Source organism: Agromyces sp. NSFZ (assembly GCF_056156205.1).
The window spans coordinates 560,369-784,743 of the sequence record NZ_CM149585.1; the positions used below are offsets into that span (position 1 = coordinate 560,369).

The window sequence follows — 224,375 nt, forward strand, 5'->3', positions numbered from 1 at the left end:
GGCGTGAAGATCACCGACGAGGGCGACGGCGGCACGAAGATCGCCGAGTTCCTCATCGAGAACCGCCTGGCCTGAGAGGACGATCATGACCGACAACGCAGCAGACTCGATCCTCGTGCTCCTCGAGGTGACGCCGACCGGCGCCCTCGCCAAGAGCGCCGCCGGGCTCCTCGGCGCCGCCTCGCTCATCGGCACGCCCGTGGCGCTCACGGTGACCGGGCCCGGGCAGGCGCAGGCGATCGCCGAGCAGGCCGCCGCCGCCGGCGCCGAGCGGGTGCTCACCGTCGAAACCGACGCCGCGTCGGCGCAGCTCACGGTGCCGCTCGCCGATGCGCTGGCCACGGCCGTCGCTGCGGTGTCGCCCGACGCGGTGCTCATCTCGAACTCGATCGAGGGACGGGATGTCGCGGGCCGGTTCGCGGCGCGCACGGGTGCCGCCCTCGCGGTCGACGCGGTCGGGGTCTCCAGTGACGCGGAAGGCGTCGTCGCCCACCACTCGGTCTACGGCGGCGCGTACAACGTGGACTCGGCGGCGACGTTCGGCACGCTGGTCGTGACCGTGCGCCAGGGTGCCGTCGACGCGCGCGCGGAGGCGCGACCGGTCGTCGTCGAGGCACTCGAGTCGCAGGCGTCGGGCAGGGCGGCCGCATCGATCGACTCGTTCGAGGCGGTCACGGCGACGTCGACGAGGCCCGAGCTGCGCGGTGCGACGAAGGTCGTCTCGGGTGGCCGAGGACTCGGTTCGGCCGAGAACTTCGCGCTCGTCGAGCAGCTCGCCGACACCCTGGGTGCGGCGATCGGCGCCTCGCGTGCCGCGGTCGACGCCGGCTACATCCCGCAGACCCACCAGGTCGGCCAGACCGGTGTGTCGGTCTCGCCGCAGCTGTACGTGGCGCTCGGCATCAGCGGCGCGATCCAGCACAAGGCGGGCATGCAGACGGCGAAGACCATCGTCGCGGTGAACAAGGACCCCGATGCCCCCATCTTCGAGGTCGCCGACTTCGGCGTCGTCGGTGACGTCTTCACGGTCGTGCCGCAGCTGATCAGCGCGCTCGCCGAGCGGAAGCAGTGATCGGTGGCCACCGAGGGGCGGATGCTTCGCAGGGGACTGCCGCGCGAACGCGGGGGTGAGCCGTGGCCGCCAGCCGGCGCGGCGCCGGCCGACGCGACGGCACCGCGGGTCGAGACGACGCCGGTCGCGGCGCAGGTCGAGGCGCCCGTTCCCGTGGTCGAGCCCGAGGTGGCCGCGAGTGCCGTGCCGCAGGCCGCCCCTGCGGCGCCCGTGGCTGCGCGGGTCTCGAGTGGTCGCCGTCTTCGGAGCGGACTGCCCCGCGTTCCGGGCGGGCGTCCGTGGCCGGAGTCCGGTGAGGCGCCGGCCGTCGCGGAGCGTGTGGAAGCTCCGGTCGCTGAGCCTGTCGAAGCGGCCGCGACGGCTCCTGTCGAACCCGCTCCCGTCCCGGCCGCGCCCGGCGGACGCACCCTGCGCCGAGGCCTGCCGCGCGTCGCCGGCGGAGAGCCATGGCCACCGTCCACGGCCGCCGCGCCGCCGGCCCCGGCTCCCGTCGAGCCCGCGGTCGCCGAGGCTCCGGCGCCGTCGGAGCAGCCCGCTGCGGCGGCATCCGTCGCCGAGACGCCCGTCGAGACACCCGCCGAACCGAAGGTTCGCCGTGGCCTTCCGCGACCCGAAGCCCCGGTCGCTGCTCCCATACCCGAGCCCGAGCGCGCGCCCGCGCCGGTCGCTGCTGCGACCCCTGCGCCGACGCCGACCCCCGCGCCCGTAACGAAGCCCGCCGCCGCCCGCCTCGCCCCACCGGCCCCGGCGGCGAGGCCGGCCGCTCCAGCCCCGGCAGCTGCAGCCGCGGCATCCGAGGCCAAGCGGTACGGCCCGCTCACGCTCAGGCAGTGGGTCGGGGCATCCGTCGTCGGAATCCTCGCCATCATCGGCGCGGCCACGATCGTCGTGCAGCTCACGCGCTGGTTCCTCGGCCTGGACGTCATGCAGGACTTCATGGCGACCTACCCCGGCGAGACGCACCTGCCGGAGGGCGCTCCCGTGGGCCTGCCGGCGTGGCTCGGTTGGCAGCACTTCTTCAACGTGTTCCTGATGGTGCTCATCATCCGATCGGGCCTGCAGATCCGTCTCGAACGGCGTCCGGCCGCGTACTGGACGCCGCGCTGGTCGAAGGGCGGCGCCGGCAAGATCAGCCTCAACGCGTGGTTCCACCAGTCGCTCGACATCCTGTGGTTCGTGAACGGCGTCGTGTTCGTGGTGCTGCTGTTCGCCACCGGCCAGTGGATGCGGGTGGTGCCCACGAGCTGGGAGGTCATCCCGAACGCGATCTCGGCGGGCCTGCAGTACCTCTCGCTCGACTGGCCGCTCGAGAACGGGTGGGTGAACTACAACAGCCTGCAGGTGCTCGCGTACTTCGCGACGATCTTCATCGCCGCGCCGCTTGCCGCGATCACCGGCGTGCGGATGTCGGGGCTGTGGCCGAAGAACGCGGCGACGCTCAACCGCATCTATCCGGTCGAGTGGGCGCGCGCCGTGCACTTCCCGGTGATGCTCTACTTCGTGGCGTTCATCGTGGTGCACGTGACCCTCGTGCTCACGACCGGGGCCCTGCGGAACCTCAACCACATCTACACGGCCAGGGACGCGACCGACTGGGTCGGATTCGCGCTCTTCGTCGGCTCGCTCGTGCTGATCGCGGCCGCATGGTTCGCCGCGCGGCCCATGGTGCTCGCGCCGATCGCCGGGCTGTTCGGCAAGGTGGGGCGCTGACGCCGGGAGCGTTGAACCAGGGAGCGTTGAACCAGGGAGCGATTCGTATTCCGTAGGGTGAAAAGCCGCCCCTGGGATTCCTCCTTGGGTCGAGAGTGACCCCAGGAGGTACACGTGATCATCGACGCCCACGCGCACATCATCCCGAAGGACTTTCCGGTCGAGGACGGCTTCCCCCGGATGGAGGCCATCGACCACGACACGGCCCGCACCCTCATGTTCGGCGCCACCAGCTTCCGTGCGAGGGACGTCTGGTTCGTCGTCGAGCGGCGCATCGAGGCCATGGATGCCGCCGGGGTCGACGAGGAGATCGTCTCGCCGATGCCGCCGCTCCTGAACTACGCCGTCGCACCGGTGCTCGGCCTGTCGATCGCCCGATACGTCAACGAGGTCGTCGCCAGGTACGTGCGCGACGGCGGCGGCCGCATCCACGGCCTCGGCATCGTGCCGATGCAGGACCCGGTGCTCGCCACGGCGGAGCTCGGGCACCTGCGCGAGCTCGGCCTGCGCGGCGTGGAGGTGGCGTCGCACGTCAACGGCGTGCCGATCGGCGACGCCCGCTTCACCGAGTTCTTCCAGGAGGTCGACCGCCTCGGCATCTCGGTGTTCATCCACACCATGCCGCGCATGGACGAGGTGGCCCTGCCGCCGTCGCTGCGGGCATCGGTTCCGAGCGCGTGGTGCTCGGCACCGACTTCCCGGCGATGCCGCGCCCCGAGCGGCTGGCCGACACGATCGACGCACTCGGGCTCGCCGAGGAGGACGCCGAGAACATCGCCTCCCGCACTGCGCGCGCCTTCCTGAGCCTCGATTCCGCACCCCTCATTTCCCTATCGTCATAGGTACTCGCTCCCGCACCCAGAGGTATTCGGAAGCGCTGTCATCGACGACAGGAGCTGCAGCATGGCGAACACCCAGTCACGACCGGATGCACCGGCACGCGTTGTCGAGGCATCCGACCCCGACCCGGGCAAGCGCACGGCCGCGGCGCGCGTGCTCTCCCTGCTCGGCGCGTTCTCACGCGGGGGTGACCGCCGACCAGGTGCGCTTCGACGACGCGATCCCGCTCGAGGTCGAGGTGCGCGACGGGGTCGACCGCGGCGAGACCGCGACCGCGCTCGCTGCGGCCGAGGAGTCGGTGCGCCAGCAGCTGCGCGTGCGCGTCGACGTCGAGGCGGTGCCGGTCGGCGTCATCCCGGTGAGCTCGTACAAGAACGCGCTCACCTACGTCGCGGCGGACTGACCCCGAACGACGGATGCCGCGAGCCGAGGTCGTCGGCTCGCGGCATCCGCCCGTCGGGTTCGCGACGGTCAGCCGATGAACTCGGCGAGCTCCGCCTCGAGTGCGGGCTTTCCCCGCGCCCCCGTCATGCGCTTCACGACCTCGCCGCCGCGGAAGACGAAGATGGCGGGGAGCGACGTCACCTGGTACGTCAGGGCCGTCTCCATGTTCTCGTCGACGTTCACCTTCACGACGTCGAGCCGGCCGGGGTGCTCGGCGGCGATCTGGTCGAGGATGGGCGAGAGTGCGCGGCACGGGCCGCACCAGGGCGCCCAGAAGTCGACCATCGTGGGCGTCCCGGCGGCGAGCACCTCGTCGGCGAAGGTCGCATCGGTGACGTCGCGGGCTGTGGACATCGGGGTTCTCCTTCGGGCAGGTGGGGCTAGGACGTTGGCGTCGACCGTCAGGCGTCGACGGTCTCGGCGAGCGGCTGCGTCGCCTGCGCGACGAGCTCCGCGGGCAGCGACGCGAGGTAGTGCTCGGCGTCGAGCGCGGCGACGACCCCCGACCCGGCGGCCGTCGCGGCCTGCTTGTACGTGGGGTCGATGACGTCGCCCGCGGCGAACACGCCGGCGATGGTGGTGCGCGAGGAGCGGCCGTCGACCGCGATGGTGCCCTCGGCTGTGAGCTCGAGCTGGCCGTGCACGAGGTGCGTGCGCGGGTCGGCGCCGATGGCGATGAAGACGCCCGACAGGTCGAGGCTCGACTCGGTGCCGTCGACGGTGTCGACGAGTCCGACGCCGCTCACGAGGTCGCCGCCGAAGATGCGCGCGACCTGCTTGTTCCAGTGGAAGCGGATCTTCGGGTTCGAGCGGGCGCGTTCCTGCATGGCTGCGGATGCGCGCAAGGCGTCCTTGCGGTGGATGACGTGCACCGTGTCGGCGAAGCGCGTGAGGAACGTCGCCTCCTCCATCGCGGAGTCCCCGCCGCCGACCACCGCGACCTGCTTGTCGCGGAAGAACGCGCCGTCGCACGTGGCGCACCAGGAGACGCCGTACCCCGAGAGCCGGGCCTCGTCGTCGAGTCCGAGCATCCGGTAGGCGGAGCCGGTGGCGTAGATCACGCTGAGCGCCTCGTGCACGTCGCCGTTGCCGAGGTGCACGCGCTTCACCGGCCCGTCGAGCTCGAGCCGTACGACATCGTCGTAGACGAGCTCGGCGCCGAAGCGTTCGGCCTGGCGCTGCATGTTCGCCATGAGGTCGGGACCCTGGATGCCGTCGGGGAATCCGGGGAAGTTCTCCACCTCGGTGGTCTTCATGAGCTCGCCGCCGAATTCGACGGAACTCGCGATCACGAGGGGCGCGAGCCGTGCCCTCGCGGCGTAGATCGCCGCCGTGTACCCGGCGGGGCCAGAACCGATGACGATCACGTGTCGCACGGGGATTCCTCTCGTCGTTCACGCCAGGCGACGTTGCGTGCCGGCCACGTCAGTCTCCGACAGGGCGCCCGGACGAGACGAACAATTTTCCGGCAGGTGAAAGCCTCGATGAGACTCGGGAGCACAGGTGCTTGAGTGAACACAGATGTGAAGAGGAGGCCCCCATGGTGGACACGATCGACGGCCGCACGGCCGTGGATGAGGCACTGCAGCAGTTCCGGGACATGCTCGCATCCGACGGCTACCTGCTGAGCTGGTCGGAGGCGGGCGACGAGAAGGTCGTCGTCGAGATCGCGGCCGGCGAGGATGCGTGCGCCGACTGCCTCGTGCCGCTTCCCGTGATGGAGGCGATCATGTCGAAGGCGCTCGAGCCGACGCCGTATACGCTCGACCACGTGATCCTGCCCGAGGGCGAGGGGCACTAGACCAGCGACATCCCGGCCCATGATGACCGTCGTGGGCCGGTCGCCGGCGATGGGGCCGGCGGAACGAGGGGGAATCCGATGGCGGATCCGCACGTCGAGGACGTGGCCGATGAGGAGGCATCCCGGTCGGTCGTGAGCCGTGCGCTCGCGATCATCGGCACCTTCCACGGCGGACGGGAGCGGCAGTCGCTGTCGGACCTCAGCCGCAACTCGGGGGTGCCGATCGCCACCGCCTACCGCATCGTCCACCGCCTCACCGAGTGGGGCGCGCTGGAGCGCGACGAGGCCGGGAAGTACCGGATCGGGCTCCGGCTCTGGGAGGTCGCGTCGCTCGCGCCCCGGTCGATGGGGCTGCAGCGCATCGCGCGTCCGTACATGCAGGACCTCTACGAGACGACGCACTACAACGTGCAACTGGCCGTACGCGAGGGGACCGAGCTCGTCTCGGTCGAGCGCTTCCAGAACCCCGACTACCGGAGGGCGCGACCGCGCGTCGGCGGTCGGTACGCCCTGCACGTCACCGCCATCGGGCTCGTCCTGCTGGCACACGCGCCCGAGGATGTGCGCGAGGAGGTGCTGTCGGCGCCGCTCAAGCGCTACACCCCGCACACCTACGCCGATCCCGACCAGCTGCGTCGCGTGCTCGCCGAGGTTCGCAGCCGCGGGTATGCGATCAGCGACCGGCAGATGGACCTCGACCACGTCGGCGTGGCCGCGCCCGTGTTCGGACCCGACGGCTCGGTGATCGCGGCGCTCTCGTGCGTGCTGCGGCACGACGACGTCGACGAGAAGAACATGGTCCACCTCGTGCGCGTGACCGCGAACGGGATCTCCCGTGCACTGCGCAGGGCCGGCGAGGCCGGGCGCGCGCCGATGTGAGCGGCGGGGCTGGCTACGCGCCGAGGACCCCGCCGCGCAGTACGGGCTGCGGAACCTCGAGGTCGGTTACGTCGCCCCCGAAGGACAGGGCCCCGGCTTCTAAGCCGCCGGCAGTCGCGGCCGGGGAGCCTCACCGCTCCCCGGCCGTTCCATGACGAGGGCCGCGGATGCCGCAGCCAGCAGCGGTTCCGCCTTGAGCAGCGTCTCGTCGAACTCGAGCTCGTCGACCGACGAGGCCGTGATGCCACCGCCCGTGCCGATCGTCGCGACCTCCGGTCGCACGACGAGGCTGCGGATCGTCATCGCGAGGTCGACCCGGCCGTCGGTGCCGAGGTACCCGAACGCGCCCGCGTACGGGCCACGCGGTCCGCGCTCGAGGCGATCGATGATCGTCATCGCGCTGTGCTTCGGGGTGCCGGTCATCGACCCGGCCGGCAGGCACGCCTCGAGCACGTCGACCCACGAGCGACCCTCGGCGATCCGGGCGCTCACCGTGCTGACCAGCTGATGCACGTTCCGGTAGCTCTCGACCCGCAGCAGGCCGTGCACGGCGACCGAGCCGAGCTCGGCCACGCGGCTGAGGTCGTTGCGCATGAGGTCCACGATCATGATGTTCTCGGCCCGCTCCTTCGGGTCGGCGGCGAGCTCGTGCACGAGGGCGACATCCTCGGCGACGGATGTCCCGCGCCGGCGTGTGCCCTTGATCGGCATCGTCTCGATCCGCCCGTCGGGCCGGATGTCGAGGAACTGCTCGGGGGAGGAGCTGAGCAGCGCGAGCTCGCCGAACCGGAGGAAGCCGGCGTGATGGCTGGGGTTCGCCCGTCGCAGCCGCAGGTAGGTGTCGACGGGGTCGAGGCTCGCCTCGATCGTGATCTCGTTGGTGAGGCAGATCTGGAACGCGTCACCGCGGGCGATGGCCTCCGCGCATTCGCGGAGCATCCGCAGGTACTCGTCGCGCGGATGCCGCAGGGTCGCCGGAGCGGTCGCCGGGGTCGGTGCACCCAGCAGCGGCGCCGCCTCGCGCCCGCGCAGCCCCGCGATGGCCGCCGTGACCTCGGCGACCCACCGGTCGGCTGACGGCGAACCCTGGCGCACCCGGAGCCGGATCGTGCGCGCGGCGTGATCGAAGGCGATCACCCGGTCGGCGAACATCAGCGCGAAGTCGGGCAACGGCGAAGCATGGTGCGGCGTGCCCACGAGCGTGGCGCCCAGCTCGTAGCCGAGCCAGCCCACCCAGCCGAGGGCGAGCCCCGAGTGCCCGTCCCGGGGCTGGGCAGCCGGGGCGGCGGCGTCGACACCCGCCGCGGCCGTCGTCTCGCGGAGGAGATCGAACACCGAACCCCGGTGCCGGCGGAGCCGGCCGGACGGCGACGTCAGGCGCACGCCGTGCCCCGGGGCATCCGGCATCGCGATCACCGACGACGGCGAGGGTGCGCCGACGTAGCTCACGCCCGCCGTGGCGCCGAAGCCGCTGTCGAGCCAGAACGCGGTCGGCTCATCGCGGAAGAGCTCGGTGAACACGACTTCGGGGTCGACCCAGCACGGCAGGTCGACGTCGCGAGGTCGCTGGGGGCCGGTCAGCGGATGGTCGAGGGCGATTGGGCCAGGCATTCCAGCCACTCCAGGGTCGCGGCCGTCATCGGGCTGGGCGTTCCGAGCGCCTCCACGTAGTCGCGGGCGTCGCGCATCTCGTGCGCCCGGCGGGCGGCGTGCTGCTTCGTGCCCACGACGAGCCGGTCGACGAGCGCGTGCCCTGACGGGCCGAGCTCGGCCGCGATCTGCGAGCGCATCCACTCCGTCGAACCGGTGCGCTCGGCCGCGGTCAGGCTCTCGAAGGTGAGAGCCGCGAGGCCCTTCATGAAGACGCTGCGCAGGAGCTTGAGCCCGGCGGCGACACCCGCCTCGGCGCCGACGTCCTCGATCGGGACGCGGAACGAGCCGAGCGCATCGGCCAGCCACGCCGCACCGGTGCCGCAGGCGAGCAGGGGCGTGTCGATGCCGGCGCGGGGCACAGGCGCCATGATCGCCACGTCGACGAATCGCAGGGATGCCGCCCGCGCCCGCCCCGCGAGGCGACGCATGAGCTCGGGTGAGGCCGTGTTCAGGTCGGCGAACACGGCGTCTGGGGCCATGGCGGCGTGCGCCTGCTCGGCGACGCTCTCGGCGGCGGATGCCCCGACGAGGCTCAGGATCATTTCGGCGCCGCGCACGGCGGCCTCGAGGCTCGGCGCGATGGAGTCGATCGCCGGCGGCTCGCCACGGGAGGCCGGGTCGAATCCACGGACCCTCGCTCCCCGGCGCTGAAGCCCCTCGGCATACACGCGTCCGGCCTCGCCCAGGCCGAGAACGGCGATCTCCATCGTGACTCCTCCTCGACGAACGTGTACGTTTGATTGTAGACAAAAATGATGGAAATCTACCCCATGTGCTCCGCAGGGTTGCGAAGCATCGACGGGGTCACCCCGGTGGAATCCTCGGAAAGGCGGGACGAACATGACGGATGCCGCAGCTCGCACCACGGCGGAGCCCCGATGACGGCGCAGGTCATCGACGGCAGGGCCGTCGCCGCACGTCTCCGGAAGCGCCTCACCGTCGACATCCGCGCCTTCACGGCATCGTCAGGGAGCGCGCCCGGACTCGCGACCATCCTCGTCGGCGAGGATCCCGCGAGCCAGGTGTACGTCGCCAGCAAGCGCAAGCAAGCGGTCGCCGTCGGGCTCGAGGATCACCACGTGCACCTCGACGAGGGGGCGACGGCGCATGAGATCGCCGCCACGATCACGCGTCTGGCCGACGACCCGAGCGTCTCGGGCATCCTGCTGCAGCTGCCCCTGCCGAAGGGCGTGGACTCGGCTCCGCTCATCGACCTGATCCCCGCCGAGAAGGACGTCGACGGACTCACCACGCTGAGCGCCGGCCTCCTCGCCCGCGGCAAGCCGGGACTCCGCCCGTGCACACCGAGCGGCGTCATCGAACTGCTCGACGCCGCGGGCGTCGAGATCTCCGGCGCGCGGGCCGTCGTCGTCGGCCGGTCGGAACTGGTCGGCGCGCCGCTCGCGCAGCTGCTCACGCAGCGCGACGCCACCGTGACGATCGCGCACTCCCGCACGCGTGATCTCCCGGCCGTCACGCGAACAGCCGACATCCTCGTCGCCGCGGCCGGGCGACCCGGACTCATCACGGCCGAGCACGTGCAGCCGGGTGCCGCCGTCATCGACGTGGGCATCCATCGCACCGACGACGGGCTCCGAGGCGACGTCGACTACGACGAGGTGGCCGAGGTGGCGGGCTGGATCACCCCCGTTCCAGGCGGTGTCGGCCCGATGACGATCGCGATGCTCCTGCGCAACACCCTCCTGGCCGCGCGTCTGCAGCGCGGCGAGGAGATCTGAGTCAGGCAGCGGGCCGGCGGATGAGCTCCGCCGGCCCGCCGCAGTGGCCCGGGACGTACCGGGTCGTCGCGCCGGCGCCCACGGCCGTAGCTCGCGCGGGCGTCGGTGCGGCCTCCGCGTCAGGCTCCCTGGCGCAGGATGTCGAATGCCACGCGGCCGTCCTCCGACACGTGGGCGTCCAACGTCTTGTCGTCGAGGGCGCGTGCTGCCGCCTCGCCGAGGTACACGCGGGCGCCGGCCTGCTCGACCACCGCGTCATGCTCGAGCGGCGTCGGCACGATCGCGACGCCGAACTCGGTGGCTTCGGCGTTCTCGGCGTCGATGCGCAGCCCCGCATCGTGGGTGCCACCGCTGCGGGACACGATGTCCTTCACGACGGTGCTGGCGTTGTCGGTGAGTGTGAGCATGGGCTCCTCCTCTTCGATCACGAAGGGCCTACTCTGCCGATCCGAGCGGCCTCCCGCGACCCCCTTGCGGTCAGCGAGCCGATGACGCACACTGGGCGCCCTCGGATCGCCATGGGCTTCTCCCAGCCGCACGGTCTACCCTGAAGGGTGACTTCCGACGAACTTCCCGTCGAGGCAGCGGCTCCCGAGGAGCCCGCCACGACGTTCTCCGACCTCGGCCTCGAGGGCCCGGTGCTGAAGGCGCTCGACGACGTCGGCTACGAGACCCCCTCCGCGATCCAGGCGGCGACCATCCCCACCCTGCTCCAGGGCCGCGACGTTGTGGGTCTCGCGCAGACCGGCACCGGCAAGACCGCGGCCTTCGCGCTGCCGATCCTGGCGCGCCTCGACGTGTCCCAGAAGACGCCGCAGGCCCTCGTGCTCGCCCCGACCCGTGAGCTCGCACTGCAGGTCTGTGAGGCGTTCGAGCGGTACGCGGCGCATCTGCGGAACGTGCACATCCTGCCCGTCTACGGCGGCCAGGGCTACGGCGTGCAGCTCTCGGCGCTGCGCCGCGGCGTGCACATCGTGGTCGGCACCCCCGGCCGCATCATGGACCACCTCGACAAGGGCACGCTCGACCTGTCGGAGCTCAAGTACCTCGTGCTCGACGAGGCCGACGAGATGCTGAAGATGGGCTTCGCCGAGGACGTCGAGACGATCCTCGCCGACACGCCCGACGACAAGCAGGTCGCGCTGTTCTCCGCGACCATGCCGGCCGCGATCCGCCGGATGTCGCAGCGGTACCTGCATGATCCCGAGGAGATCACGGTCAAGACGAAGACCCAGACCTCGGCGAACATCACCCAGCGCTACCTCGTCGTGTCGTACGCGCAGAAGGTGGACGCCCTCACGCGCATCCTCGAGGTCGAGAACTTCGAGGGCATGATCGTCTTCGTCCGCACGAAGAACGTCACCGAGGAGCTCGCCGAGAAGCTGCGTGCCCGCGGCTACGAGGCCGCGGCCATCAACGGCGACATCGCCCAGGCGCAGCGCGAGCGCACGGTGAACCAGCTGAAGTCGGGCAAGCTCGACATCCTGGTGGCGACGGATGTCGCGGCACGCGGCCTCGACGTCGAGCGCATCAGCCACGTGGTGAACTTCGACATCCCCACCGACAGCGAACCGTACGTGCACCGCATCGGCCGCACCGGGCGGGCCGGCCGCACGGGCGACGCGATCAGCTTCGTCACGCCCCGCGAGCGCGGCCTGCTGGCGCGCATCGAGAAGGCGACGAAGCAGCCGATGACCCAGATGCAGCTGCCGAGCGTCGAGCAGGTCAACGTCACCCGCCTCGCCCGCTTCGACGACCGCATCACCGAGGCACTCGGCCAGACCGATCGCATCGAGGCGTTCCGCGACATCATCGCCCACTACGTGCGGCACCACGACGTGCCCGAGGTGGATGTCGCGGCCGCACTCGCGGTCGTCGCGCAGGGCGAGTCACCCCTGCTGCTGGAGCCCGAGCCCGAGCGTCCGCGACGCGAGCGTGCCGAACGCGACCGCCCCGACCGCGGCGACCGGGGCGACCGGCCCGAGCGACGGGAGCGCGGGGATCGTCCGGAGCGTCGGCACCGGCCGGGCGACATGGCCATGGCGACCTACCGGATCGCAGTGGGCCGACGTCACCGGGTCGAGCCCCGGCAGATCGTCGGCGCGCTGGCGAACGAGGGCGGGCTCAACCGGGAGGACTTCGGGGCCATCCAGATCCGTCCCGAGTTCTCGCTCGTCGAGCTCCCCGCCGACCTGCCGCGCGAGACGCTCGCCCGCCTCGAGGGCACGCGCATCTCGGGCCGGCTCATCGAGCTCCGCCCCGATACGGGCGGACCTCGCCGCCGCACGCGCGACGACGATGGCCCGGTGCGCCGCTCGCGCGACGACGAGCAGCCCTTCCGGAAGCCGCGTCACTCCAAGCGCTGATCCGCCCCAGGGTTCCATTCCCGCACGGCGTGTCCCGCCGGCCGGAAACGTGGCGCGGGAACGGAAACACCTGGCGGGATGTCGGCGAGGCTGCCGCGGCATCCGCTCGCCGCGTTCAGGGGGTGCGGTCCCGTCGGCCGGCTGCCGTCCACGCCGCGCCACGTGAGCGCTGCAGCAGCCAGGTCGCGAGCGCGGCCCCGATCGCCCAGGCGACGAGCACGCCGATCGACGCCCAGGCCACGAACGGCCCGTCTGGTCGCCACGCGTCGAGGAGCCCCGTGCGCAGATGGCTCAGTGGGAAGACGTTGCCGATGGCCCGCATCCACTCGGGTCCGCCGACGAGGAACACGTCGGAGAAGAACGCGATCACGAAGAGGAGCAGCAGCGCGACCGCGCCCGACGCCCGGGCATCGGGAATCGCGGTCGCGAGCAGCACGCCGCAGGCCGCCAGCGCGGCCACCCCGGCCACCACGATGGCCGCACCGAGCGCGATCCCCGCGGCGGTCGTGCGCAACTCGAACGCCATCGTGCCGAGCAGGAGCATCGCGGCCGCGATCAGCCAGCTCACCACGATCGCGGCCACCGCCCGGCCGGCGCCGAGTTCGCCCGTCGACAATGGCGTGCCCCGCCAGCGCTTGAGCACCCCGAACTCCGCCGAGCGAGCCACCCACTCGGCGGTGTTCATGAACGCGACGACGGCCACACCCCACGCGCACATGGCCGCCGCCGTGGACGTCACGATCGGGACCCCGTCGCGCTCGCCGCCGCCCTGGAGTGTCACGAGCAACCACAGGAGGCCGAGCGGAACACCCACGGAGAAGAACAGGTCGCCCGGGCGGCGGAGGGTCGACCGGAGCGCTGCGCCGACTTGGCCGAGTGCCCTGGTGAGCGACGTCGGTTGCCGCGATTCCGGCCGGTCGAGGACGGCGGCAGCCGAGACTCCGGCCGTGGGCGCCGCCTCGGCCACGGGGGTGGCCCTGCCCGCGCCGCCTCGGCCGCGGCGCCGCCCGGCCTTCGGCTCCCACCGGAACGCCACCGCGGCGACCACGGCCCCGGCGACGCCCCACGCGGCGATGAGTCCGAGGTGGCCCAGATTCCACAACGGGAGGTCGTCGAGCGGGTTGAAGAGGTCCTGCAGGGAGACGACGAACGGCTTCATCGGCAGGGCCCACGCGAGGCGCTCCAGCCACTCGGGCAGGTCGCCTCCGATGATGAAGACACCCGAGATGAACGACAGCACCACCACGGCGCCGATCGTGATCGCCTCGGTCGAGCGCGACGAGGGTGCGAGCGACGCCACCGCGATGCCGAGCGCGCTGAACGAGAGCAGCCCGACGAGGATGGTCACGACGAGGGGCGGCACGATCTCGGCGGGCACCGTCACCCCGTAGGCGAGGATCGCGACCGCGAGCACGACCGTCACCGCCGCCGCGGCGAGGAGGGACACCCCGACGACCTGCGCCGCCACGTAGATCCAGCCGGGCAACGGCGTGCCGCGGAGGCGCTTGAGCACGAGCGTCTCGCGATCCAGGGCCACGCCGATCGCGATCGACGGCAGGGTCGCGAAGAGGCAGCCCATCGCGAGCGCGGTCGGCGACGCGAACTGCATGACCCGCAGGTCGGTCGCCGGGTCGATCACCTCGTTGCCGGCGACGATGCCGACGAGGATGAGCCACACGAGCGGCAACCCGAACGTGAACACGAATGCGACGCGCCCCCGCCAGAGCATTCGGAGCACATGGCCGCTGCGCTGCGCGAGCAGGACGAGCCAGCTCCGGCGGCCGGCATCCTCCATGGGTGAAGGCCCGGCGACGGATGCCTCGGGCAGTGCGGTCACGCGGGCACCGCCTCGTCCGTGCCCGCGTGCACCGCGCGTTCGCCGACGAGTTCGAGGTAGGCGTCCTCGAGCGTCGGCCGTCGCACCTCGATGGCGTCGAGCGGCACCCCTCGATCGAGCGACCAACTCGTGATGTCGTGGAGCGTGCGGGTCGCGTCGTCCGTCGTGACGCGCCAGCCGACCCCGTCGCGCTCGACCGCGGCGCCGTCGCCGAGTGCGGTGGCCAGGCCGGCAGGCGCGCGGTCGTCGTCGGGCGCGACCGCCGCGGCATCCGTCGCCTCGGCCGTGCGGAACGCGATCACGGTCGCACGGCCGTGCGCGGCGAGTTCGTCGGGCGCGCCGATCGCGACCAACCTGCCCGCGACCACGACCGCCACGCGATCGGCGAGGTGCTGCGCCTCGTCGAGGTAGTGGGTGGTGAGCAGCACGGTCGTGCCGTTCGCGCGCAGGTCGCGCACGATCGACCAGGCCTGCCGTCGCGCCTCGGGGTCGAATCCGACCGTCGGCTCGTCGAGGAAGAGCACCTCGGGCGCGCCGACGAGCCCGAGGGCGAGGTCGAGCCGGCGCTTCTGGCCCCCCGAGAGCGTGCGCACGCGCGCCGTGCGCTTCGCCGTGAGCCCGACGAGCTCGATCACCGCGTCGGCGTCGAGGCGACGCGGGTACAGGTCGCGGTGCAGGCGCACGAGCTCGACCACCGTGGTGTCCTCGTCGAACCCGGCATCCTGCAGCACGATGCCGATGCGCTCGCGCAGCGCCCGTTCGCGGCGTGCGGGGTCGTGCCCGAGCACGCGCACCTCGCCGGAGTCCGCCGTGCGATGGCCCTCGATGGTCTCGACGACCGTCGTCTTGCCGGCGCCGTTCGGACCGAGCAGCGCGAACACCTCCCCACGCTCGATCTCGAACGACACCCCATCGACCGCCTGCACCTGGCCGTATGCCTTCCGCAACTCGCGCACCTCGATCGGACGCATTCCACCTCCTGAGTCGGTCTCGACGATAGGGGCGGGCGGATGTCGCGTGCTGGGTCGAAGGTCCTCCTCCGGTTCCGGCGAGCGCGTCATCCGGTCGCCATGCGCCACCATCGCGGTTCGCGTCGGCCGATCGGTCTTCCGCCAGACGTCTCGCCCGGATGGAGCCGAGGGGCCACGCCGCATATCCTCGTAGGGTGCCCGCGGCCCCCGAACGGGGTGTGCCGCGCGTTCCGGGAGGGGAGGTGAGCACGATGTCCGACGTGGAAGCGCCCGATCCGGGGCAGCCCGACGAGCCGCCGCGCCGACCCCGAGGCCGGCACGCCGCACCGAAGGCGGCCACGCCCGCCGGCGGATGGCTCGCCCGGATCACCGCTGCCGCCGCGCCCGCCCTCGCGTGGCTCGAACCTCGCGTCAGCGCCGCGGGCGCGTGGCTGCTCGAGCGACGCCTGCATGTCCTCATCGTGGCATCCACGCTCGCGACGGTCGCCATGATCGGCGGCGCCATGGCACTCATCTCGTCGGTGGGCCAGGGCGGCCGCGATGGCGAGGCGGCCGAGATCGGCGACTCGCCGCGGCCGACGTCGACCGACCCGGGCTCGCCGAACTCCTACGCGCCGATCCTGCCGAGTCCCGCCCCCACGAAGACACCCGCGCCCACCGCCACGCCGACGCCGACTCCCGCGCCCGACGGCGGAACGACCGACCCCGGCACGGGCGACCCCGTCGACCCGACCGATCCCGTGGTCGAGCCGCCCGCCGACACGGGGAACGGCCGTCCCGACCCGCCCGGCCACACCAACAAGCCGCCGAAGCCCTGAGCGGCGCGGCGTCAGGCGGACTTCGTCCCCGTCACATGCCGCATTCATTGACCGTTCAGATTCACGTGTTCGGCTAGCGTTACCCCGACGCCCATCGAAGCGCGTCTTCACCGATCGAATGGGACGAAACGTGAACACCCGTACGGCCGAGTACCCGCGGCCGGACCACTTCCTCCTCCACATCAGCGATACGCACCTGCTCGCAGGCGGCGGGCTGCTCTACGATCGCGTCGCGAGCGAGCAGCACCTGCGCACCCTCTTCGACGAGTTCGAGGCATCCGGCGCCCGTCCCGAGGCGATCGTGTTCACGGGCGACCTGGCCGATCGCGGCGAGCCCGACGCCTACGATCGCATCCGCCGAATCGTCGATCCCGTGGCCGCGCGTCTCGGCGCACAGGTGATCTGGGTCATGGGCAACCACGACGACCGCGCCGCGTTCCGCCGCGGTCTCCTCGGCGACCGCATGGGCGGCTACCGGCCCGTCGACCGCGTCGACGACGTCAACGGCCTGCGCGTCATCACGCTCGACTCCACGGTGCCGGGCCACCACCACGGCGAGGTCGCGCCCGCGCAGCTCGACTGGCTCGCCGAGGAGCTCTCGATCCCCGCGCCGCACGGCACGATCCTCGCGATGCACCATCCGCCCGTGCCGAGCGTGCTCGACCTGGCGGTGTCGGTCGAGCTGCGCGACCAGGCCGGACTCGCCGAGGTCGTCGCGGGCAGCGACATCCGCTCGATCATCGCCGGGCACCTGCACTACTCGTCGGCCGCGACGTTCGCGGGCGTGCCGGTGTCGGTGGCGTCGGCGAGCTGCTACACGCAGGACCTGAACGTGCCCGTCGGCGGCACCCGGGGGCGCGACGGCGCGCGGGCGTTCAACCTCGTGCACGTGTACCCCACGACCGTGCTGCACTCGGTCGTGCCGCTCGGCGCCTTCCCGGCGCTCGACTGGATCGACGCCGACGAGAGCGCGCGCCGGCTCGGGGCCTCGGGCATCCGGATCGCGGATGCCACGACGCCGCCCGTGCCGAAGGAGCCGCCGTTCACCATGCCGATCCCGGTGCTCGCCTAGACGACGTCAGGCGGTGGCGGATGCCTCGAGCGGCGCGTCGGCCGCGGCATCCGCCGGCTTCTCCCACGGCGCCGGGATGGGGAAGTAGCGCTCGAGGAAGTCGATCACCGCGGTCGTGCGCTCCTCGACCGAGATCTCGGGGAAGCTGCCGTCGTTGAGGCAGAACATGTCCTGGTCGCGACGCTTGAGGAGGCGCTTCATCGCAGGCAGCGCTCGCCGCAGTGTCGTCTCGACGTACTTCACACGCGCGTCGGTCTGCACGACCGCCCGGCCGGTGATCAGCGCGTAGTAGTGGTAGAGCGAGTTCGTCACCGAGATGTCGGTCGCCGAACGGAACCGGCTGGCCGCGGTGCGCCGGAACTCCTCGGGGAACTCGGCCTCGAGCTCGGCCATGACGCTCGCGCGCAGCGGCGCGGCGCAATGCTCGAGGTGACGCGTGGTGACCTTGCCGAAGCGCTGGCGAAGCAGGGCGCGGTTCACGCGCGCCGCGTTCTCGAAGCCCGAGCGGCCCGGATGCGTCTCGCCGAGCCCGATGCGAGTGGTCGCCTCGACGAACTTCGTGATGCCCCCCGGCGAGAAGAACAACGACGGTCGCACCGGCCGGCCGAAGAACATGTCGTCGTTCGAGTAGAGGAAGTGCTCCGCGAGCCCGGGGATGCGGTGCAGCTGGCTCTCGACCGCGTGCGAGTTGTGCGTCGGCAGCACGGAGGGGTCGGCGAACATCTCCTCGCTGCGCACGAGGGTGACCTTCGGATGCCGCGCGAGCCACGCCGGTGCGGGGGAGTCGGTCGCGATGAAGATACGGCGCACCCACGGCGCGAACAGGTGCACCGATCGGAGCGCGTACTTGAGCTCGTCGATCTGGCGATATCGGGCCTCGGAGTCATCGCCCTCGCCCACGACGTAGCTCTGCATGCGCCTCGCGCGCTCGCGCACGAACTCGTCGCTCGAGCCGTCGACCCAGGAGAAGACCATGTCGATCTCGAAGTCGACGTCGCTCGCGAGCGGCTCGAACATGTGGTCGAGCGTGGGCCAATCACGACCGTGCAGGTGCACCACGTCGTCGACGGCCTCGGAGCGCGGCAGCGTGCGCCGCATGAGGGCGTTCTCGACGGGCGCCTCGATGACGTCGTCGCCGAATCGCCAGAACTCGAGCTGCACCGCGGTCTCGGGGCCGTACCGGAGGCGGCCGATCGGCTCGACCCGCGGGCGGTGCAGGCGCAGCACCGTGGGCTTGCGATGCGCCGAGAGCCGGCCGTCGGCGAGGAGCACGGGGATCGAGCCCGCTCCCCGGTCGGGCGCCACGGGAAGTGCGTAGAACGGCTCGTCGGCGAAGGACGTGGCGAACGCGCGTGCCACGGCCTTGCGGTCGGCGCGGTCGACCGCGACCACCGGTCGATCGTCGTCGCCGCGCACGAGCAGGTAGCCGATAGCGGCATCGTCGAGCGCCCGGCCGATGGCGAGGAGGTCCTCGACCATGGACTCGCGCGGCGTGGTGTGGCCGTTGCGCAGCGCGTACTGGCCCTTGCGCATGACGAGGTCGTCGCGGTCGAACCGCGAGATCGCGGGCGCCGAAGGGACCAGCACGAGCTCGGAGGCGTCCGCGAGCCGCATGGGCGGGGCTTCGGGGCCCTCGCCTCTCGCGAACGCGCTCCCGTCGAGGTCGTGCTGGTCGTGCAGGTCGGCGGTGCGATCGCGTTCGGGACTCGTCACGGAAGGATGGCCTCCAGGGGTCGGGGGATCGCGTCGGATCGACGCGGGGATCAGACGATTCTACGGCGAACGGTTGCCGCGGCCCACGGCTTGACAAGGCTCTGCCGATGACGCCGCGTGACCTCCGGTTGAGTCGTGTGACGGCGGGTGCCGTCGTGTGACGCCCGCTCTCGCGGCATCCGCTCCACCTGCCTAGCGTCGGGGTGGGGAGGCACACGAATGACACGAATCATCATCGGCGCCATGGTCAGGGCGATCGGCGCCTACCCGTCGGGCTGGCGGTATCCGGGCGCGCACCGCGACCCGCGGGGCGATGCGGCCGTGCTGCGCCGCACTGCCGAGGTCGCCGAGGCGGCTCGGCTCGACTACCTCTTCTTCGGGGACTGGCTCGCCACCGGCCACGACCTCGAGTTCCAGGACCCCTACCTGGTCGCACGCGTCGACCCGCTCTCGGCGGTCACCTACCTCGCGGGACTCACCCGGCGCATCGGGCTGATCGCGACCGCGAACACGAGCTACGCCGACCCGTACGCGCTCGCGCGGGCGACGGCGTCGGTCGACCTGCTCTCGGGCGGGCGGGCCGGCCTGAATCTCGTGACGGGCGCAGAGCCCCGTGTCGCCGGCAATCACGGTCGGGACTTCCACGAGACGAGCGAGTCGCGCTACGACCGGGCGGTCGAGTTCGAACACGTGCTGCGCCGCCTCTGGGACTCGTTCGAGGACGAGGCGATCGTGGCGGATGCCGCGGCCGGCGTCTTCCTCGACCCGACGCGTCTGCACCCCACCGACTTCCACGGCGCCCACCTCAGCGTCACCGGCCCGCTCAATGTCGCCCGTCCCGTGCAGGGACACCTCCCGCTCGTGCACGCCGGCAGCTCGCCGCAGTCGAAGCTGTTCGCGGCGCAGTTCGCCGATCTCGCCCTGGTGGCGGTGTCGGGCCTCGACCACGCCGTCGCGATCCGCGAGGAGCTGCGATCGCTCGCGTTCGAGTCGGGTCGCGACGATCGCTCCCTGAAGGTCATCGCGCCCGTGCTGCCGATCGTCGGCGACACCCGTGAGCATGCGCAGTCCATCGCCGACGAGCTGAGCGAACTCGTGCAGATCGCCGAGGACTGGCCCGACGGCCCGCCCGCCGCATTCCCGGCGAACCGCTCGCTGGCACAGCTCTCCGCACTCGTGGGGCTCGACGTGTCGCAGCTCTCGCCCGACCGAGGCGTGACGCCCGCGCTCGTGGAGCGATTCAGCGCCGCGGGGCAGGAGCTCGTCGAGATCGTCGCCGAGCGCACGGGCCGCCTTCCATCGGGCGAGCGACCGCCGACGCTGCGGCATCTCGTCGTCGCGGCATCCGTCACCGCATCGATGGTCGTCGGCTCGGCCGACGAGATCGCGACGGAGTTCGAGGCGTGGGCCGACGCGGGAGCCGTCGACGGATTCAACGTGCTCTCCGCGGTGCAGCCGGCGCAGTTCGAGGCATTCGCGTTCGGCGTCGTGCCGGAGCTGCAGCGTCGCGGAGTCTTCCCCACCGCGTACGACGGGGAGACGCTGCGGGACCACCTCGGACTCGGCCGCCCCGAGAACCTGCACGTGACGGCGGCGCGCTCGCGCGTCGGTTCGTGACCGAATGTGTCGCGGCGTGACCTCGGGCGTCATCCGGCCGTTGAGGGCCGCCCGGCGCGGTCGTAGGTTCGACGCCAGTCGACCGGAGGAGCTGTTGTGATCGCCACGGAGGTACGCACCGCACGCGGGCCGCTCGCGGCACTCGGGCCGCTGGCGACGCTCGGGCCGCTGGCGAGCCTCGCCGACGCCGGGCTCGAGGTGCCCGTGCTCGGCGGAGGCCGCGTGCGGCACGTGAACCTCGACCTCGCGGCGTCGGCGCCGGCGCTCGCCGCGGTCGCCGCGCACGTCGCACGGGTCCTGCCGTACTACGCGAGCGTGCACCGCGGCAGCGGGTACCCGTCGCAGGCGATCACGGCCCTCGTCGAGGACGCTCGGGTCACGGTCGCCCGGCACGTCGGCGCTCGCGACGACGACCTCGTCGTCTTCACCCGCAACACGACCGACGCCCTGAACCTCCTCGCCGCGGCCGTGCCGGGCGACACCGTCGTGCTCGACCTCGAGCATCACGCGAACCTGCTGCCCTGGCGTTCGCGGCGCGTGGTCGTGGCCGAGTGCACCGTCGCGGCCACGCTCGACGCGCTCGACACCGAACTCGCCGCCCGGCCCGCGGCGCTCGTCTCGGTCACGGGCGCCTCGAACGTCACGGGCGAGGTGCTCCCGATCGAGGCGATCGCCGCGCTCGTGCACGCACGCGGGGCGCGCCTGGCGGTGGATGCCGCGCAGTTGCTGCCGCACCGTCGCGTCGACCTCGTGGCATCCGGCGTCGATTACCTCGCGTTCTCGGGACACAAGGCGTACGCGCCCTTCGGTGCGGGCGCGCTCGTCGGCCGGGCCGACTGGCTCGACGCGGCCCCAGCCCACCTCGCCGGCGGGGGAGCGGTCGACGCCGTGCGGCTCGACCACGTCGACTGGAAGCGCGGCGCCGACCGGCACGAGGCCGGCACGCCGAACGTCGTCGGCATCGCGGCGCTCGCCCGGGCGCTCGTCGAGCTCGAGCGACTCGGCGACTCCGCCCGGCACGAGCACGAGCAGGTGCTCACCGCCCGTCTGCACGCCGGCCTCGCGGAGATTCCCGGGCTGCGCGTCATCACGGGCTTCGACGACGCGCACGACCGCCTCGGCATCGCCACGATCGAGCTCGAACGCGGGTCCGAGCCAGAGGTCGGCCACCGGTCGGTCGGGCTCGTCGCGGCGGCGCTCGCGGCCGAGCACGGCATCTCGGTGCGGGCCGGCCGGTTCTGCGCGCATCCGTTCTTCGACCGCGTCGCGCGCCGCGCCAACGGGCTGCGCGCGAGCCTCGGTGCCGGATCCTCGTCGGACGACGTCGACCGCTTCCTCGACGCACTCGCCCGACTCGTCGCCGACGGTCCTGCGCACGCGTACGAACGCACGCCGGCGGGCTGGTGCCCGCGGGTCGACGATCGCCCGCGACTCGTGATCGACTGACGCGCCAGCGTGCGGGGCATCCGGTCCGGTGGATCCGGTCCGGAGCATCCGTCGAACCCCGTTCGCTACCATGGCGGGCATGCGCACGCGGAGGTTCGTCCTGACGGTCACGGGTCTCGCGGCAGCCGCGACCCTGCTCGGCGGATGCGCCGTGAACGAGCAGGGCGATCGCGAGAGCAACCTCTCGGGCGTGCTCGACGGGGCCGGTTCCTCGGCGCAGGGCGCCGCGCAGGACGCCTGGATCGCCGGGTTCCAGCGGGCCAACGCCGGCGTCACCGTGAACTACGACCCCGCCGGCTCGGGAGCAGGCCGCGAGCAGTTCATCGTCGGAGCCGTCGGCTACGCCGGCAGCGACAGCCCGCTCACCGTCGACGAGACCGAGGGACCCCTCGAACGGTGCGCCGACGGGTCGGGCGCGATCAACCTGCCCGTCTACCTCTCGCCCATCGCGCTCGCCTTCAACATCGAGGGCGTCGACCGGCTGCAGCTCGACGCGGCATCCGTCGCCCGCATCTTCACGGGCGAGATCGAGCGATGGAACGATCCCGATCTCGTGCGCCTCAACCCCGACGTGCCGTTGCCCGACGCCCGGATCACGCCCGTGCACCGGTCCGACGACTCGGGCACGACCGAGAACTTCACGGAGTACCTCGCCGAGGCGGCGCCCGAGGCCTGGCCAGACGAACCCGACGACGCGTTCCCCTACGAGGGCGAGGCGGCGCAGGGCAACTCGGGCATCGTGGCGGTCATCCGCGACGGCGTGAACGTCATCGGGTACATCGACGCCTCCCGCGCCGAGGGGCTCGACGTCGCGAGCCTCGTCGTCGGCGGGGAGGCCGTCGCGCCCGATGCCGAGTCGGCCGCCGCCATCGTCGACGTCTCGCCGATGGAGCCCGGCCGGCCGGAGGACGACCTCGTCATCGACCTCGATCGCGCCACGAGCGAGGCCGGCGTGTACCCGCTCGTGCTCGTGAGCTACCTCATCGCCTGCCGCGAGTACCGCGACCCGAACGACGGCGAACTGGTGCGCAGCTACCTCGAGTGGGTCGCGAGCGCCGAGGGGCAGGACGCCGCGGCGGCGGATGCCGGGTCCGCACCGATCTCGCCGGCGCTGCGCGAGCAGGTGCAGGCCTCGGTCGCCGCCATCCGCTGAGCGGTACGCGGGTTCGCGCTCGTGGCTCGCGGCCATTGCCCGCGGCCGCCGGATGCGCCACACTCGGCCCATGGGATCAGCGTTGACCACCATCGGATTGCCCGTCGCCCTCGGCATCATCATGTTCGGCCTGGGCCTCACGCTCACTCCGCGCGACTTCGCGCGAGTGGCGAAGCATCCGAAGGCGGTGATCATCGCCCTCGTCTGCCAGCTCCTGCTGCTGCCGGCGCTGTGCTTCGGCCTCGTGCTGCTCTTCCGGCTGCCGCCGGTGCTCGCCGTCGGCATGCTGCTGCTCGCCGCGTCGCCGGGCGGCACCACGGCCAACCTCTACAGCCACCTGTTCCGCGGTGACGTCGCCCTCAACATCTCGCTCACGGCGATCAACTCCGTGATCGCCGTGTTCACGCTGCCCCTCATCACGAACCTCGCGATCGCGTACTTCCTCCCGGGCGACGACTCGCTCGGCCTGCAGTTCGCGAAGGCGGTCGAGGTGTTCGCGATCGTGCTCGGGCCCGTGCTGCTCGGCATGCTCGTGCGCTGGTGGAAGCCGGGCTTCGCCGACCGCATGGACCGGCCGGTGCGCATCGCCTCGGTCGTGATCCTCGTCGTGGTCATCGCCGGCGCGATCGTGTCGAACCTCGAGCTCCTGCTCGAGAACGCGGGTCGACTCGCGGGCATCACGGTGCTCTTCTGCGTCCTCAGCCTTGCGGTGGGCTACCTCGTGCCGCGTCTCTTCCGGATCGATCGCGCGCAGTCGATCGCGAGCTCGTTCGAGATCGGCATCCACAACGCGACCCTCGCCATCGTGATCGCGCAGACCGTGATCGGCAGCGTCGAGATGAGCCTGCCCGCCGCCGTCTACGGGGTGCTCATGTTCTTCGTGGCGCTGGCGTTCGGGTTCCTCATCCGAGGACGCCGGCCGGCGACCGGGCGCGCCGCAGCTTCGGTCGCGGGAACGGATGCCTCGACCTACGCGTCGGAGGTCCCGTCCGCGACGGCCGCGACGACGACCGATGGCTCGGGGGAGGCGACGCCGACGACACGCTGAGCCGCGGCGACGGGCTCAGCCCGCCGCCGATCGAGGCGGGGAGATGGGAACCGGGCAGGAGGATGCACGAGAACACCGCCGTGACGAGTTGCGGCGGATCGTGTACGGCGCGCCCGGAGATCCGCCGACCGAGCTCGTCGCCGAGCTCGCCGAGCTCGAGGACGAACTCGCCCGGGAGCACCGGTCGGCCGATGAGGGCTCCACGGCGGACGGGAGCGGGCAGGGCTCCGGCGCGGCCGGGATGGGGGAGGCCGGACGGTCCGCCGAGCCAGTGCCTCAAGGCGCGACGGTCGAGCGGCGGCGGCCGTCGCGGAGGCGACGATCGCCGCGCCGCGTGCTCGCGACATCCGCCGCCGTCCTCGCCGCGGTGATCGTCCTGCTCGGCCCGGTGCGAGACGCGCTGTCGCCACCGCAGGGGCTCGAGATCTTCGAACGGGCGCAGACCGAGGAGGAACTGGCGTCCGCCGCCGACGTGGCGACCGAAGCCCGGCTCGACCCGTACACGCCGGAGGCGCTGCGTTCGCTCGGGCGCCTCTTCGGCTACGAGTTCTGGGCGTACCGGGACGACGACCTCGTCTGCATGCTCTCGCAGCGGCCGTACTTCTTCGACTGGCAGCGATCCTGCGCGACGCTCGACGTGTTCCGGGAGTCGGAACTCACGCGGCGCATCGCCGCCGACACCATCCGCGACGGGTCGCGACCCCGTCGATTCCAGCCCGGCGACATCGTGGTGGTCCACTGGGGTCCGGCATCGATCGAGCTGGAGTGGCGATTGGAACCGGCTTCGTAGACTGGGAGGGCACGCACCGGGAGGGGACGGGATGCAGCCACTGGTCGAGAACGAGATCCGCGAGGCGCTCGGCAACGCCAGTGCGGCGGAGCTCGCCCAGCTCTCGCTGCCGCTCGACTTCCTGCTCATCGAGTGGGCGCACCTCGACGCGTTCGCGTGGCGTGATCCCCGCATCGCGGCCCGCGGATACCTCGTGACCGAGCTCGACGGATCACCTGCGGGAGTCGTGCTCAGGGCGGCCGCCTCGAACGGTTCGCACCACCGCGCCGCGATCTGCAACCTCTGCCACACCCAGCAGCCCGCCGATCAGGTCGTGCTCTTCTCGGCCCGCCGTACGGGTGCCGCGGGGGAGCGCGGCGACAGCGTGGGCACGTACATGTGCGCCGATCTCGCCTGTCAGGAGACCGTGCGGCTCGGTCGGCCCGCCGCGCCCTCCGAGGTGCAGCCCGGCGTGCACGAGATCATGCGCATCGAGGGCCTCGCCCGGCGCACGCGGGCGTTCGTCGCCGACGTGCTCGGCTCCGTGTCCGGTCCCTGAGCGTGTCGAAGGGCCGATCGCTCCGGCAGGCTCAGCGAACTCCCGGCGGCGCGCGTCGGCGCGCGTCGAGGCGCGTCAGCGCGCGGCATCCGACGCCAGCGGCTCGAGCGTCGGACGCTTCGCCGTGCGGCCGTCGCCCGAGGATCGTCCGGTGAGCCGTCGCCCGATCCACGGCAGCACGAACTCGCGATAGTACGCGGCGGTGTTCCGGCTGCGCGCCCCGGGCGGCGCGGCCGCGACCTCGGCGACGCCCCACTCCTCGGGCACGGGCACGCCGAGCGCGGTGAGCACGTTGCTCGCGACGCGCGCGTGACCGAGCGAGTTCAGGTGCAGCTTGTCGGGCGACCAGTAGCGGATGTCGCGGAGCCCGCGATCGTTGAAGTTGTCGACGAAGGTGACCCCAGGGAGTTCCCCGAGGTCGACGAGGGCCGCAGTGAGGCGCGCGCCGCGCGCGTCGAAGACCCGTCCGAGGGGCAGGTGATCGGTCGGGTTGGCGCCGCTCAGCATGAGCACGTGGATGCCCTCGTCGCGGATCCGGTGCACGGCCTGGCGGAACCGCCCGGCCACGCGCTCCTCGGGCATGCGCGGACGCAGCATGTCGTTGCCCCCGCCGTTGAAGCTGATCACCTCGGGGCCCAGCGCGATCGCCGCCTCGAGCTGCTCGTCGACGATCGGCCCGAGCTTGCGGCCGCGGATCGCGAGGTTCGCGTACCGCACGGGCTCGTGTGCGGCAGCGGCGAGTCCCAGCGCGACGAAGTCCGCCCAGCCGCGTACGGTGCCGTCGGGGAGCTCGTCGCCGACCCCCTCGGTGAAGCTGTCACCGATCGCCGCGTAGGAGTGGAACATCCCTCAACGGTAGCGCGGTGCTCGCTGAGCCCGGTCGAAGCGAGCGGGCTCACGTGCGCCGTTGGACGACCTCGGGAAGCCTCAGTGCGCCTGGTGCTGGTGCTCGAGCTCGCAGTCGGACCCGGGGTACAGCAGCGTCTCGTGCCCGTCGTCGAAGCGCACGAGGTACGGTGGCGAACCGTCGGGTCCGCGGACCTCGAGGATCTCGCCGTGCCGATCGGTCTGGCCGACCTGCTTGCCATGGATGACGAGGCGTTCGCCGACTGTCGCTTGCATCGTGACCCCCTCCCGATCGTTCCAGCGTACGCCGGGGTCTCCCGAGGGGGAAGGGTCGCGCGTCAGCCCGCCGCCTCCCGCGTCAGGCGACCGCCAGGAGCGCCGCCCACAGGTCGGCGCGCGCGTGGAACCCCGAGAGGTCGCGGCCGAGCAGCCGCTCGGCGAGTGCGACCCGGCTGCGCACCGTGTGCCGGTGCACGCCGAGGGCCTGCGCGGTCGCGTCGAACTGGCCGCCGTGCTCGAGCCACGAGCGCACGGTGTCGACGAGCGACGTGCCGTTCGCCTCGTCGTGGCGGGTGAGCGGCTCGAGGGTCGCGAGCGCGACGGCGCGCGCGTCGGTACGGGCGAGGAAGGCCAGCACGCCCTGGCGGCTGATCTCGTCGAACGCGACCACGCCAGATCCGGTTTCGCGGGCGCGCTCGAGGGCACGGAGCGCCTGCTCGTGGGCGCGGGCGACGCCGTCGGCGGCCACTCCGTCGGAGAGGCCGACCGGCAGCTCGAACTCCGCGGCCAGCTCGGTGGCGAGGGCGGCATCGGCGTCCTCGAGCAGGATCACCACGGTGTCCTCGTCGCGGCCGAAGAAGAGCCGGCCGTCGCGCTCCTCGACGCGCAGCTCGAGCAGCTCGGTGAGGCGGTCGACGTGCGACGCCGGCGCATCCACCACCGCGACCCGCAGGGGCGCCGCCGGAAGTGGCCCCCACATCTCCGCGGCCACGCCCTCGGCGAGCGCGAGGTCGCCCGCCAGGATCGAGCGCAGCAGGCCCGTTCGGAGGTGCCCGCGGGCACGGTCGAGGTTGCGGTTCTGCTCGAGCGCGAGCCCGGCGAGGGCGATCACCGAGGTGACGACCTCACGGCCGGCCTGGTCGAGCTCGGCCGAGTCACCGATGGCGAGCACCCCGCGCAGCGCTCCGCCCGAGCCGAGCGTCTGCAGGGTCATCCGCTGGGGCTGCCCCACCGACTCGCCCGCCATGAGCGTGCGGCTCGCGCGCTGGCCTCGACGGAGCATCGAGCGCGCCTCGCCCACGACCTCGCCGAGCGCCGGCTGCCCCAGACCGCCCTCGGGTGCCTCGCGATCGAGCGAGCCCGCCGCGTCGATGAGACCCACCCAGGCGCCGATGCGATGCGAGAGCTCCCCGAGCGTCGACGAGAGCCCATCGGGCCGCAGGGCCGCGAGCGAGATGGCGCGCTGCGCCGCGAGCGACCACGTGTGCCGGGCGTAGGCGTCCTCGGCGAGGGCATCGGCGACGAGACGCACGACCGCGATGAACGGCACCCGGTACGGGACCTCGAAGAGCGGCAGCCCCTCGCGCGTGCAGGCGTCGACGAGCGCGGCGGGCGTGCCCGCGCGGATCACCTCGGTGCCGAACCCGAGGGCCGCGATACCCGGTCGGCGAAGGCGACCGACGTACGCATCGGCGAAGGCCGGGTCGAGGTCGGCCGCGAACTGCGTGCCGGTCGTGAGCAGCACGTTGCCCGCGTCGAGGAACGGCGTGGGGTCGGCCAGGTCGGAGCTGTGCGCCCACGTCACCGGCGCGGCGAGTGCCTCGGCGGGCAGCGCGTCGGCGGGCGTGAGGAGCGTGAGGGCCAACTCGGGGCGGTCGAGCAGGGTCTGCACGGTGGGCTGCACGGTTCCTCCTTCTGGTCGCCAGGCCTGTCGAAGCGCCGTGGCCCCGTTCCCTTCGACGAGCTCAGGGAACTTGGTGCTTGTACGCAGCGTCCAGTGACCTGCACCTGAGTGTACACAGGGGCGCCGCGTCAACCGTCGCGCCCGACCTAGCATGGGCGGCATCCGTCACCGCCGTCACCATGCATCGGAGCAGCCATGACCCTCGTCGACAGCCCGGCCACCGCCACGGGAGGCCCGACGCTCACCCAGGAGCGCCGTCTCGTCACCGCCATCCCCGGTCCCCGCTCGCAGGAGCTCATGTCGCGCAAGGCCGAGGCCGTCGCGGCCGGCGTCGGCCACACCATCCCGGTCTCGGTCGTCGCCGCGGGCGGCGGCGTCATCGTCGACGCCGATGGCAACTCGATCATCGACCTCGGCTCGGGCATCGCCGTCACGGGCGTCGGCAACGCCAACCCGCGCGTCGTCGAGGCGGTCACGGCTCAGCTGAACGCGTTCACCCACACGTGCTTCACCGTCGCGCCCTACGACTCCTACGTGGCGGTCGCCGAGAAGCTCAACGCGCTCACCCCCGGCGACCACGTGAAGCGATCGGCCCTCTTCAACTCGGGCGCCGAAGCCGTCGAGAACGCCGTCAAGATCGCCCGCAACTTCACGAAGAAGCAGGCCGTCGTCGCGTTCGACCACGCCTACCACGGCCGCACGAACCTCACCATGGGCCTCACCGCGAAGAACATCCCGTACAAGAGCGGCTTCGGGCCGTTCGCGCCCGAGGTGTACCGCGCGCCGCTCTCGTACCCGTTCCGCGACGGCGGGCTCAGCGGTGCGGATGCCGCGGCCCGTGCCATCTCGCAGATCGAGAAGCAGGTCGGCGCCGAGAACCTCGCCGCCGTCATCATCGAGCCCATCCAGGGCGAGGGCGGCTTCATCGTGCCAGCGCAGGGCTTCCTCCCCGCGCTCGTGGAATGGTGCCGCGCCAACGACGTCGTCTTCATCGCCGACGAGGTGCAGACCGGCTTCGGCCGCACCGGCGCCTGGTTCGCGAGCGACCACGAGGGCATCGTGCCCGACCTCGTCGTCACCGCGAAGGGCATCGCCGGCGGCCTGCCGCTGTCAGCCGTCACTGGCCGCGCCGAGATCATGGACTCCGCCATGGCCGGCGGCCTCGGCGGCACCTACGGCGGCAACCCGCTCGCGTGCGCCGCAGCCCTGGCCTCGATCGAGTCGTACGAGGCCGACGGGCTCATCAAGCGCGCGAAGGAGATCGGCGCCGTGCTCCTCGGCCGCCTGAACGCCCTGCGCACGGCCGATGCCCGCATCGGCGACGTGCGCGGCCGCGGCGCGATGGTCGCGATCGAGCTCGTCGACCCCGAGACGGGTGCACCCGACGCGGCCCTCACCTCGAAGGTCGCCGCGCACGCCCACGCGAACGGCGTGCTCGTGCTCACCTGCGGCACGTACGGGAACGTCATCCGGTTCCTGCCGCCGCTCACCATCTCCGACGAGCTGCTCATCGAGGGCCTCGGCGTCGTCGCGGAAGGGCTCCGAGCCGCATGACCGACCTGCTCACGGCGACGACGGCGTCGACCGTGTCGGATACCCCTGCCGCGGCATCCGACGTCCACATCGCCACGCCGCTCACCGACGCCCGCGCCCAGCTCGCCGAGGCGATCTCGCTGCTCGGCTACGGCGACGGCCTGCACCGCATGCTCGCGACGCCGCGTCGCGAGCTCACGGTCGCGGTGCCGCTGCGCATGGACGACGGTTCGCAGCGGCTCTACACGGGGTATCGCGTGCAGCACAACTTCTCACGCGGCCCGGCCAAGGGCGGTCTCCGCTACGCGCCCAACGTCGACCTCGACGAGGTGCGCGCGCTCGCGATGTGGATGACCTGGAAGTGCGCCCTGCTCGACGTGCCGTACGGCGGCGCGAAGGGCGGTATCGCGATCGACCCCCGCGAGCACTCCACGGCCGAGCTCGAGCGCGTGACCCGTCGCTACACGAGCGAGATCCTGCCGATCATCGGCCCGGAGCGCGACATCCCCGCGCCCGACATCGGCACCGACGAGCAGACCATGGCCTGGATGATGGACACCTACTCGGTGAACTCCGGCTACACGGTGCCCGGCATCGTGACGGGCAAGCCCATCTCCCTCGGCGGTTCGCAGGGGCGGGCTTCGGCGACCAGCCGGGGCGTGACGCACATCGCGCTCGCGGCCCTCCGGCATGCGGGGCTCGACCCCGCGCGCTCGACCGCGGCCGTGCAGGGCTTCGGCAAGGTCGGTGCGGATGCCGCGCGGTTCCTCGCCGAGGCGGGCGTGAAGGTCACCGCGGTGAGCGACCAGTACGGCGCCGTGCACCGCGCGGGCGGACTCGACATCGAGGCGCTCGGCGACCACGTGCGTGCGACCGGCTCGGTCACCGGCTTCGGCGGAGGCGAGGCACTCGACGGCGCTGCGCTGCTCACGCAGGACGTCGACCTGCTCGTGCCCGCCGCGGTCGAGGGCGTGCTGCACGACGGCAACGCGGGCGACGTGCTCGCCAAGGTCATCGTGGAGGGCGCCAACGGGCCCACGACACCGGCGGCCGACCGCATCCTCCGCGAGCGCGGCGTGCTCGTCGTGCCCGACATCCTCGCGAACGCGGGCGGCGTCATCGTCTCGTACTTCGAGTGGGTGCAGGCCAACCAGGCGTACTGGTGGCGTGCCGACGAGGTCGAGTCCAGACTGGAAGAGCGGATGCTCAGCGCCTGGCAGCACGTCCTCGGCTACGCCGAGACCCGCGACCTCTCGCTCCGCACCGCCGCAACCGCGCTCGCGGTGGAGCGCGTCGCCGAGGCGCACCGCCTCCGCGGCCTCTACCCCTGAGCGCACACCCGCCGACCACCATCCGACGGCCGACACCCTACGAAACGGAACGCAGCATGACCGACACCCTGCAGGAAACCACCCTCCTCGACCGCGTCGCCGACGGTCTCTTCATCGGCGGCGAGTGGGTCGCCGCCGAGGGCGAGAAGACGTTCGAGGTCCGCGACCCGTCCACCGGCGAGGTGCTGAAGACCATCGCCGACGCGTCGCCCGCCGACGGTATCCGCGCCCTCGACGCGGCCGTCGCCGCCCAGGACGCGTGGGCCGCGACGGCTCCCCGCGAGCGCGGCGAGATCCTCCGCCGCGCGTTCGACACGCTCATCGCGCGCCGCGAGGAGTTCGCCCTCCTCATGACGCTCGAGATGGGCAAGCCGCTCGCCGAGGCGCGCGGCGAGGTCAACTACGGCGCCGAGTTCCTGCGTTGGTTCAGCGAGGAGGCCGTGCGCATCACGGGCCGGTACGGACTGAACCCCGAGGGCACCGGCCGCATCGTCGTCGCCCAGCGGCCGGTGGGCCCGTCGTACTTCATCACGCCGTGGAACTTCCCGCTCGCGATGGCGACGCGCAAGATCGCGCCGGCGCTCGCCGCGGGCTGCACCGTCGTGGTGAAGCCGGCCGCGCTCACACCGCTGACGACGGTCGCGTTCGTGCAGCTGCTCGAAGAGGTCGGATTGCCCAAGGGCGTCGTGAACGTGGTGACCACCACGAGCTCGTCGAAGGTCTCGGGCCCGATCATCGCCGACCCGCGCCTCCGCAAGCTCTCGTTCACCGGGTCGACCGGGGTCGGCCGAAAGCTCATCGAGCAGTCCGCCCAGGGGATCCTGCGCACCTCGATGGAGCTGGGCGGCAACGCCCCGTTCGTCGTGTTCGAGGACGCCGACCTCGACAAGGCGGTCGACGGCGCCATGATCGCGAAGTTCCGCAACATCGGGCAGGCGTGCACGGCCGCGAACCGCTTCATCGTGCACGAGTCGGTGGCCGGCGAGTTCGCGAAGCGCGTCACCGAGCGCGTCTCGGCCATGCGGGTCGGCCGGGGCACCGAGGACGGCGTGTCGATCGGGCCGCTCATCGATGACAACGCGGTCGCGTCGACCGACGAGTTGGTGAAGGACGCCGTGGATAAGGGCGCGAAGGTCCTCGCCGGGGGAGCGCCGATCGACGGCGCGGGCTCGTTCTACGCACCGACCGTGCTGGGCGACGTCGGCAAGGACGCCCGCCTCCTTCGCGAGGAGATCTTCGGGCCGGTGCTCGGCATCACCACCTTCGCCGACGAGGACGAGGCCGTGCGCCTCGCCAACTCGACCGAGTACGGGCTCATCTCCTACGTGTTCACCAAGGACCTCGCGCGCGGCCACCGCATGATCGATCGCCTCGCCACCGGCATGATGGGCCTCAACACGGGCCTCGTCTCGAACGCGGCTGCGCCGTTCGGCGGCGTGAAGCAGTCGGGCATCGGCCGCGAGGGCGGCTTCGAGGGCATCCACGAGTTCCTCGACACGAAGTACACGCTCATCCCGGTGGACTGACCGATGGCGAGCGGATGTCGCAGCCTCGCGCCGCGGCATCCGCTCTCTTCCGCGTGCCCGGAATCTGGGACTCGCGCACCTGAATCGAAGGCAAGGAACATGGAACGCATCGACTGCGACGTCGTCATCGTGGGCGCCGGGGCATCCGGACTCACGGCGGCGAACCGACTCAAGGACGCCGGCCGCACGGTCGTGGTGCTCGAGGCACGCGACCGTGTCGGCGGTCGCCTCTGGACGGACGAGATCGACGGCGCGATGCTCGAGATCGGCGGGCAGTGGGTCTCACCCGACCAGGACGCGCTCATCGAGACGATCGACGAGCTCGGCCTCGAGACCTACCCCCGCTATCGCGAGGGCGTGAACATCTACCTCGGTCCCGACGGCGACCTGAAGCGGTTCGAGGGCGAGATCTTCCCGGTGCCGCCGGCGACCGAACACGAGATCGTCACGCTCATCGAGAAGCTCGACGCCCTCGTCGCCGAGATCGACCCCGACCGCCCGTGGGCGCACCCGCAGGCGAAGGACCTGGACGAGATCTCGTTCGCCCGGTGGCTCGAGACCCAGACCGATGACGAGGAGGCGCGCGAGAACATCGGCATGTTCATCGCCGGGGCCATGCTCACGAAGCCGGCGCACGCGTTCTCGGCGCTGCAGGCGCTGCTCATGGCGGCATCCGCGGGATCGTTCTCGAACCTCGTCGATGCCGACTTCATCCTCGACCGCCGCGTCGTCGGCGGACTCCAGCAGGTGCCGCTGCGCCTCGCCGAGCGCCTCGGCGGTGCCGTGCGACTCGGCCAGGCGGTGCGCACGGTGCGCTGGGCTGCGCCGTCCGACGGGCCGACGGATGCCCCGGGGCGCGGCGTCGTGGCCGTGACCGATCACCTCGAGGTGCACGCGCAGCGGATCATCCTCGCCGTGCCGCCGATCCTCATCAGCCGGATCTCGTACGAGCCGCCGCTGCCACGCCGCCAACAGCAGTTGCACCAGCACCTCTCCATGGGCTTCGTGATCAAGGTGCACGCGGTCTACGAGACGCCGTTCTGGCGTGCTGCCGGCCTCAGCGGCACGGCCTTCAGCCCCTACGAGCTCGTGCACGAGGCGTACGACAACACGAACCACGGCGACCCGCGCGGCACGCTCGTCGCGTTCGTCGCCGACGAAGCCGCTGATGGCGTCTTCCAGCTCACCGCCGAGGAGCGCAAGGCGAAGATCCTCGAATCGCTGTCGCACTACTACGGCGAGGAGGCGCTGCACCCGGTCGTCTACTACGAGAGCGACTGGGGCTCCGAGGAGTGGACGCGCGGCGCCTACGCCGCGAGCTTCGACATGGGCGGGCTCGCCCGCTACGGCGCCGACCTGCGCACGCCCGTCGGACCCATCCACTTCTCGTGCAGCGACATGGCCGGCAAGGGCTACCAGCACGTCGACGGCGCGATCCGCGTGGGCCGCGAGGTCGCCGACGAGGTGCTCGCAGCGCTCGAGGTGCGCGACGCGCACGACTCGAAGGAGGCACTCGCGTGAGCGGCCGGATCGTCGTCGGCTACACGGCCGACGAGAGCGGCGCCGACGCGCTCGCCCTCGGCTCGCGTCTCGCTGCGGCGAGCGAGGCGCTGCTCGACCTCGTCATGGTCCTGCCGAGCGAGGCGCGCAACAGCCTCGTGCCGGCCGACACCGGCTACGAGCGGTTCCTCAAGGAGCAGTCGCGCACGTGGCTGGCCGAGGCATCCGACACCATCGGCGACGACGTCGCCCAGTCGCTGCACGTGCGCTACGCCGAGTCGTTCGCAGAGGGGCTCATCGCCGCGGCGCACGAGTTCGGCGCCTCGCTCATCGTCGTCGGTGCGGCCCGCGGGGGCCTGCTCGGTCGGGCCCGCATCGGCTCGGTCGCGAACGAACTGCTGCATTCGTCGGATGTCCCGGTGGCGCTCGCGCCGTCGGGCTCCCGCGAGGTGCCCGTCTCGCAGGGCGTGACCCGCATCACGGCGGCGATCGGCACGCGTCCGGGCGCCGACGCGCTGCTCGAGGCATCCGTGAGCCTGGCCCGTTCGACAGGGGCGCCGCTCAGGCTCGTATCGCTCGTGCCCATCGACCTGCCCAGCGGCCTCGACGAGGAACTCGCCGAGCTCACGGGGACCGTGCATGCCGACGAGGTGCTGGCGGCGGCGCGCCGGCAGCTGCCCGCCAACGTCGAGGCGACGGCCGTCGCGGCGCCCGGCGCCACCATCGAGGCAGCCGTGCGTGAGCTCGACTGGCACGCTGGCGAACTCGTGCTCGTCGGCTCCAGTCGGCTCGCGGCGCCGCACCACCTGTTCCTCGGCTCGACGGCGGCGAAGATGCTGCGCGAGCTTCCGGTACCCATGATCGTGGTACCGCGCACCACCCACTGAGAGAGACGCAATGACGCACGAACCCCAGACCACGAACCCGCAGACCACAGCCCCGCTGACCGAGGCGACGTCCGCCGTCGACGGCACGACGGCGAGCGACGCGAAGCACGGCCTCTCGAAGAAGGGCCTCTCGGCGGGGTCGGTCGGCCTCATCGGCGCGATCGTCATCGGCATCTCGTGCATCGCCCCCGCGTACACGCTGACCGCCGCGCTCGGCCCGACCGTGTCCGAGGTCGGCGTGCAGGTGCCGGCGATCATCCTGGTCGGATTCATCCCGATGCTGCTCGTGGCGTTCGGCTACCGCGAGCTCAACCGGCGCATGCCGGACTCGGGCACGTCGTTCACGTGGGCGACGCGGGCGTTCGGACCGTGGATCGGTTGGATGGCGGGGTGGGGCCTCGTCGCGGCGACGATCCTCGTGCTCTCGAACCTCGCGGGCATCGCCGTGGACTTCCTGTTCCTGCTCATCTCGCAGATCGTCGGCGACCCGGCGATCGCGGATGTCGCGGCGAACCCGTTCGTGAACGTCGCCGTGTGCCTGCTCTTCATGCTCGGCGCGACGTGGATCTCGTACCGCGACATGCAGACGACGCAGAAACTGCAGTACTGGCTCGTGGGCTTCCAGGTGCTCGTGCTCGTGGTCTTCTCCGTCGCGGCGCTCGTCGAGGTCGCGAACGGCAACGCGTTCGACGCCACCGCGATCGACCTCTCGTGGTTCAACCCGTTCGCCGTCGAGTCGTTCTCGGCGTTCGCCGCGGGCCTGTCGCTGTCGATCTTCATCTTCTGGGGCTGGGACGTCACCCTCACCATGAACGAGGAGACGCGCGGGTCCGAGAAGACGCCCGGCCGCGCCGCGACCGTGACGGTCGTGACGATCGTGGTGCTGTACCTGCTCATCGCGGTCTCGCTCATCGCGTTCGCGGGCGTGAGTGACGGCGAGTTCGGCCTCGGCAACCCCGAGATCCAGGACAACGTGTTCTTCCACCTCGCCGGGCCGGTGCTCGGGCCGCTCGCCGTGCTCGTGTCGCTCGCCGTGCTGACGAGCTCGGCGTCGTCGCTGCAGTCGACGTTCGTGTCGCCGGCGCGCACGCTGCTCGCAATGGGCCACTACGGCGCGCTGCCGCCGAAGTTCGCGACCGTCAGCCCGCGGTTCTTCACGCCCGGGTATGCGACGATCGTGTCGTCGCTCGTGGCTTCCGTCTTCTACGCCGTCATGCGGTTCGTGAGCGAGAACGTGCTGTGGGACACCATCACCGCCCTGGGCATGATGATCTGCTTCTACTACGGCATCACGGCGTTCGCGGCGGTGTGGTTCTTCCGGAAGGTGTGGATGCGCTCGGTGCGCAACTTCTTCTTCACGCTGCTGTTCCCGCTCGTCGGCGGCGTGATCCTCGCGGTGCTGTTCTTCACGACGCTGATCGACAGCATGGACCCCGACTACGGTTCTGGTTCGTCGGTCTTCGGCGTCGGCCTCGTCTTCGTGCTCGGCATGGTGGTGCTGCTCTCGGGCGCCGTCATCATGCTCTGGCAGTGGCGGATGCGTCCGGCGTTCTTCCGCGGGGAACTGCTGTCGCGCGCGACCTCGGAGGACTGAGCGCGACCTGCGCTGCGGTCGCGTCCTCTTCCTCATCGAGGGCACTGTTTCGTCGCGGAATCACGTGCCGGGGTGCCGGAGTGCCGGAGTGTCGGAGTGTCGGGGTGCCGGGGTGCCGGGGTGCCGGGGTGCCGGGGTGTCGGGGTGTCGGGGTGTCGGGGTGTCGGGGTGCCGAGGTGCCGGGGTGCCGGGGTGCCGGGGTGCCGGGGTGCCGGGGTGCCGAGGTGCCGGGGTGCCGAGGTGCCGGAGTGTCGGGGTGCCGGAGTGCCGGAGTGCCGGAGTGCCGGGGTGCCGGAGTGTCGGGGTGCCGGAGTGCCGGAGTGCCGAGGTGCCGAGGTGCCGGAGTGCCGGAGTGCCGAGGTGCCGAGGTGCCGGAGTGCCGGAGTGCCGAGGTGCCGAGGTGCCGGAGTACCGGAGTGCCGGAGTGCCGAGGTGCCGAAGTGCCGGAGTACCGAAGTGGTGCGAACTTCCGAGAGGGAAAGGTTCGTCGACACGTGGCCGCTGGGCCCGACCGACTCCGTGCGGCGAGCAACGCGGCCCAGCTCGACGGCATCGGCGGGCGACCTGCCATCGTCGCAATCCCTTCACCCGCGCCTGCCGCCCGGGTAGCGTGAACCCCGAGCGCCCGACGGCGGGCGCGGGAACGGGGGACCCGCATGGCTGGACTCGATGACCTCAGGTCGCAACTGCCGATCGGCGACATCGCCGCACGACTCGGCGTCGACGAGGCGACCGCGCGCAAGGCGGTCGACGACGCCCTGCCGGCGCTCGTCGCCGGAATGGGCGCCAACGCCACCGACCCGGCGGGAGCGGCCTCGCTCGAGCGGGCCGTCACCCGCCACGATCCCGCCCTCGTCGAGGGTGGCGTGAACCTGGGCGACGTCGACGAAGAGGACGGTCGCAAGATCGTGCGGAACGTGTTCGGCGACAACACCGACCGGGTCGTGTCCGCCCTCGACGACAAGGAGAAGAAGGAGACCGGCGCGGGCGACCTCATCGGCAAGCTCCTGCCGATCCTCGCTCCGATCGTGCTGGCGTACCTCGCCAAGCAGTTCTCGAAGAAGCAGAGCGAGAAGGCCGCCGACGAGAGCGCAGCCGAACGCGAAGAGACGGGATCGGGCAGCGGGGGCATCGGTGACATCCTCGGCGGCCTGCTGGGCGGCGGTTCGGGTTCCGATGGGTCGGGAGGCGGCCTCGGCGGCCTGCTGGGCGGACTCCTCGGCGGCAGCGGCTCCGGCGGCTCCAGCTCCGGCGGCGGGCTCGGCGACATCCTCGGCGGACTCCTCGGCGGCGGCAGGCGCTGACCGGCCGGCCCGAGGAAGGCGCCGCGCCCCCCGCATAGACTGTCGGGGTGCCAGTGAACCCCGAGCTGCAGGGGCGGATCTTCCCGCCGACCGAGCCGTATCTCGTCGGACGCGAGAAGGTGCGCGAGTTCGCCCGCGCCGTCTTCGCGACCAACCCGATCAACCTCGACGTCGACGCTGCGCGCGCGGCCGGGTACGACGACGTCGTGGCGCCGCCGACGTTCGCGGTCGTCGTCCAGGAGCAGACGCTCGCGCAACTCCTCGCCGAGCCCGACTCGGGCATCGACTTCTCACGCGTGGTGCACGGCGACCAGCGCTTCACCTCCACGCGGCCGATCGTCGCGGGCGACCTGCTGACGGCCACGCTCACGGTCTCGAGCGTGAAGACCCTCGGCGGGCACTCGATCGTGACAGCCGAGTCGAACATCGCGGATGCCGCGGGCGAGCACGTCGTCACCGCGATCTCGACGCTCGTGGTGCGAGGGGAGGAGTGATGGCCACGCCCGCTTTCGACAGCCTGACCGTCGGCGACGTCGTCGCCGAGCGTTCGTTCCCGCTCACGCGGGATTCGCTCGTGCGCTATGCCGGGGCGTCCGGCGACTTCAATCCCATCCACTACCGCGACGACATCGCGCAGCAGGTCGGCCTTCCGGGCGTGCTCGCGCACGGCATGCTCACCATGGGCTTCGCCGTGCAGCCCGTCGTCGACTGGGTCGGCGACCCCGGACGCATCCGCGACTACCAGGTGCGCTTCACGCGACCCGTCGTCGTCGATCCCGAGGCCGGTGCGAACGTCGCCGTCGCCGCGAAGGTCGGCCAGCTCGACGCCGAGGCCCGGGTGGCCCGCATCGACCTCACCGTGAAGGTCGGCGACGACACCGTGCTCGGCAAGGCGCAGGTACGCGTCGCACTCGACTGACATGGCCACCGACATCCCGTTCTCCGAGCTCACGACGCTGCAGGTCGGCGGTCCCATCGGCCGGCTCGTGACCGCCACGACCCAGCGCGACCTCGTCGACCTGGTGACCGAGGCGTGGAACGACGGCGAGCCGTGGCTCGTGCTCGGCGGCGGCTCGAACCTGCTGGTCGGCGACGACGGGTTCGACGGCACGGTCATCCGCGTGCTGACGAAGGGCATCGAGGTGCTTCCGCCGCGCGACATCCCACCCAACGCGGTCGACGCCCCCGCTCCCGGCACGACCCGCATCCGCGTGCAGGCCGGCGAGGACTGGGACGCCCTCGTCGCCTGGACCGTCGAGCACGGCTTCGCCGGCATCGAGGCGCTCTCGGGCATCCCGGGCTCGGTGGGCGCCGCGCCCGTGCAGAACATCGGCGCCTACGGGCAGGAGCTCGAGTCCACGCTCGTCGCGGTCGAGTTCCTCGAGGAGGGGGCGGATGTCCCGCGCCGCATGACCGCCGACGAGCTCGAGCTCGGCTACCGCACGTCGGTGCTGAAGCGCGGACTCCGCGGCGTCGTCGTCTCGGTGGAGCTCCAGTTGCACGACACGTCCGCCGAGCGCGCCGTGCTCGGCGAGGCGCTCGGCCAGCCGATCGCCTACGGGCAGCTCGCCGACGCGCTGCACGTGAACCTCGGCGACCGCGTGCCGATCTCGCGCGTGCGGGAGGCCGTGCTCGCACTGCGCTCCTCCAAGGGCATGGTGCTGAACCCGGCCGATCCCGATTCGGTGAGTGCCGGCTCGTTCTTCACGAACCCGATCGTCCCTGAGCGGGTCGCGCGCACCCTGCCGGGCGATGCGCCGCGCTGGTACCTCGAGGAGGACGCCGCCGACGAGATCGTCCCCATCGCGGCGGGCGTGCTCGACGAATCGCCGCTCGACCAGTTCCTCGCCCACCAGGCGTCGCTCGAGGCATCCGGAACCGCGACGGATGCCCCGCCCGCCGAGTCGCTCGTGAAGCTCTCGGCCGCGTGGCTGATCGAGCATAGCGGCATCCGTCGTGGCTTCGCCCTGCCCGGGTCGCGCGCGGCCGTGTCGTCGAAGCACACGCTCGCGCTCACCAACCGGGGCGGCGCGACCGCCGAGGAGGTCGCGCAGCTCGCCCGGTTCGTGCAGAGCCGCGTGCAGGCCGAGTTCGGCATCGCGCTGCACCCCGAGCCGGTGCTCGTCGGCGTGGAGCTGTAGCCTCCGAACCGCGGTGCGCGGTGCGCGGTGCGCCGGCTGCGATGAGGGTGCGGCCACGGTCGGCCGATCTCAGGGCCGCCGCCGGTCAACCCTCCGCCCGCTGAGCGAGCAGCTCGTCGCGCACCTCGCGCCGCAGCACCTTGCCGATGAGCGAGCGCGGCAGCTCGTCGACCTCGACGATGCGCCTCGGCACCTTGTAGGGCGTGAGGCTCTCGCGGCAGAAGTCGCGCAGCGCGACCGCCTCGAAGACGGCGCCCTCGCGCAGCTCGACGGCGGCCGCGACCTCCTCGCCGCCGCCGGCGCGTGGCAGCCCGACGACCGCGGCGCCGCGCACGTCGGGATGCCCGAGCAGCACGTTCTCGACCTCCGAGGGCGACACGTTGAAGCCGCCCGTGATGATGAGCTCCTTCACGCGGTCGACGATCGTCACGAACCCGTCCTCGGAGACGCGCACGATGTCACCGGTCCGGAGCCACCCTCCGGGCAGCAGCGTCTCGGCCGTCTCGGCCGGGCGCCGCCAGTATCCCTCGAACACCTGCGGACCCCGCACGAGGAGCTCGCCCTCCTCGCCGGCCGGGCGGTCGGCGTCGGGGTGCTCGGGATCGACGACCCGGATCTCGGTGCTCGGGAACGGCACGCCCACGGTGCCGGGGCGGCGGGTGGGTCCCATGGGGTTGCCGATGGCGACGGGCGAGGACTCGGTCATCCCGTAGCCCTCGACGAGCAGGCCCCCGGTCACGCTCTCCCAGCGGTCGACCGTCGCGGGCGGGAGCGCCATCGCGCCCGAGATCGCGTACCGGATGCCGCGGAGCGGAGCCGTGCCGCGGCGCTCGGCAGCGCGCGCCAAGGCGTCGTAGATGGGCGGCACGGCCGGCAGGAACGTGGGCGGCGAGTGCTTCGCGGCCTGGAACACGAGGTCGACGTCGAACTTCGGGAACAGCACGAGCCGGGCGCCGATGCTCATCGCGAACGTGAGGCACAGCGTCATGCCGTAGGCGTGGAAGAGCGGCAGCACGGCATAGACGACCTCCTTGCCGTCGCGCAGCCCGGGCACCCACGCGCGACCCTGCGTGGCGTTGGCGACCAGGTTGCGGTGGCTGAGCACGGCGCCCTTCGGCGTGCCGGTGGTGCCGCTCGTGTACTGCAGCAACGCGGTGTCGTCGAGCGACGGACGTGGATGCCGCTTCGAGATCGGGCGCGCATCGACCACCTGCTCCCACTCGAGCACGCCGCGCGAGGTCGGCTTCGTCGTGAGCGCCGCCCGCGAGGCGCGCGCCTTCGGGATCGGCAGGCGCAGCGCCATCCGCTTCACGAACGGCAGCGCGCGGGTCAGGTCGACGGCGATGAGGTGCGCGGGTCGGATGTCGCGGGGGAAATCGGCCACCGTGTCGGCCACGGCATCCCACACGATCGCGACGGTCGCGCCGTGGTCCTCGAACTGGTGTCGCAGCTCGCGTGCCGTGTAGAGCGGGTTGTGCTCGACGACGATGGCGCCGAGCCGGAGCACCGCGTAGAACGCCACGACGTGCTGGGGGCAGTTCGGCAGCACGAGGGCGACCCGGTCGCCCGCGACCACGCCGAGGCGGCGGAGCCCCTCTGCGGCCTTCGCGATCTGCTCGCCGAGCTCGCGGTAGCTCGTCTCGGCGCCGAAGAACTCGAGCGCGGGGCGTCGCGCGAAGCGGGCGACCGCGCCGTCGATGAGGTCGGTGAGCGTGCGCGTCGGCTCCTCGATCTCGTGCGGGACGCCGGTGGCGTAGTGCGTGAGCCATGGTCGCTGCTCGTACGGATTCACTGCTCGCCCCTCCTGGTGTGGACGCCATCGCTCGCCGGCCGGTACACGTCGAGCACCCCACGTGCGATGGTAATCCGGGTGCGGTACCCATGCCCTGGGAACGCCGCCGTCGCGGAGCGCGGTGCGGCGATGGCGACCTCGCCGTCGTGTGCGAATCCCGGCGGTTGCCCTTCCCGCGGTCGCACCACGACGTCGATCGACTCGGTACGGAAACGCTCGATGCGCTGCGGAAGCAGGCGCAGCGAGCGGAGCACCGCACTTGCGCGCGGACCGAACGCGAGCGCCGCCGCCGCGCCACCGCGTGAGGGGCCGGCGTGCAGCAGGCGGAGGTCGAGCACGCCGTCGTCGAGTTGCTGGCGCTGGAGCGGTGCGAGCGTGCCGGGGTCGCCGGCTCCCACCCCCACGACGAGGCTCCACACCTGCGCGCGGCGGCCGTTCACGACGACCGTCACGGGCTGCGACCGTCGCAGCACCCGGGCGGCCGCGACGACGGCGGCCGGCCACTTGCCGAGGCGGCGTTGCAGACGTTCGCGCACGGCGACGAAATCGGGGTAGATGCCCACCGAGGCGGCGTTGAGCACGGTGATCGGCTCCTCATCGCCGAACACCAACTCGGCGACATCCGCTCGCACCCCCTCGCCGCGCTGCAGCGCGGCGACGGCGAGGTCGACGGATGCCGCGCCCGCCGTTCGCGCGAAATGATTGAAGGTGCCGCCGGGCACGACGACCAACGGCAGGCCCGCCGCGATGGCCTCGTGCGCGACCGCGGCCACCGAACCGTCGCCGCCGCACACGCCGAGGACGCGCGGCGGGACCGGGCGGGCCAGCGCCGCCTGCACGGCGGTGCGCGGGCTCTCGTCGTCGTCGAGCACGTGCACCTCGGCGCGCGGCAGACGCTCGGCGATGACGGGAAGCGGGTCCGGGCGGATCACGCTCGTACCCGAGGAGCGATTCACGACGAGGAACACGCCCTCGCCGTCGGGCGACGCCGGCAGCGGCCGGTCGACGCCGGGCGACGTGGGCTGCCGGCGCTGCAACGGCCGCTGCCGGCCGGGCCGGCGCGGCGCGGTGCGGTCGCCGGCCCGCTCGCCGGCACGATGGACGCGCTCCGCATCGCGACCCGGGCGCACCACGAGCGCGCCGAGCCCGGCCGTACTCGCGCCGAGCGCGAGACCTCCCGCGACATCCGACAGCCAGTGGGCCCCCGTGTGCAGTCGCGAGTAGCCGACGCCGAGGGCGAGCGGCGCGAGCGCCGCCCCGATGCGCGGTCGCTCGATCCCGACGCCCGTGGCGAACGCGGCTGCACTCGCCGAGTGGCCCGACGGGAACGACGGGGTGATCGGCGGCTTCGGCAGCCGCCGGCCGATCGGCACGTCGGCGAGGAGCGGCCGGTCGCCGCCGAAGACGCGCTTGGCGATGAGGTTCGTCAGCGCGCTCGCGGCGAGGAGCGACCCGAGCCCGCGGGCGGCGGCACGGCGACGGCCGGTGACGGCGAGCACGCCTCCGAGGGTCCACCAGAGCACGCCGTTGTCGGCGAAGCCCGTGAGCCGCGACCAGAAGGCGTCGACGTGCGGATGCGTGTGGCGGCGGTTCACCGCGCGCGCCGCCGCGGCATCCGTCCGCTGCACCCACGCGGGAAGGATGCGGGTGCGGCGTACGGCGACGCGGAGGTTCCTGAAGGCGGTCACGCGCTCAGGGTATGCCGCGAGCGGTATCTCGTCAGGGGCTTGCGTCCCGCCTTCCCTCGCCCCATGGCAGCGAGTCGTCACCGATGGTTGCCGGCTCAGAGCAGGCCGAGCTCCATCGCGCGGGTGACGGCGCGCGTGCGGTCGCTCACGTCGAGCTTCTCGAAGGCGTGCAGGAGATGCGTCTTCACGGTCGCCTCGCCGATGAAGAGCGTGCGCGCGATCTCGGGGTTGGAGCTCCCGTCGGCGACGAGCCGCAGCACTTCGAGCTCCCGCGGCGACAGCGCGGGGGCCGCGGATGCCGCGGATGCCGCGCCCGACCGCACACGGGACACGAGCTTCGCGGCGATCGACGGCGCGAGCACCGTCTCGCCGGCCACGACCGAGCGCACGCCCTCGAGGATCTCGTCCTGCGGTGCCGCCTTCAGCAGGTAGCCGGATGCCCCGGCCTCGATCGCCCCGAGGATGTGGTCGTCGGTCTCGTACGTCGTGAGGATCAGCACCTTCGTCCGCGGGCTCGCCTCGAGGATGCGCGCGGTGGCGCCCGCGCCGTCGAGCTTCGGCATCCGCAGGTCCATGAGCACGAGGTCGGGCGCGAGTTCGAGCACCCGGCGCACCGCGTCCTCGCCGTCGGCCGCCTCGCCGACCACCTCGATGTCGTCGGCGGTGTCGAGGAGGCTCACGATGCCGCCGCGCACGATGGGGTGGTCGTCGACCACGAGCACGCGGATCATGCGCTCACCTCCCGATCGGGTGCGGGCACGGTGGCCCGGAGCACGCTGCCGCCGCCGTCGCCGGGCTCGAGCGAAAGCCGGCCCCCGACCAGCGCAAGGCGTTCGCGCATGCCGGTCACGCCGAAGCCCGAGCGCTCGCTCGCCCCGTCAGCACCCACGCCCACTCCGTCGTCGGCGACCGTGAGCTCGATCACGTCGTCGTGCGCCGTCACGCGCACGACGGCGGAGGTCGCGTGGGCGTGCTTGCGCACGTTCGCGAGCGCCTCCTGCGCGCAGCGCAGGAGCACGACCTCGAGGTCGCGACCGGGTCGCACGTCGGCGACCTCGGCGGCCACCCGCACCCCGGTCTCGCGCGTGAAGCGCTCGGCGAGGCGGGTGAGCGCGTCGGGGAGGTCGGATTCGACGTGCACGGGCGCATTGGCGGCGACGAGCGCCCGCGCCTCGCCGAGGGCCTCGCGGGCCGTCTGCTCGATGAGGGCGACGGTCTCGGCGGGTGCTGCGCCGCTGCCGGGCGGCGTCAGGCCCGCGGCATCCGTCGTCCGGATCTCGCGTCCCGCGCGCTGGGCGAGCAGCACGAGCCCGGTGAGGCTCTGTGCGAGCGTGTCGTGGATCTCGCGAGCGAGCCGCTCCCGCTCGCTCGTGACGCCCGCGTCGCGATGCATGGCGGCCAGTTCGCCTTGCGCGGCCTCGAGCTCGGCGAGGAGCCGGGCCCGTTCCTCGCCGAGCTCGGCGACGCGCACGAACCACAGGCCGAGCACGAGGCTGAAGATGAACGAGAACGCCGAGACTCCTGCGGCGAGCAGCACGTTGCCGGACGTCGAGACGTAGTAGCCGGCGCCGACGCCCACCGCGATGAGCGCGTTCGAGGCGATCGCCGTGCGGAGCCCCGCGGCGGCCACCCACACCAGCGGGTACGCGAAGGCCTGCAGGAACGACATGAACGGATCGAACGCGACGGCGGTGCCGACGACCGCCGCGAGCAGCGCCGCGTGCACGAGGTCGAGCGGCGTGCGCTGGTGCCGCACGAGACGGCGGCCGAGCAGCGCGTAGAGCAGCAGCATGGCGGCGATCGACGCCCAGGCGCCGACGTCGTCGGGCCCGTACGGCGGATCGAGGGCGAGGATGCCGGCCAGGACCAGGGAGACCCCGGCCGCGGCGGCATCCCACCAGCGCACGTTCTGCATGCGTCTACTCTCGCACCGGCCACGCCTCAGGCGTCGCGGCGGATCCAGCGGAACGTGAGCCGGCTGAGCACGAGCCCGACCACGAGCCAGATGCCGAGCGCGATCGCGATGCCGGGCAGGTTCCACGACTCCTGCTGCTCGAGCACCTCCCAGCCGTCGGGCAGGAACACCGAGCGCATGCCCTGCGCGATCCACTTCAGCGGGAAGAGGCCCGCGACGTCCTGCAGCCAGGCGGGGAGCATGTTCCACTGCAGGTAGACGCCCGACATGAACTGCAGCAGCAGCACGGTCGGGATGACCACCGCGGTCGCGCTTCGGCCGCTGCGCGGCAACGCCGAGAGGGCGATGCCGACGAGGGCGCTCGTCACGAGCCCGAGCACGAAGACCCACGCGAACGTGATCCACTTCTCGGGCTCGGTGGGCAGGTCGATGCCGAGCACGAGCCGACCGGCGGCGAGGAGCAGCGCGGCCTGCAGGGTGCCCGTGACGAACACCTGACCGACCTTGCCGATGAAGTAGCCGAGCGGCGACAGCGGCGTGCTGCCGAGCCGCTTGAGGGTGCCGTTGCTCTTCTCCTGCGCGATGTCGACGGCGAGGTTCTGCACGCCGGTGAGCAGGATGCCGGCGGCGATCATGCCGGGCAGGTAGTAGGCGCCGATCGCGATCTCTGAGCCGGGAGGACCGACCTCGCCCTGCGCGCTGAACGCGGCGGTGAAGATCGCGAGCATCACGAACGGGAAGAAGAACGTGAAGAACAGGGTGTCGGGGGAGCGGAAGTACGTCTTCGTCTCCACCCCGATGCGCGCAGCGCCGATGGCCAGGGCGCTCATGCGGCCACCTCCTCGAGCGACGCGCCGGCGTCGCCGGCCTCGGGTGCGACGTCGCGCACGAGCTGGAGGTACACGTCCTCGAGGCTCGGCCGGATCACCTCCAGGCCCTCGGGCTCGCGGCCGAGTGCGCCGATGAGGGAGGCGACGAGCAGGCCCGGCTCCTCCGTGCGCTGCTCGTGGCTGCCGGTGCCGTCGACCCAGCGCACGAGGGGGACCCGCGCGTCCGCGCCGCCGAGCCCGTCGATGTCGCCGAGGGCGACGAGGCGACCCCCGGCGATCACCCCGGCCCGGTCGGCGAGCTGCGCGGCCTCGTCGAGGTAGTGCGTGGTGAGCAGGATCGTCGTGCCCTCCGACTTCAGGCGGCGGATGAGTCCCCAGAACTGCAGCCGTGCCTCGGGGTCGAATCCCGTGGTGGGCTCGTCGAGGAACAGCAGCTCGGGCCGGCCGATGATGCCGAGCGCGACGTCGACGCGTCGCTGCTGCCCGCCCGAGAGCTTGCAGATGCGCGTCTTCGCCTGGGCCTCGAGTCCGACCGCGGCGATCACCTCCTCGACGTCGCGAGGGTTCGGGTAGAAGCCCGCGAAGTGCCGCAGCTGCTCGGCCACGGTGAGGAGTCCCGTCTCTCCGGTGGACTGCAGCACGATGCCGAGCCGGGCCTTCCAGTCGAGCCCGCCCTTCGCCGGATCGATGCCGAGCACGCGCACGTCGCCGCCGGTGCGGCTGCGGTAGCCCTCGAGGATCTCGATGGTGGTGGACTTGCCGGCCCCGTTCGGGCCGAGCAGGGCGAAGGTCTCGCCGTGCTGGATGTCGAAGGTCACCCCATCGACGGCGGCCCTGCGACCGTAGGTCTTGTGGAGGTCGCGCACCCGCACGGCCGTATCGTTCGTGATCATGCCATCAAGCGTCGCGGAACGCCGCGACCGGCGGCAGCCGTGGACCGGCGGATTTCGCCCTCCACCGATCGGTGGATGCCCCACCTCATCGCTCATCCGGACCTCAGGCCCCAGGGCCAAGCTCCTCGACGCGGCGCCGCAGCGCGCGGCGCTCGGCGTCGGTCGGCGCGAGCTCGACGGCGGCTCGCAGTCGCGTGGTCGCGGCATCCGAGCGCCCGAGCCGGGCGAGCAGTTCGCCCTGCGCGGCCGGCAGCAGGTGGTAGCGATCGAGGGCGCCGGATGCCGCGAGCCGGTCGAGCTCGTCGAGGCCCTCCTGCGCGCGGCCCGCGAACCCGTGCGCGAGCGCGCGATTCAGCGCGACGACGGGTGAGGGATCGAGGCCGGCGAGTTCGTCGTAGAGGGACGCGATGCGCTCGAAGTCCGTGGCATCGGCGGTGGGCGCGCCCGCGTGGCAGGCGGCGATCTCGGCCTGCAGCCGGTAGGAGCCTCGGATGCCGCGGGGCCGGCGCTCGAGGGCACGGAGGATCGCGAGCCCCGACGCGATCTCGGCGGCGTCCCACCGCGAACGGTCCTGCCGGTCGAGGGTCACGAGTTCGCCGTCGCCGTCGACGCGGGCCCGCCGCCGCGAGTCCTGCAGCAGCATGAGCGCGAGCAGGGCGGCCGCCTCCTCCTCGTCGGGCATGAGCCGGACCACGAGGCGGGCGAGTCGGATCGCCTCGTCGGCGAGGGCGCCACGGCGCTCGGCATCGCCGCCGGAGGCGGAGTACCCCGCGTTGAACACGAGGTAGAGCACGGCGAGCACGCCGCCGAGCCGTTCGGGCAGCGCCGAGGCATCCGGAACCCGATACGGGATGCCCGCGTTGCGGATGCGCTGCTTGGCTCGCACGATGCGCTGCGCCATCGTCGCCTCCGGCACGAGGAACGCCCGGGCGATCTCGGCGGTGGTCAGGCCGCCGAGCGTGCGCAGCGTGAGGGCGACGCGCGCCTCGAGCGCCAGGGCCGGGTGGCAGCAGGTGAAGACGAGCCGGAGCCGATCGTCGACACCGTCTCGCGCGGTGTCGCCCCAGTCGGCGGTGGGATCCGCGGCCGCATCCGCGTCGGCGGCGTCGACCGCCGGCAGCGCGACGCCCGCCCGGCGCCCCACGTTCCGGCCGCGCTCGACCTCCTCGGCCGCGGCGGCCTCCTGCACCTTCGCCGCCTCGTTCGCGCGGCGGCGCAGCCGGTCGATGGCGAGGTGCTTCGCCACCGTCGTGAGCCATGCACCGGGGTTGCGCGGCACGCCCTCGGCCGGCCACCGCTCGACCGCACGCGCGAACGCCTCGGCCGCGCATTCCTCGGCGAGCGTCCAGTCGCCGGTCTGCCGGATGAGCGTCGCCACCACCCGCGCCCACTCGTCTCGGTGGGCGCGGGTGATGGCATCGTGGTGCGCGGAGGCGCGGCGGGTCATCCGAGTGCCGCGGTCTCCTCGGCCCGTTCGCGCGCGTGCCGCTCGGCGCCGGGCTCGTGCACGTCCATCGGCCAGGCCGGGCGCAGCTCGATGCGACCGAAGCGCGCCATCGGATGCCGCGACGCGATCTCGATGGCCTCGTCGAGGCTCTCGACCTCGAGGATGTCGTAGCCGGCCATCCACTCCTTCGACTCGGTGAACGGGCCGTCGGTGACGAGCAGTTCGCCGTCGCGCACGCGGACCAGCGTGGCATCCGACGGCGGTCGCAGCCGCTGGCCTCGAATGCGGATGCCGCGAGCCTCGAGGTCGTCGACCCAGTCGCCGACGTTGTCCTCCTCGGGCACGAACGGCTCGGCATCGGGGTCGGTCGCGACGATGAGCAGGTATTCCATGATGGGTTCCTCCCTGGTTGACACGGTATGCACCGACGACGAACGGCGGAAGGCGTTCTCGACAGGAAGGTCCCGGTCGTTGCGGGCCGTCGGTCAGTGCGGCAGCACGAGGGAGACGCCGAGCACCACCATCACCACGGCGATCACGGCGTCGAGTACGCGCCAGGCCCGCGGGCTGCCGAGCACGCCGCCGAGGAGGCGCGCGCCGTACGCGAGACCGAAGAACCACACGATGCTCGCCACGCCGGCGCCGGCGGCGAACGCCCACCGCCCGTCACCGTGCGTGTTCGCGACCGATCCGAGCAGGAACACCGTATCGAGGTAGACGTGCGGGTTGAGCCAGGTGAGCGCGAGGCACGTGAGCACGGCGGCACTGAGGGTGGTGCGCGGGCGTGCGGTGGTCGTGGTGACGGCTGGGGTGGAGGTGCCGGTCTCGAGACGACGTTGCGCGCCTCCTCGACCAGCGGAGAGGGGTTCCGCGTCGGTCACGAGCGCCTCCCCGCTCGGCCTGACGGCCCGACGGGCCGCGAGCACCCCGTAGCCCACGAGGAACGCCGCACCGAGCCAGCGGATGACCTCCACGAGCCAGGGCACCGCCTGCAGCACCGCGCCGATGCCCGAGACGCCGACGACGATGAGCGCGAGGTCGCTCAGTGCGCAGATCGCGGCGACGGCGAAGACGTGCTCGCGCCGGATGCCCTGCCGCAGCACGAAGAGGTTCTGTGCGCCGATGGCGACGATGAGCGACAGGCCGAGTCCGAAGCCGGCGAGGAGGGAGGAGATGGGCACGCTTCGACGGTAGGCGCAGCTGCATCTGCAATCCAGTTCAGGATTCTTCACCGGCTGTAGCATTGCTTCAGATGGAGATCCCGCTCGACCTGGCCCGGACCCTCGCCGTCGTCGTCGACGAGGGCACGTTCGACGCCGCGGCGAAGCGACTGCGCCTCACGCCGTCGGCGGTGTCGCAGCGCGTGAAGGCGCTCGAGCAGCAGCTCGGGCGCGTGCTCGTCGTGCGTTCCAAGCCCGTACGCGCCACGGATGCCGGCGTCGCGGTGGTGCGCCTCGCGCGCCAGCTCGCCCTGCTGGAGCAGGACGCGCTCGCCGGGTTCGGCCTCGACGAGGCATCCGGCCGCCCCGTGTCCATTCCGCTGGCCGTGAACGCCGATTCCCTCGGAACGTGGTTCCTGCCCGCCCTCGCCCGGGTGGCCGACCGGCATGCCGTCGTGTTCGACCTGCATCGCGACGACCAGGACTTCACGGCGGGTCTCCTGGAATCGGGCACGGTCATGGCAGCGGTCACCTCCCAGGCGACGCCGGTGGCCGGATGCCTCGTGCGACCACTCGCGGTCATGCGCTACGAGGCCGTGGCGACGCCCGCATATGTCGCCCGCTGGCTGCCCGATGGGCCGGCCCCCGAGGCGCTCGCCCGCGCTCCTCGCGTGGACTTCGACCGTCGCGACGACCTGCAGGCCGTCTACCTGCGCGGCCTCGGAGTGGAGGTTCCGCAGCCCGTTCGGCACTTCGTGCCGGCCTCGAACGACTTCGCGATCGCGGTGAAGCTCGGCCTCGGGTGGGGGCTGCTGCCGGCATTCCAGTCGGCCGCCGAACTCGCGCGCGGTGAGCTCGTGCGCCTCGGCGGCGCGGCCGTCGACGTTCCGCTGTACTGGCAGCAGTGGAACCTCGGCTCGGCGCTGCTCGACGCGATCGCCGACGAGGTGGCCGTGGAGGCGCGCCGCGAGCTCCGGCTCGTCTAGCGCGTCGTCTGCCCCTGATCAAGCCCCTGCCGCTTCCGGTCTCGGTCGCGTTCAATGAAGGACGGAGCGCGGCAGACCGCCGCCGCTGGAAGGAGTTCGACCATGGGTATCGACGACCGCATTGAGAACCGGGCCGAGGACATGGGCGGCAAGATGAAGGAAGCCGCAGGCAAGGCCACCGATGACGAGCGCCTCGAGGCCGAGGGCAGGCGCGACCAGGCGAAGGCCGACCTGAAGGATGCCGCCGAGGACGTCAAGGACGCCTTCAAGCACTGATCCACTGATGAGGCGAACGCCCGTCGTTCGGGGCCGGGGGGCCCGACGGCGGGCGTTCCCCGTGTCTTGGCGCGGATGCGGCGATCAGGCGTCTTCGATGCGGAAGCCGACCTTGAGCGTCACCTGGTAGTGCGCGACCGCGCCGTCCTCGATCTCTCCGCGGACCGAGACGACCTCGAACCAGTCCATGTGGCGGATGGTCGCCGCCGCACGCGCGATGCCGTTGCTGATCGCGGTGTCGATGCCATCGGGCGACGTGCCGACGATCTCCGTGACCCGATACGTGTGATTGCTCATCGTGCCCTCCTCCGCGCGGGACCCCCTCGTGCGCGCTGATGCCGACGTTACCCCAACCCGGCCACCTTGCGTCGATTTCCGCGGCTCAACCGGCACTGGACTAGTTGTGCAGTAACGCTTAACATGAAGGGGTCACCCGACCGGGAAAGCAAGTCGCGCGATGACGCGCCCCGAGACGCTCGGATGGCGATGTGAATCAAGGAGGATGAACACAGCCATGACAACACCGCAGCCGGGCCAGCCGATTGTGTTCCGCAATGGCATCGTGCTCACGATGGATGATGCGAACACCGTTCTTCGGGACGGCGACGTCCTCGTCGTCGACGGCAGGATCGCCGACGTCGGAGTCGGCCTCGCCGTACCCGACGGCACGTTCGAGATCGACGCGAAGGGCGGCATCGTCCTGCCGGGCTTCGTCGACACCCATCGGCACATGTGGCAGACCGCGATGCGTGCCTACGGTGCCGACTGGACCCTCACCCAGTACTTCGTGTGGTATTACCTGCAGCACGGCATCAAGTTCCGCCCGCAGGACTACGCGGCCGGCAACCTCATCTCGGCGCTCGATGCGATCGAGTCAGGGGTCACCACGACGCTCGACTGGTCGCACGGGCTGAGCTCGATCGAACACGGCGAAGCCGCCTACGACGCGCTCGCGAACTCGCCCGGACGGTATGTCTTCGCCTACGGCAACATCCACCAGTCGCCGTGGGAGTGGACGGCGGACCCGGCCATCCAGTCGCTGCTCACGCGAGCGCGCGACGATTCCCGGTTGTTCGGGGCGCAGATCGCGTTCGACGTCCCGAACCAGGACGAGAACTTCCCCGAGCTCGCCGCGTATCGCGTCGCCGAGGAGCTCGGACTGCGGGTCACGACGCACGCCGGCGTCTGGGGTGCCACGAACGACTGGGGCATCGCGAACGCCTACGACGCCGGCGTCATGAAGGAGGGCTACACGTACGTGCATGCCGCCTCGCTCTCCGACGAGTCGTACCAGAAGATCGCGGCGACCGGCGGCAACGTCTCGCTGGCGACCGAGTCCGAGGACACGTGCGGCCAGGGCTACCCGCCGATCCACAAGCTGCGCCAGTACGGGATCCCGGCGTCGCTGTCGGTCGACACCTCCGTGTGGGTCAGCTCCGACCTGTTCTCCGCGATGCGCGCCACGATCAACGCCGACCGGGCGCTCGAGCACTTCAACGCGCACCGGCTCGAGCCCGCACTGACGATCACGCACGTCACGTTGCGCGCGCAGGAGGTCGTGCGGCTGGCGACACGCGGCGGCGCCGAGGCACTCGGCAAGGGCGACCAGATCGGCACCCTCGAGAAGGGCAAGCTCGCCGACGTGATCCTCGTGAAGAACGACGACTCGCCGACATGGGCACCGCTCATCAACCCGTGGGGCCAGCTCGTCTACCAGGCGCAGCGCGGCGACGTGCACACCGTGCTCGTCGGCGGCGAGGTCGTCAAGCACGAGCACAAGCTCACCGCGGGCGACCTCGAGGGCACCCGGCGCAAGCTCGACGACACGGTCGCGTACCTCGAGCGCGAGGTCGGCGACGATTGGGAGGCCGGCCAGTACCCCGAGATCCCCGAGACCGAGGTGCTGAGCAACCCCTACCAGTACAAGAAGGGCGAAGGCGCGCACGCGCACTGACCGACAGTGCACGACGAAGCCGCCACCGAACCTCGTTTCGGTGGCGGCTTCTCGTGCATCCTCAGGCTGTCGCGGAGGGCACCCCGTCGCGCGCGAGGATGCGCTGGAGCACCGTGTCCAGCTTCGTGGCGGGATCCTCGGCGACGCCTTCGGACCGCCACGCGATGACGCCGTCGGGGCGGACCAGCACGGCGCCCGTCGGCGCGATGCCGTAGGCGGTCTCGAACTCGCCGGCGTCCGCGACGAGGTCGCCATCCGGCGCGACGCGGTAGGCCGTCACATCGTCGCCCGACAGCCGGTTCGCGGCATCCGTCCAGGCCTGCCCGTCGGCACCCGCCAGCAGCGCGAAGCCGTGGCCGAACACGTCGAGCGTCGACACCCGTCGGCCGCCCTGCGAGACCCAGAGGTGCGGCGCACGGGCGCCGAGGTGGCCCCCCGGCTCGCGCGGGTTCTGCGTGACGGGCTTGTCGGAAGACACCGAGTCGACGACGGCACCTGACGCGTAGACCGGACCGAGCTCGATGGCGACGTCGTCGAGCGGCTCCTCGATGTCCTCCTTGCCCAGCGACGGGTCGACGCGCAGCACATAGCGCGAGTACGCCTGCTCCGAGGTCATCTCACCGGCCTGACGTCGCTCGGGCTCGTAGGAGTCGAGCAGGTCCTCGCCGGCCTTGCCGTGCAGCACGGCCGAGATCTTCCAGGCCAGGTTGTGCGCGTCGACGATGCCGGTGTTGCCGCCGAAGCCGCCGGTGGGCGGCATCACGTGCGCGGAGTCTCCGGCGAGGAACACGCGACCGTTCTGGTAGTGCTCGGCCCATCCGGCCGAGGCCGCCCACTTCTGGACGCTCTCGATCGTGATCGGCAGTTCGTCGGATGCGCCGAGCGCGGTGCGCACGTATCGCAGGCACTGCTCGGTGTCGGCGTTCGCGCCGACGTCCTCGATCCTCTCGCCGTTCTCGTCGAGGGCCGAGAACACGACCAGGAAGCCGCCGTCCCGGTTGATCGCATAACGGAAGAAGCCGAGCAGGCCGGGCTGGTTGACGTAGATGACACTGAGATTGCGGTCGCCGATGAGCGCGTCGATGTCGGCCTTGAAGTAGATCGTGATGCAGTTCGCGAAGTCGCCGCGCCCGCGCATCCGGATTCCCAACTGCTCCCGGATGGTGCTGTGCGCGCCGTCGGCCGCGATGAGGTACTGCGAACGGACGAGGGTCTCCTCGCCGGTGTCGCGATGACGGATGACGGAGCGGACTCCCGCGTCGTCCTGCTCGAAGCTGACGAGCTCGGTCGAGAACCGATGCTCGGCGCCGAGCCGCTCGGCCTCGTCGCGGAGGATCGGCTCGAGACCGATCTGCGTGATGAAGAGGCGGGGTTCGGGGCTCAGGTGCTCGACGCCCTCGTTGACGTTCTTCTGGAAGTAGACGAGCTCCTTGCCGCCCAGCGCCTCGACCGCCATGATCGCGCCGTTCTGCACGAACTCCAGCTGCGCGGCATCGCTGACCGCATCGCTCAGCCCGACTTCACGGAAGATCTCGATCGTGCGCTGATGCAGCATCGCGGCCCGGGGATGGATCGCCGTGCCGCGGTGCTTCTCGACGACCAGGCTGTTCACGCCCTGCGCGCCCAACAGGACCGACGTGGTCAGGCCGACCAGACTCCCTCCGGCGATGAGCACCGGGACTTCGATTTCGTTCACCGTACCTCCTTGGACAGTTCCCAGATATCGCAAGCAGAGCTCTCGCCCGGCGACGGCCGCGGCAGGAGTGCGCACAGAACCCAAATGTTCAGTCTGGCTAAATGCTTACGTATGCATGGTCCTCCCAGTCGCACCGCGTGTCAAGGATGACTACACAAATGTCCAACCCGGGGGTGACCGGAGGACGCCGGCGCCCGGGCCGGCGGCGTCGCGTGCTCGTTCAGGCGAACAGGCGCTGGAGGCGCTGGATCCCCTCGAGGAGCGGTGCGTCGCCGAGCGCATAGCTGAAACGGAGGTATCCGCTCGGTCCGAACGCCTCGCCGGGGACGGCCGCGACCTGGGCCTGCTCGAGCATGAGGTCGGCGAGCTCGAGCGAGGTGGCGGGCGTGACGCGGCCCCATTCCCGGCCGAGGAGCCCCGAGACATCCGGGTACACGTAGAACGCGCCCTGCGGCACCGGCACCGTGACGCCGTCGATCTTCGAGAGCTCGTCGACGATGGTATGCCGACGGCGGTCGAACGCGCGGCGCATCTCCTCCACCGCGTCCTGGGGGCCGGTGAGTGCGGCGATGGCGGCGCGCTGCGAGATGTTCGACACGTTCGAGGAGAGGTGCGACTGCAGGTTCGCGGCGCCCGCGATCACGTCGGCAGGTCCGACCATCCAGCCGAGGCGCCATCCCGTCATCGCATACGTCTTCGCGACGCCGTTCACGAGGATCGCCTGGTCGGCGAGCCCCGGCACCGCCTCGACGATCGAGACCGCGCGCGGCGGAACCCCGTCGAGGTCGTCGGCGTAGGTGAGGTTCTGGTAGATCTCGTCGGACACCACCCAGATGCCGTGCTCGAGCGCCCACTCGCCGATCGCGCGCACCTGCTCGGCGGGATAGACGGCACCCGTCGGGTTGGACGGCGAGACGAACAGCAGTACCTTCGTGCGCTCCGTGCGCGCCGCTTCGAGCTGCTCGACCGTGACGAGGTAGCCCTGCTCGGCGCCGGCGAAGACGTCGACCTGCACGCCGCCCGCGAGCTTGATGGCCTCGGGGTAGGTGGTCCAGTACGGGGTAGGCACGAGCACCTCGTCGCCCGGGTCGAGCAGCACCTGGAACGCCTGGTACACGGCCTGCTTGCCGCCGTTGGTCACGACGACCTGGCTCACGCCGACCTCGAGCCCCGAGTCGCGCAGCGTCTTCGCGGCGACCGCCTCGCGCAGTTCGGGGAGGCCGGCCGCGGGCGTGTAGCGGTGGTTCTTCGGGTCGCGCGTGGCCGCGAGCGCCGCCTCGACGATGTACTCGGGCGTGGGGAAGTCGGGCTCCCCGGCGGCGTAGGAGATGACCGGATGCCCCTGTGCCTGGAGGGCCTTGGCCTTCGCATCCACCTTGAGCGTGGCGGACTCGGCGATGGCGGCGATGCGGGCGGAGAGGCGGGCGCGTTCGGTCACGGATCCCAGCCTACGGGGCGCGGTCGCGACACGACAGGCCGCGCGGCACGGCCTGTCGTGTCGTCGAGGATGCCGGTCAGCGAGCCGCCGCGGCCGCCTTGAACTCCCTGCCGTGCACGGTGAGGGCGTAGATCACGAGGACGTCGAGCGTGAGGACGATGATCGACCACCACGGCTGGAGCGGCAGCAGCATCAGCTGGCTGAGGGCGTTGAGGGCCACCAGCACGATGGCGGTGACGCGAGCCCAGGTCGCTCCGGTGAACAGCGCCGCGCCGACGAGGATCAGCAGGACGCCGAAGATGGTGTGCCACCAACCCCAGCCCTGCAGGTCGAACAGGACGAGCTCGCCCTCGGAGGCTACGAAGTACGCACTGCCCGGCTGGAAGACGGCGATGAGGCCGTACGCGATGTCGATGGCGCCGGCGATGATCAGGACGATGCCGGCGAACCAGCCCCACCCGACCCAGCCGGTGACGTGGGTGTCACTCATGTCGAACACTCCTTCACTCCTCGCTGCGCCGACGGCGATCGCGCCGGCGGTGTTGCTGGGCGTCAGGCTAGTGGCGGGCGGCGGGTCGACCGCGGGTCCTTGGTCCCATGCCGGCGGCGGCCGCGTGCGCGGCATCCGCTCGGCTTTACTCCACCCCGGCCGTCGCATACACTTGCTGAGGTTGTTGAAGTCAGCCAAGCTTGTCTGCGCCTATTTTCAGGGCTCATCCTCAGAAGAACGCGGTCGACTTGTGCTGTCCAGACAGCGGTGGAGCATCGCCGGCATGCCGGTGAGCTCCATAGGGCGGTGGCTCAATTGGTAGAGCAGCGGTCTCCAAAACCGCAGGTTGCAGGTTCGAGTCCTGTCCGCCCTGCGAGCCGGCAGTGAATGCCGGCCCACGAAAGGTGTACGAGGTGGCACGGAAGATCATCGACGAACCCAGCGAGGACGTCGTCGCCAATGCGAAGCGCGACCGCGCTGCGAGGCGCAATCCGTTCGCGCGGATCGCGTTGTTCATCCGACAGGTCATCGCCGAACTGAAGAAGGTGGTCACCCCGACCCGCCGCGAGCTGTTGAGCTTCACGGTCGTGGTGCTGGTGTTCGTGATCATCGTGATGGCGATCGTGTGGGGCCTCGACCAGTTGTTCGGCTGGCTCGTGCTGTACGTCTTCGGAACTCCGGGGGTCTGATCGGGCCGTCGGCACCGACACCTGCGCGCCCGCAGGCGCACGGAAGAGAAGGAAACGAGAAGAAGTGTCAAGGACTGAGCGCGACGACGTCGACTGGGCCACGGCTGCCGAGCAGTCGTCGGAGGAAGACGAGGTGCAGGAGGGCTCGACCCTCGAGCACGACGAGGACTCGGTCGAAGCGGCCGAGCACGTGGCCGTGCACGTCGTCGACGATGAGGGCAACGACGTCGACCTCGACGCCGTGCTCGACGCGATGGCGGAGGCATCCGACCCCGAGGCCGACGCCGTGATCGACGACGCCCTCGACATCGACTCGCCCGAGGAGGCCGAGGCGGCGTTCGAGGCCGTGATCGAGGAGGACGCCGAGGTCGTCGACCCGTATGCCGAGTTCCGCAGCGAGCTGCGCTTCCTCCCGGGCAAGTGGTACGTGATCCACTCCTACGCCGGCTTCGAGCGCCGTGTGAAGGCGAACATCGAGCAGCGACGCGAGTCGATGGCGATGGCCGACTACATCTTCCAGGTCGAGGTCCCGATGGAAGACGTCGTCGAGATCAAGAACGGCCAGCGCAAGATGGTGACGCGCGTGCGCATCCCCGGATACGTGCTGGTTCGCATGGAGCTCAACGAGGAGAGCTGGTCGGTCATCCGCCACACTCCCGGTGTCACGGGCTTCGTCGGCAACGCGCACAACCCGACGCCGCTCCGCTTCGAAGAGGCCTTCAACATGCTGAAGCCGCTCGTCGACATCAAGGACGTCGCGCCCGCCAAGGGTGCGAAGGCCGGCGCGGCCACGGGCGCGGCGCGCGCCATCCCCGCCGAGGTCGACTTCGAGATCGGCGAGACCATCACGATCAAGGACGGCTCGTTCGCGGGCCTGCCCGGCACGATCAGCGAGATCAAGCCCGAGAGCGGCAAGCTCACCGTGCTCGTCTCGCTCTTCGAGCGCGAGACGCCGGTCGAGCTCAGCTTCGACCAGGTCACCAAGCTCTAACCTCCACAGCCGACCTGCAGCCGCCCTCCGGTATCATCGGAGGGTTGTGCTGCGCCAGGCACATCGACCACCGCGGCCCGGATCCGCCGGAACTGCGGGAGAGTGCCCCGGCGCTCGGTCCTCCGAATGGGACCGAACGGCGGGCGTTCGAACAGAAAGAGAGAAATCATGGCACCGAAGAAGAAGGTCACTGGTCTGATCAAGCTTCAGATCAAGGCCGGCGCCGCGAACCCGGCCCCGCCCATCGGCCCGGCCCTGGGTCAGCACGGCGTGAACATCATGGAGTTCTGCAAGGCGTACAACGCCGCGACCGAGTCGCAGCGCGGCAACGTCATCCCCGTCGAGATCACCGTCTACGAGGACCGTTCGTTCACGTTCATCCTCAAGACCCCGCCCGCCGCGGAGCTCATCAAGAAGGCTGCCGGCGTCGCCAAGGGCTCGGGCGTTCCGCACACGACCAAGGTGGGCAAGCTCACCCAGGCCCAGGTGCGCGAGATCGCCGAGGCGAAGATGGTCGACCTCAACGCGAACGACGTCGACGCCGCCACGAAGATCATCGCGGGCACCGCCCGCTCGATGGGCATCACGGTCGAATAGCGCCTCCGGTCCCTGAGCTCGTCGAAGGGATCCGTTCGCCTCGACACGCTCGGCGAACGCACCAGAACTCACACTCGTGGCAGCGCCTGCCAGGCGCAGATGACCACACTCTCTCAAGGAGAAGCAACATGGCACAGAAGTCCAAGGCCTACCGGGCCGCGGCCGAGAAGATCGAGGCCGGCAAGTACTACACCCCCCGCGAGGCCGTCGCCCTCGCCAAGGAGACCGGCTCGGCGAAGTTCGACTCCACCGTCGAGGTCGCGCTGAAGCTCGGCGTCGACCCCCGCAAGGCCGACCAGATGGTGCGCGGCACCGTCATCCTCCCGCACGGCACCGGCAAGACGGCGCGCGTCATCGTCTTCGCGACCGGGCCGGCCGCCGAGGCCGCCATCGCCGCGGGCGCCGACGAGGTCGGCGGCGCCGAGCTCATCGAGAAGGTCGCCGGCGGTTACACGTCGTTCGACGCGGCCGTCGCCACGCCCGAGCTCATGGGCCAGGTCGGCCGTCTCGGCAAGGTGCTCGGCCCCCGTGGCCTCATGCCGAACCCGAAGACCGGCACCGTGACCCCGAACCCGGCCAAGGCCGTCGAGGACATCAAGGGCGGCAAGATCGAGTTCCGCGTCGACAAGCACGCCAACGTGCACTTCGTCGTCGGCAAGTCGTCGTTCTCGGCCGAGCAGCTCGAGGAGAACGCCAAGGCCGCCCTCGAAGAGGTCGTTCGTCTCAAGCCGTCGAGCGCCAAGGGCCGCTACATCCAGAAGGGCGCAGTGTCGACCACGTTCGGCCCCGGCATCCCGCTGGACGTCAACGCCATCTAGTCAGCACCGCTGACCGAGGAGCGCGACGCGCGACTCGAGACCGAAGGGTCCGCCGGTTCCGCCGGCGGGCCCTTCGTCGTCGCGGCACCGCGACGGCGTGCCCGCTCAGGGCCCCGACGCCGGTCCGCGGTCGGCCACCGTGCCGTCGCCCGGATCCGCCGGGTCGACGGCCGAGCCCGCGTCGCGATCGAGCTCGACCACCTCGTCCTCGTCGGTGATCGCGCCGGTCTCATCCGAGTCGACCACCCGGTGCCTGGTCCCGAGGGTCGCGGCGAGCTCGCGACCGGCGACGATGGCCTCCTGCTTCGAGCGGAAGCTCCGCGAGCGCTCGGGATCGCCGATCACGCGATTCACCCACTGGCCTCGCTTCGAGACGGTCTCCACATCGCCGTCACTCATCGGTCTCCTCCGTCCCGGTCTCCTCGCTGAGACCCTCGTGCTCGAGCGCGTCCAGGTCGAGCTCCTCGTCGGTGGGCACGTGCTCGCCGGCGACGGCGTCGTTGACCACCCGCTCCCGCCACTGCTCCTCGTCTTCACCGGCCGGGTCGGTGTCCCAGGAATCGCTCATCGCCGCTCCAATCGTGATCGGTCCTGTCGTGGCATCCGTCAGCCCGTGACGCCGAAGCCCTGCTCGCCGGTGGGCTCGAGCTCCGAGACCTCGGTGCGTCGCACGAGCGCGCCCGGCGGGCCCTGCGCCAGCCAGTCGAGCATTCGTCCGACGGATGCCTCGTCGCCCTCGATCTCGGCCTCGACCGTGCCGTCGCGGCGATTGCGCACCCAGCCCGCGACGCCGAGCCGACGGGCTTCGAGCCGTGCCGTGTACCGGAAGCCCACGCCCTGGACCTCGCCGTGCACGATCACCCGTCGCCGGATCATGCCACCAGCGTAGGACGCCCGGCGTACCATGGGGGCGCATGGGGGAGCTGACCGATTACATCGCGGGACTCGACGGCGCGGAGCGGGACCTGATCGAACGCATCCGGGCGCGGGCCGTCTCGCTCGTGCCCGACGCCGTCGAGGGGGTCAGCTACGGCATGCCGGCGTTGCGCTACCGGGAGTCGCCGCTGCTCAGCGTGATGGCGACGAAGGACCACATCGGCCTGTACCCGTTCAGTCCGCCCGTGATCACCGCGCTGGAGTCGGAGCTCGAGGGGTTCTCGCGGTCGAAGGGGACCATCCGGTTCACCCCGGAGCATCCGTTGCCCGACGCGGTCGTCGACCGCATCGTGCTGCTCCGGCGCGACGAGATCGACGCCGCGAAGAAGCGCTGACGCACGGCGAAGGGCGGGCCACCGGATGTCCCGGTCGCCCGCCCCTCGTGCTACGCGCGTCTCAGCGCTTGGTGATCGTCCAGGTGCCGTCGGCCAGCGCCTTGTCGGGGTGCTGGACGTTGAGGAAGAGCGTCTTCGGGTCCTTGCCGAAGTGGATGCCCGAGATCTCAGCGCCGGTGTCCACGAGCGATGCGAACTGCTCGACTTCGTCGGCCGTGCCGTCCTGGTCGGTGTCGAGGCTCGCGACCCACACGTCGGAGAGGAAGTTGTCCTCGACGATCCAGAGGCGGCCGTCGGGGCCCTGAGCGAGGTTGTCGGGGTTGTTGAAGCCCGTCACGCCGGCGCCCGAGTCCTCGACGGGCGCGTTGACGCCCTTCTCGACGAACGAGGTGAGCTCGTGCTTCGCGAGGTCGATCGCGACGACGCGGTCCTCCGACGTGTTGGCGACGTAGAGGACGTCGCCGATGACCTCGACGTCCTCGGGGCGACCGAACTCGGTCGCGGCGACGGCGTTCGCCGCGGCATCCGCGTCGACGACGACCTGGTCCATGTCGAGGGCGACCCACTCGAAGCCGCCGACCTTCTGGTCGTAGGTACCCGAGTTCCAGAGCTGCTCGGCGTCGGAGAGGCCGGTGAGCTTCAGCGCGTAGAGCTGGCCGTCGGAGAGGTCCCCGCGCGCGGCCGGCTCGAACTTGAAGATCGAGCCGCCGTTGAGCTCGTCGATGACGAACGCGGTGCCGTCGGCGAGCGCCTCGATGCCCTCGTGGCGCAGGATGCCGAGCTCCCGGCGCTCCTCGACGTGGGTGACGACCGTCGGGTCCTTCGGGTCGAGGAAGGCCTCGAAGAGGCGGCCGCCGCCGGTCTCCTCGGCGAAGAGCACCGTGCCCCAGGGGGTCCAGCGCAGGCCGTCGAGGCGCCGCCAGCCGGCGTCCTGCGCGATGACCTTCGCCTCACCCGTCCGCAGGTCGACGACCGAGAGGGCGCCGTTGGAGCCCACCTCGTGGGTGCGGTAGAGGTAGCGGCCGGCCTGGGGGCCGGTCTCGTTGACGGTGTTCATGTCGGTGAGGTCGTCGGCGCCCGCGTAGATGTCGAGCACGGTCTCGTCGGCGAGCAGCTGCTGCGTGAAGCCCTCGGGGATCACGAAGGGCTCGGTCCAGTCGGCGGTCGCGGTCGAGTAGGGGGTGCCGTCGATCGGGTCGAAGCCGATCGGGCCGTCGGCGGCCGTGGCGGCACCGGCCGGGATGAGGGCGAAGGCGGTCGCGCAGAGCGCGGCGCCGGCGATGGTACGGATGCGCATGGTCATACGTGCTTCCTGTTCGGTTGGGGGAACACGCCCACGGTAGGGATGCGAGGTGTCGAGTCCGTTCCGACGGGTGAGCGGCGGCCGACGATGCGGTGAACAGCGCATGACGGGCCGACGGCATCAGGAAGCGGACACGGATGCCGCGCCGATTCCCGCACGCGTACCATGACGACCATGGGGGAGGTTCCGGGCGATGCCAGGTACGACACCGACACCGCCCTGCTCGGCCGCCCGGTCGACCAGGCCCTGGCCGACGCCCTCGTCGACGTCGCATCCAGGAACGTGCACGGGACCGTCGCCGACTACATCCCCGAGCTCGCGCGCGCCGACCCCGAGGCGTTCGGCGTGTCCATGGCGAGTGTGCTCGGCCGCGTCTACGGTGCGGGCGACCGCGACGCGCTCTTCACGATCCAGTCGATCTCCAAGCCGTTCGTGTACGCGCTCGCACTCGCCGAGCTCGGTCCAGAGGAGGTCCTGCGGCATGTGGGGGTGGAGCCGAGCGGCGAGCCGTTCAACGCCATCAGCCTCGACGAGGGCGGCAGGCCGGCGAACCCCCTCATCAACGCCGGCGCCATCGTCACCACGTCGCTGATCCCTGCCGACGGAGCCGACACGCGGTTCGCGCGGCTGCGCGACTCGCTCTCCCGGTTCGCCGGCCGCGAGCTCGAACTCGACGAGGCCGTCTACCGCTCGGAGGCGCAGACGGGCCACCGCAACCGTGCCCTCGCGGGACTCACCCTCGCGGCGGGTGTGCTCGGCACCGACGACGTCGACGACGCGACCGACCCGTACTTCCGCCAGTGCGCGCTGCTCGTGAGCACGACCGACCTCGCCCTCATGGGGGCGACGCTGGCGAACGGCGGGGTCCACCCGCTCACGCGCGAGCGGGTCGTCGAGGAGATCGTCGCTCGCGACACCCTCTCGCTCATGGCCACGTGCGGCATGTACGACCGCTCGGGTGCGTGGATCTTCCGCGTGGGCATGCCCGCGAAATCCGGTGTCGGCGGCGGCATCGTCGCCGTGAAGCCCGGCGAGTTCGGGGTCGGGGTGTTCAGCCCGCCGCTGGATCCGGCCGGCAACAGCAGTCGGGGCGTCGCGCTCCTCGAGACGCTCTCGGCGCGGTCGGGCCTGCACATGTTCGACCACACCGCGAAGCCCGCATCGCCCATGGGGGGGATCACCGTCGACCGATCGACCGGCAGCGTGACCATCGCGCTGCGTGGTGAGCTCGACTTCGTGGCGGCCGAACAGGTCGTGCACGACAGCGGCCGACTCCTCGAGCACACCGGTGCTGCGATACTCGCCCTCGACTTCGAGGACGTCACGAGCGTCGCGCCGATCGCCGAGCGGCTGCTCGCGGCGACGGTACGCGAGGCGGATGCCGTGGGCATCTCGGTGCGCGTCCTGCACGCCGAATCGCTCGCGCTCGAACTCGGCGTCGGTTCCTGAGGCGAGCTCGCGCTCGGAACGATGACGCCCTCGGGGCCCGGTCCGGGCCCCGAGGGCGCGACATGCTCGCCTACTGCACGGCGGTGGGCGGCGCGACGCGTTCGCTGCGATGCGCCCGGAGGCGCTCGGCCACCTCGATGGCGTCGCCGGCCGGTGCATCCGACTTGCGGTCGGGCCGCGCGAGCAGCAGGTACGCCAGGCCGGTGGCGAGCACGACGCCGAGGCCGATGAGCACGATCCAGTCGGTGACGGGATCGCCGGACGCGCCTGGGGTCGCGAGCAGGATCATCGCGAAGACGCCGTACGCGAGCGCGACGATGTTGACCGCCAGGCCCCAGCGGCCGAGCGAGAACGCTCCGGCGGGCTTCCAGCCGCGGATCCGCTGCCGCAACGAGGCGAGCACGACCAGCTGGAACGCCACGTAGATGCCGAGCACGGCGAACGCGGTCACCGGATACAGCAGGTCGGCGTTCAGCCAGACCAGCACGGCGATGAGCCCCGGCACGGTGCACGCCACGATGAGGGCGTTCGTCGGGACCTTGCTCTTCTCCGAGACCTTCGACAGCCAGCGGTGACCGGGGAGCATCTCGTCGCGGGCGAACGAGAACAGCAGCCGGCTGGCCGCGGCCTGCAGGCTCAGCACGCACGAGAGGAAGGCGGTGACGGCGACCACGAGGAAGAGCTTCGCGCCCACCGGGCCCAGCGTCGACTCGAGGATCGCGGGGATCGGGTCGGCGTCCTCGCCGGCCACGATCGCGCCGAGGTCGGGCGCCGCCAGGACGTACCCGCCGAACGAGAACAGGGCCGAGACGCCCCCGACGAGGATCGTCATGATCATCGCCTTCGGGATGCGGCGCGCGGGGTTCTCGACCTCCTCGGCGACGTCGCCGCAGGCCTCGAATCCGTAGAACAGGAAGAGCCCTGCCAGGGCGGCGCCGACGAACGCCGTGAGGTAGCTGCCGTCGCCCTCGACGCCCATGGTGTCGAAGAACACGCCGAACTCCTGCTTGCGCTGGAACACCAGGAGGTAGAGGCCGAGGCCGATGACGCCGATGAGCTCGGCGGCGAGGCCGATGCGCGCCACGCGGGCGAGCCATCTCGTGCCCGAGAGGTTGATCGCGAGTGCGATCACGAGCAGCCCCAGCGTGATCCACAGGGTGGTGTCCGCCGTGTGCTCGATGCCGAAGAGGCTCGCGGTGAATCCCGAGCCGTACTCGGCGACGGCCGTGATGGTCACGATCATCGCCCAGATGTAGACCCAGGCCGCCATCCACGCGTAGCGCCGGCCCCAGAGCCGCCGCGCCCAGGGGTAGATGCCCCCGTGGATCGGGTACTGCGAGACGACCTCGCCGAAGACCAGCGAGACGAGCAACTGCCCGGCGCCGACGATGACGATCCACCAGATGGAGGGCGGACCACCCACGGTGAGCGCCAGGGCGAACAGCGAGTACACGCCGACCAGCGGTGAGAGGTAGGTGAACCCGAGGGCGAAATTCGCCCACAGGCTCATGGAGCGGTTGAAGGAGTCCTCGTAGCCGAGGACCTGCAGGTGCTCGCCGTCGCCGAGTTCGGCCGGCTTCGCGGGTTCGGACATCTTCGCCTTTCCGTGATCTTCATCGATCGCGTCCGCCCACCCCGGACGCCGGTGGCGCCAGCATGGCATACCTTCGTCGCCAAAGCTATAGCACCGGATGATTTGTTTTCCGGGACGTCGCGGCCGGCGACCGTTCATCGCCCGGCAACCTCCACGTCGGGACGCGGTCGCCTGTCCCGCCTACCGTGGCGTCGCCCGCCGCACCCCCGATCAACCTGTGGAGTCACGAATGCCATCGACCAGGAATCTGTCCCTCGCTGGAGCCGCCGCCGTCGTGCTGGCCCTCCTCTGCTCGACCGCAGCCCCCGCCCAGGCCGCTTCGCCCCGGCCGGAGGCGCCGCAGGAGGAGTCGTTCGCCTTCGCCGTGACCGGCGACGTCCCCTACGGCTCCGCCCAGTTCGACCGCTTCCCCCGCATGGTCTCGGAACTCAACGACCAGGACGACCTCCGCTTCGTCGCGCACGTCGGCGACATCAAGGCGGGATCCGCCCAGTGCACCGACGAGTACTTCGCCGCGATCAAGGCGCAGTTCGATCGCTTCGAGGCCCCGCTCGTCTACACCCCCGGCGACAACGAGTGGGTGGACTGCCACCGCGCGAACAACGGCTCCTACGATCCGCTGGAGCGCCTCGACGCGCTGCGTTCGGTGTTCTTCGCCGACTCCGGTACGACGCTCGGCGCCAACATGCCGGTCACGGTCCCCGATGCGGCGCTGCCCGAGAACGTCACCTACGGTCTGCAGCGCGTGGCCTTCTCGGTGCTCAACGTGCAGGGATCCAACAACTCCCTGCAGCCGTGGACGGGCCTCGGCCTCACCGAGCCCACGGCCGCCCAGCTGGACGAGGTCGCCGCTCGCACCGCTGCCGACGTGGAGCAGCTCGAGCGCACCTTCGCCGACGCGAGGACGACCAATGCACGTGCCGTCGTCGTCATGATGCAGGCGGACATGTTCGACCCGTTCCTGCTCGGGGCGGGCGTCGCAGCGCACCCCGAGCTGGTGAGCGGCTTCCGCCCGATCGTCGACGCGCTCGCTGCGGGCGCGCGCGCGTTCGGCGGCGAGGTCTACCTCTTCAACGGCGACAGCCACGTCTTCACCGACGACTCGCCCCTGGCGGCGGGCTCACCGTGGCTTGCGGTCTACGGGCAGGGCGAGGTCGACAACCTCCGGCGGGTGACCGTCGAGGGCGCGGCCACGTCGAACGAATGGCTGCGGGTCTCGGTGCGGTCGAACGCCGCCGGCGTCGAGGACGTGCTGAGCTGGGAGCGGGTGCCGTACGCCGCGTCCTGAGCGGATTGTCGGGCCGCCGCGACGAGGCTAGCCTGATGGGTGGACCATGACGGCGCCTCGGCGTCATCCGGGTCGTCGGTCCTTGGAGGCGTCATGAACGCGCCGACCGCCCTCGACCGGGGACGTGCCGCATATCAGGAGCGTCGGTGGACCGAGGCCATCGCCGAGCTCCGCCGAGCCGAGCGCGAGACCACGATCGCGCCCGAGGACCTCGAGCGCCTCGCCACCGCCGCGTTCCTCGTCGGGCGCGCCCAGGACGGCGTCGATGCCCTGACCCGTGCGCATGAGGCGTTCCTCCGCCTCGACGACCTGGCGGGCGCGACACGGTGCGCGGCGTGGCTCGGAATGCAGCTCATGGACCTCGGCGACCGGGCGCGGAGTGCCGGTTGGTTCGCCCGCGCCCAGCGCCTCGTCGAGGCGGATCCCGGAGCGGGCGCGAGCCAGGGGTTCCTCCTGATCCCCGAGGGTCTCGGTGCGTTGTACGCCGGCGACGGAGCGGCAGCGGCTGCGGCGTTCGAGCAGGCAGCGGAGTTCGCACACCGGTTCGGCGACCCCGACCTGATCGCGTTGTCGCACCTCGGGCAGGGTCAGGCGAGGATCATGGTGGGAGACCCCGAGTCGGGGTTGATGCTCCTCGACGAGGTGATGGTCGCGGTCACGGCCGGGGAGATCTCCCCGATCCCGTCGGGCATCGTCTATTGCGCCATGCTCCAGTGCTGCCGACTCGCCTTCGACCTGCGTCGCGCCCACGAATGGACGCGCGCGCTCGACCACTGGTGCGAGGCGCAACCCGACATGGTCGCCTTCAGCGGGCAGTGCCAGGCCCAGCGTGCGGCCCTGTTCATCCTGCACGGGGCGTGGGGAGACGCGCTCGCGGCCGCGGGGTCGGCGCAGGAGCGAGCGGGGCGCGGAGACCGCGACGGCCTGTTCAGCGCCTGGTACCAGGGCGGTGAGGTGCATCGGCTGCGCGGGGAGCTCGAGCTCGCGGAATCGTCGTACGAGCGGGCCGCCCAGACCGGATACGAGCCCCAGCCCGGCCTGGCTCTGCTCCGCCTCGCCCAGGGCCGGACGAAGCTCGCCCAGTCGCTGATCCGCGGTGCCGTGGACCGGGCGGATCCGGCGGAACGGCGCTGGATGCTCGCGGCGGCCGTCGAGATCGAGATCGCCGCAGGCGACGTCCCCGCCGCACGGGCGCTCGTCGAGGAGCTGCGGGCGGTGCAGCAGACGTGTGCGATGCCCATGATCCGGGGCATCGTCGATCAGGCCGACGCGGCGGCCGTCCTGGAGGAGGGTGACGCCGGCGCCGCCCTGCCCATGGCGCGGCGGGCGTGGGCCCGCTGGCGCGAACTCGACGTGCCCTACCAGGCGGCGCAGTGCCGGGTGATCGCCGCGCGGGCCTGCCGCGCATCGGGAGACGACGCGTCGGCGGCCATGGAGCTCGATGCCGCCCTCGCCGCGTTCGCCGAGCTCGATGCCCGGACCGCGCTCGAGGCCACCCGATCCCTGCTGGCCTCCGGCACGCCGGATCGGGTCGGCGGCCTGAGTCCGAGGGAGATCGAGGTGCTGCGGCTCGTGGCGGCGGGCAAGACCAATCGACGCATCGCGCTGGACCTCTACCTCAGCGAGAAGACGGTCGCCCGCCACGTCAGCAACATCTACGCCAAGCTCGGCATCTCGTCGAGGTCGGCGGCGACCGCCTTCGCCTACCAGCACGACCTTGCCGGCTGATCGGCCACTGCACAGAACTCGCCACGCCGCCCCGAGCGAAATGGGTGATTCATCCGAGGCGGCCTCCGTCGCCTGATCCGTAGCCTCGGCACGAGGAACATCGCCGTCGTGGAGGTCGCATCATGCACAACGACATCGAGTACGGATCAGGCCGCGTGCTGGACGCCGTCGTCGTCGGCGGCGGACAGGCCGGCCTCGCGATCGGGTACCACCTGATGAGACAGGGACGTCACTTCGTGATCCTCGACGCCCACGAACGCGTGGGCGACGCGTGGCGTATGCGTTGGGACTCGCTCCGGCTGTTCACGCCGGCCAGGTACGACGGGCTCCCGGGGATGCCGTTCCCCGGTGATCCGCTCCACTTCCCGGCCAAGGACGAACTCGCCGACTACCTCGAGGCGTATGCCGCCCGGTTCGGGTTGCCGGTGCACACCGGTGTGCGCGTGGACGGGCTCCGGCGGGAGGACGACCGCTTCGTGGTCTCCGCGGGCGATCGTCGCTGGACGGCGGCGCGCGTCATCGTCGCGACCGGCGCGTTCGATGAGCCGAAGGTGCCCGACCTCGCACGTGGGCTCGGGGCATCCGTCCTCCAGTTGCACTCGGGCGAGTACCGGAATCCGGGCCAGTTGCAGCCCGGTCCCGTGCTCGTCGTCGGGCTCGGCAACTCGGGCGCCGAGATCGCACTGGAGCTCAGCCGCACGCACCCCACGACCGTCGCGGGAACGCCGGGCGGCGAACTGCCCGTGCGACACGGTCGCGCGGCCGCACGGTTCGTCTTCCCCTTCGTGCGGTTCGCGGGCCTGCACGTGCTCTCACTCGGCTCGCCCATCGGGCGACGCGTGCTGCCGAAGCTCGCGACCCGCGCCGCACCGCTCATCCGGACCCGGCGGAGGGAGCTCGCCGCCGCCGGGGTCGAGTCGGTCGGGCGGGTGACCGGCGTCCGTGGTGGACTCCCGGTCGTCGCCGGTGAACGCGTCCTCGACGTGACGAACGTGATCTGGTGCACGGGATTCCGCAGGGAACTCGGGTGGATCGAGGTGCCCGCCTTCGATGTGGCGGGGCGGCTCCGGCAGTGGCGGGGCGTCGTGGAGTCGGTGCCCGGGCTGTACGTCCTCGGCCAGGACTTCATGTACTCGATCAACTCCGACAGCCTGCCGGGGATGGTCCGTGACGCCGCGTACCTCGCCAGGCACATCGCGGCGCACGGTAGTCCGCAGGTGGCGACGTCCCCGAGGCGAGGGGAACCGGAGCGGGTGAGCGCGTGAACACGAGAACGGGAGCGGGCGAACCGGTCTGGACGCCCGCTCCCGTTCGTGCGATCGTCGTCAGCCGACGCGGATGAGCTTCTTGTTCACGAACTCGTCGGCGCCGAAGCGGCCGAGCTCACGGCCCGAGCCCGAGCGCTTCACGCCGCCGAACGGCAGTTCCGCACCGTCGGCCAGCACGACGTTCACGAAGACCATGCCGGCCTCGATCTCGTTCGCGACGCGGTCGGCCTGCTCCGGGTCGGTCGTGTAGACGTACGAGCCGAGGCCGAACGGGATGTCGTTCGCGATGCGCACGGCGTCGCGCTCGTCGGCAGCGCGGTAGACCTGCGCGACCGGCCCGAAGAACTCCTCCTTCGACGCGGGGTTGTCGCTCGAGACATCCGTCAGCACCGTCGTCTGGAAGAACGCGCCCTCACGAGTACCGCCGTGCACGAGCTTCGCGCCGTGCTCGACCGCGCGCTTCACCTGCTGCTCGAGGCCCTCGGCCGCCTTGAGCGACGAGAGCGGCCCGAGGGCCGAGTCGCTCGAGGTCGGGTCGGTCGCCTCGACCTCGGCGATCTTGGCCGTGAACTTCTCGAGGAACGGCTCGTAGAGCTCGTCGATCACGATGAAGCGCTTGGCCGCGTTGCACGACTGGCCGCTGTTGTCGAGGCGGGCGTCGACGGCGTTCTGCACGGCGGTGTCGAGGTCGTCGGTGGAGAGCAGGATGAACGGGTCGGATCCGCCGAGCTCGAGCACGACCTTCTTGAGGTGACGGCCCGCGACCTCCGCCACCGCGGCGCCCGCGCGCTCCGAGCCGGTGAGCGAGACGCCCTGCACGCGCGGGTCGGCGATGACGGTCTCGATCTGCTGGTGCGTGGCGTAGACGTTGACGTAGGCGCCCTCGGGGAAGCCCGCGTCGGTGAAGATGCGCTGGATCGCCTCCGCCGACTCGGGGCACTGCTCGGCGTGCTTCAGCAGGATCGTGTTGCCGATGATGAGGTTGGGGCCGGCGAAGCGCGCGACCTGGTAGTACGGGAAGTTCCACGGCATGACGCCGAGCAGCACGCCGAGGGCGCTCCGTCGAACCACCGCCGAGCCGTCGCCGGCGAGCAGCTTCACCGGCTCGTCCTTCAGGAACTCCGCGGCGTGGTCGGCGTAGTACGTGTAGATGTCGCCGGCGAAGTCGGCCTCGGCGAGGGCCTGCTCGATGGGCTTGCCCATCTCGCGCACGATGATCTCGGCGAGCTCCTGACGGCGCTCGACGTGCAGTTCGCCGACGCGGCGGATGAGGGCGGCGCGCTCGTCGACGGTCGTCGACTTCGACCAGGTGCGGAAGGCCTCGTCGGCCGCCGCGATGGCCGTCTCGAGCTCCGCATCGGTGATCGTCGGGTAGGTCTTGAGGACCTCGCCGGTCGCGGGATTTGTCACGGCATAGCTCATGGGGTTCTCCTTCTCGGGTGCACGCACGCCAGAGCTCGTCTGCCGCGGTGCATACGCTCGTCCGTCAAAGATATAACAGCAAATGATTCAATACGAGCCGGATGCACCGGGGCCGGCCGTGGGCGCGACGAGCACGCGGAACGGGGTGCCGGGGCAGGCTTCGGCGAGCCGCCACGCAGCCGCGAGCTGCCCGACCTGGAGCGTCGGCTCCGTCGACACCACGACGCGGCCGGCCTCGTTCACGAGGGCGAGCGGTTCCGGCACGTCGAGGAGGGCCGCGAGGAATTCCCGCTCGAGGCCGCGCACCGAGACATCCGCCCCGACGACCCCGACCATGCGGTCGTCGCTCGCGTGCACGGGCATCGTGAGGGTGAGGATGTAGTCGCAGGTGCAGAGGTGGTCGACGTACGGCCCGGTGACGTGCGCGTGCCGCGTGCTCGCGGGGATCGCGTACCACTCGAGTGCGCGGAAGTCGCGGAGATACTCGGTGTAGCCGCGCGTGGTCAGGTCGAGGCGCGTGGGCTCGGTCGTGGACCCGAGCACGGGGTTCGCGTCGAGCGGCCCGAGCCACCACGCGAAGTGCACGTCGCGGCCGCGCACGATCTCGCCGTCGGCGATGAAGCCCGCCCCGACGAGGAGCGGGTCGGGCTCGACGAGGCGGGGGAGCACGAGGTCGGCGACGGCGCCGTCGAGTTCGGCCGGCCGCACCTCGGGAGCGGTCGCGACGAGGTGCTCGATGGGTGCCCGCCACGCCGAGAGCTGGTCGAACACGCCCGCGAACACGGCGCCCACGGCCGCCGCGACGTCACGCGCTGATCGGCTCATCGAGGGCTCCTCCACGTTCGATCCGGGCCTTCGCGGCGAGCAGGTGCTCGGAGAGCACGCGCACTAGCGTGCCCGCGGCCTCGCGCGCCTTCGGCGGTCGGTGCGCGGTGACGGCGCGCGCGATGGCGCGATTCCGTGCCGTCGCCTCGGTGCGCACCGACTCGTCATCGAGGCCGAGCAGCAGGAGCGGACCGAACTCCGCCTGCAGTCGGATCTGCTCGCGCACGATGCGGGCCGACTGGCTGAGCACCGCCACCTCGAGGAAGAACCCGCCCTGGTTGGTGCGAGCGGATGGCGCGGCGCCGAAGTCCGCAGCGGCGAGCCACGCGGTGAGGCGTTCGCCGTCGCCCTCGGCCGCACGCTCTGCGGCCCGTTCGGCCGCGGCCCCGAAGATCGCACCGAAGTAGACCGCCATGTCGCTGAGCTCGACCTGGGCGAGCGCGCGCAACCGGGAGGTGATCAGCGAGCGGTGCTCGGCGTCGCCCTCGACGACGAAGCTGCCGCCATCGCGCCCGCGGCGGGTCTCGACGAGGCCCGCTTCGCGCAGGATCCCGAGACCCTCGCGCACCGTGATGAGCGCCACGCCGAAGCGCCGGGCGAGTTCGGGCTCGCTGGGCAGGCGCTCACCCGCGTGCAGCACCCCGAGCACGATGCCGTCGGTGAGTCGCTGCGCGACCTGCTCGGCGCGCCCGGCGTCGGCGAGCTGGGCGAACACGGCTTCGCGCGCACCCGGCCCCACCCTCGGCTCCATGCGTTCAGGCTACCCCGGCGGATGGGGCGCGAGTGGCGCCGCACGGGAAAATCATTCAGGATAGGAGGAATTGATGGCGACCACGGCGGTCGTCGACCGGCGAAGGCGGACCCCATGCACCAGCGACCTGCACCACCGCTCGCGGGCGTGCGCGTCGCGGACTTCTCGCGCGTGCTCGCCGGCCCCTACGCGACCATGCTGCTCGCCGACTTCGGCGCCGACATCATCAAGATCGAGTCTCCCTCGGGCGACGACACCAGGCACTGGACCCCACCGGTCGATGCGGCGGGGCGCGCCACCTACTTCGGCGCCGTCAACCGCAACAAGCGGTCCGTCGTCCTCGACCTCTCGGATGCCGCCGGGCTCGCCGAGGCACGCCGGCTCGCGACGTCCGCCGACGTCGTGGTGGAGAACTTCCGCCCCGGCGTGATGGCACGGTTCGGGCTCGACCATGAGGCCGTGCGCGCCGCGAACCCCGGAGTCGTGTACTGCTCGATCACGGGGTTCGGCACGGGCGAGGGCGCCGCGCTCGCCGGATACGATCTGCTCGTGCAGGCCGTCGGCGGGCTCATGAGCATCACCGGCGCGCCCGACGGCGAGGCCTCGAAGGCGGGCGTCGCCCTCGTCGACGTGCTCACCGGCCAGAACGCCGTGGCCGGCATCCTGCTCGCGCTGCGCGAGCGGGACCGCACCGGGGTCGGCCAGCTCGTGGAGGTGAACCTCCTGCAGAGCCTGCTGTCGGCACTCACGAATCAGGCCTCCTCGACGCTCGCCACCGGCACTGCGCCTCGACGAATGGGCAACCAGCATCCGAGCATCGCGCCGTACGCGGTGTTCCGCGCCGCCGACCGCGGACTCGTCATCGCGGTCGGCAACGAGAAGCAGTTCCGTGCGCTCACCGAGGTGCTCGGGGTGCCGGGCCTCGCCGGCGACGAGCGCTTCCGCGGCAACACCGCGCGCGTCGCCCATCGCGACGAGCTGCACGACGCGATCGAACAGGCGCTCGCCGGGGCATCCGCGGCCCACTGGGTCGGCGCCCTCACCCGCGTGGGCGTGCCCTCCGGCCTCGTGAACGACGTGGCCGAGGCGATCGCATTCGCCGATGCGCTCGGCCTCGAGCCGGTCGCCCTGGCGCCCGAGTCCCACGGCGCCGGTGGTGCGCATCGCTCGATGGCGAACCCCATCGGGCTCTCCGCCTCGCCGGCCGACTACCGCGCCGCGCCGCCCGCGCTCGGCGAGCACGACGGCGCCGATTGGCTCCCGCCCTCATGAACGAAAGGACCCCCATGACCGATGTCACCGTCACCTCGCCCCGCATCGACGCCGTCTTCGACCTCGACGCCCTGCTCACCGACGAGGAGCGCGAGTGGCAGCAGCGCGCCCGGCGCTTCGCCCAGGAGCGCATCCTGCCGGTGATCGAGGACGACTTCGAGCAGAAGCACTTCCGCCGCGAACTCGTGCGCGAGATCGGCGAGCTCGGGTTCCTCGGCATGCATCTCACGGGCTACGGATGCGCCGGGGCCGGCGCCGTCTCGTACGGGCTCGTGTGCCTCGAGCTCGAGGCCGCGGACAGCGGCTGGCGCACGTTCGTCTCGGTGCAGGGGTCGCTCGCCATGAGTGCGATCCACAAGTACGGCTCCGAGGAGCAGAAGCAGCAGTGGCTCCCCGGCATGGCGAAGGGTGAGCTCATCGGATGCTTCGCGCTCACCGAGCCGCAGGGCGGCAGCGATCCCGCCGCGATGACCACCACCGCACGTCGCGACGGCGACGAGTGGGTGCTCGACGGCGCCAAGCGCTGGATCGGCCTCGCGACCCTCGCCGACGTGGCGGTGGTCTGGGCCAGGGTCGAGGATCCGAGCGGCGCGTTCGGGTCCGGGGCCAAGGCCGTGCGCGGGTTCCTGGTGCCGACCTCGACACCGGGCTTCACGGCGACGGCCATCGACGGCAAGCTCTCGATGCGCGCCTCGGTGCAGTGCGACATCGACCTCGACGGGGTGCGCGTGCCGGCCGGGGCGATGCTGCCTGGGGCATCCGGTCCCTCGGGTCCATTCGGATGCCTCAACGAGGCGCGGTACGGCATCGTGTGGGGCGCCATGGGTGCCGCGCGGTCGTGCCTCGAGTCGGCGCTGGCCCGTTCGACCGAGCGCGAGGTGTTCGGCAGGCCGATCGGCGCGAACCAGCTCATCCAGGCCAAGCTCGCCGACATGTTCGTCGAGGTCGAGAAGGGCATCCTGCTCGCCCTGCACCTCGGCCGGCTGAAGGAGCGCGGCGCGCTCACGCCCGCGCAGGTCTCGGTCGGCAAGCTCAACAGCGTGCGGGAGGCCCTGCAGATCGCCCACGAGGCCCGCGCGATCCTCGCCGGCGACGGCATCACGAACGCCTTCCCGGTGATGCGGCACGCCGCGAACCTCGAGTCGGTGCGCACCTACGAGGGCACCGACGAGATCCACCAGCTCGTGCTCGGCCGGGAGCTCACGGGGCTGAACGCGTTCTGACGTCGCCGTGAATTCCCCGAGGACCGGGCCACCACGGTGCTCCGTGGGAGTACTGTGGCAGCGTTCCAACAGAAGGAGAAGTGATGAAGGCAATGGAGCCTCGTCTCACCCGCGCCGTCGTCGAATGGACCGGATGGGGTTCGACACCCCGCCCGGCGCGCGACGATGCACGCGTCATCGCGCGGTTCGGCCATGAAGCCGGACCCGCACTCGCCAAGGCCGCCCGTCGGCTCGAGGCCGACTTCAGCGCCGGCTCGGCCGAGTTCCGCGCGAAGCACCCCGAGATCGGAGTCGAAGCCGTCGACGCCCTCGCCTGGAGCTCCGCATACGGGCGTTGACCTGACGCGCCGCGCATGACGCGGGCCGGCTGTCCGATCGGACAGCCGGCCCGCGGTCGTTGGTGGATCAGTTGATGCCGGGGATGACCAGCCACCGGTTGACCAGGATGATCCACACGGCCAACACCACGAGGGCGATGATCGTGAGGGTCTTGCCCGTGCGCCCGCCCGCGAACAGGGCGACCGCCAGCACGATGAGCGTCGCGACGCCGAGCACGAGCGAGCCCCACGGGATGCCGGGGAGGAAGAGCGACAGCAGGAACAGGCCGGCGACGACGATCTCGATGATGCCGACGATGGTGGAGCCGCCGCGCGCACGGAGACGCCAGATGCCGTCGACGAGCGCGAGCACTCCGCCGACGAGGGCGATGAGGAGGAGCCAGGACAGCGTGATCATGGTTTTCCTTCGGTCGGGTGTCGGGAGCACCTCGTCGCGGAAGGGGACTCCCGCGACGCCGCCAGACTAGCGCCGCAGCTCCGCCGCAGGCGAGGGGTTGCCTCCCGACTCGTGCAACCGGTATGCCGTCGGTGGAATGCAATGCGGCGTCACGAGGTTTCACTCGACGTCGCCCTCGTGATGGACTCGTCGCGTCCGGGGCGACCGACCGAAGCACCGGCACCCCTGCCAACGTCACGAACGGAGCACCACCCATGTCACGCGCCCGCACCATCCTCGGCCTCGCCGCCGCATCCGCCGCCGTCCTCGCGCTCGCGGCCTGCTCGAGCGGCACCTCCGGCGAGGGCGGTACGGATGCCGCGACCGGGGGTGACGAGTTCGGCCTCGTGAAGGCGGGCACGCTGACGGTCGCGACCGAGGGCACCTACCGCCCGTTCAGCTACCACGAGGACGGCTCCGGCGACCTCGTGGGCTACGACGTCGAGGTGGCCGAGGCGGTCGCCGAGAAGCTCGGCCTCGAGATCGAGTTCCAGGAGACCCAGTGGGACGCGATCTTCGCGGGCCTCGACGCCGGCCGGTTCGACGTCATCGGCAACCAGGTCTCGATCACGCCCGAGCGCGAGGAGCAGTACCTCTTCAGCGAGCCCTACACGGTGTCGCGCGGCGTCATCGTCGTCAATGAGGGCGACTCCTCGATCTCGTCGTTCGACGACCTCGCCGGCAAGACCACCGCGCAGTCGCTCACGAGCAACTGGTACGCGCTGGCCACCGAGTCGGGCGCGAACGTCGAGGCCGTCGAGGGGTGGGCCCAGGCCGTGTCGCTGCTGCAGCAGGGCCGAGTCGACGCGACGATCAACGACCAGCTCACCTTCCTCGACTACGTGAACACGACGCCCGACGCCGCGATCGAGGTCGCCGCCGAGACCGACGACACGTCGCTCAGCGCCTTCGCGTTCACGAAGGACAAGCAGGCGCTCGTCGCCGCGATCGACGAGGCGCTCGCAGAGCTCCGCGACGAGGGCGTCCTCGCCGAGCTGGGCGACAAGTACTTCGGCGCCGACGTCTCGGAGTAGGCTCACGGTCGCCCCGACCAGGGGACATCCGGAAAGGGGCCTCACCGTGACCGACGGCTGGCAGCTGTTCCTCGAGTCGTTCTGGCCGATCGTGTGGGGCGGGGTGAGCGGCACCATTCCGCTCGCCCTCGCCTCGTTCGCGATCGGGCTCGTGCTCGCGCTCGGCGTGGCGCTCGCGCGCCTCTCACGGAACCGCATCGTGTCCTCGGCAGCGCGGTTCTACGTGTCGGTGATCCGCGGCACCCCGCTGCTCGTGCAGCTGTTCGTGATCTTCTACGGACTGCCCGCCGTGGGCGTCGTCATCGACCCCTGGCCGAGCGCCATCGTCGCCTTCTCGCTGAACGTGGGCGGCTACGCGGCCGAGGTGATCCGCGCGGCGATCCTCTCGGTGCCGAAGGGGCAATGGGAGGCGGGCCATGTGATCGGGATGTCGCACGCGACGACGCTCCGGCGCATCATCCTGCCGCAGGCCGCCCGCGTGTCGGTACCACCGCTGTCGAACACGTTCATCTCGCTCGTGAAGGACACGTCGCTCGCCTCGCTCATCCTCGTCACCGAGCTGTTCCGAGTGGCGCAGCAGATCGCCGCGTTCAGCCAGGAGTTCATGCTGCTCTACCTCGAGGCGGCGCTCGTGTACTGGCTGTTCTGCCTGGCGCTGTCGAGCGGGCAGAGCGCCCTCGAGAGGAGGCTCGACCGTTATGTCGCCCACTGATCCGGCCGACCCGCTCGCCCCCGAGACACCGCCCGACGACTCCGTGCTGCTCACGGCACGCGGCATCCGCAAGTCGTTCGGCGACAACGAGGTGCTCAAGGGCTTCGACTTCGAGGTGCGCCGCGGCGAGGTCGTGGTGCTCATCGGCCCGAGCGGGTCGGGCAAGACCACCGTGCTGCGTTCGCTGAACGGACTCGAGACCCCCGACGGCGGCATCCTGTCGTTCGCCGGCGGTCCCGAGCTCGACTTCTCGAAACCCGTCGCGAAGGCCGCGCGATTCGCGATGCGCGATCGGTCGGCGATGGTGTTCCAGCAGCACAACCTGTTCCCGCACATGACGGTCATCGAGAACGTGATCGAGGGGCCCGTGCGCGTGCAGCGCGTGCCGAAGGCGCGGGCGATCGCCGAGGCATCCGCCCTGCTCGACCGGGTCGGGCTCGCCGACAAGCGCGACGCCCACCCGTTCCAGCTGTCGGGCGGGCAGCAGCAGCGCGTCGGCATCGTGCGCGCGCTCGCGCTGAAGCCCGACCTGCTGCTCTTCGACGAGCCGACGAGCGCGCTCGACCCCGAGCTCGTGGGCGAGGTGCTGCGGGTCATCAAGGAGCTGGCCGACGAGGGCTGGACCATGGTCGTCGTCACCCACGAGCTGCAGTTCGCGCGGCAGGCCGCCGACGAGGTGCTCTTCCTCGACGGCGGAGTCGTCGTGGAGCGCGGCGCCCCTGGCGACATCTTCACGAAGCCGACCGAGGAGCGCACCCGCCGCTTCCTCGACCGCATCCTGCGTCCGCTCGACTGAGGCACGAGCGCGCGCGACGCTGGACGCCGGAACCGCCCCCGACGATCATGAGGGCATGACGACGAACATCCTGATCCTCGGTGCGGGGTTCGGCGGGCTCGAGCTCGCCCACGTCCTCTCCGAACAGTTGCCCGGTGCCGTCGAGGTGACGCTCGTCGACCAGAACGACGCGTTCTTCTTCGGCTTCTCGAAGCTCGACGTGCTCACCGGGCGTCGCGCACCCGACGAGATCCGTCTCCCGTACGCGAGCATCTCGAAGCCCGGAGTGGAGTTCCGGCGAGAGCGCGTGCTGGAGATCGACCCCGCCACGCGCCGTGTCGTCACCGACGGCGCGACCTACGATCCCGACCTCCTCGTCGTCGCGCTCGGCGCGGGCTACGACGTCGACGCGACGCCTGGGTTCACCGAGGGCGGCTTCGAGTTCTACACGGTCGAGGGCGCCGCGCGCCTGCGCGACGAGCTCGCGAGCTTCGATGGCGGCCGCGTCATGCTCGCGATCCTCTCGATCCCGTACAAGTGCCCGCCGGCGCCCTACGAGGGTGCGCTGCTGGTGCACGACGAACTCGTCGCCCGGGGCATCCGGGACACCAGTTCGATCCACGTCGTGACACCGCAGCCGGCGCCCATTCCCATCTCGGCGTCGGTGTCGGCCGCCGTCGAGCGAGCACTGGGAGAGCGCGACATCACGCTTACGAAGCAGCACCGCGTGCATGGGATCGACCCCGACGCGCGGGTCGCGCACCTCGCCGACCACGACGAACCGTACGACCTCTTCATCGGCATCCCCGCGCACCGCGTGCCCGACGTGCTCGTGGACTCCGGGCTCACCGAGAACGGGTGGGTCCCCGTCGACCGGGCCACGTTCGAGACGACGTTCCCGGGTGTCTGGGCCATCGGCGACTGCGTCGAGGTCGGGATGCCGAAGGCCGGCTCGTTCTCCGAGAGCGCGGCGCGCGCCGTCGCCTCGCAGATCGTGCGCCGGGTGCGCGGCGAGCGCGAGCTCGTGCGCGGCGGGGCGGGCACCTGCTTCATGGAGTTCGGGGGCGGCGAGGTCGGACGCATCGAGGTCGACTTCGGCGCGCCCGGCGGTCCGAGCGCGCAGCTGGTCGGCCCCTCCGTCGAGTTCGCGGCCGACAAGGCGCAGTTCGGTGCGGTCCGTCGCGCGCGCTGGTTCGGCCCGAGCGGCTGATCCGCTCCGCGGGCGGGCGTGTCCGAGCCGAGAGGATCAGGTCGCCTGCGCGCGTCACCGGCCCGTCCATCCCGTGGACTCGCGAAGGGCAGGGCGTAGCGTTGAGGCATGCCTGCTCGCAGCCCGGGAGACGTGCTCTGGGGCAGGCAGGCCAGACGCGCGCTCGGCGTGTTCCGGCTGGCCATCGCGGCGCTCGAGATCGTCGCGATCATCGGCAACTACCAGTACGTGCTCGGCTTCCGGTCGTTCGCGACCGCGAACTTCTTCAGCTACTTCACCGTGCAGTCGGCGTTCGCGGCCGTCGCGACGCTGCTGATCGCCGGCGCGTTCGCGCTGCTGCGGCCCAGCGACCCCGCATGGCTCGGCATCCTCCGCACCGTCGTGACGGTCTACGTGCTCGTGTCGGGCATCGTGTTCGGGCTCATCGTGGCGCAGGCCTCGACGCGCGACTACCGCGTCGAGGTGCCATGGTCGGACACCCTCCTGCACTTCGTGGTGCCCGGCCTCGCGGTGATCGCGTGGACGACCGACAGCGTGCTCGGGCTGAATCCGCGCGTACCGTGGTCGACCGTCGGCTGGGTCGTCGTCTACCCGTCCGTCTGGCTCGCGTACACCCTCGTGCGCGGCGCCGACGTGGGCTGGTATCCGTACTTCTTCCTCGACGAGGCCCAGGTCGACGGATTCGTCGGCGTCATCCTCTACTGCGCGCTCGTGCTCGCCATCTTCCTCGCACTGACCGCCGCGCTCGTCGCGCTCAACCGGCGGCTGTGGCGAAGGGCGCGAGGCCTGGCAGCACCGCCTTCCGGAAGTCCCCGTCGTTCAGCTGCTCCAGTCGCCGAGCCTGCTCGGCAGCGATGAGCCCGACGAGCACAGGTTCGTCGGTGCCGGACGCGACGCCGACGTCGATCCAGACGGCCACGGCCGGCACCGTGCCGACGGTGCTGAGGAAGACCGGAGGATCGATCGGCTCGTCGCCGGGCCGGGCGGTCGGGAGCGCCGGCTCCCGCCAGAACGCCGCGTCGAAGCGCAGGCGCACGGTATCCACCACACCCATGCCGAGCGTCGCGATCGCGCGCTGATGCATGAGCGGCAGCGCCGGCTCGAAGGCGATGGTGTCGGTCTGCAGCACGCCGAGCGGCACCGTGACGATCACCCGGTCGGTGGAGAGCGACTCGCCCGAGTCGAACCGGATGCCCACCCGCTCGTCGTCGTAGGCGATGCGCACGACGGCGCTCGCGAGCACGACCTCGAGGGGCTCGGCGAGCCCGTCGAGCCAGTCGGCGAGGGGTCCGGTGACGAAGGCTCCGGATGTCTCGACCCGGGCCGCGTCGAAGCGCTGCGCGGAGACACGTGTCGGCGCTGCCCCGGTGGCGGGTTCCACGCCGCTGGCGAGGGCATGGCGGAGCCAGTCCGCCGGCGTGGTGCCATCGCCGGAGGGCTCAGTGGGCAGTGGCAGCACGCCCGACGTGGCGAGCGCGGTCGCGAGCGAGACGTCCTCCGGCCTTCCCTGCGCCCACGCCTGCGCGGCGTCGATCGCCTGCCACCCGACATCCGACGGTTCGACGGCGGTGCCGTCGATCGTGCGAATGAGCGCTGAGCGCGTGACGGGTCGCACCTCGATGTCGGCTGCGGCGAGTTCGAGCTCGAGGCCGGCGTCCTCGCCGACGAACATGGCCCCGAACTCGGCCGTGCCGTCGCCTGCGGGGTCGTCGACGGTGTCGACCCGACCGCCGATGCGCTCCCTGGCCTCGAGCACCACGACCTCGTACCCGGCGTCGTGGAGCTCGCGGGCCGCGGTGAGCCCGGCGACGCCGGCGCCGATGACGGCGACGCGCTCACCGGGACTTCCCGGCCGCATGACGTGGGCGGCGGCGCGCAGGCCCGAATCGCGTGCCCCCTGCAGGGTGCCAGGGGCATCCGTCGAGCAGGCCTCGCCGGCGAACACGAGGCGATCGGTCACGGGCTCGCCGAGCGCCTCGCGGAGGTCGGGGGTGGACCCCACGGCGTCGAAGCTGAACGCCCCGCGCGCGAACGGATCGCCGGCCCACTTCGATCGTCGCATCGCGACGGGCTCGGGCACCCCGGGGATGGGCTTCGGCGTCGACGTGCGGGGCGGGGTCGGCGACGGCGTCGGCTCGGGCGGGAAGCAACTCGACAGGGCGAGGGCGGTCACGCCCGACAGCGATGCGGCGAGGAAGGTTCGCCGGGCCATGCCGCCGGACGCCGCCCGAGAGTCCATGGGACTCAGGCTAGCCGACGGCGTCCTGCGGTACGCGGGGGTCGAGGAGGGTCTCCCCTCGACCCCCGCGGGGTCAGGCGCCGACGTAGCCGTCGGCCACCGTGATCGCCTCGTCGATGATGTCGAGGCCACGCACCAGTTCGTCCTCGGTGATGACGAGCGGCGGTGCGAGGTGCATGCGGTTGAAGTGCGTGAACGGCCAGAGCCCCGCCTGCTTGCAGGCGGCGGCCAGGGCGCTCATGGGCGCGGCATCCGCCCCGCTCGCATTGAACGGCACGAGCGGTTCGCGGGTCTCGGCGTCCTTCACGAACTCGATGGCCCAGAAGAGGCCGAGGCCGCGCACGTCGCCGATCGACGGGTGCCGCTCGGCCATCGAGCGCAGGCGCGGCTCGACGACGCGTGAACCGAGGTCGCGCACGTGCTCGAGGATGCCGTCGCGCTCGAACACCTCGAACGTCGCGACGCCGGCGGCGCAGGCGAGCGGATGTCCCGAGTACGTGAGTCCGCCCGCGAACGCGACCGTGTCGAAGTGCGACGCGATGCGCTGCGAGATCACGACGCCGCCGAGCGGCACGTAGCCCGAGTTCACGCCCTTCGCGAAGGTGATGAGGTCGGGCACGACGCCGAAGTGGTTCACCGCGAACCACTCGCCGACGCGGCCGAAGCCGACCATGACCTCGTCGGCGATGTAGACGATGCCGTACCGGTCGCAGAGCTCGCGCACGCCCTGCAGGTAGCCGGCCGGCGGCACGAGGACGCCGTTGGTGCCGACGACGGTCTCGATGATGATCGCCGCGACGGTGTTCGCGCCCTCGAGCGTGATGAGCTGCTCGAGGTGCGCGAGCGCGCGCCGGGTCTCCTCCGCCTCGTCCGCCGCGTGGAACGACGACCGGTACGGGTACGGCCCGAGGAAGTGCACGACGCTGCCGTCGCTCGGCTCGTTCGCCCAGCGGCGGGGGTCGCCTGTCAGCGAGATCGCGGTCGCGGTGCCGCCGTGGTAGCTCCGGTACATCGAGAGCACCTTGCGCCGGCCGGTGACGGCGCGCGCCATGCGCACGGCGTGCTCGTTGGCGTCCGCGCCACCGTTGGTGAAGAACACCTTGTCGAGGTCGCCTGGCGCGACCTCGGCGATGCGGCGGGCGAGCTCGCCGCGCACGTCGTTCGCCATCGAGGGCTGGATCGTGGCGAGCCGCCCCGCCTGCTGCTGGATCGCGGCGACGAGGTCGGGGTGCTGGTGCCCGAGGTTGAGGTTCACGAGCTGGCTCGAGAAGTCGAGGTACGCGTTGCCCTGGTAGTCCCAGAACGTCGAGCCCTCACCGGCGGCGACGGGCAGCGGGTCGATGAGGGCCTGCGCGCTCCACGAGTGGAACACGTGCCCCCGGTCGTCGGCGCGCACCTGGGCGTCGGCGGCGGGGTCGGGAAGCGGATGGCGCGTGCCGTGCCGGTCGACGTACGTCGCGGTCGCGGTGATCGTGTCGGTCATCTTTGGTCTCCGTCTCAGTGGTCAGAATTCAGGAATGATGGCTCGAACTCGCCGGAACGGCCGATCGGAATTCAGGAAGGCGAGGGCGGGCAGATGCCGCGGGGCGCGCGAAATCGTGCGTGACCCGCGACATCCGCCCACCTGTTCCTGAATTCCGACTGGCCCCGTTCCTGAATTCGGGACCGATGGTCAGTGGTTCGACGGGAAGCCGAGGTTGATCTGCGACTCGGACGCGTTCGGCCAGCGGCTCGTGACGACCTTGGACCGCGTGTAGAAGTGCACCGACTCGGGGCCGTAGATGTGCGAGTCGCCGAACAGCGAGTTCTTCCAGCCGCCGAACGAGTACGCACCGATCGGCACGGGGATCGGCACGTTGACGCCGACCATGCCGACCTCGATGTCGAACTCGAACTGGCGGGCCGTGCCGCCGTCGCGCGTGAAGATCGCGACGCCGTTCGCGAAGCGGTTCGCGTTGATGAGCTCGACCGCCTCGTCGTAGGTCTCGACGCGCACGACCGAGAGCACGGGCCCGAAGATCTCGTCCTCGTACACCTTCATGCCGGGCTTCACGTGGTCGACGAGCGAGACGCCGACGAAGAATCCGTCGCCCTCGAACTGCTGCTGCGTGCCGTCGACCACGACCGTGGCCCCCTCGGCGCCCGCACCGGCGACGTACGAGGCGACCTTGTCGCGGTGCTCACGCGTGATGAGCGGGCCCATCTCGCTGGAGGCATCCGTGCCGTCACCGATCTTCAGCGCGCCCATGCGCGAGCGCACCGCCTCGACGAGCCCGTCGGCGACATCGCCGACCGCGACGAGCACCGACACCGCCATGCAACGCTCACCCGCCGAACCGTAGGCGGCCGAGACGGCGGCGTCGGCCGCGCTCTGGAGGTCGGCGTCGGGCATGACGACCATGTGGTTCTTCGCGCCGCCGAGGGCCTGCACGCGCTTGCCGTTCGCCGAGGCGCGCTCGTAGATCGACTTCGCGATCGGGGTCGAGCCCACGAACGAGATCGCCCGTACGTCGGGGGAGTCGAGGATGGTGTCGACCGCGACCTTGTCGCCGTGCACGACGTTGAGGACGCCGTCGGGCAGGCCCGCCTCCTGGAACAGCTTCGCGAGGAACACCGACGCGCTCGGGTCCTTCTCCGACGGCTTCAGCACCACGGTGTTGCCGCAGGCGATGGCGGATGCCACCATCCAGAGCGGAACCATGACGGGGAAGTTGAACGGGGTGATCGCCCCGACCACGCCGACGGGCTGCTTCACCGAGTGCACGTCGACCCCGCGGGCGACCTGCTCGGAGTGCTCGCCCTTCAGCAGGTGCACGAGACCCGCGGCGAACTCGACGTTCTCGATGCCCCGCGAGATCTCGCCCGCGGCATCCGACAGCACCTTTCCGTGCTCGCTCGTGAGGATCGCGGCGAGCTCGCCCTGGCGCTCGACGAGCAGGTGACGCAACCTGAAGAACACGTCGGCGCGCTTCACGAGGCCGGTCGCGCGCCATCCGGGAAGAGCGGCCTTCGCGGCGGCGATGGCCTGCTCGACCTCGCCGACGGACGCGAACGCGACCTCGTGCTGCTGCACACCGGTGGCGGGGTTGTAGACAGGGCCCGTGCGCTCGGCGTCGGCGACATCCTGACCGGCGATGAAGTGTCGGATGAGACTCATTGGGGGGTTCCTTCCCGGCGCACCGGACAGATTGCCCGGGTGCGTCGTCTAAGCTGGTGCTCCCAGCATTGCAGAGGCAGAGAGGCCCGCCCGATGGCAGACCGTCGCGAAGACGAGGCGATCCGAACAGACCGTATGGCAGGCCGCACCGGGCTCTCCGTGGCCGACGACGGCCTGCCCACCGTGCGCGAGATCCTCACCCTCGACGCGGTCGCGCACGGCGTGCCGGAGGTGCTCTCGGGCGACGAGGCCCTCGAGGCCCGGGTGCGCTGGGTGCACGTCTCCGACAGCGCCGGCGTGGCGCGGCTCCTCAACGGCGGCGAATTGCTGCTCTCGACCGGATCGGGCTGGCCCACCGAGCCTGCGGAGCTCGAGGCCTTCGTCGGCGGGCTCGTGGAAGCGGGCCTGTCGGGTCTCGTGCTGGAGCTCGGCGCGCACTACCGGTACGTGCCCGGCGTGGTCGAGTCCGCGGCACGCGCGCGGGGCCTCGCGCTCATCGCCCTGCATCGCGAGGTGAAGTTCGTCGCGCTCACCGAGGCCGTGCACAGCCGCATCATCTCGGAGCAGACGGCCGCGCTCCGCGCCCGAGACGAGGTGCGCGAGCGCTTCACGGCGCTCAGCCTCCGCGGCTCGCCCGCCGACTTCATCGTGGAGCAGCTCGCCCAGACGCTCGGCGCCGGCGTGGTGCTCGAGAACCTCGCCCACGAGGTCGTCGCCGCGGACGTGCCGCCCGCCGCCGAGGAGGAGCTGTTCGCGAACTGGGAGTCGCGCTCGCGTCGGGCCCACCGGCGCGACGCCGCGCGGCGAGGCGATGCGGATCGCCGCCGTCAGGGGGTCGCGGGCGCGGCCGACGACTGGCTCGTCGTGCCCGTCGAGGCGCGCGGCATCCGTTGGGGGCACCTCATCGCGCTGCCGGGCCCCGTGCATCCCGCCGGCCGCACGGGGGTGCTCGAGCAGGGGGCGATCGCGCTGGCGCTCGGGCGCCTCGCCGACGGCGAGCATGACGAATGGGTGCGCATCGGGCGGCAGCGGCTCGTCGACGGGCTGCTCGAGGGGCGGTTCACCGGCCTGGGCGGGGCGACCGCTCGCCTCGAGGCCGCCGGCCTCCCCGTCGACGGGGCGCGACTGTACGGACTCGTCGCCACGGGCGCGACGATCACGAGCGGGTCGGCGGATGCCGCGGCGCGCGCGCTCGGCGGACGTGCGATCGATGCCGTGGCACCCGACTCCGTCGCGCTGCCCCGCGCGCGCGTCATGCTGCTGTCGCTGCCCGGCGAGCCCGGCGAGCTCGGCGACACGCAGGCGAACGTGCTCGCCTCGGCCCTCGTCGGCGGCGACGCGGCGTCCCGCGATCGGCTCGTCCTCTCGATCGGCACGCCGGCCGAGGGCCTCGACGAGCTGCTCGGGTCGGTGCTCGAGGCGATCGACCTCGCCCGCGGCGCACGGGCGCCGGGTCAGCGGGGCCTCGAGGTGCGCCGGGCGGACGGCCACCCACTCATCCGGCTCGTCGCCTCGCTGCGCGACGATCATCGGCTGCTGCGCCACAGCGAGCGCATGCTCGCACCGCTCATCGAGTACGACCTCGCGCGCGGCGGCGACCTGCTGAACGTGCTCGGCGCCGTGGTCGCGCACCCGGGCAATCGCACGGCCGCGGCCGCCGCGAGCCACCTCTCGCGCTCGGTGTTCTACCAGCGGCTGGCGCTCATCGGCGACCTGCTCGGGGTCGACCTCGACGACGGTGAGGCGCTCACGGGGTTGCACCTGGCGCTGCTGGTGCGGCGGAGCGCACGACGCTGACCGGCCGGCGCGAGTCATCTTTTACTTGCTATTGACAAGTGTACTTGCAAAGAGCAAGCTAACGATCGAACCGAATCCATCCTTTCGAACGGAGCAGTGCACATGTCCACCAACATCTTCGTGAACCTGCCGTCGAGCGACCTCGAGCGGTCCAAGGCCTTCTACACCTCGCTCGGATTCACCATCAACCCGAACTTCACCGACGAGAACGCCGCGTGCGTCGTGCTCAGCGACACCATCTACTTCATGGTGCTGACCCGCGAGTACCTGTCGACGTTCACCGACAAGCAGATCATCGACCCGAAGACCCAGGCGCAGGTGTCGATCGCGCTGACCCGGGACTCCCGCGAAGACGTCGACGACGTGCTCGCGAAGGGGCTCGCGGCCGGCGGCAGCGAGCCGCGCCCGGCGCAGGACTACGGGTTCATGTACTCGCGCGACCTCGACGACCCCGACGGCAACAACCTGTCGTTCCTCTTCATGGAGCCCGCCGCCGCCGAGATGGGGCCTGAGGCGTACATGGCCAGCCAGTCGACCAACGCCTGACGGCAGTCCGCATGGCCACGCGCGCAGCACGCGGCTTCGGGCAGTACAGCGGTACGGCTCGGGCGCTCGAGCGGGTCGGCGAACGATGGGCGCTGCTCATCGTTCGCGACCTGCTCGCCGGCCCCCGCCGCTACAGCGACCTGAAGTCCGGTCTGTCGCGCATACCCACCAACATCCTGAGCGACCGGCTCAAGGAGTTGCAGGAGGCCGGCGTGCTGCGGCGCGTGCCCACCGTGCGCGGCGGATACGAGCTCACCCCCCTCGGCCGCGAGCTCGCTCCCGTGATCGACGCACTCGAGCGTTGGGGCTGGTCGGTGCTCGGCGACGCCGCCGAAGGCGAGCAGGTCACGCACGACGCGATCGCCGCGGCGCTGCGGGCCGCATTCCGGCCGGATGCCGCAGTCGGCATGCCCGCGACCGAGTACGTGCTGCACGTCGCCGGGGTCTCGGTCTCGGCGATCGTCTCCGGGCGAGCGCTCGACATCGCTCCCGTCGGGCCCGGTGCCCTCCCGCAACCTCGCCGCGCCCTCCCCGACGTCGCACGCGAGGCCGTGCTCGAGCTCGCCGTCTCGCCGCCGGGGTTCCGCGACCTCGTCGCGGGCGTACGCGGGGCCGTCTCGGTGAAGGGAGCTCCCGCCGGCGTCGCCATCCTCGACGGGGGCAGCGCGCTGCTGGCACGTTTCCGGCTGACGTTCCGCATCGATCCCATCGACCCGTCCGACGCCCGGACGGCGGGCGGCGCGGCGGATGAGGCATCCGTCGCCTGACGACGTTCAGACCCGTTCGAGCGGTTCGTGCGGCTCGGGCGGCACGGTGACGGTCAGCTCGTCGCCGGGACGCACGCGGCCGTCGCGCACGACGATCGCCATGACGCCGGCGAGCCGCTCGACCACGCCGTTCCTGCGGCGTATGAGGCGCTTCATGAGCCCCGGATGCCAGGCATCGAGCTGCTTGCACGGGTTGCGCAGTCCGGTCAGCTCCACCTCGGCCTCGTCGCCCAGCCGGATGCGCGTGCCCCGAGGCAGGGCCAGGAGGTCGACGCCCATGGTGGTGATGTTCTCGCCGAGGTCGCCGGGCGTGACGTCGAAGCCGTCGGCCGCGAGATCGTCGAAGAGCTCGCGCTGGATGAGATGCACCTGGCGCAGGTTGGGCAGCGTCTCGGTCGGCTTGTAGCGGACCCGCCGGATCATGGTCGGCCCGGCGTGCGCGTCGCCCTCGACGCCGTGACCCGCGATCAGCGTGATGTCGTCCCGCAGCGGTTTCGAGAAACGGTGCGCCTCGTCGCGGGCGACCGCGACGACGGCGGGCCCGGCTGCGGGAGTCACGAGAGCGTCACGAGCGTCATGTGAGCGTCATGGCGACACGTACACCTTGCGAAGCGTCCTACGCACGGTCCACACCGTGCGCATGCCCGACTCGAGGCGCACGACCGAGCCTGGCGCGAGGATGATCGGGTCGGCCACCGGATGCTCGAACTCCACGGTCGCGGCACCCGCGAGCACGACGAACACCTCGTCGGCCTCCACGTCGCGCATGGCGCCGACCGACATCTCCCACACGCCCACCGTGCGGCCGTCGGACTCGTCGAGCACCAGGTGGCCGGTCGTCGGCGTTCCCGCGACGACCTGCTCGGGTTCGACCGCGACATGCTCGAGGGGCAGGGTCGCGGCATCCGTGTTGACGCCCGGGTGCAGGCGAGGTGCGTCGCTCATGAGTCGAACCCCAATCCGAGCGCGTCGAGGGTCTTCAGGAGCATGTTGCGCCTCCCCTGTTCATGGTCCGCGCGGTCGAGCGACCAACGCGTGGCGTTGATGCCGATGGCCGCCGCCGGTTCGGGCGGGAACGGCAGCGGGCGCTCGCGCACCATGCGCAGGCGCGTGCGCTCGTTGTCGCGCCGCTCGAGCCGGTCGAGCATGACCTCGGCGGCGAAGCGGGTCGCGGCGACGCCGAGGCCCGTGAAGCCCGACGCGTACGCGACCCGACCTTCACGGGCTGTGCCGAAGAACGCGCAGAACCGCGTGCTCGTGTCGATGGCGCCCGCCCACCGGTGCGTGAACCGCAGGCCCTCGAGCTGCGGGAACGTCGTGAAGAAGTGGCTCGCGAGCCGTTCGAACGACTCGGGCCGGCGCTCGTACTCGGCGCGCACCCGGCGGCCGTAGTGGTAGACGGCGTCGTAGCCGCCGAAGAGGATGCGGTTGTCGCGCGAGAGCCGGTAGTAGTGGAACTGGTTCGCGAGATCGCCGAGGCCCTGCCGGTTCGACCAGCCGATGGCACGCAGCTGCTCCTCGGAGAGCGGTTCCGTCATGAGGGCGTAGTCGTACACGGGCACCGTCATGAGGCGGTTGCGCTTCAGGAGGCTCGGGAACACGTTCGTGGCGAGCACCGCCCGCTGGGCGAGTACTCGCCCGCCCTCGGTGAGGAGCGTGACGGCGCCGGTCGAACCGGGCGTGTCGATGCGGCGCACGCGGGATCCCTCGTGGATCTCGACACCGAACTCCTCGGCGACGCGCGCGAGCTCGGCGGCGAGCTTCGCCGGATGCAGGAGCGCGCTCGTGCGCGTCTCCCACGCGGCGGCGAGGTACGTGGGCGAGTCGACCTCGGCGCGCACCTCGGCCTCGTCGAGGAACCGCACGGAGTCATCGCCTCGCGCCGCGGCATCCGCCAGCTGCTCGTGCAGCCACTCGACCTGGTGCGGTTCGACCGCGAGACTCAGCGAACCGTTGCGTTCGAACTCGAAGTCCATGCCGTACTCGGACTCGGATGCCTCGATCGCGTCGAGGTTCTCCATGCCGAGCCGGTCGAGCGTGTCCATCTCGTCGGGCCAGCGCGAGAGGCCGTTCTCGCGGCCGTGCGTCAGGCTCGCCTCGCAGAAGCCGCCGTTGCGTCCGGATGCCGCCCAGCCGATCGTCTTCGCCTCGAGGAGCACGACGAGCGCGTCGGGGTTGCGGCGCTTCTCGAGCACGGCCGTCCACAGGCCGGTGTAGCCGCCGCCCACGATCGCCAGGTCGGCGACGCGCTCGCCGGTGAGCGGGGGACGCGCGCGCTTCGTCTCGTCGGCGAGGTCGTCGAGCCAGAACACCCGCTGCTCGGTGCCGGCGAGCGAGTGCTCGACGACGGATGCCGGCGGCCGGCGCCGTTCGAAGACGGTGGTTCCCACAGCGGTGCTCCCCTGACGCGGTCGTGTCGTTCCATCCTCGCGCGCGGAGCGCGGCCGGCGCCAGCCGCGCGCTGTCTCGACATCCGTGCGCTCCCGGACGCGTTGCCCGGGGGCCGGAGTCGTCGCCGTCCGCGCCAGTTGGGCACGCACTGCGCCAGTTGAAGCGGCGCGCAGGGCGCCGAAGTGGCGCAGAGGCGGGTCAGCGTGGCGCGTGCGCCTCGAGGAATTGGTACACCTCGGTCTGGTCGACACCCGGGAACGTGCCCGTGGGCAGCGCCGCGAGCAGCGACGTCGGCGTGCGCGCGGCCGGCCACGAGGCATCCGCCCACTTCTGCGACAGCTCGTCGGGCGCACGGCGGCAGCACGACTCGTCGGGGCAGCGCGACACCGAGCGCCGCGTCGTCTCACGTCCTCGGAACCACTTCACGTGCTCGAACGGCACGCCCACCGAGACCGAGTACTCGCCCTCCTTGGCCTTCTCGATGCGCGCGGTGCACCAGAACGTGCCCGTCGACGTGTCGGTGTACTGCGAGTACGGCGAGAACCGGTCCTCGGCGTCGAACACCGTGCGCGCCGTCCACTGCCGGCACACCGTCGTGCCCTCGACCGCGCCGAGCGCGTCGCTCGGGAAGCGCACCCTGTCGTTCTCGTACGCCTTGATGATGGTGCCGGACTCGTGCACCTTCATGAAGTGCACGGGGATGTCGAGCCGCGCCGTCGCCAGGTTGGTGAACCGGTGCGCGGCGGTCTCGTACGACACCGCGAAGTGGTCGCGGAGCTCCTCCATGGAGATGCGGCGCAGGTTCTTCGCCTCGGTGAGGTAGCGCACGGCGGCCTGCTCGGGAAGCAGGATCGCGGCGGTGAGGTAGTTCGTCTCGACGCGCTGGCGCAGGAAGTCGCCGTAGTTGCGCGGTTCCTCATGCCCGAGCACGTGCGACGAGAGCGCCTGCAGGATGGGGGAGCGCGAGTCGCGCGACGGCGAGTTCTGGGTCGGCAGGTAGAGGCGTCCGTTGAGCTTGTCGGTCACGGTTCGCGTCGAGTGCGGCAGGTCGCCGACGTAGTGCAGCGAGAAGCCGAGGTGCGAGGCCATGTCGGCCACGAGCTGGTGCGAGACCGGGCCCCCTGTGTGACCGACGGCCTCGAGCAGCTCGGCGGCCTTCGCCTCGAGTTCGGGGTAGAAGTTGTCACGGGCGCGCATCTCGGCACGGAGCTCCGCGTTCGCGCGACGCGCCTCCTCGGGCGTCGCCGCGCGTTCGCGATGCAGGCGGTCGATCTCGTGGTGCAGGGCGAGGATCGTCTGCAGCGTCTGGTCGCTCATGCCCCGCGCGACGCGGAACGGCTCGAGTCCGAGCGCGGCGAAGACCGGGCCTCGCTGCGCGCGCTCGACCGCGATCTCGAGGGCGGCGCGTTCCGACGGGGCATCCGCTCGCAGCAGATCGTCGACGGTGGTGCCGAGTGCGAGCGCGATGGTGCGGAGCATCGAGAGGCGCGGCTCGCGCTTGCCGTTCTCGATGGCCGAGACCTGCGACGGGGCGCGGTCGATGGCGGCGGCGAGCTCGCCGAGGGTCATGCCGACGGCCGTGCGGCGCTCGCGGATGCGCCGGCCGAGCGTGAGGGCGTCGACCTCGTCGGCGTCGCCGGCGGGCTCGCCGACGACGGCGCCGAGCGTCGTGCGAGTGATCGGATCCGCGATGACCATGTTTCGATGGTCACACGGGCGAGTGGATGCCGCAAACCGAAGAACTGCGAAAGTTCTGCGAGCTGCGGCATCCGAGGCCCGAGATTGCCGTGGACTCGTGCCCGGCGCGGTGAAGGAACCCCGAAGTTCCGAGGATCAGCGTTCGAGCGCGGGCTTCAGCTCTCGGGCGAAGAAGTCCATGAAGCCGTCGGGGTCGGGTCCGTTGTTCGCGAGCACGACGTGGTCGTAGCCGACGTCCTGGTACTCGCGGATGGCGCCCAGGTGCCTGGCCGTGTCGGGCCCGCACGGCATCTGCGCCGCGACGTCCTCCTTGCGCACGAACGCCGCGGAGGCCTCGAAGTTGACGGGGTTGGGCAGTTCGCTCATCACCTTCCAGCCGGTCAGCGACCATCGGCTCGACTCGAACGCCGCGTCGATGGCGGATGCCTCGTCCTCGGCCCAGGCGAGTCCGACCTCGCCGTACGCGGGACCGTCCCCGCCCGCGCCGTGATGGGCCCCGAACAGCTCGGCCTTCGGCTCGGTGCCGAACAGGCCGTCGCCGAGCTCGGCGGCGAGCTTCGCGGCATCCGGCCCGCGGCCGCCTGGGCGATGATCGCCGGGTGGTACCTGATCGTGGGGCAGGTCACCCCCGTCACGAGCCCGATCGTCCCGGTGCTCGCGGCGATCGCGCCGAGCACGGTCCAGGCGAACGGCGAATGCCCCTGCGAGTCGAGCCGGGGATGGTAATGGTCGCTGAGGTCGACGAAGTCGAATCCGGATGCCTCGGCGAGCTTCGCCTGTCGCACCAGTTCGATGGGACCGAAGCCCTCCGACGAGAGCTTGTATCCGTAGCGCATCGGTCCCCCTCCAACGCATCGAAGCGAGATGCCGCATGCGAAGGCGTGAAGGCGGTTGACCCCTCGCGATCCCGGCGTCAGAATGCGGCGCCCAAGGAATCGACGCCATATGTCGGCCGCGCGGGCGCCTCGCGCTCGCGGTTATACGCCACGCTTCGCCAGCCCGCAAGTCCCTACTCGGGGCGGCATCACCGTGCCTACCGTAGGGGCTCCGCGGGGCGCTTCGGCGCCCCTGCACGGACCACGATAGGAAGCGAGTCCACGAGATGACGAACAGCACACCATCTGGACTGCCCGGCGCCTCGGGCGACACGTACGGTGGAACGACGGGTGCCCGAGACACGTACGGCACGACCGGCACAGGCGACACGTACACCGGCACGACCGGCACCGGCGACACGTACACCGGCACGACCGGCACGGGCAGCACCTACGGCACGACGGGCGGCACGCACCCTCCCGTGAAGGACGAGGCCAAGTCACTGGCGCACGAAGCCGGTGAAGAGGGCCGCCGCGTCGCCGGCGTCGCGAAGGGCGAGACCAAGGCGGTCGCCTCTGAGACCAAGCGGCAGGCTCGCCGCCTCGCTCACGAAGCTCGCGAGGAGCTGCGATCGCAGGCCGCCACGCAGCAGGCGCGCGTCGCGAGCGGGCTCCACGGCGTCAGCGGACAGCTCTCGAGCATGGCCGATCGATCCGACCAGCCCGGCATGGCCGGCGATCTCGTTCGCGAGGCCGGCGACCGTGTCGATCGGGTCGCCTCCTGGCTCGACCAGCGGGACCCGGGTTCTCTCCTCCTCGAGGTGAAGACGTTCGCGCGTCGACGTCCGGGCGTGTTCCTCGCCGTCGCCCTCGGTGCCGGCGTGGTCGTGGGGCGACTCGGCCGAGCGCTCCTCACGCCGGACGACGACGAGGATGCCACGGCCTACGGCACTCCCACCACCAGGGGCACGCGCCCGACCACCGTCGCGCCCGACCTGACGCCGGCTGAGGCCACGGGCCTCGGCACCCCGGTGGGTGCGGGCGCGACGGGCACCGTCGGCGCGACCGGCACGGCCGGCGCGACCGCCTGGACGGACCCGACCGCCGGGACCGACCCGGACCTGTACACCGAGACGCCGATCGTCGAGGACACCTGGTCGCCCGACGACCGGAGAGGCGGGTTCTGATGACCAGCGATCCCACGCTCGGCGCGCCCCGCCATGCCGAGGACCTGCCGACTCCGTCGGAGCGGCAGGCGGCGAACACGTCGCTCGGCGACCTGCTCGCCGAGGTGAGCCGTGACGTCTCGACGCTCATGCGTCAGGAGGTCGAGCTCGCGAAGGCCGAGATCCGCCAGTCCGCGACGCGGGCCGGCAAGGGGGCGGGGATGTACGGCGGCGCCGGCGTCGCCGGCTGGTTCACGCTGCTCTTCCTCTCGATCGCCCTCTGGTGGGCACTCGGGTACGTCATGGGCAACGCCTGGTCGGCGGTGCTCGTCGCCGCCATCTGGGCGATCGTCGCCGTCGTGCTCTTCATCGTCGGCAAGAAGGAGTTCGACGAGGTGCGCGGCATGCCCGACACCGTCGAGAGCGTGAAGAAGATCCCGGAAGCACTGAAGAGGAATGAGGAGAACCGATGACCGACCCAGATGTGATCCGCGACGACATCGAGCGGACGCGGCGTGAGCTCGGCCAGGACGTCGATGCGCTCGCCGACAAGGTGAACCCGGCCAAGGCCGCACAGCGGCAGACCGACAAGGTGAAGCGGGCCTTCGCTCGACTCACCGACCGCGTGATGGGCACGGCGAGCGACGTCGCGGACTCGACCCAGAGCGCTGTCGGGCACGCCGGCGAGGCGGTGGCCGAAGCGCCCCGCAAGGTGGTGCGCGGAACCGAGGGCAACCCGGTCGCCGCCGGCCTCATCGCCTTCGGCGTCGGCCTGCTCGCGGCGTCGCTCATCCCGGCGTCCCGCAAGGAGCAGGAGGCCGCCGAGAAGGTGAAGCAGGCCGCCGCGCCACTCGTCGACGAGGCGAAGGACGTGGCGATGGAATCCGCCGACCACCTCCGTGAACCGGCCCGCGAGGCGGTCGACGCCGTGAAGAGCCGTGCGACCGAGGCGGTCGACACCGTCAAGGCCGAGGGGGCCGACGCGGCGTCCACCGTGTCATCGGACGCGAAGCACGCGGCCGAGCGCCACACGAGCTGAGTGGAACCCGGATGCCCCGCCCGCACGCGCGGGCGGGGCATCCGCATGCCCGCTGCCGGGGTTCAGTCGTCGGATGCCGCGTCGGCGCGTTCCCGGCACGCGAGGAGCTCGGGCACGTGCAGTTCGGCCCACTCGCGCATCGCCTGGATGGGCTCGAGGAGCGAGACGCCGAGCGGGGTCAGTGCGTACTCGACGCGTGGCGGCGACTCGCGGAAGGCGGCCCGAGAGACGAGCCCGTCGCGTTCGAGCGCGCGCAGCGTCTCGGTGAGCACCTTCGGGGTGACCACGCCGACCCGGGTCTTCAGCTGCGTGAAGCGCATCGGGCCGTTCGAGAGGGCGAGGATCACGAACATCGTCCAGCGCTCGCCGATGCGGCCGAAGGCGATGCGGCTCGGGCAGTTCGGGTCGAGCACGTCGATGTCGGCGATGTCGCATGGCTCGGCGCCCGCAGCGGGGCCCGAGGCAGGGTTCGCAGCCGTGCGCAGCTTCGGGAGTTGCCGCGTCAGGGTGGCCGTCGCCGTCGGCATGGGCGCTCCTCGGTTTCGTCGGGGGAACTTCCGTTGAAGTAACCAGTATCCAAAACATACCGTGTTGTCCATGCGAATTCTGCTCACCGGGGGAACCGGTCACATCGGATCAGCCGTGCTCGAACGCCTCATCGGCGCCGGGCACCACGTCGTCGCCGCCGTGCGGAACGACGAAGCCGCCGCCGCCGTCGCAGCTCGTGGCGCACGACCCGCCGTCGGCGACCTCACGGCTGCGGCATGGCTCGCCTCGGCGCTCGCCGACGTCGACGCCGCCATCCACACGGCCGCGCCCGCCGAGGGCGCGGCCGAGTTCAACGCGTCGGTCATCGACACCGTCATCGGCGCGTTCGCGGGAACCGCGAAGCGGTTCGTGCTCACGAGCGGGCTCTGGATCTACGGCGAGGGCCGGGACATCCGAGAGGACGACGCACCCGATGCGCCGCAGCTCATGGCCTGGCGCCTGCCGCTCGAGGAGCGACTGCTCGCGTCGGACGTGTCGGCCACGATCGTCACGCCCGGCGTCGTCTACGGCCACGACCGGGGGGTGCTCGGCCTCATCGCCGACGGCCCTCGAACGGCCGACGGTGCGCTCACGCTCATCGGCGATGGCGAGCAGCACTGGACCTGGGTGCACGCCGACGATCTCGCCCGGCTCTACGTGCTGGCGGTCGAGCACCCCGAGCCGCTCGGTCGCCTGATCGGCTCCGACGGCAACCCGACGAGCGTGCGGGCGATCGCCGAGGCGGTGGCCGGGCCGGCGGGCGTCCTCGCCGAGTCGGTCGAGGCGACGCGGGCGCGGTTCGGCGCCGCGTTCGCCGACGCGCTCCTCCTGGACGAGCGCGCCCGCGGCGAGAAGGCGCGCTCGCTGGGCTGGGTTCCCGAGCACACGAGCGTGATCGAGGAGGTGCAGCCGGCACGTCCGGCGGCGGCCTGATCACGGCGGACGGCAGACGACGACGGATGTCGCGGCCGCAGCCGCGGCATCCGTCGCGTCGTCTCAGGCCCTCGCGCGTCGCTGTGCGCGGCTGTCGATGCGGCCCGCCAGGAGGACGCCGCCGAGCACCACGAGGTAGGCCCCGGCGGGCACTCCGCCACCCGACTGGGACAAGAAGATCAGACAGACCTGGAGCAGCGGGAGGGGGATCGCGAGCCAGAGGCTCACGCGCTTCGCCCGGATCAGCGAGACCATGAGCCCGATGCCGCCGACGAGCCACGCGGCGTTCGCCGCCATCGCGACGACCGGGAAGAACTCGAGGTCGATGCCGTTCACCGCGCTCGTGATCGTGCCGACGGTGAGCAGCACGGTGCCGCCGGCGGCGACGACCGCGCCCCAGCTGCCACGGGCGTGACGGGCGAGCGCCAGGTAGACGACGGCGAGCGCCCACAGGATCACGGTGAACATGCCGAGGAGTATCCGCGTGCGCGGGTCGATCGCGGGGTCCTCGTCCTGCGGGAACAGGACCTGCGTGACGCCCATGACGATCGAGAGCACGCCGGCGCCGGCCGCCGCGATGCCGGCCAGGCGGAAGCCGACCCGGCCGATGATGCGGCCGTCGCGGGGGGAGGGGACGGTTCGGGCGGAACCGGTGGGACGCTGCGGCGCCTCGAGCGTCGATCCGGTCGTGGTTGCGGGGTTCACGTGGTGCCTTTCTCGAAGGTGGTGATCCGGCATCGCACGCTGCGGCCGGATGCTTCGACGCTAGGAAGGCGGGGCGCCAGGGGCATCCGTCCCGGGTCGGCGGATGCCTCGACCGAGGGTGCTGCGGAATGTCGACCTTCGTCGCTATCGCCGAGCGCCACGCCCTGCTTACGATCGGGTGATGCTGAACCGGGATCTCGCTGGAGCGCCGCCGGGTGCGGCCGCGGACCCGCGACCGTCCCCGCGCCTGCGGTCTGCCTGGCGGGAATGGACCTCGCCGGTGGATCTCGCCATCGCGAGCGGCATCGCGCTCTGGGCGGTGCTCGAGGCGTTGCTGGTGCCGTCGGCCAACCTGGCCGCCCAACTCGCGTTCGCGCTCGCCGTCTCGCTTCCGCTCATCGTGCGCCGGCGGCTGCCCGCGGTCGTCATGCTCGTCGTCGCCGGGGCGTTCCTCGCGCACGCAGCGCTCAGCGGACCGGATGCCACGTTCAACCCGTTCCCGAGCCTCCTCGTCGCGACGTACACGGTCGCGGAGCGCATCCCTCGCTGGTGGCTCGCGGCACTGCTCGGACTGGTGCCGGTCGTCGCCATGCTCGTCGCACACGGCTTCGGCTACTTCGGCGACCCCGGCATCGAGACGACGGGCGCGATCTTCCTGGTCTTCTTCGTCGGCGCCACGTGGACGGCCGGGCGCATCGTGCGTCACCGCGCGGTCACGCTCCAGCGGGCACGGGAGAGCTCCGACCGTCTCGCCGAAGACGCCGTCGCCTCCGAACGGGCGCGGATCGCGCGCGAACTGCACGACATCGTCGCGCACGCCGTTTCGGTCGTGGCGCTGCAGGCGGGTGCCGCCGAGCAGTTCCTCGACCGCGACGTCGAGCGCGCGCGGCGGCACCTGGTGCTCACCCGCCGGACCGCACAGGAGGCGCTCGACGAGATGCGGCACCTGCTCGGGGTGCTCCGCCAGGACGACGCCGAGTACGCGCCGCAGCCCGGGCTCGACCGGCTGCCCGACCTCCTGCACGAGACCGAGGAGGCGGGCCACGCGTGCGGTCTCCATGTGGGCGAGGCGACGCGCGACCTGCCCGACGGGCACGCGCTCGCCGTGTACCGCATCGTGCAGGAATCCCTCACCAACGCGCGGAAGCACGCGTCGGGCGCCGACGTGCGCGTCGACGTGGACGTCATCGGTCACCAGGTGCGGGTCGAGGTCGTGAACGGGCCGCCGGCGGACGCGGAACACGCGGCGCCCCGCGGCAGCGGGCGGGGACTTCCGGGAATGGCCGAGCGGGTGCGCATCTACGGCGGCGCCTTCGAGGCCGGGCCCACGTCCGACGGCGGATGGCGCGTGCACGCAACGCTGCCGTTGGCGGACGCATGAGCGGCGACCGGCCCCGCGTGCTCGTCGCCGACGACCACGCGCTCGTGCGATCCGGCATCGTGGGTCTGCTCGAGGCGGCCGAGCTGGACGTCGTGGGGGAGGCGGGCGACGGAGCGTCCGCCGTGGCCGAGGCGCAGCGCCTCCGGCCCGACGTCGTGCTGATGGACATCCGGATGCCCGGCATGGACGGCATCGAGGCCACCCGACGCGTGCGTGAGCAGGCCGACGCGCCTCGCGTGCTCGTGCTCACCACGTTCGACCTCGACGAGTACGTCTACCGCGCCCTGCGCGTCGGGGCATCGGGCTTCCTCCTCAAGGACGCCTCGCCCGACCGTCTCGTCGACGGAGTGCGCACGGTCGCGCGCGGCGAGGCGCTGCTGGCACCGGCGCTCACCCGACGCCTCATCGAGCGGTACCTCGCAGCGCCGCCTCCCCGCGAGGCGGGACCCGACCCTGCCGCCGACCTCACTCCACGCGAACGGGAGGTGTGGCTCCTCATCGCGCGGGGGCACTCGAACCTCGAGATCGGGCGTCGGCTCTACCTCAGCGAGGCCACGGTCAAGGCGCACGTGACGAGGCTCCTCGCCAAGCTCGGCCTGCGGGATCGGGTGCAGGCGGTCGTCGCCGCCTACGAGTCGGGCCTCGTGCGAGCCGGGGACGCGTCCGCCTGAGCGGCGCGTCTTTCTGCCGAGCAGAAATACGGGGAAAGTTCACCCCCCGAATCGTCGGGTGGCGGTGTTCCACGGCCCGCAGCATGGAAGTCACAGGCCGGTCCCTGAGCTTGTCGAAGGGCCGACCGACGACCGACGCATCCCCTTCGACAGGCTCAGGGGACCCAGACAAGGAGCACCACGATGAGCACGAACCGCCCCGGCGACCAGACCCAGACCGCTGCCGAGCTGCAGCTCGAGTGGGACGCCAACCCGCGTTGGGAAGGCGTCCGCCGTGACTACACGGCCGAGGACGTCATCGCCCTCCGCGGCCCGGTTCGCGAGGAGCGCACGCTCGCCAAGCGCGGGGCCGAGAAGCTCTGGGAGGACATCCAGAAGAACACCGGCAACGCGTTCGAGCGTATGGAGGACCCCGAGTGGTCGGCCGCGCTCGGCGCCCTCACCGGCAACCAGGCCGTGCAGCAGGTGCGCGCCGGCCTGAAGGCCATCTACCTCTCGGGCTGGCAGGTCGCCGCCGACGCGAACCTCTCGGGCCAGACCTACCCAGACCAGTCGCTGTACCCGGCGAACTCGGTTCCCGCCGTCGTGCGGCGCATCAACAACGCGCTGCTGCGGGCCGGCCAGATCGAGCAGGGCGCCGACGACCGCGACTGGATGGCGCCCATCGTCGCCGACGCCGAGGCCGGCTTCGGCGGCCCCCTGAACGCCTACGAGCTCATGGGCCAGATGATCGAGGCCGGTGCGGCGGGCGTGCACTGGGAGGACCAGCTCGCCAGCGAGAAGAAGTGCGGACACATGGGCGGCAAGGTGCTGATCCCCACGGGCCAGCACATCCGCACCATCAATGCGGCGCGTCTGGCGGCGGATGTCGCGGGCGTGCCGTCGATCATCATCGCGCGCACCGACGCCCTCGCCGCGACGCTGCTCACGAGCGACCACGACGAGCGCGACAAGCCGTTCGTCACCGGCGAGCGCACCGCCGAGGGCTTCTACAACGTGCAGAACGGCATCGAGCCGGTCATCGCCCGCGGCCTCGCGTACGCCGAGTACGCCGACCTGCTGTGGGTGGAGTCGGCCGAGCCAGACCTCGATCTCGCACGCCGGTTCGCCGAGGCCGTGCACGCGAAGTTCCCGGGCAAGCGCCTCTCGTACAACTGCTCGCCCTCGTTCAACTGGAAGCGCCACCTCGACGACGACCAGATCGCGAAGTTCCAGCGCGAGCTCGCGTCGATGGGCTACGCGTTCCAGTTCATCACCCTCGCGGGCTTCCACTCCCTGAACCACGGCATGTTCACGCTCGCGAAGGACTACAGCGAGCGTCACATGTCGGCCTATGTCGAGCTCCAGGAGGCGGAATTCGCCTCGGAGGCATCCGGCTACACCGCCACGCGCCACCAGCGCGAGGTCGGCACCGGGTACTTCGACCAGATCGCCACCGCGCTGAACCCCAACAGCGCCACCCTCGCACTCGTCGGATCGACCGAGGAAGAGCAGTTCCAGCACTGACCACGGGTCGCTGAGCCCGTCGAAGGTCGCTGAGCCCGTCGAAGCGGCGCCTCGCCGCATCCCTTCGACGGGCTCAGGGACCGAGTCCGAAGGAGACCACCATGAACACCACGCCCAGCATGATGCTCGAGCGAACGGATGCCGCGGCATCCGCTTCCACCGACCGAACCGCGCGACCGCCTGCGCCCGCGACTGGTAGCTTCCAGACTGTGGAGCCGCGAATCGAGGTCACCGCACCGCTCGGCGAGCGGTACGACGAGATCCTCACGCCCGACGCGCTGCGGTTCCTCGCCGAGCTGCACGACCGCTTCGCGCACACCCGGCACGAACTGCTCGCCATCCGCCTGCAGAACCGCGTCGACGCGGCCAACGGGCGCGACCCGAAGTTCCTGCCGGAGACGGAGTGGATCCGGAACGACGCCTCGTGGCGCGTCGCCGGCGGCGCCCCCGGTCTCGAGGACCGTCGTGTCGAGATCACCGGCCCGACCGACCGGAAGATGGCGATCAACGCGCTGAACTCCGGCGCGAAGGTCTGGCTCGCCGACCAGGAGGACGCGACCAGCCCCACCTGGCAGAACGTCATCGAGGGGCAGCTCTCGCTCTTCGACTTCCTGCGCGGCGACCTCGAGTACACGAGCCCCGAGGGCAAGGAGTACCGCGTCACCGCGACCGAGACGCCGACCATCGTGATGCGTCCGCGCGGGTGGCACCTCGTGGAGAAGCACCTGCGGTTCCACGACCGTGCCGGCCGCGCCATGCACGCCTCGGGCTCGCTCGTCGACTTCGGGCTCTACTTCTTCCACAATGCGCAGAAGCTGATCGACGCAGGTCGTGGACCGTACTTCTACCTGCCGAAGCTCGAGTCGCACCGCGAGGCGAAGCTCTGGAACGACATCTTCGTGTTCGCGCAGGAGGCGCTCGGCATCCCGCAGGGCACCGTGCGCGCGACCGTGCTCATCGAGACGATCCAGGCCGCGTTCCAGATGGATGAGATCCTCTACGAGCTGCGCGATCACTGCGCGGGCCTCAACGCCGGACGCTGGGACTACATCTTCTCGATCGTGAAGACGTTCCGCTCGCGCGGCCGCCGCTGGGTGCTGCCCGACCGCAAGCAGATCACGATGACGGTGCCGTTCATGCGGGCCTACACCGAGCTGCTCGTGCAGACGTGCCACAAGCGCGGCGCGCACGCCATCGGCGGCATGAGCGCGTTCATCCCGAACCGCCGCGACCCCGAGGTCACCGAGCGCGCGCTCGCCGCGGTCTCGGCCGACAAGCGCCGCGAGGCGGGCGACGGCTTCGACGGCACGTGGGTGGCGCATCCCGACCTCATCCCGACGGCGCGCGCCGAGTTCGACGCGGTGCTCGGCGACCGGCCGAACCAGATCGACCGGCTGCGAGACGACGTCGAGGTGACGGCGGCCGACCTGCTCGACATCCCGTCGGCCGGTGGCCGGATCACCGAGGCGGGCGTGCAGGACAACATCTCGATCGCGATCCGCTACATCGAGTCGTGGCTGCGAGGCGTCGGCGCTGCGGCGATCGACAACCTCATGGAAGATGCCGCGACCGCCGAGATCTCGCGCTCGCAGGTCTGGCAGTGGCTGCACGACAACACCGTGACCGCCGAGGGCACTCGCATCGACCAGACGTCGATCGTGCGTCTCATGGCGGCGGCCGTGGCCGAGCTGCCGCGCTTCGACGGCGACCGCTTCGACGACGCGATCTCGGTGTTCCGGTCGGTCGCGCTCGAGCCGGAGTTCCCGACGTTCCTCACGATCCCGGCGTACACCCGGTTCCTCTAGGAACTCGGCCCCAACTCGTGCAGGAGAATGGGCGCTCTCCCCTCCTTCTCAGGGGGATGGCGCCCATTTCTCCTGCACAGGCCGGAGGCCGGCCCCCGGCCGTGGCCCGGGTCAGCGCAGCGGCACGTTCACGTCGGTGCCGCCCTCTGGCGTGACCCGCGCGGCCATCTTCAGGAGCGTCGGCGCCGGCACGAAGCCGCCGGCGAACAGCGCCTCGCCCTGCCGGAACCACGGTGACCGCGCGACGAGCTCGGCCGGCGCGTAGCCGAAGTAGGTGCCGAGCTCGACGAGGTCGATCGGCGAGGACATCTTCATGAGCGCGAGGTTGTCGCACTGGCTGATGATGCCCGGATGCACCTTCGACGGGCGCTGGGTCGAGAGCAGCAGCCACAGTCCGAACTTGCGACCCTCGGCGGCGATCTGGATCAGCCGCTCGCGCACCGCGATGGCGAGCGCGGAGTCGAGGCCCGGCGAGGCGAGGTTGTGCGCCTCGTCGATCACGAGAAGCACGGGGCGGCGTTCCTCGCGGCGCTCCCAGAGCTCGTCGAGCACCGACAGCGCGATGACGAGCTGCTGCTCGGGCGTCGAGAAGCCCCCGAGGTCGAGGACCGTGGCATCCGGCCGCTCGTGGATCACCTCGGTCGCCGCCGTGCGCGCGCCCGCCCAGACTTCCCAGCCCAGCACGCCGAGGTTCTCGAGCCGAAGTGCGAGGCGCCGGTGCGCGGGGTCCTCGGAACTTCGGAGCGCCGGCAGGATCCGTTCGATGTCGTTGGCCTCGAGCACGTCGCGAATGTGGAGGAGCGAGTTGAACTCCTCGCGGTCGGCGACGGGGTCGAGTTGCAGCACTGCGGCCTTCGACGCGATCGGCATGCTCGTGAACCGTGCTCGCAGCGGCTCGGCGCCCTCGACGTTGGGACGCAGCACCCGGATGTCGCGCTGCGCCAACGCGTCGGCGGTCGGCCCGGTCGCGCCGGGATTCAGCTCGCCGATACGCACGAAGTCGGAGTTCGGATCGAAGATCACGATCGGCAGGGCGGTGTGCGCGATGAGCTGCTCGAGCACCACGCCGAGCGCGTACGTCTTGCCCGACCCGCTCTGCCCGCACCAGAAGGTGTGCCGGTTGAACCGATGGGCGAGCAGCCTGGCCGGCCCGCCGGGCGCGGTGAGCGCGGTGCCGACCTCGAGCTGCGCGCCCGTGGTCTGGTGCAGCAGGTCGAGGGTGCCGAGGTCGACGGGCTCCAGAGTCGCGCGTTCGAACGCGTGGCTGCTGCGGGTGTCGAGGCGTCCGTCGACGAGCTCGCCGAGGAGGCGGCCGCGCAGCACCGGCGGCTGGGTCTCCGACCGCGATTCGACGAGCGCGAGTTGCCGCACGTCGTCATCCGTCACCACGACGAGCGAGCCCGCGACGACGGGAGAGCCCGAGCCATCCGCGACGCTGAAGGACCGCCCGTCGGTGGAACGTGCCGTGATCTCGATGGTGTCGACCCTGCCAGCCCTGTCTGCCCCCATGGTGAGATCCTGCCACCGGCCCGGCTACTGTGCGAGCCGGGGGTTGCCGCCGACATATTCTCTGACTAAAGTCAGCTATATGTCGGAGTCGAGCGAGACACCCGAGATCGCGACCGTTCGTGCCTTCAACCGCGCGGTCACCACCCGCATCGGTGCCCTGCAGGACCACTACCTCGGCAGTGCCCGCTCACTCGGCGCCTCCAGGGTGCTGTGGGAAGTCGATGGCGACGGCGTCGATGTGAGAGACATCCGGGAGCGGCTCGAACTCGATTCGGGCTATCTCTCCCGGTTGCTGCGGTCACTCGAACGCGAGGGCCTCGTGACGGTGGAGGGGTCGCCCGTCGACTCGCGCGTGCGGAGCGTGCGTCCGACCGACGCCGGCCGAGTCGAGCGGGCGGCGCTCGACAGGCGCAGCGACGAGCTCGCGGCCTCGCTGCTCGCCCCGCTCAGCGACGGGCAACGGCGGCGGCTCGTGGACGCCATGGACACCGTCATGCGCCTCCTCGACGCGGGACTCGTCGAGGTGGCGCCTGCGGATGCCGCGTCCGACGACGCCCGTCGGTGCATCGCCGCCTACTACGAGGAGCTCGCTCGGCGCTTCCCGACCGGGTTCGATCCGGGGCAGAGCCTCCACCCCGGCACCCACGAGTTCACCGAGCCGACGGGACGGTTCGTGCTCGCGCGCCTTCACGGCCGGGCGATCGGCTGCGGTGCGGTGCTGTTCCAGGGGGACGGGCGCGCGTACCTCAAGCGCATGTGGGTGGACGAATCGGTGCGCGGCATGGGCGTCGGGCGGCGCATCCTCGGGGCGCTCGAGCAGGCGGCACAGGAACACGGTGCGACGGCCGCGGTGCTCGAGACGAACGCCAGCCTCACCGAGGCGATCGCCATGTACCGGAAGGCCGGCTACGTCGAGGTCGAACCGTTCAACGACGAGTTCTACGCCGACCTCTGGTTCGAGAAGCCGCTGGCGGTGGGCTCACGGCGACGACCCCGAGCCCTTCTCCGGCGAGGTGCCGCGCAGGGCGGCCTGGATCTCCCGGATGATCGACCCGAGGACGCCCGACGCGAGAAGTCCTGAGCCGAGGGGGCCCGCGGAGTCCTCGCCGACCAGCGGCAGATGTCGAAGCGCGGACCTCGTCTCGTCGGTCATGCGCTCGAGCTGCCACGACATCTCGTCGCGCATGGTCTCGGGCCGCTCGGGAGCGGCGAGCCCGGCGGCGTTTGCGGCGTAGGCGGCTGCGCCGAGGGCGTGCGCGCCCATGTGGGCGACGCCGGCGGCTTGTGCAGCCGCCCGGGCAGCAGCCACGGCTGCAGGAGAGCTCACGACGTGCGCGGCCCGACCGGCGACGAACCGTCGGCGGATCTCGCCGGCGGCGTCGAGTTCACCACGCGCGAATGCCCGAGCTCGAGCGATGGCATCGCGCGGTCGACCATCTGCCGGGGCCTCCGTCTCGAACACGACCAAGACTCGCTCAGCACAGTCGGCTGCCCACGCGGCGACCGTGCGGCGCTGCGATTCACTCAGCGACTGCGGGGAAGGCATGCCAGCAGCCTCCCACACCGGCCGGAGAGCTCCGCTACGAGTCCACGCCGTCGAGCTCGCGCCGCAGGTACTTCGGAGCCTGTACGCGCCACGCGTCCGTCACGAGCTCGGCGAGATGGTCCTCGTCGATGCCGGCCATGCGGAACGCGACCTTCGGCTCGCTCCAGGTGGTCGTGGTGCGCAGGAAGACCTCGGGCGCCATCTCGATCAGGGCGAGTGCGTCGAGGCGGTCGGCGACCTTGACGCCGACAACGAGCTCGGCCGCGATCGTCTCGCGTATGTCGGCGGGGATGCTCGGCCACGGATGGCACTCCCACGCGAACAGTTTGCCGCGAACGAACCATGCCGCGCCCCCTGTCGTTGCGCGCTCCGTACTGCCGGGCAGTGCGACGGCAGTGCGGCGCAGGTCGTCGAGGGTGGCCACGATTCGAGACTATGCAGCCCCGCCGACATGGAGGCTGCCGGTCAGCGGGATGGCAGGCACCTCACCCTCGACACGAACGGGATCGTGCTGGGTGGGCCGAGTGGGCGCCGGCCGGGCGTGGCATCGCAACGAGGACGTCGTGTGCGCTGGCGACGACCGTTTCGCCTCTGAAGCCATGGCACTCCGGCACTGCGGCACTCCGGCACTTCGGTACTTCGGTACTTCGGGACTTCGGGACTTCGGGACTTCGGGACTTCGGGACTTCGGGACTTCGGGACTTCGGCACTCGGGGACTTCGGCACTTCGGCACCTCGGTACTTCGGCACTCGGGGGCTTCGGCACCCGGCACTTCGGCACTTCGGCACTTCGGCACCGCCCGGCCGGGAGGAACGGTGGCTCGACGCCGTCTTCGAGGACGGCCGTCAGCGCGCTGCCTTCACCCGCTCGTACGCCGCGAGCGCCGCGGCGCGAGTCTCGCGAAGGTCGACGATCGGCCCGGGGTACGCGTCGGTCCCGGCCTCGGGCACCCAGCGTCGCACGTACTCGCCGCGCGGATCGAACTTCGCCGCCTGCAACTCGGGGTTGAAGATGCGGAAGTACGGCGCGGCATCCGCTCCAGACCCCGCGACCCACTGCCAGTTGAACGCGTTCGCGGCGCCGTCGGCGTCGACGAGGGTGTCCCAGAACCACTCCTCGCCCAGCCGCCAGTCGATGAGCAGGTTCTTGGTGAGGAACGAGGCGACGACCATGCGCACGCGGTTGTGCATCGCGCCTGACGACCAGAGCTCGCGCATGCCGGCGTCGACGAGGGGCACACCCGTGCGTCCCTGCTGCCATGCCCGGAGCGCCTCGTCGTCGAGGGGCGGCCACGGGAAGGCATCGAACTCCGGCCGCCAGTTGCGCGTCGCGAGGTCGGGCGAGTGGAACAACACGTGCCACGCGAACTCCCGCCAGCCGAGCTCGGTGAGGAAGCGAGCGGCGCCGGCGCCGCCAGCCCGCCGCTCGCGGACGGCGTGCCACACCTCGTAGGGACTCAACTCGCCCCAGCGCAGATGGGGTGAGAGCCTCGGTGTCGCGGCGAGCGCCGGGCGGTCGCGGCCCTCGTCGTAGTCGGCGAGGTCGTCGGCGACGAACTCGGCCAGCCGGGTGTGGGCCGCGTCGGCCCCCGGCGTCCACGATGCGCGCAGGCCCGCCGCCCAGTCGGGGCGGGTGGGCAGCAGGTGCCAGTCGTCGAGCACGTCGCTCGTGGCATCCGCGCCGTCCAGCGAGGAGGGAGCGAGCAGCGGATGTCGCGGCTCGGGTGCCGCCGTGCAGGCTCGCCAGAACGGCGTGAAGACCGAGAACGGCGTGCCCTGGCCGGTGCGGATCGTCCACGGCTCGAACAGCAGGTTCGCCGCGAAGCTGCGGGCCTCGACACCGCGGCCCGACAGGTGGGCCTTCAACGCCGCGTCGAGCTCGCGCTCGGGCCCGCCGTAGCGCCGGTTCCAGAACACGGCGGTCGCTCCGGTCTCCTCGATGAGCGAACGGATGACCCGGGCGGCCGCTCCCCGACGCAGCACGAGCGACCCGCCGAGCCTGTCGAGCGCCGCCGCGAGTGCGGCGAGGCTCCCGTGCAGCCACCACCTCGCGGCCCCGCCGAGGGGCCGGATGCCCGGTGACTCCTCGTCGAGCACGTACACGCACACGACCGGAGCGCCGCGGTCGGCGGCGGCGGCGAGCGCCGGGTGGTCGGCGACCCTGAGGTCGTCGCGGAACCACACGATCGTCGGGGCATCGGCCATGCGGCGACCCTAGTGGACGTGACCGGGAGACGAGTCAGCGAGCGGGAGCCGGCACCGCCCCTCGCGCCGCCGCCCGAGCCGCCGCCACCGCGATCGCCCAGGTGCCGAGTCCCGACGCGAGGAAGGTGCCGGCGAGGATCGCCCACCCCGCGAGTCCCAGCGAGAGCGCCGTCGACGTCACCACGAGGGGCGCCGCGAGCGCGCCGACCGAGTACCCCATCGCGAAGACGCCCTGATACGTGCCGGCTCGCACCGGGTCGGCGAGCTCGAAGCTGAGCCCCCACCCGCCCGCCTGCGAGAGCACCTCGGCGAAGGCGTGCGCCAGCGCGGCCACGATGATCACGGCGATCGCGAAGCCGGCGCCGAGGCCGGCCGCCGACGCGTACACGAGGCACGCGGCCGCCATGAGCCAGGCGGCCATCGCCGAGACGCGACCGGCCTTGCGCAGGTCGTGCGTTCCCTTCGAGAGCGGCACCTGGAAGAGCACCACGATGACGGTGTTGAGGATGAGCACGACGGCGACGAGCACCTCGGGTGCGGTCGTCTCGTTCGCGATCCACAGCGGTACGCCGACCTCGCCGACCCCGAACTGCATGCCGAAGACCGCGCTGAGCCCCGTGAGCGCGAGGTAGCGCGGGTCGCGCCACGGGGAATGCGCGCGCTGCGCGAGTCGCTCCGAGCGGGCGGAGGCCGCGACATCCGTCGATCCCGTCCTCGTCGTGACGGGCGCGCTCAACGGCCGCCCCGGCGCGTCGACCGAGGCGGGCAGGCGCACGAGCTGGGTGACGCCGAGGAGGTACATGACGCCGGCGCCGGCGATGATCCACCGGTACGCGTCGGCGGTGCCCGCGACGAGTGCCAGTGCGCCGATGCCCGAGCCCACGGCGATCGCCACGTTCGTCACGGTCCGCAGCACGGCGCGGGCATGCACACGACCTTCGCCGTCGAACGCCCGCGCGAGGATCGCCAGGCGGATCGTGTTCGATGCCTGCTCGACGGCGCCGACGAGCACGGCGATGACGAGCGCGGTCACGAAGTCGTTCGCGAAGACGTAGCAGATGAGGCCGATGCCGTCGAGCGTGGAGAGCACGATGAGCAGGCGCCGCGCGCTCATCCGGTCGGCGAGCCACCCGCCCGCGAGCGACGAGAGCACGCCCGCGGCGCTCGCCGCGGCGAGCACGATCGCGACCTCGTGGGCGGCGAGGCCGACGATGAGCGTGAAGTAGAGCACGGTGACCGTGAGGAACACGCCGCGGCCGACCCGGCTGATGAGCGTCGCGATGACGAGGATGCGCAGCACGGGGTCGGCGACGGATGCCGCGAGCCGGCGGATGAGGCCGACGCGCGCGGCCGGGGCATCCGCTTCGATGGCCGCCTGATCTGAGGCGGCGCCGGCGTCGTCGAGTCCCGGCTCGATGACGGGGAGGGCGTCGGTGTCGGGTGCGGGGGAGTGGGTCACGGATCCGTTCTCCCAGAGTCGGATGACGGGTCGAAATCGATGTAGCGTAGTGCTACATGTTGCGGTACCTGCTCACCGAGGACGACGTCGGCGCCGTGCGCTTCGGCATCTCCCCGCTGAGCGAGCTCGCACTCTCATTGCGCGCCATCCAGCGGCCCGAACGATTCCCGCTCCAGCTCGGCTGGCTGCGTCGCACCGAGCAGGCGCGGGCGCAGCTCGACTTCGGCACGCTCTCGGCCCTCATCGACGAGCGCATGTGGACACCCGACTTCCTCAATCCCCGGCCGTCGTCGCCGCTCACGAGGCTCGACGACGAGTTCACGGCACTGCTCGCGACCCCTCCGGAGCTGTTCCGTGCCGACCTCATCGCCGTGCACGGGCACGTGCCCGACGTGTTCGCGGGGTCGACGAGCGCCGCACTGCGTCGCATCGTGCGCGCGCTGCGGCAGCTCTGGGAGACGTGCTTCGAACCGTACTGGCCGCGCATGCGCGCGGTGCTGGAGGCCGACGTCGTCTACCGCGGCCGCCAGGTCGCGCAGGGGGGCGTCGCCACCATGCTCAACGGGCTCTCGTCGCGCATCTCGTACGAGCACGGCGTCGTGTCCGTGCGGCTGGCGGACCCGCGCGATCGCACCTACCCGATCGACGGCAACGGGCTGACCCTCGTGCCCACCCTGTTCACGAGGCGCGCCTCGGTGCCCGTGGGGGAGGGCCCGCCGACGATCATGTACTCGGCGCGGGGCCAAGGCGCCCTGTGGGAGGCCGAGCGCATCGCGAACCCGGCTGCCGTCGCCGCCGTGCTCGGCGAGACGCGGGCACGACTGCTCGCCGCCCTCGGCGACCCGGCGTCGTCGACCGAACTGGGCGTGCGGCTGGGGGTCACCGCCTCGGCCGTCAACCAGCACCTGCGGGTGCTTCGGGACGCCGGGCTCCTCGTGAGCACGCGGTACGGACGGAGCGTGCTGTACCTGCGCAGCGAACTCGGCAGCGCCCTGCTCGAGGCTCGCACCGGGTAGGGCCGCGCGGGGCGGGTGTGCCGGTCAGTCCGCCGAGACGGGCAGGCTGTGCCAGGTCTCGAACGCGACGGCCGCGGCTCCGGCAGCGTCGCCGGCGGCGCACAACCGGATGAGCTCGTCGTGACGATCGGGCGAGCGTCGGCCGTCGGTCGACGCGAAGCGCACCCGTTCGATGCGTCGCAGCACGGGCATGAACTGCTCGAGGACCGTGGCGATCGCCCGGTTGCCGGCGACCGCCACCGGGATGTCGTGCAGCTCGTCGTCGGCACGAAGGGCGGCGTCGATGTCGCCGGCGTCGAGTGCGTCGGCGAACCGGCGCGCCGCGTCGCGCATCGACTCGAGGTCGGCGGCCGTGAACTGTTCGACCGCGCCCCGAACGGCCAGCTCGTGCATGGCGGCCACGACGTCGCGTGCGTCGCGGGTCGCTCGCACATCGAGCGAGCTGACCACGGTCGACCGGCCGGGACGCGCGATGACGAGCCCGCCTTGTGCGAGGCGGAGGAGCGCCTCGCGCACGGGGGTTCGGCTCACGCCGAGCCACGTCGCGAGGTCGCCGTCCTTGAGCTGCTCATCCGGCGCGAAGGTGCCGTCGACGATCGCGTCGCGGAGACGGCGGTAGACGTCGTCTCGCAGGAGCGTTCGGTCGACCGGTGGGCGGTGCGTGGGAATGGGCACACCACATACTGCCCACACTTCCTTGCCGACGTCTACTGAATGCAATATATTACACGCCGAATGCGTTACAGAAGTCAGCATCACCGATCGCACCCGATGCGGGTGCAACCACCACGAAACGGGTGCAACCACCACGAAAGGAATGAGCACCATGAACACCAGCCCCGCCAAGCAGACCATCGTCCTCGTGCACGGCGCGTACGCGGACTCCTCGAGCTGGAACGGCTCGATCAGCGCGTTGCGGCAGGCCGGTCACCCGGTGATCGCGGTCGCGAACCCGCTCCGCGGACTCGAGGCCGACGCCGAGTACCTGCGCAGCATCCTCGACCGCATCGAGGGTCCCATCGTCGTCGCCGGGCACTCGTACGGCGGAGCCGTCATGAGCCACGCCGCTGACGGCAACCCGAACGTGACCGCGCTCGTCTACGTCGCGAGCTTCCTCGCGGAGCCGGGCGAGAGCCTCGCCGATCTCGTCGTCAAGTTCCCGGGTGCCGAGCTCGGCAGTGCCGCGCAGCCGGTTCCGTACCCCGCGCCCGACGGCGGGACGGCGATCGAGCTGTACATCGACCAGGAGCGATTCCACGCCCTGTTCGCGGGAGACGTCGACGAGGTCGTGGCGCAGCAGATGGCGGTCACCCAGCGTCCGTTCGCGCTCGCCGCGTTCGAGGCGCCCGCGACGCGCGCGGCCTGGACGTCGATCCCGTCGTGGGTGCTGCTCGCGGCGCAGGACCTCGCCATCCCAGCCGAGCTGACGCGCTTCATGTCGGAGCGGGCGAACGCCCACCTCGTCGAGGTGGACGCGTCCCACGCCGTCACGGTGTCGCAGCCCGGGGCGGTGGCCGACCTCATCCTCGAGGCCGCGCGGACGACCACTCGTGCCGTCGAGGCCGCGTCGGTGATCGCTGGCTGATCGGCCATCGTCACTCCCGGCGAGCCGAAGCCCGCACGCCGGCTTGCGGCACGTCGGTGGGTCGAGTTGCAATCGGTACCCAGGTACGGGTTTACCGTGGATCCATGAACACGGAAACGCTGACCTGGGCCCCGTCGTCGTGCAAGCTCCCGACGGTCGAGCGGCCGCTGCGCGAGCAGGAGTTCGCACACCTCTTCGCGTCGGAACTGCGCGGCGTCACCCGAACCTCGGCGACGAGCGCGGAGTTCGCGCTCACGGCACGGAGCGCTGACATCGCCCGCGACCTCGCGGCACGCGAGACGTCGTGCTGCTCCTTCTTCACCTTCGACATCGGCGAGGTCGAGGCCGAAGGCGAGGTCGAGGTCGAAGGCGGGGCCGAGGCCGAAGGCGAGGTCGAGGCCGAAGGCGGGGCCGAGGCCGAGGCGGGCGCCGTGATGACGATCACCGTCCCTCCGGCGCACGCGGCGGTGCTCGAGGCGCTCGTCGCCTCGGCCCTGCGCGCACGCGAGTCGGGAGCAGACGCGTGACGCTCCGGGCCGGGGAGGTGGCCGAGCGCGCCGGCGTCAACCTCCAGACGCTCCGGTACTACGAGCGCCGCGGCATCCTCGCCGAGCCCGACCGCAGTCTCGGTGGGCACCGGCTCTACGACGACGACACGGTGCTCGTGCTCCAGGTGGTCAAGGCCGCCCAGGCGCTCGGCTTCTCGCTCGACGAGATCAGCGAACTGATGGATATCGGGTCCCACGCGCATCGCCGGCGGCCCCGGCTCGCCGACAGCGCCCGCGCCAAACTCGTGCAGGTGCGCGAGAAGATCGCCGCCCTGCAGCAGATCGAGGCGACGCTCGAGCGAGCGATCGAGGCCGGATGCGACGACCTCGCCGTCTGCGCGCTCGAGGAGGACTGCCCGATCCCGTTTCCGTCGATCGCAGCTCGAAGCTCCGTCTGACGGCCCCGGCGACCGCGCTCAGTCGCGACCCAGCCAGCGCGCCACCCGCTCCTGCAGCACGGTCGTCTGCGCGGCCGGCCCGTCGTCGCGCCCGGGAACGAGTTCCATGGACGTGCCCAGGGCGCCGGCCCACTGCTCCGCGACGGCCACCGGGTGCACCGGGTCGCGCACCGCGCCGACGACGAACGAGCGGATGCCCCGGGCCCCGAGTTCGGCGAGATCGCGCTCGCCCTCGAACGCGCGGTTGCGCGGGACCTCGACGAGGCGCATGGCCCGGCGGGCGGCATCCGGTGCCTGGAACTGGGCGAGCAGTGCCCGGCCACCCGCCGGCGACTCCGCCGCGATTCGCTGGTAGATCGCTCGCTCCTGGAACTCGGCGGCCCCCGCGGGCCCGGCGTCGGCGAGGATCTGCCCGATCACGGGGAAGGGCCGCAGGTGCTCGGGGAGCGACCGGTCGTCGAACGCCGGCCGCACGAAGACCGCCCGCGCGACGGGCAGCAGGCCCAGCATGGCGATGCGCAGGGCGATCGCCGCACCCATCGAGATGCCGATGATGGTGACCGGGTCGGATGCCACGCGCGGGCCGCGCCCTGCCTCGACCACGGCCGCGGGCACCTCTTCGCAGACCTCGGCCGCGAGGCGGTCGATGGCGAAATCGGCGGGCTCGCCGACCGCCAGGTAGCCGCCGTGCGCCCGCACGTCGGGGGCGACGACGACCTCGTCGGCGCCGCAGACCTCCTGCACCACCGACTCGAAGAGCCCGAGCGGCTGGCGTCGATCGGCGCCGAGTCCGTGCAGGAGCACGGTCGTCACGCGAGCACTCCGGGCCGGTAGAACGCGCGCGCCTCGGACGCGGCCTCGGCCTGCGGCCGAAGGGCGGCGAGCAAGTCGTCGGCGAGGCGCACGAGGATCGCGATCTGGTCGTCGTCGCGATCGATCCAGCGGGCGCGCGGCTCGGCGTCGACCGGAACGAAGTCCTCGTGGTGCTCCCACACGAAGAGGGTTCGCTCGGCGCCGAGCACGTACTGCTGCCACCACACCTGACGCAGGTAGGTGCGGGGGATGCCGCGCCACGCACGCGACGTCGTCTTGATCTCGCAGAGCTCGACCGCACCGCGCGCGGTCACGTGCAAGCCGTCGGGCGTCGCGAGGTGACGTCGGTCGGATGCCGCGTGGAACAGCAGGCTCGACGGGTCGATGCCGTGCGTGCGGCGCACCCAGTCGGCGATCACCGGTTCGCGGGTGCGGCCGTGATCGGTGAACCGGCTGCCACCGAAACCACGCGTGCCGTGCAGCTTCTCCCATGCGGCGGTGCGCACCGACGCACGTGACGCGAGCTTCGCGGCATCCGTCGCCGTGACCCCCCGCGATCGGGCCCGGAGCCAGGCGACCCGGTCGCTCGCATCCGCCACGATGCGAAGCTCGTGCGGATGTCGCGGCGGCGCTGGCGGAACCATGCGCGGCGCCGTCGCCGGGCCCTCGAGATCGAAGAGGGCGAACGGCGTATCGGGCACGCCCCGAGCGTACCGCGCGCCCGCCCCGCCTTCGGGGTGGACGCGGCAATTCGGGCCGTTCGTCCACCGGGCGAGGCATGATGGTCGGCGGAGCGGTGTTCTCCGAACGCCACGACGGCGAGGGGGTGGCGAGGTGACGGATGCCCCGTTCGAGTGGCTGCTCGCCGGCGACGTCGCCGTGGCGTACCAGGCGAACCGCGACCTGCTCGACGACGGCGACGCGGCGCTCGCGCTCCGACACCGGATCGCCGAGGACGGCGACGGCGCGGTCCTGCTCGCGGCTCGCGGGCCGGACGGGCACTGGGGGCGCGGCTTCTACCAGCCCAAGTGGACGTCGAGCCACTACACGCTGCTCGAGCTGCGTGGCCTCGGCCTCCCGCCCGAGACGGTCGCGGCCCGGGAGACGGCTGCACTGATCCTCGCCGAGGAGAAGGGGCGCGATGGCGGGCTCAACCCGAGCCGGACCATCGGGCAGAGCGACGTCTGCGTCAACGGCATGGCCCTGAACTACCTGAGCTACTTCGGCGCTCCGACCGCCGAGCTCGCGAGCGTCGTCGACTTCGTCCTGTCGCAGCTCATGCCCGATGGGGGCTTCAACTGCCGCTCCAACCGTTCCGGTGCGACGCACTCCTCGGTGCACACGAGCGTCAGCGTGATCGAGGGCATCACGCAGTACGTTCGCGACGGGCACGGCTACCGCGCCGACGAGCTCGCCGCGGCATCCGGCAGTTCCGTGGAGTTCCTGCTGCGGCACCGGCTCTTCCGCAGCGAGCGCACCGGCGAGCCCATGGATCCGGAGTTCACGCGGCTGCACCATCCGCCGCGGTGGCACTTCGACGTGCTCCGCGGCCTCGACGCGCTGCGCGACGCCGGCGTGGCGTACGACGCGCGCATGGACGACGCGCTCGAGGTGCTGCGGCGGCGCCGACGCGACGACGGACGGTGGGCGGCGAGTCGTGCGTACCCCGGGGCGACGCACGTGCCGCCGGTCCGCGCCGGCCAGCCGCATCCGTGGGTCACGCTCATCGCGCTGCGCGTGCTTCGGGCGTACGGCTCGTCCTGAGCGGGGCCGCCGGTCCGCCGCGGGGCCGCGCGTCCGCCGGGGGTACGTCGCGGGTCAGCGCGCGGCGAGCGCGTCGATGCCCTCGGGGGAGAGGGCGTGGTGGATGGCGAGCATGCTCGCCCCGAGCACGGCCGCGTTGCCGGCCGCCGCGGACTGCACGATCGCGAGGTGCTCCGTCGCGAGCGGCATCGAACGCGTGTAGACGATCTCCCGCACCCCCGCGATGAGGTGCTCGCCCGCGCGCGCCATGGAACCGCCGATCGCGATCACCGACGGGTTGATGAGGCTCACGCACGCCGTGAGCACCTCGCCGATGTCCCGTCCGGCCTGGCGTACCGCCTGGATGGCGTCGAGGTCGCCGCGCTTGACCAGTTCGACGACATCGCCGCCGGTCTGCACGTCGACGCCCTGCTCGCGCAGCGATCGTGCGATGGCCGGACCCGAGGCCAGGGCCTCGAGGCATCCGCGGTTCCCGCAGTGGCACGGCACGTCGGCGCCGCGCGCGACTCGCACGTGACCGATGTCGCCGGCGATGCCCTGGGCGCCGCGCTGCAGGAGCCCGCCGGAGATGATGCCCGAGCCGATGCCGGTGGCCACCTTGACGAAGACGAGGTGCTCGGTGCTCGGCCAGGCGACGGCGCGCTCGCCGAGGGCCATGATGTTGACGTCGTTGTCGACGAGCACGGGGACCTCGAGGTGCTGCTGCACCCAGCCGGGCACGTCGAAGCGGTCCCAGCCGGGCATGATCGGCGGGTTCACCGGGCGCCCGGTCGAGTGCTCCACCGGTCCGGGCACGCCGATTCCGATGGCGACGAGGTCGCGGCGGTCGCGGCCGAGCTCCTCGATCATGGCGAGGCCCGTGTCGACCATCCACCCGAGCACGGCCTCGGGGCCGAGCGCGATGTCCTTGCGCTCGCTGCGCTCGGCGAGCACCGTTCCCGCCAGGTCGGTCACCGCGATGTGGGCGTGGGACGCGCCGAGGTCGGCCGCCAGCACGATCCGCGCCGCCGGGTTGAGTGCGAACTGCGACGGGGGCCGGCCGCCGGTGGATGCCGCGTCGGCCACCGGCGTGACGAGTCCGAGACGCATGAGCTCGTCGACGCGAGCGGCCACCGTGGATCGCGCGAGCCCGGTGGACAGTGCGAGCGAAGCGCGGGTGCGTGGCACGCCGTCGCGCAGCAGCTGGAACAGCTCGCTCGCTCCCGAGCTGCCCAACGCCGATCCGCGGCTGATGTCGACCATTCTCCGAGTAAAGCACACCGCCTTCGACGAGACCGCGAGGTGCGCAGTGTCACGAGTCAGACATCTTTTGACGAATGACTAGCAAAAGTTGCTGCAGGTGTGTCAGCATGGCCGACATGACAACGGACGTCACCGCCCCGGCCCGCACGCTTCGTGCCGGCTTCGTCGGCGGCGGGTTCATGGCCGCCGTGCACTCGAGGGCGGCCCGCGCGGCACGAGCCGAACTGGCCGGCGCCGCGTCGTCATCGTCGAGCCGGGCAGTCGAGGCGACCGGGCGGCTGGGCCTCGACGCGCCCTTCGACTCGGTGGACGCGCTCATCGCCGATCCGGCCATCGATGTCGTGCACATCTGCACGCCCAACGCACTGCACGCGCCGATCGCACGCGCCGCCCTCCTCGCCGGCAAGCACGTCATCTGCGAGAAGCCCCTGGCGACGACATCCGCGGATGCCGCGGCGATCACGGCCCTCGCGGCAGAGCTCGGCCTCGTGGCGGCGGTGCCCTTCGTGTACCGGTTCCACCCGATGGCACGTGAGGCCCGCGCCCGTGTCGGGCGAGGCGAGATCGGACGGCTGGTCAGCGTGCACGGCGCCTACCTGCAGGACTGGCTCGCCGGCCAGGGCGACGACGACTGGCGCGTCGACGCCGCGCTCGGGGGACCGTCACGCGCCTTCGCCGACATCGGCTCGCACCTCGTCGACCTCGTCGAGTTCATCACGGGCGACCGGATCGTGCGCCTCAACGCCTCGACCCGCACCGTCTACGAGACGCGTGCCACGCACGCCGGCATCGCGACCGAGGACCTGGCCGCCGTGGTCGTCGACCTCGCGTCCGGCGCCGTGGGCACCCTGCTCGTCTCGCAGGTCGCACCCGGGCGCAAGAACGCGCTGACCGTCGAGCTCGCGGGCGGTGACGCGAGTGTGCGCTTCGAGCAGGAGCGCCCGGAACGGCTCTGGATCGGGCGCACCGACGGATCGGGCCTCGTCGACCGCGACCCGGCCCGCCTCGCTCCTGACGCCGCCCGGCTTGCGCTCGTGCCTGCGGGACATCCGATGGGCTACCAGGACGCGTTCAACGCCTTCGTCGCCGATGCCTACGCCGCGATCGCCGGGGAGCGTCCCGAGGGTCTGCCCCGCTTCGAGGACGGCCTGCGCGCGGTGCGCGTCACCGAGGCGGTGCTCCGGTCCGCGGCATCCGGGGACTGGGTGGAGGTGATCCGATGAGCGGCGCGCCGAGCGGATCGATCGAGCCCGTGCTCGTGGCGGAGGGCCTCGAGAAGTCGTTCTTCGGCGTCTCCGTGCTGCACGGTGTCGGCCTCACCCTGCATCGCGGCGAGGTGCACGGGCTCGTCGGCGAGAACGGCGCGGGCAAGTCGACGTTCATGAAGATCCTCGCGGGCGTGTACGAGCGCGACGCGGGCACCGTCACGCTCGACGGCGGGGACGTCGCGTTCTCGCACCCGGTGGAGGCGGCCCGGGCCGGACTCGCCACGGTGTTCCAGGAGTTCAACCTGCTGCCCGAGCGCACCGTCGCCCAGAACGTGTTCCTCGGCCGCGAGCCGAAGCGCGGCGGCCTCGTGGATCGCAAGGCCATGGTCCGCGAGACGCGGGCGCTGCTCGACGAACTCGGCGTCACGGGCGTCGATCCGGATGCCCCGGTGCGCACGCTCACCGTCGCCGAACAGCAGATCGTCGAGATCGTGAAGGCCCTGTCGCTCGACGCCCGCGTGATCCAGATGGACGAGCCGACGGCGGCGCTCGCCGAGCACGAGGTGGAGCTCCTCTACGCGATCGTGCGGCGGCTGGCCGAGCGGGGCGTCGCCATCCTCTACGTCTCCCACCGGTTGAAGGAGATCTTCGACCTGTGCGACACCATCACGGTGCTGAAGGACGGCGCGCTCGTCTCCAGCGGGCCGGCATCCGAGCTCGACACCGACGAACTCGTGCGCCGCATGGTCGGCCGGCCGATCTCCGCGTACTTCCCCGAGCCCGAGGAGGGCACCGAAGCCGGGCCGCCGCGACTCGAGCTCCGCGGGGCCGGGAACGCCTACGTCGACGGCATCGACCTCGAGCTCCGGGGCGGCGAGATCGTCGGCATCGCGGGCCTGCAGGGCTCGGGGCGCACCGAGCTCGTCGAGGCGCTCTTCGGCATCACGCCGTTCACGCGCGGCGAGCTCCGGCTCGACGGGCAGGCCACGCGCATGACGTCGCCGCGGCAGGCGGTCCGGGCGGGCGTCGCGCTCATCACCGAGGATCGCAAGGCGCAGGGGCTCGCCCTCAACCAGTCCGTCGCCGACAACGCGCTGCTCGTGATCCGCTCCGTGTTCGCCCGCCGCACGGGCGAGGTGCGGCGGGAGCTGCCTGGTGTGCTCTCCTCGCTCGAGGTCTCCTCGCGCGGCCTCGACCAGGAGGTGCAGTACCTCTCGGGCGGCAACCAGCAGAAGGTCGTGCTCGCGAAGTGGCTGGCCACGAAACCCCGCCTCGTCCTGCTCGACGAACCCACCCGCGGCATCGACGTCGGGGCAAAGGTCGCGGTCTACACCCTCATGCGTCGGCTCGCGAAGGAGGGGGTCGCCATCCTCATGATCTCGTCCGAGCTCCCCGAGGTCATCGGCATGTCCGACCGCATCGTCGTGATGCACGACGGACGCGCCTCCGACGAACTGCCCGCGGGCAGCGACGAGGCGACGATCCTCGCTGCGGCCACGGGCACCCTGCGCCCGGGCGGAGAGGACGCCAGATGAGCCGGCCGACCACCACCGCGATCCCGACTCGCGCACCCCGGCCGGGCCGCCGACGCCTCGACGCGAGCCTGATCGTGGGCATCGCCCTCCTCGCGGTCATCGTGATCGGAGCCGTCCTCGTCGCGAGCGTCGGACGCAACTTCTTCAGCCCCGGCAACATCCGCGACATCCTCACCGGCATGAGCGTCCTCGGGTTCGTCGCCATCGGGCAGACCCTGGTCATCCTGTGCGCATCGCTCGACCTCTCGGTGCCCTACGTCGTGAGCCTCTCGAGCCTCATCGCCGCCGACCTGATGGCCGGCGACCCCGCGAACATCCCGATAGCGGTCCTGACGGTGCTCGCCGTCGCCGCCGTCATCGGGTTCGCGAACGGGCTCATCGTCACGAAACTGCGCGTCAACGGCTTCATCGCGACGCTGGGCACCGGTCTCATCATCAAGGGATACCTCGACTCCAACTACAAGGGCACGAGCGGCGAAGTGCCGTGGGCGTTCCAGCTCATCGGCGCCACCGGGCTGGGTCCCGTGCCGGTGTCGACGCTCATCATGCTCGCGGTCGCGCTCGCCGCCGCCGTCTTCCTCGCCCGTACGCGCACCGGCAACCACATGTTCGCGGTCGGCGGCGATGAGCAGGTCGCGCGCCTGTCCGGCATCCGCACCGCCCGCCCGCTCATCGTCGCGCACGTGCTCTGTTCGGTCACCGCCGCATTCGCCGGCCTCCTCCTCGCGAGCCGGCTCGGCGTCGGCAGCCCGACCGTCGGCACCCAGGGCGGCTACGACCTGCTGTCGATCGCCGCGGTCGTGCTCGGCGGCACGCTGCTGCTCGGCGGTCGCGGCTCGGTGTGGGGCACCATCGGCGGCGTCGCGATCTTCGCGGTCGTCGACAACGTGATGAGCGTCATGCAGGTGAACCCGTTCCTGAAGGACGTCGTGCGCGGCGTCGTCATCGTGGCCGCCGTGGCGGTCTACACGAGCCGATCGCTCGACCGGCGCAGGCCGAGGTTCGGCGGCGGCGCCGGCACCACGAAGTCCGCGAGTCCGCAGCGCAGCGACCGCGAGGAGGTGCAGGCATGACGACCGCGACCACCGAGCGGGCGCCACTCGGCCGCCGCCTCGCCGGCTTCGCCCGACTGCTGGTCAGTCCTCGGGGGGCGGTGTTCCTCCTCCTCGCCCTGTTGCTCATCGCCATCACGGCACTCAACCCCACGTTCGCCGAGCCGGGCCAGCTCATCCGGTTCGTCCAGCGCGTCGCACCCGTGGCCATCGTCGCGATCGGACAGTACTTCGTGATCGTCGGCGGTGAGTTCGACCTGTCGATGGGCTCGGTGGTCACGGCCCAGGTCGTCATCGCCGGCAACCTCATCGGCCAGGACGACGCGAAGTCGCTGCCGGTGCTCGCGCTCATGCTCGGCTTCGGTGCGCTCGTGGGTCTCGTGAACGGGCTCATCGTGTCGTTCCTCAAGGTGCCGAGCTTCATCGTCACGCTCGGGATGATGCTCGCCCTCCTGGGCGGCACCCTCTACTGGACCGGCGGCGCCGCGACCGGCAACCCGGCCGACGGGTTCCGGCAGATCGGGCGCGGCGGCATCCGCGACCTGCCGGTCGTCGGGATCCTGCCGTGGTCGGTCCTCATCCTCGTGGTCGTGCTCGCCGCCGCGATCTGGTTCGCGCGCCGACCATTCGGCCGGACGATCATCGCGCTCGGCGACAACGCCGTGACCGCCCGCTACTCCGGAACCCGCACGTGGTGGGTGAAGACCTCGACGTTCGTCATCTCGTCGCTCTCGGCGACCGTCGCGGGCGTGCTGCTCGTCGGCTACGCGGGCGTGCACCCGAGCGTCGGGCGCGGCTACGAGTTCACGGCCATCACCGCGGTCGTGCTCGGCGGCGTGGTGCTCGGCGGCGGGCGCGGCTGGGTCGTCGCCGCGGCCGCCGGCGCGTTCGCACTGGAGGCGCTGTTCACCCTGCTCAACTTCGCGGGCGTGCCCTCGACGTACCGGGATGCGGTGCAGGGCGCCATCATCATCCTCGCCGTGGCCTACGCGGCGACCACCGTGCGGGCGCGTCGGAGGGGACGCGCCCTCGAGGCGCCGACCACCGAGCCGGCGCCCGATATCGACACCCCGCCGGCGACCGAGCCGGCCCCGGAGACTTCGCCGGCGCCCACGGCGAAGGAGCCGGATCCGTCCCCGGATCCTGCTCGTCCTGCACCCATTCCCTCGACGCAGAGGGCTGACAACGAAACCAAGGGAGGTTCGTGATGCGACGCAGGTTCACCGTGGCATCCGCCATGGTCGGCGCTCTCGCGCTGATCACGCTCGCCGGCTGTACCACCGACCCCAGCGTGACCGCGCCGTCGGACGACGCCGCAGCCACCGAGGAGGAGGTCGAGTGGTTCGACCAGGAGCTGTACGACAAGCAGGACGCCGAACGCGGCGTCACGCCCGAGGGTCCAGAGGGCCAGCCGTGGCTCCAGTACATCAACGCCGAGTTCGTCGACACCTCGCAGTACGCCAGCGCGGGTGCAAAGAAGGCCTGCTTCGCCAACGCCTCGATCTCGAACCCGTGGCGGCAGACGGGCTGGATCACGATGAACGAGCAGCTGAAGGTGCTGCAGCAGCAGGGCGTCATCTCCGAGATGGAGACGCGCGACGCCCAGGACTCCGATGACACCCAGATCGCCGACATCGACTACTTCATCGATGAGGGGAACTGCGATGTCTTCGTGATCTCGCCGAACTCCACGGCGGCCATGACGCCGGCGGTGGAGCGCGCGTGCGACACCGGCAAGCCGGTCATCGTCTTCGACCGGGGCGTGCAGACCGACTGCCCGACGACGTTCATCCACCCGATCGGCGGATTCGCGTGGGGCATCGACACCGCCGAGTTCCTCATCGACCAGCTCGACGAGGGCGACAAGGTCGTGGCGCTGCGCATCCTGCCGGGTGTCGACGTGCTCGAGCAGCGCTGGGCCGCGGCCGAGAAGCTGTTCGACGAGGCCGGCATCGACGCGGTCGACTACTTCACGGGCGCCGACCCGACCGAGATCAAGAAGATCATCTCCGACGAGCTCGCCAAGGGCGACGTGCACGGCGTGTGGATGGATGCCGGTGACGGCGCCGTCGCGGCCATCGAGGCGTTCGAGGACGCCGGCGTCGACTACCCCGTGATGACGGGTGAGGACGAGATGAGCTTCCTGCGCAAGTGGGAGGAGACCGGACTCACGGGACTCGCACCCGTGTACTCGAACTTCCAGTGGCGCACGCCGCTGCTCGCGATCCAGAAGATCTTCGCGGGCGAGGAGGTGCCGAAGGAGTGGGTCCTCCCGCAGGTGCCGATCACCGAGGACGAGCGCGCCGACTACCTGGAGGCGAACGACGGCATGCCCGACGGCCACTACGCGAAGTTCGGCGGCGAGGAGCTGCCTGGGTACCCGCAGGTCTGGCAGGATCGCGTCATCCCGTAACCCGCCATCCGCCCGAGGTTTCCGTTCGCGCCGGAGGTTTCCGGCCGAACGGGACCTCGGGCGCGAATGGAAACATGCGGCGTGGTGCGGTCCGTGGCATCCGTCAGCAGACGAGGAGGGCAGCATGCGCCGCACCATCGGCGTGAACACCTGGGTCTGGACGTCGCCGCTCGACGATGCAGCGCTCGCCGAGATCGCCCCGAAGGCGGCGGCCATGGGCTTCGGCGCGATCGAGCTGCCGGTCGAGCAACCGGGGGACTGGGCTCCGGATGCCGCGGCCGACGTGCTCGCCGAGCACGGGCTCGCCCCCATCGTGATCGGCGCGATGGGTCCAGGCCGCAACCTCGTCGCCGCACCGGGGTCGGAGATCGTGGCGACGCAGAACTACCTGGTGCACTGCCTCGGCATCGCGGAACGACTCGGCTCGCCTGTGGTGGCCGGGCCGTTCACGGCTGCGACGGGGCGGGCGTGGCGCATGGACGCCGAGGAGCGCGAGGCCCGCTACCGGGAGCTGGGCGCAAGTCTCGCGCCGCTCGTCCGGCAGGCGGAGGCACGCGGCATCCGCCTCGCCATCGAGCCGCTGAACCGCTACGAGACGAGCCTCGTGAACACGGTCGAGCAGGCGCTCGAGGCGCTCGGGCCGCTCCTCGGCCCGGGTCTCGGACTGGCACTCGACAGCTACCACCTCAACATCGAGGAGAAGCACGTCGGGGACGCGATCCGCTCGGCCGGCGAGCACCTCGCCCATGTCCAGGTGTGCGGCAATGATCGTGGTGCCGTCGGCGACGACCACCTCGACTGGCCCGGATTCCTCGACGCCCTCGACGATGCCGGCTACGCCGGCGTGCTGGGCCTCGAGAGCTTCACGGGCGAGAACGCGACCATCGCGGTCGCGGCATCCGTCTGGCGACCGCTGGCCGCATCACAGGACGAACTCGCGGCACGCAGCATCCGCTACCTGACCGCATTGCAGGACGAAAGGGAACGATCATGACCGCTTCGACAGGCTCGGCGACCGGCTCCCACCCGGTGACCCTCTTCACCGGTCAGTGGGCCGACCTTTCCTTCGAGGAGGTCGCCCGGCTCGCCGCCGGATGGGGGTACGACGGGCTGGAGATCGCGTGCTCGGGCGACCACCTCGACCTGAAGCTCGCCGAGGAGGAACCGGGCTACCTCGACGAGCGGCGCGAGATCCTGAAGCGGCACGGGCTCGAGGTGTACGCGATCTCGAACCACCTCACCGGGCAGGCGGTGTGCGACGCCCCGATCGACTTCCGGCACCAGGCGATCCTCCGGCCGTACACGTGGGGCGACGGCGATGCCGAGGGCGTGCGGCAGCGGGCCGCCGACGACATGAAGCGGTCGGCCCGGGTGGCGCGGGCACTCGGTGTGGACACCGTCGTGGGCTTCACCGGGTCGAGCATCTGGCCGTACGTGGCCATGTTCCCGCCGGTGCCGGCATCGGTCATCGACGACGGCTTCGCGGACTTCGCCGATCGGTGGAACCCGATCCTCGACGTGTTCGACGCCGAGGGGGTGCGCTTCGCGCACGAGGTGCATCCGTCGGAGATCGCGTACGACTACTGGAGCTCGGTGCGCGCGCTCGAGGCCATCGACCACCGTGCGGCGTTCGGGTTCAACTGGGACCCGAGCCACATGATGTGGCAGGGCATCGACCCGGTCGGGTTCATCCTCGACTTCCAGGACCGCATCTACCACGTGGACTGCAAGGACACCCGCCTGCGGCCAGCGAACGGCCGGGCCGGCGTGCTCGGCTCGCACCTGCCGTGGGGAGACCCGCGCCGCGGCTGGGACTTCGTGTCGACCGGGCACGGCGACGTGCCGTGGGAGGACGCGTTCCGGGCGCTCGACGCGATCGGCTATACGGGCCCGATCTCGGTCGAGTGGGAGGACGCGGGCATGGACCGCCTGCACGGCGCCGAGGAGGCGGTGGGGTACATCCGCTCGCTCATCTGGCCGCGGCCGGCGGCCTCGTTCGACGCCGCCTTCTCGAACCAGTAGCACCACCGGCGGCGTCTCGCGGTCGCGGGAGCGGGGCAGGCGGACCCAGGGCGGAACGGGGTCGGGTGTGGCCCGTTCGGGCCATCGGCAGATGGCCGGAAGGCGCGATGCCGGCACCGCTGCCGGCGCGCTGGAATCGATGGCATCCACCGCCCGGCTCGGGCGGGCACAACCAGGGAGTCATCATGTCCGAGACCATCACCGCCGCCCTCGACGATGTCGACGCGGGACCGGCCGCGCGGCAGGCCCGGGCGTCCATCGCGTTCGGCCGCAAGCGCGGGTACTACCGCGTGCTGTTCGAGGCCGGACCTGTGGACGCGGCCACGTTCGCCGAGCTCGCCGGCGTGCCCCTGCCCCGGGCACGCGCCTGGCTCGACGAGCAGCTCGCGGCCGGCGTGCTGCGCCCGGTCACCGCGCCGAGCGGTGATCACGAGGAGCTGCTGCTTCCCGGCGAGTACGTGCCGCTGCTGCTCGGCGACGATGGCGGTCCCGAACTCGATGGCGCCCGCACGTTGCTGCGCGAGCACCGCGACGAACTGCCCGACGTCCTCGAGGCCCGCAACGAGCAGCGACGCGCTCGTGCGTTCGCCGATCACCTGCGCTTCGCGCGCGTGGTCTAGGCCGAGCTTCCCTCGGTTCCTAGACTGAGGGGCGTGCAGCCCGAGGACCAGGTCATCCGCTACGCGGAGCTCGACGGCGCGTCCATCGCGTGGTCGGCCGTCGGCTCGGGCCCGCCCCTCCTCGTCGGGGGGTGGTGGTCGAGCCACCTCGAGCTCGATTGGCGCAACGCCGGCTTCCGCCGATTCGTCGGAGCCCTCGCGGAGCATCGCACGGTCATCCGCTACGACCGCCCCGGCGCCGGCGTGTCCGACCGCGGCGTCATGCCGGCCCGGTCGCTCGAGGAGGAGCTCGCCACCCTCGAGGCGCTCGTCGACGCCGCGGTGCCCGGCCCCGGGCCGATCGCCCTCTTCGGGGCGTCGTCGGGCGGCGGCGTGGCCTCGCTGTTCGCGGCGCGGCATCCGGAGCGCGTCGAACGACTCGTGCTGTACGCCACGTACGCCCGCGGCTCGGAGCTCGCCCCGCCCGCAGCCCGCGACGCGATGCTCGCGATCATCGACCAGCACTGGGGCCTCGGCTCCCGGGTGCTCGCCGACCTGTTCCTGCCCGACGCCACGGCCGAGGAGCGCGACGAGTTCGTCGAGTTCCAACGGCGCACCGCCTCCCGGGCCGTCGCGCTGGCCTCACTCCGTGCGGTGTACGAGTTCGACTCGACCGGCCACCTCGGCGACGTGCTCGCGCCCACGCTCGTGCTCCATCGGCGCGCCGACCGCGCAATCCCGTTCGCGCTCGGCAAGGACGTGGCGAGCCGCATCCGGAATGCGCGCTTCGTCGCGCTCGAGGGCGACGACCACTATCCGTGGCGCGGCGATTCCGCCGCCGTCGTGCGCGAGACGCTCGCGTTCCTCGGCGTGCCCGTCGAGGCGCTCCACCCGACGTCGGGCGGCGCGGGCGCCGGAGCCGTTACGGGAGCGGCACGGCTCACCGAGCGGGAGCGCGAGGTGCTGCGGCTCGTCGCGCGCGGCGAGACCGACGCCGAGATCGCGGCGCGACTCGTGCTCTCGGCGCACACGGTGCACCGGCACATCGCGAACATCCGCACCAAGCTCGGGGTGCCCTCGCGCACGGCCGCGGCCGCCTGGGCGTTGCGCAACGAGCTCATCTGAGGTCGCGCATGGGGCGCACCGCTGGCGACGCGGCTCACCGGCGAGCGGATCCGCTCACCCGAGCGATCCGCTCATCCGAGCGAGCGGATGCTCCGGGCTGGCCGCTTCCGGCCATGACGGGTTGGCCGGATCCGGCGATTCCGTGCCGCGCCCATCGGCGTTGACTGTCTGCTCGTGCCGGGCGTCCGCCCGCACATCAGACGATGCAAGGAACCACGATGTCCGAGACCCTGACCACCACGACCGCCGACGGGGCATCCGTCGCCTCCGGCAACCCGCACCTCCTGGCCGAGGACCCGGCCGCGACCTCGTTCCCGGTCGAGGCCGCATCCTCGTCCGAAGAGGAGGCCGCGGCGCTCGTCGGCGCCTACGCCGAGCAGCTCATCGGCATGCTCGGCGGCGCGACGGAACTGCTCACCATCGAGCTCGGCCGTCGCTTCGGCCTCTATCGCGCCCTGCACGAGCACGGCCCCGTCAGCGCCGCGCGGCTCGCCGCCATCGCCGGCATCGCGCCCCGGTATGCGCGGGAGTGGCTCGAGCAGCAGGCCGCCGCCGGTCACGTCGGCGTCGTCGACGAGGGCGCAGCAGACCGCCGCTTCCTCCTGCCCGAGCACCACGTGCCGGTGCTCGTCGACGAGACGCACCCGGCGCACGCCGCGCCCGTCTCGGGTCTTCTCGCCGGTGTCGCCCTCGCCTTCCCCGAGCTGGTCGCGGACTTCCGCCACGGCCGCGGGGTGGCGTTCGAGGAGTACGGCGCGGAGCTGCGGCACGGGCTCGGCGCCCTCAACCGCCCCGGCTACATCCTCGCCATGCGCGCCTGGGTGGAGCAACTGCCAGACCGGGCCGCGGCACTCGACGCCGGCGGCGCGGTGCTCGATGCCGGATGCGGCGTGGGCTGGTCGACCATCGGCCTCGCGATCGCGTTCCCGAACGCGCGCGTCGTGGGCGTCGACCTCGACGAGGCGTCCATCGCGGAGGCCCGCGAGAACGCGCTCGACGCCGGCGTCGCCGACCGCGTCGCGTTCGTGCTCGGCAACGCGGCGGACGTGGGGGCCGTGGAGCGTGCCGCCGCCTCGGTGGGCGGCAACGGCGGCGGCGTCGACGCGTCATCCGGATTCGACCTCGTCACGATCTTCGAGGCGCTGCACGACATGGGTCGACCCATCCACGCGCTTGCGGGGTTCCGCGCGCTGCTGCGTCCGGGCGGCGCGCTGCTCGTCGCCGACGAACGGGTCGCCGAGGAGTTCCACGCCGGAGCCGACCCCGTCGAGCGCATGCTCTACGCCATGAGCGTGCTGCACTGCCTGCCGGCAACGACCGCCGAGTCCGGTACCGTCGCGAACGGCACGGTGCTGCGGCCGCCGACGCTGCGGCGCTGGGCGGCCGAGGCGGGCTTCGGCCGGGTCGACGTGCTCGACATCGAGCACCCGTTCTGGCGCTTCTACCGCATCGGCTGAGCGCCGCGCCACCCCGTCCGTTTCCGTTCCCGCGTGACGTGCCCGCTACCGCGGAGACACGGCGCGGGAACGGAAACATGCGGGCGGAGGCGCCGGCGGCGAGGGGGCCGGCCGCGCAGCATCCGTTCACCTCGCTCATAGGAAACGCATAGGGCCGCGCAGATACTGGAGACATGAGCACCACGAGCACTCAGCACCGCACCCCGACCTTCGCGAAGGGTGACGGCTCGATGGTGCGCGTGCTCGTGGTCGACGACGAGCAGTCGCTGACCGACCTGCTCAAGATGGCCCTGCGCTACGAGGGCTGGGACGTGCGCACCGCGGGCGACGGCCTGAACGCCGTGAAGATCGCGCGCGAGTTCCGGCCCGACGCGATCGTGCTCGACATCATGCTGCCCGACATCGACGGGCTCGAGGTGCTGCAGCGCGTCCGCGCCGACGGCACCGAGACCCCCGTGCTCTTCCTCACCGCGAAGGACTCCCTCGACGACCGCATCGCCGGACTCACCGCGGGCGGCGACGACTACGTCACCAAGCCGTTCAGCCTCGAGGAGGTGGTCGCGCGGCTGCGCGGACTCATCCGCCGCTCGACCCTGACCCTCGCACAGGCGAAGGATCCCGTGCTCGCCGTCGGCGACCTCACGCTCGACGAGGACTCCTACGAGGTCGCACGTGGCGGCACGCCGATCGAGCTCACGGCGACCGAGTTCGAGCTGCTCCGCTTCCTCATGCGGAACCCTCGCCGCGTACTCTCGAAGGCGCAGATCCTCGACCGCGTCTGGAGCTACGACTTCGGCGGCCGGGAGTCGGTCGTCGAGCTCTACATCTCGTACCTGCGCAAGAAGATCGACGCGGGCCGTGAGCCGATGATCCACACTGTGCGCGGCGCCGGCTACATGCTCAAGGCCGCCGGATGACCAAGCCCGGCGACCCGGGACACGCGGCAGCGGCGCGCGAGGAGGCGGTGGCGCACGACACGGCCGGCTCGGTCGCTGAGCCTGTCGAAGCGACGGATGCCGCGCTCCCGCGCCACCCGATGACGCTTCGCCGCCGACTCCTCGTCATCGTCGCCGCGCTGCTCGTGGCCGTCAGCGCCGTGATCGGCGTCGCGACGGTGGCGATCTTCCACGGCGCCTCCGTCGCGCGACTCGACGCCGACCTCGACGAGGCGATGTCGCGCGCCGAGCTCGGTATCTCCGATCAGCCGACGGCCTTTCCCGGGGACCCGTCCGACGCACCGGCTCTCATCCTCAACGTGCCGGGCCAGCCAGCAGGCACGCTCGCGGCGCTCGTGCCCGACGACGACGACGCCTCCGCCGGCTACATCACCACGAGAGGGCGCGTGCTCCCGCTGCCGAGTGAACTCGCGGCGTCGCTCGTCGCGGTACCGCGCGATGGTGCGCCGCACACGATCGACGTCGCCGAGCTCGGCGACTACCGCGCGCTCGCGGCCGTGCGCCCCGAGTGGGACGGCGTCACGATCGTGCTCGCCCTGCCCCTGAACGACGTGAACGCGCAGACGGCGCAACTGGCCTCGACGGTCGCTCTCGTCGCGCTCTCGGGTCTCGTCGTGGCGCTCGCCGTCGGCTCCGCGGTCGTGCGGCGAGCACTCAGTCCGCTCTCGGACGTCACCGTGACCGCGCAGCGCGTGTCCGAGCTGCCGCTCGATCGCGGCGACGTTGCCCTCGCCGAACGCGTACCGGTCGACGACGAGCGCACCGAGGTCGGGCGGCTCGGCACCGCGTTCAACCGCATGCTCGGGCACGTGGCATCCGCCCTCTCGGCTCGAGAGCAGAGCGAGCAGAAGGTGCGCCGCTTCGTGGCTGACGCGAGCCACGAGCTTCGCACGCCGCTCACCTCGATCCGCGGCTACGCGGAGCTCACCCGGCTGCATGGCGGGCAGCTTCCGCCCGACGTCGTGCACGCGATCGGGCGCATCGAGTCCGAGACCGTGCGCATGACCGAGCTCGTCGAGGATCTCCTGCTCCTCGCACGCCTCGACGAGGGCCGCGAGCTCGCCGCGCTGCCGGTCGATCTCCGCCAGGTCGTCGCTGAAGCCGTCGGCGACGCGCAGGCGGCAGGGCCCGGCCACGGCTGGGAGGTGCGGTCGACGGATGACGCGGCCGTCGTGATCGGCGACGAGGCACGCCTGCGCCAGGTCGTCACGAACCTCCTCGCCAACGCTCGGGTGCACACGCCCGAGGGGACGCAGGTGGTGGCGACGGTCGAGCGTGACGGTGACGACGCCGTGCTCACGGTCACCGACGACGGCCCCGGCATCGAACCGGGGCTCGTCGGGTCGCTGTTCGAGCGCTTCGCGCGCGGGGACTCGTCGCGTTCGCGGCGGGCCGGGAGCACGGGACTCGGGCTCGCGATCGTGCGCGCCGTCGTCGAGGCGCACCATGGAACGGTCGAGGTGTCGAGCGAACCGGGTTCGACGACGTTCACCGTGCGGCTGCCCGCGGCTCCCGTGTCAGCGCTCGTCGCGTGACTCGGCGGCGGAGTCGCCCACCACGAAGACCTCGTTCGTGAGGCGGCCGAGCAGCCGAGCCAGCTCGTCGACGTCGTCGGCCGACCAGGTGCGCAACTGCTCGTAGAGCTGGCGCTGCATGCGCGAGGACTTCTGCCCGACACTCTCGATCGCCTGCGGCGTCGGCTGGATGATCCGCGCCCGGCCGTCGTTGGGATCGGTCACCCCGACCGCGAGCCCGAGCGCCTCGAGATGCCGGATCTGGCGGCTCACCACGCTCTTGTCGATCTCGAGCTCGCCGGCGATGGCGCCCGCGTGCATCGGCCCGTGGCGCACGATCGCCGACAGGATCTTGTAGCCCACGGGCTGCAGCTCGGGATGCACGGCGGCCGCGGCCTCCTTCCAGACGGCTCGCACGCGCACGAAGAGCAGCCGGAACTGCTCCTCGACCGAGGCGATCTCGTCGTCGGAGGCCGGGCGCGGTGCGGGCGCGGCGGGGGCGGTCATTCGGTGATCCTACTGCTCGCCCGAGCGCGCGACACTGGCTCCGGATACCTCGCCGCGGGCGTCCGTGGCGGTGGTCGGGGAGCCGCTGCCGGGTTCGTGCGCCAGGCCGACGGGCGTCAGGGCGACGGATGCCGCTGCGGTGTCGATCACCGCATCCTCGGCGTCCTCGAGCTCGCGGACGTGCTCCTCGTGTTCGCGGACGTGCTCCTCGTGCGCCGACGAGCCACGCGCCGTCGTGGCATCCGACTGCTGCTCGACCTTCGCCCGCTGGATCGCGTTCTGGGTGCCGAGGCTCACGTTGGGCAGGAACACCACCGCGAGGAGTGTCACGATCGCGAGCGGCACGGCGGCGAGGAACACCGTGCCGACGCCGGCGCCGTACGCCGACTCGACGATCACCCGGAGGAATCCGGGCAGTTCGCTGATCTGCGGAATGGTGCCGCTGCCGAGGGTGCGCGCGGCCTCGAGCTGCTGCTCGGGCGCGAGCGTGCGGATGCCGGTCTTGAGGTGATCGGCGACCACGGTGCCGAGGATCGAGCCCATGACGGCGACGCCCACGGTGCCGCCCAGGCTGCGGAAGAACGTGACCGCGCTCGTGGCGACGCCGAGGTTCCTCACCTCGATGGTGTTCTGCACGATGAGCACGAGGTTCTGCATGAGCATGCCGACGCCGGCCCCGAGCACGAACATCGAGATGCCCACGTACCAGAAGTCGGTGTCGTACTCGAGGCGCGAGAGCAGGATGCTGCCCGCGACCATCAGCACGCTGCCGAGGATCATGAAGCCCTTCCACTTGCCGCGGCGGCTCACGAGGGCGCCGATCACGGTGGATGCGATGAGGACTCCAGCCATCATCGGAATCGTGAGGAGCCCCGACTCGGTGGGAGTGGCTCCGCGCGCGAGCTGCATGTACTGGCTGAGGAAGACCGCCGTGCCGAACATCGCGACGCCGACCGAGATCGAGGCGATGACCGAGAGGGTGAAGGTGCGGTTGCGGAAGAGCCCGAGGGGGATGACCGGCTCCTTCACCCGAAGCTCGACCACGATCGCGATCGCGAGGAGCAGGGCCGCCGCCCCCACCATGAGGAGGCTCGGCATCGAGATCCACTCGTACTGGGTTCCGGCGAAGGTGACCCAGAGCAGGAGCAGGGAGACCCCGGCGGAGATGAGCACGATGCCCACGTAGTCGATCGAGACCTTCTGCCGCGGCCGCTTGGGAAGGTGCAGGGTGCGCTGCAGCAGCACGAGGGCGACCACGGCGATCGGCAGGCCGACGAAGAAGTTCCAGCGCCAGCCGAGCCCGTCGGTGAGCACGCCGCCGAGCAGCGGGCCGCCCACGGTGGCGACCGCCATCACCGCGCCGAAGAGGCCGGCGTACTTGCCGCGCTCGCGGGGGCTGATGATGTCGGCCATCACGATCTGGCTGAGGGCCGCGAGTCCGCCGGCGCCGACGCCCTGGAAGACGCGCATGGTGATGAGCGTTGCGGTGTCCTGCGAGAAGCCCGCGACCGCCGAGGCGGCGACGAAGATCACGAGCGCGAGCTGCAGCAGGAGCTTGCGGTTGAAGAGGTCGGCGAGCTTGCCCCAGATCGGCGTCGACACGGTGGTGGCCAGCAGGGTCGCGGTGATGACCCAGGTGAACGCGGACTGGTCGCCGCCGAGGTCGGCGATGATGACCGGCAGCGACGTGCCGACCACCGTGGAGGCCAGCATCGACACGAACATGCCGAGCAGGAGGCCGGAGAGCGCCGTCAGCACCTCACGGCGGGTCATGCCGTTGTCGGAGAGGGCGGGTGGCGCGGCCTCGGTCGGCTTGGACGCGCGCGTGCGGAGGGGCAGCTTGGCCATGTGACTCCCGGATTGATTGATAAGAGTCAACTATACCGAATTAGTGGACTTATATCAACTATCCTGAGCCGCGCGCCCCGCGCGACCCGCGCGACCCGCGCGACCAGCGCGACCCGCGCGCCCCGCGCGCCCCGCGCGCCCCGCGCGCCCCGCGCGACCCGCGCGACCCGCGCGCCCTGACGCCGCGATCGTGATGCCTCGGATCAGCCCACGACGGCGACCGCCTCGATCTCGACCAGTGCGCCGGGGCGCCCCACATCGGCGACGTTGAGCACCGTGACGGCGGTGGGATGCTGCCCCCACACGTTCGCCGACGCGGCGTAGCCCTCGTTGGCGTCCTGGCCTTCAGCGAGGTAGATCGCGAGCCGCACGACGTTGGTCTGGTCGGCACCGGCCTCGGCGAGTACCGCGAGCACGTTCTTCAGGGCCTGCTCGGTCTGCGGGCCCAGGCCGCCCTCGACGATGGCGCCCGAGGCATCCGTGCCGTTCTGGCCGCCCACGTAGAGGGTGTCGTGGCCACCCCGCACGAGCACCCCCTGACTGAAGGCCGGATTCGTGAAGAGCGCGGCGGGATTCAGGTGTGTGATCTCCATGCGCTCTTGCTAGCGCATGCCGCCGACATCGGCCGGTTGTCAGTCGCCGAGTGTTAACGGTCGGCCCGAACGGATGCGCCGCATCGTCAACATTCGGCGTTGGGCGTTAGCACTCGCGGGGGTTGGGGGGTCCGGGGGTGGGGGTCGGGGTCGGGGTGGGGGTCGGGGTGGGGGTCGGGGTCGGGGTTGGGAGTTGAGGGTCGGGGTCGGGGACCGGGGGCGCGGCGATTTGCGAGGGCCCGAGGCATCCGTTAGCCTGTACGGAGCCGAAGACCGCTGGTTGTCGTGCGCGCAGGCTGTGATCATCACAGTCGGCGGTGCCGACCGAAGTCTTGCGAAAGCAAGTGCCCGCGCAGGTGTGACGAAGACTTCCTCGATGATTCGAGGCCGAGCTCCGCGCAACTGCGCCGGAGCTCTTTTCTTTCTCCCAGTTCGAGTTCTCACGAACCGCCAGCGCTCCCAGGCCGTGCACCGCCTCCGCGGTGCGCGTTGAATTCACAAGGAGTGGCCATGGCGAACAAGGAAGCCTCGGTTGCCGAACTCACGAAGCTGTTCGAGAGCTCGACCGCCGTTCTGCTGACCGAATACCGCGGCCTCACTGTTGCCCAGCTGAAGACGCTGCGCAAGTCCATCAGTGGGGACGCGAGCTACGCCGTGGTGAAGAACACGCTGACCAAGATCGCGGCGAACAACGCCGGCATCTCGTCGTTCGACGACGAGCTCGCCGGTCCGTCCGCCATCGCATTCGTGCACGGCGACCCCGTCGCCGTCGCGAAGGGACTGCGTGACTTCGCCAAGGCGAACCCCCTCCTCGTGGTCAAGGGCGGCTATTTCGATGGCAAGCCCCTGACCGCCGAAGAGGTAGGCAAGCTCGCCGACCTCGAGTCCCGCGAAGTGCTGCTGGCGAAGCTCGCCGGTGCCTTCAAGGCCTCGCTGTTCGGAGCCGCATATCTGTTCAACGCACCGCTCTCGAAGGCCGTTCGCACGGTCGACGCGCTGCGTGAGAAGCAGGAGTCCGCTGCGTAGGCGCGAGCCTCTCAAGCGGTGAGTAACCAGAGAATCTAAGGAGAAACATCATGGCGAAGCTGTCCACTGAAGAGCTGCTCGAGCAGTTCAAGGGCCTGACCCTCATCGAGCTCTCGGAGTTCGTCAAGGCGTTCGAGGAGACCTTCGAGGTCACCGCGGCCGCCCCGGTCGCCGTTGCCGGCCCCGCTGCCGCCGGCGGCGGCGCCGCAGTCGAAGAGGTCGAGGAGAAGGACTCCTTCGACGTCGTCCTCGAGGCTGCCGGCGACAAGAAGATCCAGGTCATCAAGGTCGTGCGCGAGCTCACCTCGCTCGGCCTCGGCGAGGCGAAGGCCGTCGTCGATGGTGCTCCCAAGGCCGTGCTCGAGGGCGCGAACAAGGAGACCGCCGACAAGGCCAAGGCCGCCCTCGAGGAGGCCGGCGCCACCGTCACCCTCAAGTAGTCGGTCGCGCTCGTTCGGGCGCACCAGCTTGAGGTGACCTGCGTCACCTGAACACCCGGATGCCCCGTGGCCGATCATCGGCTGCGGGGCATCCGTCGTTCTCGGGAGTCGCGGCGGGAGGGCCCGCTCAGCGCGGCGCCGCCGTCGTGCTCGAGCGCACCACGAGCCGCGTCGCGAGCGGTGCGTCGTCGGGCTCCTCCGCCCCGTCAGGCGGGGCCTCTCCGAGCAGCCGCATGACGCGCGCCACGGCGATCCTGCCCTGCTCGCCCGGGTACTGCTCCACGGTCGTGAGTCCGAACAGCTCGGCGTACTCGTGCCCGTCGATCCCGACGATCGAGAGTTCGGCGGGCATGGCGATGCCGAGGCGCTCGGCCGCCCGCATGGCTCCGAAGGCGACCTCGTCCGAGGCCGCGAAGATGGCGGTGGGCCGGTCGCCCGGATGCCCCAGCAGCTGCAGTGCGGCGGCGTAGCCGCCTGGCAGGCTCATCTCGGCCTCGACGACACCCCGCGCACCGCCGGCCGGCGTGAGGCCCGCCTCGCCCATGGACTCGAGAAAGCCCGTGCGGCGCAGGCCCTGCACGCTCCGGGCGGCGGCGCCCGCACCGGCGCCGGCCAGGTGGGCGATGCGCGTGTGGCCGAGCTTCAGCAGGTGCTCGGTGGCGAGGGATGCCGCCGCGCGGTCGTCGATCGCCAGCCGAGGTGCGCCCGGCGCCGTACCCCCGAGCGCGATGATGGGCTTGCTGCGCCTCGTGATGACCGCGACCTCGCGCTCGTCGAGGTCGACCCCCACCGCGATCACCGCGTCGACGCGCTTGCGGGCGAGGAAGAAGTCGAACACCCGATCACGCTCGGGTCCGGTCTGGGCCAGGTTGTAGAGGGTGAGGTCGTAGCCCGCCGTGAGCAGCGAACGCTCGATGCCCTCGAGCACCTCGCCGAAGAACCAGCGGTTGACGAACGGGATGACGACGCCGACGTTCTTCGTGCGGCCGGTCACGAGGCTGGCGGCGTCGGGGGAGGCGATGTAGCCGATGCGCTTGGCGGCCGCCTGCACGCGTCGCCGGGTGTCCTCGGCGACGTAGCCTCGACCGCTGAGCGCCCGTGAGGCGGTGGCCTTCGAGACGCCCGCCAGACGCGCGACGTCGCCGATCGCTGGCATCAGCGCCTCCCTCCCTCGGGCAGCTCCGTTGCCGAGTGTAGTGCGATTTCCCCGGAATGTGGAACCGTTTCCCTCTGGGCTGAGGCAAGCGGATGTCGCTGCACGGCGCGCGCGTGAGAGCGCTCTCCACGCGCGTTCGCGCCAGATTCCTGCAGTGTCCGAACCGTGACCTCGGATCGCTTGTGAGGATGCGGCTCTCTGTCCTACCGTGGAGGCTGGAACCGGTTCCCGGGTTCACTCCTGCACCACACTCAACGAGGAGATGACATGAGACTCACACGGCACCGCCGTTGGACGGCCCCGGTAATGGGTGCCGCCGCGGTCGCACTCGCACTCACGGCCTGTACGGGCGACATCGCAGATCAGGAGGCGGCCGACGTCGACTGCGGTGACTACGAGGAGTACGGCACGTTCGAAGACGCCGAGGTCACCGTCGGCGGCACGATCCTCGACCTCGAGGCCGACCGCCTGGTCGAGTCGTGGTCCGACTTCGAGACGTGCACCGGCATCTCGGTCGACTACCAGGGCTCGAGTGAGTTCGAGGCGCAGATCGCCGTGCTCGCCGAGGGCGGCAACGCCCCCGACGTCGGCATCGTTCCGCAGCCTGGCCTGCTCCAGCGGCTCGCGACGGGCGGCTGGCTCATCCCGGCCTCCGAGGCCGTCGAGGCCAACGTCGACGAGTGGTGGTCCGAGGACTGGAAGGCGTACGGCACCCACGACGGCACGTTCTACGCCGCCCCGCTCATGGCGAGCATCAAGGGCTACGTCTGGTACTCGCCGGCCGAGTTCGAGGAGAAGGGCTACGAGATCCCCGAGACCCTCGACGACCTCACCGCGCTCTCCGAGGAGATCGCGGCCGAGGGCGAGCACAAGCCGTGGTGCGTCGGCCTCGAGTCGGGTGACGCCACCGGCTGGCCCGGCACCGACTGGGTCGAGGACTACATGCTCCGCCTGCACGGCCCCGACGTCTACGACCAGTGGGTGACCCACGAGATCCCGTTCAACGACCCGCAGGTCGCTGAAGCGTTCGACGCGGTCGGCGCGTACCTGAAGAGCGACGAGATGGTCAACGGCGGCATCGGCGACGTGTCGACGCAGATCACCGAGGCGTTCCAGACCGCCGGTCTGCCGATCCTCGACGGCGAGTGCTCGCTGCACCACCAGGCCTCGTTCTACGAGACCTTCTGGAACCCCGAGGGCGGCGACGAGAACACCGTCGCTCCCGACGGCACCGTGTGGGCGTTCCTGCTTCCGCCCGTCGAGGCCGGCGGCGGACTCAACGTCACCGGCGGTGGCGAGTTCCCGGTCGCGTTCCGCGACGCCGAAGAGGTCGAGGCCTTCCGGGCGTACCTCTCGAGCGACACCTGGGCCAACAACCGGGTGGGCCTCGGCGGCGTCATCAGCGCGAACAAGGGGCTCGACCCTGAGGTCGCGTCGAGCGAACTGCTGACCCAGTCGATCGAGATCCTCCAGGACGAGGAGACCACGTTCCGCTTCGACGGATCCGACCTGATGCCGGGCGCCGTCGGTGCCGACTCCTTCTGGAAGGGCATCGTGGAGTGGGTCGGTGGGCAGGACACCCAGCAGGTCCTGAACACCATCGAGGCGAGCTGGCCGGCGAGTTAGTAGCGGTCGGCACGCCACAGGCGGCATGATCGAGGGGCGGGGTTCGCAGACCCCGCCCCTCGGCACCCCTGATTCAACGACGAACGGGAGGCACAGATGACGACGGCTGATCTGATCGGCAAGCTGCTGCAGGTGGTGATGGGGCTCGCGGTGTTCGCCGCGGTCGTCGGCCTCCTCATCTTCTTCATCGACAAGGCGCCGAAGCGCGGTCGAGACTACTGGCAGCTCGTCGGGTTCCTCGCGCCGGCCATGATCTTCATGATCATCGGCCTCATCTACCCGGCGATCCGCACGAGCATCCTCGCCTTCCAGGACTCGAGCGGTGCGTTCACATGGGACCACTTCATCTGGAGCTTCACGCAGCCCACGGCGATCCGCACGCTCATCAACACGATCGTCTGGGTGGCGCTCGTGCCCACGTTCGCGACCGCGGTCGGCCTCGCTTACGCCGTGTTCATCGACCGCTCACGGGGCGAGCGATACTACAAGGCGATCCTCTTCATGCCGATGGCGATCTCGTTCGTGGGCGCCGGAATCATCTGGAAGTTCGTCTACGAGTACCGCTCGGGCGACCGTGAGCAGATCGGCCTGCTCAACGCCATCGTGACCGGGTTCGGCGGCGAGCCGGTGCAGTGGCTGCAGACCGATCCGATCAACACGATCCTGCTGATCGTCGTCATGATCTGGATCCAGACGGGCTTCGCCATGGTGGTCTTGAGCGCCGCGATCAAGGGCATCCCGACCGAGCAGATCGAGGCAGCCCAACTCGACGGCACGAACGGCTGGCAGCGCTTCACGAACGTCACCGTCCCGGGCATCCGCGGCTCGCTCGTCGTGGTGCTCACCACGATCTCCATCGCGACCCTGAAGGTCTTCGACATCGTGCGCACCATGACGGCGGGCAACTTCAACACGAGCGTCATCGCGAACGAGATGTACACGCAGGCGTTCCGCGCGAGCGAGGTCGGACGTGGATCCGCGCTCGCGCTGATCCTGTTCGTGCTCGTGCTGCCGATCATCATCTACAACGTGAACGTGCTCCGTAAGCAGAGGGAGATCCGATGAGCAGCGTCGCCCCGGCCGACCTTCCCGTCGCCAAGAACCTCGGCGCGATCGAGGCCACCGAGATCGTCACGACGAAGACCGCTCGCGTGAAGCGGCGCCTGACGTCGCGCACGGCCACGATCATCTCGCTCGTCATCGCGATCCTCTGGACGATACCCACGTTCGGCCTGTTCATCTCGTCGTTCCGGCCGGCTGAGCTCATCCGCACCACCGGCTGGTGGACGATCTTCCAGAATCCCGGTTTCACGCTCGACAACTACCGCGACGTCCTGTTCTCCACGTCGCAGTCGTCGCCGCAGCTCGGCGCCTACTTCGTGAACTCCATCGCGATCGCGCTGCTCGGCACACTGATCCCGCTCGTCTTCGCGTCGATGGCGGCGTACGCGTTCGCGTGGATCAAGTTCAAGGGCGCGAACGTGCTGTTCATCTTCGTGTTCGCGTTGCAGATCATCCCGCTGCAGATGGCCCTCGTGCCGCTGCTGCAGATCTTCTCGACGTTCCTGCGACCGATGCAGGCGTGGCTGCACGACGTTGTCCCGATCATCCCCGAGCAGAACTACGCGCCCGTGTGGCTCGCCCATGCGATGTTCGGACTGCCGCTCGCGATCTTCCTGCTGCACAACTTCATCTCGGAGATCCCGACCGACGTCATCGAGGCTGCGCGCGTCGACGGGGCGACCCACGGGCAGATCTTCTTCCGCATCGTGCTGCCGCTGGCCGTTCCCGCCATCGCGTCGTTCGCGATCTTCCAGTTCCTCTGGGTATGGAACGACCTGCTCGTCGCCCTGATCTTCTCCGGCGGCACCCAAGACGTCGCGCCGCTGACGCAACGTCTCGCCGAGCTCACGGGCACGAGGGGCCAGGACTGGCAACGACTCACCGCTGCCGCATTCGTGTCGTTGGTCGTTCCGCTCATCGTGTTCTTCAGTCTGCAGCGCTACTTCGTGCGCGGTCTCCTCGCGGGGTCGACGAAGGGGTAGCACCAGCCGCGTGGAAGCGGGCAGGGGGAGATGGATGCCACGAGCCGAGGCTCGCGGCATCCGCTCTGCCCCACGCCGCTCTGCCCGGCCGCCGCTCCGTCGATCGCCGCCCGGGCACACGAGCGGCGGGCGCCCCACCAGGGGACGCCCGCCGCCGCTGTGGTCAGCGATCACTCGCTGTGATTGCTCCTCCCCTCACGACGGGCGCGGGCGATGAGCGCGGCTCCGCCCAGGCCGAGCAGCAGCAGTGCGGCTGCGATCGGACCTGTCGGGTCGTTCACGCCCGTGACCGCGAGCCCGGCGGGCTTCACCGGCTTGGCCGCCGGCTTCGCGGGCGCTGGCGGGCAGGGCTTCAGCGTGAAGTCCGCGCTGGCGTGCAGCTCGATCTCCTCGTCCTCATCAGCCCACACGCCATGCACCCATGCCGTGTACTCCATGCCCGGAGGCAGCGGGGCGAACTCGATCTCCGCCGCGTGCGATGCGCCGGCGGTGATGGTGCGGATGCCGTCGTAGGCGGTTCCGTCCATGTCACCCTTCGCCGTCACCCACACGTCGTACTCGACACCCTCGACGAGGTCGGTGAGCCGCACGAGCGCCGACCCCTCCTCGCCGTACGCCGGGCACTCAGTCACCACGACGGAGATCATCGGCTGGCACGGTTCGACGACGAAGGTGGCGGTCGCCGTCACCTCGTCATCCTCGGCCCAGGTGATGGTGAACTCGTAGGATCCCGGCGGAAGGTCTTCGAAGGGAACCACGAGGGAGGTCTCCTCGACGTCCACGAGCGTTCCCCCGTCGACCGGTCCGTCGCCCACGAGGGTCCAGTCGTAATCCTCGCCGACGATGAGGCCGGAGATGCTCACGAGGGCCGTTCCGTCGTCACCCAGGCTGCAGCCGAAGGCCGACGCCGTCACATCCAGGACCGGGCACTCCTCGATCGTGAACGACTGCTCGTCGATGACCTCCCAGACGTCCTCGATGATCGACTGCTCGACCGTGATCGTGTAGTCGCCGGGTGGCAACGATGCGCTGCCGCCGACGCTACCGGCAACGCCGGACCAGCTGAAGTCGGCGACGGCGACGTCATCGGAGTTCCAGATGGTGACCCGATAGTCGACGTTCGACTGCAGCGGCCCGAGCGTGAACTCGATCAACCCGTCGGGCCCGTAGTCGATGCACGCCGTCACCGTGATCTCGAGGTCGGGCGTCACCGTCACGACGTTGCAGTCGTTCTCGTAGATCGCCTGGCCTTCGGCGGTCCAGTTGAGGCCTGGGAAGAAGGACGGGTCTGCAGGGTCGCCGTAGTAGAACGGCGGAATGATGTCGCCCCACTCGGTGTGCTTCGGGATCTCCGGGTAGAAGACCACCTGTTCGCCGTGCTCGGCGGCATGGCCCATGACGACGCCGATCTCACTCGGCCCGATGATCACATACGGGTTGCTGTATGCACCCGTGCGGTGGCAGATCGTGACGTGGTCGACGAGCTCTTCACCCGGCGGCACGAGCAGGGCGACGACCGGTGCCTCGGCCTGGGCTGGCGCCTCGACTTCAGCCGCGGAAGCCTCGACGGCCGCCGCGGTGTCGTCGGCTGGTGCCGGCGCCGGTTCCTCGGCTGGTGCGGTCTCCTCGACCGGCGCGGGCGTGGGCTCCTCGGCGGGCGCGGGTTCCTCCGCCGGAGCGGGTGCCGGTTCCTCGACCGGGGCCTGCTCGGCCTGCTGGTCCACCGCCTGCTCGGCGGCGGCCGGCGGCAATTCATCGGCGGCGGCGGGTGCGGCGGCCAGGGCCGTCATGCCGCCCAGGGCCATGGCGGCGACGACCGCACCGGCCAGCGTCGTGCGCCAACGCGGTCGGGCGTCGACGGCTTCCCCTGCGGGGTCGGACGGGTCTCGTCCCCCCGCGCGACGCCAGGCGTCGCGGATCGATGTGTTCACTGGTCCCCCTTGATCAGAACGCGCGCGAGTCGAGCCGTGCGCAGACGGTCACCCGTGGCCGCCATGCCTCCGATGCAAGCACCGCGGCGAGGATGACTGGAAGGGGCAGGAGCGGGTGAGCGACGGGTGAATCCGGGATGAAAAGTGCCGGTCCGACCCCTCATTGGGGGACTCAGTCGAGGATGCCGAGGGTTCGCGCCCGCTGCACGGCGCCTTCACGGGTCGTCACGCCGAGCTTGCGGTAGATGCTCCGCGCCTGGGTCTTGATGGTGTTCGGCGAGACGGAGAGCTCGAACGAGATGCGCTGATGCGTGTCACCCGCGGCCAGTCGGGTGAGCACGATGCGCTCGCGCGGACTCAGCGTGTGCGGGGCTCCGTCCTCGCCGTTCGGGAAGCGGGCGACGATCGCCTCGAGCAACTCCTGGATCGCCCCGGCGTGGGGCCGACGGGTCGACCGGTGGTGGAGCGCCGAGAGATGGGCCCGCGGCAGCACGCCGAACGGACGGACGGAGCCGACCGGCGCGGCCAGCGCGAGGGCGCGCTCGAAGAGGGTGTCCGCCGTGGTGTGGTCGCCCACCATGTCATGCCCGCAGGCGGCGACGAGCAGTGCGAGCGTCCCGGTGCGCGGTGCGTGGCCGTCGCCCATCTCGAGGCACGGTTCGAGCAGCTCGATCGCGTTCGCCGCGTCGCCCGCATCGAGTGCCAGCCGCGCCGACCAGGTGGCCGGGCACTGGATGTGCGTCGGATCCGCTGCGATTCGAGCGATCTCAGCCCGTGCGGCGACCGCTTCCTGTCGGCGCACGAGGAGCGCGATCCGGGCATCGTCGTGCATCATGCCGGGGAGGTTGGGATGTTCCCACTCCCTCGTGATGAGCTGCAACTCCTGCAGGATCTCCGCCACCTCGTCGTCGTCCGTCCCACGCAGCGCCGCGAGCTCCGCAAGGGCGAGCGGCTGGTACTCCGTGCCGACGGTCTCCGCGACGAGAGCCGCGAGCCGCTCCTCGAATCCGTCGACCTCACCGTGCTCGATGGCCATCGCGATGGTCGCCAGCCTCAGCGGAGCCGTGGCGAGGCCACGTGCGTGCGATTCCACGCCGGTGGCGCGCGCACTTTCGATGAAGGCCTCGGCGCTGCGGAGGCTGCCCGCTCGGAGGTCGATGAGCGCGAGGCATCCGCTCGCCTCGGCCCTGAGCTCGGGCGAGGTGCGGGTGCCGGCGACGTGGAGTGCGCGGAGCAGGATGCCGCGTCCGTCGTCGAGCCGGCCGCTGAGCGTGGCGCTGACCCCGTCGTTGAGGAGGATGAGCGCCTTCAACTCGATCCGCGCGGCGAACGGCAGTCGTGCGGATGTGAGCTCGCGGTCGGCCGCGGCGAGCAACTCGCGGGCACGCGTGAACCGGCCGAGCTCGCGGAGCGGGATGGAGCGGACCACCCGCGCAAGGATCCGCAGCGCGGGGTCGGATGCCTCGGCGGTGAGCAGTTCGTCGGCGGCATCGAGGTACGGCTCGGCCGCGTAGGGATTACTGGCGCCCGGTGCTCGGAGGGTCGCGGCCAGACCGAGAAGGGCGGCGGGATCGCTCGACCATTCCTCCTCGGCCATCCGAGCGACGCCCGCACGCAATCGGGAGGGCTCGGCGCGGACGACATCGTGCCAGGTGACGGTGGCGACGCGTCCCCACGCATCTCGTATCGAGGCCAATGACTCACCCCCGCTTCGTCGCGGACCCGTCGTCAGTCTACGGTCATGGGCGCATTCAATGCCGTGGGGTTGACGTGTGCCGGTTCCATCGTGATACGTTCGGCGATAAGTCGTACACTGATGTTCAACAAAGGAGGGCATCATGCCGAACCGTGCATCCGACGCGGCAGTGAAACGCTCCGACGCACGACGGAATATCGAGGCCATCCTCGATGCTGCGGCGCTGTGCCTGAGTCGTGACGCCGATGCGAGCATCGCCGAGATCGCCAAGGCGGCAGGGGTCGGGCGTGTCACCCTGTACGGCCACTTCGCGTCGCGTGCCGAGCTCATCGACGCGGTCGTCGCACGGTCGATCGAGGAGGGCGACGAGGCGCTCGAGGCGCTCGACCTGAGCGGCGACCCGCGGGAGGCCATTGTGCGGCTCATCGGTCCCAGTTGGCTCACCCTCGTGCAGATCGGCGCGCTGGTGACGGCGGCGGAGGCGACGCTCTCTCCCGAGCGGATGCGCGAACTGCACGAGCGGCCGGCATCGCGTGTCGAATGGCTCGTCGAGCGCGGGCGGGCCGAGGGTGTCTTCCGCGCCGACCTGCCCACGCCGTGGCTCGTGGGCACCCTCCATCGGGTGATGCACGGCGCAGCTGCGGAGATCCGTGCCGGACGACTCGCTCCCGACGATGCGGCGGGCGTGATCGCAGCGACGGTGCTGGCGGCCTACACCCCGCCCGGCGGCACGGTGCCGCCGGCCGAGACCTGGGCGCGGCCGTGACCGTCGCAGAGCCCGCTCGCGCCACGCAGGGCGGCCGGATGCTCCGGCGCTGGCCATCCGCGTTCGGCGTCGTCTTCGCGGCATCCCTCCTCGCGGCCTACTGGTTCGGGTTCGCCGATGCGGACAGCATGGCCCTGGTCCTCACGGCGGCCGGCCTCATCTACCTCGGGGCCGCGGCGCTCGGATTGCGAACCGCGGCGTGGCCGATGTTCGCGCTCACCGTGGTGCTGATCACGATCGGGTTCCTCGTGCCCGCGTTCGATCCGTTCTGGTGGATGGTCGGCATCGCCGTCGCGCTCGTCGTCGTCGGGTTCGTGCGCGGTGCGCTGCGGCCGGTCTGGGGGCTGCCCCTCGCGCTCGGCGCGATGGCACTCATCGTCGTCGTCGTGATCATCGCCGTGCCCCTCGCGCTTCCGTGGGCGGCCGTGCTCGTGGCCGCGGGACTCCTCGCCCATGCCGGGTGGGACGTGTACCACCACCGCACCGGGCGGGTGGTGGTGCTCTCGATGGCCGAGTTCTGCGCGGTGCTCGACACGCTGCTGGCGGTCGGGATCCTCGTCGCGACGTCCCTGAGGTGAGACGGCCGATGGCCGAGTCGAGCGGCGGCGTCCCAGCCATCCGTCCCGCTGATTCGGCAGATGTCCCTGGGATCGCTCGCATCTGGCACCGAGGCTGGGGCGACGGCCATGCCGGACATGTTCCGGAGGAGCTGTACCGGCATCGGACCGACGAGACGTATCCGGCGCGGGTGGTAGGTCGCTCGCCGCGTCGACGGATGCCGCGTCGCCGCGTGCGAAGGGGATCCGCACCTGAGGCCGCACGGATGCTCCGTCGCTCCATCGACGAGTTGCGGGCATGTGCACCGCAGAGATCGGTTCGCGGTGCGAATGGCATCAACTCGCGAACGAGGATCACGAAGGTCACGAGCATCCGGGCATCACGCGCGCGAACGGCGGGCTCCACCGGGAGCCCGCCGTTCACCAGCCCTCCGTCGGATCAGTCCGCGTCGCGTGCGCCCCGTCGACGACGGGCGAAGTACACCGCCGCTCCGCCCGATCCGAGCAGGACGACGGCCGCGCCCACCAGCACTCCGACGCCGTCGACGCCGGTCGCCGCGAGCGCGACCGGGCACGGCTTCACGGTGAAGTCCGCCTGCCCGACGAGGTCGACGGACTCGAGCGGCGTGAAGTTGCCGCCGTTGCCGATGAACGGCGGCTCCTCCCATGGAACGGTGGTCCAGACGCCCGCGATCCATACCGTGAAGTCGTGGCCGGGCGGCAGCTTCGAGACCGAGAGGTGCGCCGTGCCGTTCGCGTCGGCCGTCACCGTGTGGGCGCCCCCGTAGGGGGTCCCGTCGGCGTCGCCGCGATCGGTGACCCGCACGTCGTACTCGACGCCCGCCACGAGGTCCGAGAGGGTCACCAGCGCAGAGCCGGTGCCGCCCGACGCGACGCACTCGGTGACCTCTACGGAGATCTGCGGCTGGCAGGGCTCGACGGCGAATGCGCGCCAGTCGTACATGGGCATGGGAGCCGGGGCGATCGTCGGCTCATCGACCTGGGGTCGCCAATCGACGTAGACGTAGTAGTTGCCCGGCGGCAGCGCGCCGCTGGTCACTTCCTGAGTGGAGCCGCCCGCCGTGAACTGGTCGAACGTTGAGACGCCGATGCCTTCCACGAAGTAGGCGTACTGCTCTCCCTCGATGAGACCCGTGAACGCGAAGGTCGCCGTGCCATCGTCGCCGGTACTGCACGTCGTGGTCACCTCGAGTTCGAGGTCGGGACAGGTGATGGTGAACGTCTGGGTGTCCCGGACCCGAGGGTTGGTCTCCCCGCCGGCGACGTAGTCGATCGTGTACGAACCCTGCGGAAGGGCGACCGAGGCCTGGAACTCGGTCAGCTCGTCCTCCCAGTACGTGGCGGAATGGACGACGGCGCCCGTGCTGTCGGTGACCGTCACGAAGTCGGCGTAGACCCACGCGGGATCTCGCACGATGTACTCCAGCACACCCGGGCCGCCGTACACCTCGCATTCCGCCCGCACGATCTCGAGCGTCGACTCGGGTGGCGGTGCCTCCTCCGCCGCCGCGGGTGCGGCGACGCCGACGGCGGCGCCCACCATCGCCAACCCGGCGATGAGCGTTCCGACGAGCGCGGAGCGCCACCGCGCCACTGCGGATCGGGTTCGAGTGGTGGGGTGACGCATGGAGCACTCCCTTCGGGCACGGGGAATCCGAGCGTCTCTCAACCTATTGCCCGTCACGCCCTGCGCGAACGTCCCCCGTTCGGGGCGGCGCTCCCGGCCGAGGCGTCGCACCCGCCGCTTAGGGTGAATGCATGAGCATGCACGGTGGTGGGGGGATGCCGCCGCCCGCCGCCCGGCCCGCCGGCGGCGCGCGCGGCGGCGGCGGGCCACGGGGTCGCATCTCGAGCGCCGACATCGAGGCCCAGCGCGCCGAGAACGCCGAGGCGCCGAAGATCCCGAATCTGCTCCGCCGCATCTCCGAGCTGTTCGCGCCGCACAAGACCGCCCTCATCACGACCGTCGTGCTCGTGCTGGCGGGCGCCGCGCTCAGCGTCATCCCGCCGTTGCTCACCCAGCGCGCGTTCGACGACGGCCTCTTCCCGACCGGCCCCGACGGTGCGCCCGCTGGTCCGAACCTGCCGGTGCTCAGCACGGTGGTCGCGGCGATGATCCTCGTGTTCGTGGCATCCGCGCTCCTCGGGGTCTGGCAGACCTGGCTCACCGCGTCCATCGGCAACAAGGTGATGGGGGCGCTGCGGGTGCGGCTGTTCACGCACCTGCAGGCGATGGAGCTCAGCTTCTTCACGCGCACGAAGACCGGCGTCATCCAGTCGCGCCTGCAGAACGACGTCGGCGGCGTGGCATCCGTGCTCACCAACACCGTCTCGAGCGTGCTCGGCAACACCGTCACGGTGCTCGCGGCGTTCGTGGCCATGTTGCTGCTCAACTGGCAGCTCACCGTCATCGCGCTCGTGCTGATGCCCTTCATGGTCATCGCCCAGCGCCGCGTCGGGCAGGTGCGTGCGCGCATCGCCGGCAAGACCCAGGAGTCGCTGTCGGAGATGACGGCGATCACGCAGGAGACGCTGAGCGTCTCGGGCATCCTGCTCTCGAAGAGCTTCACGCGGCAGCAGAGCGAGATCGAGCGCTACGCCGACGAGAACCGCAATCAGATCCGGCTGCAGGTGAAGCAGCAGATGACGGGTCAGTGGTTCTTCGCCATGGTCTCGATCTTCATGTCCTCGATTCCCGCGATCGTCTACCTCGTGGCCGGGTGGCTCATCGGCGGCGGGGGCGCCGACATCACGGCCGGCACCATCGTCGCGTTCACCACCGTGCAGGCGCGACTGCTCTTCCCGCTCATGGGGCTCATGCGCGTGGCACTCGACCTGCAGACGTCGAGCGCGCTGTTCGCCCGGATCTTCGAGTACCTCGACCTGAGACCGGCGATCACGGATGCCCCCGGCGCCCGCGACGTGGCGAACGGCTCCGATCTCGGCCGCGTCGAGTTCGCGGACGTGACCTTCCGATACCCCGATGCCGACGGCGACTCGCGGCCAACGCTCGACGGCGTGAGCTTCACGATCGAGCCGGGCCAGTACGCCGCGTTCGTGGGGCCGTCGGGCGCCGGCAAGACGACGGTGTCGTATCTGGTGCCGCGGCTCTACGAGGCGTCGGGCGGCGTCGTGCGGTTCGCCGGCGACGATGTGCGCGAGCTCCGGCAGGAGTCGCTCATCTCGAACATCGGCATCGTCAGCCAGGAGACGTACCTCTTCCATGCGTCCATCGCCGAGAACCTCCGGTACGCGAAGCCCGATGCCACCGACGCCGAGCTCGAGGCGGCCGCGCGCGCGGCGAACATCCACGAGACCATCGCGTCGTTCCCCGAGGGCTACGACACCGTGGTCGGCGAGCGCGGCTACCGCCTCTCGGGCGGCGAGAAGCAGCGCATCGCGATCGCGCGCGTGCTGTTGAAGGACCCGGCGGTGCTCGTGCTCGACGAGGCGACGAGTGCGCTCGACACGATCAGCGAGCGAGTCGTGCAGCAGGCGCTCGACGACGCCTCGCGCGGGCGCACGACGATCGCCATCGCGCACCGGCTCTCGACAGTGGTCTCGGCCGACGTCATCTTCGTGATCGTCGGCGGCCGGATCGTCGAGCGTGGAACGCACGCCGAGCTCATCAACGCGAGCGGCGTGTACGCGTCGCTGTACCGGCAGCAGGAGGAGCGGCCCGTCGTCGACGCGTGACGCGCGCACACGTCGCGGGGCGATGCATGCGAGGACCAGGTTCATCGAGCGCGTGCAGATCCGACGAGCGCGAGCGCGCTTCCGCTCGCGCTCGTCGGATCTGCACGCGTTGGGCGGGGAGGGGTGGTGACCGTCGCGCGTCCGCACCCGCGCTGGCCGCCGGCACGACCAGTTCGTAGACTCGCGACCGTGATCGACGTGGCCCGCTTCCGGGAGCGCCTCGAGGGCGAGGCGTTCAGCGCCGACTCGCCGGGGTACGAGCAGGTGTACCGCCCGGTGAATCCGAACTACCGGGGTGCGCGTCCGCAGCTCGTCGTCCGGTGCCGCTCGACCTCGGATGTCGTGCTCGTACTCGATCTTGCGAGAGTCGCGGGCGCGCGCCTCGTTCCCCGCGGCGGCGGCCACTGCTTCGCCGGACGCTCGACGACCGACGGCATCGTGCTCGACCTGACGGGGCTCGACGGCATCACCGTGGCCGACGACGGCCTCGCCACCATCGGCGCCGGCGCGCGACTGCAGCAGGTGTACGCCGCCCTGCACGAGCACGGGCGGACCATCCCGGCCGGCTGCGGGCCGACGGTCGGGATCGCGGGTCTCACGCTCGGCGGCGGCATCGGGCTGCTCGGGCGCACCCACGGGCTCACCTGCGATCGGCTGGTCGGCGCGCAGGTGGTGCTCGCGGACGGCCGGGTCGTGGACTGCGACCGCGACCACGAGCCCGACCTCTTCTGGGCGCTCCGGGGCGCCGGCGGTGGCCAGTTCGGGGTGGTCACGTCGCTGCGCTTCGAGACCGTGGCGGAGCCGATGACCGCCCGCTTCGAGGGCCGCTGGTCGGACGTGGGGGTCGAGGACGTCGTCTCGGCGTGGCAGGAGTGGGCGCCCGATGCGCCGGACGGGATCACGGCGAACCTGACCGTCGTGGCGGCGGCGGAGCCCGGCCGGGCCGTCGAGGCCGTGCTCGTCGGCGCGTCGCTGCTCGACGAGATCTCGACCCGAGACGTCCTGCGGGAGTTCGGTGCGGCCGCGGGGGTCGGCCTCGTCACCGACATCCGAGGCCGACGGCCGTACCACCTGGTGAAGGGCACGTTCGCCGAGCCGGATGCCGGGGACGATCCCGAAGCGGGAGTGCGGATCCGGTCGGAGTTCTTCTCCCGCTCGATGCGGCCCGAGACGATCGGCGCGCTGCTGGCCGAACTCGAGGGCGGCGTGGCCGGCGAGCGACGACGACTCAACTTCACCGCGATGGGTGGCGCCTACACTCGAGTCGCCGCGGACGCGACCGCGTTCGCCCACCGCGACGCACGCTTCCTGCTCGAGCACATCGAGGCGGCCCCGGGCAGTTGGGTCGATCGTTCCTGGGCGATCGCGCATGCCGACGGGTCGGGAGGCGTCTATCCGAACTTCCCCGACCCGCTCCTCGAGGACTGGGCCGCGGCGTACCACGGCGGCAACCACGCGCGGCTTGCGGCGATCAAGCACGAGTACGATCCCGACCGGTTCTTCGACTTCCCGCAGGCCGTCTAGCTGCGCTCCGCGAGCATGTCCTCCATGAGCGCGATCTCGGCGGTCTGACTGGCGACGACCGATCGCGCGAACGGCGCCACGACCTCGTCGTCCGAGCGCGCGAGCACGGCCTCGGCCATCTCGAGCGCGCCCTCGTGGTGGGCGATCATGAGCTCGAGGAACTGTCGCTCCGCCTCGACGCCCGACGCGGCGCGAAGCGCGTCGATCTGCGCGGGCGTCGCGAGGCCGGGCATCGGCGCACCCGGCGCGTGGGTTCCGTCGTCGACACCGTGCCCGTCGTGCCCGCCGCCGTCGGTGGCGCCGTCGCCGTCGGCCGGCCGGGTCATCCACGTCATCGTCGGCTCGGAGCCCGCCTGCGACAGCCCCCACTGCCGCAACCAGCCGTACAGCTGGCCGGCCTGCTGGGCCTGCGTCGTCGCGATGTCGTAGGCGAGCAGGCGCACGTCGGGGTCGTCGGTCGCGTCGCGCACGATCATGGCGAGTTCGACGCCCTGCTGGTGGTGGGTCTGCATGTCGCGCGCGAATCCCGCCTCAGCGCTCGTGGTGGACGGTGGAGCATCGCCGAGGGTCGACAGGCGGCCGACGGCGAAGGCCACGACGGCCACCACGACGAGGGCGACGGATGCCGCGACGATCGCCGCGACCCGGCCGGTCGCGCGACCGGCGTCGCGCCCGCCGCCGCCGCCCTCACGACCACCGCCGTGCCTGTCGCCGTGCCCGTCGGTCGCGGTCGCGGTCACGAGGCCTTGCCGGGTCCGTCCACCGCGCCCGTGCAGAGGGCGCCGGGCTCGGGCACGTTCTGGCTCTGCCAGTACTCCTCGATGAATGCCGGGATGCGCGGGTCGTCGACCTCGTCGACCTGCAGCTGGGTGTTCCAGCCGCTCAGGACGATGGGCGACGGCAGTCCCTCGAACGGGGAGAGGATGACGTACGTCGACGGCAGCTTCGCGCGGAGCGCCGAGACCTCGTCGTCGGAGAGGGCCGGGTCGTACGTGATCCAGAGCGCGCCGTGCTCGAGCGAGTGCACGGCGTTCTCGCTCGGCACCTGCTCGGTGTACACGCCGCAGTTGAGCCAGGCGGGGTGATGCGGGCCGCCGGCGGGCGGCGTCTGCTCGTAGTCGACCGCCGTCTCGACGTGCGTCGACTCGTTCTCGAACGTCTCGACGCCGTCGACCTCGGTACCCTCGCCGCCGACCGAGTACGACGGCGGCTGCGGCGTCAGCACCACGCTCGTCACGACGAGGGCGACGATCGCGAGCGCGCCGACGACGGCCGCCCCGATGCCGATGCGGCGATTGCGCTTCGACCGGGCCTCGCGACGTCGGTGCTCCTCGAGCTTGCGCGCGCGCTCCTCGGCTCGCTGCTGCTTGATGCTCTGCTGCTTCTGCTGTTGCTTCGCCTTCGGGGGAACGGGCGGGGTCGCACTCACGCGGAGGCCTCTCTCGTAAAGGTTGTCGGTTCAATCATACGAACGCATGGGCTGGGAGAAGCCTCCGATGTCGGCATCCGCCCGCTAGGCTTGGCGCGTGCTCTCATCCATGCTGTGTTGTCGTCGCTGAGACAGGCGACCCCTTTCCAGCGTCGCGCACCGCACCCGGGGCCATCAGACGCACTCCACACGAGGAATGAACACCGGCATGAAGTATGCAGAGACCATCGTCGATCTCGTCGGCAACACCCCGCTCGTCAAGCTGCACCGGGTCACCGAGGGGGTGACGGATGCCACGGTGCTGGTGAAGCTCGAGTACTTCAACCCCGGCGGCTCATCGAAGGACCGCATCGCCGCGCGCATCATCGACGCGGCGGAGGCCGAGGGCAAGCTCAAGCCGGGCGGCACGATCGTGGAGCCCACGTCGGGCAACACCGGTGTCGGGCTCGCGCTCGTCGCGCAGCAGCGCGGCTACCGCTGCATCTTCGTCTGCCCCGACAAGGTCGGTGAGGACAAGCGCAACGTGCTCACGGCCTACGGCGCCGAGGTGGTCGTCACGCCGACCGCCGTCGCCCCCGACAGCCCCGAGTCGTACTACGGCGTGTCCGATCGCCTCGCGCGCGAGATCCCCGGCGCCTACAAGCCCGACCAGTACTCCAACCCCAACGGCCCGCGCTCGCACCACGAGACCACGGGCCCCGAGATCTGGCGCGACACCGACGGCAAGGTCACCCACTTCGTCGCCGGCGTCGGCACGGGCGGCACCATCACCGGCACCGGACGGTACCTGCGCGAGGAGTCGGGCGACCGCGTGCGCATCATCGGCGCCGACCCCGAGGGATCGGTGTACTCGGGCGGCACGGGCCGTCCCTACCTCGTCGAGGGCGTCGGCGAGGACTTCTGGCCGACCGCGTACGACCCGTCGGTGCCGCACGAGATCATCGCGGTGAGCGACGCCGAGTCGTTCGACATGACGCGTCGACTTGCGCGCGAGGAGGGCATCCTCGTCGGCGGCTCGAGCGGCATGGCCGTGGTCGCGGCGCTCAAGGCCGCGGCATCCGCGGGGCCCGACGACGTGTTCGTCGTGCTGCTGCCCGACGGCGGCCGCGGGTACCTCGGCAAGATCTTCAACGACAAGTGGATGCGCGCCTACGGCTTCTCGAACGCGCCAGAGGGCGACACCGTCGCCGAGCTGCTCGCCGCCAAGGCCGACAACACGCCGCCGCTGCTGTACGTGCACCCGAACGACACGATCCGCGACGCCATCGACACGATGACGAAGGCCGGCGTCTCGCAGCTGCTCGTGCTCACCACCGAGCCGCCGGTGGTGCTCGGCGAGGTCGTCGGCGCGCTGCATGAGGAGCAGCTGCTCGACCTCGTGTTCTCGGGCAGGGCCAAGCTCACCGACAAGGTCACGACCGTGATCGGCGAGCCGCTGCCCCAGATCGGCGTGAACGAGCCCGTCGCCGCCGCGCGCGCGGCCTTCGCGACCGCCCCCGCGATGCTCGTGACGGGCGGCGGGAAGGCGCTCGGCGTCATCAGCCGGTCCGACCTGCTCAGCTACCTCTCGGCCTGACGGGCCGCCGACCTCCCGAAGGACGCACCACCATGCATGACGACGCACGCTTCGACACCCGCGCCATCCACGCCGGTCAGGCGTTCGACCCGACCACCGGCGCGGTCATCCCGCCGATCTACCAGACGTCCACGTTCGTGCAGGACGGCATCGGCGGCCTCCGCGGCGGCTACGAGTACTCGCGCGGGGGCAACCCCACGCGCACCGCGCTCGAGACCCAGCTCGCCGCGCTCGAGGGCGGCATCCGCGGCCTTTCGTTCGCGTCGGGCCTCGCCGCCGAGGACGCCCTGCTGCGCACCGTGCTCGCGCCGGGCGATCACGTCGTGATCGGCAACGACGTGTACGGCGGCACGCACCGGCTGGTGCGCCGCATCCACGGCGCCTGGGGCATCCGTCACACGACCGTCGACACGAGCGACCTCGGCGCCGTGCGTGACGCCATCGAGCTCGGCACCACCAAGGTGCTCTGGGTCGAGACCCCGTCGAATCCGCTCATGAAGATCTCGGACGTCGCGGCGCTGGCCGAACTCGGCGACGAGGCGGGCGTGCTCGTGGTGGTCGACAACACCTTCGCCTCGCCCGCGCTGCAGCAGCCGCTCGCGCTCGGCGCCGCCGTCGTCGTGCACTCCACGACGAAGTACCTCGGCGGACACTCCGACGTGGTGGGCGGCGGGCTCGTGTTCGCCGCCGGGCAGGAGGAGCTCGCCGAGCGCGTCACGTTCACGCAGTTCGCGGCGGGCGCGGTGTCGGGTCCGTTCGACGCGTTCCTCACCTCGCGCGGCATCAAGACGCTCGGCGTCCGGATGCAGCGGCACAGCCAGAACGCCCTGGCCATCGCGCGGCGCCTCGACGAGCACGCGGCGGTCGAGCGCGTGTTCTACCCGGGGCTCGAGTCGCACCCCGGACACGAGCTCGCGGCGCGCCAGATGTCGGGCTTCGGCGGGATGCTCTCGATCTCGCTCGCGGGCGGTGCGGCGGCCGCGCGCCGATTCGCCGAGTCGACGTCGCTGTTCCAGCTGGCCGAGTCGCTCGGCGGCGTCGAGTCGCTCGTGAACTACCCGTCGGAGATGACGCACGCCTCGGTGAAGGGCACCGAGGCCGAGGTGCCTGACTCGATCGTGCGCCTCTCGGTGGGCATCGAGGACGTCGACGACCTGCTCGACGATATCGACCAGACGCTCGAGCGCCTGTAGCGGCATCCGCCCACCCGCGCGGCGAAGGCTCGCGGGCCGCGTGGGAGAATCGAGGTGACGGCGCGCGGCACGTCACCGGCGCCGGGGAGCTGAGCTCATGTCCACCGGTCTCATCATCACCCTCGTCGTCCTGGGCGTCCTCGCGATCGTTCTCCTCTTCATGTCGGTCAGGATCGTGAAGCAGTACGAGCGCGGCGTCGTGCTGCGCTTCGGTCGCCTGCAGAGCGTGCGCGAGCCGGGCATCCGGTTCATCATCCCGATCGTCGACGTGATGACCAAGGTGTCGCTGCGCATCGTGACCCTGCCGATCCAGTCGCAGGGCATCATCACCAAGGACAACGTGACCGTCGGCGTGTCGGCGGTCGCGTACTACCGGGTCGTCGATCCGGTGAAGGCCGTGATCGCCATCGAGAACGTCCAGGCGGCCATCGACCAGATCGCCCAGACCACGCTCCGCCGGGTCGTCGGGCAGCACCACCTCGACGAGACGCTCGCCGACACCGCGGCGCTCAACGCGAGCATCCGCGAGATCCTGGATGTCACGACGACCGAGTGGGGCGTCGAGGTCACGCTCGTCGAGCTGAAGGACATCCTGCTGCCCGACTCGATGAAGCGGGCGATGGCCAAGCAGGCCGAGGCAGAGCGGGAGAAGCGGGCCAAGATCATCGCCGCCGAGGGTGAGGCGCTCGCCGCGGCGAAGCTCGGCGACGCGTCGGACACGATGATGTCGCATCCGCTCGCCCTGCAACTGCGCACGCTGCAGACCCTCGTGGAGGTGGGCGTCGACAAGAACACGCTCGTGGTCGTGCCGGCACCGCTGATGAGCGCCATCGGGGAGATCACGAACTTCATCGATCGCGAGGCCGCGACCGCGCAGGTGCGGCACCACTGACGCGCACGGCGTCTTGGCAGGAATTCGATGATCTATGGCAATCCTGCCAATGCCGGTGTCGGTGGCATCCCCCAGAATGAACGGGTGACTTCGAACGAGACCGGCGCGACGGCCGGCCCGCAGCACCACGGCGGCACCCTGGGCCTCGGCCAGGGCACGGCGCTCTACGTCGGCAGCGTGCTCGGCACCGGCATCCTCGTGCTGCCCGGCCTGGCCGCAGCAGCGGCGGGGCCGGCGTCGATCCTCGCGGTGGCGGCGGTGCTCGTGCTCTCCATCCCGTTGGCCGGCACCTTCGCCGCACTGGGCGCGCGTTACCCCGACGCCGGGGGAGTGGCGAGCTTCGTGCGGCGCGCGCTCGGCGGCACGGCCGCGCGCATGACCGGCTACTGGTTCTACTTCGGCGTCTGCGTGGGCGCGCCCGTGCTCGCGATCCTCGGCGGCGAGTACGTCGTCGCCGTCCTCGGCGTCGACCGCTCGGCCGTGCCGATCATCGGCTTCGCCGTGTTCGTGCCGCCGTTCATCGCCAACTGGTTCGGCGTACGGGTCGCCGGGTGGGTGCAGTTCGTGCTCACCGGCCTGCTGATCACCGTCGTCGTCGGCGTGGTGGCGGTCACCTTCCCGGCCGTCGACGCCTCGAACCTCGACCCGTTCCTGCCGAACGGCTGGGGCGGGGTGGGTCTCGCGATCAGCCTCTTCGTGTGGGCGTTCGCCGGTTGGGAGGTGGGCACCCACGTCGCGGGCGAGTTCAAGAATCCGCGGCGCACGATCCCCATCGCGACGGGCATCGCCATCGCGATCGTCGGCGCCGGATACCTCGCGCTGCAGTTCGTCACGGTCGCGGTGCTCGGCGATCGTGCCGGCGACGGGCAGGCGCCCCTCGTGAGCCTCGTCGAGACGACGCTGCCCGGCGTGGGGCCGGTGCTCGTCGCGATCATCGCCGCCATCGTCACCTTCGGCGTGATGAACGCCTACCTCCCGGCCTTCGGCAAGCTCGGCGCCGCGCTCGGCCGCGACGGCGACCTGCCGAAGTTCTTCGCGAAGGGCGCCGCCGACGGCGAGATCCCGCGTCGCTCGCTCGCGCTCACCGGCGTGCTCATCGTCGTCTACTTCGGGCTCATGCTCCTCAACAACCTCGACCTCACGGGGTTCATCCTCATCCACACGAGCAACATGGTCGCGATCTACGCACTCGGCATGGTCGCCGCGACCCTGCTGCTGAAGCGCTGGAGCTTCGGGTGGTGGCTGGCGATCGTCGCCACCGTCATGACGGCCGGACTCCTCGTGCTCGCCGGCGCGAACCTGGTGGTGCCGCTCCTGCTCGCCGTCGCGGCGGTCGCCGTCACGATCGTCCGCCGGCTGCGACGCCGCCGAGTGGATGCCGCGGCAGCACCGGTCGACCTCGAGCCCGAGCCCGCCCTGCTCACGGCCGGCACTCGCAGAGCGGACGCCGAGTGACCGAGTATCGGGCCCACTTCGACGCCGAGATCGACTTCGTCAACGGTGGCCGGTTGCGGGCCGAGGGCTTCCGGCTCGACCTCCCGTCGGCCGACCTCGACGAGGACGTCATCGGCGAACTCCTCGTGCGGCACCTCGGGCTCGCGCTCGTCGGCCGCGTCGCGCTCTCGAACCTCGTGGTCGTCGAGGAGCCGCACCGGGGGTCGCGCGGCATGGCCGAAGCCGGAGCGGCAGACCGCGCGGCATCCGCGACATCCGCCCCTCCGGGTGGCGGCGCGGCTCGCGGTGAGCTCGTCGATCTCAGCCACACCATCCGGGCCGGGCTCGTGACCTACCCCGGCATCCCGGCGCCGAGCATCACCCCGCACCTCACGCGCGAGGCGTCCCGCGAGCACTACGCGCCCGGCACCGAGTTCGCGATCGACCTCATCACCATGGCCGGCAACACCGGAACCTACCTCGACAGCCCGTACCACCGCTACGCCGACGGCGGCGACCTCGCGAGCCTGACGCTCGACACGCTCGTCGGGCTGCCGGCCGAGGTGTTCCATCTCGCGGATGCCTCGAGCCGCGGCATCCCCGCCGAGGTGTTCTTCGACCGCGATCTCGCCGACACGGCCGTGCTGCTGCACACCGCATGGAGCCGCCACTTCGGCACGCCCGAGTACGCGCATGCCGCGCCCTTCCTCACGGAGGCGGGCGCGCGTCACCTCGTGGAGGCCGGCGTGGTGCTCGTCGGCATCGATTCGCTGAACATCGACGACACCGAGTCGGGTGGCCATCGACCCGCGCACTCGGTGCTGCTCGCCGCCGGCGTGCACGTGGTCGAGCACCTCACGGCGCTCGACCGGCTGCCGGCTCGTGGAGCGCGCTTCTCCGCGGTGCCGCCGCGCGTCGAGGGGTTCGGCACGTTCCCCGTGCGCGCGTTCGCGGAGCTCCCGGCGCGATGAGCTGCAGAAGTTCCTTGACTTCAAGCGCGCTTGAAGTCATACGCTCGGGCGCATGACTGTTGACGAAGCGAACGCCACCGGACAGATCCCGGTGACGGTTCGAGAACGCGTGCTGGGTCCGACCTACCGGTGGATCAGCATCGGAATGTGCACCCTGGTCTTCCTGGCCGCCTTCGAGTCGATGGCCGTGACCGCGGTGATGCCGGCTGTGGCCGCCGACCTCGACGGGCAGGCGCTCTACGCGCTCGCCTTCGCCGGACCGCTCGCGGTGAGCGTCATCGGCATGATCGTCGCGGGCAACGCCGCCGATCGAGGCGGCCCGCGGCTCGCCCTCTACACGTCGGTCGCGCTCTTCGTCGTCGGCCTCCTCATCGCCGGCACCGCGACCGACATGTGGCAGCTCGTCATCGGCCGGCTCGTGCACGGGCTGGGTGGCGGCGGCCTCACGGTCGCCCTCTACGTGATCGTCGCCCGGGTCATCCCGTCGGCTCTGCAGCCGAGCCTGTTCGCGGGGTTCGCGGCCGCGTGGGTGGTTCCCTCGCTCGTGGGTCCCTTCATCTCGGGCGTCGTCGCCGACAGCGTCGGCTGGGAGTGGGTCTTCCTCGGCGTCGTCGGGCTCGTGGTGCCCGCGCTCGCGATGGTCGTGCCGAGCCTTCGCCGCATGGACCTGGATGCCGCCGAGCACCGGCCGCCGTGGCGCATCTCCCGCATCGCGTGGGCGACGCTCGCGGGCGTCGCGGTGCTCGTGCTGAACCTCTCGACCGAGGCCACCGGATGGGCGGGCTGGGTGCTGCCGCTCGCGGCGGTCGTGGTCATCGCCGTCGCCGTCCGGCCCATGGTGCCGCGCGGCACCCTTCGCGCCGCACGGGGGCTGCCCGCGACCGTGCTGACGCGCGCCACGCTGTCGGGTGCGTTCTTCGGCGCGCAGGTCTACCTGCCGCTCCTCCTCACGGGTGAGCCGTACCTGCTGAGCACCGCGATGGCGGGCCTCGTGCTCACGCTGAGCGGCGTGGCGTGGGCGATCGCCTCGCAGGTGCAGGGACGCAACGCCGAGCGACTCAGCCATGAGGCGTGCCTGCGCATCGGGCTCGGTCTCCTCGGAGCCGCCATCGCGGGTTCCCTGCTCGCCACCCTGCTGGGCCTGCCGCCGTACGTCTTCATGATCACCTGGGCCTTCGCGGGCGCCGGCATGGGCATCATGTATCCACGCACGACCGTCATGGGCCTGCAGTCCTCGAGCATCGAGAACCAGGGGTTCATCAGCTCCGCCATGACGGTCGCCGATGCGCTCGGCGCCGCGGTCACGATCGCGCTCTCGGCCATCGTGTTCGCGATGCTGCTCCCGCTCGGCACGGTGACCGCCGTAGCGGGCGGCATCGCGGTGGCCCTCGCGGTGTGGGCCGTCGGCCTCTTCACGGGCCTGCGCGCGCACGTCGAAGCACCCGAGGCCGCAGCGGTCGAGGTCGACTGAGCGGTCGAGCGCGACTGACGGTCGAGATCGACCTCGGCGTTCGCATCGAGCGGATGCCACGACTGACGAAGGGACCCCCATGCGCGCCGTCCTCGCCGACCGGCCCGGTGCACCCGACGTGCTCCGCCTGACGACCCTGCCCGACCCCGAGCCGGGTGCCAGGCAGGTGCGGGTCGCCGTCGAGGCATCCGCCATCACGTTCATCGACACGATGCTGCGTGCCGGAGGCGGCCTCGGGCGGCCGGTCCCGTTCCCGGTCGTGCTCGGCAACGGGGTGGCCGGCGTGGTCGACGCCCTGGGAGACGACGTCGACCCGGCGTGGCTCGGCGCGCGCGTCGTGACGGCGACGGGCGGCAGCGGGGGCTATGCGAGCGCGGCGCTCGCCGACGCCGAAGACCTGCACCGCCTGCCCGACGGCCTCGGCGTGCGCGATGCGGCCGCCCTGCTCGCCGACGGGCGTACCGCGGTCGGCCTGCACGAGGCCGCGGCGGTGCGGCCGGGCGAGGTGGTGGTCGTCTCGGCTGCGGCCGGCGGCGTCGGCAGCCTCCTCGTGCAGCTCGCGACCGTGAGCGGCGCCCGGGTGATCGCCCTCGCCGGCAGCGACGCGAAGCTCGGGCTGGCTCGCGAACTCGGCGCGACACTGACCTGCAACTACCGTGACCAGGACTGGATCGACCGCCTCGACGCCGCCGTCCCCGATGGGGTCGACGTCGTCTTCGACGGCATCGGCGCCGACCTGACCGCCGCCCTCGCGGCCCGCGTGCGCAGCCGCGGACGCTACCTGCCGCACGGTGCCGCGGGAGGTCGCTGGGGCGACCTCGATGCGGAGGCGCTCGGCGCTCGCGGGGTCGAGGTGATCCCGCTGAGCGCGATCGGCAGCACGCCCGCCGAGCTGTATCGACTCGTCGAGCGTGCCCTGGAGCTCGGCGCGCGCGGTGAGCTCCGGCCGGTCGTCGGGCAGACGTTCCCGCTCGGCCGAGCCGCCGACGCCCACGCGGCGATCGAGGCGCGCACGACGCTGGGCAAGACACTGCTCCTGCCCTGAGGCGATGCAGTGGCATCCGTCGCCGCCGTGGGTGAGGATGGAGGAATGACCGCTCCCGCGTACGCGCTCCGTGACGGAAACCGGATTCCGGCGATCGGGCTCGGCACCTACGGGCTCAACGAGCAGGCGGGCGTCGAGGCGATCGTCTCGGGGATCGCCGACGGATATCGGCTCATCGACACGGCGTACAACTACGGCAACGAGGATGTCGTGGGGGAGGCCATCGCGCGGTGCGGCGTCGATCGCAGCGACCTGATGATCACCACGAAGCTGCCCGGCCGGCACCACGGCTTCGAGGAGACGCTGGCGAGCCTCGACGAGTCCCGACAGCGACTCGGGCTGGACTGGGTCGACCTCTACCTCATCCACTGGCCGAACCCGCGTATCGACAAGTACGTCGACAGTTGGCGCGCCATGATCCGCCTGCGTGAGAAGGGCCTCGTGCGCTCGATCGGCGTCTCGAACTTCACGCCCGCGATGCTCGACCGGCTCGAGCGTGAGACGAGCGTGGTGCCCGTGGTGAACCAGGTGGAGTTGCATCCGTACTTCCCGCAGGAGGAGTTGCGCGCCTACCACGCCGAGCACGAGATCCGCACCGAGAGCTGGAGCCCGCTCGCCAAGCGGACCGAGCTGCTGAAGGAACCCGTGATCACCGAGATCGCCGACGTGCACGGCGTCTCGCCCTCGCAGGTCGTGCTCCGCTGGCACGTCGAGCTCGGCTCGGTGCCGATCCCGAAGTCGGCGCACGCCGAACGGCGGCGCGAGAACTTCGACGTGTTCTCGTTCAGCCTCTCGAGCGCCGAGGTCGCGTCGATCTCGGCGCTCTCACGGGGTCGCCTGTGGGGCGGCGACCCCGAATCGCACGAGGAGTTCTAGGGGTCTGGGGGCGAATGCCGATGCGGGCGTGGCACACGAGCGGTGACGGCGAACTGCACGCCGTCACGATGCCGAGGCCCGAGCCCGCAGACGACGAGATCCTCGTGCGGGTCTCGGCCTGCGGGGTGTGCCGCACCGACCTGCATGTGCGTGACGGCGACCTGCCGCAGCATCGTTCGCCGGTGGTTCCCGGGCACGAGGTGGTGGGCATCGTCGAGGCGGTCGGTGACGGGGTGAACACGTTCGCAGCCGGCGACCGTGCCGGCATCGCCTGGCTGCGCAGCGCCTGCGGTGCCTGCCGGTGGTGCCGCCGTGGTGCAGAGAACCTCTGCGCCGAGTCCCGGTACACCGGCTGGGACGCCGATGGCGGGTACGCCGAGTACGCGGTCGCGCCCGCCGCATACGCGTATCGACTACCCGACGCGGCCGAACTGCCCGACGAACAGGTGGCGCCGCTCCTCTGCGCCGGCATCATCGGCTACCGGGCACTGCGTCGAGCGGCCGTGCCGCCGGGTGGGCGCCTCGGCATCTACGGCTTCGGCGCGAGCGCGCACATCACGGCGCAGATCGCCCTCGCGCAGGGTGCCGAGGTGCACGTGCTCACGCGTGATCCCGCGGCGCGCGAACTCGCCCTCGAGCTCGGGGCATCCTCGGCGGGGGCGGCCGACGCGGCACCGCCCGTGCCGCTCGATGCCGCCATCCTGTTCGCTCCGGCCGGTGAGCTCGTGCCCGTCGCGCTCGCGGCGCTCGACCGCAACGGCACGCTCGCCGTCGCCGGCATCCATCTCAGCGACATCCCGCGGCTCGACTACCAGGAACACCTGTTCCGCGAGAAGACGCTGACGAGCGTCACCTCCAACACCCGCGCCGACGGCGAGGAACTGCTGCGACTCGCCGCGAGGCTGGGCGTTCGCGCCACCGTGACGCCCTACCCGTTCGAGCGGGCGGATGCCGCGTTGCACGACCTTGCGGCCGACCGCGTGCACGGCGCCGCCGTGCTCACCATGACCTGAGCTCAGCGGCGTGCGGGCCCTCCTCGCCCCGCGTGCGGCCGACGCGGCCCCCGCGCGCGCACGGCCTTGTCGAGTGCGTCGACCGCGAGCAGGATCGGCATCGAGGCGATCGCGATCACCCATCCCCAGAACGGCGGGCTCTGGTGACCGATGGCCATCGCGATCGGCGGCACCCACAGCACGACGAGCGAGAAGACGACCTCGATCGAGGCGGCAGGAATGAGGAGCCGGTTCGTCGTCCAGCCGAGCGCGCCCGGCCACTTCGTGGAGGAGCGGCACGCGAACGCGTTCGCGGTCTGCGCGGCGACGACCGTCATGAACGCGGCGCCCGAGGCCGCCATGAGGTCGGTGCCCGTCGGGAACGCCTCACCTGGTCGCCAGCCCAACGCCACCAGCGACACCACGAACGCGGCCATGGTGAGCGCGGCCTCGAGTGGACCGAGCACGCCGAAGGCGCGGCGCAGCACGGTGCCGTTCATGAGCCGGCCGCGCACGGGCGGCCCGTCGAGGAGGTGCTTCGCGGGGGGCTCAGCGCCGAGCGCCACGGCCGAGAGCGTGTCGGTGCCGAGGTCGAGGGCGATGATCTGCAGCACTCCCAGCGCCAGCGGGAACTGCCCGCCCGAGAGCGCCCACACGAGGAAGGGCGTCAGCTCGGCGACGTTGTCGGTCAGGTGGTACGTGAGGAAGCGCCGGATGTTCACGAAGGTCGCACGCCCGTGCTCGATACCCGCGACGATGCCGGAGAACGAGTCGTCGAGCAGCACGAGGTCGGCCGCCTCGCGCGCGACGTCGGTGCCCGAACGTCCCATCGCCACGCCGATGTCGGCCTCGTGCAACGCCGGTGCGTCGTTCACGCCGTCGCCCGTCATCGCCACCACGTGGCCGCGCGACCGGAGCGCCCGGGCGATGCGGAGCTTGTCCTCGGGAGAGACCCGTGCGATCACGGCGCCGTCATGATCGAGCAGTGCGGCGAGGTGCTGCTCGTCGACGGGCAGTTCGTCGCCCAGGAGCACGGGCGCACCCGGCAGCCGCAGCCCGACCTCCTCGGCGATCGCCGCTGCCGTCACCGGGTGGTCGCCCGTCACCATGGCCACCTTGACGCCCGCCCGGCGGCACGCCTCGAGCGAGGCGCGCACGTCGTCGCGCGGCGGATCCTCGAGTCCGACGAGGCCGAGCAGTCGCAGTCCGTCCTCGCATTCCTCCAGCGTCGTGGGCGTCCGACCCCGGCGAGGGGCGGATGCCACCGCGAGCACGCGCAGCCCCCGAGCGGTGAGGCGCTCCAGTGCGCGGTGCGCCTCGGCATCGTCGCCGCAGAGGGGCAGCACGCCGTCGGGTGAGCCCTTCACCACGATCTCGTCGGGGAGCACCACGGCCATGCGCCGCCGGCGTGGATCGAACGGGAATCGCAGCTCGGGGGTCACCTCTGCGCGGTCGGCGGGCGTGTCGAATCCGAGCCGCCGCGCGAAGGCGTCGAGCGCGGCCTCCATGGGATCGCCGTGCGCACGCCACTTCCCGGCGGCCTCCTCGGCGTAGCCCGTCGAGCACCGGGTGCCGGCGATCGCGAGCGCACGCGCCGATGCCGCGGCATCCGGCCCCGCGGTATCCGAGCCCGCGGCAACCGACCCCGCGGCATCCGGCCCCGACCACTGGAGTTCCGCCTCTGGTGCGTAGCCGACACCGTCGATCGTCACCGTGCCGTCCGGCGACCAGGCCTCGACGACCGCCATCTCGTTGCGGGTCAGCGTGCCGGTCTTGTCGGTGCAGATGAAGGTCGTCGAGCCGAGTGTCTCGACCGCTTCGAGGTTTCGCACGAGGATCTGGCGCTTCGCCATCTGCTCGGAGCCCCAGGCGAGCGAGAGCGTGACGGTCGGCAGCAGCGCCTCGGGCACGAGCGCCACCGTCACGCCGATGGCGAAGACGAGCGCGTCCTGGATCGGGTTCCCGATGAGCACCGAGATGAGGAGGAACACCGCACCGACCACCACGGCGATCGCGGCGGTGAGACGGACGACCCCGTGCAGGCCCCGGGTGAGCGGGGTGTCGGGCTTCGTGGTGGACGTGGTGAGGCGGGCGATCCCGGCGAGCCGGGTGGCGCCGCCGATCGCCGTCGTCACCGCGCGCGCCTCGCCCTCGACGACGAAGGTGCCGGCGAAGAGCCGGTCGGTCGCCCCGACCGAGGCCGCCACGCTCTCGCCGGTGAGGAGCGAGGTGTCGACGAGGAGCCGATTCGCCGTGACGACGGTCGCATCGGCCGGAACCCGATCGCCGGCCTCGAGGAGCAGCAGGTCGTCGACCACGACATCCTCGGCTTCGATGACCTGTCGGCGCCCGTCGCGCAGGACTGAGACCCGGGTGGGCAGGAGCGCCTGCAGACGGTCGGCGGCACGGTCGGCGCGCGCCTGCTGCACCGCCGCGAACACGGCGTTGAGCACGATGACGGCGACGATCGCGATCGAGAGCTCAGGCAGTCCGGCGAAGAACGCGAGGATCGCAGCGACCCACAACATGATCGCGAAGAAGTGGATGAGCTCGCCGAGCAGCCGCCGTGCCGGCGACGGACGCCGTGCGGCAGGCAGGCGGTTGGCGCCGCCCCGTTCGCGCCGCTCGCCGACCTCCGCCGTGGTCAGTCCGGGCGCCACGCTCCCCGCCATGGCCCCTCCTCACGTGCCATCCAGCGTAGAGGTGCGAGCGGTCGGGGCTAGGGTCATCGGGTGAGCGAATCGACGACGAACCACGGTGCGGATGCGGCATCCGAACCCCCGGTGCTCGCCGCCGGGGCGACGGGGCCGCTCTCGACCCCCTACCGCTGGCTCTCCATCGGCATGTTCTCGCTCATCTTCCTCGCGGCGTTCGAGACCATGGCCGTCACGACGATCATGCCGCTCGTGGCGAGCGACCTCGACGGCGCGGCGTTGTTCGCGATGGCGTTCGCCGTGCCCTTCGCCGCCGGGGTGGTCGGCATGGTCCTCGCCGGCAACTGGACCGACCGGGCCGGGCCGCTCCCGTCGCTCGTCACGTCGGCGGTGCTGTTCGCGGCCGGGCTGCTCATCGCGGGCGCCGCACCGAACATGGTGGTCCTCATCGTCGGACGCTTCGTGCACGGGCTCGCGGGTGCCGCGGTCGTCGTGCCGTTGTACGTGATCGTGGCGCGCGTGTACCCCGAGGCGCTGCGCGCCCGCGTCTTCGCCGGGTTCGCGGCGGCCTGGGTGATTCCGTCGATCGTCGGTCCCGCCGTCGCGGGCGCCGTCGCCGAGGCATCGAGCTGGCGCTGGGTCATCCTCGGCGTCATCGTGCTCATGCTGCCGGCCGCGGCGATGATGCTGCCGCCCATCCTCCGGGTGCGCGAGCGGGTGCGCGGCGACGCCTCCGTGCCGTGGAGCCTCGGCCGTGCCGGGTGGTCGGTGCTCACGGCGGGCGCGGCGCTCGCGCTGTCGCTCGCGAAGGAGCTGCCCGAGCCCTGGCGGTGGGCCGTCGCCGCGGTGGCGGTCGTCCTCGTGTTCGTGGGCGTGCGGCCCCTCATGCCGCCGGGCACCCTTCGCGCGGCATCAGGGCTGCCGGCGACGGTGCTCCTCAAGCTCGTCGTCGCGGGGGCGTTCTACGGCGCCGAGATCTACCTGCCGTACCTCCTCATCGAGCGGTACGAGTTCTCGCCGAGCCTCGCCGGCCTCACGCTCACGGGCGCCGGCATCAGCTGGGCGGTGGCCTCGTGGCTGCTCGGACGGCTCGGCGAACGGGTGACCACCGTGCTGGCGATGCAGTTCGGCACGATCCTGCTCGCGGCGTCGCTCGTCGTCGTGCTCCTGATCGCCGCGTTCACCCTGCCGCCCGTGCTTGCCTTCGTCGCGTGGACGCTCGCCGGTGCGGCGATGGGGTTCATGTATCCGAGCTTCTCGGTCACCGTGCTGCAGCTGTCGCCGAGATCGGCACAGGGCTTCAACAGCGCGGCCCTGTCGATCGGGGATTCGCTCGGCAGCGCTGTCTCGCTCGCACTCACGGCACTCGTCGCCGGTGCCGTCGTCGGGGGCGCATTCACGGCGGAGTTCGCCGTGACCGTGGCGATCGCCGTGGCGGCCGTCGTGCTCGCGCCGCGCGTGCGACCGCGCGACGAGGCATCCGCTCGGTCCTGACCCCCGCCTCGCCGGGCAGCCGCACATCGGTCGCCGTTCAGTCCCAATCCGCGGATATACGATCGGGCGCGCCGCGAGCGGGACGCTCGGCGCGGCGCGCCCGATCGTATATCCGCAGGAATGAACGGGAACCGGGTCGAGCGTGCGGATGTCGCGAGCGGATGCCCCGCTGTCGAGTGTGACGTCACCTCGCCGCGGTTGGTTCGCGGCCGGCTGATCCGATGTGACGTCACATCTGTGACAGTCACATTCCCGCGGCGGCGTGCATAATGGGAGGCGCCGGCGTGTGTGACCGTGAACATGCCGAGATCCGATCGAGGTCGCCGTGGCAGACGAGCCGCAGCGGGGCCGAGCCCCGAGCATCCGGGATGTCGCGCGCCTCGCGGGCGTCTCGCACCAGACCGTCTCGCGCGTGCTGAACCACCATCCGAGCATCCGCCCCGAGACGAAGCAGCGCGTGCTCGACGTCATGGCCGAGCTCCAGTACAAGCCCAATCGCGCGGCGCGAGCCCTCGTGACGAGCCGCTCGCGCACGATCGGCATCCTCTCGGCCTCGAGCACGCAGTACGGTCCGGCGTCGAGCATCGCCGCCATCGAAGCCGCCGCGCGGGCCGCCGGCTACTGGGTGAGCACGGCCAACATCGAGTCGTCAGATGCCGGATCGATCGCCGACGGCCTGGCGCACCTCGCCGCGCAGGGCATCGAGGGCCTCGTGGTCATCGCGCCGCAGGTGCGGGTCTTCGACACGCTCGCGCAGCTGTCGATCGACGTGCCGTACGTGACGCTGCAGTCCACCGGCCGGGACCCCGGCCACGCGATGTCGGTCGACCAGATGGCCGGCGCGCGCCTCGCGACCCGGCACCTCATCGAGCTCGGGCACCGCAGCATCTACCACCTCGCCGGGCCCCAGGACTGGATCGAGGCCGAGGCGCGGATGCGCGGATTCCTCGACGAGATGGGCGCGCACGACGTTCCGACGACGGCGCCGATCCTCGGCGACTGGACGGCGGAGTTCGGCTACTACGCCGGCCGAGAGCTGCTCACGGTGCGCGACTTCACGGCGATCTTCTCGTCGAACGACCAGATGGCGCTCGGCCTCATGCACGCCATCCGCGACGCGGGCCTCGAGATCCCGCGCGACATCTCGATCGTCGGGTTCGACGACATCCCCGAAGCCGCGCACTTCTGGCCGCCGCTCACGACCGTGCGGCAGGACTTCGCCGAGCTCGGGCGGCGGTGCGTGGCGCTCCTCCTCGGCGACCTCGATCCCGCGGCGCCCGACTACCGCGGCACGATCGTGCCCGAGCTCATCGTGCGCGCGTCGACGGGTCCGGCCGCGTTCTGAGCCGCCGGTGTGCGGCCCCGGGGCGGCGCGCACTCGCGCGGGCGGGCGGAGTTCGGGCCGCCGCCGCGAGCAGCGGCCGCCGCGACGCGGCCGGGTGGTGCCGACGTGAGCGGATGCCGCGGCGCCGCCGACGTGGCATCCGGTGCCGTTACGGTTCCGTGACCTTCGCGAGTTGACAGCCCTCGCAAACGTGTGGCTAACATGAGACCTCGTGTGAACGGTCACATTGCGAGCGTCACATTCGAAACCCCGACACGCCACCCGCACCGCCCTGACGAAGGAGTCCACGCCGTGAGCGTCCCGCCCGCCGATGAGAGCCCGCGCAGCACCGAGCGCTACGTCATCGGCGTCGACTACGGCACTCTCTCGGGTCGTGCCCTCGTGGTGCGCGTGAGCGACGGCGCCGAGCTCGGCAGCGCCGTGCACGAGTACGAGCACGCCGTCATGGACACGGCCCTCACCGCTGGGCCGGCCGCGGCATCCGGCGCCCCCGTCAGGCTCGCACCCGACTGGGCGCTGCAGGACCCGTCCGACTACGTGAGCGTGCTGCAGCACGCCGTGCCCGCCGCCGTCGCGGCCGCCGGCATCGACCCGGCGCACGTCATCGGCATCGGCACCGACTTCACCGCATGCACGATGGTGCCGGCGCTCGCCGACGGCACGCCGCTCAGCGCGCTCGACGAGTTCGCCGACACCCCGCACGCCTACGTGAAGCTCTGGAAGCATCACGCCGCCCAGCCGCACGCCGACCGGATCAACGAGCTCGCGCACGACCGCCGCGAGCCATGGATCAACCGCTACGGCGGCCTCATCTCGAGCGAGTGGGAGTTCGCGAAGGGCCTGCAGCTCCTCGAGGAGGCGCCCGACGTCTACGCCCGCATGGACCGCTGGGTCGAGGCCGCCGACTGGATCGTCTGGCGACTCACCGGCGAGTACGTGCGCAACGCCTGCACCGCGGGCTACAAGGGCATCCGCCAGGACGGCGCGTACCCGAGCCGCGAGTTCCTCGAGGCGCTGAACCCCGCCTTCGGCGGGTTCGTCGAGGAGAAGCTCGACCAGCCGATCGGCGAGCTCGGCGACGCCGCCGGCCGCCTGACCGCCGAGGCCGCGGCATGGACCGGCCTCCCCGAGGGCATCGCGGTCTCGGTCGGCAACGTCGACGCGCACGTCACCGCGCCCGCCGCTCAGGCGACGCAGCCCGGCCAGATGGTCGCGATCATGGGCACGTCGACCTGCCACGTCATGAACGACGACCGGCTCGCCGAGGTGCCCGGCATGTGCGGCGTCGTCGACGGCGGCATCGTCTCGGGCCTCTACGGCTACGAGGCCGGCCAGTCGGGCGTCGGCGACATCTTCGCCTGGTACGTCGACAACCAGGTGCCGGCACGGTACTTCGAGGCAGCGGATGCCGCGGGCCTGTCGATCCACCAGCACCTCACGAACCTCGCCTACGCCGAGCCGGTCGGCGCGCACGGACTCGTCGCGCTCGACTGGCAGTCCGGCAACCGGTCGGTGCTCGTCGACCACGAGCTCTCGGGCCTCGTGCTCGGCACGACGCTCACCACGCGCCCCGAGCAGGTCTACCGCGCGCTCCTCGAGGCCACGGCGTTCGGCACCCGCGTGATCGTCGAGACCTTCGCCGAGGCGGGCGTGCCCGTGACCGAGTTCATCGTCGCCGGCGGCCTGCTCAAGAACCCGCAGCTCATGCAGACGTACGCCGACGTGCTGCGCCTGCCGATCTCCACCATCGTGAGCGACCAGGGCCCGGCGCTCGGGTCGGCGATCCACGCCGCGGTGGCCGCGGGCGCCTACCCCGACGTGCGTGCTGCCGGAGCGGCGATGGGCGGCGTGCACCGCGACCAGTACATGCCCGACGAGGCATCCGCTCGTGCCTACGACCGGCTGTACGCCGAGTACCGGCTCCTGCACGACCACTTCGGCCGCCGTGGCAACGACGTGATGCGACGCCTCCGGGCCCTGAAGCGCGAGGCGCACGGCACGCCCGAGCCCGCCCCCGCCGAGCCCGAGCAGCTCGCAGAGGAGGTCTCCGCGTGAGCAGCTACGGACCCCAGGTCGAGGTCGCGATCGCCCGCGTGCGCGCCGACGTCGCGAAGCTCCACGCCGAGCTGACCCGCTACGGACTCGTCGTGTGGACCGGCGGCAACGTGTCGGGCCGCGTGCCCGGCGCCGACCTGTTCGTCATCAAGCCGTCGGGCGTGAGCTACGACGACCTCGCGCCCGAGAACATGATCCTCTGCGACCTCGACGGCAACGTCATCCCCGGCACGCCCGGCAGCGAACGGGCGCCGTCGAGCGACACCGCGGCGCACGCGTACGTGTACCGGAATATGCCCGAGGTCGGCGGAGTGGTGCACACGCACTCCACGTACGCGACGGCGTGGGCCGCGCGCGGCGAGGAGATCCCGTGCGTCATCACCGCGATGGCCGACGAGTTCGGCGGGCCGATCCCCGTCGGGCCGTTCGCGATCATCGGCGACGACTCGATCGGGCGCGGCATCGTGCAGACCCTCGCGGGCCACCGCTCGCGCGCCGTTCTCATGCGCAACCACGGGCCGTTCACGATCGGCGCCAGTCCGCGCGACGCGGTGAAGGCCGCGGTCATGGTCGAGGATGTCGCGCGCACCGTGCACCTGGCCCGCGAGGCCGGGCCGCTCGTGCCGATTCCGCAGGACGCGATCGACCGCCTCTACGACCGCTACCAGAACGTGTACGGGCAGGCGAGTGACACCCGCCGCGCTTCGACGAGCTCAGGGAACGGCGACGCGTCGACGAGCCCAGCGGACGACGCTTCGACGAGCTCAGGGAACGGCGACGCGTCGACGAGCCCAGGGAACGGCGACGCGTCGACGAGCCCCGCGAACGAGACCCAGGAGATGACCGCACGATGAGCCGCACCCCCCTGCAGACGAGCCTCGACGCCGCCGAGGTCTGGTTCCTCACGGGCAGCCAGAACCTCTACGGCGACGAGACCCTGCGCCAGGTCGCCGAGCAGTCGCAGGCCATCGCCGAGCAGCTCGACGCGGCATCCGACGTGCCCGTGAGGGTCGTCTGGAAGCCCGTGCTCAAGGACTCGGACTCGATCCGCCGCACCGTGCTCGAGGCGAACGCGGCCGACGCGGTCATCGGCGTCGTCGCGTGGATGCACACGTTCAGCCCCGCGAAGATGTGGATCGCAGGTCTCGACGCGCTGCAGAAGCCGCTCGCGCACCTGCACACGCAGGCGAACGTCGAGCTGCCATGGGGCGAGATCGACTTCGACTTCATGAACCTCAACCAGGCCGCCCATGGCGATCGCGAGTTCGGGTACATCCAGACCCGGCTCGGCGTGCCGCGCAAGACGATCGTCGGCCACGCGTCCGACCCGCGCGTGCAGCGAGAGCTCGGCACGTGGCAGCGCGCCGCGGCCGGCCTCGCGGCATCCAGAAGCCTGAAGCTCGCTCGGTTCGGCGACAACATGCGCTACGTCGCCGTGACCGAGGGCGACAAGACCGAGGCCGAGCTGCGGTTCGGCGTGCAGGTGAACACGTGGGGCGTCAACGAGCTGGCCGACGCCGTGCACGCGGCATCCGACGCCGACATCGACGCGCTCGTCGCCGAGTACGACGACCTCTACGACGTCGTTCCGTCGCTGCGACGCGGCGGCGACCGCCACGAGAGCCTGCGCTACGGCGCCGCGATCGAGCTCGGCCTTCGCGCATTCCTCGAGGAGGGCGGCTTCGGCGCCTTCACCACGAGCTTCGAAGACCTCGGCGCGCTGCGCCAGCTGCCCGGGCTCGCGGTGCAGCGGCTCATGGCCGACGGCTACGGCTTCGGCGCCGAGGGCGACTGGAAGACTGCCGTGCTCGTGCGCATCGCCAACGTCATGGGCGCGGGCCTGCCCGGCGGCGCCTCCCTCATGGAGGACTACACCTACGACCTCACGCCCGGCGACGAGCTGATCCTCGGCGCGCACATGCTCGAGGTGTCGCCGTCGCTCACCACCGCCAAGCCGAGCCTCGAGATCCACCCCCTCGGCATCGGCGGCAAGGAGGACCCGGTGCGGCTCGTCTTCACGGCCGACCCCGGTCCCGCGGTCGTGGTCGCGATGAGCGACCTGCGCGACCGGTTCCGCCTCACCGCGAACGTCGTCGAGAACGTCGCGCCGCGGCATCCGCTGCCGAACCTCCCCGTCGGCCGGGCGGTCTGGAAGCCCGCACCGGACTTCCAGACGAGTGCGGCAGCATGGCTCACGGCCGGCGCCGCCCACCACACCGTCATGTCGACCGCGGTCGGCGTCGACGTGTTCCGCGACTTCGCCGAGATGGCGAAGGTGGAGCTCCTCGTCATCGACGACTCGACCACCCTCCCCGACTTCCAGCGCGAGGTGCGCTGGAACCAGGCCTACCACCGCCTCGCGCAGGGCCTGTAGCCCGGCCGGCCGAGAGGCCCGCCACCCCGGTCGCCAGAACGGCCGAGCATTCCACAACTCAACAGCTTGCGGCATCCGTACCCCCTCGGATGCCGCGGGGGATCGGCGTTCATGGACGACGCCCATCCGACGGTCACCACGACAACGACGTCCAGACGGACACCGATGGACACAGCGAAAGGAAACACCGTGAAGAACACGAAGAAGGTGCTGCTCGCGACGCTCGCGGCGGGCTCGATGCTCGCGCTCGCCGCGTGCTCGGGCACCGGTGCTGCGGGCGAGGAGGGCGGCGACGGCGGCCTCATCGGCGTCGCCATGCCCACCAAGAGCTCGGAGCGCTGGATCCAGGACGGCGACGCCGTCAAGAAGCAGCTCGAGGAGCAGGGCTTCACCGTCGACCTGCAGTACGCCGAGGACGACATCCCCACGCAGGTCTCGCAGATCGAGAACATGATCACCAAGGGCGCCGAGGCGCTCATCATCGCCTCGATCGACGGCACCACGCTCTCGCAGGTGCTGCAGGACGCGGCCGACGCCGAGATCCCGGTCATCGCCTACGACCGACTCATCCGCGAGTCCGAGAACGTCGACTACTACGCGTCGTTCGACAACTACAAGGTGGGCGTGCAGCAGGCGACCTCGCTTCTCAACGGGCTCGGGCTCACCGACCTCGAGGGCGAGAAGGCGGCGGATGCCCCGGCCGGACCCTTCAACATCGAGCTGTTCGCCGGATCGCCCGACGACAACAACGCCACGTTCTTCTGGAACGGCGCCATCGACACGCTGCAGCCGCTGATCGACGACGGCACCCTCGTCGTGAAGTCGGGCCAGACCGACTTCGAGCAGGCCGCCACGCTCCGCTGGGACGGCGAGGTCGCCCAGAAGCGCATGGAGAACCTGCTGACGTCGACGTACTCCGACGGCTCGAAGGTCAACGCGGTGCTCTCGCCCTACGACGGCCTGTCGCGCGGCATCATCTCGGCGCTCACCGACGCGGGCTACTCGGTCGGCGCGGAGTGGCCGATCATCTCGGGCCAGGACGCCGAGCTCGACTCGGTCAAGGCGATCAACTCGGGTGAGCAGTACGCGACCATCTTCAAGGACACCCGCAAGCTCGCCGAGGTGGCCGTCGACATGGCGACCGCGCTGCTGAACGGTGAGGAGCCCGAGGTCAACAACACCGAGGACTACGACAACGGCGTGAAGGTCGTGCCGTCGTACCTCCTCGAGTCGCAGATCGTCGTCAAGGACAACATCACCGAGGTCCTCGTCGACAGCGGCTACTGGACCGAGGAGGAGATCGGCTAGTCGACCGATCGCCGCGACCGGCCGGTGGGGGACTACGCTTCCCCCACCGGCGGGTCACGTCACCGGCGGTCACGTCACCGGCGGTCGCGTCACCGGCGGTCGCAGGCAATGAAGCAGGAGCAAGGATGACCACCAACATTCTCGAGATGCGCGGCATCACGAAGACGTTCCCCGGCGTCAAGGCGCTCGCGAACGTCACCCTGTCGGTCCAGCGCGGTGAGGTTCACGCCATCTGCGGCGAGAACGGCGCGGGCAAGTCCACCCTCATGAAGGTGCTCTCGGGCGTGTACCCGCACGGCACCTACACCGGCGACATCGTCTTCGAGAACGAGACGGTGGAGTTCAAGGACCTCACTGACAGCGAGGCCAAGGGCATCGTCATCATCCACCAGGAGCTGGCACTGAGCCCGTACCTGTCGATCGCCGAGAACATCTTCCTCAACAACGAGCAGAAGGGCCGCGGCGGCCTCATCGACTGGAACAAGACGAACTTCGAAGCCGCGAAGCTCCTCGCCCGCGTCGGCCTGCGCGAGAACCCCACGACGAAGATCATGGACATCGGCGTCGGCAAGCAGCAGCTCGTCGAGATCGCGAAGGCGCTCTCGAAGGAGGTGAAGCTCCTCATCCTCGACGAGCCCACCGCCGCCCTCAATGACGAGGACTCCGACCACCTGCTCGACCTCATCCTGCACCTGAAGGGGCAGGGCATCACGTCGATCATCATCAGCCACAAGCTGAACGAGATCAAGAAGGTCGCCGATTCGGTGACGGTCATCCGCGACGGCAAGACGATCGAGACGATCGCGAAGCAGGATGTCACGGAGGACCGCATCATCAAGGACATGGTCGGTCGCGACCTCGAGCACCGCTACCCCGACCACACGCCGCACATCGGCGAGGAGCTGCTCCGCGTCGAGGACTGGACGGCGCACCACCCGCAGGACACGGCGCGGGTCATGGTCGACCACGTCAACCTCAACGTGCGCGCTGGCGAGATCGTCGGCATCGCGGGGCTCATGGGCGCCGGCCGCACCGAGTTCGCGATGAGCCTGTTCGGGCAGTCCTACGGCTCCCGCATCTCCGGACGCGTGTTCCTGCGCGGCAAGGAGATCAAGACCCGCACGGTCGCCGAGGCCATCGAGCACGGCATCGCCTACGCCACGGAAGACCGCAAGACCTACGGGCTCAACCTCATCGAGGACATCAAGCGCAACATCTCGATGGCATCGCTGAAGAAGCTCGAGAAGTTCGGCCTCGTGCACGACAACGAGGAGTACGCGGTCGCCAACGAGTACCGCAAGTCGATGAACATCAAGGCGCCGAGCGTCCTGGTGAAGACCGGCAAGCTCTCGGGCGGCAACCAGCAGAAGGTCGTGCTGTCGAAGTGGATCTACTCCGACCCCGAGGTGCTCATCCTCGACGAGCCCACCCGCGGCATCGACGTCGGCGCGAAGTACGAGATCTACTCGATCATCAACCGGCTCGCGGCGCAGGGGAAGGGCATCATCGTCATCTCCTCCGAGCTGCCCGAGCTCCTCGGCATCTGCGACCGCGTGTACGCCCTCTCCGAAGGGCGCATCACGGGTGAGCTCCCCGTCGAGGAGGCCACGCCCGAGGCGATGCTCAAGCTCATGACCATGGAGAAGCCCCGCTAGACGCACGCGGTTCGGCTCGAGGCATCCGCTTCGCATCCAGAGACCCACGTACCCGTATCCACCAGGAGACACCATGTCGAATCCCAACCCGACCCAGACAACGGAGTCGCAGGCCGTCGGGGCGAACATCAACCCCGCACAGAACCGGTTCACCGACCGCCTGAGCCACATGCTCGCCGACCTCGGCAAGAACGGCATCTTCATCGCACTGATCGCGGTGGTCGTGCTGTTCTCGATCCTCACCAACGGGATCCTGTTGCGCCCGCAGAACATCTCGAACCTCGTTGTGCAGAACGGGTACATCCTCGTGCTCGCGATCGGCATGGTCATGGTCATCATCGCGGGCCACATCGACCTCTCGGTCGGCTCGGTCGCCGCGTTTGTCGGAGCCGTGTCGGGCGTGTTCGCCGTGCAATGGGGACTGCCGTGGTGGCTCTCGGTGATCCTCTCCCTCGGCATCGGTGCGCTCGTCGGCGTGTGGCAGGGCTTCTGGATCGCCTTCGTCGGCATACCGGCATTCATCGTGACGTTGGCCGGCATGCTCATCTTCCGCGGCCTCGCGCTCGTCGTGCTCGGCAACGCGAACATCGGCTCGTTCCCGGCCGAGTACCGCGCGCTCGGCAACGGCTTCCTCTCCGACGTGTTCGGCGATCTCGAGATCGACCCGCTCACGCTGGGCGTCGGCGCCCTGGCGATCCTCGCGCTCGTCGTGCAGCAGGTGCGCACGCGCCGCGGCCGCCAGAAGTACGGCCAGGATGTCGAGCCGATCGCGTGGTTCGTCACGAAGCTCGTGCTCGTCTCGGCGGCGATCGCGTTCTTCGCCTACTCGCTCGCGTCGTACAAGGGCATCCCGGTGACGCTCATCATCCTCGCGGTGCTCGTGCTCGTGTACGGCATCGTGATGAACCGCACGGTGTTCGGCCGCCACATCTACGCGATCGGCGGCAACCGACACGCGGCCGAGCTCTCGGGCATCAAGACGCGCCGCGTCGACTTCTGGCTGTTCGTGAACATGGGCGTGCTCGCCGCGCTCGCGGGCCTCATCTTCACGGCGCGACTCAACCTCGCGGGGCCGAAGGCCGGTGACGGCTTCGAGCTCGAGGCGATCTCGGCGGCGTTCATCGGCGGCGCGGCGGTGCAGGGCGGCGTCGGCACGATCGGCGGCGCCATCATCGGCGGCCTCATCATCGGCGTGCTGAACAACGGCATGTCGATCCTCGGCATCGGCATCGAGTGGCAGCAGGCCGTGAAGGGCCTCGTGCTGCTCCTCGCGGTGGCGTTCGACGTGTACAACAAGCGGCGGTCGGGCGGGCAGTAGGGCCGTCCTGGAGGCGGATGCCGCGGCTTCTGGTGGTGGCATCCGCCGTCGTGTCACGAATGGCGGATATACGATCCGGCGCGCCGCGGCGGGGGTCGTTTCGCCGGGGTGCCGGATCGTATATCCGCAGAACGAGACGTGACGGAAGCTTCGGGACGGATGCCGCTGAGGCGGATGCCGCGTCAGGCGCCGGCCGAGTAGTCGGGCAGCTCCTGCAGGGTCCAGCGGTTGCCGTCGGGGTCCTTCAGCGTGACGAACCTGCCCCATTCCTGCTCGTCAACGCCCTCAGCGTCGACGCCCTTGGCGCGGAGCTCGGCCAGCGCCGCGTCGGCGTCGGGGATCACGACCTGGATCACGTCGAGCGTGCCGGGCTCCACCATGCTGCCGAGGCCCTCGCCGATCGCGATCGAGCACGCGGATCCGGGTGGGGTGAGCTGCACGAAGCGCAGGCCCTCGTGCACCGTCCTGTCGTGGTCGGGATTGAATCCGAGCTTCTCGACGTAGAACGCCTTGGCGCGGTCGACGTCGGTGACGGGCACGAAGATGAGCTCGATCTTCCAGTTCATGGGATGCTCCTCGGTGAGTTGTCGGTAGGGCCAGTCTGCCGAAGCATCCGGTCAGTTCTCGTCCGTTTGAGGAAATTCCTGCCGGTGGGAGGATGGTTCGCATGGCACTCCACATCACGGGCGAGACCGCAGCCGACCGACTGCTGAGCGACGATGCGTTCGCGCTGCTGGTGGGCATGCTGCTCGACCAGCAGGTCGCGATGGAGACCGCGTTCGCGGGGCCCGAGAAGATCCGCGAACGCACCGGCTCGATCGAGCCGTCCGCGATAGCCGCCTACGACCCCGACGCGTTCGTCGAGGTGTTCAAGCAGACGCCCGCCGTGCATCGGTACCCCGGCTCGATGGCCGGGCGCGTGCAGGCGCTCGCCGCGGCGGTGCGCGACGAGTGGGGTGGCGAGGCATCCGCCATCTGGACGCAGGGCGATCCCGACGGCGCCGAGGTGCTCAAGCGACTGAAGGCGCTGCCTGGGTTCGGCGAGCAGAAGGCGAGGATCTTCCTGGCGCTGCTCGGCAAGCAGTGCGGCCTCGAGGCGCCGGGATGGCGCGAGGCTGCGGGCCACTACGGCGAGAACGGATCGTTCGCGTCGGTGGCCGACATTGTCGATCCCGAGTCGCTCGCGAAGGTGCGGGCCACGAAGCAGGCGGCGAAGGCCGCCGGGAAGGCCGCCAAGGGGTAGCGAAGGCTCCGCACAGCCGGAGCCGCGCGTCGGAGGTGTCCGTTCGCGCGCGGCGTTCCCGCTGTACCGTGCACTCGGCGCGGGAACGGAAACACTGGAAGATCGACCCGTGGCCCGGCTCGGTTCGAGCTGTGGAGGCATCCGCAGGCCGCCACCTCCTCGGCCTGCGCCCGCTGCGCGCCTCCGCGCCACGACGACGCCCTGCGCGCCACTTCAAGTGGCGCGCAGGGCGCGCAAGTGGCGCAGTGGCGGAGCGGCTTGCCTGGCGAGAGGCGCAGCGGCGCGACATCCGGAGAAGTTCGCACTTGTGAGCGCTCACAAGTGAGCGCTAACATCCGAGTGCAGCCACGACGGATGGACTGCCCGGCGCACCAGGAATCCCAGCAACGACGCACTTCGCCGGCACCACGAACAAGGAGGTTCACCCCTGATGAAGAAGCTCATCGGACTCGCCGCGGCCGGCGCGATGCTCGTCGCCCTGGCCGGCTGCGCAAGCGAGGGCGGCGGCGCCGCGGCCGAGGGCCCCAAGCCCCTCGACGAACTCGTCGTCGGCTTCGCGCAGGTCGGCGCGGAGAGCGGCTGGCGCACCGCCAACACCAAGGACATCCAGGCCGCGTTCAAGGACGCCGGCATCGAGCTGAAGTTCTCCGACGCGCAGCAGAAGCAGGAGAACCAGATCAAGGCGATCCGCTCGTACATCCAGCAGCAGGTCGACGTGATCGCGTTCTCGCCGGTCGTCGAGACCGGCTGGGACGCCGTGCTCAACGAGGCGAAGGCCGCGGGCATCCCGGTCGTGCTCACCGACCGCGCGGTCGACTCGAAGGACGAGTCGCTCTACGTCTCGTTCCTCGGCTCCGACTTCGTGAAGGAGGGCGAGAAGGCCGGGCAGTGGGTGCTCGACGAGTACGCCGACGCGACCGAGCCGGTCGAGATCATCCAGCTCGAGGGCACCACGGGCGCGGCTCCCGCGATCGACCGCGCCGAGGGCTTCGCCGAGGTCATCGCCGAGAACCCGAACCTCGAGGTCGTCGCCAGCCAGACCGGTGACTTCACGCGAGCGGGCGGCAAGCAGGTCACCGAGGCGCTGCTGAAGTCGAACCCGGGCGTCGACCTCATCTACGCCCACAACGACGACATGGGCCTCGGCGCGATCGAGGCGATCGAGGCGGCGGGCCTGAAGCCCGGCGAGGACATCAAGATCGTCACGGTCGACGCGGTGAAGGACGGCATGCAGGCCCTCGCCGACGGCAAGATCAACTTCATCGTGGAGTGCTCGCCCTTGCTCGGCAAGCAGTTGATCGAGATCATCAAGCAGATCAACAACGGTGAGACCCCCGAGAAGCGCATCATCACCGAGGAGACCACCTTCACCCAGGAGCAGGCGATCGAGGCTCTTCCCGACCGCCAGTACTGAGTTCCGAGTGAGCGGATGTCGCAGCCGCGGCATCCGCTCACTCGAACACCGAAGCGGGTGCGCGGTCGTCCATGCCGCGCACCCGCCTCCCCACGCTTCACCACCAGCTCGATGGAGAGACACGTGAACCAGGCACCCCCTGCGCCGGTCGTCGAGATGCGCGACATCTCGATCAGCTTCCCGGGCGTCAAGGCGCTCGACGGCGTCGACTTCCGCATGTTCCCCGGCGAGGTGCACTCGCTCATGGGCGAGAACGGCGCCGGCAAGTCCACGCTCATCAAGGCGCTCACGGGCGTCTACGGCATCGACGCCGGCACCATCACCCTGACCGGCGAACGCGTGGCGTTCTCGGGACCGGCGCAGGCCCAGGCGGCCGGTATCTCGACCGTGTACCAGGAGGTGAACCTCCTGCCGAACCTCTCGGTCGCCGAGAACATCATGCTCGGCCGCGAGCCGCGGCGGTTCGGGTCGATCGCCTGGCGCGCGATGCGCCGCCGCGCGGCCGAGCTGCTCGCGGGCCTCAACCTCGAGATCGACCCGGGGTCGCTCCTCGGCGACCACTCGCTCGCGGTGCAGCAGCTCGTCGCGATCGCCCGCGCGATCGACGTGCAGGCGAAGGTGCTGATCCTCGACGAGCCGACCTCGAGCCTCGACGCCGACGAGGTCGCCGAGCTCTTCCGCGTCATCCGCTCGCTCAAGGAGCAGGGCGTCGCGATCCTCTTCGTGTCGCACTTCCTCGACCAGGTCTACGAGATCTGCGACCGCCTCACCGTGCTGCGCAACGGCAAGCTCGTGGGGGAGTACCTCGTCGACGAGCTGCTGCGCATCGACCTCGTGCAGAAGATGATCGGCAAGGAGCTCACGACGCTCGACGATCTCGAGCAGCGTGCCCGCTCGGTCGTCGTCGACGATTCGGATGCCGCGGTGTTCGTGAACGCCGCCGGCCTCGGGCGTCGCGGCGCCATCAACCCGGCCGACCTGCCGATCGCCGCCGGCGAGGTCGTGGGCCTCGCGGGCCTGCTCGGATCGGGCCGCACCGAGTTCGCTCGGCTCCTCGGGGGCATCGACCGAGCGGATGCCGGCGAGCTCACCATCGGCGGCACCCCCACGAAGCTGCGCACCCCGCGTCAGGCCATCTCGCACCGCATCGCGTTCTCATCCGAGAACCGTCGCGACGAGGGCATCGTGGGCGACCTGACCGTGCGCGACAACATCGTGCTCGCGCTGCAGGCCGACCGCGGCTGGCTGCGCCCGATCCCGAAGAAGCGGCAGGACGAGCTCGCGCAGAGCTACATCCAGGCGCTCAACATTCGCCCGGCCAACCCCGACGCGCTCGTGCGCAACCTGTCGGGCGGCAACCAGCAGAAGGTGCTGCTCGCCCGGTGGCTCGCCATCGCCCCGCGGCTCCTCATCCTCGACGAGCCGACGCGCGGCATCGACATCGGCGCGAAGGCCGAGATCCAGAAGCTCGTCTTCAACCTCGCCGAGAACGGCATGAGCGTGCTGTTCATCTCGGCCGAGCTCGAGGAGGTGCTGCGCCTCAGCCACCGCATCGTCGTGCTGCGCGACCGCCACGTGGTGGCCGACCTCGAGAATGACGGGCTCACCGTCGACTCGCTGCTCGCCCTCATCGCCGACGGGTCGGTCGAGAGCGATGAGGCGGTTCCGGATGCCGCGGCTGCGGCATCCGTCACCGAACCTGTCGCGGCCGCGACCGGCCCTTCGACGGGCTCAGGGCGCGAATCCACCACGACCGACCCCACCGAAGGAGGCCGCCGATGAGCGCCCTGCTCGCCCGCATCGTCGCGCACCGGCTGTTCTGGCCGGTCGTGATGCTCGTCGTGCTGCTGCTGATCAACCTCGTCGCGTTCCCCGGGTTCTTCACGATCAGCGTGCGCGACGGCCACCTGTTCGGCAGCCTCATCGACATCCTCCGCAACGGGGCGCCGACACTCATCATCGCGGTCGGCATGACGCTCGTCATCGCCACGCGCGGCATCGACCTCTCGGTCGGCGCGGTCGCGGCGATCTCGGGGGCGGTCGCGTGCTCGATCATCCTCGGGTCACCCGAACCGGGCAGCCTCGCCACCGTCGCGACGGCGGTGACCGTCGCACTGCTCATCTCGCTCATGCTCGGCGTCTGGAACGGGTTCCTCGTCGCCGTCATCGGCATCCAGCCGATCATCGCGACGCTCATCCTCATGACGGCCGGCCGCGGCGTGGCCATGCTCATCACCGAGGGGCAGATCCTCACGGTGAACAGCCCGCCGTTCAAGTTCCTCGGCTCGGGCTTCTGGTTCGGCGTGCCGATCGCCGTGATCATCGCGGCGGTCGTGTTCGGCGTCGCGGCGCTCGTGACCCGGCGAACCGCGCTCGGCATGTTCATCGAGTCGGTCGGCATCAACCCCGAGGCGAGTCGCCAGTCGGGCGTCCGGGCGCGGGGCCTGCTCTTCGTCGTCTACACGTTCTGCGCGTTCTGCGCGGCGATCGCGGGCCTCATCCTCACCGCGAACACGGCCGCGGCCGACGCGAACAACACGGGCCTGTTCATCGAGCTCGACGCGATCCTCGCCGTCGTGATCGGCGGAACGTCGCTCGCCGGCGGCCGCTACTCGCTGCTCGGCACGCTGGTGGGGGCGCTCGTCATCCAGACGCTCGTGACGACGGTGTACACGGTCGGCATCCCGCCGATCGCGACCATGGTGTTCAAGGCCGCCGTCGTGACCGTCGTGTGCCTGCTCCAGTCGCCCACCACGGCCGAGGCCCTCAGCGGCTTCCGCCGAAGGCTCGCCGTGCGCGCCGGCAAGGGGGTGGCAGCGTCATGACGAAGCTCATCGAGTCGCCCACCCAGCCCGAGCGCCCCGCAGGTCCGCGCCGCGGAGGCGGCCGCGGCAGAGGCACCGGCCCCGGCGGCACGGGCACCGGCGGCACCGGCGGCACCGGCGCGGGCGCCGCCGGCCGCAACCTCGGCCGCGGCATCCGGAACCTCATGACCAGCCCGAAGTACGGCCCCGTCATGGTGACCGCCGTGCTCTTCATCGCCGTCTTCGTGATCGGCGGCGTGCGCTACCGCGGGTTCTTCTCAGGGCAGGTGTTCCTCAACCTGCTCGTCGACAACTCGTACCTCATCGTGCTGGCCGTGGGCATGACGTTCGTCATCCTCACGGGCGGCATCGACCTCTCGGTCGGTGCGGTCGTGGCGCTCAGCGGCATGATCGCGGCGAGCCTGCTGCAGTCGGGGTGGTCGCCGGGCGCCGTGATCCCGCTGATCCTGGTGCTCACGAGCGTGCTCGGACTGCTGGTGGGGCTCATGATCCACGTCTTCCAGGTGCAGCCGTTCATCGCGACACTCGCGGCGATGTTCCTCGCCCGCGGCCTCTGCTACGTGATCAGCCAGTCGTCGATCGCGATCACCGACCCGACGTTCGTGCAGCTCGCCGTGGCGCGCATCCCGCTCGGCGGCGGACTGTCGATCACCGCGAGCGTCATCATCGCGCTCGTCGTCGTTGCGCTCGCCGTGTGGGTGCTGCACGCGACGCGCTTCGGGCGCACCGTCTACGCGATCGGCGGTGGCGAGACATCCGGCCTGCTCATGGGCCTGCCGGTGGCGCGCACGAAGGTGCTCGTCTACGTGATCTCGGGGTTCTGCTCGGGGCTCGCGGGCGTGCTGTTCACCTTCTACACGCTGTCGGGGTATCCGCTCACGGCGATCGGCACCGAGCTCGACGCGATCGCGGCGGTCGTCATCGGCGGCACGCTGCTCACCGGCGGCTACGGCTTCGTGCTCGGATCGGTGCTCGGCGTGCTGGTGCTCGGCGTGATCCAGACGATCATCACGTTCGAGGGCACGCTCTCGTCGTGGTGGACGCGGATCTTCATCGGCGTGCTGCTGCTCGTCTTCATCATCCTGCAGAAGGTGCTCACGGCCAGGCGGCGGTGACGGATGCCACGTGGCGGAGGTGGCGGCGGTGAGCGTCCGGGCCGAGCCTGCCGGGCCCGGGCATCGCCGGGCGGGATAATCGACGGGGAACGATCGCGCCGACGGCGCGAGACAGGAGCGCGGCGCGAGTGGGCGACCGAGACGACAAGGCGCGGGTCGCGACGATCTTCGACGTCGCCCGGCTCGCCGGCGTGTCGCACCAGACCGTGTCGCGGGTGCTCAACGACCTGCCGAACGTGCGGCCGGCGACGCGCGCGCGCGTCGAGCAGGCGATCACGCAGCTGCGGTACGTGCCGTCGCCCGCGGCGCGTGCCCTCGTCACGCGGCGCACCCGCACCCTCGGCCTCATCGTCACCGGCGCCCCCGACTACGGCCCGTCATCGACGGCGCTGCACTTCAACGAGGCGGCGCGCGATGCCCGGTACGCCGTCATCACGGCGAGCATGCTCGAGACGGATGCCCCGAGCCTCCGCTCGGCGGCCGAGCTCCTCGTGCGCCAGAACGTCGAGGCGATCGTGCTCATCGCCGCGCAGCGCGAGGCGCTCGACGCGCTCGACGGCATCGAGCTCGGGGTGCCGATCATCGCGGTCGCCTCGGAGGATCGCGGCGGCATGCATCGCGTCTGGCTCGACCAGTACGCGGGAGCCCGGCTCGCGGTGGGACACCTGATCGGGCTCGGGCACCGCGAGATCCGGCACGTCAGCGGACCGGCCAACTCGATGGACGGCGCCGAACGCGTGCGGGGCTGGACCGCGGCGCTCGTCGAGCACGGCCTGCCCGTTCACGAGCCGCTCGTGGGGGACTGGTCGCCGGGCGGCGGCTACGTCCACGGCCGCACGCTCGCTCGCGATGCCGAGATGACCGCCGTGTTCGTGTCGAACGACCAGATGTCGCTCGGCGTGATGCACGCGCTCGCCGAAGCGGGGCTCTCGGTGCCGGGCGACGTGAGCGTCGTCGGCTTCGACGACATCCCCGAGGCGGCCTACTTCGCGCCGCCGCTCACGACCGTGCGCCAGGACTTCGACGCGCTCGGCCGCGACGCGATGGCCGGCGTGCTCGCCGTGCTCGGCGATGACGAGCGGCTCATGCCGCCGCCGCGCGTGCCCGACCTCGTCGTGCGCACGAGCACGGCGGCTCCTCGGCGCGTCGCCGCGGCATCCGGCGGCGGCCGCTCCGCGTAGGGGCGGCCCGGGCTCGCGGGGCCACCGGCGGTTGCGGCCGTCGCTCGCGAGGGCGGCTCGAACTCGGGCCGCCGCCGCGAGTGCGGGCCGCCGCGCCGCGAGAGCCGGGTTCGCAGACCCGCGGCATCCGCTCAGTCGACCAGGAACTCGGCGATCGCGAGCGCCATGGCGCGCGGCTCCCACTGGTGGTTCGCCGCGGCGATGGTGCGCGACTGGGCGTTCGGCATGGTCGCGACGACGGATGCCGCAGCAGACGTCATGATCGGCAGCGTCTCGTCGCCCACCAGCGCGAGCGTCGGCTGCATGATCCCGGCGAAGAGCTCGCTGCGCGGGGCCGACTGCGACCATGCGAGGGACTCGGCGTCGGGTTCGAGGCTCGGCGCGATGCCGACCATGATCGGCCAGGCCGGGCTCTGCTTCGCGCCGTCGAGCCACTCGCGCGGCATGTCGCTCATGTAGAACTCGATCGCGCCCTCGTGGTCGCCGGTCGAGAGGTACTCGCGCAGGCCCGCGAGGTACTCGGCGCCGCCGGTGCCGCCGTCCTCGTCGAGCGGGACCTCGAAGAACACGATCTTCGACACCGGCAGGCCGGCCGCCGCGGCCGCGAGCGCGATCGACCCGCCCGAGGAGTTGCCGAACAGCGCGACCGCGTCGTCGGCGCCCTCGGTGAGCTCGTCGGTGAGCGCCCGGAGGTCGTCGATCGTCTGGGCGAGCGTGATCGGGGCATCCGCCGGGCTCTCGCCGCGCCCGCGGCGGTCGTAGTTCACGACCGTGAAGCCGTGCTCGGCGAGGTGCTGCGCCATCTCGACGGTCACGGGGTCGAACCCCCGGAACTGCATCGCGCCGCCGATGAGGATCACGGGCGGTCCCGAACCCTCGATGTCGTACGCGATGCGCGTGCCGTCGGCAGATGTCACGAACTCGGTCATGCGGGCCCCTTCGTCTCGGGCAGCAGGCTACGCGGGAGGACCGACATCCTCCAGCGTCGCGGCCCCCGATCTGGGGCATCCGTCCGACGCTCCGACACGCGCTCCGACCGCCCGGCGATGTCAGTGGGTGGTGGCAGGGTTGAAGTCACAACACCATATGTAGGGGTCGGCGGTGCGTCTCGCCCCAAGGGCTCGTGCAGCGGCATCCGTGCGACACGCCGCGACACGCCCGACATCCGTCCACAGGCCGAAGAGGGCGCGATCTCACAGGCTGTGGATAACACCGGTGTCATTCGCGAGAATCCGCCGATCGCCGCGACATCCGCCATCCACAGCCGGTGGAAAGACCGGTGGATAACTACACGGATGTAACTACATCATCTTGTGGCTGTTCAGTTCCACAGACACTAGATGTAGTATTGAAGTACCGAATCAGCAGTACCGGGGGCGGGCTCCTCCGAGCTCGAGAACAACGAGGGGAAACCATGACGGTCACGGTCTACACCAAGCCTTCCTGCGTCCAGTGCAACGCCACCTACCGGGCGCTCGACAGCAAGGGCATCGAGTACGAAGTGCTCGACGTCACGTCCGATGAGCACGCCCTCGCGCAGGTCAGGGAGCTCGGGTACCTCCAGGCGCCCGTCGTCATCACCGACGAAGACCACTGGTCGGGCTTTCGCCCCGACAAGATCGCCGAACTCGCCTCGCGTCTCGCCTGATGCCAACCCCGGCCTGAGCTCGAGCGGCACCGTCCTCGAGGTCAGGCCGGCGGTCATCAGCACCACACCCCTCCTCGATCGGCAGCACCCCCAGTACTGCGGGATTCCGGCGAAGGATGCACCATGACGAATCTCGTCTACTTCTCGAGCGTCTCGGGCAACACCGAGCGCTTCATCGAGAAGCTCGGCCGCCCTGCGGCTCGCATCCCGCTGCGCTCGAGTGACGAGCCGCTGCACGTCGACGAGCCGTACGTGCTCGTCGTGCCCACCTACGGCGGGGGCGACGGCAAGGGCGCGGTACCCAAGCAGGTCATCAAGTTCCTCAACGACCCGGGCAACCGCTCGCTCCTCCGCGGCGTCATCGCCGCCGGCAACACCAACTTCGGTACGGCCTACGGACTCGCCGGCGACATCATCGCCGCGAAGACCGGGGTGCCGCACCTGTACCGCTTCGAAGTATTCGGAACACCCGACGACGTTCGCGCCGTCAACGATGGATTGGACGCATTTTGGTCACGACAAGCACCGCGGCGAACTCAGCAGCAACTGACGGCGTAGCGCTCATGGACGCTCCGCGCACCAGCGTGGCGATGGACTACCACTCGCTCAACGCGATGCTCAACCTCTATGGCCCGAACGGCGAGATCCAGTTCGAGAAAGACAAAGAGGCGGCGCGCGAGTACTTCCTGCAGCACGTCAACCAGAACACCGTCTTCTTCCACTCGCTGCGCGAGCGCCTCGACTACCTCGTCGAGAAGGAGTACTACGAGAAGGAAGTACTCGACCTGTACTCGTTCGAGTTCATCCAGAAGCTCAACGACCTGGCGTACTCGAAGAAGTTCCGCTTCGAGACCTTCCTCGGCGCGTTCAAGTACTACACGAGCTACACGCTGAAGACCTTCGACGGCAAGCGCTACCTCGAGCGCTTCGAGGACCGCGTCGTGATGACCGCGCTCGGCCTCGCCCAGGGCGACGAGCAGCTCGCCGTCGACCTCGTGGAGGAGATCATCGGCGGCCGCTTCCAGCCGGCCACGCCCACGTTCCTCAACACGGGCAAGGCGCAGCGCGGCGAGCTCGTCTCGTGCTTCCTGTTGCGCATCGAAGACAACATGGAGTCCATCGCCCGCGGCATCAACTCGGCGCTGCAGCTGTCGAAGCGCGGCGGTGGCGTGGCGCTCTCGCTCAGCAACATCCGCGAGTCGGGTGCCCCCATCAAGCAGATCGAGAACCAGTCATCCGGAATCATCCCGGTGATGAAGTTGCTCGAGGACTCGTTCTCGTACGCCAACCAGCTCGGCGCACGCCAGGGCGCCGGCGCCGTGTACCTCAGCGCGCACCACCCCGACATCATGCGGTTCCTCGACACCAAGCGCGAGAACGCCGACGAGAAGATCCGCATCAAGACGCTGTCGCTCGGTGTCGTCATCCCCGACATCACGTTCGAGCTCGCGAAGAACAACGAGGACATGTACCTGTTCTCGCCGTACGACGTCGAGCGCGTCTACGGCAAGCCGTTCGGCGACGTGCCGCTCACCGAGAACTACCGCGCCATGGTCGACGACCCGCGCATCAAGAAGACGAAGATCAACGCGCGCCAGTTCTTCCAGACCCTCGCCGAGATCCAGTTCGAGAGCGGATACCCCTACATCGTGTTCGAGGACACGGTGAACAAGGCCAACCCCATCAAGGGCCGCATCAACATGTCGAACCTCTGCAGCGAGATCCTGCAGGTGAACACGCCGACGACGTACAACGAGGACCTGTCGTACAACCAGATCGGCAAGGACATCAGCTGCAACCTCGGTTCGCTGAACATCGCCCTCACGATGGACGGCCCCGACTTCGGCAAGACCGTCGAGACGGCGATCCGCGGCCTCACCGCGGTGTCGAACATGTCGCACATCTCGTCGGTGCGGTCGATCGAAGACGGCAACGACAAGTCGCACGCCATCGGCCTCGGCCAGATGAACCTGCACGGCTACCTCGCCCGCGAGCGCATCTTCTACGGCAGCGAGGAGGGCATCGACTTCACGAACATCTACTTCTACACGGTGCTGTTCCACGCGTTGCGCGCGTCCAACAAGATCGCCATCGAGCGCGGCGAGGTCTTCGACGGCTTCGCCGACTCGAAGTACGCGTCGGGTGAGTTCTTCGACAAGTACACGGATGCCCCGTGGGTGCCCGCCACCGCGAAGGTCACCGAGCTCTTCGCCGACGCCGGCGTGCACATCCCCACGCAGCATGACTGGCAGCAGCTGAAGACCTCCATCATGGAGCACGGCATCTACAACCAGAACCTGCAGGCGGTGCCGCCCACCGGCTCGATCTCGTACATCAACAACTCGACGGCGTCGATCCACCCGATCGCGTCGAAGATCGAGATCCGCAAGGAAGGCAAGATCGGCCGCGTGTACTACCCGGCGGCGTTCATGACGAACGACAACCTCGAGTACTACCAGGACGCCTACGAGATCGGCTACGAGAAGGTCATCGACACCTACGCCGCGGCGACGCAGCACGTCGACCAGGGCCTCTCGCTCACGCTCTTCTTCAAGGACACGGCGACGACGCGCGACATCAACAAGGCGCAGATCTACGCGTGGAAGAAGGGGATCAAGACGATCTACTACATCCGCCTGCGGCAGATGGCGCTCGAGGGCACGGAGCTGGATATGTGCGTCAGCTGCACACTTTAGTGAGCATTTCTCACTTACGGATGTCTCGAACGAAGGATTAGACGGATGACCCTCACCGACCCGGTCAACTCGGCCAAGAACGACCCCGCCCACGGCGGCAAGGTCAAGCTCGTCGATCACGTCAACGCGATCAACTGGAACCGCATCCAGGACGACAAGGACCTCGAGGTGTGGAACCGCCTCGTGAACAACTTCTGGCTGCCCGAGAAGGTGCCGCTGTCGAACGACGTGCAGTCGTGGAACACGCTCACTCCCGACGAGCAGACCCTCACCATGCGGGTGTTCACGGGCCTGACGCTGCTCGACACGATCCAGGGCACGGTGGGCGCCGTCTCGCTGATCCCCGACTCGCTCACCCCGCACGAGGAGGCGGTGTACACCAACATCGCGTTCATGGAGTCGGTGCACGCGAAGAGCTACTCGTCGATCTTCTCGACGCTGTGCTCGACGAAGGAGATCGACGACGCCTTCCGCTGGTCGGTCGAGAACGAGAACCTGCAGAAGAAGGCCGCGATCGTCATGGAGTACTACCGTGGCGACGAGCCCCTGAAGCGCAAGGTCGCCTCGACGCTGCTCGAGTCGTTCCTCTTCTACTCGGGCTTCTACCTTCCGATGTACTGGTCGTCGCGGGCGAAGCTCACCAACACGGCCGACCTGATTCGCCTCATCATCCGCGATGAAGCCGTGCACGGCTACTACATCGGCTACAAGTTCCAGCGGGGGCTCGAGCTCGTCGACCAGGCCAAGCGCGACGAGATCAAGGACTACACGTTCTCGCTGCTCTACGAGCTCTACGACAACGAGGCGCAGTACACGCAGGACCTCTACGACGGCATCGGTCTCACCGAAGACGTGAAGAAGTTCCTGCACTACAACGCCAACAAGGCCCTCATGAACCTCGGCTACGAGCCGATGTTCCCGAAGTCCGTCACCGACGTGAACCCTGCGATCCTCTCGGCGCTCTCGCCGAACGCCGACGAGAACCACGACTTCTTCTCCGGGTCGGGGTCGAGCTACGTGATCGGCAAGGCCGTGGTCACGGAGGACGAGGACTGGGACTTTTAGTCACTATTGGCGCCCGCCGTCGGCCACGCAGCTGTCGGAGGCCGCTTCTACCATAAGTAAACAAACAAGCCCGACGACCTCGGGCGAACCGGGCCTCGGGCCTGCAAGCACCAAACTTGGACGGGATGGTGTTTCGATCCTAGGTCTTCCGATGACGGGGTGGCAACCGCGCCCCGACAGCTCCCGCAGAATCGCGGCGAAACCTAGGAGAATGAGTGTCAGCTCTTCATGACCTTCTTGACGATGTGCGAGATCAGATCGAGCCCGATGATGTGGCGCTGAACGAAGCGCGTCAGCGTCTCGCCTTCTCACGATCGAAGGCGGACACCTTCTACGGCGTACTTCGGACCTATCGGAGCGGCTCACTTGCCGCTCACACAATGAACGAGCCGGTCACCGATGGTGATGGCGGGGTGGTGCTCAACCGTAACTTCTACCCCGGCCTAGGCCCAGAGGGAACGGGTAGCGAGGCGCCGTCCGAGGTAGTCGACGAACTCATCGCCCACGTCGGCCCGCTTGTTCGCGGGACGTACCCCGACGCGAAGATCCACAAATCAAAGCGGGGGCCCAAGATCCACTTCCACGCTCCTCTCGTGGATGGCACGGACCCGACGGTAGATCTCGTTGTGGCTCTTACTCGCAAGGAGGGCAACGGCCTCTGGATCCCGAACCTCGAGGACGACGACTGGGAAGCGTCCGATCCAGAGCAGCACATCGTCCTCTTCAACGGTGGCGCCACGTCGTTTCGCTCGATACGACGCAAGATCATGCGGCTCGCGAAGGCATGGAACAAGCAGTTCGCGACGCCCGGAGCCTCATCCTTCGAGATGTCGGTGTGGGCGTACGAGTTCGTCGAGCCCGGCATGGGAGTCGCCACGGGGCTGTGGGCGCTGTTCGATGGCGCGGCGTCGCGCCTCGAGGCGGAGGAGCCGACACCCGATCCGGCAGAGGTCTCGCCCAATCTTCGTCTGCTGATCGACTCGAAGACCATGGCTGCGCGGCTGCGGAAAGCCGCAGGTCACCTGAAGGCGGCAATCGACGCCACCGATGACGATGAGATTCGGGCAGCGCTGAGTGTTGTCTTCTTCTCATACATCGACGCGCCGGCCACCTCAGCGCTCGCCGCGGCTGTGACGCTCCTGAAGTCGCCGAAACCCGTGGCGGCGGCCTCGCTCGGTGTTGCGGTCGCGGGGACCACCGCGGGTGCGAGCATGGCGCGCGCATACGGAGGACCGCCCCGGTGAGCAAGGCAGGGTGGAGATCACCACCTTGGTATGACCAGCCGGGTCGACGAATCGCCTTCGTGCATCAGTTGCGCCAACTGGACGGCGTCGAGATTGGGCGCGATCCGAAGCGACGTAGCGGATTCGTCGTCTCGTTCGCCGTGACGCCGGAGGGTGTACCGGTTCGCGCGGTTACTGTGCAATTCCGACCGGACAGCCCGAACTTGCCGCGGGTATACGTCGACGGACCCTCTGAGTCACCGCATCGCTACGACGACGGGACCCTGTGCATGTGGCACCCCGACGATGCCCCTCCGATGCGCTGGACGCCTGGGGCCGGCCCGGCCGATCTGGTCACCCGAATCGCCGTTCACCTAATCAAGGAAGAATGGTTCCGGCACACTGGTGAGTGGATCGGTGATGAGGTGAAGCATCATCAGCGCGACGAGGCTAACGATCCGAAGGAGACATGATGCCCATCCATGTTCCGCATCCTGTCGTTGAGAACTGGTGGGCGGGCGAGGGAGCTGCGGCCATTATCGCGGCCGTGATTGCCGCTGGCACCCTGATCGTCGGATACTTCGTGCAACAAGGTCGCGCGAGAAGGGAACGGCGTGCTCAGGCATATGGCGAGGCCGTTCGCGCGGTTGAGGACTATCTTGAGGCGCCGTTCCTGATTCTGCGGCGCGATGGAACGCTCGCAACTCAGCGGCAGATCACGGATCACATCAGCGCGGTCCAATCCCGCATCGCCTTTCATCGGGCAGAGCTCGCCATCTACGCTCCGCAACCGATCTCAGATGCCTACGCCAAGCTGGAGGCGGCTGCTCGTGCGGAGGCCGGCAAGGCGATGACTGAGGCCTGGCGCGCCAGACCGATTCGCAGTGGACGACAAGTGCCGATTGCTAACAGATACTCAAGAGCACGGAGCAATGACGCTCTTGTGGAGCTCATCAGGCTGATGCGGGCAGACGTCTACTAAGCCTCGATCCACCGATGCTAATCAGTGTGGGAACAGTCGGTTGGCGTGAGAATGCCCTTCAGGTCAGGGAAAAGAGTCACTACTTAGTCCAGTACCCCGCCTCTACGAGAGGCCCATCGAGCCCCGCCGCATCGGTGGATCGAGGTCCAGGCCGAGCGCTCACCGCCACCCCAGTGCCGGCGCGACGTGCGTCAGGATCGACTCGAGGACGTGCGCGTTGTAGTCGACGCCCAATTGGTTGGGCACGGTGAGCAGCAGGGTATCGGCGGCCGCGATGGCCTCGTCTTCGCGCAACTGCTCGATGAGGACGTCGGGTTCGGCGGCGTAGCTGCGGCCGAATACCGCGCGGTAGTCATCGATGACGCCGAACTGGTCCGACCGATCGCCGCCGCCGACGAAGTACGCACGGTCCATGTCGTTCACGATGGCGAAGATGGAGCGGCTCACCGAGACGCGCGGTTCGCGCTCGTGCCCAGCCTCGGCCCAAGCGGCGCGGAACGCCTCGATCTGCTTGCGTTGCTGCACGTGGAACGGCTCGCCCGATTCATCCTCTTTCAGCGTCGAACTCATGAGGTTCATGCCCTGCTCAGCCGCCCACACGGCGGTCGAGTCGGAGCCGGCGCCCCACCAGATGCGGTCGCGCAGGCCCGGCGACTGCGGTTGGATGCCGAGCGGCCCCGGGTGCGGGTTCGGGAACATCGGGCGCGGATTCGGCTCGGCGAACCGCGCCCCGTCGATGACCTTCAGGAACACCGTGGTGTTGTTGCGGGCGACATCCGCCATGGTCGACCCCTCGGGCGCTTCGTAGCCGAAGTGGCGGTAGCCGTCGATGACCGACTCGGGTGACCCGCGAGAAACGCCGAGCTGCAGGCGGCCGCCGGCGATGAGGTCGGCGGCGCCAGCATCCTCGGCCATGTAGAGCGGGTTCTCGTACCGCATGTCGATCACGCCCGTGCCGAGCTCGATGCGACTCGTCCTCGCGCCCGCCGCCGCGAGGAGCGGGAAGGGGCTGGCGAGCTGGTTCGCGTAGTGGTGCACCCGGAAGTACGCGCCGTCGGCGCCCACCTCCTCGGCCGCGACCGCCAGGTCGATCGACTGCAGCAGCACGTCGGACGCCGATCGCGTCTGCGAGCCGGGCGAGTTCGACCAGTGGCCGAACGAAAGGAAACCGATGCGCTTCATAAAAGGCTTCAACGTCAGACGCGGCGGCGCATTCCGGGACCGGTGCCGGGTAGCCCGAGCGTCGATCATCCGGACGATTCGCGGTCGATCGCGGGCGGTCGTGCGTTGCGGCACGGAATCGCGGGCCGCCTGGTCGGAGTTGCGAAGGTTGACAGCGACGTGCCCGCGCTCGCGGGCACTAGGGCGAAGAAACGGCCGGGATGTGGACATCCCGAAGCGGCGCGTAGTGCACGGGAGAGGCGATGAAGACCCCAACTGCAAGAAGTGAGAGCACGGTTCCGATGGTGCACACTCGCGTCATGACGGCGCCAATTCTCTCGTGGAGCCGGCGGCGAGCCAAGGCGAGCAGGCCGAGACCGGCAAGGCCGCCGGCGGTATTGACGATGAGGTCGGTGACGTCGCAGCTCCCGATCGACAGGACCCATTGGGTGACTTCTAACGCGAGACTCGACCCCGCGACGATGCCCGCGAGCTTCCGCCAGGGCCACGACGGCGCGAGGAGGCCGAGGTAGAGGCCGAAAGGAACGAAGAGCAGAAAGTTCGCGATGACTTCGGACGGTTCGCTGGCGCCGTCTTCGTTGGTTGCCGCGAACGGGACGAGCTTGATGTGGCACAGCTCGCCGTCGCCGACGTATGGCGGCTCGAGCTTCCACAGCACGATCCAGACGAGCATCAAGAGGTAGATCACGAACAGCGCGACCAGCCAGCCGCGCCGGTTCGCGTTGGCGGAAGACGGAGTCAGAGGCTCGTCAAGCGGCCGCGGCATCCGAAGCTCTGCATTGCCGTTCAATGCTGCATCCTCGTGTCCTCGGAGGGGTCTGCATACGTCGCGGGGCAGCCGTGCTCGACGGCGTCGGGGCGGAGTTCGTAGTGCCAGGGCTCGTTGTCGTAGATCTGGCAGAGCCCGTACCCGGCACCGTGCTCGGACAGCCATGTCGTGGCATCGAATTCCCCGATGTCAACGGCGTCTCCCGACACATGCGGAGACGTCGTCGCGGTGGCCACCCATCGCGCGGCTTCTTCGGGTGAGCCGTACTCGGCGATCGCCTCCTGGAACAGTTGATCCTGGTATTCGGGGGATCGCCAGCCGCTGTTGACGACGAACTGGACGCCGTCGACCGCGGCATCCGTTGCCGCCCGACGGAGGGCCTCGAGCAGCGCCGGATCGAGGTTGGCGACCGCCGGAACCCCGTCATCGAAGACCGTGACGCCGTCGCGCACTCGGCCGGTCTCGTCGAGGGCAACGCGACCCTCACCCGGAGGAGGCGCGGCTGGGTCATCCGATGCCGACAACGACACAGACGGCGTCGCTGACGACGAGCTCGGCAGCGCCGAGAAGCCGGCGGCGGTGATCGCCGCGATGACGAGCACCAGGCCGACGACGACGAGGCGGCGCATCCAGTACGTCGACGCTCGTGCTGGTCGGTTTCGGTTCATGCCGCCAGTCAAGGCGGCGGGGTGTTGCCAGCGCGTATGCGGGTTTCCATATGCCGGCGATATGCGGCGGTTCGTAGCATGGCACCATGCGGGTGCTGATCGTCGAGGACGAGCCCTACCTGGCGGAGGCCATCCGCGATGGGCTGCGGCTCGAGGCGATCGCGGCTGACATCGCCGGCGACGGGCACACTGCGCTGGAGCTGCTGGGCATCAACGCGTACGACATCGCGGTGCTCGACCGCGACATCCCGGGGCCATCAGGTGACGAGATCGCCGAACGCATCGTCGCGTCGGGCAGCGGCATGCCGATCCTCATGCTCACCGCGGCCGACCGTCTCGACGACAAGGCCTCGGGGTTCGAACTCGGGGCCGACGACTACCTCACCAAGCCGTTCGAACTGCGCGAGCTCGTGCTCAGGCTCAGGGCGCTCGACCGCAGGCGCGCTCACAGTCGGCCGCCGGTGCGCGAGCTCGCGGGTCTGCGGCTGGATCCGTTCCGCCGCGAGGTCTACCGCGACGGCCGCTACGTCGCGCTGACCCGCAAGCAGTTCGCCGTGCTCGAGGTGCTCGTCGCCGCCGAGGGCGGGGTCATCAGCGCAGAGGAGCTGCTGGAACGGGCGTGGGACGAGAACGCCGACCCGTTCACGAACGCCGTACGCATCACGGTGTCGGCCCTGCGCAAGCGGCTCGGCGAGCCGTGGGTGATCGCCACGGTGCCGGGTGTGGGTTACCGCATCGACGTCGCGCCGAACGGCGGAGATGCGACATCCGCTGGGCCGGACGACGATCGAATCGAACCGCGATAGTCGGGCGCGCACGCCGGCCGATGAGCAGGCTGGATCTCGAAAGGGGGTCACCGTGATCGCAACGCTGAACCGGGTCGTCGAGTTCGTCGAGGAGCACCTCACCGAGGAGATCGACATCGCCGGTTTGGCGAGCGAGGTCGGTACGACCGAGTACCACGTGCGCCGGATGTTCTCGTCGCTCGCGGGCATGCCGCTGTCGGAGTACATCCGGAGGCGGCGTATGACCGTCGCGGCGGCTGACGTGCTCGCGGGCCGAGAACTCCTGGGCATCGCGGTGCGCTTCGGCTACGGCTCGACCGAGGCCTTCAGTCGCGCGTTCCGGGCGGTGCACGGCGTCGGTCCCGGCGACGTGCGCCGAGACGGTGGCCCCCTTCGCACACAACCGCAACTCAGGTTCCGCCTGACCGTCGAAGGGAACACCACCATGGACACTCGCATCACCGATCGACCGGCCTTCCGGCTCGTCGGCCACGCCACGCGCGTGCCGCTCATCCACCACGGGCCCAATCCGCACATCCAGGCGCACATCGCCTCGCTGCCCGAGGAGGAGCATCCGCGCCTGAAGGCGCTGGGCGACACCGAGCCGGCTGGGCTCCTGCAGGTGAGCGCCGACGTCGACACCGACTACGCCGAGGGCAGCGAGCTGACCTATCTGCACGGGGTCGCCGTCGCCGAGGGAACCTCCGTGCCCGCGGATCTCGACGCGATCGAGGTGCCGGCAGGCGCGTGGGCGGTGTTCCGCTCGTCGGGGGCGTACCCCGCCGCATTGCAGGCGACGTGGGCCGCCACGGCCGCCGACTGGTTCCCGTCGAACCCCTGGCGCCTGCGTCCCGGCCCTTCGATCGTGGCCGTGCTCGAGCGCGCCGCCGACTTCAGCACCGCGACCACCGAGTTGTGGATGCCGGTCGAGCGCGCCTGACGGCGCGGGGAACTCCGAAAGGTGACGGACTCCGCCGACGAAGGTCGGTGGACTCCGCGGCGACATCAGCGGGCGTCGTGCTCGACCACGGGTGCGGTCCGGTCGAGCAGGATGTCGAGGAACGCCTGCGGCCGCTCGAGCGACGGGAGGTGCGCGACATCCGGCCAGTCGATGCGCCGGGCGTTCGGGATGCCGGCGGCCACGCGAACCGCGGCGTGGTGCGTCGTGTCGAGATCGTGGCCGCCGACGAGCAGCAGGGTGCGAACGGCGATCTCGTCCAGCCGTTCGAGCGCGGGCGGGTCGAGCTCCTCCGGAGCGGCATCGGCCTGCCAGGAGGCGGCAGTGTCGAACGCCCGGCGCTGCATCGTGCGCACGGCCGCGATGACACTCGCATCGACATCCTCAGGGTTGCGCCGCGGCCCGACCACCCAGGCGTCGATGTTCGCCTGGACCGCCGCGTCGAGGTCACCGCGGTCGAGGGCGTCGCGCTCGGCGTCGAAGAAGTGCTGCAGGTCGGGCGTCAGTTCCGCGAGCAGGCTGCCGCCCGGCGGACACAGCAGGAGCGACTCGACGAGCTCGGGCGCGGTCAGGGCGACCTCGACGGCGACGCCCGCGCCGAACGATGCGCCGACGAGGTGACAGCGATCGATGCCCAGGTAGTGCAGGGTCTCGAGCACGTCGTTGACGTGCGACCATGCGGCATCCGGCTCGGCGGTCGACTGGCCGAACCCGCGCAGGTCGAGCCGCGCCGCCGACCGCACCGCGGTGAGGTGCGCCCACTGGGGATGCCACATGCGTCGATCGGCGATGCCCGCGTGGATCAGCACGACGGGCACTCCGGATGTCGCGACGTGATCGAACGCGATGCCCGACGGGGTGGCGCCGGTTCTGACATCTGCGCGAACGTTCACGTTGCCCCTTGCGTCGTCGTTGGCGGTACTCGGCGACTCTACGGGAGACTCGAGCTCCGTCACCGGTCGGCGACGGCCCCCCGATCAGTTCTCCATACGTCGTCGATATGCCCCGGCTCGTAGCATGACTGCATGCGGCTGGCGACGACGGGCGACGAGCATGGATAGGGCTCCCGGGCTGAGCGTCCGACTAAGGCTCACCCTCAGTTACGCGGGGTTCCTGATGGTCGCGGGCGTGCTGCTGCTCGCCGTCGTGTGGCTGTTCCTGCTGCGCTACGTGCCCTCTGAGGCAATCGAGACGGCCCTCGGATTCATCCCCGGCCGTGACGACCTCATCCGGGCCTTCGCACCGCCGGCGGCCTGGGCGCTGTTCTTCCTGCTGCTGTTCGGCCTGCTCGGCGGATGGATCCTCGCCGGCCGCATGCTCGCTCCGTTGACGAGGATCACGGATGCCACCCGCCGGGCCGCGAACGGGTCGCTCTCGTATCGCATCGAACTGGAGGGCCGCGACGACGAGTTCCGCGAGCTCGCCGACAGCTTCGACGCGATGCTCGCGCGGCTCGAAGCGCAGGTCGCCGAGCAGCAGCGATTCGCCGCCAACGCGTCGCACGAGCTGCGCACGCCGCTTGCGATCACGCAGACGCTGCTCGAGGTCGCGCGCAACGACCCGAACAGCGTCACGCCCGAGCTCATCGAGCGCCTGCACGCCGTCAACGCCCGGGCGATCGCCCTCACCGAAGCGCTGCTCGTGCTCAGCCGTGCCGATCAGCGTTCGTTCGTGCGAGAAGATGTCGACCTCTCGCTGCTGGCGGAAGAAGCGACCGAGACGCTGCTGCCGCTCGCCGAACAGCGTCACGTCACCATCGAGAGCGGCGGCGACGTCACGCCGACCATCGGCTCGCATGCGCTGCTACTGCAGTTGACGACGAACCTCGCGCACAACGCGATCGTGCACAACCTGCCTGACGGCGGCACGGTGTGGATCAATACCGGCCTGCGCGACGGGCGGGCGGTGCTCACCGTCGAGAACACCGGTGCGAAGCTCACGCCGGGCCTGGTCGCGACGTTGGTCGAGCCGTTCCAGCGCGGCACTGAACGCATCCACACCGACGGCGCGGGCGTCGGCCTCGGTCTGGCGATCGTGAAGAGCATCACGGATGCGCACGGTGGGACGTTGGCGCTCGAGCCACGCGGTGATGGCGGCATCCGAGTCACCGTGGAACTGCCTACGCAGGCGTAGGCGCAGTGCGGGGCGGGGGTATGCGCCGGCGGCGACGAGGTGCGCGGTCTTCATCGGTCGCCGCCGAGCAGCCGAAGGGTGGCTGCCCGCACCATGCCGGCGGCTTCGTCGTGATCACCGGTCGTACCGGTGTTCAGGATGTCCCGTGCCACGATGACCGGGTCGGCGATGTTGGGGCGGCCGTGCAGCGCCGAGGTCGCGATCCGCGAATCGGCGGTGAGCCGGCCGACGTTCCTCGGGGTGGCGTTCAGGACGTAGAGCAGCATGCGGTCGCCGGCTCGGGCGAGGTCGTGCTCGACCGTTCGCCGGGTCGGTGCCTTCGTGTACGTCCGAACCAAGAGATCGGTCCCTCGTTCGTGCGGAGGCCGTCGGGACCCGTGGGCGTGACGCTGACCCCGGCCTCGCGGAGCCGGGCGATCGCTTCGCTAATCTCCATGCCGAGGGTCCTCCCGGTATAGGAGCAATCACGATATTCGAAGAAACTCATATACCGGCGCGCAGCGCATCGGCGAATTCGTCGCTGTCTCGCCGGTGAGTGTCAGTCCGCGGCAGCGTCGCGCGGCGGGTTGTACATGAACTCGATCCGGATGCCGTTGTCGTCTTCGACGTGGGACGCGTAGTAGCGGTCGTTGAACCGCGGGTACGGCTTCGGTTCGCGAACGGCCGTCCAACCCGCCTCGAGCGCGATGGCGTGCAGGCGGTCGACCTCCTCACGGGAGTCGACCGCGAAGGCGAGGTGCTGCCAGCCGACCCGGCCGTGGCGGTGCGGTCCGCTGCCCGGTTCACGAGTGGGGAACAGGATCAGCTCCTCGACGCCCCGCGACCACGCCACCGAGTCGTCGGCGTCCTGCCGGGTGCATCCGAGTGCCCGCATCACCGGATCGAACTGCGCGATCGAACGAGGCAGGTCCTCGACGGAGATGCCGAGATGGTCGAAGAGAGGCACCGGGACATCCTATGAGGGCAGACAGCCTGTGACGATCGTGCGCAGCCGTGGGAATGTACGAGGCACCAAGTAAGTTGTAGATACAACAACCTAGGAATCCGCACTCCTGCAACCACGCTCATCCCAGGGAGACCCCGAGTGGCCACCGAAACCGCAACCGAATCCCCAACCGCAACCGCAACCGGCCGGGCGATCACGCCCGACCGCGTGCTCAACGCGCAGACGGGCATGGATGCCGTCACGCTGCGCGTGTGCGACCTCGAGCTCATGAGCTCCTACTACGCCGATGCGCTCGCGCTTCATCCGCTGGAGGAGCGTGCGCGAGGTGCCGAGGTGCATCGCGTGCTCGGTCGAGGAACGACGCCGATGGTGCGCCTGATCGGCACGCCAGGACTGCCCGGCGTCGACCCCCGTCAGGCGGGCCTGTTCCACACGGCCTTCCTCTTCGACGACGCTCCCGCGCTCGCCGCGACCGTCCTGCGTGCCGCGCAGGACCCGCGCAGCCGCTTCGCCGGGTCGAGCGACCACCTGGTGAGCGAGGCGTTCTACTTCACCGACCCCGAGGGCAACGGGATCGAGCTGTACACCGATCGCGACCGCTCCCAGTGGCAGTACGCGAACGGAGAGCTCCGGATGTCGACGCTGTATCTCGACCCGAACGCCTACCTGCAGCGCCACCTCGACGAGAACACGGTCGCGGGCGTGGCGAAGGAAGCCGGAAAGGTCGGGCACGTCCACCTGCAGGTGGGCGACCTCGCGACGGCTCGTGCCTTCTACGTCGACGCGCTCGGCTTCGAGACCACCGTCGGCAGCTATCCCGGTGCGCTCTTCGCTGCAGCCGGCGGCTACCACCACCACGTCGCCATGAACGTCTGGAACAGCGCCGGCGCCGGCCCCCGCGCCGCGAGCCTCGGACTCGGCGACGTGGCCATGACCGTGCCGGGACGCGACGACCTCGACGCGCTCGCCGCGCGACTGACGCACCACAAGCTGCCGTTCGCCGACGACGGTCGCGCGATCGTGGTCGCCGACCCGTGGGGCACGCAGGTCACCGTGTCGCTGCCCGGTGCGGGGGTCGAGGAGGTGCTGGCGCGATGACCCTGCATGCCATCACGTCCGAACATCGGTCGACGGATGCCCCGGCGCTCGCGCTCTTCCTGCATGGCTACGGCTCGAACGAACGAGACCTCACTGCGCTCGCATCCGCCCTGCCGGAACGCATGCCGTGGGCGTCGCTGCGCGCTCCACTCCAGGTCGGGCCCGAGGGGTTCGCCTGGTTCCGGATCACTCAACCGGGGAACCCCGACCCCGGCGCGGTCGAGGCCGCGACCGAGGCGATCTGGGCGTGGGCGGATGTCGCGCTGTCGTCCGAAACCCGACTGGTGCCGATCGGCTTCTCGCAGGGCGGGCTCATGGCGTCGCAGCTGCTGCGCACCGACCCCGAGCGCGTCGTCGCGCCGGTGATGCTCGGCGGCTTCGTGCAGGCGCCCGAGCAGGCGGCCGACCAGCGGTTGCGCGAGGCACGGCCGGCGATCTTCTCGGGCCGCGGCGCAGAGGATCGCGTCATCGCCGAAGCGGCCGTGGCGCGCACCGACGCGTGGCTGCCGGCGCACACGACGCCCACCGAGCGGCGCTACCCCGGCCTCGGTCACGGCATCGACGCACGCATGCTCGCCGATGTCCGTACGTTCCTCGCCGAGCAGCTGGCGTCGGTGCGCTGATGAGCGCCGAAGTGAGGAGCGGAAGTTTGCTGACCAGAGCGGATGCCTCGGGCCCCGCGTTCGAGATCGGCATCTTCACCTTCGGTGAGCTGACGCGCGATGTCGACGGCGCCGCCGGAGACCCTCGAGCCCGCCTCGAGCAGGTCCTGGAGTGGGCGCGATTCGCCGACGAGGCCGGACTCGACGTCTTCGGGGTGGGCGAGCATCACCGGCCCGACTTCGCGGTCTCCTCGCCGCAGATGGTGCTCGCCGCGGTCGCCCGCGAGACGCGGCGCATCCGGCTGACGAGCACGGTCACCGTGCTGTCGAGTGCCGACCCGGTGCGGTTGTTCGAGGAGTTCGCCACGCTCGACCTCATGAGCGGCGGCCGCGCCGAGATCACCGCGGGTCGTGGCGCGTACCTCGAATCCTTCCCCCTGTTCGGGCAGGATCTCGCCCGGTACGACGAGTACTTCGACGACCGGCTCGCCCTGCTCCTCGAGCTGCGCGCACACAACCCCGTGACGTGGACGGGCACGACCCGGGAAGCGCTGCACGGCGCCGGCGTCTGGCCGCGGCCCATGCAGGAGCAGCTTCCCGTATGGATCGCCGTCGGTGGCACGCCCGAGTCGTCGCTGCGTGCCGGCAGCCTGGGCCTGCCGATGTACCTGGCCATCCTCGGAGCCCCGGCGCGCTTCCGCCCGCTCGCAGCCCTGCACCGCGAGGCTGCAGCACGGGCCGGGCACGACAGGCCGCAGTTGGGCGTGACCTCGCACTTCCACGCGGCCGAGACGTCGCAGGGGGCGCGTGACACGTTCTTCCCGCACTACGCCGGCTACTTCGCCGAGAACATGCCCCGCGGAGGCCGACTCGACCGCGAGACGCTGGACACGTGGGCAGGGCCCGGCGGCGCGCTCTTCGCCGGAAGCCCCGCGGAGATCGTCGACAAGATCCTGTGGGAACACGAGATGCTCGGCCACAGCCGCTTCCTCGCCCAGGTCGGCCTGGGCGGGCTGGGTCAGCGCGAGACATTGCGCTCGATCGAGCTGTTGGCCACCGAGGTCCTCCCCGAGGTGCGGGCTGCCCTGCACTCGGCCGACGTCGCGGCCTGAGTTCGGCCGGGCCGACCCATCACTCCGACGGAGTGGCTCTCGGGGTGGAGAAGGCACGCCGACCGAGGGGATCGAGCCGTTCGACGAGCGGTTCGAGGATGTCGCCGAGCTGTCGCAGCTGCTCGGGATCGAGCCGATCGATCACGAGCTCCTTCACGAGCGCGATGTGGCCGGGGACCGCACGCATGAGCACCCGTCGCCCCTCGCTGGTCAGGTGGACGTTGACGATACGTGCGTCGTTCGCGTCACCTCGCCGCTCGACGAGTCGCCGCTCGGCGAGCTTCCCCACGACGCGTGAGAGTCGCGGTTTCGTGGCGTTCACCGCGGCGGCCAGCTGCGTCGTGCGCAAGGCAGCGCCCTCCGACTGCTGCAGGGTGCTGAGCACCAGGAACTCGAAGTGGGTGATGCCGGACTCCGCCTGCAACTGCACGTCGAGGGCTGCAGGCAGCAGTTCCGTCGTCCAGACGAGCGCGAGCCACGCTCGGGACTCGAGCGCGTCCATCCGCGGGACCTGATACGTCATCGATCCGTCGAAGGACGGCCCCTCGTCCAGCGGTCGGCTCACGCCCACAGCATAGGCCGACCCGACAGTCATACGACGGTATGGCATCGGATGGAACCGTGGAGTGATGCCTCCGAGCGCACCTCGTTCATAGCGTCGAGCGCATGGAGTTCCTCACCGACGTCATCCTCTCGCTCGTGCAGTCACCATGGGTCTACGTGGCCATCTTCGCCGTGTGCGTGATCGACGGATTCTTCCCGCCCGTGCCGAGCGAAACGATCGTCATCGCCGCGGCGGCCGCAGGCGCCGCGAGCGGGGAGTGGATGATGCTCGCCTGGGCGATCATCGCGGCTGCCGCCGGCGCGATCGCGGGTGACAACATCGCGTTCGCCATCGGGCGCCGGGTGGGCCTCGACCGGTGGCGGTGGATGCGGCGCGAATCCGCCCTGCGCGCGATCCGATGGGCACGCGAGGGTCTCCACCGACGAGCCACCGTGCTGATCCTCACCGCCCGCTACATCCCCGTCGGACGTGTCGCCGTCAACGTCACCGCCGGGGCGACCAGCCTCGCTCCTCGGCGCTTCTTCGGGCTCTCCGCGCTCGCGGGTCTCAGCTGGGCGGTGTACTCCGTGGGCATCGGCCTGTTCGCCGGCAGCTGGCTCTCGGGCAACCCGCTGCTCGCGGCGTTGCTCGGCATCGCCATCGCCCTGACGATCGGAATCGTGATCGACCGGGTCACCTCATCGCTCGCCGCCCGACGGGCTCGCCGGGATGTCCACGACGTGCGCGCTGAGGACGGCGTGAGCGAGCCGTCGCTTGAGGTCCTGGTCCCCACCGACGCGACCTGCGGTCAGAGCCCCCAATAGTTCGAGGTGGCCGACCCGTTCTCGTTGTTCGTGACGACTTTGACGTGGATGTACGAGGTCGGCCCGAGCCCGACGGGGCACGTCACCGGGATGGTGACCGAGCCGGTTTCTCCGCGGCCGGACGCGATCAGGATGAAGCCATCCGTCGCCTGGTAGTCGCCGTCGGTGAGGGCGTAGTAGATGTCGACGGTGTTACCCGGGCGGGCTTGCCAGCCGAATTCAAGAGTGACGACCTGACCGACCGGGTCCTCACCGCACCACTCGCGCGCACCTGGGTACATGCCCATGATCCCGGGATCATGGTAGTAGGGAAGCTCGACCGAGCCGCTGCCATTGGAGAAGTCTCCGCCAGGTGAACCGCCGCCGGTCCAGGCATCCCCTGATTCCGCCTCGGCCTGCTGCTTGGCGGCCTCGGCCGCCATACCGGCCTGCTGGGCTGCGTCGACGGCGTCCGAGGCGTCCTTCACTCGAGCGAGTGCTGCCACGACGTCGTCGGCGGTCGCGAGATCGGCGACGGCTCGGGTGAGCGCGTCTCCGGCCGCCCCGGCGAGCGGGCTGGCACTGATGAGCGCGTCCGCCTGACCCCGGGCGCTCGTGACGAGCACTTCCAACGCCTCGGTGACGTCAGCGAGGGCCGCCGACACCTCCTCGAGTTCGCCGTCGGCAATGGAGAGGGCGAGCTTCACGCGCGCGGCTTCGAATGCCGCTACGGCATCGGGATGCACTGCTGAAGCGAGTGAGACGGTGAGTCCGGCGTATTCCGAGTTGAGTCGGGCGGCTTCGTCCTTCGCCGCGCGGAGCGCCTCCGCTGCGGCCGCCTCCTTCGCCACGATCTCGAGGGAGAGTTGCCGGTTGCGTTCGTCGGCGGCGACCGCGGCGACCGCGGCGACCGGGACCGAAACCGCGCCGAGAACGAGGATCAGACCGGCGATGACGGCCGCGACCTTCGCCCACATCGGAAGTGCCATGAAACGACTGACGCCCTGCATGCCTGACGCCCTCGTCGCGAAACCGTGATCCACGGCGTCAAGCATGCCACGTCGACAGATCGGACTCGAGGATCGTGAGTCCGGAGTCGGCCCGAAGACCGGGACGGCGGGCAGCGGGCATGGATCCATCATCCTGTTGCGGTCGAGCAGTGTGGCCGGGTCGTATGCCCCTGCGCTCATGCGATTGGAGCATTTCCACAATGACCGGCGCCTTTGCCGAGGTTTCCTCAATACTCTCGCCAATATTCGGGCGGAAGAGTGGCGGAAGGACTACAACTTCCCCAACCCGAAACTGCCGCACTGAAAACTGGGGGGTTCTCATGCGTAGGGTCTGGTTTCGCCGCAGCCGCCGCACATCGGTGGCCTGCCGGTCTGAGCCGGAATGAACGGCACCGACGACCGCTCGGTCGACGAGTACCTCGCCTCGCTCGACGAGCAGACGGCCGAGGACAGTGCGACGCTCATCGAGATGATGCAGCGGATCAGTGGGCAGGAGCCCACGCTGTGGAACGTCGGCACCATCGGGTTCGGCACCTACCGCTACCAGTACGACAGCGGCCGCGAGGGCGACGGGCACACGATCGGCTTCTACCCGCGGAAGGGCAAGCTGACCATCTACCTGATGGACGGGACCGCACGCCATTCGGCACTCCTGCGGGACCTGGGGAAGCACTCCACCACGGGATACTGCGTCTACATCAAGCGGCTCAGCGACGTCGACCTCACCGTTCTGGAGCGGATCGTCCGAGCCTCATACGAGTTCGTCGAGTCGAAGTCGCGGGAGGGACCGATTCGAGAGATCCTATGGAAATCCGAAACGTAGCGGATCGCGAATTCCAACCCACGGCCGGCGACCCCGCTACTCGACCAGCTTGCCCACCACGGACACCTCGCGCATGAGCGCCGCGATCTCCTCGGGGATCGGCGGGATCTCCTCGCGCGTCACCCCCGTTGAGGGCGACCAGACGAGGTTCACCTGCAGCGACTCGTCGAGCGACGGGTAATCACTGCGGTTGTGGCATCCGCGGGTCTCACGTCGCTCGAGCGCGGCCTCGAGGGTCGCACGGGCCGCGAGCGCTGCCGACTTGAGGTCGAAGGCGTGGGCCAGGTCCTGGTAGCCGGCAATGTCGGGGTGCACGCCGATGTCGGTGATGCGCGCCTCGATCGCGTCGAGCTCGGCAAGGCCGGCGAGGAGGCCGGCTTCGTCGCGCACCACTCCGGCGTGCTCGGTCATGGTGTTCCGGATGTCGCGCTGCAGGGAGCGCACGTTCTCCGCGCCATCCGCCGCGAGCAGCCCGTCGATCTCGGCGCGCGCCGCTTCCACCGCGGCTGCCGAGCGGCGCTGCGCGGCGAGCCCGCGCGAGTACTCCGCCGCGGCCTGACCCACGATGCGTCCGAAGACGAGCAACTCGATGAGCGAGTTGCCGCCCAGGCGGTTGGCGCCGTGCAGGCCGGAGGACGCCTCGCCGATGGCGTAGAGGCCCGGGACATCCGTGCCGTGGTCGTCGGGCCGCACCCAGACGCCGCCCATCGAGTAGTGCGCGGTGGGCGCGATCTCGATCGGCTGCTTCGTGATGTCGAGCATCTGCAGCTCGAGCATGGTCTGGTAGACGCGGGGGAGGCGCTGCATGATCGTCTCGCGGGGCAGGTGCGAGACATCCAGCCAGACACCGCCATTGGGGGTGCCGCGGCCTTCCTTGATCTCGGTGTACGCCGCGAGCGCGACGCGGTCGCGCGTCGACAGCTCCATGCGCTCAGGGTCGTACTTCGCCATGAAGCGCTCGCCGAGCCCGTTGGTGAGGATGCCGCCTTCGCCGCGGGCCGCCTCGCTGATGAGCGTGCCGGCCGCGTTCTCGGGCTCGATGATGCCCGACGGGTGGAACTGCACGAGCTCGGGGTCGCGCACGCGGCCGCCCGCCTCGACGGCGAGCCGCCACGAGTCGCCCGTGTTCTCGTCGCGGCGCGACGAGGTGCGGCGCCAGATGCGGTTGTGGCCGCCCGCCGCGAGGATCACGGCGTCGGCGTGGATGAGGTAGCGAGTGCCGTCTTCGAGGTCGAAGCCGTAGGCGCCGAACACCGCGCCGTCGTCGTTCACCAGGATGCGCGTGACGTAGACGGTGTCGAGGATCGGCACGCCGAGCTGCGCGGCCCGGTTCACGAGCGTGCGCTGGATCTCGAGCCCGGTGTAGTCGCCCGCGAAGGCGGTGCGGCGGTAGGTGTGGGCGCCGAAGAAGCGCTGCGAGATGCGACCGTCGTGCTCGCGAGCGAAGGGCATGCCGTAGCGCTCGAGGTCGTCGATGCCGCGAGTCGCGTTCTTCGTCACGAGCCCGACCGTGCGCGGGTCGGCGAGGAGGTAACTCTCCTTCAGGGTGTCGGCCGCGTGCTGCTGCCAGCTGTCGTCGGGATCCATCGTCGCGAGCGCGGCATTGATGCCGCCCGCCGCGAGCGAGGTGTGCGCATCCGACTTCGGGCGCTTGCCCAGGGCGAGCACGTCGACGCCCGCCTCGGCGAGCTCGATGGCCGCGCGCAGGCCCGACCCGCCGGTGCCGATGACGAGCACGGTCGTGGAGATCTGCCGCTCGGAAGCGGTACTGCCTGAAGCACTCATGCGACCCACGCTAGATTGACCGGTTACATGAGTCCAATGCATCTTCGTCCTAGAACCGATGCACTTAGACTATGGAAATGAACCTCGAGCAACTGCGCAGCTTCGTCGAGGTGGCCCGCTTCGGCAACTTCACCCGGGCCGCCGAGGAGCTCTACCTCGCCCAGCCGTCGCTGAGTCGCCAGATCGCCGCGCTCGAGCAGGATCTCGGCGCCGAGCTGTTCCACCGAGCCCGGGGCGGCTCGACCCTGACGGTCGCGGGCGAATCGCTGCTGCCGCTGGCGCGCCGCATGCTCGCCGACGCCGAATCGGTGCGCCGCGAACTCGCCGAACTCGCGGGCCTCGAGCGCGGGCGGGTGCGACTCGGCGCCACCCCGACCCTCTGCATCAGCCTCGTCGCCGAGGTGCTCAGCGCGTTCCACGCGGAGCATCCGGCCATCGAACTCCACCTCTCGGAGCACGGGTCGCGGCGCCTGCTCGACGAACTCGCCGGCGGCGAGCTCGACCTCGCACTGATCACCACGTCGGACGCCACCACCGCCGAGCGGTTCACGGTGACGCCCCTGCTCGTCGAGGAGCTCGTGGTCGTGTCATCCGCCGCCGCACCGCGGGTGACCACGCGCGACACGATCGGGCTCGCGGAGGTCGCGGGGCTGCCGCAGGTCGTGTTCAGCTCGACCTACGACCTGCGCGCCGCGACCGATGCCGCGTTCGCCGCCGCCGAACTCGAACCCGACGTGGTGCTCGAGGGGGCCGAGATGGACGCGGTGCTGCGGTTCGTGGAGCGCGGGCTCGGGGTCGCGATCGTGCCGGCGATGGTGCTCATCGATCGCCCCGGCCTCCGCTCGGTGCGGCTCGAACGGCCGACGCTCACGCGCACGATCAGCCTGGCAAGGCCCGCGGATGTCGCGGCCACCGCCGCGGTCGCCGTCATGCAGCGCACCATCGCGTCGATCGCCACGGCGTTCGCGGCGAGGGCGGGGGAGACGATGCGGCTCGCGAGCGCCGACGAGTGACGCCCGCCTGATCGATCGAACGCCGGATCTGGCGCGACCTGTCGGAAGCCCGGTCGGCACTCCATACTGGACGCATGACCACGGCGGGGGCCGATCCGGTCGGCGACATCATCGGCGACTACCGGGCGTTCGCCGCGCAGCAGCGCGACCGCCTGCTCACCCGAGGCATCGACATCACGCCGTACGAGCTCGGCCATCTCGCCTACCGGGTGCCGGAGTGGGACCAGTACGTGCACGTGCGGACCCTGCTCGAACGCCACTCCATGGCCAACGCGGAGGGCGTCTGGAACGGACGGCCGATGTCCATGCTCCTGCTCGCCGAGCCGCTCTCCGTCCTCGAGGGCAAGGCGATCCCGCTCATCGAGCTGATCCCGCCCGTGCACCAGCGCGTCTACAAGATGGGCATGGAGCACTTCGGCGTGGTGGTCGGGGAGGAGATCGACGCGTTCTCGCGCCGGCACCGCGAGGTGCTGACCGGCCAGCAGTTCCAGAACCGGTGGAACGAGCCGTACTACATCCTGTTCGAGGACTTCACGCACGTGAAGTTCCATCGCCGCTCGCTGCACGAGGTGATCGAGCTGCAGGGCGGCACGTTCGACGGATTCCACCATGTCGACGGCTGGGTCCCGCAACGGCTGGTCACGGCGACCGGCCCGAACCCCCTGCCGCGCTGAGCGAGCGGGCCGTCGAGACTGGGCCGTCAGCACGCGGCCACACCTGGCGGCTTCCAGACCGAAGTTCTACAATGTAGAACATGAGCGAAGTCGGCATTCGTGCCCTGAAGCAGAACGCGTCCGAGGTCGTGGCCGCGGTCGCCGGCGGCGCGTCCGTGACCATCACCGACCGCGGCCGACCGGTCGCGCGACTCGTTCCATTGCGCGGCGGGAAGCTCGGCGCCCTGGCGGAGGACGGTCGCGTGCGAGCCCCGAAGCGCTCGCTCAGCGAGCTGCCGTTGCGGCGGTCCGCGCCGCTCGACGTCGGAGCCGCGCTGCGGCAGGCCCGCGACGATGAGCGGTACTGAACGACCGTGGCGCATTACCTCGACACGTCCGCACTCGTGAAACTCGTGATCGAAGAAGCCGAGTCGGCTTCGCTCGTCGCCTGGCTCACGTCTGCCGACCGGCAGCCGGTGACCTCGGATCTGGCGCGTACCGAGCTCGTGCGTGCCGTGCGACGTTGGGCACCCGATCAGGCCGTCGCGGCGATGCAGGTCCTCGAGTCCGTGACGGTGATCGCATTCGCCACCTCGGTCTTCGATGCTGCCGCTCGACTGGATCCGGTCGAGCTGCGCTCGTTGGATGCCCTGCACCTCGCCGCGGCACTCGAACTCGGCGACGAGCTCGAGGCATTCGTGACCTACGACGACCGGCAGGCGGAAGCGGCTCGTGCCTACGGGGTGGAGGTCGTCGACCCGCGCTGATCCGAAGCCCTGCCGCGCTGACCCGATCGGGCGGTCAGGATCGGGCCGTCAGGACTGGGCCGTCAGAACGGGCCGTCACGACGCGTCGACGTAGGCGCGGATGGCGCGCTCGAGCGTGTCGGTCACCGTGCGAAGCGAGTCGATCTCCACCCACTCCTCTGCCGCGTGCGCGCCGCCGCCGTCGACACCGAACATGACGGTGTCGATGCCCTTCGCATGCAGCAGGGCGCAGTCGGTCCAGAACGGCTCGCCGCGCCGCGTCGGCTCGCGCCCGGCGACGTCGCGAAACGCGTCGGCGACGACGGAGGCGATCGCGGAGTCGGCACTCGCCTCGAACGGGCCTCGGTGGGTCGTGAGCTCGAGGTCGGCGCGGAACTGCGGGTCGGCGTCGGCGATGCGGCTCAGGATGTCGCTGAGCTCGCCTTCGAACGTCGCGTGGTCCTCGCCGGGGGTCGTACGGCGCTCGACGGTGACGACGCACGCGTCGGGGTAGCTCGACACCTCGGCGCCGCCGGCGATGGTGCCGGCGTGAATGCTGCCGGTTCCGAGCAGCGGATGTCGCGGCACCGCGGTCGCGAGCCGTGCGCCGAGCTCGTCGATGGCGGTGAGGAACCGGCCCGCCTTCGCGATCGCGTCGACGCCGAGGTCGGGGCGGGAGCCGTGGGCCGCGCGGCCGCGGATCGTGACGGTGGCCCACGCGAAGCCGCGATGCGCGGTGACGAGGTCGTGGCCCGTGGGTTCGACGACGATGGCCGCGTCGGTAGTGACCGCGTCGAGCACCTCCTCGGTGCCGTGGCTGTCGTACTCCTCGTCGGCCACCAGGGCGAGCACGAGATCACCGCGATGCGGCGACCCATGGGCGCGGGCGGCGGCGACCATCATCGCCGCGAGGCCCGACTTCATGTCGTACGCGCCCCGCCCGTGCAGCCGGCCGTCTCGGACGACGGGTTCGAGCCCATCGCCGTCGTAGCTCGCGAGCGACACGGTGTCGAGGTGCCCGTTGAGCATGAGGCTGCGTCCACCGCCCGTGCCGCGCGCGACCGCGAGCACCGACGGGCGCCCGGGCACGGACTCGAGACGGCGGCACTCGAAGCCGCGCTCGGCGAGCCAAGCGGTGACGGCGTCGGCGATGCGCGCCTCGCCGGCACCGCCCGGCACGAGCGCCGGATTCACCGAGTCGATCGCGATGAGCTCGCGCAGCAGGTCGAGCTCGTTCATCGGCCGGCCGGGAGGGGATTGGCGAGCCGGCCCTCGGTGGAGAGCAGCAGCACGGTCGCGTCGGGACCGATCGCGGCCCGGGCCCGGTCGTCGGCGAGCAGCGTGCGCGCGCCCGCGAGCGTGGCCGCGCCGCACGGCCCCGAGTCGATGTCGAGCGCCTCGAGGTCATGCACGGCCCGGATCGCGGCATCCTCGCCGACCGTCACCGCCGCGTCGAGTCCGGCGTGCAGCACGGGCCACGCGTTGCCCGAGACGGTGCCGCAATTGAGGCCCGACATCACGGTGAAGCTCGTCGGCACGCTGACCGGCTCGCCCGCGCGCAGCGACGCGATGAGCGGCGGCGCGGCGGCCGCCTCGACGCCGAGCACGATCGGTGCGCCGGAGCCGGACGCGGAGCCGGAGCGGGAGTGGCGCACGGCCGCCTGCGCGAGCGAGCCGACGCCGACCGGCACCGCGACGAGGTCGAGCTCCGTCACCCCGAGCTCGGCGAGCTGCGCGTCGGCCTCCTCGAAGAGCGTGGAGTAGCCGTCGACGATCCACTGCGGGACCTCCTCGTACCCCGGCCACGCGGTGTCCTGGATGAGCATCGCGTCGGACGCGGCATCCTGCGCCGCCGTCGTCGCGGCATCCACCACGTCGTCGTAGGGGACGGCGAGCTCCACGGTGTCGGCGCCCTCGTCGGCGATCGCCTGCTTGGCCTCGGTCGAGAGGGTGTCGGGGAACCAGATCTGCGCGGGCAGGCCGAGCAGCCTGGCGGTGTGCGCGACGGCGCGGCCGTGGTTGCCGTCGGTCGCGGCGACGAGCGTGACCGGCGTGCCGGGCGCCGCGGCGATCGCGGCGCGGAGCTCGTCGAGCGGGAGCGCCTGATCGGTCGAGCCGACGCGAGCCGACAGCGCGCGGGAGATGGCGTAGGCCGCACCGAGGATCTTGAAAGCGGGCAGGCCGAGGCGGGAGCTCTCCTCCTTCACGAACACGCGCCCGACGCCGAGCTCGGCGGCGAGCTCGGGAGCCTCCACCAGGCGCGTGGGGGCGTAGCCGGGCAGGCTCTCGTGGAACGCGATCACCCCGGTGAGCCGGGCGGCGCGCCATTCGCGCGCCGCCGGGTTCCAGTAGGCGGCGCTCATGCGGTGGCCGTCGCGGGTGAATCGGCGTGCGAGCTCGAGGCATCGTAGGCCTGCTGGTTCGCCCGGACGGCGTCCATGTTCTCGAGCGCCCAGTGCTCGAGCTCACGTAGCGGCTCGAGCAGGGAACGGCCCAGCGAGGTCAGCTCGTACTCGACCCTCGGCGGGATCTCGGGATAGACGGTGCGGGTGACGAAGCCGTCGCGCTCCAGGGAGCGGAGGGTCTGCGTCAGCATCTTCTGCGAGATGCCGCCGACGGTGGCGGCGAGGGAGGAGAAGCGCTGCGGTCCCAGGTCGAGCGCGTTCACGATCAGCACGGTCCACCGGTCGCCGATGCGATCGAGCAGGCGGCGGCTGGGGCAGTCGGGCCGATAGGGGTTCCATGGGGTGGCGCTCACCTCGGCATTCCCTCCAGGCGTCTGCTTACCTCGAAGTGCGTACTTCCGCACTCGGCTTACCTGACGTACGGTAACCCAGTTACCGAAAGAGAGTAAAGGAGCAACCCCGATATGGCACGCATCACGGTTCTGGGCGGTACCGGCTACGCAGGTGAGGCAGTCGTCGCCGAGGCGCACAAGCGCGGTCACGAGGTCACCGCGGTCAGCCGCACGGCACCCGCCGCCCCCATTCCGGGAGTCCGGTACGTCACCGGCTCGGCGCTGGAGGCCGGCGTGCTCGACGACGTCACGAGCGGTCAGGATGCCGTCATCGTCGCCCTGTCGCCGCGCGGCGACATGGCCGGGAAGGTCGAGGGCATCCTCGAGGACCTCATCGCCCGGCTCGCCGGCACGCCCACGCGACTCGGCTACATCGGTGGCGTGTCGTCGCTGCAGGTCGAGGAGGGCGGGCCGCGCCTGTGGGACGTCACGCATCAGCAACTGCCGGCCGACGTGAAGCCCGAGATCCAGACCGGGATCACGGCGTTCGAGATGCTCGAGGCGAGCCCCGAGTCGCTCGACTGGTTCTTCGTGAGCCCGCCGCGGGACTTCGGGTCGTGGCTCGGCACCGCGTCGAAGGGTACCTACGTGCTCGGCGGCGACGTGCTGCTCACGGATGACGACGGGAACTCGACGATCTCCGCTGCCGACCTCGCGCTCGCGATCGTCGATGAGCTCGAGAAGGAGGGCCACCGCCGCGGGCGCTTCACGGCCCGGCATTGAGCGCGCGCGGTCGCCGGCACCTGCCCGGCGCCCGGCGCCCGGCGCCGGTGGGCGTGTCAGGTCACCCGGTACGCGGCATACCGCACCGAATCGGCGTCGCGCACGCACGACGCCACGAAGACCGCATGCTCGAGGTGCGCGAGCCTCGAAGAGGCGGTCTCGATGGTGACGACCGTGCGGAAGTAGTACCGGTCGGGAGCGACGTCGTCGCCCCGCAGGAGCGCGGCGAGTACCTCGGGCGGGCCGGTGCGCACGCCCGTCACCCGCAGGTACAGGAGCTCCCCCTGGGGCGTACGCGCGGTGTAACGACCATCGATCTCGATCGCGCCGTCGGGGCGGACCAGTTGCCAGTCCGCCCCGCCGGGCTGGATCTCCGCCTCGAGTTCGCCCGAGATCCGCCCGCCGACGATCGGGATGACTCGCCGGTGGCCGGCGCGCGTGAGCCCGTGGTCGGCCATCGGGCCGAGTTGCACGGCGACGTCGAAGGCGCGCGAGAGGTTGGGGACGGTCGGCGCGTGCGTCACGTGAGCTCCGATGCGGTCGAGAGGGCGGATGTCACAGCGTCAGCCACCATCCTGCCGTCGACGAGCGTGAGCAGCACCTCGGCCCGGGCGAGCTGCTCGGGTTCGGTGGTGAGCGGATCGCGGTCGAGCACGGTGACATCCGCCACCGAGCCGACCTCGAGGACGCCGCCGCGCTGCCCGATCGTCGTGTGCGGATGCCTGGTGAATCCGCGAACCGCCTCCGCTGCACTGAGTGCCTGGTCGGGATGCACCGGCGCGGCGTGCGGGTCGTCATGAGGCCGTCGCAGCTGCGCGTCGGCGAGGATGCCGACCGCGTCGCTCGGTGCGATCGGCCAGTCCGAGCCCAGCGCAAGCGGAACGCCGGCTCTGACGAGGTCACCGGTGCGGAACCCGCGCGCGGCCCGCTCCTCGCCGAGGCGCGTCGACCAGTGATCGGTGCCGTCCGCCCTCGTGAACAGCGTGCAGTGCGTCGGCTGCATGCTCGCCATGATGCCCGCCGACGCGAACAGCTGCAGCGAGGCATCCGTCATCGTCTCGATGTGCTCGACACGGTGGGTCGCATTGCGGTGCGGCAGGCCGGCGATGGCACGCAGAACGAAGTCGATGCCGGCATCGCCGATGGCGTGCGTCGTGGTCGGGATGCCGCGGCGGTCGAGTTCGGTCAAGGCCTCCCGGTACTGCTCGGGGTCGAGCCAGAGCGACGTCGTGGATTCGCCGAGGCAGTCGGGTTCATGGAGCCACGCCGTGCCGTTGTCGATCGTGCCGTCGATCATGAGCTTCACGCCCTCGACGACCCAGCGGCGCCCGCGCAGCCCCTGGAGCACGGCGAGGCGGTCGACCTCCTCGACCGGCGTGCCGGGCTCGAACCACGGCGACATCCGGAGCCGGATGGGCAGCTCGCGCGTCTGCTCGATGGCCTCGAGGAGCTCGATCGTGTCGGGCGCGAGGTCTTGCACCTGCCCGGCGGTGAAGCCCGCCCGTGCCATCTGCAGGAGCACCCCGTAGAGGCGGTCGACCCGCTGGTCGAAGGTCAACTGCGGAACGAACGGCTCGACCAGGCCCATCGCCTGCAGCTCGAGCAGGTAACCGGTGGGCTTGCCGTTCCCGTCGGTGACGACCCGGGATCCGTCGGTGAATCGCTCGTCGCCGCGACATCCGGCGATCTCGAGCGCCCGCGGCGACGCCAGCGCGGCGTGCGCGTCGAACAGCCGGATGAATGCCGGGCGGTCTGGGGCCACCTCGTCGAGGAGGCGATTCGTCACCTCGCGACCCTCGAACGCGTTGGGATCGAGACCCCAGCCGAGGAGCCAGTCGTCGTCGCCCAGGGTCGCGAGCTCGGCGCGGAGCCGGTGCTCCACGTCGGCGAGGGAGCGGCAGCCGTTGAGGTCGGCGCCGCGCGTGAGCCCCAGCCCGAACACGGGGTGGATGTGGCTGTCGACGAACCCGGGGAGGATCGCCGCGCCCGGCAGTTCGAGCACCCTGGTGCCGTCACCGATGAAGCGGTTGAGCTCGTCGCGGTCGCCGATGGCCGCGATGCGTCCGTCGGCGATGGCGAGGCCCTCGGCGCCCTCGGGTGCGAGCCGATCGTCGCCCATGGTGATCACCCTGCCGCCGAGGAGCACGGTGTCGGCGATGAGGTTCGCGCTCACGCCGCTTCGGTCCCTTCGCCGCCGATCCGGGCGAAGCGCTCGGGGCTGTTCGAGCGGAGCACCATCGCGTACACCGCGCCGGCGACGAGCACGAGCGGCACCACCGCGAGGATGACCGCGTTGACGGCGGGGCCGGCGGCGGTCAGGTAGTCGATGGTGGAGACGAGGACCGCGAGCAGCACCGTCATCGCCACGATGGAGAAGACGGCCGCCGGAAGGACGTACCACTTCCGCTCGAGCCCGCGATTCCTGAGGATGAAGATCAGCACGGCGATCGAGGCGAGGAGCTGGAGGGTGATGATCCCGTACACGCCGGGCGAGTTCACGAGGATGACCAGCTGCGTCAGCGGGTCGAGGCCGGCGAGTCCGAACGTGAGGATGACCGCGAGGGCGACCAGGGTCTGCAGCAGCCCGGCCACCCATGGAGCGCCCGCGCGGTTCGTGCGGTTGAAGAACGCGGGCAGGATGCCGTCGCGCGAGAGCGCGAAGCTGTAGCGGTTGATCGCGTTGTGGAAGGCGAGCTGCCCGGCGAAGATGCTCGACACGATCAGGATGAACATGACGGCCACGCCCCAGTCGCCGACGTACCGGCCCATGGCGACGAAGAAGAACGCGGCCGGGTCCTCGGCGATCACGCCCTGGGCCTGCGCGTCGCCGAAGGCCTGGATCACCAGCCAGAGCGTGCCGGTGTAGAAGAGGGCGAGGAACGCCACCGCGATGTAGGTCGCCCGCGGGATGGAGCGAGCCGGGTCGCGGGTCTCGTTGCGGTAGAGCACCGTCGACTCGAATCCCATGAACGCGGCGAAGCCGAAGCCGAGGATCGCGAACATGCTCGGCGTGAAGATGTTCTCGGGTGCGAACGTCGCGAACCCCAGATCTCCACCGCGCTGGGTCAGGATCGAGGTCGCCAGCACGACGAGCAACGCCGTCTCGAGCACCAGCAGCACGCCGAGCACGCGGGCGCCGACGTCCACGCCCGCGGCGGCGAGGCCGAAGACCAGCGCCGCGCCGACCAGCGCGAGGACGAACCACGGCAGCCGGATGCCGAAGACCTCGGCCAGCATGCCCTCCGCCATGACGCCGAACAGCCCCCAGAGGCCGATCTGCAGCAGGTTGTACGAGGCCCAGGCCAGGAATCCGGCACCGAGGCCGACCACCTTCCCGAGCCCGACGGCGATGTAGGTGTAGAAACCGCCCATGGGCTTCAGGTTGCGAGCGGTGAAGAGGAAGCCGATCGAGAAGACTGCGAGGACCACGCCGGCGATGGCGTACACCAGCGGTGCGGAGACGCCGCCGATGAGGACCGCGAGCGGGCCGATGCCGGCGAGGACGCTGAGAGGCGCGGCGGCCGAGACCACCAGGAAGACGACGCCCCACGTTCCGAGCGCGGCCGTCTTCAGCGCTCCCGTCTTGGGTGCGTCGTCGAGCAGGGTCGAATCCAGGGTCACGAGCAACTCCTTCGTTGAATGCGGACCCGTGCACGGGAGGCCGCTACGGGGGTGACAGAGCTGAGTCTGCATCATTTCGACCCGAATGCGCAATCGATTGGTCACATTCGTCCACGACGCTTCGGTGATCACATAGGATCGCTCGGAGGAGGGGGAGCACCCGATGGCCGTCACACGCCCACCCACGCTGCAGGACGTCGCCGACCTCTCCGGTGTGTCGCGGGGCACCGCTTCGCGAGCGCTTACCGGCGGCGGGCGGATGTCGGCCGAGACGCGTGCGCGGGTCGTCGCGGCAGCGGCGAGCCTCGACTACTCGACCAACAGCGGCGCGAGGAACCTTCGCAAGGCTCGGGCCGGTTCGATCGGCCTGTGGCTGCCGCAGGGACTTCGGTTCATGGAGTACTACATGAACTTCACGTTCGGCGTCGTGGAGGCGACCAACGACCGCGAGCTCACGGTGTCGCTGATCCCGGGCGATTTCCCGGCGGGCAAGGCTCGGAGCCTGCACGTCGACGGGTTCGTCATGGCCGATGTCGACGGCCGCGACGAGCTGGCCCGCGCGATCCTCGACGGCGGCAAGCCGGTGGTCACGTCCGAGCTCGTCCCCGCGGGCGTGCCGCAGCCCACCGCGTCGGTCGTTGCCGACCACGCGGCCGCGACCACGCTGCTCCTCGACCGGCTGCGCGCCGGCGGGGCCGACTCGATCGTCGTGCTGACCCCCGACGTCGACCAGACGTGGGTCAGTGCGGTCGATGCCGCCGCGACCGCCTGGGCCGCTGAGACCGGGGTGGGGCTCTCGTTCCTCTCCCTCACGGGGGTTCCGGTCGCGACGGAGCTGCGACGGATCGTCGACCGACTGATCGCCACGAGGCCCGACGTCGACGCGATCGTCTGCGTGCCCGAGGGGCTGGGCGTGGGCATTCTCTCGACGCTGCGCGAACTCGGCCGAGCGGTGCCCGGCGACATCCAGGTGGTCTCCTATGTCGACAGCGCGACGCTGCCGATCGTGCAGCCGCCGATCAGCGCGCTCGACCTGCGCCCCCGAGAGGCAGGGCAGCGCGCCGGGCAGCTGCTCATCTCGATCCTCGACGGCGATCGCCAGGCGTCGGAGCCGGGGACCCTGGTCGAGACCTTCGACCTGACCTACCACGAGCGAGCGTCGACCCGCCCGGCCGGCGGTGCGATACTCCCTCGATGACCGACATCGAGCTCGCCCGCATCGACGGCGGCACCGTCACGCTGCACGACGCGCGACGCAAGGTGCGCTGGAGCGTCGAGCTCGAGCCGTACGAGATCGGCGTCTACCCGGTGACGCAGGCGCAACTCGGCGAGCTCCTCGGCGAGACGGCCTCGCATCCCCAGCGGCCGGCGACCGACGTGAGCTGGCTGCGAGCGATCCGGTTCTGCAACGCGGCCTCGGAGTGGGAGGCGCTCGACCCGGCGTACACCTTCGACGGCGAGGACGTCACCTGGCACGTCGACGCCGACGGGTACCGCCTGCCGACCGAGGCGGAGTGGGAATTCGCGTGCCGCGCCGGGTCGACCGGCCCCCACTACGGCCCGCTCCCCGAGATCGCCTGGACGAGCGCCGACGGCGTGACGGCGCCGCAGCCGGTCGGCGGGAAGCATCCGAACCTCAACGGGCTCTTCGACACGCTCGGCAACGTGTGGGAGTGGTGCTGGGACCTGCTCGACCCGGCCCGCTACGACGACTATCGGGTGTTCCGCGGCGGCGGGTTCGCGGATGATGCGTGGAGCGTGCGCGCATCGACCCGACGCGGGGGAGCACCGCGGATGCACCACGACGACGTCGGGTTCCGGGTCGCGCGCGGCGGGTTCGAGGAGACGGATGCCGCGCAGGGATGGTCGGCGCGGGCCGACGAGGAGCGGGCCGCCGTCGACGGCCCACTCCCGCCCGGGTGGACGCCGCGGCGCTGAGACCCGCAGCCGCCGGCGCGACCGGCTCGGGAGCGGCGACCTCGGCACGAGCAGGGGCGAAAGGCCTTGGCCGCGGAGCGCGGCCGATGGTAGGAACGTGCCCATGGGGGACACGAACACGAACACGCGCACGGCCACGCGCTTCGCGCGCGGCGCACTCATCGCGACCTCGGTCTCGGCCCTGGTCGTCAATGCCAACACGTCGGCGGTCTCGATCCTGATCCCGGCGATCTCCGAGGACACGGGCACCCCGACCGACACGCTGCAATGGGCGGTCACGGGCTACTCACTCGTCGGCGCGGCCGTCATCGTGACCTCGGGGGCGCTCGGCGACGTGTTCGGCCGGCGCCGGATCTTCCTCGGCGGCCTGTTCCTGTTCATCGCCTCGTGCGTGCTCATCGCGCTCTCGCAGGAGGGCCTCGGCGTCATCGCCGGCCGGTGCATCCAGGGCGCGGCCGGCGCGACGATCCTCGCGTGCGGCATGAGCCTGCTTTCGGCGTCGAACACCGGCAAGGCGCAGCTGCGCGCGGTGACCCTCTGGGGTGCGGCGTCCGCCGTCGGAGCCGCAGCCGGGCCGCTGGTCGGCGGCCTGCTCGCCTCGACGCTCGGCTGGCAGGGACTGTTCTGGATCGACGCGGCAATCGCGGTGGCGTGCATCCCGGTGACCCTGCTCGCGGTGCAGGAGTCGAGCGACCCGAACCGGTCGCGGTCGATCGACTGGACGGGCACCGTGCTCATCGCCGCCATCCTCGCGCCGCTCATCTTCGCGCTGACGAACGGCAGCGCGTGGGGCTGGCTGTCGTTCCAGACCATCGGATGCCTCGCCGTCACGGTGCTCGCGACCGTCGGGTTCTTCTTGGTCGAACGGCGCGTGAAGGCGCCGCTGCTCGACCTGGCCCTGCTGCGCAACTCGATCCTCGTCGGCGCCACCATCTCGATCCTGCTGGGCTCGGGCACCATCAACGCGATCATGTACGTCGTCAGCCTGTACTTCCAGAACCCCGCGACGCTCGGCATGGACGCGTTCCAGGCCGGTCTGGCGACCCTGCCGGTCGCCGCCGCGGCCGTCGTGCTCTCACCGCTGATCACCCCGATCGTGGGCAGGATCGGTGCGCGCACCACCATCGCGGTCGGCTTCGCCATCATGACCGCGTCGTTCGTCGGGCTCGCGTTCGTGCAGGAGTCGTGGGCGTACGTCATGTTCGTGCTGCCGCTCGTCGGCGTCGCGGTCGGCATGAGCCTGCAGAACGGCCCGTGCTCGTCGATCTCGACGGCCTGCGTCGATCCGGCCGAGGTCGGTGCGGCCTCGGGCATCTCGAACATGGCCCGGTACGTCGGAGCCGCCGTGATGACCGCGATCGTCGCCTCGGTGTACGGCGGGGTGAGCACCCGCCGGGTCGCGTCGGGCGAATCGGATGCCGCGGCGCTCGCCGACGCCTTCTCGTGGTCGTCCATCTCGATGGCGATCTGGTGCGCCGTGGGGATCGCGGTCGCCCTGCTCGTCGCGCGGCACGTGACACGCAAGCCCGGCGAGTTCGAGTACGCGGCGGCGGCGGCGTCGACGTCGCACACGCTCACGCCGCCGGAAGCGGCCGGCGCTGGTGCCGGTGCCGCCGAGGCCGCGGGACCGCGGCGACGCTGAGCGGGTACTCGAGGCGCTCGGTGCAACGGCTCCTGCACCGGCTCGAGGCCCGACCGAGACCGCCATCGGGCGGCAGCCGGTGCCGCAGAATCGAACGGTGACCTCCGCCGCCGACTTCATCGACCGGACCCTCCGGGTCGAGGCCGCCGAGGAGCGCGCGTGGGCCGACTCCGAGCGCGTCGGCGGCGGGCTCCGCTTCTACGGGGCCTCCGTGGGAGCGGTGCGGGGCACGGTGCGCGATGCGCTCCGGCGGCATCGCGGCATGACGCACGATGAGCTCACCTCGCTCGCGTCGGAGCTGTGGTCGGCGCCGATCTACGAGCGCCGGCTCGCCGCGATCGTCCTGTTGCAGGGCCACGTGAGCGACCTGCTCGCGTCGGATCTCACCCGCATCGAGCAGTTCCTGCGCGATGCGCGGGTGCCCGAACTCGTCACGCCGCTCGCCGTCGACGTGCTGCGTCCATTGATCCATCGGCTCGAGGGCCTCGAGTCGTCGCGCGCCCGACGGATCGTCGCTCGATGGACGAGCGACGGCGATCCATGGCTGCGCCTGGCGGCGTCGCTCATCTGAGGCCGCCCGACGCGCGCTGTAACGTCACGTCACGACGCGGAACCGCAGGGGGGTCGCGGCATCCGTCGCCACCAGCTCGGTGCGCTCGAGCCTGACGTGCGCGTCGAGCGAATCGCCCGGACCGAACAGCGGCGTGCCGCTGCCGAAGAGCACCGGCACGAGGTGGATCGAGAGCTCATCCACGAGTCCCGCCCGAAGGTACTGCCTCGCCAGGTCGGCGCCACCCATGATGCCGATGTCGCCGTCGCCGGCGACCGAGCGTGCCCGATCGAGCGCGGTGCGGATGTCGCCCACGAACGTGTAGACGCCGTCCGCGGGGACGTCGTCGGGGCGGTCGTGGCTGACGACGAAGAGCGGGGTCCGGGCCGGGCCGGTCGGCCCATCCGCCCCCCACCACCGGATCGAGTTGTCATACGTGCGGCGTCCCGCGATGACCGCACCGAGGCTCGCGCCGGCTCGTTCCAGCAGCGCCCGGTCGCGATCGTCGCCCGCGAACGCCCAGTCGTGCAGCACCTCACCGCCCACGCCCATGCCGTCGTCGACGGTCATGCCGTCGGCAGCGATGAACCCGTCGAGCGACATGCTGATGTCGAAGATGACCGTTCCCATGATGTGTCCCTCCTCAGGTCGATTCCTTCACTCCAGCGTCGAACACCGCGACCGCAGATCGACGGCCGGACTGAGGAACTGCCGGTCGTCCCGAATCCCCGGTGCCGATTCGGCGTGCGGCGCGTACCCTGAAGGGACGGGTTCGGCGAGTCATCCCACGCCCGGAACGGCGACGTCGAACCCCGCGGGCACCTGAACCGAACACGCCCGAACGGAGTTGCTCACCGATGTCCTGGGACGATGACTTCACCCCCGACGAGTACGGTGAGCGGCGCCCGGCTCGGGCCACCGGCCGCGCGGCAGCTGGGCAGCTCGCACGTCGGGCGCTGGGGTACGCCGGCCTCGTGACCGGTGTGGTGGCGCTGTCGATCGGCGCCGTCGTGGTAGTCAACCTCGTGGGCGTGTCGACCAACCCCGCCGGATTCGAGGCGCCGCCCGCGAAGGGACAGCGTGTGGCCCTACCGCCGGTGGTGCTGCCGCCCGAGGACGCCGAACCCGCCGCGGGTCAGACGCCGACGACCGGGGACGCTGCCGGCCAGGCAGACGCGGCCATCTCGAACTCGACGGAGATCGTGACGCCGCAGATCGAACCGGAGTGGATCTCGCGGACCTCCGGCGCGACGGGCATCCCCGAGCGCGCACTGTCCGCCTACGCGCTCGCACACGTGTCGATCGTCGGCGAGCAGCCCGAGTGCGGCCTCGACTGGACCACCATCGCGGCGATCGGCTCGATCGAGTCGGATCACGGCAGCCATGGCGAATCGGTGCTCGACGCGAACGGCTACTCCTCGCCGGCCATCATCGGCCGAGCACTCGACGGCAACGGCGTGGCCACCATCCGGGACACCGACGATGGCTTGTTCGACGGCGACACCACGTGGGACCGCGCGGTGGGGCCGATGCAGTTCATCCCCTCGACCTGGGACAAGTGGGCGAGCGACGGCAACGGCGACGACGTCATGGACCCGAACCAGATCGACGACGCCGCCCTGGCCACGGCGCGCTACCTGTGCGAGTCGGGGCCGATGACCAGCGTCGACGGCTGGCGCGCGGCGGTCTTCTCGTACAACCACGACAACGACTACGTCGACAAGGTGGCGAAAGTCGCGAACGGATTCCTGGCCGCGTTGTGATCCTGTTCTGGCGCCGCACCGATGTGCCCGGCCTGGAACGCCTGGTTCTGACGGTCTCGCCCGACGGCATCGTCGCCGAGTCGACGATCGTCTGCCTCGACGACGGCGGGTTCCGGCTCGACCATCGGTGGCGGCTCTCGCCCGACTGGCGAGCCCGGTCGCTCGAGGTCGAACGGTGGGGCGCCGACGGCCACCGCCGGCTCGTCGTCGAACGCTCCGGCGACGGGTCGGGCGACCGTTCCGGCGACGGATGGCGCGACCGCTGGCTCGTCGACGGCGAGCCCCGCCCCGACCTCGACGGCGCCGAGGAGCCCGACCTCTCGGTCACGCCCTTCTGCAACACGTTCCCCATCCGGCGCGCACCGACGACGCCCGGCGATTCCCTCACGCTCGACACGTGCTACATCGACGCCGCGGCCATGACGGTGGAGCGATCACGGCAACGATACGAGCGGTTGGGACCGCGGCGGGTGCGCTACGTCGATCTCGGCGTGGCATCCGGGTTCGAAGCCGACCTCGACGTCGACGACGAGGGCCTCGTGCTGCGATACGAGCACCTCTTCGAGCGCGTCCGCCCCGACGATGCGATCGAGTCGCCCTGATCCGGGTAGATTGAACCGTCCCGGCCCCCGACGAAGAGAGCCCGCGATGGAAGATGCCCGTAGCTACGACTTCATCGTGGTCGGAGCCGGGTCGGCCGGATGCGCCGTGGCGAGTCGACTCTCGGAGAACCCCGCCCACCGCGTGCTGCTGCTCGAGGCGGGACCGAGCGACGACCGACTCGAGATCCGCATCCCCGCCGCCTTCTCGAAGCTCTTCCGCTCGCAACTCGACTGGAGCTACGACACCGAGCCGCAGCCCCAACTGAACAACCGGAGCATCTACTGGCCGCGCGGCAAGGTGCTCGGCGGCTCGTCGTCGATCAACGCGATGATGTGGATCCGCGGGCTCCCCGAGGACTACGACGAGTGGGCCGAGATCGTCGGCGAGTCCTGGTCGTGGCAGTCGCTGCTGCCGTACTTCCGCAAGGTCGAGCGCGTGCAGGGGGCATCCGGTGACCAGACCGGCGGTTCGGGTGCGATGCACATCGAGGCGCAGCGCTCGCCGCGGGCGTCGACCGCCGCCTTCCTCGAGGCCGCCCGCGAGATCGGGCTGCCGGAGATGGTGGCCAACGGGCCGGAGCACGACGGGGTCGCCCGGACGATGGTCAACCAGCGCCGGGGCGTGCGCTTCAGCGCGGCCGACGGATACCTCAAGCCCGCGCGCCGCCGCCGCAACCTCACCGTGCAGACCAGGTCGCACGTCACCCGCGTGCTGTTCGAGGGCACCCGCGCGGTGGGCGTCGAGATCGTGCGCGACGGCGTCACGGCGACCGTGCGCGCCGACCGCGAGGTGATCCTCTCGGGCGGCACCGTCAACACGCCGCAGCTGCTCATGCTCTCGGGCATCGGCGACCCCGAGGAGTTGCGGGCCCACGGCATCCCCGTCGTCGCCGAGTCGCCGGAGGTCGGCAGGAACCTCAAGGACCACCTCGTGGTCGGCCTCATCGTCGAGGCCCACGACGACACGCTGTTCGCCGCCGAGCGGGTCGGCGAACTGACGAGGTACCTCGTCACGAAGAAGGGGATGCTCACCTCGAACGTCGCCGAGGGGTACGGATTCGTGAAGAGCGACCCCGCGCTCGACCTCCCCGATGTCGAGCTGATCTTCGCACCGGTCGCCTTCATCGACCAGGGACTCACCTCGCACACGGCCCACGGCCTGACGATCGGCGCGATCCTCCTGCGCCCCGAGAGCAATGGCACGGTGACGCTCGCCAGCGCGGACCCGTTCGACACGCCGCGCATCGACCCGCGCTACCTCTCCGACCCAGACGGCAAGGACCGTGCGGCGCTGCTCTTCGGCCTGGGCGTCTGCGAAGACCTCGTCGCAAGCGAGGCGATGGGGCGGGTCTCGAGCCGTCGGTTCATCCGACCCGAGAACGCCGACCGGATGTCGCGTGCCGAACGCGACGCGCTCGCCCTCGACGAGTACTCGCACACCCTGTACCACCCGGTCGGCACC

General features: G+C 70.8%; 215 protein-coding genes, 1 tRNA gene and 1 pseudogene (2 of these 217 running past the window's edge). 136 read left to right on the forward strand and 81 right to left on the reverse strand.

Annotated features, from left to right (window positions below):
• The 5 genes from ACVFI9_RS02670 to ACVFI9_RS02690 all read left to right on the forward strand — a co-directional run.
• On the forward strand, positions 1–75 hold the end of the coding sequence (locus tag ACVFI9_RS02670) for an electron transfer flavoprotein subunit beta/FixA family protein (RefSeq protein WP_474764498.1). The gene continues 699 nt to the left of window position 1, outside the view; 75 of the gene's 774 nt are visible here — the last part of the coding sequence; its start codon lies off the left edge, out of view; it ends in the stop codon at positions 73–75.
• Positions 76–85: 10 nt separating this feature from the next.
• Positions 86–1,072, forward strand: a complete 987-nt coding sequence (locus ACVFI9_RS02675) for an electron transfer flavoprotein subunit alpha/FixB family protein (RefSeq protein ID WP_474764499.1) — start codon at positions 86–88, stop codon at positions 1,070–1,072.
• 3 nt (positions 1,073–1,075) lie between these two features.
• Complete coding sequence (locus tag ACVFI9_RS02680) at positions 1,076–2,782, forward strand: cytochrome b/b6 domain-containing protein (protein ID WP_474764500.1); 1,707 nt, start codon at positions 1,076–1,078, stop codon at positions 2,780–2,782.
• A 114-nt stretch (positions 2,783–2,896) separates the two neighbouring features.
• Positions 2,897–3,586, forward strand: coding sequence for an amidohydrolase family protein (locus ACVFI9_RS02685; protein WP_474764501.1), 690 nt, complete (start codon positions 2,897–2,899; stop codon positions 3,584–3,586).
• A gap of 223 nt (positions 3,587–3,809) precedes the next feature.
• Positions 3,810–4,025, forward strand: a complete 216-nt coding sequence (locus tag ACVFI9_RS02690) for a hypothetical protein (RefSeq protein ID WP_474764502.1) — start codon at positions 3,810–3,812, stop codon at positions 4,023–4,025.
• Between the two features lie 68 nt (positions 4,026–4,093).
• On the opposite strand, the gene trxA is transcribed toward ACVFI9_RS02690, so the two are convergent.
• Positions 4,094–4,420 carry a thioredoxin gene (gene trxA, locus ACVFI9_RS02695; RefSeq protein ID WP_474764503.1) on the reverse strand — a complete coding sequence of 109 codons (327 nt, stop codon included), beginning with the start codon at positions 4,418–4,420 and terminating at the stop codon, positions 4,094–4,096.
• 47 nt (positions 4,421–4,467) lie between these two features.
• A complete protein-coding gene (gene trxB / locus ACVFI9_RS02700; RefSeq protein WP_474764504.1) occupies positions 4,468–5,442 on the reverse strand; it encodes a thioredoxin-disulfide reductase in 975 nt (324 codons plus the stop codon).
• Positions 5,443–5,606: 164 nt separating this feature from the next.
• Between trxB and ACVFI9_RS02705 the strand changes: the two genes are divergently transcribed.
• Together ACVFI9_RS02705 and ACVFI9_RS02710 are read left to right on the forward strand one after the other, a co-directional pair.
• A complete protein-coding gene (locus tag ACVFI9_RS02705) occupies positions 5,607–5,867 on the forward strand; it encodes a hypothetical protein (protein ID WP_474764505.1) in 261 nt (86 codons plus the stop codon).
• Between the two features lie 78 nt (positions 5,868–5,945).
• On the forward strand, positions 5,946–6,746 hold the full coding sequence (locus ACVFI9_RS02710) for an IclR family transcriptional regulator (RefSeq protein WP_474764506.1): 801 nt from the start codon (positions 5,946–5,948) through the stop codon (positions 6,744–6,746).
• A 99-nt stretch (positions 6,747–6,845) separates the two neighbouring features.
• Here the strand turns inward: ACVFI9_RS02710 and pabB are convergent, their stop codons facing one another.
• Both pabB and ACVFI9_RS02720 read right to left on the reverse strand, forming a co-directional pair.
• On the reverse strand, positions 6,846–8,357 hold the full coding sequence (gene pabB, locus ACVFI9_RS02715; RefSeq protein WP_474764507.1) for an aminodeoxychorismate synthase component I: 1,512 nt from the start codon (positions 8,355–8,357) through the stop codon (positions 6,846–6,848).
• Positions 8,324–9,106: a DUF1932 domain-containing protein gene (locus ACVFI9_RS02720; RefSeq protein WP_474764508.1), complete on the reverse strand. Its 783-nt coding sequence runs from the start codon at positions 9,104–9,106 to the stop codon at positions 8,324–8,326. Before ACVFI9_RS02720 ends, pabB begins: the two co-directional genes overlap by 34 nt.
• A gap of 171 nt (positions 9,107–9,277) precedes the next feature.
• Between ACVFI9_RS02720 and folD the strand changes: the two genes are divergently transcribed.
• Positions 9,278–10,138, forward strand: coding sequence for a bifunctional methylenetetrahydrofolate dehydrogenase/methenyltetrahydrofolate cyclohydrolase FolD (gene folD / locus ACVFI9_RS02725; RefSeq protein WP_474764509.1), 861 nt, complete (start codon positions 9,278–9,280; stop codon positions 10,136–10,138).
• Positions 10,139–10,257: 119 nt separating this feature from the next.
• Here folD and ACVFI9_RS02730 read toward each other — a convergent pair whose 3' ends face one another.
• Complete coding sequence (locus tag ACVFI9_RS02730) at positions 10,258–10,545, reverse strand: hypothetical protein (RefSeq protein ID WP_474764510.1); 288 nt, start codon at positions 10,543–10,545, stop codon at positions 10,258–10,260.
• 147 nt (positions 10,546–10,692) lie between these two features.
• Here ACVFI9_RS02730 and ACVFI9_RS02735 point away from each other — a divergent pair, with 147 nt between their 5' ends.
• Positions 10,693–12,504 (forward strand): DEAD/DEAH box helicase, encoded by a 1,812-nt coding sequence (locus ACVFI9_RS02735; protein WP_474764511.1) that lies wholly within the window; start codon positions 10,693–10,695, stop codon positions 12,502–12,504.
• Positions 12,505–12,619: 115 nt separating this feature from the next.
• Here ACVFI9_RS02735 and ACVFI9_RS02740 read toward each other — a convergent pair whose 3' ends face one another.
• Entirely contained in the window at positions 12,620–14,341 is a 1,722-nt protein-coding gene (locus tag ACVFI9_RS02740; protein WP_474764512.1) for an ABC transporter permease, read from the reverse strand.
• Complete coding sequence (locus ACVFI9_RS02745) at positions 14,338–15,312, reverse strand: ABC transporter ATP-binding protein (RefSeq protein ID WP_474764513.1); 975 nt, start codon at positions 15,310–15,312, stop codon at positions 14,338–14,340. Before ACVFI9_RS02745 ends, ACVFI9_RS02740 begins: the two co-directional genes overlap by 4 nt.
• 251 nt (positions 15,313–15,563) lie before the next feature.
• Here ACVFI9_RS02745 and ACVFI9_RS02750 point away from each other — a divergent pair, with 251 nt between their 5' ends.
• Positions 15,564–16,130 carry a hypothetical protein gene (locus tag ACVFI9_RS02750; RefSeq protein WP_474764514.1) on the forward strand — a complete coding sequence of 189 codons (567 nt, stop codon included), beginning with the start codon at positions 15,564–15,566 and terminating at the stop codon, positions 16,128–16,130.
• A 130-nt stretch (positions 16,131–16,260) separates the two neighbouring features.
• Positions 16,261–17,202: a phosphodiesterase gene (locus ACVFI9_RS02755; RefSeq protein ID WP_474764515.1), complete on the forward strand. Its 942-nt coding sequence runs from the start codon at positions 16,261–16,263 to the stop codon at positions 17,200–17,202.
• 6 nt (positions 17,203–17,208) lie between these two features.
• Here ACVFI9_RS02755 and ACVFI9_RS02760 read toward each other — a convergent pair whose 3' ends face one another.
• Positions 17,209–18,816 carry a stealth conserved region 3 domain-containing protein gene (locus tag ACVFI9_RS02760; RefSeq protein ID WP_474766355.1) on the reverse strand — a complete coding sequence of 536 codons (1,608 nt, stop codon included), beginning with the start codon at positions 18,814–18,816 and terminating at the stop codon, positions 17,209–17,211.
• 318 nt (positions 18,817–19,134) lie between these two features.
• On the opposite strand from ACVFI9_RS02760, the gene ACVFI9_RS02765 reads away from it, so the two are divergent.
• The 6 genes from ACVFI9_RS02765 (at position 19,135) to ACVFI9_RS02790 (ending at position 25,507) form a co-directional block, all read left to right on the forward strand.
• Positions 19,135–20,532, forward strand: a complete 1,398-nt coding sequence (locus ACVFI9_RS02765) for an NtaA/DmoA family FMN-dependent monooxygenase (RefSeq protein ID WP_474764516.1) — start codon at positions 19,135–19,137, stop codon at positions 20,530–20,532.
• A gap of 96 nt (positions 20,533–20,628) precedes the next feature.
• Positions 20,629–21,978 (forward strand): aminotransferase class V-fold PLP-dependent enzyme, encoded by a 1,350-nt coding sequence (locus tag ACVFI9_RS02770; RefSeq protein ID WP_474764517.1) that lies wholly within the window; start codon positions 20,629–20,631, stop codon positions 21,976–21,978.
• A 79-nt stretch (positions 21,979–22,057) separates the two neighbouring features.
• Positions 22,058–23,131, forward strand: coding sequence for a phosphate ABC transporter substrate-binding protein PstS (gene pstS / locus ACVFI9_RS02775; RefSeq protein ID WP_474764518.1), 1,074 nt, complete (start codon positions 22,058–22,060; stop codon positions 23,129–23,131).
• Between the two features lie 70 nt (positions 23,132–23,201).
• Positions 23,202–24,179, forward strand: coding sequence for a bile acid:sodium symporter family protein (locus ACVFI9_RS02780; protein ID WP_474764519.1), 978 nt, complete (start codon positions 23,202–23,204; stop codon positions 24,177–24,179).
• 43 nt (positions 24,180–24,222) lie between these two features.
• Positions 24,223–24,969 carry a hypothetical protein gene (locus ACVFI9_RS02785; RefSeq protein WP_474764520.1) on the forward strand — a complete coding sequence of 249 codons (747 nt, stop codon included), beginning with the start codon at positions 24,223–24,225 and terminating at the stop codon, positions 24,967–24,969.
• Between the two features lie 31 nt (positions 24,970–25,000).
• Positions 25,001–25,507, forward strand: a complete 507-nt coding sequence (locus ACVFI9_RS02790) for an FBP domain-containing protein (protein ID WP_474764521.1) — start codon at positions 25,001–25,003, stop codon at positions 25,505–25,507.
• Positions 25,508–25,582: 75 nt separating this feature from the next.
• On the opposite strand, the gene ACVFI9_RS02795 is transcribed toward ACVFI9_RS02790, so the two are convergent.
• The 3 genes from ACVFI9_RS02795 to ACVFI9_RS02805 all read right to left on the reverse strand — a co-directional run bounded on the left by ACVFI9_RS02795 (position 25,583) and on the right by ACVFI9_RS02805 (position 28,256).
• Entirely contained in the window at positions 25,583–26,353 is a 771-nt protein-coding gene (locus tag ACVFI9_RS02795; RefSeq protein WP_474764522.1) for an SGNH/GDSL hydrolase family protein, read from the reverse strand.
• A gap of 81 nt (positions 26,354–26,434) precedes the next feature.
• Positions 26,435–26,629: a DUF1918 domain-containing protein gene (locus tag ACVFI9_RS02800; protein WP_474764523.1), complete on the reverse strand. Its 195-nt coding sequence runs from the start codon at positions 26,627–26,629 to the stop codon at positions 26,435–26,437.
• Between the two features lie 82 nt (positions 26,630–26,711).
• Positions 26,712–28,256, reverse strand: coding sequence for a PucR family transcriptional regulator (locus ACVFI9_RS02805; RefSeq protein WP_474764524.1), 1,545 nt, complete (start codon positions 28,254–28,256; stop codon positions 26,712–26,714).
• A gap of 195 nt (positions 28,257–28,451) precedes the next feature.
• On the opposite strand from ACVFI9_RS02805, the gene gabT reads away from it, so the two are divergent.
• From gabT to ACVFI9_RS02855, 10 genes are all read left to right on the forward strand, one after another.
• Positions 28,452–29,810, forward strand: coding sequence for a 4-aminobutyrate--2-oxoglutarate transaminase (gabT, locus tag ACVFI9_RS02810; RefSeq protein ID WP_474764525.1), 1,359 nt, complete (start codon positions 28,452–28,454; stop codon positions 29,808–29,810).
• Positions 29,807–31,120 (forward strand): Glu/Leu/Phe/Val family dehydrogenase, encoded by a 1,314-nt coding sequence (locus tag ACVFI9_RS02815; RefSeq protein WP_474764526.1) that lies wholly within the window; start codon positions 29,807–29,809, stop codon positions 31,118–31,120. The genes gabT and ACVFI9_RS02815 overlap by 4 nt, the downstream gene beginning before the upstream one ends.
• A gap of 56 nt (positions 31,121–31,176) precedes the next feature.
• Entirely contained in the window at positions 31,177–32,646 is a 1,470-nt protein-coding gene (locus ACVFI9_RS02820; protein ID WP_474764527.1) for an NAD-dependent succinate-semialdehyde dehydrogenase, read from the forward strand.
• Positions 32,647–32,745: 99 nt separating this feature from the next.
• Positions 32,746–34,167 carry a flavin monoamine oxidase family protein gene (locus ACVFI9_RS02825; protein WP_474764528.1) on the forward strand — a complete coding sequence of 474 codons (1,422 nt, stop codon included), beginning with the start codon at positions 32,746–32,748 and terminating at the stop codon, positions 34,165–34,167.
• The gene (locus ACVFI9_RS02830) at positions 34,164–35,033 is read left to right on the forward strand and encodes a universal stress protein (protein ID WP_474764529.1); all 870 of its coding nucleotides are present in this window, start codon (positions 34,164–34,166) and stop codon (positions 35,031–35,033) included. The genes ACVFI9_RS02825 and ACVFI9_RS02830 overlap by 4 nt, the downstream gene beginning before the upstream one ends.
• A gap of 10 nt (positions 35,034–35,043) precedes the next feature.
• The gene (locus ACVFI9_RS02835) at positions 35,044–36,627 is read left to right on the forward strand and encodes an APC family permease (protein WP_474764530.1); all 1,584 of its coding nucleotides are present in this window, start codon (positions 35,044–35,046) and stop codon (positions 36,625–36,627) included.
• A 656-nt stretch (positions 36,628–37,283) separates the two neighbouring features.
• On the forward strand, positions 37,284–37,931 hold the full coding sequence (locus ACVFI9_RS02840; RefSeq protein ID WP_474764531.1) for a DUF937 domain-containing protein: 648 nt from the start codon (positions 37,284–37,286) through the stop codon (positions 37,929–37,931).
• A gap of 47 nt (positions 37,932–37,978) precedes the next feature.
• Complete coding sequence (locus tag ACVFI9_RS02845; RefSeq protein ID WP_474764532.1) at positions 37,979–38,425, forward strand: FAS1-like dehydratase domain-containing protein; 447 nt, start codon at positions 37,979–37,981, stop codon at positions 38,423–38,425.
• Positions 38,425–38,850, forward strand: coding sequence for a MaoC family dehydratase (locus tag ACVFI9_RS02850; protein ID WP_474764533.1), 426 nt, complete (start codon positions 38,425–38,427; stop codon positions 38,848–38,850). Before ACVFI9_RS02845 ends, ACVFI9_RS02850 begins: the two co-directional genes overlap by 1 nt.
• A 1-nt stretch (position 38,851) precedes the next feature.
• On the forward strand, positions 38,852–40,072 hold the full coding sequence (locus ACVFI9_RS02855) for a UDP-N-acetylmuramate dehydrogenase (protein WP_474764534.1): 1,221 nt from the start codon (positions 38,852–38,854) through the stop codon (positions 40,070–40,072).
• A gap of 85 nt (positions 40,073–40,157) precedes the next feature.
• On the opposite strand, the gene ACVFI9_RS02860 is transcribed toward ACVFI9_RS02855, so the two are convergent.
• The 9 genes from ACVFI9_RS02860 to ACVFI9_RS02900 all read right to left on the reverse strand — a co-directional run bounded on the left by ACVFI9_RS02860 (position 40,158) and on the right by ACVFI9_RS02900 (position 49,812).
• Positions 40,158–41,864: a long-chain-fatty-acid--CoA ligase gene (locus ACVFI9_RS02860; RefSeq protein WP_474764535.1), complete on the reverse strand. Its 1,707-nt coding sequence runs from the start codon at positions 41,862–41,864 to the stop codon at positions 40,158–40,160.
• Positions 41,861–43,552: a phosphatase PAP2 family protein gene (locus ACVFI9_RS02865; RefSeq protein ID WP_474764536.1), complete on the reverse strand. Its 1,692-nt coding sequence runs from the start codon at positions 43,550–43,552 to the stop codon at positions 41,861–41,863. Before ACVFI9_RS02865 ends, ACVFI9_RS02860 begins: the two co-directional genes overlap by 4 nt.
• A 95-nt stretch (positions 43,553–43,647) precedes the next feature.
• On the reverse strand, positions 43,648–44,283 hold the full coding sequence (locus ACVFI9_RS02870; RefSeq protein ID WP_474764537.1) for a response regulator: 636 nt from the start codon (positions 44,281–44,283) through the stop codon (positions 43,648–43,650).
• Positions 44,280–45,467 carry a sensor histidine kinase gene (locus ACVFI9_RS02875; protein WP_474764538.1) on the reverse strand — a complete coding sequence of 396 codons (1,188 nt, stop codon included), beginning with the start codon at positions 45,465–45,467 and terminating at the stop codon, positions 44,280–44,282. Before ACVFI9_RS02875 ends, ACVFI9_RS02870 begins: the two co-directional genes overlap by 4 nt.
• Before the next feature lie 26 nt (positions 45,468–45,493).
• Positions 45,494–46,297 (reverse strand): ABC transporter permease, encoded by an 804-nt coding sequence (locus ACVFI9_RS02880; RefSeq protein WP_474764539.1) that lies wholly within the window; start codon positions 46,295–46,297, stop codon positions 45,494–45,496.
• Positions 46,294–47,190 (reverse strand): ABC transporter ATP-binding protein, encoded by an 897-nt coding sequence (locus tag ACVFI9_RS02885; RefSeq protein ID WP_474764540.1) that lies wholly within the window; start codon positions 47,188–47,190, stop codon positions 46,294–46,296. Before ACVFI9_RS02885 ends, ACVFI9_RS02880 begins: the two co-directional genes overlap by 4 nt.
• Before the next feature lie 103 nt (positions 47,191–47,293).
• Complete coding sequence (locus ACVFI9_RS02890) at positions 47,294–48,637, reverse strand: RNA polymerase sigma factor (RefSeq protein ID WP_474764541.1); 1,344 nt, start codon at positions 48,635–48,637, stop codon at positions 47,294–47,296.
• Positions 48,634–49,029: a YciI family protein gene (locus ACVFI9_RS02895; RefSeq protein WP_474764542.1), complete on the reverse strand. Its 396-nt coding sequence runs from the start codon at positions 49,027–49,029 to the stop codon at positions 48,634–48,636. Before ACVFI9_RS02895 ends, ACVFI9_RS02890 begins: the two co-directional genes overlap by 4 nt.
• Before the next feature lie 93 nt (positions 49,030–49,122).
• A complete protein-coding gene (locus tag ACVFI9_RS02900; RefSeq protein ID WP_474766356.1) occupies positions 49,123–49,812 on the reverse strand; it encodes a LysE/ArgO family amino acid transporter in 690 nt (229 codons plus the stop codon).
• 77 nt (positions 49,813–49,889) lie between these two features.
• On the opposite strand from ACVFI9_RS02900, the gene ACVFI9_RS02905 reads away from it, so the two are divergent.
• Both ACVFI9_RS02905 and ACVFI9_RS02910 read left to right on the forward strand, forming a co-directional pair.
• Positions 49,890–50,783: a LysR family transcriptional regulator ArgP gene (locus ACVFI9_RS02905; RefSeq protein WP_474764543.1), complete on the forward strand. Its 894-nt coding sequence runs from the start codon at positions 49,890–49,892 to the stop codon at positions 50,781–50,783.
• A gap of 102 nt (positions 50,784–50,885) precedes the next feature.
• Entirely contained in the window at positions 50,886–51,059 is a 174-nt protein-coding gene (locus tag ACVFI9_RS02910) for a CsbD family protein (protein ID WP_474764544.1), read from the forward strand.
• A gap of 84 nt (positions 51,060–51,143) precedes the next feature.
• Here the strand turns inward: ACVFI9_RS02910 and ACVFI9_RS02915 are convergent, their stop codons facing one another.
• Positions 51,144–51,356 carry a dodecin gene (locus ACVFI9_RS02915; protein ID WP_360518494.1) on the reverse strand — a complete coding sequence of 71 codons (213 nt, stop codon included), beginning with the start codon at positions 51,354–51,356 and terminating at the stop codon, positions 51,144–51,146.
• Positions 51,357–51,573: 217 nt separating this feature from the next.
• Here ACVFI9_RS02915 and ACVFI9_RS02920 point away from each other — a divergent pair, with 217 nt between their 5' ends.
• The gene (locus tag ACVFI9_RS02920; protein ID WP_474764545.1) at positions 51,574–53,013 is read left to right on the forward strand and encodes an amidohydrolase family protein; all 1,440 of its coding nucleotides are present in this window, start codon (positions 51,574–51,576) and stop codon (positions 53,011–53,013) included.
• Between the two features lie 61 nt (positions 53,014–53,074).
• On the opposite strand, the gene ACVFI9_RS02925 is transcribed toward ACVFI9_RS02920, so the two are convergent.
• From ACVFI9_RS02925 to ACVFI9_RS02935, 3 genes are all read right to left on the reverse strand, one after another.
• Complete coding sequence (locus ACVFI9_RS02925; protein WP_474764546.1) at positions 53,075–54,709, reverse strand: FAD-dependent monooxygenase; 1,635 nt, start codon at positions 54,707–54,709, stop codon at positions 53,075–53,077.
• 220 nt (positions 54,710–54,929) lie between these two features.
• Complete coding sequence (locus ACVFI9_RS02930) at positions 54,930–56,147, reverse strand: pyridoxal phosphate-dependent aminotransferase (RefSeq protein ID WP_474764547.1); 1,218 nt, start codon at positions 56,145–56,147, stop codon at positions 54,930–54,932.
• Between the two features lie 76 nt (positions 56,148–56,223).
• Positions 56,224–56,637, reverse strand: a complete 414-nt coding sequence (locus ACVFI9_RS02935) for a DUF7144 family membrane protein (protein ID WP_474764548.1) — start codon at positions 56,635–56,637, stop codon at positions 56,224–56,226.
• A 300-nt stretch (positions 56,638–56,937) separates the two neighbouring features.
• Here ACVFI9_RS02935 and ACVFI9_RS02940 point away from each other — a divergent pair.
• From ACVFI9_RS02940 to rplA, 5 genes are all read left to right on the forward strand, one after another.
• Positions 56,938–57,010: transfer RNA gene (locus ACVFI9_RS02940), tRNA-Trp, on the forward strand.
• A gap of 40 nt (positions 57,011–57,050) precedes the next feature.
• Positions 57,051–57,326, forward strand: a complete 276-nt coding sequence (gene secE / locus ACVFI9_RS02945) for a preprotein translocase subunit SecE (protein ID WP_474764549.1) — start codon at positions 57,051–57,053, stop codon at positions 57,324–57,326.
• Positions 57,327–57,390: 64 nt separating this feature from the next.
• Positions 57,391–58,317 carry a transcription termination/antitermination protein NusG gene (nusG, locus tag ACVFI9_RS02950; RefSeq protein WP_474764550.1) on the forward strand — a complete coding sequence of 309 codons (927 nt, stop codon included), beginning with the start codon at positions 57,391–57,393 and terminating at the stop codon, positions 58,315–58,317.
• Between the two features lie 168 nt (positions 58,318–58,485).
• A complete protein-coding gene (gene rplK / locus ACVFI9_RS02955; protein ID WP_474764551.1) occupies positions 58,486–58,914 on the forward strand; it encodes a 50S ribosomal protein L11 in 429 nt (142 codons plus the stop codon).
• A gap of 128 nt (positions 58,915–59,042) precedes the next feature.
• On the forward strand, positions 59,043–59,732 hold the full coding sequence (gene rplA, locus ACVFI9_RS02960; RefSeq protein ID WP_474764552.1) for a 50S ribosomal protein L1: 690 nt from the start codon (positions 59,043–59,045) through the stop codon (positions 59,730–59,732).
• Positions 59,733–59,837: 105 nt separating this feature from the next.
• Here the strand turns inward: rplA and ACVFI9_RS02965 are convergent, their stop codons facing one another.
• From ACVFI9_RS02965 to ACVFI9_RS02975, 3 genes are read right to left on the reverse strand one after another with little or no spacing between them, the layout of a single operon-like run.
• Positions 59,838–60,131 carry a DUF2188 domain-containing protein gene (locus ACVFI9_RS02965; protein WP_474764553.1) on the reverse strand — a complete coding sequence of 98 codons (294 nt, stop codon included), beginning with the start codon at positions 60,129–60,131 and terminating at the stop codon, positions 59,838–59,840.
• The gene (locus ACVFI9_RS02970) at positions 60,124–60,300 is read right to left on the reverse strand and encodes a hypothetical protein (RefSeq protein WP_474764554.1); all 177 of its coding nucleotides are present in this window, start codon (positions 60,298–60,300) and stop codon (positions 60,124–60,126) included. Before ACVFI9_RS02970 ends, ACVFI9_RS02965 begins: the two co-directional genes overlap by 8 nt.
• A gap of 38 nt (positions 60,301–60,338) precedes the next feature.
• Entirely contained in the window at positions 60,339–60,608 is a 270-nt protein-coding gene (locus ACVFI9_RS02975; protein ID WP_474764555.1) for an acylphosphatase, read from the reverse strand.
• Between the two features lie 38 nt (positions 60,609–60,646).
• Here ACVFI9_RS02975 and ACVFI9_RS02980 point away from each other — a divergent pair, with 38 nt between their 5' ends.
• Complete coding sequence (locus tag ACVFI9_RS02980) at positions 60,647–61,003, forward strand: iron chaperone (protein ID WP_474764556.1); 357 nt, start codon at positions 60,647–60,649, stop codon at positions 61,001–61,003.
• Positions 61,004–61,064: 61 nt separating this feature from the next.
• On the opposite strand, the gene ACVFI9_RS02985 is transcribed toward ACVFI9_RS02980, so the two are convergent.
• A complete protein-coding gene (locus ACVFI9_RS02985; protein ID WP_474764557.1) occupies positions 61,065–62,306 on the reverse strand; it encodes an alkaline phosphatase PhoX in 1,242 nt (413 codons plus the stop codon).
• A gap of 174 nt (positions 62,307–62,480) precedes the next feature.
• Between ACVFI9_RS02985 and glsA the strand changes: the two genes are divergently transcribed.
• A complete protein-coding gene (gene glsA / locus ACVFI9_RS02990; RefSeq protein ID WP_474764558.1) occupies positions 62,481–63,755 on the forward strand; it encodes a glutaminase A in 1,275 nt (424 codons plus the stop codon).
• Positions 63,756–63,825: 70 nt separating this feature from the next.
• Here the strand turns inward: glsA and ACVFI9_RS02995 are convergent, their stop codons facing one another.
• Complete coding sequence (locus tag ACVFI9_RS02995) at positions 63,826–65,349, reverse strand: APC family permease (RefSeq protein WP_474764559.1); 1,524 nt, start codon at positions 65,347–65,349, stop codon at positions 63,826–63,828.
• Positions 65,350–65,578: 229 nt separating this feature from the next.
• Here ACVFI9_RS02995 and ACVFI9_RS03000 point away from each other — a divergent pair, with 229 nt between their 5' ends.
• The 3 genes from ACVFI9_RS03000 (at position 65,579) to ACVFI9_RS03010 (ending at position 69,630) form a co-directional block, all read left to right on the forward strand.
• Positions 65,579–66,637, forward strand: coding sequence for a metallophosphoesterase family protein (locus tag ACVFI9_RS03000; protein WP_474764560.1), 1,059 nt, complete (start codon positions 65,579–65,581; stop codon positions 66,635–66,637).
• A gap of 93 nt (positions 66,638–66,730) precedes the next feature.
• Entirely contained in the window at positions 66,731–68,365 is a 1,635-nt protein-coding gene (locus ACVFI9_RS03005; RefSeq protein ID WP_474764561.1) for a LuxR C-terminal-related transcriptional regulator, read from the forward strand.
• 122 nt (positions 68,366–68,487) lie between these two features.
• Positions 68,488–69,630, forward strand: coding sequence for a flavin-containing monooxygenase (locus tag ACVFI9_RS03010; RefSeq protein ID WP_474764562.1), 1,143 nt, complete (start codon positions 68,488–68,490; stop codon positions 69,628–69,630).
• Positions 69,631–69,690: 60 nt separating this feature from the next.
• Here the strand turns inward: ACVFI9_RS03010 and ACVFI9_RS03015 are convergent, their stop codons facing one another.
• From ACVFI9_RS03015 to ACVFI9_RS03025, 3 genes are all read right to left on the reverse strand, one after another.
• Entirely contained in the window at positions 69,691–71,055 is a 1,365-nt protein-coding gene (locus ACVFI9_RS03015) for an NAD-dependent succinate-semialdehyde dehydrogenase (protein ID WP_474764563.1), read from the reverse strand.
• Between the two features lie 87 nt (positions 71,056–71,142).
• A complete protein-coding gene (locus ACVFI9_RS03020; RefSeq protein WP_474764564.1) occupies positions 71,143–71,880 on the reverse strand; it encodes a cache domain-containing protein in 738 nt (245 codons plus the stop codon).
• Positions 71,861–72,631 (reverse strand): FadR/GntR family transcriptional regulator, encoded by a 771-nt coding sequence (locus ACVFI9_RS03025; protein ID WP_474764565.1) that lies wholly within the window; start codon positions 72,629–72,631, stop codon positions 71,861–71,863. The genes ACVFI9_RS03020 and ACVFI9_RS03025 overlap by 20 nt, the downstream gene beginning before the upstream one ends.
• A gap of 114 nt (positions 72,632–72,745) precedes the next feature.
• On the opposite strand from ACVFI9_RS03025, the gene ACVFI9_RS03030 reads away from it, so the two are divergent.
• The 3 genes from ACVFI9_RS03030 (at position 72,746) to ACVFI9_RS03040 (ending at position 75,464) form a co-directional block, all read left to right on the forward strand.
• Positions 72,746–73,903 (forward strand): CaiB/BaiF CoA transferase family protein, encoded by a 1,158-nt coding sequence (locus ACVFI9_RS03030; protein ID WP_474764566.1) that lies wholly within the window; start codon positions 72,746–72,748, stop codon positions 73,901–73,903.
• A gap of 14 nt (positions 73,904–73,917) precedes the next feature.
• Positions 73,918–75,126: an acyl-CoA dehydrogenase family protein gene (locus tag ACVFI9_RS03035; RefSeq protein WP_474764567.1), complete on the forward strand. Its 1,209-nt coding sequence runs from the start codon at positions 73,918–73,920 to the stop codon at positions 75,124–75,126.
• A gap of 83 nt (positions 75,127–75,209) precedes the next feature.
• The gene (locus tag ACVFI9_RS03040; RefSeq protein WP_474764568.1) at positions 75,210–75,464 is read left to right on the forward strand and encodes a hypothetical protein; all 255 of its coding nucleotides are present in this window, start codon (positions 75,210–75,212) and stop codon (positions 75,462–75,464) included.
• Between the two features lie 67 nt (positions 75,465–75,531).
• Here the strand turns inward: ACVFI9_RS03040 and ACVFI9_RS03045 are convergent, their stop codons facing one another.
• The gene (locus ACVFI9_RS03045; RefSeq protein WP_474764569.1) at positions 75,532–75,861 is read right to left on the reverse strand and encodes a hypothetical protein; all 330 of its coding nucleotides are present in this window, start codon (positions 75,859–75,861) and stop codon (positions 75,532–75,534) included.
• Between the two features lie 254 nt (positions 75,862–76,115).
• On the opposite strand from ACVFI9_RS03045, the gene ACVFI9_RS03050 reads away from it, so the two are divergent.
• The 5 genes from ACVFI9_RS03050 (at position 76,116) to ACVFI9_RS03070 (ending at position 80,489) form a co-directional block, all read left to right on the forward strand.
• Entirely contained in the window at positions 76,116–76,934 is an 819-nt protein-coding gene (locus tag ACVFI9_RS03050) for an amino acid ABC transporter substrate-binding protein (RefSeq protein WP_474764570.1), read from the forward strand.
• Positions 76,935–76,980: 46 nt separating this feature from the next.
• Positions 76,981–77,646 (forward strand): amino acid ABC transporter permease, encoded by a 666-nt coding sequence (locus ACVFI9_RS03055; RefSeq protein WP_474764571.1) that lies wholly within the window; start codon positions 76,981–76,983, stop codon positions 77,644–77,646.
• Positions 77,633–78,442: an amino acid ABC transporter ATP-binding protein gene (locus tag ACVFI9_RS03060; protein WP_474764572.1), complete on the forward strand. Its 810-nt coding sequence runs from the start codon at positions 77,633–77,635 to the stop codon at positions 78,440–78,442. The genes ACVFI9_RS03055 and ACVFI9_RS03060 overlap by 14 nt, the downstream gene beginning before the upstream one ends.
• Positions 78,443–78,497: 55 nt before the next feature.
• Positions 78,498–79,631 (forward strand): NAD(P)/FAD-dependent oxidoreductase, encoded by a 1,134-nt coding sequence (locus ACVFI9_RS03065; RefSeq protein WP_474764573.1) that lies wholly within the window; start codon positions 78,498–78,500, stop codon positions 79,629–79,631.
• Positions 79,632–79,739: 108 nt separating this feature from the next.
• Positions 79,740–80,489 (forward strand): Pr6Pr family membrane protein, encoded by a 750-nt coding sequence (locus ACVFI9_RS03070; RefSeq protein ID WP_474764574.1) that lies wholly within the window; start codon positions 79,740–79,742, stop codon positions 80,487–80,489.
• Here the strand turns inward: ACVFI9_RS03070 and ACVFI9_RS03075 are convergent.
• The 3 genes from ACVFI9_RS03075 to ACVFI9_RS03085 all read right to left on the reverse strand — a co-directional run bounded on the left by ACVFI9_RS03075 (position 80,386) and on the right by ACVFI9_RS03085 (position 85,027).
• Positions 80,386–81,870, reverse strand: a complete 1,485-nt coding sequence (locus tag ACVFI9_RS03075) for a flavin monoamine oxidase family protein (protein WP_474764575.1) — start codon at positions 81,868–81,870, stop codon at positions 80,386–80,388. The two genes, ACVFI9_RS03070 and ACVFI9_RS03075, sit on opposite strands and share 104 nt — an antisense overlap.
• A 73-nt stretch (positions 81,871–81,943) precedes the next feature.
• Positions 81,944–83,353 carry an aminotransferase class III-fold pyridoxal phosphate-dependent enzyme gene (locus tag ACVFI9_RS03080; RefSeq protein ID WP_474764576.1) on the reverse strand — a complete coding sequence of 470 codons (1,410 nt, stop codon included), beginning with the start codon at positions 83,351–83,353 and terminating at the stop codon, positions 81,944–81,946.
• Between the two features lie 189 nt (positions 83,354–83,542).
• The gene (locus ACVFI9_RS03085) at positions 83,543–85,027 is read right to left on the reverse strand and encodes a CoA-acylating methylmalonate-semialdehyde dehydrogenase (protein ID WP_474764577.1); all 1,485 of its coding nucleotides are present in this window, start codon (positions 85,025–85,027) and stop codon (positions 83,543–83,545) included.
• 135 nt (positions 85,028–85,162) lie between these two features.
• On the opposite strand from ACVFI9_RS03085, the gene ACVFI9_RS03090 reads away from it, so the two are divergent.
• The 3 genes from ACVFI9_RS03090 to ACVFI9_RS03100 all read left to right on the forward strand — a co-directional run bounded on the left by ACVFI9_RS03090 (position 85,163) and on the right by ACVFI9_RS03100 (position 88,137).
• The gene (locus ACVFI9_RS03090; protein ID WP_474764578.1) at positions 85,163–86,824 is read left to right on the forward strand and encodes a PucR family transcriptional regulator; all 1,662 of its coding nucleotides are present in this window, start codon (positions 85,163–85,165) and stop codon (positions 86,822–86,824) included.
• Positions 86,825–86,926: 102 nt separating this feature from the next.
• Positions 86,927–87,370: a VOC family protein gene (locus ACVFI9_RS03095; RefSeq protein ID WP_474764579.1), complete on the forward strand. Its 444-nt coding sequence runs from the start codon at positions 86,927–86,929 to the stop codon at positions 87,368–87,370.
• 11 nt (positions 87,371–87,381) lie between these two features.
• Entirely contained in the window at positions 87,382–88,137 is a 756-nt protein-coding gene (locus ACVFI9_RS03100) for a winged helix-turn-helix transcriptional regulator (RefSeq protein WP_474764580.1), read from the forward strand.
• 6 nt (positions 88,138–88,143) lie between these two features.
• Here ACVFI9_RS03100 and ACVFI9_RS03105 read toward each other — a convergent pair whose 3' ends face one another.
• From ACVFI9_RS03105 to ACVFI9_RS03130, 6 genes are all read right to left on the reverse strand, one after another.
• On the reverse strand, positions 88,144–88,695 hold the full coding sequence (locus tag ACVFI9_RS03105) for an MOSC domain-containing protein (protein WP_474764581.1): 552 nt from the start codon (positions 88,693–88,695) through the stop codon (positions 88,144–88,146).
• Positions 88,696–88,722: 27 nt separating this feature from the next.
• Entirely contained in the window at positions 88,723–89,082 is a 360-nt protein-coding gene (locus tag ACVFI9_RS03110; protein WP_474764582.1) for a cupin domain-containing protein, read from the reverse strand.
• Positions 89,079–90,527 carry an NAD(P)/FAD-dependent oxidoreductase gene (locus ACVFI9_RS03115; protein WP_474764583.1) on the reverse strand — a complete coding sequence of 483 codons (1,449 nt, stop codon included), beginning with the start codon at positions 90,525–90,527 and terminating at the stop codon, positions 89,079–89,081. The genes ACVFI9_RS03110 and ACVFI9_RS03115 overlap by 4 nt, the downstream gene beginning before the upstream one ends.
• Before the next feature lie 199 nt (positions 90,528–90,726).
• The gene (locus tag ACVFI9_RS03120) at positions 90,727–92,226 is read right to left on the reverse strand and encodes a helix-turn-helix domain-containing protein (protein WP_474764584.1); all 1,500 of its coding nucleotides are present in this window, start codon (positions 92,224–92,226) and stop codon (positions 90,727–90,729) included.
• A gap of 135 nt (positions 92,227–92,361) precedes the next feature.
• Positions 92,362–92,592 carry a hypothetical protein gene (locus ACVFI9_RS03125; RefSeq protein WP_474764585.1) on the reverse strand — a complete coding sequence of 77 codons (231 nt, stop codon included), beginning with the start codon at positions 92,590–92,592 and terminating at the stop codon, positions 92,362–92,364.
• A 14-nt stretch (positions 92,593–92,606) separates the two neighbouring features.
• On the reverse strand, positions 92,607–93,062 hold the full coding sequence (locus ACVFI9_RS03130) for an LLM class flavin-dependent oxidoreductase (RefSeq protein ID WP_474764586.1): 456 nt from the start codon (positions 93,060–93,062) through the stop codon (positions 92,607–92,609).
• A 266-nt stretch (positions 93,063–93,328) separates the two neighbouring features.
• Here ACVFI9_RS03130 and ACVFI9_RS03135 point away from each other — a divergent pair, with 266 nt between their 5' ends.
• From ACVFI9_RS03135 to ACVFI9_RS03145, 3 genes are read left to right on the forward strand one after another with little or no spacing between them, the layout of a single operon-like run.
• Positions 93,329–94,228: a hypothetical protein gene (locus tag ACVFI9_RS03135; RefSeq protein ID WP_474764587.1), complete on the forward strand. Its 900-nt coding sequence runs from the start codon at positions 93,329–93,331 to the stop codon at positions 94,226–94,228.
• Entirely contained in the window at positions 94,228–94,680 is a 453-nt protein-coding gene (locus tag ACVFI9_RS03140) for a phage holin family protein (RefSeq protein ID WP_474764588.1), read from the forward strand. Before ACVFI9_RS03135 ends, ACVFI9_RS03140 begins: the two co-directional genes overlap by 1 nt.
• Positions 94,677–95,246, forward strand: a complete 570-nt coding sequence (locus ACVFI9_RS03145; protein WP_474764589.1) for a DUF3618 domain-containing protein — start codon at positions 94,677–94,679, stop codon at positions 95,244–95,246. The genes ACVFI9_RS03140 and ACVFI9_RS03145 overlap by 4 nt, the downstream gene beginning before the upstream one ends.
• A gap of 62 nt (positions 95,247–95,308) precedes the next feature.
• On the opposite strand, the gene ACVFI9_RS03150 is transcribed toward ACVFI9_RS03145, so the two are convergent.
• On the reverse strand, positions 95,309–95,773 hold the full coding sequence (locus ACVFI9_RS03150; protein ID WP_474764590.1) for a winged helix-turn-helix transcriptional regulator: 465 nt from the start codon (positions 95,771–95,773) through the stop codon (positions 95,309–95,311).
• 70 nt (positions 95,774–95,843) lie between these two features.
• Between ACVFI9_RS03150 and ACVFI9_RS03155 the strand changes: the two genes are divergently transcribed.
• Entirely contained in the window at positions 95,844–96,707 is an 864-nt protein-coding gene (locus tag ACVFI9_RS03155) for an NAD-dependent epimerase/dehydratase family protein (protein ID WP_474764591.1), read from the forward strand.
• Positions 96,708–96,770: 63 nt separating this feature from the next.
• Here the strand turns inward: ACVFI9_RS03155 and ACVFI9_RS03160 are convergent, their stop codons facing one another.
• Positions 96,771–97,412 carry a hypothetical protein gene (locus tag ACVFI9_RS03160; RefSeq protein WP_474764592.1) on the reverse strand — a complete coding sequence of 214 codons (642 nt, stop codon included), beginning with the start codon at positions 97,410–97,412 and terminating at the stop codon, positions 96,771–96,773.
• Between the two features lie 280 nt (positions 97,413–97,692).
• On the opposite strand from ACVFI9_RS03160, the gene ACVFI9_RS03165 reads away from it, so the two are divergent.
• The 4 genes from ACVFI9_RS03165 to aceB all read left to right on the forward strand — a co-directional run bounded on the left by ACVFI9_RS03165 (position 97,693) and on the right by aceB (position 102,775).
• The gene (locus tag ACVFI9_RS03165) at positions 97,693–98,793 is read left to right on the forward strand and encodes a sensor histidine kinase (RefSeq protein WP_474764593.1); all 1,101 of its coding nucleotides are present in this window, start codon (positions 97,693–97,695) and stop codon (positions 98,791–98,793) included.
• Positions 98,790–99,464, forward strand: coding sequence for a response regulator (locus tag ACVFI9_RS03170; protein ID WP_474764594.1), 675 nt, complete (start codon positions 98,790–98,792; stop codon positions 99,462–99,464). The genes ACVFI9_RS03165 and ACVFI9_RS03170 overlap by 4 nt, the downstream gene beginning before the upstream one ends.
• A 183-nt stretch (positions 99,465–99,647) precedes the next feature.
• Positions 99,648–100,970 carry an isocitrate lyase gene (gene aceA / locus ACVFI9_RS03175; RefSeq protein ID WP_474764595.1) on the forward strand — a complete coding sequence of 441 codons (1,323 nt, stop codon included), beginning with the start codon at positions 99,648–99,650 and terminating at the stop codon, positions 100,968–100,970.
• A 101-nt stretch (positions 100,971–101,071) separates the two neighbouring features.
• Positions 101,072–102,775 (forward strand): malate synthase A, encoded by a 1,704-nt coding sequence (gene aceB / locus ACVFI9_RS03180; RefSeq protein ID WP_474764596.1) that lies wholly within the window; start codon positions 101,072–101,074, stop codon positions 102,773–102,775.
• A gap of 111 nt (positions 102,776–102,886) precedes the next feature.
• Here aceB and ACVFI9_RS03185 read toward each other — a convergent pair whose 3' ends face one another.
• Positions 102,887–104,284, reverse strand: a complete 1,398-nt coding sequence (locus ACVFI9_RS03185) for an ATP-binding protein (RefSeq protein ID WP_474764597.1) — start codon at positions 104,282–104,284, stop codon at positions 102,887–102,889.
• 79 nt (positions 104,285–104,363) lie between these two features.
• Between ACVFI9_RS03185 and ACVFI9_RS03190 the strand changes: the two genes are divergently transcribed.
• Positions 104,364–105,365: a bifunctional helix-turn-helix transcriptional regulator/GNAT family N-acetyltransferase gene (locus tag ACVFI9_RS03190; RefSeq protein ID WP_474764598.1), complete on the forward strand. Its 1,002-nt coding sequence runs from the start codon at positions 104,364–104,366 to the stop codon at positions 105,363–105,365.
• Here ACVFI9_RS03190 and ACVFI9_RS03195 read toward each other — a convergent pair.
• The 4 genes from ACVFI9_RS03195 to ACVFI9_RS03210 all read right to left on the reverse strand — a co-directional run bounded on the left by ACVFI9_RS03195 (position 105,264) and on the right by ACVFI9_RS03210 (position 109,494).
• Positions 105,264–105,830 carry a putative immunity protein gene (locus ACVFI9_RS03195; protein WP_474764599.1) on the reverse strand — a complete coding sequence of 189 codons (567 nt, stop codon included), beginning with the start codon at positions 105,828–105,830 and terminating at the stop codon, positions 105,264–105,266. The genes ACVFI9_RS03190 and ACVFI9_RS03195 overlap by 102 nt on opposite strands.
• A gap of 34 nt (positions 105,831–105,864) precedes the next feature.
• Positions 105,865–106,254 carry an MmcQ/YjbR family DNA-binding protein gene (locus ACVFI9_RS03200; protein WP_474764600.1) on the reverse strand — a complete coding sequence of 130 codons (390 nt, stop codon included), beginning with the start codon at positions 106,252–106,254 and terminating at the stop codon, positions 105,865–105,867.
• Between the two features lie 422 nt (positions 106,255–106,676).
• Positions 106,677–108,035, reverse strand: coding sequence for a cryptochrome/photolyase family protein (locus ACVFI9_RS03205; protein WP_474764601.1), 1,359 nt, complete (start codon positions 108,033–108,035; stop codon positions 106,677–106,679).
• Between the two features lie 34 nt (positions 108,036–108,069).
• Complete coding sequence (locus ACVFI9_RS03210; protein ID WP_474764602.1) at positions 108,070–109,494, reverse strand: MFS transporter; 1,425 nt, start codon at positions 109,492–109,494, stop codon at positions 108,070–108,072.
• 56 nt (positions 109,495–109,550) lie between these two features.
• Here ACVFI9_RS03210 and ACVFI9_RS03215 point away from each other — a divergent pair, with 56 nt between their 5' ends.
• Positions 109,551–110,510 (forward strand): ArsR/SmtB family transcription factor, encoded by a 960-nt coding sequence (locus ACVFI9_RS03215; protein ID WP_474764603.1) that lies wholly within the window; start codon positions 109,551–109,553, stop codon positions 110,508–110,510.
• A 24-nt stretch (positions 110,511–110,534) separates the two neighbouring features.
• Here ACVFI9_RS03215 and ACVFI9_RS03220 read toward each other — a convergent pair whose 3' ends face one another.
• Positions 110,535–111,185, reverse strand: a complete 651-nt coding sequence (locus tag ACVFI9_RS03220; protein ID WP_474764604.1) for a GntR family transcriptional regulator — start codon at positions 111,183–111,185, stop codon at positions 110,535–110,537.
• A 151-nt stretch (positions 111,186–111,336) separates the two neighbouring features.
• On the opposite strand from ACVFI9_RS03220, the gene ACVFI9_RS03225 reads away from it, so the two are divergent.
• The 3 genes from ACVFI9_RS03225 to ACVFI9_RS03235 all read left to right on the forward strand — a co-directional run bounded on the left by ACVFI9_RS03225 (position 111,337) and on the right by ACVFI9_RS03235 (position 113,041).
• Positions 111,337–112,095, forward strand: a complete 759-nt coding sequence (locus tag ACVFI9_RS03225) for an alpha/beta fold hydrolase (RefSeq protein WP_474764605.1) — start codon at positions 111,337–111,339, stop codon at positions 112,093–112,095.
• Between the two features lie 104 nt (positions 112,096–112,199).
• Positions 112,200–112,622: a hypothetical protein gene (locus ACVFI9_RS03230; protein ID WP_474764606.1), complete on the forward strand. Its 423-nt coding sequence runs from the start codon at positions 112,200–112,202 to the stop codon at positions 112,620–112,622.
• Complete coding sequence (locus ACVFI9_RS03235; RefSeq protein WP_474764607.1) at positions 112,619–113,041, forward strand: MerR family transcriptional regulator; 423 nt, start codon at positions 112,619–112,621, stop codon at positions 113,039–113,041. Before ACVFI9_RS03230 ends, ACVFI9_RS03235 begins: the two co-directional genes overlap by 4 nt.
• 18 nt (positions 113,042–113,059) lie before the next feature.
• On the opposite strand, the gene ACVFI9_RS03240 is transcribed toward ACVFI9_RS03235, so the two are convergent.
• Together ACVFI9_RS03240 and ACVFI9_RS03245 are read right to left on the reverse strand one after the other, a co-directional pair.
• Entirely contained in the window at positions 113,060–113,854 is a 795-nt protein-coding gene (locus tag ACVFI9_RS03240) for an alpha/beta fold hydrolase (protein WP_474764608.1), read from the reverse strand.
• Positions 113,851–114,498 (reverse strand): YqaJ viral recombinase family protein, encoded by a 648-nt coding sequence (locus tag ACVFI9_RS03245; RefSeq protein WP_474766357.1) that lies wholly within the window; start codon positions 114,496–114,498, stop codon positions 113,851–113,853. The genes ACVFI9_RS03240 and ACVFI9_RS03245 overlap by 4 nt, the downstream gene beginning before the upstream one ends.
• A 190-nt stretch (positions 114,499–114,688) precedes the next feature.
• Between ACVFI9_RS03245 and ACVFI9_RS03250 the strand changes: the two genes are divergently transcribed.
• Positions 114,689–115,618, forward strand: coding sequence for a hypothetical protein (locus ACVFI9_RS03250; protein ID WP_474764609.1), 930 nt, complete (start codon positions 114,689–114,691; stop codon positions 115,616–115,618).
• Between the two features lie 54 nt (positions 115,619–115,672).
• Here ACVFI9_RS03250 and ACVFI9_RS03255 read toward each other — a convergent pair whose 3' ends face one another.
• Entirely contained in the window at positions 115,673–116,860 is a 1,188-nt protein-coding gene (locus tag ACVFI9_RS03255) for an ROK family transcriptional regulator (RefSeq protein ID WP_474764610.1), read from the reverse strand.
• Between the two features lie 116 nt (positions 116,861–116,976).
• On the opposite strand from ACVFI9_RS03255, the gene ACVFI9_RS03260 reads away from it, so the two are divergent.
• The 12 genes from ACVFI9_RS03260 to ACVFI9_RS03315 all read left to right on the forward strand — a co-directional run bounded on the left by ACVFI9_RS03260 (position 116,977) and on the right by ACVFI9_RS03315 (position 130,762).
• A complete protein-coding gene (locus ACVFI9_RS03260) occupies positions 116,977–118,083 on the forward strand; it encodes a Gfo/Idh/MocA family protein (protein ID WP_474764611.1) in 1,107 nt (368 codons plus the stop codon).
• Entirely contained in the window at positions 118,080–119,603 is a 1,524-nt protein-coding gene (locus ACVFI9_RS03265; protein ID WP_474764612.1) for a sugar ABC transporter ATP-binding protein, read from the forward strand. Before ACVFI9_RS03260 ends, ACVFI9_RS03265 begins: the two co-directional genes overlap by 4 nt.
• On the forward strand, positions 119,600–120,676 hold the full coding sequence (locus ACVFI9_RS03270; protein WP_474764613.1) for an ABC transporter permease: 1,077 nt from the start codon (positions 119,600–119,602) through the stop codon (positions 120,674–120,676). The genes ACVFI9_RS03265 and ACVFI9_RS03270 overlap by 4 nt, the downstream gene beginning before the upstream one ends.
• A complete protein-coding gene (locus ACVFI9_RS03275) occupies positions 120,673–121,863 on the forward strand; it encodes an ABC transporter permease (protein WP_474764614.1) in 1,191 nt (396 codons plus the stop codon). Before ACVFI9_RS03270 ends, ACVFI9_RS03275 begins: the two co-directional genes overlap by 4 nt.
• The gene (locus ACVFI9_RS03280) at positions 121,863–123,068 is read left to right on the forward strand and encodes a substrate-binding domain-containing protein (protein ID WP_474764615.1); all 1,206 of its coding nucleotides are present in this window, start codon (positions 121,863–121,865) and stop codon (positions 123,066–123,068) included. Before ACVFI9_RS03275 ends, ACVFI9_RS03280 begins: the two co-directional genes overlap by 1 nt.
• Before the next feature lie 124 nt (positions 123,069–123,192).
• Positions 123,193–124,062 (forward strand): sugar phosphate isomerase/epimerase family protein, encoded by an 870-nt coding sequence (locus tag ACVFI9_RS03285; protein WP_474764616.1) that lies wholly within the window; start codon positions 123,193–123,195, stop codon positions 124,060–124,062.
• Entirely contained in the window at positions 124,059–125,090 is a 1,032-nt protein-coding gene (locus ACVFI9_RS03290; protein ID WP_474764617.1) for a sugar phosphate isomerase/epimerase family protein, read from the forward strand. Before ACVFI9_RS03285 ends, ACVFI9_RS03290 begins: the two co-directional genes overlap by 4 nt.
• 185 nt (positions 125,091–125,275) lie before the next feature.
• Positions 125,276–125,710, forward strand: a complete 435-nt coding sequence (locus tag ACVFI9_RS03295; protein WP_474764618.1) for a hypothetical protein — start codon at positions 125,276–125,278, stop codon at positions 125,708–125,710.
• A gap of 33 nt (positions 125,711–125,743) precedes the next feature.
• On the forward strand, positions 125,744–126,814 hold the full coding sequence (locus ACVFI9_RS03300) for an alpha/beta fold hydrolase (protein WP_474764619.1): 1,071 nt from the start codon (positions 125,744–125,746) through the stop codon (positions 126,812–126,814).
• Between the two features lie 218 nt (positions 126,815–127,032).
• On the forward strand, positions 127,033–128,271 hold the full coding sequence (locus tag ACVFI9_RS03305) for a class I SAM-dependent methyltransferase (protein ID WP_474764620.1): 1,239 nt from the start codon (positions 127,033–127,035) through the stop codon (positions 128,269–128,271).
• Positions 128,272–128,444: 173 nt separating this feature from the next.
• Entirely contained in the window at positions 128,445–129,188 is a 744-nt protein-coding gene (locus tag ACVFI9_RS03310; RefSeq protein WP_474764621.1) for a response regulator transcription factor, read from the forward strand.
• Positions 129,185–130,762: a sensor histidine kinase gene (locus tag ACVFI9_RS03315; protein ID WP_474764622.1), complete on the forward strand. Its 1,578-nt coding sequence runs from the start codon at positions 129,185–129,187 to the stop codon at positions 130,760–130,762. Before ACVFI9_RS03310 ends, ACVFI9_RS03315 begins: the two co-directional genes overlap by 4 nt.
• On the opposite strand, the gene ACVFI9_RS03320 is transcribed toward ACVFI9_RS03315, so the two are convergent.
• The 3 genes from ACVFI9_RS03320 to ACVFI9_RS03330 form a co-directional block, all read right to left on the reverse strand.
• The gene (locus tag ACVFI9_RS03320) at positions 130,745–131,248 is read right to left on the reverse strand and encodes a MarR family winged helix-turn-helix transcriptional regulator (protein WP_474764623.1); all 504 of its coding nucleotides are present in this window, start codon (positions 131,246–131,248) and stop codon (positions 130,745–130,747) included. The genes ACVFI9_RS03315 and ACVFI9_RS03320 overlap by 18 nt on opposite strands.
• 9 nt (positions 131,249–131,257) lie before the next feature.
• Positions 131,258–133,021, reverse strand: coding sequence for an MDR family MFS transporter (locus ACVFI9_RS03325; RefSeq protein WP_474766358.1), 1,764 nt, complete (start codon positions 133,019–133,021; stop codon positions 131,258–131,260).
• Positions 133,022–133,299: 278 nt separating this feature from the next.
• The gene (locus ACVFI9_RS03330) at positions 133,300–133,689 is read right to left on the reverse strand and encodes a RidA family protein (protein WP_474764624.1); all 390 of its coding nucleotides are present in this window, start codon (positions 133,687–133,689) and stop codon (positions 133,300–133,302) included.
• Between the two features lie 510 nt (positions 133,690–134,199).
• On the opposite strand from ACVFI9_RS03330, the gene rplJ reads away from it, so the two are divergent.
• Complete coding sequence (gene rplJ / locus ACVFI9_RS03335; protein WP_474764625.1) at positions 134,200–134,715, forward strand: 50S ribosomal protein L10; 516 nt, start codon at positions 134,200–134,202, stop codon at positions 134,713–134,715.
• Positions 134,716–134,765: 50 nt separating this feature from the next.
• Positions 134,766–135,155, forward strand: coding sequence for a 50S ribosomal protein L7/L12 (rplL, locus tag ACVFI9_RS03340; protein WP_360518710.1), 390 nt, complete (start codon positions 134,766–134,768; stop codon positions 135,153–135,155).
• Between the two features lie 127 nt (positions 135,156–135,282).
• Here the strand turns inward: rplL and ACVFI9_RS03345 are convergent, their stop codons facing one another.
• Complete coding sequence (locus tag ACVFI9_RS03345; RefSeq protein ID WP_474764626.1) at positions 135,283–136,311, reverse strand: LacI family DNA-binding transcriptional regulator; 1,029 nt, start codon at positions 136,309–136,311, stop codon at positions 135,283–135,285.
• 306 nt (positions 136,312–136,617) lie between these two features.
• On the opposite strand from ACVFI9_RS03345, the gene ACVFI9_RS03350 reads away from it, so the two are divergent.
• From ACVFI9_RS03350 to ACVFI9_RS03360, 3 genes are all read left to right on the forward strand, one after another.
• Positions 136,618–137,937 carry an ABC transporter substrate-binding protein gene (locus ACVFI9_RS03350; RefSeq protein ID WP_474764627.1) on the forward strand — a complete coding sequence of 440 codons (1,320 nt, stop codon included), beginning with the start codon at positions 136,618–136,620 and terminating at the stop codon, positions 137,935–137,937.
• A gap of 96 nt (positions 137,938–138,033) precedes the next feature.
• Positions 138,034–139,002: a carbohydrate ABC transporter permease gene (locus ACVFI9_RS03355; RefSeq protein WP_474764628.1), complete on the forward strand. Its 969-nt coding sequence runs from the start codon at positions 138,034–138,036 to the stop codon at positions 139,000–139,002.
• Positions 138,999–139,982 carry a carbohydrate ABC transporter permease gene (locus ACVFI9_RS03360; RefSeq protein ID WP_474764629.1) on the forward strand — a complete coding sequence of 328 codons (984 nt, stop codon included), beginning with the start codon at positions 138,999–139,001 and terminating at the stop codon, positions 139,980–139,982. Before ACVFI9_RS03355 ends, ACVFI9_RS03360 begins: the two co-directional genes overlap by 4 nt.
• Before the next feature lie 170 nt (positions 139,983–140,152).
• On the opposite strand, the gene ACVFI9_RS03365 is transcribed toward ACVFI9_RS03360, so the two are convergent.
• Both ACVFI9_RS03365 and ACVFI9_RS03370 read right to left on the reverse strand, forming a co-directional pair.
• Positions 140,153–141,913 (reverse strand): hypothetical protein, encoded by a 1,761-nt coding sequence (locus ACVFI9_RS03365; RefSeq protein WP_474764630.1) that lies wholly within the window; start codon positions 141,911–141,913, stop codon positions 140,153–140,155.
• Between the two features lie 172 nt (positions 141,914–142,085).
• Positions 142,086–143,510 carry a helix-turn-helix transcriptional regulator gene (locus tag ACVFI9_RS03370; RefSeq protein ID WP_474764631.1) on the reverse strand — a complete coding sequence of 475 codons (1,425 nt, stop codon included), beginning with the start codon at positions 143,508–143,510 and terminating at the stop codon, positions 142,086–142,088.
• A 241-nt stretch (positions 143,511–143,751) separates the two neighbouring features.
• On the opposite strand from ACVFI9_RS03370, the gene ACVFI9_RS03375 reads away from it, so the two are divergent.
• Together ACVFI9_RS03375 and ACVFI9_RS03380 are read left to right on the forward strand one after the other, a co-directional pair.
• Positions 143,752–144,375 carry a TetR/AcrR family transcriptional regulator gene (locus ACVFI9_RS03375; RefSeq protein ID WP_474764632.1) on the forward strand — a complete coding sequence of 208 codons (624 nt, stop codon included), beginning with the start codon at positions 143,752–143,754 and terminating at the stop codon, positions 144,373–144,375.
• A complete protein-coding gene (locus ACVFI9_RS03380) occupies positions 144,372–144,953 on the forward strand; it encodes a hypothetical protein (protein WP_474764633.1) in 582 nt (193 codons plus the stop codon). Before ACVFI9_RS03375 ends, ACVFI9_RS03380 begins: the two co-directional genes overlap by 4 nt.
• 418 nt (positions 144,954–145,371) lie before the next feature.
• On the opposite strand, the gene ACVFI9_RS03385 is transcribed toward ACVFI9_RS03380, so the two are convergent.
• A complete protein-coding gene (locus ACVFI9_RS03385; RefSeq protein ID WP_474764634.1) occupies positions 145,372–146,580 on the reverse strand; it encodes a hypothetical protein in 1,209 nt (402 codons plus the stop codon).
• 137 nt (positions 146,581–146,717) lie between these two features.
• Here ACVFI9_RS03385 and ACVFI9_RS03390 point away from each other — a divergent pair, with 137 nt between their 5' ends.
• Complete coding sequence (locus ACVFI9_RS03390) at positions 146,718–148,649, forward strand: ABC transporter ATP-binding protein (protein ID WP_474766360.1); 1,932 nt, start codon at positions 146,718–146,720, stop codon at positions 148,647–148,649.
• 189 nt (positions 148,650–148,838) lie between these two features.
• Positions 148,839–150,173: an FAD-binding oxidoreductase gene (locus tag ACVFI9_RS03395; RefSeq protein ID WP_474764635.1), complete on the forward strand. Its 1,335-nt coding sequence runs from the start codon at positions 148,839–148,841 to the stop codon at positions 150,171–150,173.
• On the opposite strand, the gene ACVFI9_RS03400 is transcribed toward ACVFI9_RS03395, so the two are convergent.
• Both ACVFI9_RS03400 and ACVFI9_RS03405 read right to left on the reverse strand, forming a co-directional pair.
• The gene (locus ACVFI9_RS03400; RefSeq protein ID WP_474764636.1) at positions 150,170–150,913 is read right to left on the reverse strand and encodes a DUF305 domain-containing protein; all 744 of its coding nucleotides are present in this window, start codon (positions 150,911–150,913) and stop codon (positions 150,170–150,172) included. The two genes, ACVFI9_RS03395 and ACVFI9_RS03400, sit on opposite strands and share 4 nt — an antisense overlap.
• The gene (locus ACVFI9_RS03405; RefSeq protein ID WP_474764637.1) at positions 150,910–151,602 is read right to left on the reverse strand and encodes a DUF3105 domain-containing protein; all 693 of its coding nucleotides are present in this window, start codon (positions 151,600–151,602) and stop codon (positions 150,910–150,912) included. Before ACVFI9_RS03405 ends, ACVFI9_RS03400 begins: the two co-directional genes overlap by 4 nt.
• Before the next feature lie 208 nt (positions 151,603–151,810).
• On the opposite strand from ACVFI9_RS03405, the gene ACVFI9_RS03410 reads away from it, so the two are divergent.
• The 9 genes from ACVFI9_RS03410 to ACVFI9_RS03450 all read left to right on the forward strand — a co-directional run bounded on the left by ACVFI9_RS03410 (position 151,811) and on the right by ACVFI9_RS03450 (position 162,073).
• Positions 151,811–153,178: a cystathionine beta-synthase gene (locus tag ACVFI9_RS03410; protein WP_474764638.1), complete on the forward strand. Its 1,368-nt coding sequence runs from the start codon at positions 151,811–151,813 to the stop codon at positions 153,176–153,178.
• 32 nt (positions 153,179–153,210) lie between these two features.
• Complete coding sequence (locus tag ACVFI9_RS03415) at positions 153,211–154,371, forward strand: cystathionine gamma-synthase (RefSeq protein ID WP_474764639.1); 1,161 nt, start codon at positions 153,211–153,213, stop codon at positions 154,369–154,371.
• A 97-nt stretch (positions 154,372–154,468) separates the two neighbouring features.
• The gene (locus tag ACVFI9_RS03420) at positions 154,469–155,263 is read left to right on the forward strand and encodes a slipin family protein (RefSeq protein WP_474764640.1); all 795 of its coding nucleotides are present in this window, start codon (positions 154,469–154,471) and stop codon (positions 155,261–155,263) included.
• Between the two features lie 84 nt (positions 155,264–155,347).
• On the forward strand, positions 155,348–156,718 hold the full coding sequence (locus ACVFI9_RS03425; protein ID WP_474764641.1) for an APC family permease: 1,371 nt from the start codon (positions 155,348–155,350) through the stop codon (positions 156,716–156,718).
• Positions 156,715–157,668 (forward strand): cyclase family protein, encoded by a 954-nt coding sequence (locus tag ACVFI9_RS03430; protein WP_474764642.1) that lies wholly within the window; start codon positions 156,715–156,717, stop codon positions 157,666–157,668. The genes ACVFI9_RS03425 and ACVFI9_RS03430 overlap by 4 nt, the downstream gene beginning before the upstream one ends.
• A 52-nt stretch (positions 157,669–157,720) precedes the next feature.
• Positions 157,721–159,139 carry an MFS transporter gene (locus ACVFI9_RS03435; protein WP_474764643.1) on the forward strand — a complete coding sequence of 473 codons (1,419 nt, stop codon included), beginning with the start codon at positions 157,721–157,723 and terminating at the stop codon, positions 159,137–159,139.
• Positions 159,140–159,218: 79 nt separating this feature from the next.
• Complete coding sequence (locus tag ACVFI9_RS03440) at positions 159,219–160,184, forward strand: zinc-binding dehydrogenase (RefSeq protein ID WP_474764644.1); 966 nt, start codon at positions 159,219–159,221, stop codon at positions 160,182–160,184.
• A gap of 45 nt (positions 160,185–160,229) precedes the next feature.
• Positions 160,230–161,060, forward strand: a complete 831-nt coding sequence (locus ACVFI9_RS03445; RefSeq protein ID WP_474764645.1) for an aldo/keto reductase — start codon at positions 160,230–160,232, stop codon at positions 161,058–161,060.
• Between the two features lie 14 nt (positions 161,061–161,074).
• Positions 161,075–162,073: a zinc-binding alcohol dehydrogenase family protein gene (locus ACVFI9_RS03450; protein WP_474764646.1), complete on the forward strand. Its 999-nt coding sequence runs from the start codon at positions 161,075–161,077 to the stop codon at positions 162,071–162,073.
• A gap of 2 nt (positions 162,074–162,075) precedes the next feature.
• On the opposite strand, the gene ACVFI9_RS03455 is transcribed toward ACVFI9_RS03450, so the two are convergent.
• Complete coding sequence (locus ACVFI9_RS03455) at positions 162,076–164,724, reverse strand: cation-translocating P-type ATPase (RefSeq protein WP_474764647.1); 2,649 nt, start codon at positions 164,722–164,724, stop codon at positions 162,076–162,078.
• A 60-nt stretch (positions 164,725–164,784) separates the two neighbouring features.
• On the opposite strand from ACVFI9_RS03455, the gene ACVFI9_RS03460 reads away from it, so the two are divergent.
• From ACVFI9_RS03460 to mmsB, 8 genes and pseudogenes are all read left to right on the forward strand, one after another.
• Positions 164,785–166,200 (forward strand): MFS transporter, encoded by a 1,416-nt coding sequence (locus tag ACVFI9_RS03460; protein ID WP_474764648.1) that lies wholly within the window; start codon positions 164,785–164,787, stop codon positions 166,198–166,200.
• 325 nt (positions 166,201–166,525) lie between these two features.
• Positions 166,526–167,545 (forward strand): LacI family DNA-binding transcriptional regulator, encoded by a 1,020-nt coding sequence (locus ACVFI9_RS03465; RefSeq protein WP_474764649.1) that lies wholly within the window; start codon positions 166,526–166,528, stop codon positions 167,543–167,545.
• A 201-nt stretch (positions 167,546–167,746) separates the two neighbouring features.
• A complete protein-coding gene (gene araB / locus ACVFI9_RS03470; RefSeq protein ID WP_474764650.1) occupies positions 167,747–169,600 on the forward strand; it encodes a ribulokinase in 1,854 nt (617 codons plus the stop codon).
• Positions 169,597–170,301: pseudogene (locus ACVFI9_RS03475) on the forward strand (L-ribulose-5-phosphate 4-epimerase); the annotation flags it as partial. The gene araB and the pseudogene ACVFI9_RS03475, both read left to right, overlap by 4 nt.
• 149 nt (positions 170,302–170,450) lie before the next feature.
• A complete protein-coding gene (gene araA / locus ACVFI9_RS03480; protein ID WP_474764651.1) occupies positions 170,451–171,974 on the forward strand; it encodes an L-arabinose isomerase in 1,524 nt (507 codons plus the stop codon).
• Between the two features lie 237 nt (positions 171,975–172,211).
• The gene (gene chvE, locus ACVFI9_RS03485; protein WP_474766362.1) at positions 172,212–173,282 is read left to right on the forward strand and encodes a multiple monosaccharide ABC transporter substrate-binding protein; all 1,071 of its coding nucleotides are present in this window, start codon (positions 172,212–172,214) and stop codon (positions 173,280–173,282) included.
• A gap of 125 nt (positions 173,283–173,407) precedes the next feature.
• Positions 173,408–174,937 (forward strand): multiple monosaccharide ABC transporter ATP-binding protein, encoded by a 1,530-nt coding sequence (gene mmsA, locus ACVFI9_RS03490; protein WP_474764652.1) that lies wholly within the window; start codon positions 173,408–173,410, stop codon positions 174,935–174,937.
• A gap of 169 nt (positions 174,938–175,106) precedes the next feature.
• A complete protein-coding gene (gene mmsB / locus ACVFI9_RS03495) occupies positions 175,107–176,255 on the forward strand; it encodes a multiple monosaccharide ABC transporter permease (RefSeq protein WP_474766363.1) in 1,149 nt (382 codons plus the stop codon).
• Positions 176,256–176,437: 182 nt separating this feature from the next.
• On the opposite strand, the gene ACVFI9_RS03500 is transcribed toward mmsB, so the two are convergent.
• Positions 176,438–176,821, reverse strand: coding sequence for a VOC family protein (locus ACVFI9_RS03500; RefSeq protein ID WP_474764653.1), 384 nt, complete (start codon positions 176,819–176,821; stop codon positions 176,438–176,440).
• A 92-nt stretch (positions 176,822–176,913) separates the two neighbouring features.
• Here ACVFI9_RS03500 and ACVFI9_RS03505 point away from each other — a divergent pair, with 92 nt between their 5' ends.
• From ACVFI9_RS03505 to ACVFI9_RS03530, 6 genes are all read left to right on the forward strand, one after another.
• A complete protein-coding gene (locus ACVFI9_RS03505) occupies positions 176,914–177,498 on the forward strand; it encodes an HhH-GPD-type base excision DNA repair protein (RefSeq protein WP_474764654.1) in 585 nt (194 codons plus the stop codon).
• A gap of 430 nt (positions 177,499–177,928) precedes the next feature.
• Positions 177,929–178,912, forward strand: a complete 984-nt coding sequence (locus tag ACVFI9_RS03510) for an ABC transporter substrate-binding protein (protein WP_474764655.1) — start codon at positions 177,929–177,931, stop codon at positions 178,910–178,912.
• A gap of 111 nt (positions 178,913–179,023) precedes the next feature.
• Entirely contained in the window at positions 179,024–180,694 is a 1,671-nt protein-coding gene (locus ACVFI9_RS03515) for a sugar ABC transporter ATP-binding protein (protein ID WP_474764656.1), read from the forward strand.
• The gene (locus ACVFI9_RS03520) at positions 180,691–181,737 is read left to right on the forward strand and encodes an ABC transporter permease (RefSeq protein ID WP_474764657.1); all 1,047 of its coding nucleotides are present in this window, start codon (positions 180,691–180,693) and stop codon (positions 181,735–181,737) included. Before ACVFI9_RS03515 ends, ACVFI9_RS03520 begins: the two co-directional genes overlap by 4 nt.
• Positions 181,734–182,852: a galactofuranose ABC transporter, permease protein YjfF gene (yjfF, locus tag ACVFI9_RS03525; protein WP_474764658.1), complete on the forward strand. Its 1,119-nt coding sequence runs from the start codon at positions 181,734–181,736 to the stop codon at positions 182,850–182,852. The genes ACVFI9_RS03520 and yjfF overlap by 4 nt, the downstream gene beginning before the upstream one ends.
• A gap of 128 nt (positions 182,853–182,980) precedes the next feature.
• Positions 182,981–184,033: a LacI family DNA-binding transcriptional regulator gene (locus ACVFI9_RS03530; RefSeq protein ID WP_474764659.1), complete on the forward strand. Its 1,053-nt coding sequence runs from the start codon at positions 182,981–182,983 to the stop codon at positions 184,031–184,033.
• A gap of 131 nt (positions 184,034–184,164) precedes the next feature.
• On the opposite strand, the gene ACVFI9_RS03535 is transcribed toward ACVFI9_RS03530, so the two are convergent.
• On the reverse strand, positions 184,165–184,962 hold the full coding sequence (locus tag ACVFI9_RS03535) for an alpha/beta fold hydrolase (RefSeq protein ID WP_474764660.1): 798 nt from the start codon (positions 184,960–184,962) through the stop codon (positions 184,165–184,167).
• Between the two features lie 485 nt (positions 184,963–185,447).
• On the opposite strand from ACVFI9_RS03535, the gene nrdH reads away from it, so the two are divergent.
• From nrdH to ACVFI9_RS03570, 7 genes are all read left to right on the forward strand, one after another.
• Complete coding sequence (nrdH, locus tag ACVFI9_RS03540; RefSeq protein WP_474764661.1) at positions 185,448–185,681, forward strand: glutaredoxin-like protein NrdH; 234 nt, start codon at positions 185,448–185,450, stop codon at positions 185,679–185,681.
• Between the two features lie 123 nt (positions 185,682–185,804).
• Positions 185,805–186,239: a class Ib ribonucleoside-diphosphate reductase assembly flavoprotein NrdI gene (gene nrdI, locus ACVFI9_RS03545; RefSeq protein ID WP_474764662.1), complete on the forward strand. Its 435-nt coding sequence runs from the start codon at positions 185,805–185,807 to the stop codon at positions 186,237–186,239.
• 5 nt (positions 186,240–186,244) lie between these two features.
• A complete protein-coding gene (gene nrdE, locus ACVFI9_RS03550) occupies positions 186,245–188,377 on the forward strand; it encodes a class 1b ribonucleoside-diphosphate reductase subunit alpha (protein ID WP_474764663.1) in 2,133 nt (710 codons plus the stop codon).
• Between the two features lie 45 nt (positions 188,378–188,422).
• Complete coding sequence (gene nrdF / locus ACVFI9_RS03555) at positions 188,423–189,442, forward strand: class 1b ribonucleoside-diphosphate reductase subunit beta (RefSeq protein ID WP_474764664.1); 1,020 nt, start codon at positions 188,423–188,425, stop codon at positions 189,440–189,442.
• Positions 189,443–189,657: 215 nt separating this feature from the next.
• Entirely contained in the window at positions 189,658–190,686 is a 1,029-nt protein-coding gene (locus ACVFI9_RS03560) for a nucleotidyltransferase family protein (RefSeq protein ID WP_474764665.1), read from the forward strand.
• Positions 190,683–191,138, forward strand: a complete 456-nt coding sequence (locus ACVFI9_RS03565; protein WP_474764666.1) for a type II CBASS E2 protein — start codon at positions 190,683–190,685, stop codon at positions 191,136–191,138. Before ACVFI9_RS03560 ends, ACVFI9_RS03565 begins: the two co-directional genes overlap by 4 nt.
• Positions 191,135–191,647, forward strand: a complete 513-nt coding sequence (locus tag ACVFI9_RS03570; protein ID WP_474764667.1) for a hypothetical protein — start codon at positions 191,135–191,137, stop codon at positions 191,645–191,647. Before ACVFI9_RS03565 ends, ACVFI9_RS03570 begins: the two co-directional genes overlap by 4 nt.
• Positions 191,648–191,806: 159 nt before the next feature.
• Here ACVFI9_RS03570 and ACVFI9_RS03575 read toward each other — a convergent pair whose 3' ends face one another.
• From ACVFI9_RS03575 to ACVFI9_RS03585, 3 genes are all read right to left on the reverse strand, one after another.
• Positions 191,807–192,829, reverse strand: a complete 1,023-nt coding sequence (locus ACVFI9_RS03575; RefSeq protein WP_474764668.1) for an LLM class flavin-dependent oxidoreductase — start codon at positions 192,827–192,829, stop codon at positions 191,807–191,809.
• A gap of 178 nt (positions 192,830–193,007) precedes the next feature.
• The gene (locus tag ACVFI9_RS03580; RefSeq protein WP_474764669.1) at positions 193,008–193,619 is read right to left on the reverse strand and encodes a VanZ family protein; all 612 of its coding nucleotides are present in this window, start codon (positions 193,617–193,619) and stop codon (positions 193,008–193,010) included.
• Positions 193,616–194,266, reverse strand: coding sequence for a M15 family metallopeptidase (locus ACVFI9_RS03585; RefSeq protein ID WP_474764670.1), 651 nt, complete (start codon positions 194,264–194,266; stop codon positions 193,616–193,618). The genes ACVFI9_RS03580 and ACVFI9_RS03585 overlap by 4 nt, the downstream gene beginning before the upstream one ends.
• A gap of 86 nt (positions 194,267–194,352) precedes the next feature.
• Between ACVFI9_RS03585 and ACVFI9_RS03590 the strand changes: the two genes are divergently transcribed.
• Positions 194,353–195,072, forward strand: coding sequence for a response regulator transcription factor (locus tag ACVFI9_RS03590; RefSeq protein WP_474764671.1), 720 nt, complete (start codon positions 194,353–194,355; stop codon positions 195,070–195,072).
• Positions 195,073–195,124: 52 nt separating this feature from the next.
• Complete coding sequence (locus ACVFI9_RS03595) at positions 195,125–195,991, forward strand: AraC family transcriptional regulator (protein ID WP_474764672.1); 867 nt, start codon at positions 195,125–195,127, stop codon at positions 195,989–195,991.
• A 65-nt stretch (positions 195,992–196,056) separates the two neighbouring features.
• On the opposite strand, the gene ACVFI9_RS03600 is transcribed toward ACVFI9_RS03595, so the two are convergent.
• Positions 196,057–196,902, reverse strand: coding sequence for an alpha/beta fold hydrolase (locus ACVFI9_RS03600; protein ID WP_474764673.1), 846 nt, complete (start codon positions 196,900–196,902; stop codon positions 196,057–196,059).
• A gap of 124 nt (positions 196,903–197,026) precedes the next feature.
• On the opposite strand from ACVFI9_RS03600, the gene ACVFI9_RS03605 reads away from it, so the two are divergent.
• Positions 197,027–198,142, forward strand: a complete 1,116-nt coding sequence (locus ACVFI9_RS03605; protein WP_474764674.1) for a sensor histidine kinase — start codon at positions 197,027–197,029, stop codon at positions 198,140–198,142.
• Positions 198,143–198,192: 50 nt separating this feature from the next.
• On the opposite strand, the gene ACVFI9_RS03610 is transcribed toward ACVFI9_RS03605, so the two are convergent.
• Positions 198,193–198,480 carry a hypothetical protein gene (locus tag ACVFI9_RS03610; protein WP_474764675.1) on the reverse strand — a complete coding sequence of 96 codons (288 nt, stop codon included), beginning with the start codon at positions 198,478–198,480 and terminating at the stop codon, positions 198,193–198,195.
• Between the two features lie 200 nt (positions 198,481–198,680).
• Positions 198,681–199,088 carry a VOC family protein gene (locus ACVFI9_RS03615; RefSeq protein WP_474764676.1) on the reverse strand — a complete coding sequence of 136 codons (408 nt, stop codon included), beginning with the start codon at positions 199,086–199,088 and terminating at the stop codon, positions 198,681–198,683.
• Positions 199,089–199,316: 228 nt separating this feature from the next.
• On the opposite strand from ACVFI9_RS03615, the gene ACVFI9_RS03620 reads away from it, so the two are divergent.
• From ACVFI9_RS03620 to ACVFI9_RS03630, 3 genes are read left to right on the forward strand one after another with little or no spacing between them, the layout of a single operon-like run.
• Positions 199,317–200,186 (forward strand): VOC family protein, encoded by an 870-nt coding sequence (locus ACVFI9_RS03620; RefSeq protein WP_474766365.1) that lies wholly within the window; start codon positions 199,317–199,319, stop codon positions 200,184–200,186.
• Positions 200,183–200,809 carry an alpha/beta hydrolase gene (locus ACVFI9_RS03625; RefSeq protein WP_474764677.1) on the forward strand — a complete coding sequence of 209 codons (627 nt, stop codon included), beginning with the start codon at positions 200,183–200,185 and terminating at the stop codon, positions 200,807–200,809. Before ACVFI9_RS03620 ends, ACVFI9_RS03625 begins: the two co-directional genes overlap by 4 nt.
• Positions 200,810–200,835: 26 nt before the next feature.
• Positions 200,836–201,900: an LLM class flavin-dependent oxidoreductase gene (locus ACVFI9_RS03630; RefSeq protein WP_474764678.1), complete on the forward strand. Its 1,065-nt coding sequence runs from the start codon at positions 200,836–200,838 to the stop codon at positions 201,898–201,900.
• Positions 201,901–201,919: 19 nt separating this feature from the next.
• Here the strand turns inward: ACVFI9_RS03630 and ACVFI9_RS03635 are convergent, their stop codons facing one another.
• The gene (locus ACVFI9_RS03635) at positions 201,920–202,465 is read right to left on the reverse strand and encodes a MarR family winged helix-turn-helix transcriptional regulator (RefSeq protein ID WP_474764679.1); all 546 of its coding nucleotides are present in this window, start codon (positions 202,463–202,465) and stop codon (positions 201,920–201,922) included.
• A 101-nt stretch (positions 202,466–202,566) separates the two neighbouring features.
• Here ACVFI9_RS03635 and ACVFI9_RS03640 point away from each other — a divergent pair, with 101 nt between their 5' ends.
• A complete protein-coding gene (locus ACVFI9_RS03640) occupies positions 202,567–203,268 on the forward strand; it encodes a DedA family protein (RefSeq protein WP_474764680.1) in 702 nt (233 codons plus the stop codon).
• Here the strand turns inward: ACVFI9_RS03640 and ACVFI9_RS03645 are convergent.
• Positions 203,253–204,236, reverse strand: a complete 984-nt coding sequence (locus ACVFI9_RS03645) for a hypothetical protein (RefSeq protein WP_474764681.1) — start codon at positions 204,234–204,236, stop codon at positions 203,253–203,255. The genes ACVFI9_RS03640 and ACVFI9_RS03645 overlap by 16 nt on opposite strands.
• Positions 204,237–204,639: 403 nt before the next feature.
• Here ACVFI9_RS03645 and ACVFI9_RS03650 point away from each other — a divergent pair, with 403 nt between their 5' ends.
• The gene (locus ACVFI9_RS03650) at positions 204,640–205,080 is read left to right on the forward strand and encodes a DUF1801 domain-containing protein (RefSeq protein WP_474764682.1); all 441 of its coding nucleotides are present in this window, start codon (positions 204,640–204,642) and stop codon (positions 205,078–205,080) included.
• 36 nt (positions 205,081–205,116) lie between these two features.
• Here ACVFI9_RS03650 and ACVFI9_RS03655 read toward each other — a convergent pair whose 3' ends face one another.
• Positions 205,117–206,865, reverse strand: coding sequence for an L-aspartate oxidase (locus tag ACVFI9_RS03655; RefSeq protein ID WP_474764683.1), 1,749 nt, complete (start codon positions 206,863–206,865; stop codon positions 205,117–205,119).
• A 71-nt stretch (positions 206,866–206,936) separates the two neighbouring features.
• Here ACVFI9_RS03655 and ACVFI9_RS03660 point away from each other — a divergent pair, with 71 nt between their 5' ends.
• The 4 genes from ACVFI9_RS03660 to ACVFI9_RS03675 all read left to right on the forward strand — a co-directional run bounded on the left by ACVFI9_RS03660 (position 206,937) and on the right by ACVFI9_RS03675 (position 209,298).
• Positions 206,937–207,878: a LysR family transcriptional regulator gene (locus ACVFI9_RS03660; RefSeq protein ID WP_474764684.1), complete on the forward strand. Its 942-nt coding sequence runs from the start codon at positions 206,937–206,939 to the stop codon at positions 207,876–207,878.
• A gap of 74 nt (positions 207,879–207,952) precedes the next feature.
• Complete coding sequence (locus ACVFI9_RS03665) at positions 207,953–208,552, forward strand: VOC family protein (protein ID WP_474764685.1); 600 nt, start codon at positions 207,953–207,955, stop codon at positions 208,550–208,552.
• A gap of 80 nt (positions 208,553–208,632) precedes the next feature.
• Positions 208,633–208,899, forward strand: coding sequence for a type II toxin-antitoxin system Phd/YefM family antitoxin (locus ACVFI9_RS03670; RefSeq protein ID WP_474764686.1), 267 nt, complete (start codon positions 208,633–208,635; stop codon positions 208,897–208,899).
• Positions 208,900–208,905: 6 nt separating this feature from the next.
• Positions 208,906–209,298, forward strand: coding sequence for a type II toxin-antitoxin system VapC family toxin (locus ACVFI9_RS03675; protein ID WP_474764687.1), 393 nt, complete (start codon positions 208,906–208,908; stop codon positions 209,296–209,298).
• Positions 209,299–209,373: 75 nt separating this feature from the next.
• On the opposite strand, the gene ACVFI9_RS03680 is transcribed toward ACVFI9_RS03675, so the two are convergent.
• From ACVFI9_RS03680 to ACVFI9_RS03690, 3 genes are read right to left on the reverse strand one after another with little or no spacing between them, the layout of a single operon-like run.
• Positions 209,374–210,516, reverse strand: a complete 1,143-nt coding sequence (locus tag ACVFI9_RS03680; RefSeq protein ID WP_474764688.1) for an ArgE/DapE family deacylase — start codon at positions 210,514–210,516, stop codon at positions 209,374–209,376.
• Positions 210,513–211,640 (reverse strand): diaminopropionate ammonia-lyase, encoded by a 1,128-nt coding sequence (locus tag ACVFI9_RS03685; RefSeq protein ID WP_474764689.1) that lies wholly within the window; start codon positions 211,638–211,640, stop codon positions 210,513–210,515. The genes ACVFI9_RS03680 and ACVFI9_RS03685 overlap by 4 nt, the downstream gene beginning before the upstream one ends.
• Positions 211,637–212,035, reverse strand: coding sequence for a winged helix-turn-helix transcriptional regulator (locus ACVFI9_RS03690; RefSeq protein WP_474764690.1), 399 nt, complete (start codon positions 212,033–212,035; stop codon positions 211,637–211,639). The genes ACVFI9_RS03685 and ACVFI9_RS03690 overlap by 4 nt, the downstream gene beginning before the upstream one ends.
• A gap of 111 nt (positions 212,036–212,146) precedes the next feature.
• On the opposite strand from ACVFI9_RS03690, the gene ACVFI9_RS03695 reads away from it, so the two are divergent.
• Positions 212,147–212,797 carry an NAD(P)-dependent oxidoreductase gene (locus ACVFI9_RS03695; protein ID WP_474764691.1) on the forward strand — a complete coding sequence of 217 codons (651 nt, stop codon included), beginning with the start codon at positions 212,147–212,149 and terminating at the stop codon, positions 212,795–212,797.
• A 56-nt stretch (positions 212,798–212,853) separates the two neighbouring features.
• Here the strand turns inward: ACVFI9_RS03695 and ACVFI9_RS03700 are convergent, their stop codons facing one another.
• Genes ACVFI9_RS03700 through ACVFI9_RS03710 form a run of 3 tightly spaced genes read right to left on the reverse strand, consistent with a single transcriptional unit; the run spans position 212,854 to position 216,418 of the window.
• Entirely contained in the window at positions 212,854–213,321 is a 468-nt protein-coding gene (locus ACVFI9_RS03700) for a DUF3237 domain-containing protein (RefSeq protein WP_474764692.1), read from the reverse strand.
• Positions 213,318–214,970 carry an amidohydrolase gene (locus ACVFI9_RS03705; protein ID WP_474764693.1) on the reverse strand — a complete coding sequence of 551 codons (1,653 nt, stop codon included), beginning with the start codon at positions 214,968–214,970 and terminating at the stop codon, positions 213,318–213,320. The genes ACVFI9_RS03700 and ACVFI9_RS03705 overlap by 4 nt, the downstream gene beginning before the upstream one ends.
• Positions 214,967–216,418 (reverse strand): APC family permease, encoded by a 1,452-nt coding sequence (locus ACVFI9_RS03710; RefSeq protein WP_474764694.1) that lies wholly within the window; start codon positions 216,416–216,418, stop codon positions 214,967–214,969. The genes ACVFI9_RS03705 and ACVFI9_RS03710 overlap by 4 nt, the downstream gene beginning before the upstream one ends.
• A gap of 163 nt (positions 216,419–216,581) precedes the next feature.
• Here ACVFI9_RS03710 and ACVFI9_RS03715 point away from each other — a divergent pair, with 163 nt between their 5' ends.
• The 4 genes from ACVFI9_RS03715 (at position 216,582) to ACVFI9_RS03730 (ending at position 220,569) form a co-directional block, all read left to right on the forward strand.
• A complete protein-coding gene (locus ACVFI9_RS03715) occupies positions 216,582–217,616 on the forward strand; it encodes a LacI family DNA-binding transcriptional regulator (protein WP_474764695.1) in 1,035 nt (344 codons plus the stop codon).
• Positions 217,613–218,356 carry a formylglycine-generating enzyme family protein gene (locus ACVFI9_RS03720; protein ID WP_474764696.1) on the forward strand — a complete coding sequence of 248 codons (744 nt, stop codon included), beginning with the start codon at positions 217,613–217,615 and terminating at the stop codon, positions 218,354–218,356. The genes ACVFI9_RS03715 and ACVFI9_RS03720 overlap by 4 nt, the downstream gene beginning before the upstream one ends.
• Positions 218,357–218,459: 103 nt before the next feature.
• On the forward strand, positions 218,460–219,998 hold the full coding sequence (locus ACVFI9_RS03725; protein ID WP_474764697.1) for an MFS transporter: 1,539 nt from the start codon (positions 218,460–218,462) through the stop codon (positions 219,996–219,998).
• 97 nt (positions 219,999–220,095) lie between these two features.
• Positions 220,096–220,569, forward strand: a complete 474-nt coding sequence (locus tag ACVFI9_RS03730; RefSeq protein WP_474764698.1) for a DNA alkylation repair protein — start codon at positions 220,096–220,098, stop codon at positions 220,567–220,569.
• 24 nt (positions 220,570–220,593) lie between these two features.
• Here ACVFI9_RS03730 and ACVFI9_RS03735 read toward each other — a convergent pair whose 3' ends face one another.
• A complete protein-coding gene (locus tag ACVFI9_RS03735) occupies positions 220,594–221,178 on the reverse strand; it encodes a dihydrofolate reductase family protein (RefSeq protein ID WP_474764699.1) in 585 nt (194 codons plus the stop codon).
• A 227-nt stretch (positions 221,179–221,405) separates the two neighbouring features.
• Between ACVFI9_RS03735 and ACVFI9_RS03740 the strand changes: the two genes are divergently transcribed.
• The 3 genes in view from ACVFI9_RS03740 to ACVFI9_RS03750 are tightly spaced (at most 46 nt apart) and all read left to right on the forward strand, a layout consistent with a single transcriptional unit that may run on beyond the window.
• Complete coding sequence (locus ACVFI9_RS03740) at positions 221,406–222,311, forward strand: lytic transglycosylase domain-containing protein (RefSeq protein ID WP_474764700.1); 906 nt, start codon at positions 221,406–221,408, stop codon at positions 222,309–222,311.
• Complete coding sequence (locus ACVFI9_RS03745; protein WP_474764701.1) at positions 222,308–222,913, forward strand: putative glycolipid-binding domain-containing protein; 606 nt, start codon at positions 222,308–222,310, stop codon at positions 222,911–222,913. Before ACVFI9_RS03740 ends, ACVFI9_RS03745 begins: the two co-directional genes overlap by 4 nt.
• A 46-nt stretch (positions 222,914–222,959) precedes the next feature.
• Positions 222,960–224,375, forward strand: the 5' portion of a protein-coding gene (locus tag ACVFI9_RS03750; RefSeq protein WP_474764702.1) for a GMC family oxidoreductase. It continues 183 nt past the right edge of the window; 1,416 of the gene's 1,599 nt are visible here — the first part of the coding sequence; it begins with the start codon at positions 222,960–222,962; its stop codon lies beyond the right edge, outside the window.

Bases quoted from the DNA above. Each gene is read 5' to 3' on its own strand.
- ACVFI9_RS03090 (WP_474764578.1), top strand. From the start codon at position 85,163: ATGGCAGGCCGCACCGGGCTCTCCGTGGCCGACGACGGCCTGCCCACC.
- ACVFI9_RS03315 (WP_474764622.1), top strand. From the start codon at position 129,185: ATGACCAAGCCCGGCGACCCGGGACACGCGGCAGCGGCGCGCGAGGAG.
- ACVFI9_RS02835 (WP_474764530.1), top strand. From the start codon at position 35,044: ATGACGCACGAACCCCAGACCACGAACCCGCAGACCACAGCCCCGCTG.
- ACVFI9_RS03535 (WP_474764660.1), bottom strand. From the start codon at position 184,962: ATGACCGAGTTCGTGACATCTGCCGACGGCACGCGCATCGCGTACGAC.
- ACVFI9_RS03370 (WP_474764631.1), bottom strand. From the start codon at position 143,510: ATGGCCGAGGAGGAATGGTCGAGCGATCCCGCCGCCCTTCTCGGTCTG.
- ACVFI9_RS03585 (WP_474764670.1), bottom strand. From the start codon at position 194,266: ATGAACCGAAACCGACCAGCACGAGCGTCGACGTACTGGATGCGCCGC.
- ACVFI9_RS02880 (WP_474764539.1), bottom strand. From the start codon at position 46,297: ATGAGCGCCCTGGCCATCGGCGCTGCGCGCATCGGGGTGGAGACGAAG.
- rplJ (WP_474764625.1), top strand. From the start codon at position 134,200: ATGGCGAACAAGGAAGCCTCGGTTGCCGAACTCACGAAGCTGTTCGAG.
- ACVFI9_RS03290 (WP_474764617.1), top strand. From the start codon at position 124,059: ATGACCGCTTCGACAGGCTCGGCGACCGGCTCCCACCCGGTGACCCTC.
- ACVFI9_RS03185 (WP_474764597.1), bottom strand. From the start codon at position 104,284: ATGGGGGCAGACAGGGCTGGCAGGGTCGACACCATCGAGATCACGGCA.
- ACVFI9_RS03510 (WP_474764655.1), top strand. From the start codon at position 177,929: ATGAAGAAGCTCATCGGACTCGCCGCGGCCGGCGCGATGCTCGTCGCC.
- ACVFI9_RS03720 (WP_474764696.1), top strand. From the start codon at position 217,613: ATGACCGACATCGAGCTCGCCCGCATCGACGGCGGCACCGTCACGCTG.
- ACVFI9_RS03230 (WP_474764606.1), top strand. From the start codon at position 112,200: ATGAACACGGAAACGCTGACCTGGGCCCCGTCGTCGTGCAAGCTCCCG.
- rplA (WP_474764552.1), top strand. From the start codon at position 59,043: ATGGCACAGAAGTCCAAGGCCTACCGGGCCGCGGCCGAGAAGATCGAG.
- ACVFI9_RS02705 (WP_474764505.1), top strand. From the start codon at position 5,607: ATGGTGGACACGATCGACGGCCGCACGGCCGTGGATGAGGCACTGCAG.
- chvE (WP_474766362.1), top strand. From the start codon at position 172,212: ATGCTCGCGCTCGCCGCGTGCTCGGGCACCGGTGCTGCGGGCGAGGAG.
- ACVFI9_RS02980 (WP_474764556.1), top strand. From the start codon at position 60,647: ATGGGGGAGCTGACCGATTACATCGCGGGACTCGACGGCGCGGAGCGG.
- ACVFI9_RS03045 (WP_474764569.1), bottom strand. From the start codon at position 75,861: ATGATCACGCTGTCCTGGCTCCTCCTCATCGCCCTCGTCGGCGGAGTG.
- ACVFI9_RS03620 (WP_474766365.1), top strand. From the start codon at position 199,317: ATGGATGCCGTCACGCTGCGCGTGTGCGACCTCGAGCTCATGAGCTCC.
- aceA (WP_474764595.1), top strand. From the start codon at position 99,648: ATGAGCACGAACCGCCCCGGCGACCAGACCCAGACCGCTGCCGAGCTG.
- ACVFI9_RS03070 (WP_474764574.1), top strand. From the start codon at position 79,740: ATGCCTGCTCGCAGCCCGGGAGACGTGCTCTGGGGCAGGCAGGCCAGA.
- ACVFI9_RS03515 (WP_474764656.1), top strand. From the start codon at position 179,024: ATGGAGAGACACGTGAACCAGGCACCCCCTGCGCCGGTCGTCGAGATG.
- ACVFI9_RS03085 (WP_474764577.1), bottom strand. From the start codon at position 85,027: ATGAGTCTCATCCGACACTTCATCGCCGGTCAGGATGTCGCCGACGCC.
- ACVFI9_RS03650 (WP_474764682.1), top strand. From the start codon at position 204,640: ATGAACGGCACCGACGACCGCTCGGTCGACGAGTACCTCGCCTCGCTC.
- nrdI (WP_474764662.1), top strand. From the start codon at position 185,805: ATGACGAATCTCGTCTACTTCTCGAGCGTCTCGGGCAACACCGAGCGC.
- ACVFI9_RS02710 (WP_474764506.1), top strand. From the start codon at position 5,946: ATGGCGGATCCGCACGTCGAGGACGTGGCCGATGAGGAGGCATCCCGG.
- ACVFI9_RS03140 (WP_474764588.1), top strand. From the start codon at position 94,228: ATGACCAGCGATCCCACGCTCGGCGCGCCCCGCCATGCCGAGGACCTG.
- ACVFI9_RS03170 (WP_474764594.1), top strand. From the start codon at position 98,790: ATGAGCGGCGACCGGCCCCGCGTGCTCGTCGCCGACGACCACGCGCTC.
- ACVFI9_RS03255 (WP_474764610.1), bottom strand. From the start codon at position 116,860: ATGGTCGACATCAGCCGCGGATCGGCGTTGGGCAGCTCGGGAGCGAGC.
- ACVFI9_RS03415 (WP_474764639.1), top strand. From the start codon at position 153,211: ATGCATGACGACGCACGCTTCGACACCCGCGCCATCCACGCCGGTCAG.
- ACVFI9_RS03695 (WP_474764691.1), top strand. From the start codon at position 212,147: ATGGCACGCATCACGGTTCTGGGCGGTACCGGCTACGCAGGTGAGGCA.
- ACVFI9_RS03455 (WP_474764647.1), bottom strand. From the start codon at position 164,724: ATGGCGGGGAGCGTGGCGCCCGGACTGACCACGGCGGAGGTCGGCGAG.
- ACVFI9_RS03095 (WP_474764579.1), top strand. From the start codon at position 86,927: ATGTCCACCAACATCTTCGTGAACCTGCCGTCGAGCGACCTCGAGCGG.
- ACVFI9_RS03050 (WP_474764570.1), top strand. From the start codon at position 76,116: ATGTCACGCGCCCGCACCATCCTCGGCCTCGCCGCCGCATCCGCCGCC.
- ACVFI9_RS03435 (WP_474764643.1), top strand. From the start codon at position 157,721: ATGACTGTTGACGAAGCGAACGCCACCGGACAGATCCCGGTGACGGTT.
- ACVFI9_RS03625 (WP_474764677.1), top strand. From the start codon at position 200,183: ATGACCCTGCATGCCATCACGTCCGAACATCGGTCGACGGATGCCCCG.
- ACVFI9_RS03445 (WP_474764645.1), top strand. From the start codon at position 160,230: ATGACCGCTCCCGCGTACGCGCTCCGTGACGGAAACCGGATTCCGGCG.
- ACVFI9_RS03605 (WP_474764674.1), top strand. From the start codon at position 197,027: ATGACTGCATGCGGCTGGCGACGACGGGCGACGAGCATGGATAGGGCT.
- aceB (WP_474764596.1), top strand. From the start codon at position 101,072: ATGAACACCACGCCCAGCATGATGCTCGAGCGAACGGATGCCGCGGCA.
- ACVFI9_RS03065 (WP_474764573.1), top strand. From the start codon at position 78,498: ATGACGACGAACATCCTGATCCTCGGTGCGGGGTTCGGCGGGCTCGAG.
- folD (WP_474764509.1), top strand. From the start codon at position 9,278: ATGACGGCGCAGGTCATCGACGGCAGGGCCGTCGCCGCACGTCTCCGG.
- ACVFI9_RS03015 (WP_474764563.1), bottom strand. From the start codon at position 71,055: ATGAGCTATGCCGTGACAAATCCCGCGACCGGCGAGGTCCTCAAGACC.
- ACVFI9_RS03305 (WP_474764620.1), top strand. From the start codon at position 127,033: ATGTCCGAGACCCTGACCACCACGACCGCCGACGGGGCATCCGTCGCC.
- pstS (WP_474764518.1), top strand. From the start codon at position 22,058: ATGCGCACGCGGAGGTTCGTCCTGACGGTCACGGGTCTCGCGGCAGCC.
- araA (WP_474764651.1), top strand. From the start codon at position 170,451: ATGAGCCGCACCCCCCTGCAGACGAGCCTCGACGCCGCCGAGGTCTGG.
- ACVFI9_RS02790 (WP_474764521.1), top strand. From the start codon at position 25,001: ATGCAGCCACTGGTCGAGAACGAGATCCGCGAGGCGCTCGGCAACGCC.
- ACVFI9_RS03150 (WP_474764590.1), bottom strand. From the start codon at position 95,773: ATGCCGACGGCGACGGCCACCCTGACGCGGCAACTCCCGAAGCTGCGC.
- ACVFI9_RS02895 (WP_474764542.1), bottom strand. From the start codon at position 49,029: ATGGAATACCTGCTCATCGTCGCGACCGACCCCGATGCCGAGCCGTTC.
- yjfF (WP_474764658.1), top strand. From the start codon at position 181,734: ATGACGAAGCTCATCGAGTCGCCCACCCAGCCCGAGCGCCCCGCAGGT.
- rplL (WP_360518710.1), top strand. From the start codon at position 134,766: ATGGCGAAGCTGTCCACTGAAGAGCTGCTCGAGCAGTTCAAGGGCCTG.
- ACVFI9_RS02970 (WP_474764554.1), bottom strand. From the start codon at position 60,300: ATGAGCGATTCCTGGGACACCGACCCGGCCGGTGAAGACGAGGAGCAG.
- ACVFI9_RS02820 (WP_474764527.1), top strand. From the start codon at position 31,177: ATGACCGACACCCTGCAGGAAACCACCCTCCTCGACCGCGTCGCCGAC.
- ACVFI9_RS02800 (WP_474764523.1), bottom strand. From the start codon at position 26,629: ATGCAAGCGACAGTCGGCGAACGCCTCGTCATCCATGGCAAGCAGGTC.
- ACVFI9_RS02855 (WP_474764534.1), top strand. From the start codon at position 38,852: ATGGCCACCGACATCCCGTTCTCCGAGCTCACGACGCTGCAGGTCGGC.
- ACVFI9_RS02915 (WP_360518494.1), bottom strand. From the start codon at position 51,356: ATGAGCAATCACACGTATCGGGTCACGGAGATCGTCGGCACGTCGCCC.
- ACVFI9_RS03520 (WP_474764657.1), top strand. From the start codon at position 180,691: ATGAGCGCCCTGCTCGCCCGCATCGTCGCGCACCGGCTGTTCTGGCCG.
- ACVFI9_RS03330 (WP_474764624.1), bottom strand. From the start codon at position 133,689: ATGGAGATCACACACCTGAATCCCGCCGCGCTCTTCACGAATCCGGCC.
- ACVFI9_RS03190 (WP_474764598.1), top strand. From the start codon at position 104,364: ATGTCGGAGTCGAGCGAGACACCCGAGATCGCGACCGTTCGTGCCTTC.
- ACVFI9_RS03725 (WP_474764697.1), top strand. From the start codon at position 218,460: ATGGGGGACACGAACACGAACACGCGCACGGCCACGCGCTTCGCGCGC.
- ACVFI9_RS02840 (WP_474764531.1), top strand. From the start codon at position 37,284: ATGGCTGGACTCGATGACCTCAGGTCGCAACTGCCGATCGGCGACATC.
- ACVFI9_RS02975 (WP_474764555.1), bottom strand. From the start codon at position 60,608: ATGATCCGGCGACGGGTGATCGTGCACGGCGAGGTCCAGGGCGTGGGC.
- ACVFI9_RS03420 (WP_474764640.1), top strand. From the start codon at position 154,469: ATGTCCACCGGTCTCATCATCACCCTCGTCGTCCTGGGCGTCCTCGCG.
- ACVFI9_RS03375 (WP_474764632.1), top strand. From the start codon at position 143,752: ATGCCGAACCGTGCATCCGACGCGGCAGTGAAACGCTCCGACGCACGA.
- ACVFI9_RS03640 (WP_474764680.1), top strand. From the start codon at position 202,567: ATGGAGTTCCTCACCGACGTCATCCTCTCGCTCGTGCAGTCACCATGG.
- ACVFI9_RS03325 (WP_474766358.1), bottom strand. From the start codon at position 133,021: ATGACCCGCCGTGAGGTGCTGACGGCGCTCTCCGGCCTCCTGCTCGGC.
- pabB (WP_474764507.1), bottom strand. From the start codon at position 8,357: ATGCCTGGCCCAATCGCCCTCGACCATCCGCTGACCGGCCCCCAGCGA.
- ACVFI9_RS03570 (WP_474764667.1), top strand. From the start codon at position 191,135: ATGATGCCCATCCATGTTCCGCATCCTGTCGTTGAGAACTGGTGGGCG.
- ACVFI9_RS03280 (WP_474764615.1), top strand. From the start codon at position 121,863: ATGCGACGCAGGTTCACCGTGGCATCCGCCATGGTCGGCGCTCTCGCG.
- ACVFI9_RS03270 (WP_474764613.1), top strand. From the start codon at position 119,600: ATGAGCCGGCCGACCACCACCGCGATCCCGACTCGCGCACCCCGGCCG.
- ACVFI9_RS03505 (WP_474764654.1), top strand. From the start codon at position 176,914: ATGGTTCGCATGGCACTCCACATCACGGGCGAGACCGCAGCCGACCGA.
- ACVFI9_RS02920 (WP_474764545.1), top strand. From the start codon at position 51,574: ATGACAACACCGCAGCCGGGCCAGCCGATTGTGTTCCGCAATGGCATC.
- ACVFI9_RS03080 (WP_474764576.1), bottom strand. From the start codon at position 83,353: ATGACCGACACGATCACCGCGACCGCGACGTACGTCGACCGGCACGGC.
- ACVFI9_RS03665 (WP_474764685.1), top strand. From the start codon at position 207,953: ATGACCACGGCGGGGGCCGATCCGGTCGGCGACATCATCGGCGACTAC.
- ACVFI9_RS03075 (WP_474764575.1), bottom strand. From the start codon at position 81,870: ATGGACTCTCGGGCGGCGTCCGGCGGCATGGCCCGGCGAACCTTCCTC.
- ACVFI9_RS02795 (WP_474764522.1), bottom strand. From the start codon at position 26,353: ATGTTCCACTCCTACGCGGCGATCGGTGACAGCTTCACCGAGGGGGTC.
- ACVFI9_RS02765 (WP_474764516.1), top strand. From the start codon at position 19,135: ATGACACGAATCATCATCGGCGCCATGGTCAGGGCGATCGGCGCCTAC.
- ACVFI9_RS03645 (WP_474764681.1), bottom strand. From the start codon at position 204,236: ATGGCACTTCCGATGTGGGCGAAGGTCGCGGCCGTCATCGCCGGTCTG.
- nrdH (WP_474764661.1), top strand. From the start codon at position 185,448: ATGACGGTCACGGTCTACACCAAGCCTTCCTGCGTCCAGTGCAACGCC.
- trxA (WP_474764503.1), bottom strand. From the start codon at position 4,420: ATGTCCACAGCCCGCGACGTCACCGATGCGACCTTCGCCGACGAGGTG.
- ACVFI9_RS03440 (WP_474764644.1), top strand. From the start codon at position 159,219: ATGCGCGCCGTCCTCGCCGACCGGCCCGGTGCACCCGACGTGCTCCGC.
- ACVFI9_RS03310 (WP_474764621.1), top strand. From the start codon at position 128,445: ATGAGCACCACGAGCACTCAGCACCGCACCCCGACCTTCGCGAAGGGT.
- ACVFI9_RS02730 (WP_474764510.1), bottom strand. From the start codon at position 10,545: ATGCTCACACTCACCGACAACGCCAGCACCGTCGTGAAGGACATCGTG.
- gabT (WP_474764525.1), top strand. From the start codon at position 28,452: ATGACCCTCGTCGACAGCCCGGCCACCGCCACGGGAGGCCCGACGCTC.
- araB (WP_474764650.1), top strand. From the start codon at position 167,747: ATGAGACCTCGTGTGAACGGTCACATTGCGAGCGTCACATTCGAAACC.
- ACVFI9_RS02675 (WP_474764499.1), top strand. From the start codon at position 86: ATGACCGACAACGCAGCAGACTCGATCCTCGTGCTCCTCGAGGTGACG.
- ACVFI9_RS02750 (WP_474764514.1), top strand. From the start codon at position 15,564: ATGTCCGACGTGGAAGCGCCCGATCCGGGGCAGCCCGACGAGCCGCCG.
- ACVFI9_RS03670 (WP_474764686.1), top strand. From the start codon at position 208,633: ATGAGCGAAGTCGGCATTCGTGCCCTGAAGCAGAACGCGTCCGAGGTC.
- ACVFI9_RS03100 (WP_474764580.1), top strand. From the start codon at position 87,382: ATGGCCACGCGCGCAGCACGCGGCTTCGGGCAGTACAGCGGTACGGCT.
- ACVFI9_RS03500 (WP_474764653.1), bottom strand. From the start codon at position 176,821: ATGAACTGGAAGATCGAGCTCATCTTCGTGCCCGTCACCGACGTCGAC.
- nrdE (WP_474764663.1), top strand. From the start codon at position 186,245: ATGGACGCTCCGCGCACCAGCGTGGCGATGGACTACCACTCGCTCAAC.
- ACVFI9_RS03010 (WP_474764562.1), top strand. From the start codon at position 68,488: ATGCACAACGACATCGAGTACGGATCAGGCCGCGTGCTGGACGCCGTC.
- glsA (WP_474764558.1), top strand. From the start codon at position 62,481: ATGGGGGAGGTTCCGGGCGATGCCAGGTACGACACCGACACCGCCCTG.
- ACVFI9_RS03590 (WP_474764671.1), top strand. From the start codon at position 194,353: ATGCGGGTGCTGATCGTCGAGGACGAGCCCTACCTGGCGGAGGCCATC.
- ACVFI9_RS03130 (WP_474764586.1), bottom strand. From the start codon at position 93,062: ATGCGCTACGGATACAAGCTCTCGTCGGAGGGCTTCGGTCCCATCGAA.
- ACVFI9_RS03195 (WP_474764599.1), bottom strand. From the start codon at position 105,830: ATGCCTTCCCCGCAGTCGCTGAGTGAATCGCAGCGCCGCACGGTCGCC.
- ACVFI9_RS03740 (WP_474764700.1), top strand. From the start codon at position 221,406: ATGTCCTGGGACGATGACTTCACCCCCGACGAGTACGGTGAGCGGCGC.
- ACVFI9_RS02815 (WP_474764526.1), top strand. From the start codon at position 29,807: ATGACCGACCTGCTCACGGCGACGACGGCGTCGACCGTGTCGGATACC.
- ACVFI9_RS03320 (WP_474764623.1), bottom strand. From the start codon at position 131,248: ATGACCGCCCCCGCCGCGCCCGCACCGCGCCCGGCCTCCGACGACGAG.
- ACVFI9_RS03285 (WP_474764616.1), top strand. From the start codon at position 123,193: ATGCGCCGCACCATCGGCGTGAACACCTGGGTCTGGACGTCGCCGCTC.
- ACVFI9_RS03355 (WP_474764628.1), top strand. From the start codon at position 138,034: ATGACGACGGCTGATCTGATCGGCAAGCTGCTGCAGGTGGTGATGGGG.
- ACVFI9_RS03145 (WP_474764589.1), top strand. From the start codon at position 94,677: ATGACCGACCCAGATGTGATCCGCGACGACATCGAGCGGACGCGGCGT.
- ACVFI9_RS03345 (WP_474764626.1), bottom strand. From the start codon at position 136,311: ATGCCAGCGATCGGCGACGTCGCGCGTCTGGCGGGCGTCTCGAAGGCC.
- ACVFI9_RS03245 (WP_474766357.1), bottom strand. From the start codon at position 114,498: ATGGTTCCGCCAGCGCCGCCGCGACATCCGCACGAGCTTCGCATCGTG.
- ACVFI9_RS03655 (WP_474764683.1), bottom strand. From the start codon at position 206,865: ATGAGTGCTTCAGGCAGTACCGCTTCCGAGCGGCAGATCTCCACGACC.
- ACVFI9_RS03735 (WP_474764699.1), bottom strand. From the start codon at position 221,178: ATGGGAACGGTCATCTTCGACATCAGCATGTCGCTCGACGGGTTCATC.
- ACVFI9_RS02995 (WP_474764559.1), bottom strand. From the start codon at position 65,349: ATGTCCGAACCCGCGAAGCCGGCCGAACTCGGCGACGGCGAGCACCTG.
- ACVFI9_RS03025 (WP_474764565.1), bottom strand. From the start codon at position 72,631: ATGGAGCCGAGGGTGGGGCCGGGTGCGCGCGAAGCCGTGTTCGCCCAG.
- ACVFI9_RS02745 (WP_474764513.1), bottom strand. From the start codon at position 15,312: ATGCGTCCGATCGAGGTGCGCGAGTTGCGGAAGGCATACGGCCAGGTG.
- ACVFI9_RS03035 (WP_474764567.1), top strand. From the start codon at position 73,918: ATGACCGATGTCACCGTCACCTCGCCCCGCATCGACGCCGTCTTCGAC.
- ACVFI9_RS03225 (WP_474764605.1), top strand. From the start codon at position 111,337: ATGAACACCAGCCCCGCCAAGCAGACCATCGTCCTCGTGCACGGCGCG.
- ACVFI9_RS03205 (WP_474764601.1), bottom strand. From the start codon at position 108,035: ATGGCCGATGCCCCGACGATCGTGTGGTTCCGCGACGACCTCAGGGTC.
- ACVFI9_RS02850 (WP_474764533.1), top strand. From the start codon at position 38,425: ATGGCCACGCCCGCTTTCGACAGCCTGACCGTCGGCGACGTCGTCGCC.
- ACVFI9_RS02780 (WP_474764519.1), top strand. From the start codon at position 23,202: ATGGGATCAGCGTTGACCACCATCGGATTGCCCGTCGCCCTCGGCATC.
- ACVFI9_RS02935 (WP_474764548.1), bottom strand. From the start codon at position 56,637: ATGAGTGACACCCACGTCACCGGCTGGGTCGGGTGGGGCTGGTTCGCC.
- ACVFI9_RS02885 (WP_474764540.1), bottom strand. From the start codon at position 47,190: ATGATCACGAACGATACGGCCGTGCGGGTGCGCGACCTCCACAAGACC.
- ACVFI9_RS03120 (WP_474764584.1), bottom strand. From the start codon at position 92,226: ATGGTCATCGCGGATCCGATCACTCGCACGACGCTCGGCGCCGTCGTC.
- ACVFI9_RS03360 (WP_474764629.1), top strand. From the start codon at position 138,999: ATGAGCAGCGTCGCCCCGGCCGACCTTCCCGTCGCCAAGAACCTCGGC.
- ACVFI9_RS03110 (WP_474764582.1), bottom strand. From the start codon at position 89,082: ATGAGCGACGCACCTCGCCTGCACCCGGGCGTCAACACGGATGCCGCG.
- ACVFI9_RS02890 (WP_474764541.1), bottom strand. From the start codon at position 48,637: ATGACCCGCCGCGCCTCCGCGCACCACGATGCCATCACCCGCGCCCAC.
- ACVFI9_RS03155 (WP_474764591.1), top strand. From the start codon at position 95,844: ATGCGAATTCTGCTCACCGGGGGAACCGGTCACATCGGATCAGCCGTG.
- ACVFI9_RS03020 (WP_474764564.1), bottom strand. From the start codon at position 71,880: ATGAGCCGATCAGCGCGTGACGTCGCGGCGGCCGTGGGCGCCGTGTTC.
- ACVFI9_RS02825 (WP_474764528.1), top strand. From the start codon at position 32,746: ATGGAACGCATCGACTGCGACGTCGTCATCGTGGGCGCCGGGGCATCC.
- ACVFI9_RS02905 (WP_474764543.1), top strand. From the start codon at position 49,890: ATGGAGATCCCGCTCGACCTGGCCCGGACCCTCGCCGTCGTCGTCGAC.
- ACVFI9_RS03410 (WP_474764638.1), top strand. From the start codon at position 151,811: ATGAAGTATGCAGAGACCATCGTCGATCTCGTCGGCAACACCCCGCTC.
- ACVFI9_RS03265 (WP_474764612.1), top strand. From the start codon at position 118,080: ATGAGCGGCGCGCCGAGCGGATCGATCGAGCCCGTGCTCGTGGCGGAG.
- rplK (WP_474764551.1), top strand. From the start codon at position 58,486: ATGGCACCGAAGAAGAAGGTCACTGGTCTGATCAAGCTTCAGATCAAG.
- ACVFI9_RS03680 (WP_474764688.1), bottom strand. From the start codon at position 210,516: ATGAACGAGCTCGACCTGCTGCGCGAGCTCATCGCGATCGACTCGGTG.
- nrdF (WP_474764664.1), top strand. From the start codon at position 188,423: ATGACCCTCACCGACCCGGTCAACTCGGCCAAGAACGACCCCGCCCAC.
- ACVFI9_RS03450 (WP_474764646.1), top strand. From the start codon at position 161,075: ATGCCGATGCGGGCGTGGCACACGAGCGGTGACGGCGAACTGCACGCC.
- ACVFI9_RS03260 (WP_474764611.1), top strand. From the start codon at position 116,977: ATGACAACGGACGTCACCGCCCCGGCCCGCACGCTTCGTGCCGGCTTC.
- mmsA (WP_474764652.1), top strand. From the start codon at position 173,408: ATGACCACCAACATTCTCGAGATGCGCGGCATCACGAAGACGTTCCCC.
- mmsB (WP_474766363.1), top strand. From the start codon at position 175,107: ATGCTCGCCGACCTCGGCAAGAACGGCATCTTCATCGCACTGATCGCG.
- ACVFI9_RS02965 (WP_474764553.1), bottom strand. From the start codon at position 60,131: ATGAGTGACGGCGATGTGGAGACCGTCTCGAAGCGAGGCCAGTGGGTG.
- ACVFI9_RS02985 (WP_474764557.1), bottom strand. From the start codon at position 62,306: ATGACCATGCGCATCCGTACCATCGCCGGCGCCGCGCTCTGCGCGACC.
- ACVFI9_RS03005 (WP_474764561.1), top strand. From the start codon at position 66,731: ATGAACGCGCCGACCGCCCTCGACCGGGGACGTGCCGCATATCAGGAG.
- ACVFI9_RS03385 (WP_474764634.1), bottom strand. From the start codon at position 146,580: ATGCGTCACCCCACCACTCGAACCCGATCCGCAGTGGCGCGGTGGCGC.
- ACVFI9_RS03295 (WP_474764618.1), top strand. From the start codon at position 125,276: ATGTCCGAGACCATCACCGCCGCCCTCGACGATGTCGACGCGGGACCG.
- ACVFI9_RS03030 (WP_474764566.1), top strand. From the start codon at position 72,746: ATGCACCAGCGACCTGCACCACCGCTCGCGGGCGTGCGCGTCGCGGAC.
- ACVFI9_RS03575 (WP_474764668.1), bottom strand. From the start codon at position 192,829: ATGAAGCGCATCGGTTTCCTTTCGTTCGGCCACTGGTCGAACTCGCCC.
- ACVFI9_RS03125 (WP_474764585.1), bottom strand. From the start codon at position 92,592: ATGAGCGAACTGCCCAACCCCGTCAACTTCGAGGCCTCCGCGGCGTTC.
- ACVFI9_RS03040 (WP_474764568.1), top strand. From the start codon at position 75,210: ATGAAGGCAATGGAGCCTCGTCTCACCCGCGCCGTCGTCGAATGGACC.
- ACVFI9_RS02875 (WP_474764538.1), bottom strand. From the start codon at position 45,467: ATGCAGAACGTGCGCTGGTGGGATGCCGCCGCGGCCGGGGTCTCCCTG.
- ACVFI9_RS03275 (WP_474764614.1), top strand. From the start codon at position 120,673: ATGACGACCGCGACCACCGAGCGGGCGCCACTCGGCCGCCGCCTCGCC.
- ACVFI9_RS02720 (WP_474764508.1), bottom strand. From the start codon at position 9,106: ATGGAGATCGCCGTTCTCGGCCTGGGCGAGGCCGGACGCGTGTATGCC.
- ACVFI9_RS03660 (WP_474764684.1), top strand. From the start codon at position 206,937: ATGGAAATGAACCTCGAGCAACTGCGCAGCTTCGTCGAGGTGGCCCGC.
- ACVFI9_RS03685 (WP_474764689.1), bottom strand. From the start codon at position 211,640: ATGAGCGCCGCCTACTGGAACCCGGCGGCGCGCGAATGGCGCGCCGCC.
- ACVFI9_RS03350 (WP_474764627.1), top strand. From the start codon at position 136,618: ATGGGTGCCGCCGCGGTCGCACTCGCACTCACGGCCTGTACGGGCGAC.
- ACVFI9_RS02760 (WP_474766355.1), bottom strand. From the start codon at position 18,816: ATGCGGCTCGCGGACGCCTCCGAGCTCGTGCTGGTCCCTTCGGCGCCC.
- ACVFI9_RS03215 (WP_474764603.1), top strand. From the start codon at position 109,551: ATGTTGCGGTACCTGCTCACCGAGGACGACGTCGGCGCCGTGCGCTTC.
- ACVFI9_RS03060 (WP_474764572.1), top strand. From the start codon at position 77,633: ATGTCGCCCACTGATCCGGCCGACCCGCTCGCCCCCGAGACACCGCCC.
- ACVFI9_RS03390 (WP_474766360.1), top strand. From the start codon at position 146,718: ATGCACGGTGGTGGGGGGATGCCGCCGCCCGCCGCCCGGCCCGCCGGC.
- ACVFI9_RS03000 (WP_474764560.1), top strand. From the start codon at position 65,579: ATGCCATCGACCAGGAATCTGTCCCTCGCTGGAGCCGCCGCCGTCGTG.
- ACVFI9_RS02870 (WP_474764537.1), bottom strand. From the start codon at position 44,283: ATGATCCGCGTGCTCGTGGTCGACGACCACCCCATCGTGCGCGGCGGC.
- ACVFI9_RS03715 (WP_474764695.1), top strand. From the start codon at position 216,582: ATGGCCGTCACACGCCCACCCACGCTGCAGGACGTCGCCGACCTCTCC.
- ACVFI9_RS02910 (WP_474764544.1), top strand. From the start codon at position 50,886: ATGGGTATCGACGACCGCATTGAGAACCGGGCCGAGGACATGGGCGGC.
- ACVFI9_RS03135 (WP_474764587.1), top strand. From the start codon at position 93,329: ATGACGAACAGCACACCATCTGGACTGCCCGGCGCCTCGGGCGACACG.
- ACVFI9_RS02785 (WP_474764520.1), top strand. From the start codon at position 24,223: ATGGGAACCGGGCAGGAGGATGCACGAGAACACCGCCGTGACGAGTTG.